The following is a 230686-nucleotide window of genomic DNA, read 5'->3' as shown; positions in this document are numbered from 1 at the left end:
TTTTGCCCTACTATAATTTTAGTATCTACAGGATTGACGAATCCAAGGCATGACGTATAATGATTTAAAGTAACCGTACAGGAAGATGCATTGTCAGAAGGTGAAAAGCATTTTCCTTCATATATTGTAAGTCTTTGCTCAGCAGAGGTTGTTGAATTATTTAATAAAGCTTTCGGAGAAAAAATTTCTTCAGGGGAGATCAATGACAGAACTCCCTGAGAATTGGCAGCAACAATTTGATTTTCAGTATTTGAAAGTCCTCTTACCCTTACCAGGCCATTTACATCTAAAGTTTGAGTAGGATTATCTGTGTTTATTCCTACCTGGGCGCTTAAACTACCACATACTACCAGTACGGACAAAAAGAATGTCTTTGTTTTCATGTTAAAATTTGAATAGGTTTATTTTTTTTCACTAATGTAAGAAATATTATATGAAAATAAATAAAAAATTATTTTAAATCATTTATTAAGTAAATTTTAAAATTAAAATGAATTAATTAAGGTGAATTTTAAATTATATGCATTTAAGGATAACTCAAAAGTTCTGTAGCGTAAATTTGTTTGAAAAATATTTGTATTTTAGCCGAAATATGTTGGTTTTTAATAAACATATTGGCGACTGATTAAAATTCAGATAATTTGAATAAAAAATTAGTAGATTTGCACGGAACAAAAAATAATACATATTAAATAGTACGCTCTGCAGCCTATCTTTAAAGTGCGAAACGTTGCGGAGAATAACAGAAAATTTTAGGATATAAACTACTGAAACTATGAAGAAACTTTTTTTACTTTTTTTAACGGCATTTTTATTTATCGGCTGCAGCTCAAATGATGATACTATTTATGATTATGTAGGAACATGGTCTGGTAGTTATGAAGGGAGTGATAAGGGAGTCTGGAACTTTGTGGTAGATACCAATGGTAAAGTCGTAGGAACCATGCATTCCAATGATAATAATGAAAACTATAGTATTTCCGGAAATTTAAGTGAAACAGGAGATCTTAATGCAAAAGTAGGCTTTCCTTCTTCAGGAGGTGATTTCAGAGGAACACTGAGCACCGATAAAAAAGGAAACGGAACATGGGCCAATTCACTTCCCACTCCTGCAAAATCAGGAACCTGGAAAGGAACAAAGAAATAAAATGAAAGTCTGCATACTGAATGCAGACTTTTTTATTTATCCAAGAAATCCCATTTTGGTTATTTCGTGATTTTCATTCATCAATACTAAAAAATAGAGCAGGAGATCATCTTCTGAAAAATGTTTTTCAAAACTGACTTCTTTCTGATCCGTAACAATAGTTTCCTCTGTATATTCTGTCTTATAATTTTCAGAGTCGAGTTTTATCGTTATCATAACTGCCTTGTCCGCCTTGTTTTCTTTATCCAGAGATAAGGTTTGTTCCTGAATTTTAACAGCATCAGCTATATTTTTCTTTTCGCCAAAACGGAATGCGGTAAGAAGTTTCTTTCCCGCTTCAGTTTTTAATCCGATTTCAACACTTCGCTGACCTCTTTCGGAAACCATATCCAGATCCTTTATTTCAGTCATCAGCTTGGCAAACTTCTGGTAGAGGAGGGGATCACCTGCAGCTTTGATGTATGGATCCAGACTTTTTCTTATCACTTTTCCTATTTTAGAACAATGCCCGAATTCCGAACTGTTCTGCCTTACCTTCTCATAAGACGGATTTTTTTTAAAGGCCGCTTTATTGAACCCGCTTTTCTTCCGAACCACATTTTTCCCGTTCAGATTATAAAATACAAGGTCGCCCACAGCGCCTCTGATCTTGATTAGACTTTCATAGGTGGCCATATCATCGAAGTTGGCCTCAAATATACCAATAAATACTGAAAAACAAAACTTTAACATATATTTATAATATAGTTGTAGTATAGTTATATTATAATTAAAATATAAAATGTATATTTGTCAGGAATTACTTAATTAAGTATAAATCAGATGAATATGGGAACGGGATTATTTCAGAAAAAAATGAGAATAAAGCAGCTGGCTGTTGTACTGGTTGCTTCTGCTTTTGTGGTTTCCTGTGGTGCTTCCAAAAGTGCTTCTGCCAACAAGAAATCCGGATCCAAAACAGTATCCAGACCTGAAAATCTCAGAAAGCTGGATTCCAGATTTGATGGTAAAGTGGCCCGATCGATCGATGATGTCCTGAAAGATGCTGAAAAATACCTTGGCACCCCTTATAAATTCGGCGGAAATACATCGTCCGGTTTCGACTGTTCCGGATTTACCGTAAAGGTTTTTGAAGAAAATAATTTTAACCTTCCAAGACGGTCTTCTGATCAGGCTGAAGCAGGAAAAAATATTGACATCAGCGATGTAAAACCCGGAGATCTTCTGTTTTTTGCTACAGCAGGCGGAAGCAGAGTATCCCATGTAGGGATTGTTCATGATATTGGTCCTGATGGGGAAGTGAAATTTATTCATGCCTCGACTTCCAAAGGGGTTATTATCTCCTCTCTTAATGAGAAATACTGGAACAAAGCATACCTTCATGCCCAGAGGGTTTTATAAAAAATCTCTGCAATAATCCATGAAGAACAGAACCTTTGCCTTCATCAGGACAGATAAAAAGCTGATTAAACTTTTCTTTAAAGATATAACGATCATTAAAGGCCTTGGGAATTATGTAGAAGTACATACCATAGACCAGAAAAAATACATTTATTACAAAAGCCTCAAAGATCTTATCGAAAGCCTGCCGGAAGAATTTATGCGGGTCCATCATTCCTATATTGTCAACCTTACCAATATTGATTCTTTTGAAGATAATCAGCTGGTATGTGGTGATTTGAAAATTACAGTAGCTAAAAGCTATAAAGAATGTCTTACTTATACTCTCAGCCAGATGATGCTCTAAAAACAGTCTGCATCAGTAAAAAGTCCATCCACATCAGATTTTGGCTGATGTATATAAAAAAGTTTTTATTCATTTTCCATTCTCCTAGCTTTACAAAAAGATTAAGCTATGAATAAGAACAACGCTCTGAAATATATCCAATCCAATAATCTTATCGGAATAAAGGCCGGATCAGAAAGACCAGATTTTCTGGAAATATGGATGGTTACAGTCCGTGACAGGATTTTTGCACGATCCTGGGGAATGGCGGAAAGAAGCTGGTACAACTCCTTTTTGAAAGATCCGGAAGGCCAGATTAAGTGTGGTGACCGTGTTTATACCATAAAAGCAATAATTCCTGACGATATAGATCAGCTTACTGAAGAAATCAATCAGGCATATCTAACGAAATATAATTCTGAACACAATCGTCAATATGCAATAGGAATCATTAAAGATAAACATGTTGAGAAAACAATGGAATTTATTCTTAGAGAGGCAGAATAAAGAGAAAAGCACAGGTAGTTTTATAATTTCATCTGTTTTAGTCAATAGAGACGGGCTTTAGCCCGTTCAATATAAAAAATCTATTCCATTGGCTTCAGCCAAAACTTGTTAAAAGAGGCTATCTCAGTTTTGAGATAACCTCTTCTATTCACAATACAATTTCTATAGATGTATTGATTAGATATGTTCACAAACGGGAACTGTGAGTTCATTTTCTTTATCTTCCTCATCCGTTACAACAGATTTCGGAAACGAAAAGAAGCTTAGAATAAAGGTTGCGAAAAGAAGCAGAACACTCACTGAAAGAACATGCTGCACTCCATAATAAGAGCTTACGATTCCCCCAAGAAATGCACCTAATGAAATGCCAATGTTAAAAGATGATGTCAGGAGGCTGTTTACAAATTCCAGGGCATGATGAGGAATATTTTGTGTAGTTCTGATATTTGAAACCAAAAAGCCACCGGTATGAATCATCCCCCAAAAAGAAACAATGATAACCATAGGAATAAAAACTCCGCCAAGGAAGTAAGCCAGAATTTGTACTGAAATGAGGAGGAGCAAAAATAATCTTGTTGTGATTTTCACATTCCGGTTTAAAGCGATTCCCATCAGCCAGTTGCCAAGAGTTCCCATTCCCCCAAAAAGCAACAACATGATACTGATCTGAGCGCCATTCATTCGGGTAATTTCTTCAAGATAAGCCGTAAGGTAGGTATAGCTGGAGAACATCGCAGCCAATGTACCAATAGTTGAAATCAGATTGATCCACAAAAGAGGATTTTTTAAAATCGTTAGCTGATTCTGTTCATGTTTTTCCTTTTCTGCAGGCATTGAAGGAATAAAGAACAATAATCCAATAAACGCGATTAAACTGATCGCACTGCTTAGGAAAAAGGAAGCCTTCCAGTTATGAAAGAGATCAGCCGCATAAGTCGTCATCGGAATACCGAGAACGGTAGCAAGACTAAGTCCGAGCATTACAGTAGAAACACCTTTTGCACCTTTTTCTTTGAATGCAATAGCAATAGAGATATTCCAGAACAGTGGATGTAGGATGGCCGGTAATACACGGGCAATCATCAGCATCGTAAAGTTGGTGGAAAAAGCAGAGATAAGATTGGAAAGTACAAAGATGCTCATCACAAGACATAAAAGGAACTTCCGGTTTATTTTACTGGTGAAAGAAGTGATAAAAGGGGAGGAAACGGCAACGGTGATGGCAAACGCACTCAATAACCATCCTGCTGCATCAATAGATACGCCGAATTGCCTGCTGATGGTAGGAAGAATACCCACAACCCCAAATTCGGTGGTGATAATGCCAAAAGCCCCGAGTGCCAGCACATAGATTGATCTTTTCATAGATTTTAATAATTTTACGTAGCAAATTTGAACAGAAAAATTGTAAAAAATCAGTACATTTTAATGATAAATAAGTATTTTTACCACATGAAAAGAGAGAATATAGATCAGCTGGTAAAAGTTGAATATCATGAAACAGAAAGCTGTCCTTTAAAAAGCAGCCAGTTCTCCTTTTTCCAGATCGTCTATGTTATTTCAGGAAAAGGATCCTTTACAATTAACGACAATATTGCTTCTTACAGCAAAGGAAGCCTGACTCTGCTGACTCCTAATGATCAGCATTATCTGGAAGTTGAAGAAAAAACAGAACTCCTGCTCGTTAAGTTTAGCGAGCAATACGTAAAGGATTATAAGTGGAATAATATTAACTCAATCGGATGTCTGCTTTATGGGGCTTCTTATCTTTCCGGCTGTATTTTACAGAATAAACCTGACATCGTTTTGGTAGAATCTATTGTAACCTCACTGCTTCATGGGCTCCATCATCCCGATATTTATCAGGAAGAACTGACTTTGCATTATGTGAATGCTTTGATTGTAATTGCAGCGAGAAATATTTCAAAAATGCGCGCAGAACATCTGGGATCCAATACCGATAAAAGAATATTGGATATTATGAATTATATTCAGGGAAATATTCATGATCCGGCGTTGCTCAAAGTTTCTGTGATCTCCCAAAAATTTGGTCTTTCCGAAACGTATCTTGGCAGCTACTTCAAAAACCAGTGTGGAGGAACCATTACCCATTATATTCTGAACTATAAATTGAGACTCATCGAACATCGGCTTCTTTTCAGTGATATGAGGATCAATGAAATTGTCACCGAATTTGGTTTTTCAGATGAAAGCCATCTCAATAAATTCTTTAAGAAGCAGCATAAAATGAGTTTGACGGAATTTAAAAGAAGCAAAGGGAATGTTAAATCTATGGTTTAAGTAAATAATATATGCTTACTAATAATCATTGTTTTCGTGAAATATTTTATTCAATAGGAACGGGCTTTAGCCCGTTTAATAAAAAATCAAACCATCAATTGGCTTTAGCCAAAACTTACAGGTGTCGTGGTAAAACCACCCCGTCAAAAATTCTTTGAATTTTTGCCACCCCTCCGGAGGAGGGGAATCCTCGCTCTTTCATTTGAAAATGGGAAGTATTGACTGCATTTGTCATTGTACAAATAATTAAAATTTTACCCGAACCAAACATTGCAATAGGGTTGCATTTCAATAGCTCTGAAATTTGCAGCAAACAAATTAATCATGACAGATTTTATCAGATTCTTTATTCCCATTTACTTTATTTTATTCTTTGCAGTCTCATTTTTAGGAATCAGTATAGCGGTTACTAAGAAAATCGGCAAAAATCCAAATGTTTTACCAAAAGATGGCTCTGCTTATGCATTGATCGGCTGGTACTTCAAACTGATTCTCGCTGCTCTTTTTATATATACTTTATTGTTTTTGTTATTTCCGGAAACCATAGAAAATGCCTTTAAAATCCAGTTTTTGGAACATGAATGGGTTCAATACACAGGAATGATCATGATGGTTTTTGCATTTATTTGGGTAGTAATAGCTCAATTTCAAATGAAAGATTCCTGGCGGATCGGGATTGATGATCAGATGAAAACCAAACTTGTTAAGAATGGATTATTTCAGTTTTCAAGAAATCCGATATTCTTAGGAATGACGGTAAGCTTAATAGGTTTTTTTCTGGCTTTTCCAACCGTTATTGCATTCTTCTTTTCCCTCATTGGAAGTATTTTAATGCAGATTCAGATACGGCTTGAAGAGGAACATCTGCTGAAACAGCACGGGCAAATTTATCTGGCTTACAAAAAGAAGGTAGGACGTATGCTGAGCCTTTATTAAAAGCATAATGTTAAAAATCGTTTTGCTGAACTTTTTTGTATCTTTGGCGGGTATAATTTTTCAAACTAATTTAAATAAGAAACATGTCGTTACAACAAACTATTGAAAACATTTGGGATAATAGAGAACTATTACAAAATGAAGACAGCCAGAAAGCGATAAGAGAAGTAGTATCTTTATTAGATTCAGGAGAACTTCGTGTAGCTGAACCTACAGAAAACGGATGGCAGGTAAATGAATGGGTAAAGAAAGCAGTAGTAATGTATTTCCCGATCCAAAAGATGGAAACTATTGAAGTAGGTCCGTTTGAATTTCATGACAAAATTCCTTTAAAGAAAAATTATGCAGAAAAAGGAGTAAGAGTTGTACCTCACGCTATTGCAAGAGAAGGATCTTTCGTTGCTTCAGGAGTAATCATGATGCCTTCTTATGTAAATATTGGGGCTTATGTAGATTCAGGAACAATGGTTGATACCTGGGCTACAGTAGGAAGCTGTGCGCAGATCGGTAAAAACGTTCACCTGAGTGGTGGTGTAGGAATCGGTGGAGTATTGGAGCCATTACAGGCAGCTCCTGTGATCATTGAAGATGACTGTTTCATCGGTTCAAGATGTATCGTTGTAGAAGGAGTTCACGTAGAAAAAGAAGCAGTATTGGGTGCAAACGTAGTATTGACCGCTTCTACAAAAATTATTGATGTGACAGGAGATACACCTATCGAAATCAAAGGAAGAGTACCCGCACGTTCAGTGGTAATCCCTGGAAGCTATACAAAACAGTATCCGGCTGGAGAATACCAGGTTCCATGTGCATTGATCATTGGTCAGAGAAAAGAGTCTACAGACAAGAAAACATCTCTGAATGATGCGTTGAGAGATAATAATGTAGCTGTTTAAGATTAAATTTTTAAGCTAATACGACCATCTTGAAAGAAAAATTTCTTAAAATACTATTAAACCCTAAATATATATTTGGGGTTTATCTTATTATATCAGTTGTTACTGCGATTTCCAAATATATGAGAGGAAATTATGCGATCAATAATTATCTGATTTTTAAAAACGTATTCTTCAATACCATACATCAGAAAAACTTATTTATCCATTATCCCGATCTCTATTTTGATTTAAACCATTACGGCGTATTTTTCAGTGCCCTGATTGCTCCGTTTGCAATGATGCCGGACTGGCTGGGGATCTCCCTTTGGAATATTGCCAACACTTTTATCTTCATTTACGGGGTTTATAAACTGCCGTTTTCAGATGCCAAAAAAGCGATTTTTGGATTGCTTTGCGTTCAGGAGTATATAACAGCAGCTTTAAGCCTGCAGTTTAATGTGGCATTAACAGGACTTTTATTGCTGTCTGCAGTATACATCTACGAAAGAAAAGAAGTAAAATCGGTAACGGCCATTTTAATAGGAATATTTGTAAAGATCTATGGAATTGTAGGGCTTACACAGTTTTTCTTCATTAAAAATAAGACCCGGTTTATTCTTTCAGGAATTGGAATTGCCATTTTATTTTTTGTACTTCCAATGGCGTATTCAAGTCCACAATTTGTGATCCAGTGTTACACAGACTGGTTTCAGTCTATTGTAGAAAAAAATAGTGAAAATCAGGTACTTGGAAATATGCAGGATATTTCACTGATGGGCTTTGTAAGAAGAATTCTTGGGGATGCATCCATTTCCAATCTGGTATTTTTAGCATTCGGATTGCCATTGTTTGCTTTACCTTATGTAAGAATTAAGCAGTATAAACATTACGCTTTCCAACTGATGATTCTGGCATCGACATTACTGTTTCTGGTACTGTTTAGTTCAAGTTCAGAATCTCCAACATACATTATTGCGGTAGTAGGCGTTTTAATCTGGTTTTTTCTTCAGAAAGAAAGAACACCCCTTATCATCGGGCTGTTGGTTTTTGTGATCATTTTCACGTGTTTTTCAACCTCAGATTTATTCCCGAAATTTGTAAAAGAAAATTATATCATCAAATATTCATTAAAAGCAGTACCTTGTATTGTGATCTGGTTGAGAGTAACGTATGAGCTTTTGACAAAAGATTTTGATAAAAATTATAGCCTGAATTAGTCAATATGAAGAAAATTTCAATCGTAATTCCAGCCTATAACGAAGAAGGAAATGTGGGGATGATCCATCAGAAAATCAAAGAGGTTTTTGATGGATTGCACAACTATGACTTTGAGATCATATTTGTCAATGACGGCAGCCGTGACAATACCCAGCAGAAACTCGAAGAACTTTCCAGTCAATATGATGAAGTGAAATTCATTGAGTTTTCAAGAAATTTCGGACATCAGCCTGCCGTAAAAGCAGGAATGGATAATGCCCACGGAAATGCTGTGATCTCTATGGATGGAGACCTTCAGCATCCGCCGGAACTGATCCCGGAACTGATCAAAAAATGGGAAGAAGGATATGATGTGGTTTTTACCTTCAGAACCTATCCCAAGGAGATTTCCTTTTTTAAAAGAAAAACATCAGACCTTTTTTACAAACTCCTGTCGAGTTTATCCGACGTTAATTTAACGAAAGGGGGCGGCTCAGATTTCAGATTACTGGATGCTGGTGCTGTAGAAGTGATGAGAAACTTTAATGAAGACGATTTGTTTCTTAGAGGATTGACAAGCTGGATGGGGTTCAAGCAAATAGGAATCGACTTTACGGCAGCAGAAAGACTTTCAGGGAAAAGCAGCTATAACCTTAAAAAGATGTTTACTTTCGCTTTTACGGGGATTACGGCTTTCAGTGTAAAACCGCTTTATCTGGCAGCTTATCTGGGCTTTTTATTCTCAGCACTTTCAGTGATAGGGTACGGAGCGTATGTCATTCATTCATTTATTGCAAAAACAGAGATCTCCGGTTGGGCCTCATTGATCATGACTATTGTTTTCTTTGGAGGACTTCAGTTGATTATTTTAGGAATCATGGGGATTTATTTAGGGAAAATATTTAAACAGGTGAAAGACAGACCTAATTATATTATTAAAAACAAAAATTTTTAGAATGGTTTTATTGAGTTTTGACATTGAAGAATTTGATATGCCATTAGAATATAAGGGTGAAATTCCCTTTGAAAAGCAAATTTCAATTTCACAGACAGGATTAGAAAGAATTTTAGACATCCTGAAAAAACATAATGCCAAAGCTACCTTTTTCTCAACGGTAGTTTTTGCTGAAAACAGTAAGCATCTTATTGAGAGATTGCTGAAAGAGGGGCATGAACTGGCTTCTCACACATGGTTTCATTCAGAATTTGAAGATAAACATCTGAAAGAATCAAGAGAAAAACTGGAAGAATTATTTTCCACAAAAGTAACCGGATTGAGAATGCCGAGAATGATGCCTGTAGATGAAAAAGAAGTGGAAAAGGCAGGATATTCTTACAATTCCTCCATTAATCCTACCTTTTTACCGGGAAGATATAATAATTTAAAAGTATCCAGAACCTATTTCAAAGAAGGAAATGTAACACAGGTTCCGGCATCGGTATCGCCTAATTTCAGAATTCCTTTATTCTGGTTAAGCTTTCATAATTTTCCTTTGGGACTTTACAAAAAACTGGCTTCAGACACCTTAAAAAAAGATAAATATCTCAATATTTACTTTCATCCGTGGGAGTTTGCAGAGATTAAAGAAGAAGCTTTTAAACTTCCTGGCTTTACGGTAAAGAATTCGGGAAAAGACATGGTAGAAAGATTTGATTCATTTGTCGGTTGGCTGAAAGGCAAAGGTTACACATTCGGAACATTTCAGGAATTTCAAAAACAGATAGAACGATGAAGATTGCTTTTGATGCCAAACGTTTTTTCCATAATACGTCCGGTCTTGGGAATTACTCAAGAGACCTTGTCCGAATACTCTCCGAATACTTTCCGGATAATGAATACCTGCTGCTCAATAAAAATAAATCTGAGCGCGGAAAAGATATTCTGGACCGCTCAAATGTAAAATTTATCCAGACTTCAAAAGGAAGCTTGTCCCGTCAGTTGAAAATGGGCAAGGATGCACAGAAGTCAGGAGCCGATATTTTTCATGGTTTATCAGGAGAATTGCCTTTAAAATGGGATAAAACACCCATTAAAAAGATAGTGACCATTCACGATCTGATCTTTGTGCGGTATCCGCAATATTATTCTTTTTTCGACAGAAAAATACATTTATGGAAGTTTAAAAAAGCCGCAGATACAGCAGATAAGATCATTGCGATTTCAGAGCAGACTAAAAGAGATATTGTTGATTTTCTGAAAGTTCCTGAAACTAAAATTGAGGTTATTTATCAGGGCTGTCACAAAGCTTTTAAAGAACAGCAGACTCAGGAACTGATTCATCAGACAAAAGAGAAATATCAGCTTCCCGAAAGGTTTATTCTGAATGTTGGAACCATTGAAGAACGTAAAAACCTTTTGAATGTAGTAAAAGCAATCAGTGGAACTGAAATTCCATTGGTAGTCGTGGGAAGGAAGACCAAATATTATCAGAAAATAGAGACCTTTCTGAAGAAAAACAAGATGGAAAAGCAGGTATTGTTCCTGGAAGGCGTGTCGATGGATGAACTGGCAGTGATCTATAAACTGGCAGATATATTTGTATATCCAAGCTTCTTTGAAGGCTTCGGAATTCCTGTTATTGAAGCCCTTTTTTCCAATACAGTAGTTGTGACCAGCAATACAAGCTGTCTGCCTGAAGCAGGAGGAAAGGACTCGGTATACATCAACCCGGATAATGATTTGGACATCCGTGCGAAAATTAAATTTTTATGGGATAATGAATCTGAAAGAAAACGCCGTGCAGAAAAGGGTTTTGAGTTTGTTCAGAAGTTCAATGATGAACCAATTGCCAAAGAATTGATGAATCTTTATCAAAAAATAATCTGAAAAAAACTTTGCATTTTAAAAATAAATCCTACATTTGCATCATAATTCAATACAATGAAACCAACTTTTTTAGCATTACATCATTATTATCATCATCTCTGTTAGGCGGAATTGATTGATATTTGTTTGTGCTAAAATCAAAAATATTTAAAAACCGTCTGAGTAAATAGACGGTTTTTTTGTTTCCTGAATTCTTCTTAGAAATCTCCAAACAGATCAGTTTTTATTTACTCGGGCCTCAAAAAAGACGAAATGAGTAAACTAAAAATTGCGATCCAGAAAAGCGGCCGGCTTTACGAAGAATCCTTACAACTCCTCAAAGACTGCGGGATCTTTGTCAACAACGGGAAAGATCAGCTTAAAGTATCCGTAGACAACTTTCCGATGGAGATCATGTACCTCCGGAATTCCGACATCCCACAATACCTTGAAGACGGGGTAGTAGATATTGCCATTGTAGGCGAAAATCTTTTAATCGAAAAACAGAAAAATATCCAGATCGTTGAGAAGCTGGGCTTTTCAAAATGCCGTGTTTCTATCGCGGTTCCAAAAGAAATTGAAACCGATGATCCGGCTTATTTTCAAGGTAAAAAAATAGCCACCTCTTACCCTAATACCTTAAAAAACTTCTTAGAACAGAAAGGAATCGCCTCTGATATTCACGTGATTTCAGGCTCTGTGGAAATTGCTCCCAATATTGGGCTGGCAGACGGAATCTGCGATATTGTAAGCTCAGGAAGTACCTTATTCAAAAATGGGTTAAGAGAAACCGTTACTTTGTTGAAATCAGAAGCGGTACTTGCTCAGAACCCTCAGCTTTCTGCGGAAAAACAAGCTATTCTCGAGAAGTTTCTGTTCAGAATCAAAGCCGTTTTAAAGGCTAAAAACTCAAAATACATTCTGATGAACGTTCCTAATGACAAAATCCAAAAAGTTGCTGATGTTTTGCCGGTACTGAAGAGTCCTACAGTAATTCCATTGGCAGAAGAAGGCTGGAGTAGCATTCATTCAGTCATCGATCAGGAACGCTTCTGGGAAGTTATTGATGAACTGAAAGATAATGGAGCGCAGGATATTTTAATCATTCCCATTGATAAAATGGTTATTTAAATCATTAAAAATGAATTGATGTCGGTCAACGCAAAATCGCAATAAAAATAAAATTGAATACCGCTGATTTTGATCGCCAAAAATACGTAAACAAATGAAAAAATTCGTGCATTCGTTGCAAATAAAATAAAACCTGGCGGCATCCCCACGAAAATCTTTGATTTTCTTGCACCTTAAAAAAGTATAATAATTAAAAACTTTGCAGCCTTTGCGATTAAAAAAGAATTTAAAATAATACAATGAAAATATACAAATATCCCACACAAGACACCTGGAATAACCTCGTAAAACGTCCAGTTTTAGAACAGAAAGAAATCTCGGGGATCATCACGGAAATATTTAATGAAGTAGAGAACAAAGGTGACAAGGCTTTGGTTGCATTCAATAAAAAGTTTGATCAGGCAGACACAGAAAGTATTGTGGTAACTGAAGCAGAGATTGAAAGCGCTGGAACCCAGATAAAAGACGAACTGAAACGGGCTATTCAGCAGGCCAAAGAAAATATAGAAAAGTTTCACGCCTCCCAACAACAGGAAGTTGAGAAAATTGAAACCACAAAAGGAGTAGTCTGCTGGAGAGAAAACAGAGCCGTAGAGAAGGTTGGAATCTATATTCCGGGTGGAACAGCGCCTTTATTTTCAACAGTGCTGATGCTTGCTGTTCCTGCAAACCTGGCAGGATGTAAAGAAATTGTTCTTTGTACGCCGCCGGATAAAGAGGGAAATATCAATCCTGCTATTTTATATACGGCAAAACTTTGTGGGGTTTCCAGAATTTTTAAAACGGGAGGGGCGCAGGCTGTTGCAGCGATGACGTTGGGTACAGAAAGTGTTCCCAAAGTATCCAAAATTTTTGGTCCCGGAAATCAGTTTGTAGTAGCTGCCAAAGAATATGCCCAGCGTTACGGAGTGGCCATCGATATGCCGGCAGGACCAAGTGAAGTTCTTGTTATTGCAGATGAGCAGGCTGTTCCTGAATTTTGTGCTGCTGACATTCTTTCTCAGGCAGAACACGGAAGTGATAGTCAGGTGATGTTTATAACGACAGATGTTAAAGTTCTTGATGAAACGATAGCTTCTGTTGAGTTACAAATCAAAGACTTACCTAGAAGTGAAATAGCAGGTTTAGCATTGAATAACAGTTCTTTTATTTTGGTCAATACCCTTGACGAGGCAATGAATTTGAGTAATCTTTATGCGCCGGAACACCTTATTCTGGCTATTGAAGATGTTGAGAAATATATTTCGAAAGTTCAGAATGCAGGCTCCGTTTTCCTTGGAAAATATTCCTGTGAAAGTGCAGGAGATTATGCAAGCGGAACTAATCACACACTGCCCACTAACGCCTATGCGAGGAATTACAGTGGTGTTTCTCTGGACAGTTTTGTAAAGAAAATCACGTTCCAGCATCTTTCAGGAGAAGGTCTTCAGAACCTGGGAAGAACAATAGAAATCATGGCAGAAGCAGAAGGATTGTCAGCCCACAAAAATGCAGTCTCAATCAGATTAAAATCTTTATAGCAGGAAAACGTAAAGACACAAAATCTTTATCTGTGAGAAAATTTTCATTGCCAAGAATACACGAATTTTTTCATCTTATTCGTGTATTCGTGGCCAAAAAATAAAAGAAAATCTTTGATTTTCCTACGCCTTAAATACAGCATATGAAAGGTATATCATCTAAAGGAATATAAGCAAGTCTATTTTAAAGCATTTATACCATTAAAAATAAAAATCAATAGAATGAACAATACAACCATCAACATCAAAAGCTTAGTAAGAGACAATATATTAAAACTACAGCCTTACATCAGTTTCAGAGATCATAATGAATTTGATACTCCCACATTTCTGGACGCTAACGAAAGCCCGTTCGGAGAATACAACCGTTACCCTGATTCTACTCAGAAAACGCTTAAAAACAGATTGGCAGACCTGAAAAACCTTTCTCCGCAACAGATCGCCATAGGGAACGGCAGTGATGAACTGATTGATCTGATTATTAAAATATTTTGTGAGCCTAAGAAAGATTCAATTTTAATGATGAATCCTTCCTTTGCAATGTATGGTTTTTATGCTACGATCAATGAAAACAAGGTGGTGCAGCTTAATTTGAATGAAAACTTTGAAATTGTTAAAGATGACTTTTTGAATATCATCAATGATAACTCTCTTAAAGTATTCTTTTTATGCTCACCTAATAACCCAACAGGAAACAGTACTGAAGATGTAGAGTTTTATCTTCAGAATTTCAACGGGATTGTTGTGGTAGATGAAGCTTATATCGAATTTTCCGGGAAAAAATCAAGTCTTGAATTATTGGATCAGTACCCAAATCTCATTGTGCTTCAGACCTTTTCAAAAGCATGGGGGATTGCGGGAGCCAGAGTAGGAATGGCATACGCTTCTGAGGAAATTATCAGATTGATTAATACCATAAAAGCACCTTATAATGTCAATGTCCTTAGCCAGGAACTGATTCTTAATTGTCTGAATGAGGAGAACAGACTTGAAGAAAACGTCAACAAAATTTTGACAGAAAGAGAGTGGCTGCAAGGCCAGCTGGAAGGGATAGGATGTATTGACAAGGTTTTTCCAACCGATGCCAACTTCTTTTTGATCAGGATGAAAAATGTGGAAAAGGTATATAAACAGATGTTGGAAGAGGAAATTTTAATCAGCAGAAGAGATCCTTCGATACCGGGATGTATCAGAATCAATGTCGGAAACCGCCAGGAAAATGAAAAATTAATCAACGTTTTAAAAAATAAATCTCTATGAAAAAAGTATTGTTCATTGATAGAGACGGAACGTTAATTATTGAACCACCTACCGATTTTCAGGTCGATTCTCTGGAGAAATTGGAATTTTATCCCGGAGTATTCCAGAATCTTGCCAAGATAGCAAATGAACTGGATTATGAACTGGTAATGGTGACCAATCAGGACGGTTTGGGAACGGAAAGTTTTCCCTTCGAAGATTTCATCAAACCTCACGAAAAAATGTTGAAAGCGTTCGAAAATGAAGGTATTGTTTTCAATGATATTTTAATCGATAAAAGTTTTGAAAACGAAAACCTTCCGACACGAAAACCAGGAACCGGAATGTTGGTAAAGTATATTTATGGAGACTATGATCTTGAAAATTCCTATGTAATTGGTGATCGAAGTACCGATGTTCAACTTGCTAAAAATATGGGAACTAAATCTATCTTTCTAAATAAAAACTTTAATAGGGAAGCGAGCCTTAGTACAAACTCATGGACAGAGATTTATCAGTTTTTAAAATCAGGAATGAGAAGAGCCAGAGTAAGCCGGAAAACCAATGAAACAGAGATAGAAATTGAAGTCAATATAGACGGGAGCGGAAAATCTGAAATCTCAACAGGTCTTCATTTCTTTGATCACATGCTGGACCAGATTGCCAGACACGGAAATATGGATCTTATGGTGAAAGTAAACGGGGATTTGGCCGTAGATGAGCATCACACGATAGAAGATACCGGGATTGTTCTCGGAGAAGCTATTATCAAAGCACTAGGGAAGAAAAAAGGAATTGAAAGATATGGTTTCCTGCTTCCTATGGATGATTGTCTGGCGCAGGCAGCAATTGATTTCGGGGGGAGGCCATGGCTGGTTTGGGAGGCAGAATTTAAAAGAGAAAAAATTGGCGATGTTCCTACAGAAATGTTCTTTCACTTTTTCAAATCGTTTACGGATGCTTCAAGATCCAATCTGAATATTAAAGCAGAAGGAGATAACGAACACCACAAGATAGAATCCATTTTCAAGGCATTTGCAAAAGCGGTTAAGATGGCGGTGAATCAGTCTGATACCAATTATGGTTTGCCTTCTACAAAAGGGAGTTTATAGATACTAGAAGTTAGAAGTTAGAAGTTAGAGATTGTAGAAAGAGTTTAGTTTTAAAGCTCAATGATTGATAAATTATTTTTAAAATTATGATTGCAATAATAAAATATAACGGTGGAAATGTAAATTCTGTTCAGAATGCATTGAACAGGCTAAATACAGACGCAGTGATTACAGACGATCCTGAACTGATTCTGAAAGCCGATAAAGTGATCTTTCCGGGGGTAGGCGAAGCATCATCCACCATGAAGCTTTTGAAAGAGAAAGAGCTCGATCTGCTTATTCCGACTCTGAAACAGCCTGTTCTGGGAATATGTCTGGGAATGCAGCTGATGTGTAAAGGGAATGAAGAAGGCAATACGGAAGGAATAGGAATTTTTGACATCAATGTAAGGAAGTTCCCAGCTGAAGATATTGTCCCACATATGGGGTGGAATACCGTTTCAGCGCCAAATTCTCCATTGTTCTCTGGAATCGGGCAGGATAAGGATGTTTATTTTGTACACAGCTATTATTGTGAACTATCAGAGTTCACGACTTCGGTTTGTGATTATATTCTGCCGTTCAGTGCTTCCTTACAGAAAGATAACTTCTATGCAGTACAGTTTCACCCGGAAAAATCGGGAAGTATAGGGAATCAGATACTGAAAAACTTTATCAGTCTATTATAGTGTGAATATGCAATTTACGGCACAGGAATCGTATGGATTAAAGTATTCCTTCCACAAAATAACAGCCGTAAAAGGCAGTCAACTTAAAAAAATAAACAAATGAAAATTATTCCGGCTATTGATATTATCGACGGGAAATGTGTCCGTCTTTCAAAAGGTGATTACAGCACCAGCAAAATATACAATGAAGATCCTGTAGAAGTTGCCCGAGCATTTGAAAGCTTTGGAATTCAATATCTTCACCTTGTAGATCTTGATGGGGCAAAATCAAAACATATTGTCAATCAGAAGGTATTGGAAAATATAGCCCGTTCCACTTCATTAAATATTGATTTCGGAGGCGGATTAAAAACGCTGCAGGACATAGAAACGGCTTTTAATTCCGGGGCAAAACAAATTACTCTGGGAAGTATAGCAGTTCAGAACCCTGAATTCTGCTATGAAATGATTCAGCAATATGGTTCCGATAAAATCATTCTGGGTGCAGATTTTGAAAACAGGAAAATAAAAACTTCCGGTTGGCTGGAGAGCAGTGATAAAGATGTTGTTGATTTCATTCTTCAATATCAGAAAAAAGGAATTCAGACAGCCATATGCACCGATATTTCAAAAGATGGCATGCTTGAAGGACCTTCGACAGGACTGTATATTGAGATTTTATATAAGACTGCAGTACAGTTGGTAGCGAGTGGTGGTATTTCAGGCATCAAAGACGTATATAAAATGAAAGATATTGGATGTTCTGGCACCATTATAGGGAAAGCAATTTATGAGGGAAAAATAAGCCTGCAACAACTTCAAAATTTTATTGAAAATGCTTAAAAAAAGAATTATCCCCTGTCTGGATATAAAAGATGGGAGTACCGTAAAGGGAATCAACTTTGAAGACCTTAAAAATGCAGGAGATCCTGTAGAGCTCGCAAAGAAATATGAACGGGAGGGAGCAGATGAACTTGTTTTCCTCGATATTACAGCAACTCTTGAAGACCGGAAAACCTTTGTAGAACTGGTAAAAGATATTGCAAAAGAACTCAGTATTCCGTTTACGGTAGGAGGAGGAATTTCCTCTGTTGAAGACGTGAGAAGACTTCTGGAGGCAGGCGCAGATAAGATCAGTATCAATTCTTCGGCAGTAAAATACCCACAGCTGATCTCTGCACTCGCAAAAGAATTCGGAAGCCAGTGTATAGTCGTTGCAATCGATACAAAACGGGTAAGGAATGCAGATCTTGTTCATATTAAAGGCGGCAGGGAAGCTACGGAGCTGGATACAGTGAAGTGGGCTCAGAAAGCAGCGGCTCTGGGAGCAGGAGAGATCCTGTTGACTTCTATGGATGGAGACGGCACTAAAAATGGTTTTGATCTTAGGATTACCAAACAGGTTTCAGAAAGTATCAGTATCCCTGTAATTGCTTCAGGAGGGGCCGGAGCGGTTGTTGACTTTGTTAAAGTTTTTGATGAAACAAAAGCTACAGGTGCTTTGGCAGCCAGTGTTTTCCATTTTAATGAAATAGGAATTCAGGAATTAAAAAAAGAATTAAAAACTCAAAAAATCCAGATACGATGAAAATTGATTTCACTAAAGACAATGGCCTTGTGCCTGTCATTATTCAGGATGACAGAACCTTGCAGGTTTTAATGTTAGGTTATATGAACGAAGAAGCTTTTAATAAAACAGAAAAAGAAGGGATTGTTACCTTTTTCAGCCGGTCCAAAAACAGACTGTGGACAAAAGGAGAGGAGTCCGGCCACTTTTTAACAGTAAAAAGTATTGCTGTCGATTGCGATCAGGATACCATTCTGATTAAAGCCGTTCCAAAGAATGTAGTATGCCATACCGGGAGTTTCAGCTGCTTTGGAGATAAAGAGGCTAAAGGGTTTTTATATGAGCTGGAAGCAAAAGTATCCCAAAGAATCGATGCTAAAACAGAAAGCTCCTATACCTATTCATTATATCAGAGGGGGATCAATAAAGTGGCCCAAAAAGTAGGTGAGGAAGCTGTAGAACTGGTAATTGAAGCTAAGGATGATAATGAGGATCTCTTTAAAAATGAAGCTGCAGATCTGTTGTACCATTTCCTGATTTTACTGAAAGCGAAAGGGTTTTCGCTGAAGGATATAGAGGAAATTCTTTTGAACAGAAACAAGTAAACCTTTGATTGATTTCAAAGGTTTTTTTATTGGAAAAATGAGAAAATGATTTTGTGGAGTATAATTTTCCCATCATTTTGTTACATAATACAGAAGTTTATAAAAAAACTACTCTGCTTCTTTTATTCATGGTTTCCTTTTCTTCGTATCAAACTTTCCTCTTGAATTAAATTTTTAAAAGCTAATTATAATACGACATGTTCTGTCGCAGTATATTGACAGCTTTGTATAAGATCATTAAAATTGAAAAATTTTTATTAAATTAGTGTTAATAAGTCATAATTATTTATGTTAAATATAATTAATTTTACTTTTAAGCGTTATAAGATAAAATTGTAAAAAACTAAAACTGTTAACTCAAAAAACAACACAGGAATGAAAAAAGTTTATTTCAGTGCATTGACATTATGCATGTTCCTCGGTATGTTTGCCCAGGAAGTGGTATGGCAGAAAGACATCAAATCCTCTACACAGGATTTTCTAAGCCAGGTTACCACCACAATCGATCAGCAATATTTGATCACAGGAAGCTCTATTCAAAGCGATAAGCAAAAGGCTTCAGGCAGTAAGCAAAACAACGGCTACGATTTCCATCTTGTAAAATTGAATCAACAAGGGGATGAAGTCTGGGAAAAGTATTTCTCAGGGCAAAATCATGATTATTTATCAGCAACAGTGACTACTCAGGATGGCGGATTCCTTCTTGCCGGAACTTCTTATTCAGGAAAAGGTCTGGATAAAAAAGAGGATTCTAAAGGAGGATCTGACATCTGGCTGATCAGAATTAATGAATTTGGTGATGAATTATGGCAAAAAACTTTAGGGACTTCTTCTGATGAAGAAGCCAGATCAGTGATTCAAACCACAGATTTAGGATTTTTTGTGGCGGGAAATGTACAAAACTCCTCCAAAGGCTATGGTTCCAAAGATGTTTGGATCACCAGGCTGGATAAAGACGGAAAAGAGCTTTCACAACTGATTTTAGGCGGAAAAGGTCTGGATGAAGTTGAAAAAATGATTCCAACGAAAGATGGTGGAGCATTATTAGGAATTTATTCCCGAAGCTCTGAGGTCCGTGATACAGGGGCAGGAGTAAGAAATCCTGAAAGTAAATCCTCAACCGAAAGTACTGCTACCCGCAACCTAACATCTGCAACCTCCAAACAAAGCAACAACTTCGGTGAAGGCGACTACTGGATCGTCAAACTTGACAAAAACGGGAAAGTAGAGTGGGAGAAGAACTATGGCGGAAAAGGAGATGATCATATCAGAACTTTAGCCTTGATTTCAAACGGATATATTATTGGTGGAGAATCCAGATCAGAAAGATCAGGCAACAAAACGGTAGGCATTGAAGAAGGCACAGATCTTTGGCTGATTTCTCTGAATGAAAGAGGAGAAGAACAGTGGCAGAAATCCTACAGCTTCAAAAATCGTGATGTTTTGATGGGAATGAGCGTGATTCATTCAGCAGATGACAAATCTTCCAAAGGAATTCTTTTAGGAGGCTATACCCAAGCAGAAGGCAGAATAGAAAAAGATGATGAAACCTTCTGGATGCTGTATTTGGATCAGAACGGTAATGAGCAGTGGAGAAAACATGTGACAGGAGAATCAAGACAGAGAGAAGAAAGGCTTTCAGATTTGAAACTGAACAGAGACGGCTCTATCATTTTAGCCGGAACGAGTGCAACAGAACTTGGAAAGGAGAACTGGAAGATCGTAAAACTTGGAGACAAGCAAGTTAATCAGCTGATCGAAAAACAAGACATCAAGATTTATCCAAATCCTGTATCGGACTATGCTTACGTAGAAATAGGTTTTGATTTCAAGGAAGCAGATATTCTGTTGTATGATATGAGTGGAAGACAACTTCAGAGTGTGAAAACGAAGAATAATGTGACCAAGATCAATACCCAAGCTTTGGTACAGGGCGCTTATCTGGTGACCATCAAAACTGATAATAACAAAACAGCGAATGCAAAGCTGATTAAAAAATAAACACCATGGAAAAAATATTAAAGAGAATCTTATTTTTATTATTATTAGCAAACTATTATTTAATCTATTCTCAGGAAGGTTTTATCCCTCCCAGCCCACAGTCTTTTTCTTTTATAAAGGCTGGCAGTGAAGTGTCTGAGAATGAGCATACCGGTTCGGTAAATGTAAATGTTCCTCTCTATAATTTTACAGCAGGAAAACTTTCCACTGGTATCAGCTTGCTTTATAATGGTTCAGGAGTAAAAGTAGATGATTTACCGAATGAAACAGGAATGACCTGGGTGTTGGATGCAGGAGGAGTTGTCACAAGGACTGTGAACGGGCTTATTGATGAAAAAGCTACCATGAGGATGAATAAAACAGAGGATCAGATCAAACAGACGACAAGTTCAGATTGTGCTGCAGATAATGAAATACTGACAGCATGCTACACACCTATTCAGATTGATACGGAGAGAGATATTTTTGATTTCAGGTTTGGAAATATTTCAGGTTCTTTTTATCTGGATGAAAATTTTCTACCGGTATTCCTTAAGAATGATGCTGGTGTAAAAATAAAGAACATTCTGCCTGCAGGAAGTACAAATAATAAACAGTTTACAGGTTTTGAAATTACAACTAAAGAAGGACTTATATATACCTTCGGAGGTGGTGATGATTATCAGGAAACAACAGCATCCAAAGCAATGCCTGATAATCCTCCCGGAGTTTATGCTGTATCATCCTATTTTCTGAAAGAGATCCGTCATCAGAATAATGAGAAAATAATATTCAATTACAGCAATAGGGATCTGGTGAAAAAAAAATATTTCTGAAATTCATTATAGGTATTTGTATTCCTGTTGTTTAGGGACCGGTGTTATGCCGAATCTTGACCCGGAATTATTAATCCGTACTCAAACTCATTATACCAGAAATAAAAAGAGATTACAACAGATCACCAGCAATGTGAACGGAGATGCAATTAACTTTATTTATACAGAGAAGGCCAACTCAGATTTTGATCCTTATCTGTCACAGGTTGAGTACAGTTCTGGAGGAAATGTACTTAAAAAGGTGGTTTTGGATTATTTTTTTGAAAATCAAAGCCTTATCCAGAGATATTATCTTGCTGCTGTTAATTTTTATAATAAGAATGTTTTTGATAAAAAGTATCAGTTCGGATATGATAATATTGACCAACTTCCTAAAAGACTGGATTACGCACAGGATATGTTTGGTTACTATAATGGTAAAGGCGGAGGTACACTGATCGCAAAATACTTTGGTATTCCAGCACCTAATAATACCTTTCTTTCTTCAGGTATTTTATCAGGCTTTAGTGACCGCACTCCGGAGCTGGCGTTTGCGACGAAAGGAGCCCTTAAACAAGTGATTTATCCTACCGGTGGGAAAACATCTTTTGAATATGAAATGCCGAAGACCAAAGTTTTACGATACGGAAATAAAGGGCTTCCTGATGATTTCAATGATGCAACAGTTATTGAAGGATTGCCGATGGATCAGACGATAGAATTTGTATTAACAACTTATTCAGGTCCTCAAAGTATAAATCATTTGAAAAAAGCGGGCTTTCGGGTAGAAGATATGGATACCGGGGCTTTAATAAGCTCGTATCAAAAAGTATATGGTTATGATATTGATTCAGTTAAGGTCATGGTTCCTCTTGAGAAAGATAAAAGATATCTTGTTACAGTTATAACAAGTGGGCTGGCAGCCGATTTGAAGTTTAAATATACATTTTTAGAGACTATCGATTGGTTTGGACCCCGTCTTAAAAGCTCCACAACCTTAGAAAATGGACAACCTGCACAATATAAAAGATTATACTACCGGTCAGCTGATTTATATAAGCTTAAAGAAGAAGACCTTCGGGTTGTCGATGCAATGATTACCCCTGATGTTCAGAATGTGACATTTGAAGAAATGCATCCGGATGACTTGGGATCAATGATGTCTTTTGCAGTTACTTATGCTCTTTTTAGTTCCAATAATACAAGTGCTCTTTATAACAGCAGGCGACAAAGCAGATATAGTGTTGTTTCCTGTAGTTTGGGAGGCGATAATTTTGAAAATGGAGGGTATGAGAAAAAATTCCGTAAGGACTCTGAAGATAATCTGGCTAGAATACGCCCATCCTCAGCCGGGGGGGCAGGCGGCGGATCTCCATCTGCAGGCCATGGATATTTTGATACAGCGTATGGAATGTCCAACTTTTTTGCCTTTTTATTAAATAATATTTATTTTCCTGCTAAAGGTAACAGGATGTCTTTTAGCGGAGGGCTTGAAAATATTAAATATTTTGATAGCCGGAACGGAGCCATTTTTAAAGCCAAACAGGTCAGCTATCAAAACAGATATAATATTCTCGGCACCCAATCTAATCTGTTTGTTTCCAAAGCATTTGATGATATTACATCAGCAATCTGTAACAATACTTCTGTACAGCGGATTGCCAATTTCTATATTGCGACGTATAAAAATTATACTATAGATACCAAACCAAATAAAGAGGTTACCACAGAGTATATAGACGGAGTTCCGTTAAATCCTTATTTAACATATGCTGCGTATCAGAATGCCCCTGCTGCCGATAGTCTTGAAACCTCATATAAGAAAATTGTAACCACCTTGAATTATGACTACACAGGAATGCCTTTTCATAATCAGCTCACTAATCAGAAGCTTTTATCTCCTGACGGAAGTGTTACAGAGACCCGTTATCAATATGCACATGAAAAGAACAACCAGTATCTGATCGGTAAAAATATGATTGGAGTTCCTCTTGAAACAGAAGTTAAAAAAGATGGCAAAGTCATCTCGAAAACAGAAACATTATATCCTGATAGCCAGACAAGTGCTGATGCTAAAACATCGGGGCTTGCCCTTCCTTACTCCGTAGTTTCGCAGAATCTTCTCACCGGGCTGATGGATGCAGATGTACGTTATGACCGCTATGACAGTAAAGGAAATCTTCTTCAGTATACCACCAAAGAAGGGATCCCTGTGAGTATCGTATGGGGGTATAATCAGACCCTTCCTATTGCAAAAGTAGAAGGGATTATATATTCCTATTTGCAGCAGCTTTCTCCTGAAACGGCAGACATTATCAATGCTTCTGATATAGATTTCAATGCGGGAGCGAATAATGATGAAACGTCGTTTTTATCTGCTTTAAAAAGATTCAGAACAAGACTTAGCAACGATGTCAGATTTACTTCTTTTGTTTCTACCTATACCTACGACCCATTAATCGGAGTAAGAAGCATTACCCCACCGTCCGGTATCAGAGAAAATTATCTCTATGATTCAGCCGGCAGACTGGAGAAAGTCATTGATATGGATGGCAAAGTATTGAAGGAAATGAAATACAACTATAAAAACTAATACCTGATGAAAAAAATATTAATTCCCATAGGAATCCTGGTAGTGGGTACTGTGAAGTCCCAGCTTACCCCGCTTCCAAATACCGAAAACTATATACAGACAAAAACCTATCTTGATTATAGCGGAACCCAGGCGACCAAATCGGCGGAAACCGTTCAGTATTTTGATGGTCTTGGGAGACCTAAGCAGATTATCAATATAAAAGCTTCACCATTAGGCAGAGATATAGTAACGCCCATCGTCTATGATAATTTTGGGAGACAAACCAGAGACTATCTTCCCGTTCCCCAATCCGGAACCCAAAACGGGACAATATATTCCCAGACACCGGGAATGGTAAACTTTCCTGTAAGTGATGTTACTGGGATTTATACAGGCGAAAAGATCTACTCAGAAAAAGTCTTGGAAAATTCTCCTTTGGATAGGATACAACAGCAGATTCAGGTAGGAAACGCCTGGAGTACTAAACCTGTGAAGTTTGAATATTCAGCTGTTTCCGTTAATGATCAGGTAAGAAAATTTACAACCGTTACCACCTGGGAAAATGGAGCTACCAAATCGGTATTAGGTGAAAACTGGCTGTATACGGATAACCAATTATATAAAAATACGGTTACTGATGAAGATGGGAATAAAACCATAGAATTCAAAAATGGCAATGGCCAGCTTATAATGGTGAGAAAAGAAGATGAAAGCAGTACCTATTATGTGTATAACGAATATGACCAGCTAGCCTTTGTTATACCTCCTATAGCCAGTATGAGAGGTGATATTGTTGCCAATACCACAAAACAAGATGAACTCTGCTATCAATACCGCTATGATGGCAGGGGCAGACTTGTAGAGAAAAAACTTCCCGGAAAAGGTTGGGAATCTATGATATATGACAAACAGGACCGATTGGTAGGCACTCAGGATGCAGAATTAAAGCTCAAAGGTCACTGGCTGTACACTAAATATGACGCATTTGGAAGAGTCGCGATTACCGGTATAAGTACAGGTGGAGAAAGATCTCAGGAACAAAGTATTGCTAACGGATATGCTTCAAACAGTGTCAATAGAATCAATACTGCTTTTTTCGAAAGACAGGGAATGAATGTGTACTATGATAATCCTGATACTACTTATCCCAATTCAACGAAATGGGTGACTTTATTATCCTTAAACTATTATGACAGCTATCCTTCCTATGGTTTTAACCCCGCACTTCCGGCCAATACCCCTGAAATGACCGTTTTAACGGCTACTCCAACTTCAGACGGAAGAAGCACCAAAGGCTTACCTGTCATGAGTTTTGTAAAGAATATTGAAGATGACAACTGGACGAAGAATTACACGTATTATGATCAGAAAGCAAGAGTAATAGGAACCCATTCCATCAACCACCTGGGAGGCTATACCCGAACAGAATCCAAACTGGATTTTGCAGGGTTACCACTACAGACCCTTACCCGACATAAAAGATTGACTTCCGATACAGAAAGGGTGATCACAGAGAATTTTGAATACGATCCACAAAACAGACTGTTGGTACACAAACATCAGGTAGACAATAATCCTGTAGAATACCTTACCCAGAACAAATACAATGAACTTTCCCAGCTTGAATCTAAGAAAGTGGGAGGGATTGCAGCAGCTTCACCACTTCAGCAGATCGATTACCGATACAATATCAGAGGGTGGATGACCAGAATTAATGATCCTTCTAATCTGAACGGAAAACTGTTTGGATATGAAATAAAGTATCACAATCCGGCCAATACTCAGGTAGTTGGCAGATACAATGGAAATATAGCAGAAGTAGACTGGAACAATGGCTCTGAAAATCTATTGAAACGCTATGATTACGAATATGACAAGGTCAATAGATTGACCAAAGCTTTTTATAAAGAACCCTCAACGGGTGTCAGTGGAACCTTTGATGAACACCTTGCCTATGATCTGAACGGAAACATCGGTACCCTGAAACGTTGGGCAGTTCCGGTATACGGACTAACCTCTACTTTAGTAGATAATATGGAGTATAAATATACCGGAAATCGCTTGAATCAGGTCATAGAATATGCTATGAATGACACAGGGTATGAAGGTGGAAATAATCTTATTGATTATAATCTGAATGGAAATATGATCAATATGAAGGATAAAGGTATTAATACCATTAAGTATAATTATCTTAATTTACCAAATGCTTATTCAATTTATTCAAACCGTTTGGGATTGATCAGATATGAAGATCTAGGTTATCTTTACCGTTCAGATGGAACCAAGTTGAGAAAAATATATTCAACTACACCTCCAAGAGGAATGACAAGTACCACTATAACCGATTATCTGGACGGGTTCCAGTATACATATAGAGAAGGTGGTGGAATATGTCTGGAGTGTCGCACTGCATCTGCTTTTGAAGAACAAGCTTATAAGAGTATCGGACAAACTATTCCTGATCTAGGAGAACCACCAACATGGAAACTAGATTTTGTACCCACAGCAGAAGGTTTTTATAGTTTTGAAGAAAATCGTTATATTTATCAGTACAAAGATTATCTTGGCAATGCTCGGGTGAACTATGCCAAAAACAGCGCAGGCGCTCTTGAAATAACTGATACCAGCAACTATTATCCATTTGGATTAAACCACATCACAGGAATGTTGAGTCTTTCTAATTTGGGAGGATTATATAGTTATAAGTACAACGGCAAAGAGCTTCAGGAGACTGGAATGTACGATTACGGCGCAAGAATGTATATGCCGGATATTGGCAGATGGGGAGTGATTGATCCATTAGCAGAAAAATCTCGTCGTTGGTCTACTTATAATTATGCTTACAACAATCCTGTTAGGTTTATTGACCCTGATGGTAGACAAGGAAAAGATGTAATTATTACAGGTGATTATAAAGATAAAGCCTTTGAATTATTACAAGCATCTGTAGAGGGCCAGTTAAATTTGACAATGGATAAAAATGGTAAGGTTACAGCTACAGCTGTAGAAGGTGTAAAATTGACGGATGCATCTTCTACATTTTTGCAAGCAACACAGGATAATTGCAATATAGTTGTTTTAAAAACAGATGGGGACTACAGACTTGATGATGGCTCTTTTTATCAAGGAGGAGCTTATGGAGGAAGTAAAATGGCAGGAAATGGAAAAATGATAGGGATAAATGTTGTAAACCCTATGGTTAGTGAAAAAATAGATGAAGCTTTAGGCCTACCAAAAGGAGTCGGTGTTTTACACGAAGGCTTAGAAGATTATTCAGGACTACTTAATAGCCCAGGTAGTCCAGCTGGAACACCTGAGAATAAGGACAAAGGTTATATGGCTGCTCATAAAGCAGCCAATAAATTAGATCCAAGACATAAGGATCCTGGGAAAGAATATAGTAGTGAGCATATAAGACAAAATATTAAAAATACTGATGGTAAAATATTATACACACAGGAGGAACTTATTTATATAAATAATAAAACAAATGTAAGAACATCTGTAGGACGTTTTAAAACCTCTCCATAATGAAAGTATTAATTTTAATCTGTTTTTTATTGTCTAATAGTATATACTGTCAGCAAGAAAGCGAGATAAGGCTAACTGCGAAAGTTAGTAAAATAGACTCTACAAAAAGTAGTTTTATAATCTACATAAATGGTAAATCTGGCCGTGGTATATTTACTATTCCTAGGATTTGTAATAATCAAGTAGATTACAAATTCAAATTAGAGAAACGGAAATCATATTTTTTTAGATTAAAAAAGGAAATACATAAACATATGCCAGAAAATTTGACAAAAGAGTTACTTGAAAAAGAACTAATTGACGATAAAGTTGTTTGGACAAGCAAAATGAATAGTACGTTCTATGAAGATTGTTTAAATATGTGTGGACTGTTTATAGATAATGAAGGTAAGCCTAATAGAAACATAAAATGATAAAAAAGTGATATAACCCACGTTGCTACACGATTGCATCGTGTGGTGACGCAATAGTAACAAAACTACGGCTATTGAGCCGTGGTTTTATATTTTAAAAAGTCCTTACCCGACATAAAAGATTGACTTCCGATACAGAAAGAGTGATCCCTTGCTGCCGCACGAATCCTTTCGTGTGGCATTTTTATTAACAATTATCTATATTTATCAATACAAAGATTATCATGAAAAACATTCACAAGATCCTCGGAATATTTCATTGCGTCTTTTTTTCCTTCGCAATGCTTTATCCAAATAGTATAAATGCTCAACAAAAGGAAAGAAAGATTTTAAAAGATATCAGTAGCTATTTTGGTAAACTAAAGAAAGAAGGAATTCAGGTATGTCTTGATCATGAATCCGAATTACTTAAAGTTATCAAACAAAAGAAGAATAAAGAAGTATACGAGATATTAATGAAAAGTTGCAATGCGCAGGCTAGTCATTATGAGCTATATGCGACTGATACAAAAAACTTGCTGTCTACTGTATATAAAAATATTAATTCCGATTTTATTATTGTAAATATGATTGATCCTAATGATGATTCTACTCTTGTAAGTAAATCGACTCTTACTTTTTCACGGAAAAGAAACGAACGAAAAATTAACATTATCTACAATCACTATGAATTTGATGAAAGTAATAATGGATCTAAGTTGATAAAAGATTCTTTACAATCAGACTCTAATTTAAATAGTAGAATGGAATTAATAGAAGACTATCTTTATGACAAAAGGGAAAATGCTATTTCAGAAAAAACAAGAGATCAGCCTGCGACCAAATTATATTATGTTGTAGCAAAGATAAATGGAAAATTTCTGATAAAAAAACTATATGATTATACTCCTAAAAATTAAAAATTTGTTGAATCTTACAAAGAATTGATCATTTTTTATAAGCAAACAAATCAAAAAGATAATAAGCCTCATGTATTCAAACCATTGAGATCGCAATAGTTTTTCAATTTTTAGAACACCTTTACCAAGGTAGAATTTCAATGGTCACCTGATTATGAGTCAGGTGACCCATAAGGTTGATATAAAGACAGTAATGAAGCATTAGCTGCATAAGGAAGAAAACGAATACACTGCAAATCTCTGTAAATCCATATTCTAATACCTATATTTGCATCCAATTATAACTATTATATAACCCATGAACTCAATGAATGAATTTTCAGGATATGAAAAAATGCCTGATTCCCTGAAGAAAATAGGGCTTAATGAAAGAGATATGTCAAAAATGGAGAAACTGAAATGGGTGGTTACGGAGAAGATCCACGGAGCCAATTTTAGTTTTTCCTATGAAGATAACCAATTGAAATATGCCAAAAGAAGAGAGTATCTTAACTGGTCAGATGATTTCTTTGGCTTCCAGATGGTTGTTGGAAGACTGGAGGATACGATGATCCGCTTATTTGAGCATCTAAGATTGGCGATTCCCGGTTCCCGATATATCGTTTATGGAGAATTGTTTGGCGGGAAATACCCTCATCCTGAGGTTGGTGCAGTAGAAAATTTGCAAGCCATACAAACAGGAGTTTATTATACCCCGGATATTCATTTCTATGCATTTGACATTGCTATTGTAAATGAAGCCGGAATGAAATACTATTTAGACTACGAATCGGCGGTATCTTATTTTACTCAGTTTGAAATTCCTTATGCAGAACCTTTGCTGATCGGCAAATTTAATGAAGCGTTGAATTTCAATACCCGGATCAATTCTCCCATTCCTGCACAGTTTGGACTGCCGGCGTTGGAACAGAACCTGATCGAAGGCGTAGTGATAAAACCATACGATCTGAAAGATGTAGAATTATTATCCAGTCGGCCGATTATCAAACTGAAGAATCCGGAATTCGATGAAGAAGAAAAATTTCATAAAGCCGAAAGATGGTCATTTATCCCGGATATTTCTTCCAAAACGGAAAACTTATCTTTCATTACCGATGAACTGAGAACCTATGTGTCAAAAAATCGACTGGAAAGTGTAGTTTCTAAGGTTGGAGCACTTGATGTAAATAATCAGGATCGCCTTTCTGAGATAAAAGAAGAGTTTTTACAAGACGTTTTTACCGACTTTAATGAGAATAATGGAAATCTACTGAATGATCTTTCTCATGAAGATAAAGAATGGATCAAAGAAAGGGTGGTTTCTGAAATTCAAAAAGTTATTTTAAATGGATAAGATAGAAAAATAACAACAGAGCAGGATGATTTCCGGCTCTGTTGCTTTATTATCCAATTTTTTCCAACAGCCATCGCTGTAACAAAAAAGGGAATACTATTACTAATCTCACAAAAATTAATTCCTAATGAAACCAAAGCTAGCGCTATTACTGGCCCTATTTGCCAATTCTATCTTTGCTCAGAAAACATGCAATGAAATGTATTCTCAGAAGTTTACCAGGCAGCAGCTTGAGCAGGATGTCGACTTTATAAAAGAAAAGATTATCAATGCCCATGTCAATCCTTTTACTGAAATTTCAGAATCAGAATTTGAGAAGAAATATTCAAACATCCGCAAGGCTTTAAAAGATGGGATGACTCAAAAGGATTTTTATTTCCTTGCGAAACCTTTGATCGTCACTTTAAATGATGAACACAGCAGTATGTCTGATTATTGTGTGACAGACAGCATTAAAAAAAGTATGAAAGTACTTCCGTTAAAATTTAAATATGAAAATGGGAAGATGCTGCTGACAGAAAACTATTCAGACAGTAAGTTGAATATTGGTGATGAATTGATTGCCATGAATAGAATTCCGATCGGAGAAGTATTGGAGACCTGTGCAAAGACAATTCCGGGAGCCAAAGAAGAAAGGGTTCCGATGGCAGTGGATAAATTTTGGATTATGATCAACAAATACTGCTATTTTATTACGGATAACTATGATCTGAAATTTAAGAGCGGACTTCAAACCGTGGTAAAAAGTGTTTCCCTGGAACAGCTGAAAGCCAATGCTGCAAAAACTCAACCGAAAAAACAGGAAGCTTTTATACCAATTGATTATAGAAAAATAAAGAACTTCGGCTATCTGAAAGTCAATACATTTGATGATAGGCATACTTATTCTCTTGATGAATGGAAGGTGAAATTTGACAGTATTTTTATCCTGATCAAAAAAGATAATGTACAGTCTTTGGTTGTGGATGTTCATCATAACTCGGGTGGAAACTCAGGAGTTGGGAATCTCCTTATCAGTTATTTCTCTGGAAAAGATTACAATTCTTATCAGGGAAGGTGGAAAAAAAGCAAGGAATACTCAGATGTTTTAAAAGCAGATCATAAAACGGTTCCGGAATATGAAAGTCTAAAAAACGGAGATTTTTATCCGATCAAATCCCGAATTGTGAAAGCTGGTGAAAATCCATTAAGATTCAATGGAAAAACCTATGTGGTTGTAGGGAAAAATACCTTTTCAAGTGCTATGATGTTTGGGGCTATTGTTCTGGATAACAAACTGGCGGAAGTGATAGGAGAAATACCGGAAAAAGGACATCCTAATCACTTTGGAGAACTTATTGATTTTCAGACTCCCAATACAAAGTTGAACTTTCTTTTTGGAGTGAAAGAATGGATCAGACCTGCTGGAAATGTTTCCCCTAATAAACTGATTCCGACAAAAATAATTGATTTAAAAGATAAAACAGAGGAGCAGATTATTGAACTGCTTTAAATAATACAGCAAAAGCAAAACCTAACAGGTTTCCGAAACCTGTTAGGTTTATTTATATTCTTCCTTACAATTTTCAGGTTTTACGCCTGATTTTTTTATTTCTGTATCAGAATGTTTTTCACAAATGTCTGATCACCGGATTTTAATACTCCTACATACACTCCGTTTTCCAATGTGGAAACATTGATTTTCGTTTCATTACTCACCTTAAGGACAGTTCTTCCGGATGAATTGGTCATTTCAAAGCTGAAATTGGCTTCTTTAGCATCCGGTAAGTCAATATTTAAAATACTGCTTGCAGGATTAGGGTAGATCTTTGCCGTACTTAATGGATTTTTTACTGCGGTTTTTACAGTTCCTGATGTTGTGGTCGCAACGGCAAAATGCTGTAATGCACCTACTGTTGCCTTTCCGATATTGTAAACATATACCGGATCTACATTGGCAAAAGTGTCTTTAGTGGAGTGAGGGTAGGTACTTCTTATTCTTTCAAAGAAGCCGGTAATTACTTCACCTTTTTGCTCAAAAGGAATATAATCGGTATCCTCAGCAGGATCTACGGCAGTCTGAAGAGGCGAGTAGAGGGCCGTACAGTTTCTGAGCTGCTGAGTAACAGCGGTAGAAGCTGCATTGTTCGACGAAAGACCTCCCTGATCTTCGTCACAGTATACGGTGTTGTTATTGTTTCCTTTTACACCGCCTACCTGATCAAGATTGAAGACGAGTTTTATATCCAGTTTACGGACGCCTCCCTGATAGACTACATTATTGACATAGTGGCTGCTTCCTCTGAGTCCCTGTTCTTCCCCGGAAAAATGAATAAACTTAATAGAATACTCTGTAGGAACATCTTTCAGAATTCTTGCCGCTTCCAGAATGATGGAAGTACCACTTCCATTGTCATTCACTCCAGGGCCGTAGATCGTATCAAAATGTCCGCAGATAATCACATACTTATTCGGATAAACCGTTCCTTTTTTTGTAATGATAAGATTTTTAGAGCTGGTAGATCCAAAAGTAAACGGGCTTTCTTCAATCTGGCTGGCCGTATATCCATAAGCAGTATACTTGTTTTTGATCCAGTTCAAAGTATTGGTGTTGGCCTGTGATCCGGTAGTTTTTACACCCAGATTACCAAATTCCTGCAGATTGGTAGTAATGTTGGTTTGAGTTACCAGATCTGCTCTGTTTTTGTAAGCCTGGATAAATGTTTGGGCACTGATGCTTTGAGCAGCCAATGAGATGCACAATAATGTGGTCAGTTTTTTCATATAATTTATTTTTAGTTGGTTATACGAATGTAGTAAATAAATCACATGAAAGTGTTTAATGATTTTAAAAAATCATTATATTTTTAACATATATTGTGTGTTTGACTTGATATTAGTTTTAAATCATAAAAAAACCTTTGAATTATTTTCAAAGGTCTATGTCAGTAAAAGGTTTGATGTTTAAAATATTATCGCTCGATCAGAACTTTTCTTACCACGGTTTTATCATTAGCCTTTAAAATTCCAATGTAAGCTCCATTCTCCAGCCCGGAAACATTTATCTTTGTTTCATTATCTTTTTTAATGAATAAAGTACGTCCGGAGAAATCTGTCAATTCAAAACTGAAATTTCTAATACTGGAATCCGGCAGTTCAATATTGATGACATCTTTTGCAGGATTAGGGTAGATCTTTATATTTTCCATTGAATTTTTCACGACAGTTTCATGGGTTCCCAATGTACTGTTGGCAACGGCAAAGTGCTGCAATGCTCCCAAAGATGCTTTCCCGATATTATAAATATATACAGGATCTGTATTGGCAAAAGTATCTGCCGTAGTATGGGGATAAGTACTCCTTATTCTTTCAAAAAAACCGGTAATGGTGTATCCTTTAGCTTCAAAGGGCATATAATCTGTGTTTTCTGCGACATCTACTGCCGTCTGCAGAGTAGAATAGAGCGCTGTGCAGTTTCTAAGTTCCTGGGTTGCTGTTGCAGAAGCAGCATTGTTTGAAGAAAGGCCTCCAAGATCCTGATCACAGTAGACCGTGTTATTATTATTTCCCATAACACCACCCACCTGATCAAGATTGAAAACCAATTTTATATCCAGTAAACGGGAGGTTCCCTGATAGGCTATCGCATTTGCATAATGTTTGCTGCCCAATAGACTTTGTTCTTCCCCTGAAAAATGAATAAACTTGATTGAATATTCTGTAGGAATGTCTTTCATGATTCTTGCCGCTTCCAGAATGATGGAGGTTCCACTTCCGTTATCATTTACTCCCTGGCCTGCAATACTGTCAAAATGCCCACAGATAATTACATATTGATTAGGATATACGGTTCCTGTTTTTGTAATCACCAGGTTTTTAGAACTGTAACTTCCTGAAGTAAAAGGATCTTCCACGATCTGGCTGGCAGAATACCCATAAGAAATATATTTATTTTTAAGCCATGTCAATGCATTGGCATTCGCTGCTGAACCTGTCGTTTTTACCCCTAAATTGGCAAATTCCTGAAGATAGGTTGTGATATTAGTTTGAGTTACCATATTGGCCCTGTCCTGATAAGCCTGAATAAAAGTCTGGGCTTCCACATTTTGAAGGGCAATGGATGTCAACAGAAAAGCAGCGATTTTTTTCATTTTTTCAGATATATTATAGTAGGACACCACCTTATAAGTAGGTTGAGTATTATTTATTTTTCAATGATTATTTTCTTGGTAGTACTTCCCTTGTCTGTCTTTATTGTAAATGTATAAACGCCATTTTTAAGACCGGAAGTATTTATTTGTTCCTGATTTTCTGCATTCAATACAATCTGACCTGCCATATTACTCACTTCCACTTTAAAGAATGGTTTTACCTTTTGCAGAAATTCAATATTAATGATATCTTTTGCTGGATTAGGATAAACTTTAATGACATCAGAAGTGCTTTTTTCGGAAGTTTCGTAAGTTCCTAAAAGATTGTTGGTGGTAGTAGCCACTGCAAAATGTTGAAGGGCACCTACCGCTGCTTTTCCTACATTGAATACATATACCGGATCAATATTGTCCCAGTTATCTTCCGTAGTATGCTCATTATTACTTCTTATATGTTCGTAAAATCCGGTAATAGTGTATCCTTTTGCTTCAAAAGGAACATAATCAGAGCCATACGTGTTGGAAATAAATGTCTGAAGAGGGGAGTAGAGGCCGGTACACGTAACCAGTTCCTGAGTTACTGCACTGGAGGCTGCATTATTAGTAGATGTTGCACCTCCCGTATCTTTTTCACACCTGATCGTATTGTTGTTGTTACCTATCTGGCCACCTACCTGATCAATATTAAAAACGAGCTTTATATCCAGTTTACGGACACCGGCTTCGTAGGCTACATTATTTACATAGTGTTTACTTCCTACCAATCCCTGTTCTTCCCCGGAAAAATGAATGAATTTTATAGAATATTCAGTAGGGACGTCTTTCAGTATTCTTGCGGCCTCCAGAATAATGGAAGTTCCGCTTCCGTTATCACTTACACCCTGTCCTGTAATGGTATCATAATGTCCGCAGATAATCACGTATTTATTAGGGTAAAGAGTTCCGGTTTTGGTGATGATCAGGTTCTTTGAATCGTTGTTATTGTACGTAAAAGTATCCTCTGTCATAGCACTGGCTGTGTATCCGTAAGACAGATACTTACTTTTGAGCCAATCCAGTGTATTTGAATTAGCCGGAGTTCCTGTTTCTTTTACTCCAAAACTGGCGAACTGCTGAAGATTCGTATTGATATTAGCCTGAGTAACCATATTGACACGGTCCTGATAAGCCTGAATAAAACTCTGTGCACCAATGCTCTGTACTGCAATGGAGGTCAGCAGAAACGCTGTGATTCTTTTCATTTTTATTGTTCTCTTTATAGATTGCTAATATAATGATAAATAAAGATTTTTTACTGACGATTTCATATTGAATATTGTACTTTAATTGATTTTTTAATAATCATATATCTTATTATTAATTTTATTATTGTAGTAGTATAAGTTTCATTAAATTGAAATATTTATTTAATTTTTTTTCTTAATTATTTAGCCTTTTATGGTGATTTTTTCGCAAATCCATTAAAGAATGGGGGTGTAAAAATATATTTTCCGAAAATAAAGAGTATGCATGAGGAACATTTTTGGGCTGAAGAAGTTGGATCAAGCGCAAAAGCTGGGGGATCATATTGATTGTTTTTATGGAATTTAATTGAAGCAAAGATTTTTAGCATCTTATCCCATATTCTTAAGGAAGCAAAGAATAGAATCAATGAAACTGATTCTTTCTAAGCGAATGCATCTCCATGAACTGCTCCAAGAAGTTTCGTAATTGATACAATAAATCAGGATCATGCTCAAAAGCTGTGGTAAAACAATTGAATACTGATTGATTATTCTAAAATTTATAAACGCAAAGAATTAGTAATTCGAATACTTTATTTTAGGAAGCTAAGTAATGCAACTTCGTTGCTGATGAAGCTTTGTGACTATGCGCTCACTTCTTCAGATCGATTGAAAATCGATCCCTTCTTAGCTCACTTAAAATAAAGCATACACAAACATGAAGCTTTGCGTGAAAACCTATCTCCACAACTGTTGATTCTAATTGGTAAAGAATATAAAATTTTTTCTATTCAGATGAACTCATTTTTTTGCTTGGTCCACAACTTTTGAGATTGATCCATGAATCAGATGTAAATTGCAGAAGATGTAAACAAAAAAATCCCGGGAAATCCCGGGACTTATATTGATAACAAAATAGTATTCTACATTATTTTACTTGATCTACAACAGCTTTGAAAGCTTCAGGGTGATTCATTGCTAAATCTGCTAAAACTTTTCTGTTAAGCTCAATGTTGTTCTTTTTAAGAGCTCCCATAAATTGAGAGTAAGACATTCCGTGCTCTCTGGTTCCCGCGTTGATACGAGTGATCCAAAGTGCTCTGAAGTTTCTTTTCTTCTCTTTTCTACCACGGTAAGCATATTGCATTGCTTTTTCTACCGCGTTTTTAGCTACAGTCCAAACGTTCTTTCTTCTACCGAAAAAACCTTTAGCTTGCTTAAAAATTTTCTTTCTGCGAGCTCTTGAAGCTACGGCATTTACTGATCTTGGCATAATTTAAATTGTTTTTTTGAAATGTGCGACAATCTGTTTCATTGCACTTAGCTGCACCATTTCAGGGTTAAAATTTTGAATTTGTTTTGAATTCTTATAAACCGAATATAGATTTATAAAAACTACTTAATTGCTAATTGACGTTGAACGCTTTTCTCATCCACTTTAGCTACGTAAGAAGTAGTAGTAAGATTTCTCTTCTGCTTAGTTTCTTTCTTAGTTAAGATGTGGCTTTTGTAAGCGTTTTTTCTTTTGATCTTACCAGATCCGGTAAGAGCAAAACGTTTCTTAGCACCTGATTTCGTTTTTAATTTTGGCATTGTTTTGCTTTTTTATTGTTTTGTTATCAATATCTGTTTTGGCTACTCCTAAGGACGTTAGGAATATTAGTGTGCAAAGATACGAAAAAAAATGACACCTGAAAGGATTTTTAAGCCTGGCGAGGGAAAAGATAAAGATCTAAAGCCAGAAATGCACGAATAGGAGAGTATTCGTGCATTCCGTTCAATATTTTCTACCAGAATTAAGATTTAATAAATGCCAAAAGATCTCTGTTGATCGTTTCAGCTTCCGTTGTCGGCATCCCGTGTGGGAACCCCGGATAAGAAATCAGCTTACCGTTTTTAAGCAGGGTAGCCGCTACTTTTCCTGTAGTCTCGAAAGGTACAATCTGATCATCCTCACCATGCATCACCAGTACAGGAACATCTACGCTTTTGAGGTCTTCCGTAAAATCTGTCTCAGAAAATGCTTTCACACAGTCATAGTGTGCTTTGATGGAACCGCTCATTCCCTGTCTCCACCAGTTTCTCTGAATACCTTCAGATACATTGGCTCCTTCTCTGTTGTATCCGTAAAAAGGGAAAGTGATGTCTATGAAAAACTGTGCTCTATGCTTAGCTGTATTGTTTCTAATATCATCAAAAACAGAAATAGGAACACCATTCGGGTTATTTTCGTTCTGAACCATGATCGGAGTTACAGCACTTACCAAAACGGCTTTGGCTACCTTTCCGTTACCATGTTTTGCTACATATCTGATGACTTCACCACCACCGGTAGAGTGTCCTACGTGAATAACATCTTTCAGATCCAAAGCTTCAACGATTTCCGCAACGTCAGAGGCGTAGGTATCCATATCATGCCCGTAAGGGGTTTGTTGTGATCTTCCGTGACCTCTTCTGTCATGGGCAATCACTCTATATCCTTGTTCCAGAAAGAAAAATAGCTGTGCATCCCAGTCATCACTTGACAATGGCCATCCGTGATGAAAGAAAATGGTTTGCCCTTTTCCCCAGTCTTTGTAATAGATCTCTGTACCGTCTTTTAATGTAAGTGTGCTCATAGGTTCTTTTTTTATGATTAATACAATAGTTGATTTGTTTTATTTGATATAAATACGAATGTAGATGGAAAATTTTCACTGTATATTGATCTAAGATAACATTTAAATTAAAATAAAAATGCAGCAGAATGCATCATTAACGTTAATTTAACAACAGATATAAAGAATAATAGAGGTTGGGTAAAAAAGGATAAAATATTAATTGTATAGTATAAAATATAGCTGATAACCGGGATTGTAGTACTTTTTACTTCTTTCTAATATTGCTGCACAGGATGAATAAAATTTCGGAGTATGAGAACAATAGTATGCAGTATCTTTTTTATGTTGACTTCAGCAACGGCTTGCACGCAGGAAAAGAAAGATAATTCTTCTACAATTTCATCAAAAATAAAGACTATAAAAAATATTCCCTTTTTAACCAAGAATAATGATTTTGTCTATGTAGATAAAATAAGTTTGAAACCTGTCAACAGTCAAAAATTTAAAAATGCGTCGGTTTTTACTTCTACAGGCTTTGCTGTTGTTGAAAATGAGAAGAATGAATATGCCGTGATAGACGACAGTGGAAATAGAGTTCTGGATTTTTCATCCAGCCCAATCGATCTGAATGTTGTCAATGGCCTTACATTTTATAAAAAAGGCCTTGAATATGAAAAGAAAATGCCCATTTGGAAATGGGATTGGAATATTTTAGGAAGTGATATTAAAAAGGAGCAGACCTATCATAAAATAGAGATCGGAGTTTTAGAAAGCCAACAGATTTTACTTAGTGAGGACATTCCGTATCTGGAAGATAACTATTATCTTAATTTCATTTCGGTAGATGAAAATCACATTTTCTGGAACGGAAATCTTTACGAAATCAAAAAAAACCGTTTAGATAAAATTGAAAATAATATTGATGAACTGTTGGAAGATAAACGCTTCATCAAAGCTTCCAATAGTACTTTTTCAATATATGGATTGGGGCAGAAGAAAGCAATTCACAGCGGACTGAAAGGAACAGAAGTACTTTCAATCATGTTTGGAACAGAAAAGATAGAGTTGAAAGAGGTGAATAAAGAACGGTATGAGCCGGAAGTTCCCAAGCTTTTAGCAGATAGTAAAACCAATGATGTTTATCCTTTTCCACAATATGAAAAGGTGTTCCCAAAGGAAATTACCAAGGCAACCGCTTCACAGATTGAGTTCATTAAAAAAGCTTCTTTGGTGTATTCGATTACCCATTCGCCTTATTTTTTGCTGGGTGTTTTTAATTATGATCAGGAGGTATGGGCGTTCGACTGGCTTTATATTGATACTAAAGGGAATGTCATAGACTCTATTGATCCCTATAATTTTAAAGTTCTTGATCAGGTCGGAAATCTGGTCTGGCCCGATAGAAAAATGATTTTACCGGACCAATATGTTGATAAAAACTGGAAATTCGGTAAAATAAACTCTTACACCGGGATGAATGATCAGTATCTTATCAGGATTGAAGACGGAAAACAGGTAAGAACGATGGGCTTGTGGAACAGTCGCGAAAAAATCTGGATGATAAAGCCTGAATATTATACGATCTCCGTTTTGGATGCAGAAAAACAGATCTATGCACTGCAAAAAGAGCAAGACGGTTTGTATACACTCTATGATCATAAGAATAAGAAAAATAGGGGTTCAAAGGCCTATCAGTCTATTAACTCAGATGGCCTGGTGAATGTGAAACTAAGTTCCGGACAAACAAGTTATTACTATATTGATCTTGATACCGGAAAAGAATATAAAGAATGAGGTAGTATTTTGTTACCCTGAGCATAAATGGCTGGAAGAAAAAGGCTGGGAGCTACTTTCCATCATTATCAGATAAGATTAAACCCTATTAAATCGAATTAAAAAAGACAAACAGTTATTTTATATGATCTCTAAAACTTCCTTCTCCCATCTTCCATCTTCAAAACTTTAAAATATGCTTTCATCCGCCGATTTAAACCTGGAAAGAGCTTTATTGCTCACTGTTTTAATAATTTTTTTTGGAGCAGGGTTTCTATGTACACTTATTGTTTTTATAATTAATTCTATACGAAAGAAAAGAAAAACAGGACTTTACTACCTCATTCTTTTCCTGATTTCCGGAATCACTGTCCTGGGCCTTGCTGTATTTTATTTTTGTACGTTACTTTAACCTATCCAGAGGTGAAAAACCACCATTATCAGGGATATGTTGAGCCAACCCCTTTGATTATCTTTAACTCAAAAATTGATTAAAGATAAAAGGGTGAAACATTTCGTGATTTTGACTTCACTTTTTGCAATATTGAGCTGCAAAGGCAATGCCCAGAAATTACAGGTTACTGCCATTTATACTGAGCCTAAAAGGATTATCAAAGAGATTCCGGAGGCTGGGACAGCGCATGCGTATACAACTCATCAGGAAGTTACCGAACGTCTTGATCCTAAGATTTTCATGCTTTCCAAAAATGCCGAAACACTAAAGTTTCGTATACAGGGAAACATCAGTTCCGGTGGGCATACTATTAATCAGGTGAGGAAAATCCGTCTCGAAAAAGGAGAACAAAATGGAAATACCATTATTCTGAGATATTATACTGAAATCAAAAGAATTCCCGGTAAAGAAAGTGCAAACGTACGAGGATATAATTACACAAAGGATGAAGTGTACAGAATACCAGCGGATGTTAAAATCATAAAAATCGAATTGTACGAAGAGCATATTAATGATTCATCGGATCCAAACCCAAAACTCATTGCTCAACAAACTTTTAATTTCTTTGCCAAAATATAATCACCTGAAAAATGAATGCTAGCAATGCATGCCCCTAGATTAATAAATATAGACCAGAATGCAATTGCCGATTTTGATAAAGAAGCGGTATTTTTTGATCCAGCAACAAAATCCCGGATTTCCTATTGGACAGACGGAACGGATGTATATTGGCGTACCAAGAAATTAAAAGCTAATCCGGAATGTTTTCGTGTATTTAATAAACTCTTTGCTAAGGACAATACGCATTGTTTTATGCAGGATAAAAAACTGAAAAATGCGGATGTAAACAGTTTTGAGGCATTAAATTATTGCTTTGCAAAAGACCGTCATTTTGTATGGTGTCTGGGCGGAAAATTTGAACCTTATGATATTGATACTTTCGAAGTTTGTGATGAGGGTTTAAATAAAAGCCTGACGCATCAGACCTTTTATTTTTCAGACGGAAATTCAATGGATGGTACAATACAAATTTCCTCAGGATATGCGAAGGATAAACATCAGGTCTATTGCTATGACCATACAGGTAAAGTGAAAATACTGAAAGAGGCTGATCCTGAAACCTTTGTTTCCTTTAATGACGGCAAGTTTGCCAAAGATAGCCTGCGTGTTTACTATTATTTTAATCAGATTAAAAAAGCCGATCCCGAAACATGGAAATTATTGGATCTGAAAGAAGGTTATTCTTGCGATGCAAAGCATGCGTTCAGATTTAAAACTTGTTTTGAAAATACTGATATAGCGACATTATCTATTTATGAATTCATCGATAAAGAAGGTAATACAACAAAATTTTTAAAAGATAAAAACGGATTGTTTGATTTGGACGGAACAAGGATTACAGAAGATCAACTGAAAAAAGATTATTCCTGAAAAATAAGGATTTAAATGCTTCGACAGGCTCAGCATGACATTACTTTGTATGGAGCAAAATATTTAAGAAGAAAATCTTGAAATACCCGTCGCTGAAAACGACATTACCTTAGATTAGAATGATATGAAAAAAGAACTTGCAAACCCACCATCAGATCAGCGTGATCGGGAACTTTGGATGCAGCATGGGGCTGGCTATATTGTGTTTGAGAATATCCGAAAATCTGCCATTAGCAAAATCCCACCGGAAGCTGACAACACCCTTCGGCAAGCTCATCTAACAGCGATAGACAACACCATATATGGCATGATGATGCAAATGGACGGAATATTTGGCTCTCTGGAAAATGAAAACTACCGCCTGGATCTGCAAACCAATATTGTCCTTTATAAAGATGGCGAAGTGGTGGAAGAACTCAATACTCTTGAAGGAGACGGAATGTGTATGGGATTTCATGGATGGATAGAAAACGATTTTGGAAGCGATGAAATTGTAACTGATTAAGATTAAAAAAATGAATTTAGATTTTGAAAAATTAGCTATAGAGATTGAAGCGGCAACCCGAAAATCTTTTAAGGAGATAATGGCTAATCATGCCGCTGAAAATATTTATGCTTTTGCATTATACAGCGACGAAGGTGCTATGACGGTTTGTCCGGCAGCCAATACGATGGATTTTTAGCTACTAGACCTCAAAACGACTTGACCTATTATACATTTGAGCCAGCAGAATGGTGCTATGAAGGTAGCAGGCCAGGCGATGGATTCTCTGCAATATCCCATCAGCTGTATGAGGCAATTGAAGATCATATGGAAGGAGTATATGATGATGACGATGAGGAAAATGATGTGGAGTTCGAAGAGTTCCAGCAAACCTTGTATCAAACTTGTTTTGAAATTTTACTCAAATTAAAACAAGAAAACTTCTTTAAAAACCTTGTGGGGAAAGATATTTTCTTAATGTTTTCCGTAACTGATTATGAGTTTGACCGAAATAAACTGAGAGAGATGATTATTTTACTGAATGATAATCCGTATCAGCAGGAATATTTGGACTGGATGAAAACATGGCGCAAATAAAAGAAAAATTCCCGCTTGCGCGAGCTTCTCATTCGTGCAGGGAAAGAAACTCAAGTGTGAAAAATTATCAATTATGGCAACAAATTGAAATATAGTCTAAAACTAGATTATGTGCATCAAAACCCTGAGAATGGAAGTATAGCAGTTCAAGAAATTATTGTGATGATTTTGAAGAAATTTTGAAAATCGATGTTAATAGGTAATGCAGACACGAGCAGGATTCTCGTACCAGCGGGGAAAATTGGATCAAACGTAAAACTCGAAAACATTATAATCAATTATATGAATGACACACTTAACAACTTTAAAGTTACCGACAGGCAAAGCTTCTTTAAGTTTCTTGACTTATTACGAAAGGACCTCTTAGACGATCCTGAAAACTGGGAAAACAAAACATTGCCCGATTTTCTTGAAGCTTTAAGTGCATACACCGAAGACATTCAGGGATATTACAACAATATGAAACTCGGTATCAATGCTGACAAACCAGATTGGTCAACCTTTGCAGATATTTTTAAAGGTGCAAAAATTTACGAATAGAAATTAATACCTGTTATAAAAACCGCCATTATCGGGGATATTTTGATCTGGCAGCTTTCATTATCTTTAATTCGGGAATTTATTATAAAAGAGAATAGCAATTTATCCGTACAGAAGAAATACATGGCTTATGAATATAACGAATCAGCAACAAAATTTCATTGATACTCATTTCTATGAAGGCATTCCGCAAGGTGAGCTGGACGAATCAATATTCAGAGAATTAAAGACTTCGGAAGAATTACATTACCTCGCTACTCATCATAATTGGGACAATGGTGTGAAAGTTTTACAATGGATTGCTGAAAGTCCTATTTGTAGTGAAGCGACCGCTCTGGAGTTATTCTGGCTGGCACAGCCACAGGATTTTCAGCAATGTAAATTGGATATAACATTACAGGGTGAATACCTGAACGAGGTGTTTACGCTGCTGAAAACAATTTTAAAGAATTTTCCTAAAGGTTTTTATCAAAAAACAACTATTCCGTTTAATCCGGCACCATTTTATGAAAATGAATTCATTATTCCCGACTGGATTTATCAGAAAACCAATGCTGAAGACAGCTATGTATACTATGAAGAGGATGACATAGAAGGCTGGTTTGATGCGGATTGGAAAAATAATATCCAGCGTGCAGAATCCGCGATTGAATTATTCAACATAGCCTGGTTTATGGACGAACCAGAACAGGCAGCATTGATTTTAGAGCATTCGTTATGTGATAAAGGAATTGCAGTTCTTGTATTCTGGCGACTGTACAATGAATGTGCTGTGTATACCGAAACAAACGGGAAGCTAAAAGAGATAATTCATAACATTCTGAATAATGCTTATCCTGAGGTGTTGAGCTATGATCCTAAAACGGATGAAAAAGTTGATTACAAAAAGAAAAAGAGAGTCTGGGAAATCCCAGAAATATTTAGAGAAACTGTTTAAACATGCTTATGAATACTTTAGAAGACTTAGAAAAAGAATTTAATTTTACATATCCGGAGCTTTATAAGCAATTGTATGATGATAAAATGCTGGATTGGGGAGCAGAGGGAAATGGCTGGTATACCAGTGTTTTTCCTACCTTAAAAGAAAATCCACCTTTACTTTTATTTGGAAATGATATTGAAGTTTGGGATCCCATCATTTATCATGGCGGAATCAGGGAAATGATTAACCACGAAATCTACGATATAGATCCAAAATACCGGATGGTTCCTTTTGCAAAAAATGGAGCTGGTGATAGCTATGTTTTTCAATTGGATATGGAGAATAATGGTGAAATTCCCATCACTTTTTTTGGTCACGATTCAGATGCTGAAATTTTAGCCAAAAATCTGCAGGATTTTATCTTCAGACAACTTCTGGAATCTTTAACCGAAATAGATGAATATTCTATTTTCTATGAGGATTCTGAAGAAAAGATCAAACAAAACCTGTACAATCAGCTGAAGACCCATCGTAAGTATTTAAAAGCTGAACAAGTTGAAATTCTGGAGAATCTTTACCAACGCGATATTTTTGAATATACCTATAAAACACCTAATGGCAGCGAGTTTGAAGCGGAGGGACTGTTGACTTTTGACGAACTTGAAAAACTCATTAAGCAGGAAATAGCTTTTGAAAAATTAAATACAAAATTTGATTATTGGAAATAGAGTAACTGGCTCAATAATTATAAAAAACACAATGATGAAAAAGAATTTAGCTTCCCTGTTTTTAAGTGTTCTGTTGATGATAATCTTCAGTTGCAAAGAGCCGGAAAGAAAAAAAACAAATTTTCCGAATGAGCTGAAAAATACCCGTTGGATTGTCAATTACGGAGGGCTTATCCGTCCAGAGGGAGAGAATACCTATGAATTGTCGAAGAGAATAGATACGGCATTCATTTTAAATTTCCATGCTATAGATTTTTTAGATGCAGAAAAATTCAGCAGTTATGATAGTTGGGAATGTGGAAATGATTGCTTTACTAAAATACACGGGAGATATTATTTTACAGAAGCTCACCAAATAAAAATGGAAGTTGACAGCATTAGCAAGTCCGATTTTTGTGATGCGCCGACACAAATTTTCAAACCATCAAAAGAAATGGTTTTTGACCTTGTTAAAAAAGGAACTCAATTAACACTCATAAGAAATAAGAAAGTAAAATGACCGATTTAATAAAAATTTTCCCGGAGTATGAAGATGTTTTTTATGATGATATGGAGAATCATAAGAAATATTTTCTTCCGATTTGTTCAATTAATTTAAAACTTCTGAATCCAGCAGAAGATCAATGGCTGCATATTGTTTCCGTAAAGGAAATTTATGATGGTTGTGTTGGAGAAGATAAGCCGGAATATCACACACAATTTACCAAAGCCGATATGTTTGGTTTTGATGTGATTGATGGCAAATACAAATTTGATGCAGACTGGAACTATTTTTCAGCACATACAGAGATCTCTCCGGAAGATTATGGAAACAGTTATTCAGATTTAGAGATTGAATACAATATGAATGAAGCCATGTATCAATTGAAAAAAGAATATTACCAAAAACACAATAAACTTTATGATAAAGATTTCAATCGACCGGGTTTAGAGGTTTACGACATTCGCCGCTTAGAGCGTTTGCGTAAGCTTACAGTGGAAGACCTGGAGAAAGATAATTACTCAGAATATGCAGAGGAACGTTTGCAAAATAAGGTTTTCGGTATTTTTGAAGAACTTAATACCAATGCGCTCCCCTTAGAAAAATGCAATTTCGGAGGCGAAAACCTCATTGAAAAACCCTTTAAACATGACGGAACCCTGATGGATTATATTGGATGTTTGGAAGGCTATGATTTTCAGCAAAATTCTGCAGACCAAGTATTTTTATTTTATGACAAAGACCTTAAAAAAGCTGTCATTTGTTTAGAATACACTTAATCTGAAACTTAAAATATACGATAAAGGAGAAAAAATATTGTAGATGTACATAGGAAGCACAGCGAAAGAAAGAACAGACCGCTTTGTGGTGATAGAAAGCGGAGATTCTGCCTCAGAGATTTTAGAATTAATGCAGGAAAAAAAGGTTTTCAATCTTATTCTGGATGGGAAAACCTGTGATGCCAATCTTTTTGAGTTTCCTGAGTTCAAAGAAGTTTTAGAAAATATCAATATCATTCACCTTTCCAATTTTATGATTGATAAAAGTGAAATTCTGTACACTCTGAAAAATGCAGTTCGTCTTGAAATCAAAAAATGTACATACAAAGGCAAAGAACCGATTGACTGGACTGTTTTTACACGATTAGAGGAAATTTTCACACCTTATTCCAAACGGTTTGTGAATCTTTTTACGCATCCAACACTAAAGACGATCTTCATTGAAAAATTTACAGAAGAAAACTATCAGTTTCCTGAAAATGAAATCCTGAATACTTTGTCAATTGAAAAAAGCACCTCCTGTGACTGGCCAACACTCGCTCATTTCAGGAATTTGGAAGCACTGTACCTGTCAGAGATTAAGTCTTTAGCATCAATCTCGTGGCTTGCCAATTTAAAAAAATTAAAAGAGCTGGATCTAAGCCTTTGCAAAAATGTTGAGGACATTATAGAATCCATTTCAGAGGCCAAAACCCTTACATACCTTCATCTAATTCAGAGCGGAGTGATAGAATCTTTGCAAAACTTAATCAATCTTACCAACCTGGAAGAATTGACGATTGAAAATAAAGGAAAGTTATTAGATAAAAACATTTCTTTTCTTGATAAAATCCCCAATCTGGAATATAGTATTGAAATTGGAGGTTTTGGGGCAGGAAGTGATTCTTTTACTGATGAATATAATTCCAAAATCGATTAACAGGTATTTACCTATATTTACATTCTTTACTACCACAAAACTTAATAAAGATAAGGGTTTGATGCACAGGTTACTATTTATATTTACTTTATTTATTTGTCCGTTTTTTGTTCAGGCGCAGGATGTTTTAAGCAAATTAGAAAAGGAATATAGCCATGCCTCCAACAAAACAGAGGAGCAGTTGAATCTGGCTCCCAAATATGCCACTGCCTTATTCTTCCATAACTTTAAACCGAAATCCTATCAGCTTTTGGCGACCAATATTTCCCTGGCAACGAAGCAGGCCGATGGAAAATATGCCACTATTTTGTACGCGGTTCAGGCAATGAATTACCGACTTGACAATAAAGAAGCTGAATCTTCAAAAAGCCTGGAAATGGGAAAGATGTACAGCTTAAAAACAAACAGTAACGAAGCAAAAGGATACCTGGAATATGCAAGAGGCTGGATTCTCACACGTAATAATAAAATCACTGATGCTGTTGCTGCCTATCTCAAAGCAATTAATTATTATGAAAACTCACCCACAACTTCTACACTCTATGGAAGATATGGCAATACAGCCAAAGAATTATCTGCAATTTATGCTGACCTGAACGAGTTTCAGCTGGAAGAAAAATACAGCAAGCAGTTTCTATTACTAGCATCCAAACAAAATGACCCTAACCTGATTTTCGATGCCTATATGAGAATGGGGTATATGTATGAACAGAAATATGTTCAAAACCCATCTGATCTACAGTTTAGAAATAAAGCAGAACAATATTATGTACAGGCGATTACCACTTTCAATAAGAATAAAGGGTCTATGCTTAATAAGAGCAACCTTTCCTATGCGGCCATTAATCTAGCCAATTTGTATATTGAGTTTAATCAGGATAAAGCCATGCAATATGCTCAATTGGCCAACAAGGTGAGCCTGGAGACGGGTGATGCTATCCATATTGCTTCCTCATTTGGGATTTTGGCCGAGTTGGCCATACAGAATAAAAATTACGACCTCGCTAAGTCTTATTTCCTGAAAGCTTCTATGGAAATAGGGAAGAGCCCTGTTAGAAATCATAATATAGAACTTTCTATTCTTGAGTCTTTATCCAGAGTGAGTGAAGAGCAGGGCAATTACCAAGAAGCTCTGACTTATTATAAAAGTTATGTAGATAAATACAAAAGTGTTTACGATCAGGAAAAACTGGATATTACCAAAAGATTAGAATCTCAGTTTGAGAAAGAAAGACAGGAGCAGAAATATATAAAACTGCAGCTTGAAAGTGATAAAAAAGCACAACAAATCAAGCTGATCAATATCCTTCGGGCACAGCGTGAGCAGGTGTACAACAACTTAAAACTGGTAGAAGAAAACCAGCGCGAACGTCTGAAATTTTCAGAACTGGAATCTGAGAAAAAAGAACAACAGCTTCGTTTGGCCAAATTAGAAACACAGCAGAAGAACAACGACATCAACAGCTATAAAAAGCTGCTGGCATTCAAGGAAAAGATTAATACCTATTACATTGTTTTTATTTTCATTTTCATCGTTCTGATCCTTTTACTGCTTTATGCCTATAAACAGCGTGTAAAGTCGATTAAGCAGAGAGACGAACTGCATGCATTAGCTTTGGAAAAAGAAAAGCAAAATTCAAAAATATCTACGCTTACGGCATTGCTTGAGGGGCAGGAGCAGGAGCGTGGACGCTTAGCCCGGGATCTTCATGACGGATTGGGAGGTTTGCTTTCGGGAACGAAACTTCAGCTGTCTTATTTAGATCCTCATCATTCCGAAACAATAGAAGAAGGTATTTCAAAATCCATAGACCAGATTGATGGTGCAGTGGAGGAGCTAAGAAGGGTAGCCCATAATCTGATGCCTGACCTATTAATGAAATATGGTCTGGAAGTAGCCATTCAGGAATTTGCCTCCAGAATATCCAATAATGGACTGGACATCCATACTGAATTTATTGGGTATACAAATTCCATATCACAGGAAAAACAGCTGATACTGTATAGAATCATTCAGGAATTGGTCAACAATGCCATCAAGCATGCCAGCCCTTCAGAAATTATTATTCAGATCAGTGAAGAAGAAAAGGTTTTAAACCTTACAGTAGAGGATAACGGCAAAGGTTTTGAGCGTACCGACTTAGACATGAGAAAAACAGCTGGGTTTCATAATATAGAACTAAGAGTCCAATTTTTAAAAGGGACAATGAATATCACCTCAGAATTGAATATTGGAACCAGTATAGAACTTCAAATTCCGATTTATTAAAATGATAAAAGTAGCCATAACAGACGATCATCCGCTTCTATTGGAAGGGTTGAAGAATATTTTAGGAAATAATGATACCATAGATGTTGTAGATTGTTTCAAAAACGTTTCAGAGATGAATGCAGGTTTGAAAAAACAGCCTGTAGATATTTTATTATTAGACATCAATTTGGCAGACATCAACAGCATCGAGCTCATCAAACCTTTAAAGAAAAAATACGGAAATCTCCAGATTATTATGCTCAGTGTTCACAATGAATTGCCTGTGATTAATAGCACGCTGGCTGAAGGCGCCCTGGGATACATTCAGAAAAATGCTTCAGTCACTGAAATTCTTGAGGGTATTGATACCGTATATGCCGGTAAACAGTTTTTATGCTCAAAAACCAGGTCCGTTTTAGAAAAAAAATCAGCCGACGGGCTCAATCAGGTTCCGAAATTAACCCGAAGAGAAAAAGAAATTTTAGCTGAGGCAGCGAAAGGTTTGACCACCAATCAAATGGCAGAAAAGCTTTTTATAAGCCCGCACACCGTTGAAAGCCACCGAAAAAATCTGATTGAAAAATTCCAGACTTCCAATCTTAGCTCAGCCATTAAATTAGCCATAGAATATGGTTTAATTATCGAATAGGATACGCATAAAAGAAAGAGTAAGTAAAGCCGCAGAACAAACGTATAGAAACATTACGCCCGCTTAAAAAGAATCAATGAAATTGATTCCATGCTTTGCTTCCTTCAAATATCCGGGATGATAAATAAATCTTTGCGTTTTAAAAAAATTACCCTCAAATCTTGATTTCGCCGTTAAAGGCTCACTATAGAACAAGTCCCCTTAAAAATTTTAATGGCTTAAAACATTGTTAAGGTTTCAGCATCTGCATGATTAATTTAAGTTTTGGGATAAAATCAACAAAAAGGCCTGCTTACATCGTAAAAGCAGACCTTTTCTCTATATAAATTAAAAATTAGGTGTTCAATAAATTAATCTTTGAATCTCAATGTAGCCTGGAACAGGTTTTTCTTTCCTTTTAAATCATATTCCTCGTTATATTCAGGCTGATACATGAACAGATAAACTCTTCCGTCAAAATCTTTTAAACTGATGGGCTGATCCACCATAATATCATAAAACCTTGTAATAGTACGGGTCGCTGTCCATTGCTTTAAGTTCCCTTTAGGGTTTTTATCAAACCTGTGATCTTTGGCATCGGTATAATACCAGTAAGAAGGGGCCTGATCCATCAGAAACAGTTCTTTATCTTTGTTGTATAATTCCTCCGCCATCCCTGTACTCTGAAACCATGGAACTTCCGCATTGAAAAGCCCCAGAGCTCCTGCATAAATATCTTTATTGGTAGTGGCTCCCACCAAAAAACCTTCAAGATTATTAGCGGTGAACTCAAATACAAAAGGAGACTTTTTAAGGTCATAAACATCATTTACAGGTTCAATTACTTTTCCATCCTGTTTGATAACTACCTTTAATGATTGTGCGAACGTCATAAAACTTAGTAAACAAAAAAGGAATGTTAAACTTACTTTTCTCATGGTATATCTTTAAATAACTGGGGCAAAGATATTAGACTTTCTCTCGCTACACACTGGCTGATTTCAGGGGTTTTTATCCTATTTCAAATGGCAGGAAATGCTTTCTTAATTGAACAGGTCAGCCTTCAGCTGGATTTTGATAAAAGCTGCCTTCTGTTTTTTGCCGTTGGATGTTGCGGAATTGATAGGGTAGACTTCTGCATAAAAGGTTCTATCATCCTTCCAGAAAGCTTTTGCCTCGTCACCAATTTTGAAGTTGGTGAAGTTTACATATAAAAGGTTTTCTTGAGTATGATTTTGTTCCAGATACCTACTGATCTCAAAATTACTTCCCACATCATTATTCGAAGCTATGTAAGAAACCCTGTTTTTACCGGGCAGAATGTGAGGATAGCCGCCGGTAAACAGCGCAAAATCAGCACTTGGCTTTACCGTATAAAAAGAATAATAGACCTCTGAGGTCCCTTCCGAACTTTCCTTAAAAACTTCCAGATGAAGGTAAGGGGACTGCCCAATATATTCATTGGATAAAAGCCCGTCTTCCGTAGAGATATTCTTATGTTGTGTAATCACGGTTTCTTTTGAATTTTCAGTATAGATCCAATTGTTGTCTTTTAATTTAACCTGAGAGTTCTTTACCAAAGCTTCGTCAATTTTACTGCTGGAGGCCATTTTAAATTCCTGTTCCGAAACCTCTGTTATCGTACCATATTGACTGAATGATTTATTTTTAAAATCCTTAGTTTCTTTCAGAGTACTGCTTCGGATTTCATAAAGATCAACACCCTTTAAGGTCAGATCAAATGATGCTGTGAACTCAGATTTCAGGACAAAAGCTTCAATGCTGTTCGAAATATTATTATTGATGCTGTAATGAATAGAGTAGAAGTCTTCAAACTCTTCGAAACCGTAATAATTATCAAGTTTATTATAAGCAATTTTCATATGAGCGGCATCCTTGCCCGGAGTCACAAAAAGCTGCACAGAATCCAGTTTGGTAAATAATTGAAACGGCACATCCTGCACATTATCCACTCCTTTTATCTTTTTGAAATCCGCGAATGTAATGGCTTTCTGGGTAACTTCAGTTCCTGCTTTGTTAGTTCCTGTGTTTTTATTTTGCTGACTACATCCCGCAAAGACTACCATAGATGATATGAAGAATGAATTGAAAATTTTCATTTTATATATTTTGGGGCAAATGTATCAGTATTCAGAGTTACCACCAATAAAACCCGTGGATATGGGCAATAAATAGCTGAAAACAGGGATATATTAAATGATATATTTTCGGGAATTTTGCAAACAATAAACTAAGGACTATAAATTATTTATATCAGATGAAAAACGTAATAACCAGCTTTTCAGTTGTGATCATTTTGCTGGCTTCATGTTCGCCTGCTACTGATAAAAAAGTAAACAAAGTTGATTCTACAGAGGCAAAGACGGATACCGTTTCCAGACATACCCCGGAAGTAAAGACTGTTTCAAAAGTAGAAGTGCCCGGAGATTTTTCAGAACTGGTTCCTATTGATGTATTGGATACCAAAAGTAAAAATGTATATGAAAAATATGGAATAGAATTCTCCGGAAACTGTTATTCGTGCGATCTGGCAAGCCTATCCATAACGAAGAATACCATTAAATGGGCTAATGTCTGCGATGAAAAAGATGTCTTTGAAGTGAGTGATTTCTCTGTTTCCGGTGAAGGCAGCAAAACAGTTCTAAAAACAGCAGACAGAACCTATATTCTGACTCAGATCGATAAAGCCCCCGTATATGAGTTGGTGATAGAAGGTAAGAAACTGGAACTCAATAATAAAAGAATCGCTAAATATTTTACCACCAGGAAGGCATTACCTCTTTTTAAAGAGCATGACTGTGGTGATTTTGAAGGGTAAAAACTACTAAAACCTGTAAGAAAGAGGGGTGATAAATAAAATACAAATGATGCTTATATAGCCCCTCTTTCTTTTTCTTATGAAATCTTTTCCATGAAAATTTTTTATAGAAAAAAGCCTCAAAGTAATTTGAGGCTTTCATATGTAAAATAATAACTGAATTATTTCGCTGGTTTTTTAGGACTCATCATCATAATCATCCTTTTCCCTTCAAGCTTAGGAAGCTGATCTACCTTACCTACATGCTCAAGTTCCTGAGCTAGTTTTAAAAGTAAGATTTCCCCCTGGTCCTTAAAGATAATTGAACGTCCTTTAAAAAATACGTAGGTCTTTAGCTTAGAACCTTCTTCAAGGAATTTTTCAGCATGCTTTTTCTTAAATTCATAATCATGGTCATCAGTCTGAGGTCCGAAACGGATCTCTTTTACAACCACTTTCACCTGCTTAGCTTTAAGTTCCTTCTGTTTTTTCTTTTGCTCGTATAAGAATTTTTTGTATTCCAATACTCTTGCAATAAATGGTTCAGCCTTATCAGAAATTACTACTAAATCCAATTCCTGTTCTGCAGCAATCTGTCTTGCTTTGTCAATTGGATAAATTCCCGGCTCTACGTTATCGCCCACTAAACGAAGCTCTCTCACACGAATTTTATCGTTGATCAAGTGAGCGTCCTCTTGTACCGGACGTCTCTGTGGGCCCCTGTTGTTAAATCTTTGTGCTATTGTATTATAATTTTATTGGTTAACTACTATTTAATTGATTTAAGATTTAAAAATTGAAAGATTCCATTATTTTTTTTGAATCCTTCAATCTTTTAATATTAAATGGCTGCTTCCTTTTTGAAGTAAGCAACGAAATCTTCCAGTTTCATCACTCCAAGATCTCCTTCACCACGTCTTCTTACAGAAATCGTGCCTTCTTTTTCTTCATTTTCTCCTACCACAAGCATGAAAGGAATCTTCTTCAATTCCGCATCACGGATCTTTTTACCTGTCTTCTCGTTTCTGTCATCAATCTGACCGCTAATATCGTGATTTTCTAAAAATTGTGAAACTTTTTTTGAATAATCTACATATTTTTCACTGATCGGTAGAATAATAAACTGATCCGGGCTCAGCCATAGTGGGAAATCACCTGCAGTGTTCTCCAGCAAAATAGCGATGAAGCGCTCCATAGAACCAAATGGTGCTCTGTGGATCATTACCGGTCTGTGTTTTTCATTGTCGCTTCCGATATAGTGAAGATCAAATCTTTCCGGTAAGTTATAATCTACCTGGATCGTTCCAAGTTGCCATTTTCTTCCTAAAGCATCTTTCACCATGAAGTCAAGCTTAGGACCATAGAATGCAGCTTCACCGTATTCTATTACTGTTTTTAAGCCTTTCTTTTCTGCTGCATTGATGATCGCACTTTCTGCTTTTTCCCAGTTTTCATCAGACCCGATATATTTTTGTTTGTTTTCAGGATCTCTTAATGAAACCTGAGTCACAAAGTCTTCAAAACCTAAAGATTTGAACACATACAGCGTCAGATCGATTACTTTTTCAAATTCTTCAGAAAGCTGATCCGGAGTACAGAATAAGTGAGCATCATCCTGAGTAAATCCACGAACTCTTGTCAACCCGTGAAGCTCTCCACTTTGCTCATATCTGTAAACAGTACCGAATTCTGCATATCTCTTAGGTAAATCCCTGTAGCTCCATTGTGAAGTTTTATAAATTTCACAGTGGTGAGGACAGTTCATTGGTTTTAGCAAGAATTCTTCTCCTTCATTTGGAGTTTTGATCGGCTGGAAGCTGTCTTCTCCATATTTATCCCAGTGTCCGGAAGTTACATACAATTCTTTTGCTCCGATATGTGGAGACATTACGAATTCATACCCTCCTTTTTTCTGTGCATCTGAAAGGAAATTCTCCAGTTTTCTTCTTAGAGCTGTACCCTTTGGCAACCATAATGGTAACCCGGCACCTACTTTTTCAGAGAATGCAAAAATTCCAAGTTCTTTACCCAGTTTTCTGTGATCTCTTCTTTTAGCTTCTTCAAGTCTTTCAAGATATTCAGTAAGGTCTTTCTGTTTAGGGAAAGAGATACCATAGACTCTTGTTAGCTGTGGGTTCTTTTCATTTCCTCTCCAATAGGCTCCTGCTGCATTAAGGATCTTAACCGCTTTTACAATTCCGGTATTAGGAATGTGTCCTCCACGGCATAGATCTGTGAAATTATCATGCGTTACAAAAGTGATTTCCCCATCGTTAAGATTAGAGATCAGTTCCACTTTGTAAGGATTGTCTGCATAAGTTTTTAGAGCATCTTCTTTAGATACCGGATATAAAGAGAATGTTGACCCTTTCTTTGCATTTTCAAGGATCTTCTTTTCAATCTTTTCAAAATCTTTTTCAGATAAGCTTTCATCCCCGAAATCTACGTCATAGTAGAATCCGCTTTCGATGGCCGGACCAATGGTCAACTTAGCATTAGGATAAAACTCAAGGATAGCCTGCGCCAAAAGGTGAGCAGAAGAATGCCAGAAAGCTTTCTTACCCATATCATCGTTCCAGGTCAAAAGCTGTACCGTAGAATCCGTGGTTATAGGTGTGGTCGTTTCTACTTGTTTGTCATTAACAATTGCGGAAATGGTATTTCTAGCCAATCCCTCGCTTATAGATTTTGCCACATCTAGGGGAGTAACTGCTCCCTCGAATTCTTTGACACTATTGTCTGGAAGTGTAATTTTTATCATTGTTTACTAAGAAATTTTAAGATGCAAAAATACGCATTTTTTAGATAAAATACTATATTAGCCTATATTTAGAATGAGAATTAATATTAAAGATGAAAAAGATATTCGTAGTTTTTGTTTCACTGAGTTCCATATTCGGTTTTTCACAGAAAAATAACTCCAGATTTTCCGTGACCTACAACAAAAATATTGAAACATATTTCCTGGCAGAGATCCTCTCCGCAGAACATAGAAAGAACAATAAAGACTTTGAACTCTATAAAATTAAAGAATGTTCTGTTTACCAGCCCATTGTTAAAAAAGCATTAGAAAAATATGAGCGCCTGAAAAACTCAGATATTGCCGTTTCAACAGCAAAACTCAATGATATTCTGATCGAAAAATACGGTTCATGGAATGATATTCTGATGACCCCTTTGATGTATCATAAAGAATTTCCGGCGACAGACTGGATCAATGATTATAAGTTTGAAAATAACAATCTCACCAAAGAACAAAACATTGAAGCTACAGATTTAATTAAAAATTATCTTTCTGAGCTCTCAAAATTCTACGTTAAAGAGAATATTGCACAGTTTTTTAACGAAAATAAAAACTTTTACAACGGTGGAATACAGGAGTACAACAAGCAGATTCCTGCCGGGTTCACCAATGCTATGGAACAGTTTTATGGAGAAGGGTTCAATGCCTATACTATTTTGATTTCACCCATGATGATGTGGCCTATAGAAAATAGTGAAGGGCGGGGGATTGCCGCAGAGGTGATTTTAAAATCCGAAAAAAAGAATATTTATGAAGTGGCAAGTCCTTTTGTAAAGGTGGAAAAACCGGGAGAGTTCGGGTATGACAACCAATTTCAGGCAAGATTTCTAAGCGTACATGAATTTGGACATTCATTCGTTAATAAAGAGGTTTATAAGCATAAAGACAGACTTGTAAAATTCAAAGATCTGTTTGAAAAGTCAAAATTAAAAGAGGCTATGATCAAAACCGGAGGTTATGGAGACTATCAGACCTGTGTGGCTGAGCATTTGGTAAGGCTGGGGGAAATTCAGACGGCAAGAATCCAGAAAGATCCGGAAAGAGCTCAAAGGCTGGAAGACTATCATTTGAAAAATAACTTTATTTTCCTGCCACAATTAGAAGAAAAGATAAAAGAATATAATTCCAACCGGAAAAAGTATAAAACTTTCGGAGATTTTGTCCCTCAGTTGTTAGATATTTTTGAAAATACAGATATTGAATTTATCAATAATGCGTTAATTCCAAACAAGTAATAAAAGCTATAAATTGCTTCCTGCTATGAATACAATAAACATCGATTTACACTGTGATCTGTTATATTATTTATTAAGACCAGACGCAACCATTGACGATAGAGAAATAGGCTGTTCTTTGCCTTATTTAAAAGAAGGAAATGTGAAGCTGCAGGTGATGGCCATCTATTCAGGAACGGGGGCCAACAGTACGGAATATGGACTGAAACAGAGTGAAATATTTTCAGATTTAATCAGAAACGAAAATTTTTTCCTTTTTACTCCTGAAAGTCATCAGGCTCCTGAAAATGAAAACCGGGTAGGAGTGATGGCTTCCATCGAAAACGCGTCCTCTTTCTGCGAGGAAAATGAAAGCCTGGATTCCGGATTCAAAAAACTGGAAACCATCATTGAAAATACTCAGAAAGTATTGTATGTCGGGATCACCCATCATTTAGAAAACCGTTTTGGTGGTGGAAACAATGCTACAGCAGGCCTTAAAGATGATGGAAAAGTGCTGATCGATTATATCGCAGACAGAAAGATTGCGATTGATCTGGCTCATACAAGTGATCAGCTGGCTTATGATATATTCAATTATACAGCTCAGCGAAATTATTCAATTCCTATTCTGGCAAGCCATTCTAATTATAGACGTATTTATAAAAATAACAGGAACCTTCCTGATGAACTGGCCAAAGAACTGATCAGCAGAAAAGGGCTGATGGGTCTTAATTTTATCAAAGATTATGTTGATCTTGAACATCCGGAAAGGTTATATGACCATATTCAATACGGGTTAGACCTTGGGGCAGAAGATCATATGGCTTATGGAGCAGACTATTTCTATTGGAAAGATCATCCCGATACTTCTCGCCATCCGTTTTTCTTTCCTGAACATTCCAATGCTTCAGGATTTCCGGCAATCAACAGAGAGATTGAGAAAAGATTTTCCTTTGAGCTTGTAGAGAAAATCAGCCACAAAAATGCACTGAATTTTATAGAAAATATGTATAAATAATATGAAAATTCGCACATGTCAGGCAGATTTTAGACACAATTATCTACAAAATTGGCCCAATCTGTGAGAGATAAAAAAGGCTAGCCGGAGTTGAATCTCAGCTAGTTTTTTCTTTTATATTTCACTTTCTGTTTGATGATCTCAATCACGTCTACATGCTGAACCTTAGATTTGATCCATCCGTGAATGTCAATATAGAATAAGGACCTTCTGTAATACTCATTTTCAGAAAATTCTTCAAGCTTTTTATCAAAACTTTCAAAGACTTTCTGTCTCTGATCCGGAACCTGGTTATTCAGGGTTTTAAAGAACTGAATGCTTTCAAAATGAAACTCTTCCGGTTTTTTCATTTTTTTGGCAAACTTCAGCGTAGAGGCTATGAATTCGTCATAATCTTCATCATTTCCGGACTCATATTTGGCCATCAGAATCAGAATTCTGGTATGGAACAGCAGGTCTTCCTGTACGTTGCCTTTCGATTCTATCACCCGCATGGAGTATTCAATCGATTTTTCAAACATTTTACTTCCGAAAAACATGGCCGCCATTTTAAGATAAAGGATCATAAAGTGGTGTTCATCAATTCGTTCCCTGAGTTTTTCCATTTTCAGTTCAATTTCCGGAATGAGCTTTGTGCCGGTAAAAAATTCACCCTTCACAAAATGAATATTCATCAGGGTATTGTAATGGGTAAGAAATATTAAAGACTGAAGGTTTTCGTTCTGGGCAAAATTCTCTGCATTCACCATCTTGTTGAAGTTCTCAAAATGCTCTTCCAGAATATCAATATTTCCATACAGAAAAAGGATTTTCAGCAGGTAAGTGTTGCCTTTGATGTACCAAACCGGATGGCTGTAGATCATTTCAGGTTTTTTGTGGAAAAGATCTACCCACTGATAGGCATATTTCAACGTATATTTATAATCCTGAAGCAGTTGGTTTTTCCAGACATGGGCTTTGAAATACCATAGTTTTTCGGTGAAATTCAGTTTTTCAAGCCTTATATTTTTGATTTCTTCGTTGAAGATGTTCAGAACTTCTTCCCGGTCAGAATCATTTTTCACATAGCCATGCGTAAGCATCTCACTGTATAATTTCAATGAAAGATTGGAGAGTTTCGTCGTATAACGGTTCTGTTTGCTGATCTCTCTGGATTCCCGGATCAGTTCCTCTGCACGACCGTCAAAACTTCGTGTAATGAATTGTGATTCAATTACTTTTTCAAGGTCGATGATCTCAGAGGCAATACTTTTTTCATCCAGCTCCAATGCGGTCTGCTTCGTTTTGTCCAATATTTTTAAGGCTTGCTTATAAAGCCCTTTCTGGTACAGAATATTAGCAAAATCCAGCTGCTCCCGAAGCTGAATCCTGTAATTCTGATGACTCGGATTCATGCGGAGACTTACCAGAATCTGTTTGTAAAGATGCGCCTTCAGATTAGAAAGTTGTTGCTTCGTGGATATTTTTTTCTCTATGATGATGCTTTCATCATATTCCTTCATTTTATCAATTTCGGAAAACAGCAGAAGAAACTTGGCATCTACGTTGATTCCGAGACGGTTGACATACAGCTTAAACTGTCGTTTCTCTGACATGGTCAATGACTTTACCAATACAAACAAAAAATCTTTCTGCAATTCTGCCATTGTAATTTTTTAAATAGTATAATACTGATTAATAAATAGATATGAGTATTTCTTCAACAGTTGAATATTGTAATTTTCAGAAAAATTGAAAATGAAAAAAATATAGCAAGCTGTAGTTTTGAGCCAAAATTAAGTAAAAAACTTTTATTTATGAACTCCGAAAAAATTGAAATTTTTGATACCACGTTGCGCGATGGAGAACAGGTGCCTGGATGTAAATTGAATACAAAACAGAAACTGATTATTGCTGAAAAGCTTGATGAACTGGGGGTTGATATCATCGAAGCAGGATTCCCGATTTCCAGCCCTGGAGATTTTGAATCTGTTTCTGAAATTTCAAAACTGGTAAGAAATGCTAAAGTTTGCGGGCTGACAAGAGCTAATAAAAAAGACATAGATACTGCCGCCGAAGCATTGAAATATGCGAAAAGACCAAGAATACATACCGGAATCGGGACTTCCGATTCTCACATTCAATATAAATTCAATTCTAACAGAGCGGACATTATAGAGCGTGCTGCAGAGGCGGTAAGATATGCAAAAAGCTATGTAGAAGATGTGGAATTCTATGCCGAAGATGCAGGAAGAACAGACAATGAATATCTGGCACAGGTCTGTGAAGCCGTCATCAAAGCAGGAGCAACGGTATTGAATATCCCTGATACAACAGGATATTGCCTTCCCGAAGAATACGGGCAGAAAATCAAATACCTGAAAGAAAACGTAAAAGGAATTGAAAAAGCGGTTCTGTCATGCCATTGTCACAATGATCTTGGACTGGCAACGGCCAATTCTATTGCAGGAGCTATCAACGGAGCACGTCAGATTGAGTGTACCATCAATGGATTAGGAGAAAGAGCAGGAAATACTGCTTTAGAAGAAGTGGTTATGATCCTGAAACAGCATAAAGATTTAAATCTGCATACAGATGTCAATTCCAGAATGTTGAATGAAATGAGTACGATGGTCTCTGATCTTATGGGAATGTCTGTACAGCCGAATAAAGCGATCGTAGGGGCAAATGCTTTTGCACACAGCTCCGGAATTCACCAGGATGGTGTTATCAAGAACAGGGAAACTTATGAAATTATCGATCCTGCAGAAGTAGGCGTGAATGCCTCTTCCATTGTGCTCACAGCAAGAAGCGGGCGCTCTGCATTGGCTTACAGATTCAAGCATATTGGCCATGATGTGACCAAGAATGAACTGGATTATCTGTATCAGGAATTTTTAAAAATTGCAGACCTTAAAAAAGAAATAGGAAATGACGATCTGAACCTTATTATGGAGGCTTTCAGCAGAAAGATAGGATAGGTTTGATTTAAAATCAAGATAAAGTAAAAAATGAACAACAATAAAAAGACTCTTTTTGATAAGGTTTGGGATGCTCACGTAGTTGAAACAATTCCTGATGGTCCACAGATCATCTATATTGACAAGCATCTCATCCATGAGGTGACCAGCCCTCAGGCATTTGCTGAATTGGAAGCCAGAAATCTGGAAATATTCAGACCGGAACAGATCGTGGCAACGGCAGATCACAATGTGCCTACGCTGGACCAGGAAAAGCCAATCCGTGATGAGCTTTCAAGAAATCAGGTTCAGCAGCTTACGGAAAACTGTACAAAAAATAATATTGAACTCTTCGGACTTGGGCATCAGTACCAAGGCATTGTTCACATCATTGCTCCCGAACTTGGAATTACCCAGCCGGGAATGAGCATCGTATGTGGAGACAGCCATACTTCAACACATGGAGCATTTGGATCGATTGCTTTCGGGATCGGAACAAGTCAGGTGGCACAGGTATTTGCCAGCCAATGCCTGCTGCTCAACAAGCCAAAATCCATGAGAATTACCGTAAATGGTAAACTGAACGAAAATGTTCAGCCTAAGGATGTGATCTTGTATATCATTTCAAAGATCGGGACAGACGGCGGAACCGGGTATTTCTGTGAATATGCCGGAAATGTATTTGAAGAAATGTCGATGGAAGGAAGAATGACCGTTTGTAATATGAGTATTGAAATGGGAGCCCGAGGAGGAATGATTGCTCCTGATGAAACTACTTTTGAATACGTAAAAGGCAGAAAATTTGCCCCGACTGGAGAAGAATGGGAAGAGAAAACAGCCTATTGGAATACCCTGAAAACAGATGAAGGAGCGGTTTTTGACAAGGAGCTAAGCTTTGATGCTGCAGATATTTATCCTATGATTACGTACGGAACCAATCCTGGAATGGGAATTTCTTTGAATGAAACAATTCCTGTGCCTCAAAACGAATCAGAAGAAAAGGCTTTGAAGTATATGGGATTAGAGGCCGGCCAGGCACTTTCAAGCATCAAAGTCAATTATGTTTTTATAGGAAGCTGTACCAACGCCAGAATAGAAGATTTCCGTTCAGCAGCTCAATACATCAAAGGGAAAAGCAAATCTGAAGCTGTAAAAGCATTGATTGTTCCCGGATCTCAGCAGGTGGTAAAGCAGATCTATGAAGAAGGACTGGATAAAATTTTCAGTGATGCAGGGTTTCAGATCCGCCAGCCTGGCTGCTCAGCATGTCTGGCGATGAATGATGATAAAATTCCGGAAGGGGAATATTGTGTTTCCACCTCCAACAGGAACTTTGAAGGAAGACAGGGACAGGGCGCGAGAACAATTCTTGCAAGCCCGTTAACGGCGGCCAAAGCTGCAATAGAAGGTAGAATCTCAGCTTTTGAAAGCTTAAACTAAACAGATTAAAAAGTAAATGCAAAAATTAGTTGTCATAAAATCCCCGGCAGTTCCACTACCGGCAGAAAATATAGATACGGATCAGATTATTCCGGCAAGGTTTTTAAAAAGTATAGACAGAAAAGGTTTCGGAGAAAATCTGTTCAGAGACTGGAGGTTTAATATTCATACCGGCGAGCCAAATCCTGAATTTGTTTTGAATAATCCAAAATTCAAGGGCGAAATTTTAGTGGCCGGAAATAACTTTGGATGCGGAAGCAGTCGTGAACACGCTGCCTGGTCTTTGACAGATTATGGTTTTAAAGTCATTGTTTCGAGTTATTTTGCAGACATATTTAAAGGCAATGCGCTCAACAACGGACTTCTTCCGGTAAAAGTTTCTGAAGCCTTTTTAAAAGAAATTTTAGAAGGAATTAATGAAAACCCTGATAATGAAATTGCTATTGATGTTGAATTGCAATCCATCAGTTTCAAAGATACGACTGAGACCTTTGAGATTGATTCCTATAAAAAAATATGCCTTCTGAATGGCTATGACGATATTGATTTTTTAATCAGCAAAAAACAGGCGATCACAGAATTTGAACTAAAAACACAAAAAGCAAATGAGCAACAATTATTTTAAAATCGCAGTCCTTCCGGGAGACGGAATAGGCCCGGAGATCATCAGTGAAAGCATCAAAATACTGGATGTAATCGCTGAAGCTTTTCAGTACAAATTTCAATTTGAGTATGGTTTGATCGGTGCTGAAGCTATTTTTCAGACCGGAAATCCTCTTCCTGATGAAACCCTGAAAATCTGTAAAGAATCAGATGCAGTACTCTTTGGAGCAATTGGCGATCCTGCTTTTGACAACAATCCTGAAGCTAAAGTAAGACCGGAACAGGGGCTTTTAAAGCTGCGTAAAGAACTGGGATTATTTGCCAACATCCGCCCACTGAAAACCTATGCTTCGTTGATTGAAAAGAGTCCGCTTAAAAGAGAGATCGTGGAAGGGGCTGATATTCAGATTTTCAGAGAACTGGTGAGTGGAATTTATTTCGGTGAAAAATTTACGGATCCGGAAGGAGAGTATGCTTACGATGTATGTAAATACAGCCGTGAAGACATTATCCCGATTGCTCACATGGCCTTTCAGGAAGCCCAAAAGAGAAGTAAAAAGCTGACCCTTATTGATAAAGCGAATGTGCTGGATACTTCAAGGTTGTGGAGAAAGATTTGTCAGGAAATAGCTCCGGAATATCCGGAAGTGCAGCTGGATTATATGTTCGTAGATAATGCAGCCATGCAACTGATCCTTAATCCTAAACAGTTTGACGTTATTCTGACAGAAAATATGTTTGGGGATATTATTTCCGATGAAGCAAGTGTAATCGGAGGTTCTATCGGATTACTGCCTTCAGCGTCAGTAGGAGAGAAGAATGCTCTATTTGAGCCTATTCACGGATCTTATCCACAAGCAAAAGGAAAGGGAATTGCCAATCCTATTGCTTCCATCCTTAGTGTTGCTATGATGCTGGATCATCTTAATCTGCAGCCTGCCGCCAATAAGCTAAGACAGTCTGTGGAGCATGCCATTGAAAATAAATATGTGACCATCGATCTTAATACAAAACAATATTATTCCACCAGTGAAGTAGGAAGCTTTATTGCAGATCATATCAGATATTCTGAGAAGTCCTATTATAATTTTGAAAATGTAAAGATCGGAAAATCAACGATTGTATAAATAGACAACAAAGTTCACTTAGATAGTTAGAAGAAAGGTTCTGTCTCGTATGAGGCGGAACTTTTCGCTTTTAAAGGATATTCTATATAAGTTTTTGCATCCTCAAAAGAGCTTTGAAATCTCTCCGGTCATGCAGGTTCTTCATATTTTTTAGGAGCCTATTATTTTCTTAAACGCAAAGTTTTATTTTGGTTCTGCTATAAGAGAGTATCGATTAAGAATCGATCTGAGGAAGCGGATGTTTATCCATATAGCTTCTTCAGCGACAAAGTCGCCCTTCTTTGCTCCCTAAAATAAAGCATTGAATCACTATAACTTTGCGTTAAAAAAACGATCTCCAGGACTATCTGCAAAGGACAAACCATTTTTGCTATTCAGATGAACTCAGTTTTCGGCTTAACCAGAAAATGCACTTGATCCGAATTATCCATGCATTCACATTATCTTATCAATTAAAATAAAATTCCGTCTCATGATAAGACGGAATCTCTTTTTTATAAAGAATATGATAAAGTTAGAATTCTCGTTTTAAAGATTATAAGATGACTTCTAAAGAAATCTATAAGAGATTTAAAACTGAATATATCTATTCTTAATTTTTTACAAAACTTGAACGATCAATTTTTATCTTTGGTATTATCCGTTTTTCCTGATTTGTTTTTTGATGCTTTCTGTACATCATCCTTGTCAATATCAGGTGGATTGGTCTTTTGTGATGAAGCAGGAATATTCTGAAAATCCTGATTCTGCTTTTTGGTCTCTGCGGCATTGGCAGAGGCTTTCTTTTTATTATTCCCTTTTGAATCCATAACTTTAAATTTTTATATATCATTCAAAGCATTTGCCAAACAGGAATAATTGATCCTAAAGTCCTAAAATACCAATTTTCCCGGTTTTATCCTCTATCGTATAATTCAGTGCTTTGGCCAGAACAAAAATATTATCCAGGTTTTCCATCAGCTGTTTACGGCCTTCACTTCTCAACTGATTCTGATCGATAGATTTCATAGCGCTTTCTTTAGCTTTTTCAGTTACACTTTTAATGTCCTTTTCTGAAATTCTATTAAAAAAAGAGTCGTCTAAAGACTGAATTTCAACACTTGGAGTGATTCTTATATCAGCATCCGGAAGTTCCGTGATCACAAGCTTCTTGTTGATGGAATCTACTTCAATCTTCATTTTATTAAGATCATAAGATACCTGAGCATTGGTTTTGGTATAAGTAATAATACTGTTACTTGAAACCTCTTTCCCAAAGACTTCATAGCCCATTTTCGTTTTCTGCATGCTGGAGGTATTCTGTTCCATCACTACCATCTTATTCATTTTGGAAATCTGGTTAGTCAGAATGTAATAATCTGACTTTTCCGTTTTTCCGCCAAGATTCAGGCAGGATTTAAGACCGAAGAACAGAAGAACCATAGCTCCTGTACCTGCAGCAAACGATAGAATTGTTTTATAATTTCTCAAAATCTATTTAAAAATTTCTTTGATAACAGAAGAATCATTCTTTTTCAAAATCTGAGCCAAATCTCTCTCAATATAACCTGTGGTAGGCATTTCTACAATTCGTCCCACTTCTTTACCATATCTTTTTACAATAATGGTAGGTACTTTCTGTATATTGTAAAGGGATTCATCTCCGGTAGGAGATTCTTTTTTACGGTTCACGGCAATAATAGTCAGCTTACTGTCCGGGTAGTTTACCTCTTCCAGAATTCGCATTAGTCTCGGAATGTCTCTATGGCTGTCCTCGCACCATGTTCCCATGAAAACAACGAGATCATAAGAACCTATTTTTTCTTTTTTCAGCTCGCTGATGGCTTTCTGGTCAAGGCTATATTCATCATGCTCCTTTACATACCAGTCTGCATAAGGGGCTTTCAGAAATTGTTCTTTCAGTTGATGTCCCAAAAGCATTTTGCCGTCTTTCTCAGTATTCACTTCACGGTTGACTACTACTTTCTGGGCATTGAATTGCTGGACCGCTAAAAATAAACTTGAAAAGGCAACAAGATTTGTAATAAATTTCTTCATATTTTATTTCTCAATAATTGATTTTAAATCAGCAGGAGAGTAGTATTTGTTTTTTAATACTTTATGATCAGCCTGTCTGTATACATTATATTTTTCACCAGACTTTTCATAAAAAGATTCCACTTCCTTTTCTTTGTAGAATTCAACCGTTTCCTTTGCCTGCTCTTCATTATCACATGCCTTCGACATATTGGAACGCTGAACCTCGTTGAATAACTCTACAAATTTATTGCCAAGTCCGAATTCCAGTACCGCACCACTCAAAACGTACTGTAAATCACATAGTGCATCAGCAATTTCTACAATATTATTGTCAGCGATTGCTTGTTTCAGTTCGTTTAGTTCTTCCTGTAGAAGTTCTACTCTAAGATTGCATCTTTCAGGAGAAGGAATTTGTGGGGTATCTAAAATAGGGGCTTTGAAAGTAGTATGGAATTCTGCTACTTGGTTCAGACTATCAATTTTATCCATGAATTTTTTTATTTCCCACAAAGATAGAAAAGGATTTGTAAAATGTGAAATGTACGGTGGAAAATGTATTAACGATGGGATAATCTTTAATACAATATCCACAGGATTATAATAATGAATACTTTTATTGTTTCAGACAAAAGCGTCCTGTTCAGTAAACGCTTATTGTTGTTGGTGAATGAAACGCCTTTGAGAAAAAAACTTTACAAACTTAGTCTGAAACCTTTGCAATCATTGTATTAGAAAACTCAGGCAGAACTTCGGTGAATGTATAAACTCTAAATAAAAATCCACAATCTATAAAAGGTTGTGGATTTTTGTTTAAACATATCAATCAATATTCATTATTTCTGCTCCTCGTATTCCCAGATGCCTGAGATATTAAGGGTTGTCAATCCCGGTTGTTTTTCTCCATAGCTGAAAACGCAAATGTATGTTGCGTGACAGGAGGAGCAATCGGTTCCGAAATATAACGTTGGCAGATTATTGACCGTGAGGGCTCCCAAATGCGACATCGTTTGGGGTGTTTCGGAAACCATTCCATTCTTTAATAGTTCATTTCCGGAAAGTACCTGATCTTCCTGATATACCTTTAGAATAGGGAATCCTGATGTGTAAGGTATGATTTCAATATTGTTTTCATGACCACAACTGCAGCAGGTAAATGTGGTACTTACAGACGGGATGGTTTCGTCATTGATGAACGTATTTTTGGCAAGTACGGCCTTTTTGCTAATGTTTATTTTATTTGATATTGAATACATCTGGATTTTATTTAGGGCTGAATAACTGTGCCGACTAAGTTAGGATATTTTCCGCTTGGACTTTTCTTAATCGTCACTTTAATATAGCCCTCTTCTGCGAGCTTGTTCCATGTTTTCTGATAGCCGGTATTGATGTCAATAGGAATTTTCCACATCGTCTGTTTTCCTTTTCCTGCCTGATTAAACCATGGAATAATGTCCGCCGTCTGAGTTTTGAACTGCATTGCATTGTTCAGAACATCGATTTCGTAATAAAAATCATACTTGTCTTCAGTCTGGTTCAGTGCTCTTTGGGTAAAGGTGTATACATATCCGTTGATGATCGGGCTTGTAAAGCTTCCTCCTAAAGTAGGAACGCCATTTCCTGTATAAGCACCTACAGCTCCGCTATATCGGTCAAATTTTTGTCCTGCCTGAAGTGCTACATCATCAACGATATTGTAGCCTCCATTTGCCGGTGGCCATCCGCCATTCAGATTATTAGCTTTGAAAAGTGCCTCCAATTCACTCCATTTCCCCTGTTTGTATAGATCAAATATCTGGCTTCTTAGATTTGCATTTACATTTCCGTTCGGATCGTAAGTTACTGCAAGTTCATCAGCCGATTTATAAAATACAGTGGTGACCTCACTTGGTGTCTGAACTTCCTCTTCTCTGTCTGAGCTACAGGCCATTGAAGACAAAGCGAAAGTGAATAAAAAAAGATAATTAAATAAATGTTTCATATAAAAAATTTTAAATTATTTAAAAAATTAATGAGGTATTGGGAGGAGATGATCGTTATACCTCTTTTGAAACATATTCTTTTTGTAATCATCCTACATGATAGTCTTCTTGTAAAAATGATTTCATATAGTGGAATATTGGTGTGGACTTCTATAAATAGCTGTACTGTGGTATCTAAGAACAGAATCAAGAGAAGTGGCGGAATCATCATCTGAAAAACGATGACAGTGCCCTCTACAATACCAGTGGGTAAACAGTACGGAGGTAAAATTAAATTAAAAAAATCAATTTTGTGTGATTTTATTCAAAATATAGCATTATTGTTGAAAATTATTTTATCAATAATGTTTATTTAAGAAATATTTACGGTTTTATTTTTCTTGTGAGATTCTGAAAATCAATGAATAAAAAAAAGCTGCCCTTAAAAGGACAGCTTTAACATCGTTTAATTTTAATAGTATTATTCTTTGATAAATCTCTTGCTTATATCTCCGATTTGCAGCATATAAGCACCTTTAATCAGATTGCTTACATTGATAGCGCCTCTTTGAAGTTTTCCTGAGTTGATCAGTTTTCCACCCATATCGTAGATTCTGTATTCTTCAGATGTTGTATTCGAAATATACAGAACTTCTCTTGCCGGATTAGGATATACTTTGATGTCTGTGATCAGATCTTTTGTTTCTGAAGCGACAGCTCTTCCTGAAGAAGCAATGTTAAGAGTGTAATCCTCAACTTGTCCGTAAGTAAATGCTTCGCAAGGTGAAGTTGGGATCGTGCTGTATTTCATCATCACTCTCATTCTTGTAGCCCCTGCCGTTGCAGTTGCCGGAATGGTAATAGATCCGGTAACTGGAGTAGTTGTAGATCCTGCTTTCGTCCATGCAAGCTCTCCACTATCTGTAAAGTTTCCGTTTCCGTTATAATCGATATAAACAGCGTAAGCTTCATTGTATTTTGTAGAAGTCCAGGCTGGAGTGATAGAAATTGTGTAAGTACTTCCTGCTGTTACATTGGTAGAAACTGAAGTGAAGTCTTCATAACCGGCTGTACCTGTAGAAGTATTGTTGATGGTTCCGAATTTTACATTTCCGATTCTCTCATCAGCAGTATTGGATGCTGAAGAAGAGCAATAAGTTACCGTTCCGCCTCCTGCAAGAGTAGTAACATTTACCGTATTACTTGAAACAGATGTGTTTCCTGCGGCATCTTTAGCCTTCACAGTGAAAGAATAAGTAGTAGACGGAGCTAATCCTGTTACGGTATAAGTGGTAGAAGCCGTAGAACCGATAAGTGAAGCATTCATGTACACGTCATATCCTGTAACACCTACGTTATCTGTAGCGCCTGACCATGAAAGATTGGTGCTTGTAGAAGTCGTTCCTGAAGCTGCAAGGGTAGGAGCTGTAGGAGCAACAGTGTCAGAAGATCCTGAACCTGCATTGACAGAAATATTGGCATTGTTGACATCAAAGAAAATATGATTGGATCCTTTTACCATGATTCTTCCTGTTGTAGTAGTAGCATTAGGAATTGTCACTGCCTGCGAACCGTCATTTGGAGTTCCTGCTAATAGAGTAGTCCATGTATTTCCGCTGTCTGTTGACCAAAGAATGTCTACATTGGCTGTATTCACTCCGTTAGCTGTAGTTCCTGCTACATCCCATGTAACCGTTTGTGAACTTCCACCAGCGTAGGTAGTTGTTGTATTTTGAGAAGTTACGGCAAATGGTCCTGCGGTAGAATTCACTGTAATTACCGCGTCGTCGGAATTGTTTCCTGAACCTCCGGCTCTGTTATCACGAACTGTAAATCTGAAGTTTAATGTTCTGGCTACTGAAGAAAGAGCTTCTACAGTAATTTCTGAACCAGCGGTAGTGGTAGCGCCTGTGAGGATGGATGCCATTCTTGGGAAGTATCTCACAGGAGAAGTGGTAGGCGTCCAAGATCTGAAGTTAGGCCCTGAAGCTTTTGTTGCACTGGCTGCAGAGCTTGCGCCTGTCTGAGAAGAAGATGCATTGTCCATCTGTTCCCAGATATACGTTAAAGAATCTCCGTCTGCATCTGTTCCGGCACCGGTCAGTACAAATGGTGTTCCTTTCGGAATTGTATAATCTAAACCTGCATTGGCTGTAGGAATTGAATTTCCAGTGCTTGTATTAACAGAGCAGGTTTTAGCTTTGATATTATTGGTGATTTGCTGGATGCTTATAGCATGGAAGAATGCATCAGAGTGAGGTTGAACATCCTGGCTGGTAATTCCGGCATATCCCATGATCGTTGATCCTGAACCAGGTTCCATATTGGCTCCTGTTCCTTCATTATTCATAGAGAAGGTGTGGTTTCCGCCAAACTGGTGTCCCATTTCATGAGCTACATAGTCGATGTCAAAATTATCTCCTGAAGGAATCGCATCTGCCGGAGAGGTATATCCGCTTCCTTTTGATCCGTTGGTACAGATACAGCCGATACAACCTGCATTCCCTCCACCTCCGGAAGCCCCGAATAAGTGACCGATGTCATAATTGGCTTCACCGATTACAGAAGTAAGCGTACTCTGTAGTTGAGAGTTCCAGCTGCTCATTCCTGAAGCGGCAGAATAAGGATCTGTAGAAGCATTGGTATAGATCACGGCGTCATTGTTGGCGATCAGAACCATTCTTGCTGCAAAATCTTTTTCAAAAACCCCGTTTACACGAGTCATGGTGGTGTTCATGGCTGCGAGTGCCTGTGCTTTTGTTCCTCCGAAATAGGCTGTATATTCTCCTGTACAGGATAACGCCAGTCTAAAGGTTCTCAATTTAGCATCGTCGGCATTAGGTCTTGCCGTAAGCCCTGAACTGGTTGCGCCTTTTTTGGCTACATCCACTACAGTACACTCAAACTTGCTGAGGTCATCTTTCTTATCAGACTTTTTGTACACTACATACGTGGATAGGTCTTTGGCATAAGGTTCAATAAATACAGCCGATTTGTCGCCGTAAATTTCCATTGAAGATAGCCCAAGTGGGGAAACGCTGAAATAAACTGTAGAATTCGGATCATCAAGGCCTTGGCCAACGTAAGATTTGATGTCCGGATATTTTGCTGCCAGTTCCGGGGCAAAATTAGAATTCTCTCTTACTTTAAAATTTTCCATTCTGCCTTCAGAATTAGGAAAAGAAATGATGATTTCGGATTTTTCGCCGGCTGCCAGTCTTTTAGGTGCTTTAGCAAGAACTGTTTTCAATCCTTCAATATTCAGGCTGTACACCTTTGGATTGACGATGCTTGCTTTGTTTTCAAAGATCTCTGAGGAAGCTCTTTTTGAGCTTTCAGACCAAAGACGGTCAGTCTGTGCGAAAGAAACACCACTAATAAGGAGCATTCCAATCAGGGTTAATTGTTTTTTCATATTAAATATAAGTTTTGATTGTGGAATATCAAAGCTAATAAAAAATACGTTACGGAAATCAAAAATATTTAAGATTATTTTTGATTTTATATTTAAAATATTATGCAATACATTAAATATACTTGAATAAGCTCATTAATAAAAGAAAAATTAAAATGTTTAATGGAGTAATCTATTGGTAAAAATTCAAACCAATGTGATATTTTTATTAATTTCTACGATTGAGACAATGGTTTTTACAGGAATTTTTGAAATAAATTTATAAAATCAAGAATTTTTTTGATGCTTAAGTTTATGTTTTTGTTCATCAGTGAACATCATCAAACTTTCGGTTTAATTATAAAAATTAAAAAGGCTGTTTCAAAAAGTGAAACAGCCCCATTCTATTATGAATAATAGTCAATTACATTTTGTCATCAGCAGTAGGCCCATACAATCCTGGAACCTTATTTCCTGTCGATCTTAAATAAACGACCAATTCACCTCTGTGATGGTACAAATGATTATACAGAAAGCCTCTCACCACCTGGATTCTTGGAGAAGGAGGGAAGAGAACATTTCCGTTCATTTCCATTTTCCATTCGTTGAAGTAGGTGGATTCATCAGAGTTTTCCAGCACTTTCTGTGCTTTGGCAACATTTTCTTCAAATTTAGCAACGATATTTTCAGCCTTGGAAATATCTCCTTTATCATACGCGTATTTTCCCATATCAAAAGTATCCTGATTGAAGGTGGGTTCATACCAGTTGTAGACCTCTGCAATATGAGAAGCAAGCTGCCCGGTCGTCCAGTTCTTTTCAGACGGTTTCCACTCCAGAGCGCTGTCAGGGATTGCTTTTAAAATTTTTCTGGTGTTTTCCGCTTCATGCAGAAACTCACCTAAAAGTGCCTGTTTAATCATCTGTATTGAATTTAAGGTTATTTCGTAATATCTCTTCCTATCACCAGTCTCTGGATTTCAGAAGTTCCTTCACCAATTGTACAAAGCTTTGAATCTCTGTAGTATTTTTCTGCAGGGAAGTCTTTGGTATATCCATAACCTCCGAAAATCTGAACAGCATTGTTTGCAATTCTTACACATGCTTCGGAAGCATATAATTTTGCCATAGCACCTTCTTTCGTCATTTTCTGCTTAGCATTTTTCAAGGTAGATGCTCTTTGAATCAAAAGTTCTGCAGCATCAATTTCAGTTGCCATATCAGCAAGCATAAAGTTGATCGCCTGGAATTCAGAAATTGATTTTCCGAACTGATGTCTTTCTTTAGCGTATTTCAGGGCTGCCTTATAAGCTCCTCTTGCAGTTCCTAAACTCAAAGCTGCAATAGAGATTCTTCCACCATCCAGAATTTTCATCGCCTGCTTGAAACCTTCTCCTACTTCTCCTAAACGGTGAGAGTCCGGTACACGTACGTTGTCGAAAATCAATTCTGCGGTTTCTGTAGCACGCATTCCTAATTTATTTTCTTTTTTTCCTGAGCTAAAACCAGGCATTCCTTTTTCTAAAACAAAAGCTGTAGAATTATTTTTAGCTCCTTTTTCTCCTGTTCTTGTCATTACTACGGCAATATCTCCCGAAATAGCGTGGGTAATGAAGTTTTTAGCACCGTTGATGATCCATTCGTCACCATCTTTCACTGCAGTTGTAGACATTCCTCCTGAGTCTGAACCCGTGTTGTGCTCTGTTAATCCCCATGCTCCGATTACTTTTCCGGTAGCCAGCTGAGGAAGCCATTTATTTCTCTGTTCTTCGTTTCCAAACTCATAGATATGGTTGGTGCAAAGTGAATTGTGCGCCGCTACAGAAAGACCGATTGATGGGTCTACCTGAGAAATTTCGTCAAGAATGGCAACATATTCGTGATAGCCTAAGCCGGAACCTCCATATTGTTCAGGAACTACGATACCCATAAAGCCCATTTCTCCCAGCTGGTGAAATAAGTCTTTTGGGAAAGTCTGGCTTTCATCCCATTCCATAATATTCGGTCGGATATTCTTCTCTGCAAATTCTCTAGCTGTCTCCGCTATCATTTTGATGTTGTCAATAGTCTCTGTATTCATATAGATATATAGTTAGTTCCCAAAGATAACCAAATTGGCGGAATGCTAAAAAAATTATTTCATTCATGGTGTTTCATTCACAATATTTTAATTTTCAATTTTTTATATTTTAGCATTTAATGTTTTATTAATAAAATATTCAACGTTTAGCCAGTTTTATTTCACTAATTTAGTCGCCCAATTTTTAAGGCATGAAAAAAATTCTACTTCCTATTATTTTAATTTCCGCTTCTATTTCCGCACAGATTCCTGCAGGATATTACGACGGAACGACGGGACTTACAGGTTATGCACTGAAAACCAAGCTTCATGATATTATTTCTCAGAAGAATATCAACTGGCATTATGATGGGATTCAGCTCTTTTATAAACAGACTGATCTGGACAAATACTATGACCATGATTCCAGCAATACAGAATATCTACTGGATATTTATTCTGAAATTCCTACAGGACCGGATTCATATGAATATATCGTTAGTCAGTTAGGCGGAGGAAGTGCTGAAGGTTCCGGATATAATAAGGAACATATGATGCCACAGAGTACATTTACCACGATTTGGTATGAAAACAATAAGAAGAAGACCGTCAGTGATTATCCTATGTTTTCAGATTTGAATTTTATTATACCTGCTGATGCGAGAATCAATCAGTTAAGAAACAACTATCCTTACGGTATAGCAGGCACTACTAATTATTATACTTTTACCAATACTTCGAAAATATCTAAGTCTGCCATTCCTAATTACCCTTATACAGGAAGGGTGTATGAGCCTATTGATGAGTTCAAAGGAGATGTTGCAAGATCTTTATTGTATTTTGCTGTAAGATATGAAGGTAAATTTGGTTCGTTTAATACGGCATACAGCACATCTACAAATATAAATCCTACAACAGATCAGTGTCCGCTTGACGGAACGGAAGAAAGAGCGATGGATCTTCCTTATATTGAAATGCTGAAACAGTGGAATGCTGCAGATCCTGTTTCACAAAGGGAAATTGACCGGAATAATGCGATATATGGAATACAAAACAACAGAAATCCGTTCATTGATCATCCTGAATGGGTAGACATGATCTGGTCAGAAACACCGGATGCGATAGCACCTACGGCACCAGGATCATTGACTTCAACTCAACAGAGTGCTTATTTCGTTAATCTCAACTGGACCGCTTCACCGGAAACGGATGTTTTAGGGTATAAAATTTATATGAATGGTGCCACTACTCCTGTTGCAACAACCAAGAATACCTCTATAAGTATAGATCACCTGGATCCGTCTACTACTTATACTTTCACAGTAAAAGCTTATGACAAAGGCTATCTGGAGTCTCCGCTTAGTAATACCGTAACAGCTTCTACTATTGCATCAGATACTTATGCTAAAGATCTTATCATTACAAAATATATTTCCGGTACAAATACTCAAACGGTGAGTAATAATGCTCTTGAAATCACCAACAGGACGGGCCATGAAGTGAACCTGAATGACTATAGAATCAATATCCTGCTTAAGAATTCTCAAGGAAATTACTATCGGGCTGATACCTATGAGCTGGAAGGTAAAGTAGGCAATAATGAAACTTTCGTTATTTTGAATCCTAACTCCACATTATCATGCTATACCAATAGCCAGGCGAGATTTGTAACGTCTTCAGATCCTATGACTTTCAAAGGAGACAATTATGTAGAACTTGCTTATAATGAATTTGTGACCGTAGATGCTATTGGAACCAAATATGTAGCCAATACGAACGGCAATGTTTCATTGTACAGGAAAACCAATATCAGTCATCCGGCTACTGCATTCAATATCAGTGAATGGGATTCTTATCCGTCTAACTACTGCCAGAACCTTGGAACACTGTCTACTTCAGAACTGATGGCTTCTGTTGATAAAGAATTTAAGATCTATCCGAATCCTGCTTATGAAAACATCTATGTAAGCGGAGATATAGAAAAGGTACAGGTGGCTCAAATTCTTGATTTCTCAGGTAAAGTAATCTATACAGAGAAAAATCCGTTCAGAAACAAGAAAAATATTTCTGTACAGGGAATTCCGACAGGAATGTATATGCTTAAACTGGATGACCAGGTAAAACAGTTTATTAAAAAGTAGTGCTGAACCTTGACAGGTTTACAAAACCTGTCAAGGTTAGGCAGGGAAAGGCTTCTTGAATAAAAAACAATAAAAAGTTGAGTTAATATTCGATCATTGTAAAAAAATAATCACATTTTTTTACTTTTTTGCCATTTCACGATTTTGCCTAAGGCCTTAAAAACCTTATGTTTACTACATCATCGATATAAGCAGATTCACTAATAATCAATATCTATAAGTGTTTCTGCTTATATTTTTTATTTATAAGTAATTATGCTTATATTTGCAGTATGATAGCGGTCATTACCGGTGATATTATAAATTCACAGCATGCGGACACAGAAGTTTGGATTACCAGACTTAAAAATCTTCTCGAAACCTGGGGGAGCGCTCCTTACACATGGGAGATCTACAGGGGAGACGAGTTCCAGTTCAAATGTAGTATTGACTCTGTTTTCTGGCATTTTCTAGCCATAAAATCTCTTATTAAAAGTCAGGAAAACCTGGATGTAAGAATGGCCATAGGCATAGGTGAAGAGAGTTTTTCTTCTGAAAAGATCACCGAATCTAATGGGACTGCTTACGTAAATTCCGGTAGATTACTGAATGATCTGAAAAGCGACGGACATACTGTTGCCATCAAAACATCCAGTGATGCGGTAGACAGAGATCTCAATATCCTGTTGAAATGGTCTTCCAAGGACTTTGATAACTGGACGATGGCTACTGCAGAAATCATTCATGAAATGATCATGAACGAGGATATAACCCAGGAAGATCTTGCCAAAAGATTTGCTATTTCACAGTCTTCTATCAGCCAGAGACTGAAGCGAGCCAACTATGAGCTCATCGTGGAAACCAACCAGTATTTCAGAAAGAAAATCTCAGAACTATAGGCATGATCTTTATCAAACTCATATTGGCACATCTACTCGGAGATTTTATACTTCAGCCAAATTCATGGGTTGCTGATAAGGAGAACTATAAACTGAAAAGTAAATATTTATACTTTCACATTCTGATTCACACCGTTTTAAGCTTAATTTTTATTTGGAATTTACAGCTTTGGTGGGTTGCTGTTTTGGTGGGAATCACCCATTACATCATTGATGCTGCAAAGCTGAGTTTCCAAAATGTAAAGACAAAGAAAAGATGGTTTTTCATCGATCAGCTGCTGCATGTTTTAGTGATTGCAGGAGTGTCTTTTTATTTCGGTGAATTTGATTTCAGCTTTTTGCAAAATCAGGAATTTTTGAAAATACTCATGGCAGCTTTGTTTCTGACGACGCCAGCCTCTATTTTCATCAGACTCCTTTTATCATCCTGGACACCTGCTCCGGATGGTCCCAACACGATTCAAACCGAATCTTTATCAAGTGCCGGAAAATATATCGGAATTTTAGAACGTCTGCTGGTTTTTACCTTTATCATGGTGAATCACTGGGAAGGCGTAGGTTTCATGGTCGCTGCCAAATCTGTTTTCAGATTCAGTGATCTTGCACAGGCAAAACAGAGAAAACTTACAGAATATGTATTGATTGGTACACTGCTGAGTTTTGGACTGGCTGTCTTAACAGGTATAATAATAAAATAAATCAATAAATCTAACTACAATTTAGAAAGTAAAATTATGAGTCAAAAGAAAGAAATGTTGTACGAGGGGAAAGCAAAACAGGTATTTGCAACCGATAATCCTGATGAAGTAGTAGTACGTTTCAAAGACGATGCTACAGCATTTAACGCTCAAAAGAAAGGTCAGGTAGATCTGAAAGGGGAAATGAACAATGCGATCACTACTCTTATTTTTGAATATTTAAATGAAAAAGGGATCAAAACTCATTTCATCAAACAATTGGACGAAAGAGAGCAATTGGTAAGAAAAGTATCAATCATTCCTTTGGAAATGGTGGTAAGAAACTATTCTGCAGGAAGTATGGCACAAAGATTAGGAGTGGAAGAAGGAATCAAATCTCCGGTAACGATCTTCGACATCTGCTATAAGAAAGACGAATTGGGAGATCCGCTTATTAACGATCACCACGCTGTTTTCTTAGGGGCTGCCACTTATGAAGAGCTTGACGAAATGTATGAACTTACTTCAGATATTAACGAGATCCTTATCGACCTGTTTGACAAGATCAATATCATCCTGGTAGACTTCAAAATCGAATTAGGTAAAACTTCTGACGGTGAAATCATCTTAGCTGACGAAATTTCTCCTGATACCTGCAGACTTTGGGATAAAGACACCATGAAGAAACTGGACAAAGACAGATTCAGAAGAGATTTGGGAGAAGTAACTGAGGCGTATGTGGAAATCTACAACCGATTGAAAAACTTACTTGCAAAATAATTTTAGATATTTAGAAGTTAGATATTAGAAATTAGTATGAAATCGCACCGGATAGAAGATTTGAAAGTCTGGAAAAAATCAATGGCTTTAGTGAAAGAAATTTATCTGATTTCTGCTGAATTGCCTGTGGAGGAAAAATTCGGACTACAATCTCAGATCAGAAGATGTGCAGTTTCAATACCATCTAATATTGCAGAGGGAGCTGGAAGAAATAATAAAAATGAATTTTATCAATTTCTTGGAATTGCGTTTGGTTCTACTTATGAATTACAAACTCAGCTTCAGTTGTTGATTGATTTAGATTTTATTTCTGAAATAAAAATTATTCCCTTAAAAGAACTTTTAGCTGAAATTCAAAAAATGATTTATTCATTAAAAGCAAGTTTAAAATTATAATTGAAGTTAACTTAGACTAATTTCTAACATCTAATATCTAACTTCTAATCATTAGAAAAAATAGAAATGAAAAGTTTAGACATTCATAAAAGTGAATATTTAAAACAGTTTGAAAACCAGGTTTACGGAAGGAATCTTTTCAGAACTCAGGAAGAGGAAAGATTGGATGCTCCTAACGAAGAATGTGGAATCTTCGGATTGTATTCGGATAATGATCTGGATACATTCTCTCTTTCACAGTTCGGGCTTTTTGCTTTACAGCATAGAGGCCAGGAAGCTTGTGGTATTTCCGTTTTAAAAGATGGAAAGATCACCAACATGAAAGATGAAGGATTGGTTTTAGACGTTTATAAAGACATTCAGGAACCTGAAACTTTTATGGGAAATTCTGCAATTGGACATACCCGTTATACCACTGCAGGAGACAAAAAGAAATATAATTTCCAGCCATTTTTCGCGAAAAACGAATATGATCAGATTATACTTTCTATAGCACACAATGGTAATCTTACCAATGCGAAAGAATTAAAAGCTGAACTGGAAGCTGAAGGTGTAGTTTTCAGAGCGACTTCCGATTCTGAGGTGATCCTGAGACTTATTCAGAAAAACCTGGACCTTGGTCTTCGTGGAGCTATTAAAGCGACAATGGAGAAAATTGAAGGCGCTTATTCCGTAGTAGGAATGACACGAAATAAATTCTTTGCATTCAGAGATTTCAATGGAATCCGTCCATTGGTTCTGGGAGCCATTAATGAGAATTCTTATGTGGTAGCTTCAGAATCTGTGGCACTAGATGCTGTAGGCGCTCAGTATGTACGTGATATTTTGCCGGGAGAGATCATTTATACTAATGAAAATGAGCCTGGAAAACTTCATTCTTATATGATGGATGAAGCGAAAGGGAAGCAGAGAATATGTTCTTTTGAATATATTTATTTTGCAAGACCTGACTCTACTTTAGAAAATATCAATGTCTATGAGATCAGAGAGAAATCTGGTGAGAAAATCTGGGAACAGGCTCCTATAGATGCTGATCTTGTTATTGGAGTTCCGGATTCCGGAGTTCCGGCAGCGATTGGTTTCTCAAAAGCTTCAGGAATACCTTTCCGCCCTGTTTTGATCAAAAACAGATATATTGGAAGAAGTTTTATCGTTCCGACTCAGGAAATGAGAGAAAGGGTAGTGAACCTTAAGCTGAACCCGATTATCTCTGAAATGAAGGATAAGAAAGTGGTTATTATTGATGACTCTATCGTTCGTGGAACAACATCCAAGAGATTGGTTAAGATCTTGAAAGATGCAGGAGTAAAAGAAATTCACTTCAGAAGTGTTTCTCCGCCAATTATTGCCCCTTGTTATCTGGGAATCGATACTCCTTCAAAAGATGATCTGATCTCAGCGAATATGTCTACAGAAGAACTTAAAAACTATCTGGGAGTAGATTCCTTAGAGTTTTTGAGCATAGACAACCTGAAAGAAATTTTAGGATCTTCCAACCACTGCTTCGGATGCTTTACAGAAGAATATCCGGTAGGAAAAGGAGAGGAAATAGAATTATTCAATTAATATTTCTTACACTATAATAGAGAGCCAGTCAGTCAATGTCTGGCTCTTTTTGTATGAAGTCATTCCAAGGAACAAAGAGTGATCGCAAAAACCAAAAGTACAGAATTTTAAAACCAAATACCCAAAAAAGAGGGCTCTTACAAATATTATAAAGGCGTCTATTTAAGATTTTTTTTATTTAAAATCCATTAAAAAAGAAACTATTTTTAATAGCCTTACGAATTTTCGTAATAAAATTATAAACTTTATTATTGGCTTGTAAGTATTTGATGAGTAGTAATTTAACATAAAAAAATAATTCCTTTGACAGTTGATTTATTTTAATATTTTTGAAGTAAAATTTTAAAATAATTATTAAATATTAAACAAAAACACTTATGAAAAAAACATTATTATTAAGCGCTTTATTCATTGCTGGTATACTTAGTGCATTTCCTTTTAGAACCTCTTGTGGAAGAGTCTTACAAGTTAGTCAAACAATAGCCAATAATATGTCATTAGATCAGTTAGCGGATTATCTTGGCGATGTTAATAGTTCAGCTTGTCCTGGTTCAGGTCCAGTAGCTATACATATTTACTATCATTAAAAAACTATTAATTTAATGTAAGACTGCCATAAAACGTGGCGGTCTTTTATTTTAAATAAGAATATTATAATGAAAAAGATCATATTATTATTCCACTTACTATTTATTATTTCCATTTTTTCTCAAAAAAAATTTAATGTTTTTTATGAAGCTGATTATAAGTTAAATTACAAACTTTCAACGGATAGCAATTATAAAAAAGAAACTACTTTTGCCCTTCTAATTAATGAAAACTCTTCTTTTTTTAAAGATTTACATAGATATATTTCTGATTCTCTCTTAGTTGAAAAAAAACTAAATACAATTGAAGAAGCAATGAAATACAACACCGATTTCCGCGGTTATGTTGGAACTACATCTGCGAAATTGTATGTTACTGATGAAATTAATTATAGTTATTTTGGATATGAAGAGCCCAATAATATAAATTGGAAAATAAAAAATGAATTTAAAACTGTAGCTGGATATAAATGCCAAAAAGCAGAAACAGCAAAATATGGTAGAACTTGGGTAGCATGGTTTACAGTGGACATTCCTTTTCAATTTGGTCCATATAAATTTAACCGCTTACCCGGTCTAATTACTGAAGTATATGATACTAAAGACGATTATCATTACACATTATATAGTTTTAGAAAAAGAAAATATACTTGTAAATCCGCAAATATTGCAATTAACGTAAAATATTTAACAAAAGAGAAGGTAGTCGAAATTTTTAAAAATAGACTGGCCGGAAAATTAAGGTTGAATGAACAATATATAGAAAATATAGAGGATCGTGAATATATAAGAAAAAATGCGGAAGATGCTATAAAAAAATATAATCCTATCGAATTAAGTTTTTATTAGGGTCTTCATGGTTATATTCTTTTGTATCCTTAATAAAGTCAATCAGTCTTTTGTCTCTAATCAATCAGGATTTGTGCCTTGTTATATGCCGGATATGGCTGTTGAGGGCTTTTAAATTTAAGCTTTTTACCTAGTGGGAATTCCGTTTCATTTATAGAAAATATGTTTTTTATCGAAAAAACCTTTAATAATAGGTGCTTGCAGATTTTTTAGCTTTTTGTTTTACTGGTCATAGAGGAACCTCAAAACCCAATGAAATGTAGCAAAAGCTTAATATTCCTGTAGTATACAGTATATATGCAAAATTTAATTTTATAGGATTAAAATCTGAAGAATGAAAAATGTGCTTTTTACCGGTTTGTTTCTGGCATTTGCCCAACTTTATACTGCGCAGTCTTTTGATAAGCAGGCGCATCGGGGTGGGAAATCGCTATATCCTGAGAATACAATTCCGGCAATGAAGAATGCTTTGAAAATGAATGTCACAACCCTGGAGATGGATCTGGCCATTACAAAAGATAAAAAGGTAATTCTTTCCCATGATGCCTTTCTTTCCCCGGAATTGATCACTAAGCCCGATGGTACTTATATTCCGAAGGATTCCGGGTTTTATTACAAAATTTATGAAATGCCTTACGCAAAGATTAAGACATTTGACGTAGGTTTAAAGAAGCTGGAAGGATATCCTGATCAGAAGAAAATGAAGGCTCAGAAACCCCTTTTCTCAGACGTTATCGATGCATCTGAAAGCTATGCCCGTGAACTGAATAGACCTTTACCTTTTTATAATATAGAAACGAAAACCCGTCCCTTCTCTGACAATATATTTCATCCGGAACCAAAGGAGTTTGTAGATCTGATGATGAAGATCATTATTGAAAAAAAGATTCAGGACAGAGTAATTATTCAGTCTTTTGATCCCAGAACACTGGAAATTATTCATAAAGAATATCCTAAAATAATGACCGCTTTACTGGTAGAAAAGGTAGATGATAAAAAACTGGCCCAGCAACAGGCTTACTTTAAAAATATTCCACTGGAGAAATTCAAAATGTACCCGGATCATCTGAATGGAGTAGCAGGCGACATGAAGTTTTTAAGCTTTACTCCTAACATATACAGCCCCAATCATACATTGGTTACTCCGCAATTGGTACAGGAATGCCACAAATTAGGGATGAAAGTGATCCCATGGACTGTAAATACCAAAGAAAGGCTGCAGGAACTGAAAGAAATGGGAATTGATGGAGTGATCAGCGACGATCCCCGGATTTTTGAGTAAATTTTAAATATAAAAATAGCCTGAAGAAATTCCTCAGGCTATTTTGTATCATGCAGAAATCTGCACTTGTGGTTAAAAAATTGGTTTCTTTTTTAATTAGAACTTGTAGTTGACACCTAGTTGGAAAACTCTGTTGTTGTTTTCAGCAGCAGGTCTGCTCTTGTCGATCTTCGTCAAGCTGTTGGTGTATCTTGCACTGATTCCGATATTATTGGTAACATCATATCCAAGACCAAGGCCTAAACCAAAATTGAATTTGTTGATACTATCCTTATCTATATCATTCTTGTGAGATTGCGATGTAGTGGTAGTAACACCTCCTGTAGTGGTAGATACTGTAGCTTCACTGTTCGTTTTCCCATTGATAAAGTAGCTGAATTCAGGACCTGCTTCAACATAGAATTTATCCGTAGGTCTCATCTGAAGCATTAAAGGAACTGAAATATAGTTCATCGTTACTTTGCTTTCTCCTTTCGTTTTTACAGTAGTTGCTCCTGAAGTAACTTCAGTAGAATAAGCTACATCTCTTGCTCCCATTTGGTTGTACAATACTTCCGGTTGAAAACTGAATTGTTTAGAGATCGGAATATTAACGAATGCTCCTGCATGGAAACCAAGTTTTTGGGTGTTCATTCCAAATTTCTGCTCGCTGAAATAAGCTGAGTTTCCTCCTGCCTTGATCCCGAATCTAACCGGTTGAACATTGTTTTTAAGAGCTGATTCATTAACTGTTTTTACTGGTTTAGTTTCTTGTGCCTCCTGTGCGAATGCTAACGTACCAGCAGTGAATGCTAATCCTAAAAATAACTTCTTCATAATTTTATTTTTTAATTTTACTATTTGCGTACTGGATGATTTCTCAATCAGACTTGAATTATTTTGCAAATTGCTTGCCAAAGTTGAAAAAGTCTTATTTGAAGGGCTTTTACAAGGGTTTTTATAATGGTTTTCTTTTAGGCTTTTATCCCTTTTTTATAAAAAAACATACCATTCAGTTCGTTTTTTTGTAAACATTTTAAAACTAAAAAAGCATTTTTGTTTATAATTTAAATACCCTTAATTTTAAAAAATAAAATTTTAAACGAAATAAAAGTTCGGGATTAAACTTTTTTATGCAAAATAAAATGTTGGCAGATTCAGATGTATTTGAAATAAAAAATACCGGACATGACAATGTCCGGTACCAAACTGAAAATAATAAATATCTTATTTGAATTTATAAGCTACACCCACCTGAAAAGCATTATTTCTAACCTTATCATCATTGTTGTATTTATAAATATCCGTAAGTCCTGCCGTAAATCTTGCCGTTACGCCGAATTTTGGAGTAAAATAATATCCTGCTCCAACCCCGATTCCAACGTTGAATTTATGGAAAAGATCCATTGCGATTTTTCCGGAATATTTTTCAGTACGGCTGATAGATGCTGAATTTCCTGTTGTTTCTATCGTCGTAAGATCTCCTTTTGATCTTCCGCCTAATAAAAATCCGAATTCAGGACCTGCCTCTACATAAAGCTGTGGGAGAATGTTATACTGAACCATCACAGGAAGTGCAAGATAATTCAGAGTCGTGGTATAATCATAATTCTGACGCATTGTATAATTCCCACTACTCATTCTGTAATTATATTCCGTTCTGGAACCCAGCTGATTAAAAATAAGCTCCGGCTGAACGCTGAATTTGCTGGCTACCGGTATATTAACAAATACGCCGGCATTAAAACCAGCCTTCATTTTGTCGTTATTATCATAGTCATAACCATCTGATCTGGTAAGAGTAGACGCATTGAATCCTGCTTTAACTCCGAAACTGATAGGAGAAGGAGAGGGCGATTTCGTTTTTTCCTGAGCATTGACCAAAAGGCAACCTGCAGCAACTGCCATTCCTAAAAAGAATTTCTTCATGATTAAAAGTTTTAAATTTAATTGCAATAGAAGCAGCAAAACTTCTACCACAAAGATAAAACCTGACAAAAGTCATGAAAAGGATTCCGCAGCTGACAGGTGATCAGTGTAAAAATGGATCAAGCGCAAAAGCTAGTAAAACAATTATTCTAAATTTTATAAACATAAAGGAATAATATTACATCGCCCACAACTTTTATGACGCTCCATAAAAACAAGAATACCAGATGTATGAAATTGAAGTATAAATGCGAAAAAGTCAGGCCTAAATGAATAAACCTGACTTTTTCTATTGAAATCAAAATGTATTTTACATGTTTACAGGAGAATTTCTCCGTGTTTTGTATCTATTCTCTGAGTACAGTTCTTATCAAATAGCCCTGCATTGATATAGTAATCCTGTTAGCCGGATCAGCATATCTTTCATAAAAAACAGAATCTGTAAGTTGGAAACATTTTGGAATAGGTACAATTGTTAGACAAAAGGCAAATTCCTTGCCAAAAATAAAATTATTGATAAGAAAATTCTATTGTTTTTTCATAAACTTCCTTATCTTAATCTGTTAGCTCCTGAAATTTAAAAAGATATAATATCTGACTATAAAAAAACCGGATTAAATAAATAATCCGGTAATAAGTTTTTTATTAAGCTAAGTCTTACGCTTAGAATTTATAAGCCAATCCTACCTGGAATGCTCCGTTTTTAGATTTGTCAGTAGAAAGGTCAGGTCTGTCTTTTACAACATCCGTTAAACCTGCAACATATCTTGCTGTAACTCCAATATTGTTGGTGAAGTAATATCCGGCACCAATTCCTAAACCAAAATCAAATCCTTTAAAGAAATCTTTTCCATCTACTGAATTTGATTTATACTTTAGTCTTGAATTAACCAAAAAGCTGAATTGAGGTCCTGCTTCAAGGTATAAATTAGGTAAAGCATTATACTGAAGCATTAATGGTACTGAAATATAATCTAAATTTATTTTTGTATCGCTATTTGCTTTAAGTTTTGCACCCATTCCACTATATAAAACCTCCGGTTGGAAAGAGAAATCCTGAGCTACAGGAATGTTGGCAAATACACCTCCGTAGAATCCTGCTTTAGAATTGAAATCACTGTCAGAAATACTTGAAACGTTAAGGCCAGCTTTTAAACCAAATCTAACAGGAGAAGAAGCTGCAGTCTTTGATGAAGTCTTCTGAGCGAAAGTGAATGTACCCGCTACAAGAGCAAGGCCAAAAAGAATCTTTTTCATAGATATTCTATTTAATAGTTATTTTAAGTTTTATTTAACATTTTGTTTATAATCAAATGGCGTGCCAAAAAAATAATTTTAAAGCAAGATGATTTTAAACTGTTTTTAAATCAGTATGTTACATGGTTTGTTGAATGGAAATAATTGTATTTTTGAAAATGTTTTAATTTTGAAACGTTGTGTTTTTTTAACAGAAATTATAATTTTTAATCCTTGGAAGATATTTTTTAAAGCATCAGCGGTCAAATAAATAGGGCTGCCCCGTTTTGAGAATTTTTAACAGGTAATACTAAAAACTTAATATGTAACAGGCCATAAAAAAGACCAAGCTAAAAAATTAACCTGATCTTTCTATTGAATATAAAAATTTGTTAGTGAATGTTGACTGCTTATTTGAATTTATAAGCTAATCCTACCTGGAATACGTTGTTTCTTATAGCGTCAGATCCACTAGGTCTGTCTTTAGCAATATCCGTTAAACCAGCAACATATCTTGCAGTAAGTCCTAAGTTAGGTGTGAAATAATATCCTGCACCAATACCGATACCAAAGTTGAATGTATTCAATCTATCTTTGTAGTTATCAGTAGTAGAAGAATCTCCGTTAGATTCGTTTTTAACTTTGTTTTTAGCGCTTACCATGAAACCGAATTCAGGTCCTGCTTCTAAATAAAGGTTAGGAAGTGCATTATACTGGAACATTACCGGTACTGCAATATAGTCTAGTTTAGTTGAGTTTGAAAATTTTGTGTTACCAAATCTATAATCAGACTTCTCACCATACTGAGTGTATATTACCTCCGGCTGGATGCTGAATGAAGATGCTACCGGGATGTTGGCAAATACACCTGCGTTGAACCCTATTTTAGATTTTTGGTCATCTAAACCTTCAGTTTTTGAAAGTGAAGATACGTTCATTCCTCCTTTTACCCCAAATGTTACCGGATTAGAAGAAGGCGTTTGTTGTGCGAACGCTAATGTTCCTGCAGTTACTGCTAATCCTAAAATTAACTTTTTCATAACTTTAAATTTTTAATTTTTTACTCTTTCTTAATTTTAAATTTTACTACTTGTCAACGTTTTCAGTTGAACGCAGAGTATCTTTCAAATTGCTTGCCAAAAATATTTTTCAGGAGTAAAATCAACAAAAAAACCACTTGATAGGCAAGTGGTTTTTAATTTATATCATTGATTTTTAGTTTATTAAAAATTTAATTAAACATTTGTTTAGAAATGATCTAAATTGACAATTTTGTTAAAAATCGGTTTGAAAAATAAAAAACATCACAGAAATTACATTAAGCGTCATTCAATTTTCTGTAAAAATGGATGGCTTCAAGGATGTTTTTCTGGCTGCACTGATGATCATAAGTACATGATCCAATCCCGGAAAGCAGAGAAAAATTGATTTTACTATCAATATTCTTTTTATCATTCAGCAATAATGCAGAAATATCTTCATCTTTAAAGTCGCTGATGTCAAGGTAAGGGTAGTATCTCTGGATATTTTCTATAATGATCTTTGCATCTTCCTCAGAAATAAGGTTTTCAAGATAAGCCAGGTGAGCTTCGGCAATCATTCCCATAGCCACCGCTTCTCCATGAAGGATAGGATTTCCTTGTTGCAAACATAAGCTTTCAACAGCATGACCGATTGTATGCCCGAAATTCAGGGTTTTTCTGATATTGCTTTCATGGAAGTCTTTTTCTACCACATCCTGTTTGATATTCATCGAGGTCTGGATATGCGGGATCACCGTTTCTACTTCCAGTTTACGGATCTGGATCAGCTGGTCCCAATGTTTATTATCAGCAATTAATCCATGTTTCAGCATTTCAGCGAATCCGCTTCTCAGTTCTTTAAAAGGTAAAGTTTCTAAAAATTTCGGATAAATAAAGATCTGCTCAGGAAAGGCGAAAGTTCCCACCATATTTTTATAATGCATCAGGTCAATCCCTGTTTTTCCTCCTATGGAAGCATCACACATCGATAAAAGGGTAGTAGGGATATTGATGAACTGTATTCCTCTTTTATAAGTAGAAGCGACAAAACCACCCATATCTGTAATCACACCGCCACCAAGATTGATGACCAACGCTTTTCTGTCTGCCTGCATCTCGGTAAGAATTTCCCAAAGCTGATTCGCTGTCTGGATATTTTTCATTTCTTCACCGGCCTCAATCTCCAGAATTTCAAACCCCAGATCCGTCTCCATATTTCCCAAAAGAACAGGAAGACAGTATTCATGAGTATTTTCATCCACCAAAATAAAAATTTTACTGAAAGTTTTTTCATGAAGGAACTCGTTCAATTGCGAGAAATTATCGTTTAATATTGTTATCATCTTCAATTATATGTAAGGTTAAAAAAGTAAACTATATTGCAAAGTTATGATTCTTAATTTTTAACTCGTAACTAAATTACTATCTTTGCAGAAATTTTTAGAATGAGCAGAGATAATAATAATTCAGACAGACCAAAGAGACCAAGATTTTCAACCAAGAAAAGTTCTGATGATTCTCGTGCTTCCAGATCTGGAAATTCTTCAGGATCAAAACCTTTTAAAAAGCCTTTCTCTAAAGACGGAGCAAGAAAAGGTCCCGAACATTCAGGATCCAACTCAAGATTTGAAAAGAAACCGTTCAAGAAAAATACCGGAAGTTTTAATAACGCTGGTGATGATTCTGAATCAAAATCTGAAAGTAGAGCTTACATTACGAACAAAAGTGAGAGCTATGAGAAAAAATCTTTCGGAAAACCTAAAAGAGGTGGAAGAAATTTCGATACTAGAGATAAGTACGAAAGAGGCAGCCTGAAATACGGAAGAAGACCTTCTAACGGTGAAGAAAGAGACGACAGAGCAAAATCTTTTGTACAGAAAAGAAGACTGAACAAAATTGAAAAAGACGTTCATAAAGACAGCATCCGTCTTAATAAGTATATTGCCAATTCAGGAATCTGCAGCAGAAGAGAGGCTGATGAGCTGATCACGCAGGGACTTGTAGAAGTAAACGGAAAGGTAGTTACAGAAATGGGTTACCAGGTACAGAAAACCGACAGAGTAGTATTTGACGGACAAAATATCACGCCGGAAAAACCTGTTTACGTACTTTTGAATAAGCCAAAAGGGTATATTTCTACTACAAAAGACGATAAAGCAAGAAAAACAGTAATGGATCTTGTAGCGAATGCTTCTCCTTACAGACTTTTCCCTGTAGGAAGATTAGACCGTTCTACAACAGGAGTTATTTTGCTTACCAATGACGGGCACATGACTAAAAAACTAACGCATCCATCTTTTGATGCCAAGAAAATTTATCATGTAACATTGGATAAGAAACTTACGGGTGAAGATCTACGTCTTATTGCAGAAGGAATTCGTCTTGACGAAGGAGTAGCAGTGGTAGATCAGATTTCGTACATTGAAGGTAAGCCTAAAAATGAGATCGGAATTGAAATCCACATCGGATGGAACCGTGTGATCAGAAGAATTTTCCAAAGACTAGGATATGAAGTAGAATCTTTAGATAGAGTAATGTTTGCCGGATTGACGAAGAAAAACATCAAAAGAGGACACTGGAGAATCCTTACAGAACTGGAAGTAAACAACCTTAAAATGCTTTAGACTAATGATAAGCTTTGAATTTTAGATTCAGGCTTTTGATTAAAATCATTATTACCAGGTAATAATTTTAAAGGTAAAAGAATAAAAAAGCGCAGAAACTAGTTTCTGCGCTTTTTTGTATTATTAATAGGATGAAAACCCGGTTTCGTTTTACCTAAAGTGACCTCTTCTATTTATTATTTAAAAATTAAATGTCTCATTATTGAGACATTTGTCGTAAATTTGAGTCAATAAAAAAGATATGAATACCCAGCAGAAAATTATTGATGCGGCAATATCCGTTTTGAACGAGAATTTTTCAGCAACATTTGAGGATATTGCGATAAGCTGCGGCATTAACAGAAGAACGATTCACCGATATTTTAAAAGCCGGAATGAACTGCTGGAAGCATGCAACAGGAATATGATGGAGGCATGGGAATCTGCCACTCTTAAAGTTTGTGACAGCTCAGAAGATCCTTTAATACAGCTTGAACATTTATTATATGCAGGAATTGACAGTGGAACAAAGTATGCTTTTCTCATTAAACTGAATGATCATGTTAAATTTTCTTCAACAATTGACGAAAACAGTCAAAGTGAGGCCTATTTAAAAAGAAGAAATCAATTATTTGATGCCATTCAGGAATTACAAAAACAGCAAGTGATTAATAATCAGCTACCGATAGCCTGGATAAGGATTCTTTTCACAAGTGTGATCACTGCAACGATTACGGCGTTCAGATCCGGAGATATTGCTCAGAATGAAGTGAAGAAACTGGCCTGGTATTCATTCAGCAGAAGTATTGGTATACAAGAGAATAAAAAATGATACATTCCTTTTTAATGATAGGTCAGTCTAATATGGCTGGTAGGGGCTATGCTAAAGAAGTTCCGCCTATCTATGATGAGCATATTAAAATGCAAAGAAACGGATTCTGGCAGATCATGTCTGAGCCTATTAATTTTGACCGTTCTAATGCCGGTGTGGGACTTGCCGCTTCATTTGCTGCATCCTGGAGACTAGACCATCAACAGGAGGAGATAGGATTGATTCCCTGTGCAGACGGAGGAACCAGCCTTGATGATTGGGCGGTAGGAGGTGCTTTATTTGAAAATGCTATATCACAGGCAAAATTGGCACAACGAACAAGCCGGATTGCAGGTATTCTCTGGCATCAGGGGGAAAATGACTGTTCTCCGGAAAAGGCCGAGAGATATGGCGAAAAATTTTCTGTCATAACGGAAACCTTACGCCAGGAGCTGAATATTCCGGAAGTTCCTCTTCTAATAGGTGGCTTAGGAGACTTTCTACTCAGTGGAATCTTCGGGAAATATTTTACTTCATACCCTCTGGTTAATGAGGCACTTGAAGAATTTGCAAAAGTCCATGCAAACTGTTATTTTGTTACTGCAAAAGGGCTTACAGCCAATGCTGACCGTATTCATTTCAATGCGCTGTCACAAAGGATATTGGGAATCAGGTATTATAGTGCTTTCCGGGAGGCAAAACATCTTCTTGTCCCTCGTCATGATGAAGAAAGCATTCTGGCGACAATCTATGATAGGCCTTACTCCAGAACAGAAAAAATAAAACTGTTGGAACATGAATTTGCAATGGCAAATATTGAACCTGAAGATTTTCTGTCAGAATTAGCGATACTGAGCCAGGAGTAAGCTATTATATCAAAAAAATAAACAGCATTACTAATGCTGTTTATTTTTGGGTATATCTTTATTGTATGCTGTTTTATCCAAGTACTGTTACTCCTTTTTCTATCATTTCATAGATCGCATCTCTGCCATTGTCAGGCTTCACATTCACGGCACGGGTTCCGTTAAAATGCAGGCAGGTAACATAGCCATTGGCAACAGCGTCCAGAGCGGTGAACTTCACGCAATAATCCATAGCAAGTCCTACAATCTCTACCAGCTGAATATCATGGTATTTTAAGAAATCGTCCAATCCGGTTTTCATAAAGTGGTTGTTATCCTGGAAACCGCTGTAGCTGTCAATTTCAACATTTTTCCCTTTTTGGATGATATGAGTTACTTTCTCCTGATTCAGGTCTTTGTGGAATTCTGCCCCAAAAGTTCCCTGAATACAGTGATCTGGCCACATAAACTGTGGAACACCGTTCAGAATAATACTTTCCCCTACATTTCTTCCATTATTGCTTGCGAAACTTTTGTGTCCGGCAGGGTGCCAGTCCTGTGTAAGAACTACCTGATCGTATGCATTTTCCTCCATCAGAACGTTGATGTAGGGAATAATTTCATTAGCTCCAGGTACTGCAAGTGCTCCGCCTTCACAAAAATCATTCTGTACATCGACTACTATTAACGCTTTTTTCATATTTTGATTTCTCGAATTTTTGATAAATTTACAAAACTAACCCACAAAAATTTGTCCAAACCCAAATTATCGGACAAATCGGCAAAAAAATTAAAAGCATAAAGCTAAAAAAGAAGTTGGAAGTCCCTTTTAGTGATACAATGACGTACTGTCTCTTTTAAAAGGAGCATCATTACTTCATTCTTCCATCACCAAGCTTCCAGCCTTTTAACGTATCTTTGCAGCAAATAAATAGTTTTTATGTCATTTGAGTCTTTAGGATTATCCCCCAATATTATTCGTTCTGTTAAGAAATTGGGATATTTAAAACCTTTTCCCATTCAGGAGCAAGCGGTTCCTGTCATTTTACAAGGGAAAGATCTGATGGGAATTGCGCAGACAGGTTCCGGAAAAACGGCCTGTTTTGTGATGCCGATCTTAGAAAAATTACAAAATTCTGAAGTTAAAAAAGGCAGAAATGTCCAGGTTTTAATATTGGTTCCTACCCGTGAACTGGCGATTCAGATTGATGAGGTTTGCAGAGCTTTTACAGACAATCTGAAGCGTGAAATCCGTACAATGGCCGTTTATGGTGGTGTTTCTATCAATCCTCAGATGAAAGGCATGTTTGGAGTGGAAGTTCTTATTGCCACTCCTGGACGTTTATTAGACCTGATTGATCATAATGCTCTGAGTATTTCAGGAATTCAGCATCTGGTGATTGATGAAGCGGATAAAATGTTCCAGCTAGGTTTTGGTGAAGAGATGAATAAGCTTTTTGCGATGATGCCTGTCGTAAAGCAAACCACTTTGTTTTCAGCGACTTTAAATGATAAGGTTTCTGAGATGAAAGAACGTTTGTCCATTGATCCTGTCATTGTTGAGATCAAAAAAGAAGAAGTTGAAATTGATAATATTGAGCAACTGGCCTATCATGTTTCTCCGGAGAAGAAAGGTCCTTTTTTACGATACCTGATCAAAGAAAAGAACATAGAAAAAGCTTTGATTTTCGTTTCCTCTACAAGATCTGCAGATAATCTTGTAGAAAAGCTTAAAAAGAATAAAATAAAAGCGGTAGCGATACACAGTCAGAAGTCGCAAGGGGCCCGCAGAAATAATCTGGAAGAATTTAAAGGAAAAGGAGCCCAGATTCTGGTCGCAACAGACCTGATTGGCCGTGGGATTCATATTGAGTCTTTACCTTATGTAATCAATTACGAATTGCCACGTTCTCCATTGGATTATATCCACAGGATCGGGCGAACAGGGCGTGCCAATGAAAAAGGAACGGCTATTACAATTCTGACGGATGATGAACTGCAGCATTTCAGAGTCATTCAAAAGAAAATGGGTAGAAAAGTGACGTTGCAGAGAACAGAAGATATTGATCTGCATGGGTATTAACAGATAAAGTAAAAAAATAAAGGCTTCATTTTCATAGAATTGGAGCCTTTGTTATTTTATATAGGCACAATTAATAGTTTCTTCATTTTAGATTCTCGAATTTTTGATAAATTTACAGAATCTGTCATTTGAAAAACGGTATCCGAAAATGAGGAGCCGGACAAATCGGCAATATTGAAAAAATTAAAAACCTGACCAATGAGCGATTTAGAGAAAAAAAAGTTTCCTATAGGACCGTTTGAAGCTCCGGAGAATATTTGTGACACCACATTGGATGTATACATCAAAGTGATCAAAGATTTTCCCGGAAGACTGAAAAATCTCATTGAACATTTTACGGATGATCAGCTGGATACTCCTTACAGAGAAGGTGGGTGGACGGTAAGACAGCTTGTCAATCATCTCTCAGACAGCCACATCAACAGTCTTATCCGTTTTAAACTGGCACTTACAGAAGATAATCCTACCATTAAACCTTATGATGAAGCAAAATGGGCAGAGCTTCAGGACAGCTTTCATATGCCTGTAAAACCTGCTATGAGGATGCTGAAAGGAACTCACCAAAGATGGGTAACTCTTCTTAAAAGCCTTACAAATAAACAGTTTGAAAGAACATTCCGCCATCCCGAGCATAACAGGAGCTATACGCTTAGAGAAAGTCTTGCATTATACGCCTGGCACTGCAATCATCATTTTGCTCATATTGAAAATCTGAAGAAAGAAAAAGGTTGGTAAAGAAAAGCCTTAATCATCCAATATACTATAAGGAAATCATAGAAAGGATTTCCAGACTGACTCAAAATTCTCCCGGAAAATGGGGGAAGATGAATGTATGTCAGATGCTTACCCATTGTGATCTGGTTCTTCAGGTTGCCCTAAAAAAAATTGAACTCCCTAAGATCAACATCTTTTTTGAGACAATAGGAATCGTTACAAAACTAGAAATGTATGTTTTCAATAACGGAATTCCCAGAAACATGCCTACTTTTCAAAAACTAATCGTTAATTTTGAGTGTGATTTCGATGAATCAAAAACCAATCTACTGAAAACGCTGGAGGAGTTTCGGGAAGCTTGTGATCGCCACAGACTTCCGGACCGCCACAGATTATTCGGGAACATGACTGAAAAAGACTGGGAATTTTTAGAATATAAGCATCTTGATCATCATTTAAAACAGTTTAGTGTATGAGTTTTTTTGATAAAATATTCGGTGGACAGAGTGAATCCCCTGAGCAAAAATCTTTCTGGAAAAAGATAGAATCCGAAGAAGATCTGGCGAAAGCCATTGAGCAGTCTCACCACCATAAAATTGCTGTATTTAAGCACTCTACAAGTTGCTTTATCAGCAGAACGGTATTGAAGAATTTTGAAAAAGAAGTTGAAAATTCGGATCAGCCGCCAGCATTGTATTACTTAGACCTTTTGGCCTACAGACCTATTTCGAATAAAATCGCTGAAGACTTCGGGATCAGACATGAAAGTCCACAGCTGATCGTTATAGAAAACGGAAAGCCTGTAAATAACGCTTCACACCAGGATATTTCTTTAAGCCAGATCGTATCATGAAGAACATCAATAATTATTTAGCCAAAGTTTTGAATGTTCCACTGCAGAACGTGAATACCTGCAGCCTGCATTACGAAGTGAAAAAGATTCCGAAAAATCAGTTTCTTCTGCAGTATGGGGAAATATGCAGACATATATTCTTTGTAGAAAAAGGACTTTTGAAAATGTATTCGATCGATAAGAACGGGAAAGAGCATATCATACAGTTTGCTCCGGAAAGCTGGCTTATTTCTGACCGAAGCAGTCTTTATTTTAATGAAAAATCAATCTACTATATAGAAGCGGTGGAAGATTCGGAAGTGTTGTTTTTGCACCCTGATTTTTTCAATAAACTGGTAGAACAGTTTCCAAACAGTATTGAAAGAAGTGATTTTCTTCTTCAGAAACATATCAGAAGTCTTCAGAACAGGATCAATTCTTTGTTGGGAGAAACAGCAGAGGAAAGGTACATGAAGTTTATCAAAATGTATCCGGATTTATTGCTGAGAGTTCCACAATGGATGATTGCTTCTTATCTGGGGATTACTCCTGAGAGTTTAAGCCGCGTAAGAAAAGAACTGGCAAGAAAAAATTTCGTGCCGGATAATAAATAAAAAAAGGCTGGAAGAGGGAAGCCGAAAGTTCTATTGAATATAAATAGCTTTGGTAAGTATTTATTAAACAATTAATAGATACCGGCTTAAAATATTCAGGACTGCTATAACTTCCGTCTTCCAGCCTCCATCTTCCTTACTTCAGATAAATCTTTTTGGCCAGCTGCCCAACCTGTCTGAGTTTTTCCTGCGTTTCTTCTGACCATGGAAGTCCTATGCAAAGGCGCATACAGTTTTCAAACTGGTTCTGAAAGGTAAACATTCTTCCGGGAGCGATACTTATATTCTGCTTAATGGCCAGGTCATAAAGTTCGGTGGTACGGATCTTTTTATCAAATTCTATCCATATAGAAAGTCCTCCTTGTGGGCGACTGGTCTTTGTCCCCGGTGGAAAAGACTCTGCAATGGTCTGTACATAGTTCTGGTAGTTGCTCTGAAGTGTTTTGCGAAGCTGCTGAAGGTGTTTTTCATACTTTCCTGATTTCAGAAAATTCGCCACGGCCTCATTCACGATCGAAATGGAAGAGGTAGAATGAAGAAGTTTCAGCTTCATGATCTTATCTTTATATTTTCCCGGAGCAATCCAGCCTACACGATACCCCGGAGCCAGTGTTTTGGAAATGGAGCTGCAATACAGTACATTACCATCTTTATCAAAAGATTTACAGCATTTCGGACGGGAAGAGCCAAAATAAAGATCTCCATAGACGTCATCCTCAATCAGCGGAATATTGTTTTCCGATAATATATTCACGATCTCTTTTTTGTTTTCATCCGGCATACAACTACCGAGAGGAGAGTTGAAATTGGGAATTAAAAGACATAGATCAATGTTAGGGATCAGCTTTTTTAAGGCTTCAATTTCTATTCCTGTAGTAGGATGGGTGGGAAGTTCCAGTACTTTTAAGCCCAAACCGTTGGCCAGCTGTAGAATTCCGGGATAACAAGGGCTTTCTATTGCTATGGTATCGCCCGGTTTTCCTAATGCCATAAGACAAAAGGATAGAGCATTCATTCCTCCATTGGTGGTTACCAGGTCCTGTTCTTTAAGATTACCGCCCCATTGAAGAGAACGTACAGCGATCATCCTTCTTAATTTAAGATTTCCCTGAAGTTCTTCATATTCTGTTCCGCCGTCTTTCAGTTCCCGGGTAGCATTTACAATCTCTTTTTTCAGCTTAGCCTGAGGAAGAAGATCTCCGGATGGAATTCCTATTGAGAAGAAGGTAAGGCCTTTCTTACCCATATTTTCGTATATTTTACTGATCAGTTCGTCAGGTTCGTCATTATTGGCGATCAGTGATGGGCGGCTTACTTCAGGGAGCGGAAGCTTTACGGACAGCAGCTGGCTAACAAAATAACCGGACTGAGGTTTAGATTCAACCAAAGACTGAGATTCCAGTTCCAGAAAAACACGCTTGGCGGTATTCATGCTTACCTGATGTTCCTGGCAAAGCATTCTTACTGACGGGAGCTTATCTCCAGCCTTTAAAACTCCGTTTCTGATCTGATTGGCAATACCGTCTGAAATTTCAGTATACAAAAATTCTTTACTCATAATATTGAACTGTGCTCATGCAAATATACAAAACTGATACTGTGTTTATTTATTTTTCCTTTCTAATTTTGAATCGTTCAATTAAAGCTTAAAAAAAATGATGACAGATACAATTTCAAAAGACCAGGCTGTAAGCGGCTGGATCAACGGATTCATAGGAGTATTGCTTTTTAGCGGTTCAATGCCCGCAACCAAACTGGCTGTGATGGAGATGGATCCTATATTTGTAACGATTGCCCGCGCAGTGATTGCGGGAATACTTGCTCTTTCTGTACTTCTCCTATATAAAGAGAAACGTCCTGCCAAAAACCAGTTATTTTCCCTGGTATTGGTGTCAATAGGCTGTGTGATAGGATTTCCGTTATTGTCTTCTCTTGCCCTGCAGTACCTGACGTCAGCTCATTCTATTGTATTTTTGGGAATGCTGCCTTTGGCTACAGCTATTTTTGGGGTATTTCGTGGAGGAGAGCGGCCGCATCCTATATTCTGGTTCTTTTCGGTGATCGGCAGTTTATTGGTCATTGGGTATGCTTTTTCTCAGGGAATTTCAGCGTCTCCTGTTGGAGATATCCTGATGCTTCTGGCAGTAATTCTGTGTGGAATGGGATATGCAGAAGGGGCAAAACTTTCAAAGACGTTGGGCGGATGGCAGGTCATTTCATGGGCACTGGTGATTTCTCTTCCTGTTATGCTTCCTTTACTCTTTATTTATTTCCCTTCCAATCTGGAAACAGTAAGTTTTAAAGGATGGTTCGGGTTAGGATATATTTCTCTATTCAGTATGTTTATTGGTTTTATATTCTGGTACAAAGGCTTGGCACAAGGAGGGATTACTACGGTAGGGCAGCTTCAGCTTTTACAGCCATTTTTTGGATTGGCACTGGCCGCTTATCTTTTACATGAGCCGGTAAGCATGGGAATGCTGGGGGTGACTGTTGGGGTTATCTTATGTGTAGCGGGAACAAAGAAATTTGCGAAATAACCAATAGGGCAGAAATTCTTCCGGAAAAAATTAGGATACAATAAAAAAAGAGCTGTTCAGAGAAAATAATTTCCCGGTTATCAGTTTAAAACCCCGTTCTGCAGGAGTAGAACGGGGTTTTATCATCTAAAAAACGGAGCTTTATTGTTTTAAATTTAATTTTATAGTAATTTTAATAATAAATATTAAATGATAAATTTAAATAAATTAAAACTCTTTAATATTTTTAACGTTGTTTAACAATTAAGATAATCGTTAAGGTTCAATTTTTGCATTCATATTAGATAGTTCCCAATGATATTTTTACTAAGACTAAGAAGAGGAAGAAGAAAACAACCCCCAAAACAATTATTATGGTTATTGACGAAAATATTTTACATTCAGCGGGAGCGGAAGTAAGAAATTATAAGCCTGCAGAAAATATTTTTTGCGAAGGAGAAACCCCACAGTATTATTATCAGATTGTCACAGGAGAAGTGAAACTCAATAATTATAATGAAGAGGGGAAAGAATTTATACAAAACATTCTATCAGAAGGACAAAGCTGTGGAGAGGCTATACTTTTTATAGATAAACCTTATCCTATGAATGCAGAAGCTCTTACTGAATGTAGCATTCTCCGGCTTCATAAATCCAGTTTTTTAAGTTTACTCAATCAGTTTCCAAAACTGTATATGGAAATCAATAATTTTCTTTCTCAACGTCTTTATTATAAATTCGTTATGATGCTGAATATTTCTTCACAGAATCCGTCTATAAGACTCAAAGGACTTATGGATTATCTTAAAAGTTTTCAGGATGATGTAACGCCTTATTCTTTCATGGTTCCCTTAACGAGACAGCAGATGGCCAGCCTTACAGGTCTTTGCGTAGAAACTGCTATAAGAACAATAAAGCATATGGAAAAAGACAAAATTCTCAAAATTGAAAATCGTAAAATTCTATATTAAAGAACAACTTTGCATAAAGAATTTACCAGACAACAGATTGCCAATCTTATGGGATTACGGGTAGAAACAGCGATCCGGACTCTAAAAAGAGGGAAAAGGATGGCTCTTTAACTTTAAGAGACGAAAAATTTTATATTAATATGAATCAACATGATTCAGATCATAAAAAATGAGCTTATTCAGTCGTACATTTGATATATAAGTTTGAATATAGCTTTTAGTAAAGAAATCCAAAAGCAATTCAAGATTTTTCGTCCTATCAAAAACATCACTTCACATCATGCCCGATAAAATTACAGAAACAGACAAGACTTCTGCTGCTCAAAAAATAACAGTAAGAAACACTACCGTGAAAGAGAATGAAACGAAAAACTTACCCTTTCATAAGTTTTTTATAAATGCTCTTAAAGATGTCTATTGTGCTGAAAATGCCACCCTGGAAGTTCTGCAGAAAAAACAGGATGCTGCTAGTTCTGAAGATCTTAAATAAACGTCCGAAGATGATCTCCTCAGGCTATAAAAATACAGACTCTGTTAAAAAAAATATCTGGTTGATGATACCAATTCACATCACTTGAAAAATATAATAATATGGAATTCCAACAGAATCTTCTCGAATATATAAGCAAGTCGCTGATGACTATAGATGAAACCATTTCAATTGCTGAAAGTGTTACATCGGGATGCTTACAACTCGCTTTCTCACAGATGCCTAATGCTTCTATGTTTTATAAAGGTGGGCTCACAGTCTATACATTGCCGGAAAAAATCAAGTTGCTGAAAATCAACAGAATGAAAGCTGAAGAATGCGACTGTGTCTCTGGAAATATCACAGAAATAATGGCTTTAAATGTGGCCAGACTTTTTGAATCTGACTGGTCTATTTCAACTGCAGGCTATTGTACACCCATCCGGAATTCCGGATATAAGATTTTTGCTTATTTCTCATTCTCTTATAAAGGTGAGATCATCCTTACCAAAAAACTGGAACTGCACCCCAAAACTCATTCCCTGAATGCCCAGCTATATTACACGGAGTTTATTTTGGGGTGTTTTAAAAGTGAACTCAACAGGCTTTTAATATTACAATAGATCCAACTAAATAATGAAGTGCTATAAAGTTTATTTTGTCTTCGGTTTTGTTTTCATTACGGCAAAATAGGATGATGTAAAGGCTGAAAGACTTTGATAACCTACTTTATAAGCTACTTCACTTAAAGTATATTTTTTAGTGTCGATCAGTTCGATACTTTTCAAAATTCTTGTCAGCTGGAGGTATTTCTGCAGAGTAATACCAGTTTCATTTTTAAAAATTCTCTGGAGACTTCTTACTGACATCTGAGCCTTATCAGCTAAAGAATCAATATCCAGATTATATTTAAAGTTGGCATTGATCTCATTACATACAGGAATCAGTCTCGCATCTGCCGGAACAGGAATTTCCAGTTTATTGCTCTCTTTACATAAATTGGGAAGGCTTTTTAAAATCGCCTTGAAAAATAGATCCTGCTCTTCATCTTCGGCTAAAGACTTATTCCATTTTGAAGCATATAGCAGCATTTCTTTAAGGACGGGAGGAACGGCAAATACATGAACATCCTGATAAAATTCCTCATCGAAGACAGTTTTAAACAGGAATACCATCAGATTGACCGTTTGAGCCTCTGAGGTGATCTTGTGGGCTTTTCCTGACGGTATCCAGATCACGTGATGCTGAGGGACAATATAGATCTTCTGATCAATATGAAAATACTGGTATCCTTCTTCTACATAAGTAAGCTGTGCCCGGTGATGGATATGTTCATAATCATCATGCTTCCAGTTGTTTTCACACCATACATAGGCTTCTTTTTCTATGGTGTCTACAAACTGGCTTTCCGTTTTTTCAATCAATCCACATTTCATACTGTCGTTTTATATGTATATTTTGGCAAATTTAATAAAAACGCCAATATTAATTTTGTATTATTAAAAGCTGGAGCTTTTTATGTTGTTTAAAGCTGGCGGAAGTATAATAGCAAGCCTGCATCAGAAACGAAATTAATAATATCTATATATCTTATTCAGAATGAAAAAACTATGTTCTTTTTTTGTTTTAATTTTACTCTTAAACACCATCAGCATTATGGCACAAAATAAAGCTAAAATATTGGTTCTTATCCATTCAGATAATGGAGGAACCTACGAACTGGCGAAAGAACTGGCCAAAGGAATTGAAAGCGAAAACAATGCGGTTTCCTCTATCAAATTAGTCAAAGCATCCCAAAACCCGAATCTGAAAAGCATTCCGGTAGCAACCGTAGAAGAATTGACTGCTTATGACGGAATAGCCTTTGGTTCTCCTGTATACTTCGGAAATATCAGCACAGGCATGAGTGAATTTTTATCTAAAACCGTCCAGCTTTGGACCAATCATGGGCTGGAAGGCGTTCCTGCAACGGTCTTCATGTCTGCAGGAAGTGGAGCAGGAAAGGAGCTTGCGCTTCAGGCATTCTGGAACAGTCTTGCGGTACACGGGATGGTATTGGTATCTAACGGAATCCGCGGAACAGAAGAGCTTAACAAAAGTATCCCACAAGGAAATACCGTTTTAGGAGTAACCAGTATGGCTTCTTTAAAAGATGTTGAAAGACCGACAAAAGGAGAAAGAAACATTGCAGAACTTCAAGGGAAAAACTTTGCGAAAGTAGCTCTGGCACTAAAAGATACCCGTCCTAAAAAAGAGACTGTTGTCGTTGAAAACCACCAGAATTTCAACGAGGTTTTAAAACAAAAAAATATTATGCTTCCACAAGTTCCTAAACCTGCTGGAAACTACCAACCATTTGTACGTTCTGGGAATCTGGTATTCATCAACCAGGTAGCTTTAAAAGACGGAAAAATATTCAATCCCGGAAAACTGGGTGTTGACGTCAGTGAACAGCAGGTAAAAGACGCTACCAAAGTAACAATGCTTAACGTACTTTCTGTACTGAAAGAAGCTGTAGGAGGTGATTTGGGGAGAGTAAAGCAATGTGTACAGCTTACGGGGATCTTCAATACAAAAGATGATTACACTAAACATGCTGATCTGATGAATATCGCTTCGGATCTGGCGGTTGAGGTTTTTGGAGAGAAAGGAAAACATGCGAGAGCAACATTTGGGGCTTCATCTGTTCCTGTGAATTCTTCAGTGGAGATCCAAGCCGTTTTTGAAGTGGAATAGATTTCAAAAAATCACGGAATTTTAGAAATACACGCGATCTGTTTTTGCCGCGAATACACGAATGTTTTTGTAGCTATAGCAAAATAGTCACATTGTGGTAAAGCAATCTTAGAATATAAGCTACTAATGATGTTGGAGTTCGCAAAGGCGCAAGAGGAGATTAAAACAGGCTATTTTTAAGGCGCAAAGATTTTATCTGCGATAAAATTGAAGGCTGTTCTTATAATTGCCACGGATGTATGAATAAAAAGAAAAAATTCATGCATTCGTGGCAATTATATTTTTTTCAAGGAGAGATCATGTGGCTTTTTACATAATAAGAGTCTATATTATTTGCCAAATAAGAAAGATAAGTGTAATCAATACAGCTTACAGCTATTTTGATAATTGAGTTATAATTTCAGAAATAACCGGAATACTTTGTTCCAATTGCTCTTCAGAAAGTGCCCCGTAACTTAATCTGAATCCATTGCTGATATTTCTGCTGTACTGCTTCGGATGAATGATCTTAATATTTTTGTCCAGCAGCAAAGCCGTTAGTTTATCCCAATCTAATTTTACTTTAGGAACGATCCAAAAGGCAAGACCACCTTCCGGTAAGGTAAAATCAGCAATCTCTTTCATGTATTTTTTCAAAAGTTCAAATACAAAGTCTCTTTTGTTTCTGTAATGAACAGTGGCTTTCCTGATGTGCTTCTTTACCGCACCTTCTCGGATGAGCTGAAGAACCGCCTGTTCCATAATGACATCTCCATGTACATCTATGATCTTTCTCAGACTTCCTATTTTTTGTAGCAGCGCCTGATCTTTAGTTGCCAGGTATCCAATTCTTAAAGCCGGGGCTACCACTTTACTCAAAGTCCCTATATACACATAATGATTGAGCTCCGGAAAGCTGGACACAGGGAGAATAGGCCGGTATCCGAAATGAAATTCGTTGTCATAATCATCTTCAATAATGGTGATATTATACTGATTGGAAAGCTCTATCAGTTTTAATCTTCTTGCCAAACTTAAAGTAACGGTCGTGGGATATTGTCTGTGAGGGGTAATATATAGAGCTTTTATCGTTTTATATTCTTTTAAAAGCTTTTCTACCGATTCGATACAAATACCTTCGTCATCTACATTTACAGGTAAAAGTGTAGCTCCGGCATATTCAAACGCCTGCCAGGCTGGTTGATAACCTGGATTTTCTATAATAATGTGGTCTCCCGATTTAAGTAAAGTCTGGGCAGTGAGAAACATTCCCATCTGGCTGCCTCGGGTAATGGATATTTCGTTTTCGTTGATCTGCATTCCCCGTTGGTGGTTCAGCATTTGGGAAATCACTTTCCGGAACTCTGTTTCTCCATGCTCGTTTCCGTATCCCATCATCTGCCACTTTGCTTTTATGCTGAAAATCTGTCGATATGCCCTGGCCAATTCCGTGACCGGAGCTATTTTACTGTCCGGATGACCATCATCAAACTGAATCATCATCGTATTGGATAGGATTGATGGGTCCGGAATATCCTGCATCCTGTCCATTCTTTTCTCATGCAGAGAAGGTAACTGGTCAGAGACAAAAATGCCTTTCCGTTCCTTTGAAATTACCCATTCTTCATTGATCAGAACCTGATAGGCTTCTACCACAGTGTTTCTGTTGATCTTCAATGCTGTTGCCAGGTTTCTGCTTCCGGGAAGGGCATCTCCGGTTTTAAGTCTGCCTGAACGAATATCGGCAATAATAGTATCTGCGATCTGCAAATACACGGCTTTGTCAAGATTTTTATCAATCTCAAACTCCAATTTCCAAGGTCGTAACATCTGGACTATCTATTTATGTAAAAACTGAATCATTTTAATGGTCCAAATATAAAATAATTTTGTCATGCAATAAAGCACAGAACAAATTAAATTTTTAAAATCATGGACAAGAAACAATTCAGTTCAAAAGACTTTCACGAGACATTTGCAAGACCAAAGTATGTAAAGCCAAGCCATTTAATTCATAAAAACGTTGAAAATGCAGGAGAGCACAACCAATTTTCTACGGAGAGAAAACATCCTGTATTTTTTGTGGACCTTCCCAGCAAGAATGTCAGCATGACTATTGGCGGATTACTTCCGGGCCAGCAGACCAACAGACACCGCCATACCTACGAAACCGTATTGTTTGTTATTGAAGGTAAAGGCTGGACAGAGGTAGAGGATGAACGTGTGCACTGGGAAGCGGGAGATGCCGTTTACATTCCCTCATGGGCATGGCATAAGCACCAGAATTTAAGTGATACAGAGCCTGCCAAATATATTGCTTGTGAGAATGCTCCTCAGCTGCAGAATTTAGGGGTGGCTTTAAGAGAAGAAGAAGGCAGAGACCTTTAGTATTGTAAATCATTAAGAAGGTTTAATAGAATACAATAGATTTTAGCATCGAAAAACGCTTTATCCTTAACCTCATTTATTCCAAAAGTATATTCAGCTTAATCTTTCTTAATGATTTCCATTTTTTCTAAAATTATTTTAAAATTGTAAACAGAACCAACATGAAAAATGTTCCATTCAAAGGGATCATAGCTTATCCCATCACTCCTTTTGATGAAAATGAAAAAATAGATATTTCCCTTTTCAAACATCTTGTAGAAAGGCTTATCGTATCTGGCAGCCACGGAATAGCCCCACTGGGAAGTACGGGCGTAATGCCCTATTTGTCTGATGAAGAGAAAGAAGCTATTACAGAAGCCACAATAGACCAGGTAAAGGGCAGAGTTCCTACACTGGTGGGAGTTTCAAATCTTACCACAGAAAAAACAATACATCATGCTCAATTTGCAGAAAAAGCAGGAGCAGATGCTGTAATGATCATCCCTATGAGCTATTGGAAGCTTACTGATGATGAAATTGTGGCCCATTATGATGCTGTAGCCCGTAAAATTTCCATTCCGATTATGGCCTACAATAATCCGGCAACCAGTGGAGTAGATATGTCTCCGGCTCTGTTGAAAAGACTTTTGGAAATCCCCAATATTACGATGATCAAGGAAAGTTCAGGAGATATTCAGAGAATGCATTATCTGAGAAGGGAACTGGGAGAAGAGGTCGCTTTCTATAATGGATCCAATCCTTTGGCATTGGGAGCTTTCTGTGCCGGAGCCAGAGGTTGGTGTACCGCAGCTCCCAACCTCATTCCTGATCTTAATATCGGATTATATGAGGCTATTGAAGAAGGTGATCTTGAAAAAGCAAAAGAACTTTTTTACCAACAGTTTGATCTTTTGAAATTCATTGTCAATAAAGGACTTCCAAGAGCTGTCAAAGCCGGGTTGAATATCCTTGGGGAAGAAGGTGGGAATCTCAGAAGTCCTCTGAAACCTCTCCATGAAAAAGAGACCGAAGAATTAAAAAATATTATTAAAAATCTTATGAAATAATCTTATGAAAAAATCCATTTTTTACCACGCTGGCTGCCCGGTGTGCATCAGCACGGAGCATGATATTGTCAGTCTCATAGGTGCAGAGCATGTAGAAATTATCCATCTGGGTAATGATCGAAGTAAAATTGAAGAGGCAGAACGGGCCGGAGTGAAGTCTGTCCCTGCTTTGGTTACTCCCAACGGGAATGTACTTCATATTAATTTCGTAGCATCTATGGAAGATGTGAAAAAATAGGGTATGATTAGTCTTATAAAGACGGCTCACGAAACTGAGTCGTCTTTTGTATGGGTTGGAAAGCTCAAAGACAGAAAACCTAATATTGAAATAGGTGCAGAATTTTATTTAAGATAATTTTCCGTTCTAAAATAAACTGACAGCTAATCGACTTATTTTAGGACGACCTATCAGTTTTATAATTGCCACGATTGCTCGAATTATATTGTTATGAGTAGAGACTCTACAGCAGATATTTTATTCGTGGATTCGTGGCAAAAAAAAATAAGTGTAACACTTGCTGAAGATCTTAGATCTTCTTGCGCCTTAAAATCCCCATAATGTATATAATCCTTTGCGCCTTTGCGATTTCCAACAAATCTACGTCATTTGCAAAATTTAATAGAGCTCAAAAAGCTTAGCAGCATAGAAATAAAAAAGCGCACCCAAAATGGAAGCGCAATATGAAATAGAAAAGGGAATTCTGGCGTACCGTTATTTTGTGCTGTTGAATTCTTTGGATTGACTTTTATTTTCAGCTGATGACATTGATTTTAATGAAAATAAAATTATGGGTTCGCAGATTTTGCAGATGACCAAGGTTCTGTGCTGAAAGTATGAAAGGTTGGAAATCGCAAAGGCGCAAGGATTTTATCTTCGATAAAATTGTATACCGCTGAATATTTCCACGGATGCGGTATGCTGTAAACTCGTCTATAGAATGTTCGCCGTGGTAAAAAGAGAGGAACCTTTTGTCAATTTAACAAGATATAATTTGCATATGCCTTAGAATGCACGAGTAATATTAAAAAATTCGTGCATTCGTGGCTAATAACAACGTGTTTTTATGGTTTTAAATTTTTCAGGGTTTTACCCTTATATTGTAGCATTTCCCTCTACACCATCAGAATTATCCGTTTTATTTCCTGTAATGGCTGAAGCTACAAATTTAAAAAGGCTGACCAATTTTCCTGCCTTTGTATCCCAATAATAAGAATCTTTGGGCTCTACGCGGATAATGGTAACATTGGGATCATCTTTTCCGTCAAACCAGGCTTTTGCCAGAGGAGACCATTTTTCTTCTATGGTCGCTTTATCTTTATAGACGGAAGCTTCTCCATATATGGAAAGATATTGGGCATCACTGTTATTCATAAAGAACAACTGTACTCTGCGGTCTTCTTTTACTTCAAAATTCTTATTGCTGGTTCCGCTGCTGATAAACCATAGGTTTCCGCTGTCATCAGTTTCCTGAAGGGTCATCGGACGTGAATTGACCGGAACTGTTTCCAGGTCTGTACAGAACATACATATTCTTGCACTTTCCGAAAGTTCCTGGATTTTTTTGATCGCTTCGAGATGGGTAAGATTTTTTGTTGACATACTATTTATTATATTTTGGTGATTGGTAACTGAATAATTTTTATTAAAACATTCAAATACCTGACCAAAAGGGAATGAAATGTGGTACCTGTCGCTGATTTTTATAGAAAAAATAAGTTAAAATGTAAAGTGTAGGAAGACGCAGAGACACAAAAAATACCTTCAATGAAAACTGTATGGTTATGGAAAAAATCGAAAAAAAATTGCTACGAATGCACGAATAATATTAAAAATTCGTGTATTCGTAGCAAAAAAAATCATCCTCAAAAAAATCATTATCCATAGTTTTTTTGTAATCTCATATTTGCGGATCATTTTCGGATCAGAAAAGAATTTTGCGTACATTTGAATATGCAGATTTCGCCGCCCAAACATTTGGCGCCTTTCATCAGACACTATCTATTTTTGGAGAATTCCGAAAAGGATTTGAAAAACGTACGCCTATTTACCGATGGCAGTACCGGGCTTATTCTATCTGGTGATATGGATCTGTACTCCTGCATTTCGGGGGACAGAATGCCTCTGGCATTTTTTTATGGGGCTCTGAATGGGTATAAAGACTTTTATTCAAGAGGCAGATTTTCTTTAATAGCTGTCGTATTTCAGCCTTATTTTTTGAATATTCTTTTAAAAGCCTCTGCAAAAGAGATTAAAAACCAGGTGATTTCTACTGAAGAAGTTCTTAAAAGCAGATTACAGCCTTTTCAGGAAAGTCTTTATAATAAAACAGATCCTGCGACGATCATCAACCGTCTTAATGTTTTTTTTACTGAATTTCTAAGCAGGGAAAGCAATTCCGATTATAGTTTTATAACGGCAGTTCAGCAGTACATTCTTCAAAATAAAGGCACTGTAACTTCGAAGGAGCTGGAAAAATTCACAGGATATACGGAAAGGCATCTTGAGCGGAAGTTTGAAAACTATATGGGAGTATCTCCCAAAAAATATAGTAATATCATTCGTCTCCATTATTTCTTAAGCCTTATGAATAAAGGGGCAGGTATTGAAAATATGACCACACTTTCTTATCATGCGGGATATGCAGACCAATCTCACCTGATCAGAGAATTCAAAAACAGTGTAGGGCTGACTCCAAAACAGTATTTAAAAACAGAAAATAAAATGGCTGTCAATTTCATTGAGCTGTAAATCAGAATGTCGGTTTTATACAATTTCCCGACGGTGATCTGATTTAGTTTTGCTGAAAAAAACAATGAATATTAAAATCTCAACAGCACAATTCGAAAATAAAAGCGGCGATAAAGAATATAATCTTTCCGTGATTGAAAAACTGGCAGGTCAGGCTGCTTCTCAAGGCGCTCATGTCATTGCATTTCACGAATGTTCTATCACAGGATATACTTTTGCCAGAAAACTTTCCAAAGAACAGCTGCTCGATATTGCTGAGCTAATTCCTGACGGGGAGAGTATCAAAAAGCTACAGCAGATCGCAGATCGGTATGATATAACAATATTGGCCGGACTTTTTGAAAAAGATGAAGATCAAAACCTATTCAAAGCCTATGTGTGTGTTGATAAAACCGGATTAAAAGCCAAATACAGAAAATTACATCCTTTCATCAATCCTCATCTTACCCCAGGAAATCAATATTGTGTATTTGATATTTTGGGATGGAAATGTGGCATCCTGATTTGCTATGACAACAATATCGTTGAAAATGTAAGGGCAACAAAGCTTCTGGGTGCAGATATTATCTTCATGCCTCATGTTACCATGTGTACGCCTTCTACCAGACCTGGAGCAGGTTTTGTAGATCCTGAACTCTGGAATAACAGGGTAGCAGACCCCACTTCTCTACGTTTGGAATTCAATGGAATGAAAGGCAGAGACTGGTTGATGAAATGGCTTCCTGCAAGAGCTTATGATAACGGAGCGTATATCGTTTTTTCGAATCCTATAGGGATGGATGATGATCAGCTGAAAAACGGATGTTCTATGATTATAGATCCTTTCGGAGATATTATTGCTGAATGTCATTCATTCGAAGATAGTTTTGAATCTGCAGTCATTAGTCCGGAAAAGCTTACTCAGGCTGGTGGATTTAGATATATCAAAGCCCGCAGACCGGATCTTTATAAGGATATTATAGGACAGGAGCATCATGCGGAACAACAGGTGGTATGGATGAATGAGAAGCCAAAATAAATGTATCAATAAAAATTAACTATTATTATTCTGATAATTTAATACAATTTAAATAATTTTTATAATACTATTTTTCATCGGAAATTTGCATTGTCAACATCAACAAAATTATAAGACAATGAATTTTCAGAAAGAAATACAAATCAATACTGCAGCAGGGACCGTTAAAAGCAAAGGGCTTCCTGCTGCATTGTGGGCACTTACCATAAGTGCTTTCGGAATTGGAACTACAGAATTTGTGATCGTAGGACTTCTGCCAACTGTAGCCTCTGATCTAGGGATTACCATTCCATCAGCCGGATTACTGGTAAGTCTTTATGCTATAGGAGTCGCCATAGGTGCTCCGATATTGACTGCATTAACAGGAAAGTTGCCCCGTAAGACGCTTTTGGTTTCCATTATGCTGCTATTTGTCATCGGTAATGGACTGGCATCTATTGCTCCAGGCTTTATTACCCTCGTTCTTGCAAGAATTCTGACAGGGTTTGCGCATGGTGTTTATTTTTCAATCGGATCAACCATTGCAGCATCATTGGTGCCCGAAGAGAAAAGGGCTACCGCTATTTCCATTATGTTTGCCGGACTTACACTGGCGATTGTAACAGGAGTGCCGTTAGGAACTTTTATAGGGCAGCATTTTGGCTGGAGAGCAACATTTATAGGCGTTTCTATCCTTGGAATGATCGGGCTGGTAGCCAGTTTGTTGCTGGTTCCCAATAATTTAAAGAACGGAAAAACAGCTTCATTAAAAAGTCAGTTTAAAGTGTTGGGAAACAAACGTCTGATCTTTGCTTTTCTAATGACTGCTATGGGATATGGCGGAACGTTTGTAGTTTTCACTTATCTGTCTCCAATTTTACAGAAGATTACAGGATTTCAGGAATCTACTGTCACTTTTATCCTGCTTATTTATGGAATTGCCATTGCTTTAGGAAATCTTATCGGTGGGAAAGTGGCCAATAAAAATCCTCTGAAAGCACTTCTGTGGATGTTCGCCGCACAGGGACTGGTTTTGCTTGCTTTTTATTTTACTGTAAGCAGTCCGGTTTTAAGTATCATTACCCTGTTTTTTTTGGGAGCTCTTTCTTTTGCCAGTGTTCCGGGGCTTCAGCTTCTGGTTGTACAAATTGCGGAAAAAGAACTTCCGGGAACTGAAGACGTCGCTTCAGGAATTAATATTGCAGCATTCAATATCGGTATTGCGATTGGGTCTTATGCCGGCGGGATGATTGTAACCTCATCATTAGGGTTGGGAAGTACTCCGTGGATTGGGGCTTTATTCCTGGTTGTTACGGTATTGATTACTGTTTATAGTATTCGTTTGAGTAAAAAAGCAGATTAGTAGCTAATATCACTATTGAAGGTACGATAAAAATTTGATGAGGTGGTTTATGGAGTGTATTAAATTCCATTTCTACCAAATATAGATAAAGCCGAAGTGTTAGATTGAAGTAAGTATATGAAGCAGGCTTTATAATAAGGGCAGATGATTGATCTGCTCTTATTTTTTTATTTGACGCAAAGTTTTATTATTATGCTATTCTATTTTGAGGGGGCAAAGAGGGGAATCAACAAGTTGATTCGACTAAGCGAGAGTATTATGTTGTGTGATTTTTTGAAGATAGAAGTCTTTTGTAATGTCTAATATCACTTCTATATATCAACAACGAAGCTAAGTTCTATGAAATGGTAATGGAGGTAAGTGGAAATGAACTCCAATTCAGACAGAAGGCAAGAATAGAGAAAGCCGGGATCAAGGAAGTGGATAAAATGCAAGAGGAGATCAAGAAAGAAAATCCGGCACCGCCCAAACCAGTAGTTCAGTAAAAAGATTGTAGGAGACATTTGATTGTGGTATTTTTGAAAAAAAATCATAATATGGCCAAGAAAAATTTACCACTTTCAGTATTAAAGGCATTAGAACCATTTGTGGGATTGCAAGGAAAATTGTTTACAATTGAGCATCCTGGCAATAGCCTACTTTTAGTAAAAGATAAAGATCCAAATTCAAAATTTTACTTTACTATTGAAAAATACCAGGTTCGGGATGAGAAAGTCATCTACTCGATAATTTACTCACCAAGAAATGACAAAGAAGTAGGAGCAATGTCTACAACGATAGGAGGGGATAGCCTTACAACTACTTTTAATTCATGGGTTCAATCTTTGGAAAATTACAGCAAAGTAAAATCATTCTTTGATGATCCAATACTTGAATCTTATGAAGAAGAATTCTATACAAACTTTGAATTAGTTGATGAAGATGCCGAAACACGACCTTTCAGGACTACTCAAATTTTACAATTAGATTATCTATTAGAACAAGTAAGTACGAGGCTAATAGAAATGACTGATGACAACAATAGAGAACAGGTCGAGTCTATTATTACAGATATTACTGAAGTAAGGGAAAGCCTGCCAACTAGGTCTCAAAAGTGGATTGCGGAACATGTTTCAAAAATATTTGCAAAGATTGCTAAACAAGGAATAAGTTTCATCAAAGAGTTTTGGGCTGAAGGTAAAAAGGAAATAATAAAAAATATTGTGAAAGGCTTAGTTGAAGCAGGAACAGAATTAATAAATTAAGCAGTAGCCTTCTCTTTGAGAGGGCTTTTTGTTATATTTACCGGAAAACTAATTGGTTTGGCATTTCTGCTATTGTCAGTATAAAATTCAAAAATAACTATGAAATTAATTTTAAAAACCTTTAAGTTTATTGGTCAACTTATTGTGGGAATTCTAGTATTAATATTGCTCTTGGGAATGGGGTACAAATTATTCAGCTCCAAACCTGTTCCACCTGGTAAATTAGTGAATGTTAACGGAACCAATATTCATGTAAGAGCAGAAGGAGAAAAGAAGTCTTTACCTACGGTTATTATTGAATCCGGTGCCCACAGTAATACAGATATGTTGCATTGGGTAGCAGAAGGTTTGAAAAATAATACGAGAGTGATACGCTATGATAGAGATGGAAAATGGTTTAGTGAATCAAGCAATCAAGAGAATAGATCTCCTGAATTTTACGCAAAACAGCTTCATGAATTATTAGAAAAAACTGGCGAAAAACCACCTTATATTCTGATTGGTCATTCTATGGGAGGTCCTTACAGCAGAATTTTCAGAGATCTTTATCCAAATGAAGTTGAAGGCATTGTTTTCATAGACTCAAGCCATCCTGAACAATGGAAGCGGCTAGCTCAAAAGGAATTGGTCCCTAATGGCCAGGCGAGGTTATTAAAAATAGGGTCTATACTTGCCGATTTAGGGATTTGGGGTGTTTATAATAAAATAATCAGTAAGCCCAATTATCAAGGCGATGGTTTACCTCAGGAAGTGTACAGCCGTTCACAATCACTGACCTTTACTTCCGGAGATGTTTTCCGTATGTTTTTAAGAGAGAATAAATTAACGAATGATGTACTGGCTCGGGCAGGTAAATCAAAGAGTTTAGATTCATTACCGCTCTTGGTATTTACTGCTACAGAACAGTATAAAGAATCCCAGAAAAACAGATACAGAAAAGAGGGAATTGATCCTGATAAAGAAGTTAAATTATGGTTTGATATGCAAAAAGAACTAAAAGAACTCTCTTCTAATGGAAAACAGATTGTTATGAATGCAAGCCATGGCAGCATTATTACGAACAAAGCAAATGCTGATGCAGTCAATAAAGAGATTCTTTTATTTGCTGAAAATATTGGAAAGAAAGATTAGACACATAAGTCTCTGAGATACCATTTAAGACCCCAATTAAGGGGCTTTTTTACTGTTTTGACATTTTTCAATTTGCCTGAACAAATATTTCTTATTACAATGCTGTCTAAAGAAACTCAAATCTCATAAATCTCAGCATCTGTAAACACAAAAAATTTACTTTTTTTAGGAAGATTCTTCGTATCCAATCCCGTAAACTTACTAAAAGCAGGAAGCAACAATTGGTTATCACTAAGTGCAAAGCAGGGAAGTCTTATGCTTTTTATGGCAGAATGTAAAACAATTCCCGGATGAATATGCCCTGTGATCTGAAATCCGGATTTGATGGGCTCAAAATCATGAATAAAAGTAAATCCATCAATCTCCAGCAGGTCAGATTTGAAATCCAGACAGAGCTTTTTTTCCAGAGATGCTGAGATCCGGTCGTGATTTCCTTCGACCAGGTAAAATTGCAGATCAGGATATTGGCTTTTCCATGTACAGAATTCATCAACATCCGAATTGTCTCCTGCGTGCAGAAGATCACCCACGACAATAAATTTGTCAGGCTGAAAATATTCGATCAGTGCAGACAATCTTTCCAGATCACTTTTCATGATGTGATTGGACAGTGCAATGCCGTTTTTGCGGAAATGAGCCGTCTTCCCGATATGAAGATCAGAAAGAATCAATGCTTTTCCTTGTTCCCGGAATGCTGCCCGCTGATTGGTCAGGATGAAAATTTCGTTTTGAATGGAGATCTTTTTTGTTGCAATAAACACTTTGAATAATTATGGATTTTGGATTCAGATAGAATGTATTTAATATCAATAATTTTTTATATCATACCTATACTCAGCTCTCTTTTTTGCTTACATGAAAATGTTCATCAAAAATATAGGTGAGGGGAACTCCGGTGGCAATTTCTCTTTCCAGAATTTCATCCGGAGACAGATGTTCCAAATACATGATCAGCGCCCGGAGGCTGTTTCCATGGGCTACAATCAGTACATTTTCGCCTTGTTTCAACAAAGGGAGAATCTGAGCTTCAAAATAAGGAATAACCCGGTTATAAGTATCTTTAAGGCTTTCACCACCCGGAGGAACCACATCATATGATCTGCGCCAGGTATGAACCTGCTCTTCGCCGTATTTCTGCGCTGTTTCAGCTTTATTGAGACCTTCCAGGTGTCCATAGGAGCGCTCATTCAATGCTTTGTCCATAACAACCGGAATATAGGGGTTTCCCGTTTCTTCCAGAATAATGCTAAGGGTATGCTGTGCCCGGATCAGTGCGGAAGTAAAAGCAATATCTATTCTCTCTTTTTTTAAAGCAACTCCTGCCTTTTTTGCTTCTTCAATTCCTGCTTCTGTAATATCAATATCCTGCCAACCTGTAAATCTGTTTTCCAGATTCCAAAGTGACTGTCCGTGACGGACTAAGAATAATTTTGCCATGATTTGAACGTTATTTAATCTTCAGAGAAGATACTCTAAGGTACGGCGATTATTAAACTTTTCAAAGGGTTTTAACATGAAAAAATACAAGTTTTTTATATCCTTTACCCTATGAAATTTCCATTAGTCCTCATTAATTCCTGAAAGCTTGAGCATGTTCCTGATTCTTGCATCCAGACCTTCACTGGAAAGGGTTTGTCTCAGGCTGTCTACTTTTATAGGGAAGCTGAGCGGAGTAAAAGATTTTGAGTACTTCAGAATAATTTCAGATTTTTCAATCCTTTTGAATGCTTCCACCAGTCTCTGTTCCTGAAGCTGCATATTAAAGACTTCGGTATAAGCCTGTTTGATAAGAAAATGATTGGGGTCGTAGTCTTCCAGTACTTTAAAAATAAGTCCTGCTGAGCTTTGTAAAGATTTATTAGACCGCTGTTTACCTGCATAATTCTGAATTACCATTCCTGAAATCACGGCAATATCCCGGAACTTCCGTCTTGCCATTTCTGCAGAGTTGATACTGGCAATCACATCCTGCATCAGCTGGTCACGGGTTAAGATCTTATGTAAGTTTTCTTCATTCAATGGAATTTCTTTATCGCTGAAGAGCTCGAATCCGTAATCATTCATGGCCATGGAAAAGGAAATAGGAGCCAGCTTTGAAATACGATAAGCGATCAAAGCAGCCATTACTTCATGCACGAGCCTTCCTTCAAAAGGATACATAAACAGATGGTAACCTTCGCGGTTTTTGATCATTTCGACCAGAAATTCGTTTTCTTTCGGGATATGGGAATTCGTTTCCTGATTGACTAACAGAGGATGCAGGAATTTCAGTTCTTTTTCGGAAGCTTTCGGGTTTAAGGCATGAGATAATTTTTCTCTTAAAAAGTGTCCAAGATCTGAACTTAAAGGTAACCTTCCTCCAAGATAACTCGGAACAAGTGCCTTGCCTTTTGCCGCTCTTACATACACCGTCATATCTTTGATCATCGCTACTTCAAGGGTGCGTCCGGCCAGAATGAATTTTTCTTCTTTTTTCAGTTTGGAGATAAAATATTCTTCAATCATTCCTATATAACCACCGGAAATAAATTTAACCTTCAGCATGGCATCACTCACAATGACTCCCATATTCATCCGGTGAAGCATGGCAATCTTCCGTGAAGTTACTTTATACAGCCCATCTTCCATAATGACGATCTTATGAAATTCCTCGTAATTCTTTAAAACACTGCCTCCAATGGTCAGAAATTCGAGGATACTTTTCCATTCTTCCACCATCATTTCCTGAAAGGCATATACTTTTTTTATTCTTTCATAGGTTTCATCAGGATAAAAGCCATCTCCAACAGCCAGAGTCATCAGAAACTGAACCAATACGTCAAAACACAAAACCTGAGGTTCTCTGGGTTCTACCACGTTCTGTTTTACCGCTTCCTTTAAAGCTGAGACTTCGATCAGTTCGAGAGAATGGGTAGGTACACAGTAAATTTTGGACGTTTCGAAAGGGGAGTGTCCACTACGGCCTGCACGCTGAAGAAAACGGGCCACTCCTTTTGCTGACCCAATCTGAATAACGGTATCTACTGGTTTAAAATCAATTCCCAGATCTAATGATGAGGTAGAAACCACTGCTTTTAATTTTCCGGAACTTAAATTTTCTTCGATCCATATTCTTAAATGGGCGTCAATAGAACTATGATGAATGGCAATCTGCCCTGCAAAATCCGGATAAGCACTCAATAGAAGCTGGTACCACATTTCACTCTGACTTCTGGTATTGGTAAAAACAATGGTTGATTTTGAATTGAGAATAATTGGCACTACTTTATCTGCCAGTTTATTACCGAGATGGCCTGCCCAGGGCAATATTTCAATTTCATCGGGGAACACTGGGAGTATATCTATTTTCTTATGTTCTTTGGCGGTAATCTTTGCTTTTTTGATGTCATAAGGAATAAGAACCTCCATGGCTTCATCCAGATTTCCGATGGTAGCGGTAATTCCCCAGATCTTTATTTTAGGCATGTACTTTCTAAGCTGCGAAATTCCCAGCTCAACCATAACGCCACGTTTGGATCCCAATAGCTCATGCCATTCATCCACCACTATACATTTCATATCCCGGAAAAAAGACTCATGATTTTTCTGAGCCAGAAGCAAGTGCAGACTTTCCGGCGTTACAACGAGTATTTCAGGCATTTTTCTTACCTGTTGCTGCCTTACTTTCGGATCGGTATCTCCGTTTCTTACCCCTACAGTCCAGTCTAATCCAATTTCATCGATGGCTTCCTGCATGGCTTTGGCAATATCTTTAGAAAGGGATCGGAGTGGGGTGATCCAGATCATTTTCAATCCTTTTTTGTATTGCTCAGGATGATTGAGGAAATCTGAAACCAAAGCCAGAAATACTGAAAATGTTTTCCCAAATCCTGTGGGAGCAATCACCATCCCGCTATATCCATTTTCGAATTTCCGCCATGTATCGATCTGAAACTTAAAAGGAGAGATGCCTTTATCGGTCATCCATTGCTGAATGATTGTAAATCCGTTGGTATGTTCAAAAGCTGCCAAATTACTGTATCAGTTTTTTTATTTCTTCCAGGTGGTCGATGTCATCTACCGTTTTATCTTTCCGCCATCTTACGATTCTCGGAAAACGTAGCGCCACTCCGCTTTTATGACGGTTACTGAGTCCTATTCCTTCAAAGGCGATCTCGAAGACCAGTTCTGCTTTTACTGTTCGCACAGGTCCGAATTTTTCAATTGCGTTTTTGGTAACAAATCTGCTTACTTCCATAATCTCCTTATCCGTAAGCCCTGAGTAGGCTTTTGCAATGGTCACCAGCTGATCTCCATTCTTTACCGCAAAGGTATAATCTGTATAATAGGCACTTCGTCTGCCACTTCCTTTCTGAGCATAGATCAAAACAGCATCAATGGTAAACGGATTGATTTTCCATTTCCACCAGTCACCTTTTTTACGCCCGGAATGGTAAGGCGAATTTTTCTGTTTCAACATCAGTCCTTCGCTGTTTACGGCTCTTGAATTTTCCCTGATGAGGTTCAGTTCGTTCCATTCTTCAAAATCTATACTTTCGGAAAGCTTAATATTCTCCGGAGATTCATTTAATAATAATTCTTCCAATAGAGCCCGCCTTCCTGAAATCGGTTTCTCTCTCAGATCATTATTTTCAAGTTCTAAAAGATCATAAGCAAAGACCTGGATAGGAATTTCGGAAAGCATTTTCTTTGTTAAATTTTTCCTGTTTAATCTTTTCTGTAATTCATTAAAATTTAAAACTTTATCTTCTTTTACCGCAAGTATTTCTCCATCTATGACAAAGTTGCCATTCATTGCTTTTACTGTTTCTGTGATTTCCGGAAACTGTTCCGTAATCAATTCTTCTCCTCTTGACCATATGAAGACTTCATCATTCCTGCGGATGATTTGCCCTCTGATTCCGTCCCATTTATATTCTGCCAGCCATTCACCGGGTTCTCCGAGCTCTTCAAGTTCTTTTTCCAAAGGATAGGCAAGACAGAAAGGATAGGGTTTTGAATTATCCGGGTTGACATTCTCTGCAGAGATCAATTCCTGGAAAGAAACCTCTCCGGGTACCCATTTTCCCATCAGGCTGTGCATCAGCGTGCTGGATTCCTGTCCTGAAAATTTGGTAAGGGCATTGATCAGGGTTTTATCAGAAACACCAATCCGGAAGCTTCCGCCAATTAATTTGTTGAAAATGAGTCTTTCTGTGTAATCCAGACCATCCCATGAATTCAGTACAAATTCTTTTTTTTCGGCTTCTGTTTTATCCTTTAAATCTACAATATCATTCATCCATTGTGATAGACTGCGGTCAATTTTTTGCCGGGGCGGAGGAAGTATCAACGAGAGTGTTTCCCCCAGATCTCCCACGGAAGAATAGCTTTCCTGAAACAACCACAACGGAAGTTTTGTAATTTCCAATGCCCATTCTTTCATATAATTGGTATTGACATTTCTTTTGGGACGTTTTCCCGTAAACAAAGCAATAAACCACAGTTTATCTTCATCAAGAGTTCTTTCAAGATAGTCGATGATAGCATCTATTTTGGCATTGGTCTTATTGGTGGTTTCCAAAGCGTTGATCAAATCTGCAAAATGTCTCATAACTCCGGATTTTGTATGGTTTCTTTTTCTGATGCTTCTTCATCATCTCCAAACAAGGTTTCTACAACATCTGCCCGAACTCCTATTTCATTCAGATATTTTGAAAATATTTCAGTCTGTCCGTGGGTAACATGTACGAGGTCTGCTTCCGTAGCTTTTACAGTCTGTAATAATCCTTTCCAGTCCGCATGATCACTCATTGCAAACCCGGCATCTGCACTTCGCCAACGTCTGGCTCCACGCACCTGCATCCATCCGGAGCAGATCGCTGTTGCAGCTGCTGGAATTTTTTTAATGACATTGCTGTCAAGCAGAGCGGGAGGCACAATCACAATTTTGTGTTCCATTTCTTTGGGATGTTCTCTGAAATCTGCAATCGTATAGTTAGGAAGGTCAATTCCTACGGCCTCGAAAGCTTCGTTCAGTTTTCCGATGGAATTGTGAACATATATTTTTCCTAATCCTTCCACAGCTTTCATGATACGCTGAGCTTTGCCCAGAGAATAGCCTATAAATACAGAAGTTTTATTATCTTCCCGGTTCTTTAATACCCAATTTTGAAGTTTTTTATTCAGATCATCAATTTCCAGCCAATTATAAACGGGTAATCCAAAAGTACTTTCCGTCACAAATTCGTTACATTTTACCAGTTCAAAAGGTGTGCTCAGTCCATCATTCTGTGTTTTATAGTCGCCGGAAATGACGGTTATGTAACCTTTATATTCCAGTTTTATCTGTGCAGAGCCTATAATATGTCCGGCAGGATGAAGCGAAACCTGTACACCATTGATATTGATCTTTTCTCCGTATTCTATACTCTGACATTCAATATCCACTCCGATTCTTTGATGTAAAATAGGTTTTGTAAAATGATGACAAAGGTATTTCTTCATTCCCCAGCGTGCATGGTCAGCGTGTCCGTGGGTAATGATCGCCATATCAACGGGTCTCCAGGGATCTATATAGAATTTTCCCTGCGGGCAGTAGATTCCTTTTTGGGTAAATGTGATTAATTTCAATGGTGTGAGTAATTTATCAGATAAGCTTCAAAAACTTAACCAATTTACGATAAACGGATGATTTTATTTCTATTCTCCTGGGTAATTTACAAATATGTGGTATGATTGATTTATATCGTATCTCTTTATATAAAATAATTAATAATGGTTCTGTAGCAGGTTTGGGCTAAAGCCCATTGATTTTTATGATATTTGTATAACGGGCTAAAGCCCGTTCCTATTGAATAGTAGCACTCCTGTGTGGTCGGTCTCAAAAAAAACTGAACTTTTCAGCAATATATATTTGAACTTTGTACCAATATTCCCGGGTCTTAAATCTTTGAACTTTGTATCATCATTTAAAAACAAAATACAATGAGCAAAACTATTTTAATTACAGGGGCAGCAAGTGGATTCGGAAAAATTGCAGCTTTCGATCTTGCTAAAAAAGGGTATAAAGTAATTGCAACTACCCAGGTATATCCCCAGATGAGTGATCTGATCCGTGAAGCAAAAGAATCAGGAATTGATCTTACCGTGGATAAACTGGATGTCACCAATCCTCGTGATCTGGAGTATATTCATCAAAAATATGATATTGATATTCTGGTAAGCAATGCCGGAATTATGGAAGGCGGTCCTATTGCTGAGCAGCCCATAGATCTGATCCGCTCTATGTTTGATGTCAACGTTTTTGGTGGACTGGCTCTGGCACAGGGCTTTATCAAAAAGTTTATTGATCAGAAGAAACCGGGTAAGATCGTATTTACGACTTCCATGGGAGAATTGTGGACGGTTCCTTATGTTGCAGCTTACTGTGCATCCAAACATGCTATGGGATCTATAGCTGAAGGCTTGAGAACAGAACTTGCTCCATTTAATATCAAAATTGCAACCTGCAATCCGGGAATATTTGGAACTGGTTTTAATGACCGTGGGGTAGATTCTATTTTCCGTTGGTACAATCCTGAAAAGAATTTCACTCCTCTTTCAGCCTTTGATGGCGCTGCAGAATCATTGGCCCATCAGTTGGATCCTCAATCTATGGCAGAATGTATTGTGGATGTGGTATTGGATGATCATTCCAATTTCAGAAATGTACACCCAAAAGAGACGGAAGATTTTGTAAAACAACTGCAGGCAGAAGCCTGGACCGCAAAAAGCTAATAAGATGGAACTAAGTTATGAACTTGCTGAAAAAGCATTACAGGCAGCAATTCAAAAAGCCGGATCGATGAATATTCCGGTAAGCATTGCCATAGTAGATCAGGGAGGCCATCTTATGGCTTTTGCAAGGCTTGACAGTGTATATGGAGTGATAGAATTTGCCATGAAAAAGGCTCAAACGGCTGTGATGTTCGGGATTGACAGCGATATAATGGGCAATATTATTTCCGGAGCAGATATTCACGGATACGGAATGCTGAATTCTAACGGAGGTCTTTTAACCATTGCTGGTGGAGTTGTTATTAAAAGTCCAGACGGAAAAGTAATAGGAGGGATTGCTTCTTCAGGCGGAAGTCCGGAACAGGATAAAGAAATTGCAACCGCAGGAGCTTCTGTTATTGGGTAATTTTCAGATATTTGCAGTATGGAGAAAACTTCTGAGATCATATTTGACAAACTGGTTTATTCATGTGCTTTTGAATCCTACAAAGGGCATGAAGAATTTATTCCTGACCATTTTCTGGGATTTCAGTTATCAGGGGAAACACATGCTTTTCATGAACAGGGAAAGACTGTCATCAGGGAGAATACGGTGGTTCTGGTGAGAAAAAATCAATTGATCAGAACGATGAAATATCCTTCAAAGAATGAAAAATATCAGTTTCTTTCCATTACATTAGATTATGAAACGCTTAGACAGTTTGCGGCCGAAAATAAGATCTCTGCTAATAGTCCTTTTCCGGATAGTAGCCGGCTGTTTTTTGAACCGGATGATTTTTTTACAAGTTATTTCACCTCGCTCATTCCATACGTTTATAAAACCAAAGAGATTTCTCCGCGGCTGGCTGCTATAAAGGTAAAAGAAGCGATAGAACTTCTCCTTCAAAGTCATCCTGACCTCAAGGATTTGTTGTTTGATTTTTCTGAACCTCATAAAATCGATCTGAAAGAATTTATGAATAAGAATTTCATGTTCAATGTATCCATAGAAGCTTTTGCAAGACTTACAGGACGCAGTCTTTCGGGGTTTAAACGGGATTTTAATAAAATATTCAATATGACGCCAAAGCAGTGGCTGAAGGAAAGAAGGTTGAAGGAAGCCTATTATTTAATTAAGAATAAAGGGAAAAAGCCATCGGATATTTATCTTGATCTGGGGTTTGAGAATCTGTCTCACTTCTATTTTTCCTTCAAAAATAAATTTGGGATGACTACATCGGAAGTATGATAAAAACAATAAAAAACACAACTATTAAATACTGATGAACACCTGGGTTCTGATGTTTATCGATTATTATACTCCTATGCTGTAGGAAAATCTGTCAAGGATACGAACGTATTTTTTATATGCCACGAATGCACGAATAGTATGAAAAAATTCGTGTATTCGTGGCCATAAAAACCTCTCTGGAGATTAGAAAGACTCTGTGGGGTTAGCTGTTTTGTAGAAAGTTTATAAGGATGGAATTATCTTTTCCGCTCTTAGCCTCTCAAAGACTTCAATAAACGAGTCTTCTGTACTTTTAAAGGCCGAGAATCCCTGTTTTCTGCTGGCAGACATATCACACATGACCTCCAGAGGACGTCCAAGATCCAAGTCTGTATGCCAGGCCGAGGATAAGCGATCAAGGTTTTTCTCGTTCAGATGGTATTTTACTGCAATTTCTTCCCAAAGCTGCTGATCATTTTTCAGTTCTTTTTCCAAAGGTCTTATTGTTCCGTTATAGCCTTCAGATTCAATACCAAACCAATCTGCAAGCCTCTTCCAAAGCCATTTCCAGCGGAATACATCACCATTGGTAATGTTGAATGCCTGGTTTTGAGCAGATTCGGTAACGGATGCCCAGACCAATTGTTTGGCTAGTATTCCGGCATCGGTCACATCAGAAATACCATTCCATTGTGCTTCAGAACCCGGCCAGATCATCTTCCTGCCTGTTTCTTTACAAATGCTGGCATAGACCGCTAAGGTGGTTCCTATATTCATCAGGTTGCCCACAGCATATCCAATAACGGTATGAGGTCTGTGAATACTCCACGTAAACCCATCTCTTTCTGATGCCGTATATACTTCATCTTCCTGAGCATAATAAAAATTAGGTAATGAAAGTCTTGGATGTTCTTCTCTGACAGGTGTTTCCGGAAGAATTCCTTCTTTAACATAAGCCTCAAAAGGCCCAAGATAGTGTTTTAAACCTGTAACCAAGGCTACATGTCTGACGGATTTTTTAGGAGACAGTATATTCAGCAGATTTCTGACCAGTGTACTGTTGACACGGATATTGTCTTCTTCCGTATCATGGCGCATCCAGGTTGTAAAATAAACATGAGTAGGAGAGATCCCGTCTAATGCTTCCATGAGGCTTTGCTCATCTAAGAGATCTGCTTTTACGGTACGGAGACCGGGAATATTGTTGTTGGGATTTCTGGACAGTCCATAAGTTGTCCAACCTTGTGCAATAAGTTCTTCAGCAAGATTACTGCCTGTAATTCCGGTAGCGCCTACTACCAATGCAATATTTTCCATAAGTATTGTAAATTTTTTTTACAAAATTATGGTCCGGACCAGGGTTTTACCCTTGACCTGAATCATGCATTTCGATTGATCTGGATCAAGTATTATTCAGGGAATTCTTTTTACGTATTCTGCTTACCGTCTCAGGAGCAAGCCCCAGATAGGAAGCGATAAGATTGTGAGGAACTCTTTTGATCATTTCCGGATTCTTCTGTGCAAGCTCCAGGTATTTTTCTTCAGCAGTATATCCATTGGAAACAATAAGTCTGTAATCTTTCGTTACCAAACTATTCTGATATAAAATTCTGAAATAACGATCCATCACAGGAATTTCCAGCAACATTTTTTCATAATCTGCCAGGGTAATCATCAATACCTCAGTCTCTTCTATGGCATCAATATTCAGAACGGCTTTTTCCTGATGGATAAAACTGTTGAAATCTGAGATCCACCAGCCTTCAAAAGCAAACATATTGATCCGCTCATTTCCTTTTTCATCGAGAAAATAAGATTTTAATAATCCTTTGCTTACAAAAGACAGGCATTTACAAATATCACCTTCCTGAAGCAGATATTGTTTTTTTCGGAGTTTCCTGGAGGTAAAGAAAGATTGAATCCGCTCTTTATCTTCATCGGTGACAGCAACCTTATTTTGAATATGGGAAAGCAGGACGTCGAGCATCAGACAAATATTTTATCAAAAATAAGACATTCGTTGTTATTGTTCAAAATCATAGAAGTTAATACCGGCTTCCTGGTCTTTTCTTTTGATGACTCTTGTATTTAACGGATACAAAATAAATTCTGCTGCTCCCTGAACCTTTGCTTCCAGAAGGTGTCCGGCTAAAGCGGTATAATCTTCTCTTCCCAAAGTAATATGCAGGTGGAGAGTCAGTTTTCCTTCAATTTCAGAAACGTTTCCTGAAATATTGGTAACTTCCATCTGTTCTTTAAAGGCTTTATCAACATAATTTTTTGTTGATGGATTAAAGAAACGCAGAGTAGCCTCACTTACAGCACCTATTCCTGTTACTTCGCCTGCCTGAATGTTCTGATCTTGAACAAAATCCGTTAATGTCTCTACAATATTGGAATGATTGCTAATGCTTACCATATAAATGTGATCTACTTTCCTTGCTGACCAGTTGTTGCCTTTAAGATTTTGTATTTCCATAATGATGCTATTTGTAATACATGTTTTGATGAAAAACTTTGAGCTTCCATGAATAAAATAATGCAATAATTATGCTTTACTAAAATGAATCCAAAAAAATAAGCCTTACCTTCTGAAATTTCTTTCGAAACAAGTCTGAAAAGCGATTAAAATTGCTGAAATTTGCAGCAAAATAAAAAATCAATGAAGATCGTAGACCTTGAACAATGGAACAGAAGGGAGCATTTTGAGTTTTTTTCTAATATGGCAAGTCCTTATTTTGGCTTTACAACAGAAGTAGACTGTACACAAGCTTATGATACGGCAAAAAATAACGGATATTCTTTCTTTGCCTATTATTATCACAAATCTATGGTTGCCATCAATACGGTGGACGAATTAAAACTTAGAATCGTTGATGGGCAGGTGGTACAGTTTGATACAGTGCATGCCGGAAGTACGATTGCAAGGCCGGACGGTACTTTTGGGTTTTCATTTACTCCTTTTTCGGAAGATTTTGAAATTTTCAATGCTGCTTTACAGGAAGAGATCAAAGGGGTGCATCATTCTACAGGGCTCAGACTGAGCAATGACAGGTTGGGGAAAGATCATGTGAGGCACACTACCATTCCGTGGAATTCTTTCAGTGCTATTCTCCATCCTACAAATTTTAATAATGACGAATCGGTACCAAAGGTGTCTTTCGGAAAATTTAATATCCGTGATGGTAAGAAATACCTTCCCGTTTCTATTGAAGCGCATCACGGCCTGGCAGACGGAATTCACATTGCAAAATATCTGGAAGAGTTTCAGAAGCAGTTGGATCTGTAGGGAGTATATAACTTTAATCATAAATTTTCTCTTTCTCCATTACCTTGATGGTGCGTATCACTGTTTGTACCCAGAATCCGGTAGGTGATTTGAGCTGCCGGCGGGTAACAAGAGCCTGAAAACATTGATCAGGATCATAAAAACTAAACCTGAGAACTTGTTACATTTATACCCAATCAAAAACAGGACTATAAATAATTGGAAACAGGCTGGTAAAAGCGGTTATGATATTTTGACTAAAAATGTGACGTGGTATGTATGTGGTACGCAGTTTTAATAGAATTTTAATCATTTTTTCTTTCTTTGCCCTGAATAAAAAATAAACAAAAATTCACCTGTCTGAATGGTTTGACATCGTTGTTGGCTCAATACAAATGGTCACCCTGAACTGTTAAATTATATTTTAAAAAGTGTGTGGATTTTTGAATAGGCGAAAATCGTTTCACACCCAATATTACGTTGTCAAAGTACTGATTGACAAGAAGAAAAAATGTACAGGTGCATAGAAATATGTAGCATCTGAAATTTAGTAGAGATGAGAAAATATTATGAAAAATAAAAAAACTGAATCCAACTTAGAGGATTTGAATCAAAAGATTCTTGTACAAGACGAAATCATGGCATTGGCCAAAGCAAATTCTCCTCGTTTGCTGAATAAATTCAGATTGGTCTACCCGGATTTTTTCAATAGGTTATCGGCTATACAGCCCGGCCTTAAAAACTCTGAAATGATCTTTTGTATCTACTTGAAACTCAATATGACCACGAAAGAAATTGCCACATGCATCTTTGTGACGCCAAAAGCAATACAGAACCGGAAAAACCGCATCCGAAAAAAGCTCAACATTCCTTCTGAATTTGATATTTATAAATGGTTTAATGAAATTTAAACCATTTTTCATTTAAAACTCTACGACGGCTTTCTCAAGATCATGATAAAGAAGTATTTTCCAATGGTTTTCCTGGGCTTCCTTTTCCCATCCAAGCCTTAGCTGCATTGCCTTTCTTCCGTCAAAATCACTTTTATAAGCCAGATGATACTTCAGATAAGAAGCCTGTGGAAGGTCATCAGCACCATAAAAGACGGTTTCACCATTTTCTCTGATCCAGAAGACCTGCATGAACGGAGTATGTCCCCCTACAACTTCGTATGAAATTTCATTAGTAATCTGTCCCTTATCATCATCCATCCAGACGATAGAAGGCAGCTGGATCAGTTTTTCTAAGATCTCAAAATCAAAAGACGGATTTCCTTTATTTTCCATTGCAAAATCCAGTTCACGTCTTTGGATATAGATTTCAGCATTCGGAAATGTTGCTTCAAAACCATCATCTGTAAGTCTTACAGCGCCTTCAATATGGTCTTTATGAAGGTGGGAGAGAAGCAGTTTGGTAATCTGTTCAGGGGTGATATGATGTTCCTTAAGAATCGTAGAAACAACGGATATTCCTGCTTCATTCTTCCAGCCAATCCCGGCATCCAAAAGGATATAATCATTGGAAGTAATGATAAGAAAAGGTTGTACAGACATTTTAATTCCCTTAGCGGTTTCCCGGTTTTCAGGGGTCAAAAGCGTAAAATCTTTGGTTTTACTTGCAGAGAAATTGCCTTCTTTGAGCGGAATGATTTTCATCCTGCAAATTTCCTCAATATTTCTAAAATTTCAAAGGTTTTTCATCGATCGGAGTGATCTACAAAAACGATCTTAGCCGATAAGATTTACCAATTGCTCAAACCATTTTCCAGGGCTTTCATATAATGTTCAGAATCAAAAGAATAAAGGTCAGGAGACTTGTGTGCTCCCCCCCGGCGTTGCTCTTCCAGTTTTTTTAATATTCCTAAGTTTTTAATTTTTTTGTAAAAATTTCCCCGGTTGAGCGTTTTACCTAGTAATATTTCATACAGTTTCTGCAATTCCGGAAGGGTAAATTTTTCAGGAAGCAGGTTATAGCCTATAGGTTTACAGGAGAGCTTTTCTCTTAAGGTAAGCAGAGCTTTTTCAATGATTTCTCGGTGATCCATCGCAAGTTCTATTTCCGGAAGCCGGCTCAGGTAAACCCATTCACAGGTCTCGCTCATTTCATCAGCAACAGGCTTAATCTCAGAGGATTTGTACAAAGCATAATAGCCTACAGAAATGAACCTTTGTTTCTGAAAAAGACTGTCTTCAAAGTCTTCAAAATACAATTCACTTCTGTTCTTCTTCCCAAAAACGCCAAATTCCTCAAGAAAAACATTTGTAATCCCGGTTCTGGATTCCAGAATTCTAAGCACTGCATCATTCAGATCTTCATCTTTTTTCACATAACCGCCGGGAAGCAGCCATTGTTTCCTGTAATTCATTTTAGCCAGTAAAACCTTCAGCTCTTTCTGATCAAACCCGAAGATCACCGGATCGGCAGAAATATGAGGAAGGTAAATTTCTTTTGCTTCTATAGATTTTTTTAGGATCTGTTCTTTACAATCCATATCATTCATAAGTTGGTGTATACACAAATGTAAGATAAAACCATCATAAAATTAGAAAAACACTTTATTAAACGTTGGTTGCAGAAAATCGTCTATGATAACGACAGATTTAATTAATGATTTGTTTTTATTAAAATACCTACCTTTGACGTCTCAAAAAGCAATCCTTTTTTGGTCAGAAACCTTTATGCAACGATAGGTTTTGATCATCAGGAAACGCTTTTTTCTATTCATTAAAACTTTATTTGTAAAATGCAGGAGAGTTCTTCTAAAGGTATTTCCAGAACAGTGATATGGCTGATGGCCATTATTTCCGGGTTAGTAGTAGCCAACAATTATTATAACCAGCCTTTACTGGCGCTTATTTCTGAAGACCTTCATGTCTCCGAAAGTGCAGCAAGCAGGATTTCTGTGCTTACTCAGATTGGCTATGCACTGGGTCTGTTGCTGATCGTTCCGCTTGGAGATAAATTTTTCCGTAAAAAACTGATCCTGATAGATCTTTTTCTTGTTTTTGGCTCACTGCTATGGATGACTTTTGCCACTCAATTGTGGATGTTGTATGCAGCCAGCCTGCTGATTGGGGCTACTTCCGTTATTCCGCAGCTGTTTGTTCCGATAGCCGCAGAGCTATCTTCCGATAATGAAAAATCTGCTAACATAGGGCTTGTGATGTCCGGCCTTTTACTGGGGATCCTTCTTTCCCGCTTTGTAGGAGGAATTGTAGGTGAAGTCTGGGGGTGGAGAGCAATGTTTGGAATTGCGGCCGGGCTGATGATCTTAGTCTGGCTGGCCGTATATAAAATGCTTCCTGAGCTGCATCCCAACTTCAAAGGAACCTATAAAGAGCTGATGCGTTCCGTAGCCCAGCTTGCCAGAACCCAGCCGATTCTTCAGCTTGCTTCATTCAGAGGGGCTATGGCTTTCGGGTCTATGTGTGCTTTGTTCACAACATTGGTTTTTCATATGGAGAAACCACCCTTTAATGCAGGATCTTCTGTAGTAGGTAGTTTTGGACTGGCTGGAGCAGTAGGTGCTTTGGCAGCAGCTAAAGTGGGAAAAATGCAAAAATACATGGACATCAACAGGATTATCCTGTATTCATTACTGATCGTCATAGGAAGCTGGGGATTTACGTATTTTGCAGGGGAAACATACTGGGGACTGATTGTGGGAGTCATTCTGGTAGACCTGGGAGTACAGTCCAGCCATATTATGAACCAGACCAATTATTTCCTGATCAAATCCAATGCAGTCAATAGATTGAATACCGTGTACATGGTTTCTTACTTCATTGGCGGATCATTGGGAACATGGCTTGCATCTCTTGCCTGGCAGAAAGCACAATGGACTGGAGTATGTTTTGTAGGGACTTTATTTGGTGTTTTGGCATTGATTGCTCATATTCTCTTTTGCAGAAAAGTAAACCAGGCTTCGTAACAGGTCTTATTCATTTTATATTTTTTCTTTGATTATATTTTAATCTAAGAATTCAGGATATTCTAATCACCTTTTGACCGATACTTTTTGTATCGGTCATTTTTTGTCAAAAATGATTCCCAATTTCAGTTTGTGCTTTTTACTTTTTCTTTATTTATACAAATAAAAAATGTGAATTTTGTACTGTTCAGGGATACCAAAATTGCTTTGAATGGAAGTCTTATCAGGCTTTATAAATGAAAGTTAATAAGTAATTTAACTTTATTTAACAGTTTACAAATGTGTTAGTTATGGCTGTTTTTAAATCTATAGTCGTAGAATTACTACAAAAATTAAAAATTCAATATAAATATTTTGCGGATACAATTGTTCTGTCTAACTTTGAACAACATCATCACCTATCAAGAAGTATTAATATTTAAAATTTACGAATCATGGAAGCAAATTCACAGGAAATTTAAACCCGACTTAACTGAGGTTAGAATGGAATTGTATCAATACCAATTGCTTTTTTAGCCTCAAAGTTTATCTCTTTTCCAGATAAAACATACCAGAACAGTGAACCTTTTCAAAATACATCGTTCTGTTACTGTATTTTATTGATGAGCAGATGCTCTGTACTTTATTTGTTTTAATTGTCTTTTTACACTCTCAAACAATTGCAGCAAAAGGAATTTTCATATCTGTAGACAATGAAAATTTAAACGGGATCTATGATCAGATTAAGAAATCTAATTCATCAGTAGTAAAAAAAGGTTATGTTTAAAGATAATAAACCTACAAAGCAGCAAACTCCCAAAAACTTAAATACAGAAAATATAAAGGAAGCCGCTGCAGCAAAAACGATAAATAAAGCCGATGAAAAAATAAATCAGGCTAAGAGCTATGCAGAAGCTGTTCAGAACGCTCCGGCCATGTTTATGAATCAGAGCATGCAGCACAATATTCCCATGACGACCGATCATAAACTATGGTCTAATCAGCCTACTTCAAAAATTCATAATGCCGCATCCATTCCTTCAAGTCAGATTTTAGGAATCAACAGGGTCGTAAAACTTGAAATTGTGATCGAAGGAAAGCTGATCCCTCATTTCAAACATTTCAGCCTCAATCAGAGTATAACAAAGCACCATAGTTTTAGTCTTACCCTTGCTCATGATGCATTGGGAGATGCAGAAAATCACAATCTGGAAGAGGCTCAGAATTTTTTGGGAAAAAGAATTACAGCCATCTTCAAATATAAAGATGTTGAAGACAGTCCCGAAAGAAATTTTGTGGGAGTCATTACAGAAGTAGGCTTCAGCCAGGAAAAAGGAAGCCTCGGGAATATTGTACTCACAGGATACAGTCCTACAGTTCTTCTGGATGCTGCCCCTCATATTCAGAGTTTTGGAGGCGCTCAGGAAATCAGTTTAAACAGTATTGCAGACCAGGTGATCAAAGAAGGTTTAAGCGGTCATAAATTTGATTTCAGGGTAGATTCCCAACACGGAAATGTTTCTTACAGTTCACAGTATGAAGAAACCCATTATAATTATCTGGCAAGAATAGCAGAAGCCTATGGTGAACAGTTCTATTATGATGGTGAAATTCTGCATTTCGGAAAACTTCCACCACAGGAAAAACCTGTTCAGCTGGTGTATGGAAGCAGTGTACAGGATATTAAAATCAATATGAGAGCTCAGCATGTAAATCCTACCTTTTACGGCTATAACAGCAGTAAAAACGAAAAGCTCACCACCGGAAATTCCAAAATAAACCATCAGTCTGATATTGCAAAACGGGCTTATGAAATATCCCAAAAGACCTTTACAACACCGTCTTTAAGAGTAGCTCCTATTAAAGCATCCACCTTTATGGATATTGATGCCTCACAAAAAGGAACTGCAGGCAGCAAAGCCGTGAATGTATTTATTACTTCAGGAAATACATCTATACCTTTCTTATATCCCGGATGTATTGCAGATCTTGAAATGCGGAAATCAGAAACCAATCAGACCTCCTATTTTACCAAACTGATGATTACAGCCGTCAGTCATGAAGTTGATTCCAGAGGCTATTATACCGGAAATTTTGAGGCGATTGCTGCAGACACAGGCTTTATTCCACGGCCGGAATTTGAAGTCCCAAAAGCAGAACCACAGTTTGCCAAAGTCATCTCCAATACCGATCCCTTGAACCAGGGCCGGGTGCAGGTACAATTTGACTGGCAGAATGGAAAAAACACAACTGAATTTATCCGGGTTATGTCTCCTGATGCAGGAAGCAGTGATAAAGTAAGCAAAAACCGTGGTTTTATGTCTATACCGGAAGTTGGGGATCAGATTGTCGTCAATTTTGTTCACCAACACCCTGACCGTCCTTTCGTAATGGGAGGATTGTTTCATGGCAGTATTGGAGCAGGCGGTGGAGCAGGAAATAACGTCATGAGTTTCAGCGGAAGAAGCGGAGCAGAATTAAAATATGACAACGGAGCCGGATCTATGAACCTGAAAGACCAGGGCGGAGCGAATATGCATTTTGACGGAGCCGGAAATGCGGCTACCAATGCGGCCGTTTCCAAAACGATCAACGTAGGAAAAGGCAGCGAAAGTCTTCTGAAAATGGATAATGCCGGAAATATTTCACTGACCTGCAATACCAATATTACGCTGACCACCGGAAAAAGTTCCCTGACCATGAAATCAGACGGAACCATTCTTATCAATGGGAAAGTAATCAACTTTGACGGCTCTGACGGAGTAGGCGTAAAAGGAGGAAAAGCGATAGAAATCAATTCTCCTAAGAACCATATAGGAGGAGAAACCAAACTGGACGGCGGCGATGTATTTGTAAATTAAGGATATGGGAGCTGAAATTATTACCGAAAAGGATTTCTGGATCTGCTCCGAGGGGGCAGTACCTTCTCCTTTTCAGGGGACCAGAAAAAGCAATAAAACCATTGATGGTAAAGTTTACATTACCGTAGAAGATACAAGTACCGTAAGCTGGATCGACTTTGGTTGCAAAAAATATATGCTGCTGTTGGCAATAGTAGCCGCTTTGGCTGTAGTTGTTGCCGTAGCAGTAGGAGTCCTTACGGTGGCTACAGGAGGAATGGGGCTTGTGCTATTGGGAGCAGTAGCCGGGCTGGTAGGTGGAGTTATCGGTGCCGTTGTGGGCGGATTATTGTGCGGGCACAAAATGGGACCTGCAAGAAAATGGATGGGAAGTAAATCCAATTTTATTTCTACAGGAACCAAAACCATTACAGGTGCCCATCAGATGGAATGTAAAGCAGGAGGAATTATTCAATTTGCTCCTAACATTAAAAGCTGGCTGGATGCTTTCGGATATGCCGCCGTGAGCTATAGTGCGAAACTTACAGAATGTTTCTTGACCGGAGCCCTTATCGGAACAGGGGGACAGCTATTAGGGGTAGGATCTATAACGGGTTCTGCAACTGCTACCACCAGCACTCTTGCTGGAAGGCTGGGATTAAGCAGAGGCCTTTCGGTTTTAGGGAGAGTAACTTCTTCCGGAGGAACGCTTGGAACCGGAATTAATTTTTCCAGAGCTGCTATGGCATTGGCCAGACCTACAGGAATGAGTATTTTGCGTAATTTAGGGGCATCTTTTGGAATAGGAGGCGGAAGCATCGGGGCTGTTTTGCTGGGAAGTAGAGTTACCCACGGCGGAGAATCGGCGTGGCATGATTACGCTTTAGGACAGGAAGATCCTGCAGCATTAGCTAACAGTGCGGCCAAAGGTGCTTTGCCTGAATATGAATTCGGGAGCCGTATTGCAGATCAGGGGATCAGCGGACTGCGTTTTTCGGATGCCATGTTTTTACTGTATGGACTGAATTTTAAAGCACTTCCCAAAGGAATGGCTATGAGTCCAAATGGGAAACCATATTATACCAGGGACAATCCATGGGGTATAAGACCTGGAACTCCGGTACCTAATGAAGCGAACCCCTTCTTTAGAGCTCCTTCCGGCAGGGCTTATGAGGATGGACGTCCAAGTTTCAGAAATGAAGCAAGACTCAATGAGCAGATTTACAATAACTCCAGAAGAGCTGATGGCAAAGTCTATGATCCTGTTTCCGGGGATGAAATTATCTGGAGACCCGGAGAGCCATTAAGAGGAAACTGGTACAAAGGTCATAAACCAGGATATGAATACAGGCATCTGATCAGAGCATTAAGAGAAGGAAGAATTACAGAACAGGAATTCCTTGATTATTATAATGATCCACAATATTACAGACCGGAGACTCCTGAGACGAGTAGTTCGCATTCTCATGAATCAGAGGTTTCATTGTATCCTTTTGATCAATAAATTTATAAAGTATGAATATTCACCAATTAGCTATAAAAGAAGATCCAACGGAATTGAAAAAAATGTTGGAAGAGCATCCGGAATCCGTCAATGAAAAAGAAAAAGGAATGCAGCAGACTCCGTTAATGTTAGCCACTGAAATGGAGCGTGTTCAATCCGTAAAGTTACTTTTAGAATATGGAGCAGATCCCAATTTGCAAAATGTAGATGGAAAAACCGCATTGCATCTGCTTCCTGTAAAGCAGCCTATCAAATGGTCCTCTTCTGAAGCTAAAATTGAAATGGCAGTATTGCTGATGAAGCATGGGGCAGATATTAATATCAAAGATAATTATAATAACCAACCTTTGTGGACGGCGGTATTTGAAGCAGCGGACGGTGATCTGGAAAAACTTCCACTCGTTGAGTTGTATGTGAAAAATAAAGCAGACATAAATAATAAAAACAAATCAGATAGAAGTCCCCTGGATTTTGCAAAAAAGGTTGGATGGCAGCCATTAATAGACATTTTAGAACAACAGAATTAATGGTGATCTATGAATATCTATAAAGCAGTCATCAGGAAAGATCCCACACAGCTGAAAGCAATACTGGCTGAAAACAAGGCTGTTATCAATGATCCCGAAAAAGGGATGCGGCATACGGCATTAATGCTGGCCGTTATGATGGAGCGTATAGAGTCTGTAGAACTTCTGCTGGATTTCGGTGCAGATCCGAATTTACAAAACGTTGAGGGAAGAACCGCTTTACATTTGTTACCAGAGCGCCAACCCATTGCCTGGACAAGCGTGAACCATAAAATAAAAATAGCAGAATTGCTGCTTCAGAAGGGAGCTGATCTTAGCATTACCGATCAATTCGGGGGACAGCCTTTATGGTATGCAGTATTTTATGTCAAAACCCCGGAAGACATCAGTTTAGTAAAAACCTATTTACAATACGGAGCAGACCCCAATTATAAAAACAACAAGCAAAGTGCCCTTGATTTTGCAAAAAAAATAGAATATCAACCTTTAATTGAAGTTTTGGAAGGAAAATAAAGGAGATCTCTACGATAAAAAACCAAATATTCTCACCCAATATGGAGCTAAGAAAAATAATACACAGTGAATCAAAAAGCCATAATGAACCCCCTCTTACTTTTGAGGAGGCGGTAGATTTATTCAAAAAGCTGGACTGGTCGGACGAAAATACCTTTTATAATCAGGAATTCGGAGACTCTTATTTGCAGCTGAAAGCCTTGAGATATGATGAAATTTTTGATCAGAAAGAAATAAAAGTAGAAATACTGCTGGACGAAAACATCATCAAATTTGCAGCCACTAAGGTCACTAAACAGGAAGCACTCGATCTGATCCGGTATTATTTCGAACATAATGAGATTGGAGATATATCTTCTTATAGTACAGAATTTATTTAAGACCATTATCTATGCCGAACAATACCATTCTCATTAGCGAGCCATTCAATGAACAGTATGAATTAGTGATTGAAACAAATTCTAAACTGATTGACAATCATATGACCTCAAGGACCATCATGAGATATGATTTTACCGTGATCAGATGTACCCCCAATGAGATTGAATGCCGACTTGTTTTGTTGGATCTTTTCCTGGATCAGTCTAATAACGATTTGGTAAAAGAAATTGCACAGGTTACGGCTGCTTTTAACAGAATGTTTAATGAGCTTCATCTAAAGCTGTCACAGAAAGGAGAGATCATAGAGGTCCTGAATATGGAGCTGGTTCTTTCAAAATGGCAACAGACTAAAGCTGAAATGACCGCCGTACTTTCTAATAACGATGAATTGAAAAAGCTTATCGCCGTCAATGATTCTTTATTTACCAACAAAGAAAAGCTGGCACAGACCATTCAGAACAGTGAATTTCTGCATATGTATTTCGGGCAGGTTTTCAATATTGATCTTCCCAAAACCAAAAGAATAACTGGAGCCAACATCCTGAATACAGCTAATCTGGAATGGGATATGAACATCAGTGAACAAACGGGAGGGAATCCGAATGATATACATATTGTTGTCAATACTTACCCGGTACGACCGCTTTCTGAAGGATACCTGAACGCTGCTTATGGCCAGTTCAAAGACAGAATAGATCTGGATCTGCTCAATTTTAACATGTTTCAGAAAGAAGAGAGGTCTATCGAAAGAAATACAGGAAAGCTGAAAGAATCTATCGTGGAAAAAGTAGAAGAAATAGGCCATGAAAAGCTTTATCAGAAATTCACGTACAGAATGCTTAGCGATATTGAAAAGAAAATGAGACAAAAAAGTCATACAATTTCCTGAAAGCACAAAGAACCACAGTCTAAGACTTAAAAAATTAGTACAATGAAACAGGTTATTTCTAAGGAAACCCGGAAAGAAAGATGGAGTAGGTCTTTTCGGATAGGAAGCAGATCATTTTTGCTGGGTGCTTCCAAAGAAGACACCGGTGTCTTACTCATTTTTGAATATAAAGTAGCAAGGGGAGAAAAAATCCATATCAAACGGTATCTTTTCCAGAAATTATTGATCGGTAACAGAATCAGGCTCATGCATCAGTCCCAGCATCAGGTTCTGAAAAAATTATAAATTCAGAGGTTTTTTTACCAAAATATTTCTTTTTCTGCCTCAGATTAAGAGCATACAGCTTTCTCAATCTGAGGTTTTTTATGAGTTTTCTTCGGCGGGTAATTCTTCCTGAATCAATTCCTTATGCCTGCCTCCCCATTCACTCAACAATTGCCAGATAGGAATCAGTTCCCGGGCAATATCGGTAAGCTCATAATCTACTCTTGGAGGAACCTGAGCATATACGGTTCTTTTTACCAATCCCTCTTTTTCAAGCTCTCTAAGCTGTAGCGTAAGCATTCTTTCCGTTATCCCTGAAATTGATTTTCTAAGCTCGCTGAACCGGAGTTTTTCAACCTTTAACTTATCCAAAATCAGGAGCTTCCATCTGCCACCAATCTTACAAACGGCATAGGTGAGATCACATTCATGGATATATTGTCGGTTGATATTATTCGTTGAGTTTTCTTTTATTCTGCCCATTACTTACAAATTTGTTAGTACCGTACAATCTGTTGTATACAGTGCAAATGTAAGGTTTGATATTTAATTTTGCCCTACAGAAGCAGAAAATATGCAGCAGTAAAGAACAATAGCGCTCACATTCACTGCAAAAAATAATATTAACTCAAATTAAAAATAAAAATGCAGTTCACTTCACCAATCGTTCAGATCTTAGATCACTTAGAAAAAATACAGCCATTCAACGCACAGAATCCTTTGGACGCAAGCCGCAAATATCTTGAAACTATGTCTCTTCAGCTCAGCGGGAAAAAAGAAGCCGTAGCGATGATTGAAGAATTAAATATTTCAGCAGAAAACCGCCGGATTCCCATCCGTATCTATCGTCCACAAGGAAGGGATACTCAAAAATCATCTGCTATTATTTACATTCATGGAGGCTGGTTCATTGCCGGAGGGTTTGAAACCCACGATGCTGTGGTCCGTAAATTAGCCAATAAAAGTAATTCTGTAGTTATTTTTGCGGATTACTGTCTCGCTCCTGAACATCCTTTTCCGGCAGGTCTGAATGACTGTGTTGATACTGTAAAATGGGTAATAGACAATGCTGCAAATCTCGGAATTGATTCGGATCAGATAGGAATTATAGGAGATAGTGCCGGAGGTGCACTGGCAACAGCGGTTTCTACACAAATCGGTGATCAGTTGAAATTCCAGATATTGATCTATCCGGCAGCAGACAACCGTCTCAATTCCAAATCATGGGAGACTTATGAAAACGGCCCGGTTCTCAACAGGGAAGGAGGGGTAGAAGCCTGGAAATCATATCTTCCTGCTGAAGAATCCGGCAACCCACTTGCTATTCCGGTTTTAATAAAAAATTTTAAAGAAACGCCGCCCACGCTGGTTATTTTAGCAGAACATGATCCGTTACTCGATGATGGGAAACAGCTTTCTGAAAATATGGAAAAAGCAGGCGTCTCTATCCGGACAAGCTTTTATAAAGATATGGTTCACGGTTTTATGCATATGGGGGAAGTATTGGATGAAGTGCAGACCGCCGTAGAAGAAATGGCTTCTTTTGCCCATCAAAACCTGAATCAGAAATAGCATCAAAATAATGAAGAAGTACGCATATATCGGCTGTCTCGGATTTATAGCGGTCATTACCACAGAATTTGGTGTCATTGGAATTCTGCCTCAGATTGCCGAACATTACCACATCAGTATTGACAAAGCTGGGTATCTTCTAAGTGCATTTGCTCTGGTCATTGCTCTTACAGGACCTTTTATGACCCTTTTTACATCGGGTATTGACCGTAAAAAAATAATGATGGCAGCAATTTTTATGTTCTTGGTGACTGGGATGGTGTCGTCATTTTCACCTCCTTTCTGGCTTTTGATGCTTGTAAGGGTTCTTCCGGCATTTTTACAGCCTGTGTATATTGCTACAGCGTTGTCTGTTGCCGTATCTGATGCAGACGATCGCAGTAAAAACAGTCTGATGAGTATTGTCTTTAATGGAGTGGCCATCGCAATGGTTACCACGGTTCCTTTTGCAACATGGCTTGCCGGTCTTGGCTCATGGAAATATTCATTTATGGTACAGACGGCAGTAAGTCTGATTGCCCTGATTTCAATTTATGTTCTTTTGCCTTCAATGCCTGTCAAACAGAAGAAATCGTATGGAAATCAGGTGAGAATATTGAAACAACCACCGTTTATTCTGAGCACATTAACCAATTTTTTCATGATTACGGCATGGTTTTCTACCTATAGCTATTTTGCCGATTATTTGAACAAAGCCAAGGGAATGAATACCTCAATGATCAGTTATATGCTATTTCTTTTCGGAATAATAGGAATACTAGCCAACTGGATCGCAGGCAGAATGCTCAATAAAAATGTTGCCGGTACGACTGCTTTTTTTCTTTCAGGAACCATTCTGATCCCCGTGCTTCTGTATTTTTCTGACGGAAATTTATGGGCTACCATCACGGTAATAGGGATCTGGGGATTTCTGTATTCGCCAAGCTTTCTGAATGCATCAACCTATATGATTTCTTCAGCTCCGGATTCATTGGAGTTCGCAAATAGTCTGGCTACCTCATTCGGAAATCTGGGAGTTACTTTGGGAACTACAATAGGAGGCTGGGTTATCATTACAAAAGGAGTAGTGTATACTCCGTGGGTAGGCCTTGTTTTCGGGCTTCTTGCCTTATTGATGATGATTCTGAAAACGATATTTGAAAAACGGGTTCAACGGCTGTCGGCTTGTTAAAATTAAAATGTAATAAATTTTGTTACATTAATAAAATGTAGTAAATTTGCAGTATCATTTTGATTTAAAATAGAATACAATGAAAATAGAAATCTGGTCGGATGTAATGTGTCCGTTTTGTTATATCGGGAAAAATAATTTTGAACAGGCGTTGGAAAAACTGCCATTCAAAGATGATGTAGAAGTGGAGTGGAAGAGCTTTCAGCTGGACCCAACTTTAGATCCTAAAAAAACTCAGGATACCATCCAGTATTTTAGAGAGAAAAAAGGAGTTCCTGAAGCTCAGGCAACCCAAATGCTTGGTCAGGTGACCCAAATGGGGAAAGGGGCCGGAATTGATTTCAACTTCGGAAAAACGCTGATCACCAATACATTCAGCGCACACAAATTGCTTCATTTGGCTAAAAAGCATAACCTGTCCAATGAAATGGAGGAAGCGTTATTCATCGCTCACTTTATTGATGGTAAAAACGTTGGTGACGTTGATGTTCTGGTTTCGCTTGCTGAAAACCTGGGTATTGATAAGGAGGAAGCAAGAGAAGCGGTGACTTCCGATCAATTGGATTATGAAGTTAACCAGGATATTCTGGAAGCCAGAAATAATGGTGTTTCCGGAGTTCCGTTCTTTGTTCTCAACGGAAAATATGCGGTTTCGGGAGCACAACCTGTAGAAGTATTTGAAAATGCTCTCCAGCAGACTTATAAAGAAACGGTGAGTCCTTTTAAAGATCTCTCAGGTAGTAATGGAGCTTCCTGTGATTCGGATGGATGCAGTATCTGATAAATTGTAAACCCCAAAACAAATTTAAATTGTTTTGGGGTTTTTAATTAAATTAGCAAATAATAATCATAAAACAACGTATTTTAAGCTCGATCACATTATTATCCATAATTTCCATGAACAAAAACTATTTAGCCTTGTTATCTTTCCTTCCTTTACTATTCTCTGCGCAGAATAAATATCAGAAAGAAGCTGATTATATCAGACAAAACTGTAATCAGGAATCATTTGATAAAGCCCAAAAAATTTATTCAGAATTACAGACTGTACAAATGGAGAATTCCTTTGACAGAACGTTAAAAAATTATTATGAGTTTTTACAATCAGTAAAGTGTGAAAAGCTTGATCCTCTATTAATTTCAGCATGGGAGCAGGACAAAATAATCAATGAAAAAGCATTTAAGACCTATTTTTATAACTCAACTGAAAATTATAATACCTTTATCAAAGGATATATTCTGAAAAAAGATTTCAGATTTGCTAATAGTAATAGTTTTGATCAGGGAATTGATGATAAACTACAGCCTAAAATGTTGAAATATGTAGCGTCTCGGTCTCAAGACGATTTCAATAAGATTGCTGTAGCCAATATTAAAACTTTAACCGGAGAAGAATTAATTCATTTTATCTCCACGCTAAAAAAAGATTTCAGCCTTACAGTATTTAAAAAACAACTTATTGATAAATCTTTTGAAACAGATGATGCTTTAAGTCTGCATTTTATGATCACCCAGTTACTGGATTTAGACGTTAACCAATCAACTCTCGAAGATATTTTGAATAAGAAAAAAGAATTTTGGGATAGAGGGAACTGGTCTGAAATATTCTGGAAGTTAATAAAACAAGAAGGCTTAAAAATTAACAAGGATAAATCTTATACGGTTGATTCCCAAAATAAAAAAATATTCAATATCAAAGAATACATAAGTACACAACAAGAGAAAGATCTAATTGGGAAACAGCCGATGCTACTCGTTAACTTTAATGTCCTTGAATATGATAAAGATCTTTTAATTCCTACTTTGGAAAAACTTAAGATTAAAGATATTGTGACCATACCCAAACAGAAAAGTGTAAACCTTTATGGAGCTAGTGGTGTAGATGGTGCGTTGATAATAAGTGTAGATTAAAATTTAATAAAACTCTCGTATCTTTGTCTTACATACAACAGCTGTATAAATCTGATATTTCAATGATAAAAATTAATAATGAACTTCAGTATCCGGTAGCAGATACACTTTTTGTATTTGCCTTGGATTCGGAAGCAGGAAAAGAATTTGAAGGTAAAAATAAATTAATAACAGGGATTGGAAAAGTAAATGCTGCCATAGAACTGACAAAGGAGATCCATCTTAGAAAACCTAAACTTATTGTCAACTTGGGTTCGGCAGGAAGTAAAGGGTTCCACAAAGGAGAAGTGGTTTGCTGTACTAAGTTTATTCAGAGAGATATGGATGTACGAGGGCTTGGCTTTAAGCTTTACGAGACCCCATTATCCGGAGTACCGCCTGTGTTGGAATATGGTCTTAAAATGGATGCTTTGAAAGAAGGGATCTGTGGAAGTGGTGATAGTTTTGAAATGAATCACTCAGAAACAGATTATAATATTGTAGATATGGAAGCTTATCCACTGGCACTGATCGCTCAGAAGGAAAATATTCCGTTTCTGTGCTTAAAATATATCTCTGATGATGCTGGCAGCGATGCCGCAGATGACTGGAGTGTACAGGTACATCTGGCAGCGGAAGCCTTTAAAAAAATATTATTTTCATAAAGCCCGGGAGATCGTTTTCTGCCACTAATTCACGAATAATTTTTGTATTAATGGCAGTGTGGCTCTCTCATAGGTTATGGATTTTACACAGGTTTTTCCTTTTATATTTCATAATATTTTATATCAATAAATGTTCGGCAAATGATCAATACCTCAGAATTCTTACAGCAGGTCAACCAGTATTATCCGCTATCCAATGAAACGGCTAATGCTTTATTGGCAATCTGTACGGAAAAAAAGTACCCTAAAAACGAGCTGCTTCTGGAAACAGGAAATATGGCAAGGTATTATTATTTCTTACAGTCCGGGTTGATAGGGTATTATACAACAGATGAAGCGGGAGATTCCATTTATAAAATTTTCTTTGAAGAAAACAGTTTTGTGGCTTCTACGGCAGCTATTATTAAAAACGAGCCGAGTGATTTCAGTATGATAGCTCTTGAGGATTGTTCGGTGATCCAGTATCCGGTAAAAGCTTACCGGGAACTTCTTGAAAAGCATCTCGATCTCGCTCTTTTTCATATTCATTATCTGGAAAAAAACTGGGTCGTCAAAAAAGAGCCGCTGGAAGTTTCCTTGAAATATGAAACGGCCAAACAACGCTATCTATTCCTTCTCGAAAACCAGTCATTATACCGCAGGCTCAAACAAAATCAGATCGCTTCTTACCTTGGTATTACCCCTACACAGCTCAGCAGGATAAGGAAAGAATTGAGCTAGATCAAGCACTGGTTAATCTTCTAATTACCTGATTTATTTCATGTTAATGTAGTGTTTGGTTAAAATAGATTATATTTGCATTATATCACTATACTGAGATATAATAATAAAAACCAAATCCACCATGAAACTACATCACACGTATTTCTATCATCCGGAATATCTGGAAACCAATGCTGCTGCCATTGAATATTTCGAAGAGCAGGAAATCTCAATGCAGAAAATTCAAAATGCTCTGGGAAGAGCCAACAGGTATATCATTCCCGAAAACTCTAAAGAAACCTCTCTTTCTATGGCTATAAAAGCCGCTAAAGGAGTGCTTGAAGAAAGCGGACTGTCTGTTCAGGACATTGATATTATAGTTTTTGTGACCAGTTCTCCAGAACATCAGATTCCTTGTGATTCGATCAGAATACATCATGCTTTGGGAGGAAAGCCCAATACCATGTGCTATGACATCAATGCCAACTGTATTGGAGCTTTTGTGGCACTGGATCAGGTTTCGAAATATTTAACGGCTTCCGGGACTGCGCAAAAAGCTTTAATTGTATGTGCAGAGAAACTTTCAGCTATTTTAGACCCGGAAAATCCTATTACAGCTTTTTGTTTTTCTGACTCTTCCTTTGCTTTTATTGTTGAAAAAGAAGAGGATTCTTTTTCAGGACTGATGGATGTTTTATACCATACAGATAGTAGCTTTTGCAACACGGTGGTTTACCCGCCCAACGGAGATTCGTGTCGCAGTCCTCAGGATCTTACTACATGGGATAAGAGTTTTGACGGAAGTGGAAGTGTACATTTTGCATTGGATTCCATCAGTTCTTTTTTGGAACGGAATCATCTGAAAATGGAACACATTGACTTGTTTTTGTTTTCGCAGTTTTCTGTAAAAAATATTAATATCATCCGGGATTACTATCAGTTACCGGAAGAAAAAATCCCTTTTTACTCGAAAGAATTAGGATATAGCGGTGCGTCAAGTCCTTTTTTAGCTTTAGACCAATACCAGAAGAATGTAAGATCTATCCAAAAAGGAGAATATATTCTCATATGGACCTTGGGAGCAGGATACCAGGCCGGATTGATGCTATGGAGGTTCTGATAGGTTTTATATGATCTGATAAAATAAATTGATAAAAGCTTCAACATATGTTGAGGCTTTTCTGTTTTTTGCACCGCATCTTTGCTTCATCATAAGATCATTACCTCTATTATAAAGTATGATGGCATTTCAATTGTAGTAAAATTTCATACTTTATAAGGATACTTTGATAGGATGTCATTATTAATTAAATCGTATTACAGCATGAAAAAGCTACTCAACATCGTCATTGTACTGACTGCTTTCGCTCAGTTTTCAGCACAAAAAATTATTCATCAGGAGATTTTCAGTCCAAAAATGAATAAAAAGATCAAAACGATCATCATTACCCCCAATCTTCAACCCAATACAAAGTATCCTTCTGTATACATTCTTCACGGCTTTAGCGGCAATCCGGACAGAATTCTCAAACAGGATATCCCTGATCTGGTTAAGAAAGCTCAGGAATATAAAACGATCTATGTTTTACCGGACGGAAATTACAGTTCGTGGTATGTGGATAGCCCAATTCTTAAAGATTCACAATATCAGACTTTTATAGGTAAGGAACTTGTAGAATTTATCGATAAAAATTATCCTGTGAAAACAGAGAAAAAATTCCGTGGTATTCTTGGGTGGAGTATGGGTGGTTATGGAGCAACCAATATTGGGGTAACCTATAATAAGACTTTCGGGATTGTTGGAAGCTCTTGTGGTGCGTTAGACTTCAATGAATTCGGGCAAGGTTATACCAAATATATGGTGGATAAAGTACTGGGACCGCTGTCATCTATCAACCCTGGCTTCTTAACGGATTCAAAAATCAAGCTTATGGCAGAAGCAGGTCAGCATTATATCTTCGACTGTGGTACAGAAGATGTTCAGATGATCGGTATGAACAGAAATTTTCACAAAAAGCTTACAGAAGCGAAAATTCAACATCTTTATATTGAATCTCTGGGAGTACATGATGATGTTTACTGGAGCAGGTCGCTCTCCGAACAGTTAACATTGTTTGACAAATTTTTTAAATAAACCTAAATAAGCTGCTAGAACGATAGCAGCTTATTTATATTTTGTATATCTCTGAAAATTAGCGAAGTTTTATTCTTTTGTAAAAGTATATTTTGCCATACTGCCTTGTCGGAAATCGATAGTATGTTTTTGAAGATCAAAAGTTAATTTGATGTCTGCACCGTCAAACTTAAAAATATGATTCTCATAAGCAGCCAGTTCAAATGGCATTTGGCCTTCTCCGGTAGCCTGCCCATAAAGACTCCCTTCTTTTGCAGTTATTTTCAGCTTCATAGGGAAATCGGGAGAGGAATAGATTCCGGTGTATGCCTGAAGCTGATCATTGGTTAAGGTTACTTTTTTCAGGTTTTCTGCCATTATTTTTTCATGATAAAGAACTTTTCGAATATCATCTACGGGAAGTTTGGTGGTAGGAGTCAGATTATTTTGTAAAAGGATAAATGTTTTATCATGATCCAAATGTCTTTCTATGAATGTAGCATATCCAGCCCAGCTTCCGGAATGGTTAACGATTTTTCCATAACTTGTCTTATTCTTAATAAACCATCCGAATCCGTAATTTGTATCTTTTCCATTGGCAGTCATCGCTCCATTAAATATTAATTTCTTATCATTTTCATTGATCAGTTTATCAGTATACAGTGCTCTGTCCCAGATAAGAAGATCTTTCAATGTAGAATTAACCATTCCATCGCCCACAATTCCGTCCAGATAATAGGTATAATACTCTTTTCCTTTACTGTCCGGAAGATACTTTTTGCCAGATTCATCGGCTTCATAGCCTAAGGCATAATTAGGTATCGTCATCGGCTGATAGCGGCTTCTATACACCAACGTATGATTCATTCCTAACGGTTTGAAAATATTGATATTCAAAAATTCTCCAAAAGGCTTTTTTGCAACACGTTCGATGATGCTTGCCAGTAAAGTATAGCCTGTATTGCTGTATTCAAACTGCTGGTTGGTTTCAAATTCAAGAGCAGGTTTATAGGCCGCAAATTCTTTTATAATATCCTCATTCGTGGCAAACTTACTTTTATCCCAATTTTTTTCAAAAAGTTCCATATAATCGGGAAGGCCACTCGTGTGATTCAATAAATTTCTAACGGTAATCTTGTCATAGAAAGACAATTCAGGGATATACTTTGATATTTTATCATCGTAATTTAATTTCCCGGCCTTCTGGAGCAGAACAATTCCCATTGCGGTAAACTGCTTAGACAAAGAAGCGAGTTCAAAAGTAGACTGAAGATCAAGTTTTCTTCCGGTTTTTTCATCTGCCAGTCCATAACTTTTTTCAAAGATAGGTTTTCCCTTTTCAGCAACCAGAACGTTCCCATTGAACTTTTTCTGAGCATATAAAGAAGTAAAAAGACTATCCAAAGTTTTTGCCTGATCCTGAGCATATGTTCCCACAGCGAACATAACAAGCGGAAAACAGATCATTTTTTTGGTAACAAGTAGTATATTTGATTTTTTCATGGTTATGGATATTTGATGTTTATTTTCCTATACTGTTCAAATATATTTGTCGTGGCATACTGAAATATGTTTCAATGAATGAAAATTAATTATTTAATTATGCCCAATTTTCATGATCCAGAATAAATAAAAACAGCCTGATATAAAATCTATATCAAGCTGTATCATAAAAATATAAATCTAAAAATTTCTAACTTCATTCACCTTCATCCTGTAATTTTTAAGTAAAAATAAAGTGACTATTCCTACAGTAAGTTCTATCAGTGCGCTTCCCCAATAAATACTTTTAATCCCAAAATAATGCGGAAGAATCAGCATAAGAGGAATATACAGAATAACCTGCCGGAAGAAAACCAGGAAACTCGCTTTCTTACTCTGGTTGACTGCCGGATAATAGGAGAGTGCCAGTACAGTAACCGGAAGCAGAGGCAATACCGAAAAGAAAAGCCTGAAATCAAGGATCTGATGATGTTCTGCCAGATAACCGGGAAGCATCAATCCGATCAGCTGTTCCGGAAAAACCAACGCCACAAGAAAAAAGGGCAGAAGGATGGCAACTCCGGCAAGAATATAGGTTCTCAGAAATTTTCCGGCCCTGCTGAATTGTCCCGCACCAAAATTAATTCCGACCACAGGCTGCAATCCCCGCATCAATCCGAATAAAGGAGTCAGCAGAAACAGAAAGAACCTGTTCAGAACGGTAAAGAAAGAAATATCCTTTTCAGTTCCATAAGCCGCAATCGCATTGAAAATAATAATACTCTGAATGACTCCCATTACAGAAAGAATCATCTCCGGAAGTCCGAGTTTTAAAATCCTTTTTCCAATACTGCGATCATAGGTAAAAGATTTCCAGTTGGTTGCAAATGAGCTTTTTCCTTTAGCATAATAATAAAAACCGGAAAGAGAATAGATCAGCATTCCGCAGTTGGTTGCCCATGCGGCTCCGGAAACACCCCAGCCGAATACGGAAATAAAAACAGGCTTCAGGATAATATCAATGATCAATCCTACCGTAATCATCACTGCCGCGGTCTTCATCTTTCCTTCAGCCCTTACCAGCATATTCAAAGCCAGTCCATAGATCCAGAAAACAGTTCCGATCAGGGTTACTCTGAAATAGTCTACAGCAATAGTCTGCAGATTTCCTTTTGCCCCCATCATCGCCATCAGCTCATGAGCATAGATATATGCCGGGACAGTACATAAGATCGAGAAAAAGGCACAGAGCACATTGAAACTTCCGAATAACCGGTATAATTTGTCTTTATTATTTTCTCCAATCCAAATGCTTACAGCGGCTCCGGCTCCGGTTCCTGCCAGTCTTCCAAATCCCAAAACGATCTGAGAAAGCGGATAAGCCATTCCTACTGCAGCCAAAGCCTGGGTATTGATCAGATAGCCTACGAAAATGGCGTCCAGAAAATTATTGATCCCATAAAGAACGATTGCCGCAACGGCAGGCCATGAGGTTTCCCACATGACCTTTTTCATATCACCTTCTAAGATGAATGTTTTGCGGTCCATATCTTCTGGGTATTAAACTCCTGAAAAGCAATTCTTTTTTCTACTTTATATACTTCTTTTCCGGCCACTGTATTAATGATCAGTGCATTACGATACGCTCCCATACCCAAATCCGGTGTTACAAAACCATGAGTATGCAGCTCAGCATTCTGAACAAAGATATTTTCAGCCTGATCTACGGTATAATAACGGCTTACCTCAAATAATCCGTCCTCATTTCTTTGAATAAGGTTTTCAATCCCTTTTAAAAATTTTGGTTCTTTGTATTTGTAGCCTGTTGCCAGAATGATATACTCTGAAATATGGGTAAAAGTGACATTATCCTGCACATGAGTAAAATTCAAAGCATACGAATTTCCTTCCGGAGAAATACTGTCCAGCTGGCAACTTGGCTTTAAAGCGACATGTAAAGGCTCATTACCAACACTCATTCCGTATAGGGTATCAAAAATATCATTGATCAGGTCAAAATTAATTCCTTTATAAAGTGGCGGCTGCTTTGCCAGGATAGCTTTACGCTGTGAAGGCGGCATATGATAAAAATGATCTACATATTCCGGTGAAGTCAGTTCAAGCGTCAGCTTAGAATATTCCATGGGGAAGAAGCGGTCCGGTCTTGTAAACCAGCTCATAAAGAAGTCTTCTTCAGTTTCCGGAAGAAGATCCTGAAAAATTTCAGCCGCGCTTTGTCCAGAGCCAATAATGGAAACAGAGTCCGCATTCAGAATCTGTTCTTTATGATCCAGATATTCTGATGTATGAATGACATTCGGGAAGTTTTTCCCTTCCATAAAGGCCGGAAGACTAGGCTGTGTTCCGGTTCCCAATACTATTTTTTTTGCAGTATACTGGATCACATCATTGTTCTTCAGGTCCAGAACATCGATAATAAATACCTGGTCTGCTTCTTTAAAAATAATATTTTCTACCTTTTTCCCGAATAGACAACTTTCCAGCTGATCTGCTGCCCATTGACAATACACATTGTATTCTTTTCTTAAAATAAAGAAATCTTCTCTGATATAGAATTTATACAGACGGTCTGTTTCTTTTAAAAAGTTGAGAAAGCTGTATTTACTCTTTGGGTCTGCCATAGTTACCAGGTCTGCCATGAAAGGGACCTGTAGTGTGGCATTATCCAGCATGAGTCCCGGATGCCAGTCAAAGCCATCAGCCTGATCAAGAAATAAGGCGGAAACATTTTCCACCGGCTCAATAAGCGCTGCCAAACCAAGGTTAAAAGGACCTATTCCGATCCCGATAATGTCATATATTTTATTATTTTCCAATGTATTTTGTATTATAAATTAATGTTTAAAAGTGTTTCAACTCCGTTTATTCAGCCTGTTTATATTATTTATCTGACTGAGTGAGGTTGAAGCTTTGATAGGTGTTGCTTTCAAATGAGAATTTGTTTTTTTAAAACGCAAAGTTTTTTTTATTCGACTGATGATTTTAAGTGGGCAAAGGAGGCGACTGCGTCGTTGATGAAGCTTTATGATTTGAGTTCGCTTCTTAAGAATCAATGAAATTGATTTCTCTATTTGCATCCTTTTAATAATCGGTTCGAAAATATTCTTTGCGTTTTAAAAAAATATTTTTCATACTTACTTTTAAGAACATTCGATCTCATTCTGCCTGATCACATATGCTGTTTGAAACCGAAGCTTTGAGTATTTAATTCTCACAGATAAAACAGATTCCGCAGTTTCAGTGATTCTTTTTTATCTGAACATCTGCCTGATCTGTTAAATCTGTGAGTGGAAAATCAAATATTCTTTATAATTAAGTTTTATTCTGGCTTTATTTAAGCATTATTCACTTCCAATTTACTTTCCGGGCATTTTTCCCAGTAATTTTCACGGGTGCAGAAAGTAAGATAAGCTGTTTTATGCGGCATGGTGATTACTCCCTCTCTTGTATAACCCAATTTTGTGATCAGCCTGTCTGTAGGAACAGCCTCTACGGAAGCTTCTCCAATACATTTTCCTACTTCCGGAAGGGAAAAGATATAATCCAAAGCCACCTGGAAAGACTGGAAAGAATACTTCTTATCCTTGCGGGTTTCTGCTACAAAGAAGTGAGTTCCATAATCCGTTGGCAAAGAATCATAATAAGCTCCTACAATATCTCTCATCGGCCAGTAAGGTTCAAAGCTGAACTGTGGAACACCATTGATTTCTCCAATAAAACTGTGCTGCTCATCGCTTGGAAGAATTGTTCTGAACCAAAGTTCGAGATCCCTTTTCGGGCCATCCATTTTCCAATAAGGTTTCGCATGTTCCATATTGAACCATTCATGAGCCATTTCAAAATCACGGTCCATATCAAAAGGTCGGATGCTGATCGTGATATTTTCATCTTCAAAATAGCGTGAATATACTGTTTCTGTTGTGGTAGGCTTTATCAGCTGCTGACTGTAAAAATATTTAGCAAGTGGGTTAGGGGTATCCAGGAAAACGGCAGGATATTCCAATGATTCATCTGCTTCGTTGATATTCTGCAGGCTCGTGATCAGATTTCCTTTGGTATACCAGTTTCTTTTATTAGTGATATAGCTTACCAGTCCGGTTTCATCTTCATTTTCCAGTTCTTTGAATGCTTTATATACCAGATCGATCAGTTTCTTTTCATCTGCCAATCTGTTGCATCCCAATGCATTTACCACTCCTAAAATATTGTTGGTAACGAGATAATAAGTATATTTTGGAGCTAAAGATTCTTCATCTATAATAGACTGGCTTTCATCTGCAATACCTGGAAGTGCGGTAGAAACGAGATCTTTTCTTCCTTCTCTGAAAAAGAATCCCTGATTGTCCCTGAAATAGATTTTTGCCGGGAAACCATTTTTATCAAGCTCTATCATTACATTCTGCTGATGGAACTCACATGCCAGTCCATAAGTATTCAGAATTCTGACAATAGGCCTCACACAAAGATGAAGATATTGTTTGAACCACTCCAAAGCAATTTTTTCTACGGACTGACCCAGCTTTTCAGCAGTATGGGTGATGATATTCTGAAGCCTTGAAGGTTTTCCAAGAATACCATCCTGACACAGAGCAGCCAAAAGGGTTACATTCTTATTTTTGTGCTCTCCCTGGAACGGGTTTCTTCTGATGCTGATATTGAACCCGTTAATTACTTTTCCATTGAAAGTAACGGCCATGAAAGCCGGATCTACCATAAAATCTATTTCCGGGAAATCTCTCTGCAGGTTTTGTCCCCAATCTGTTTTAAGAAGTCTGCTGATGTCATATCCACGGTGGAGTTCCGGGTAGAGATTAATTCGTTCAGAATTGGTAATTTTTACGTGTAGGGAAAATTTAAACATCCACTTATTATCTTCACTATATACCGTTCTTACCGATGAAGTGGGAGTGAAGTATTCTCCATAATGGCCTAATGCAAAAAGGATTCCCTGTTCTTCCATGATCTGTACATTCTCCTGGCTCAGCAGATAATCGGCCTCCCATGGATGCATTGGTAAAATATGGTATTCAGGATGCTGATCCCAAAGCTTTTTATGTTCCGGAGTAAGAATCGGATAGATCTTTTCCCCCAATTCTTTACTGACAAGTTCTCCGTCGGCATTTTTCTCAATGATATTCTCCGGATTGACCAGGAAATAAAACAACTGAAATCTTCCGGAAGTTTCAGGAGAGTATTTCAACAGATCTTCTCCATTGAATCCCTGTTTTGATTTTGGAACCGGATGAAGAATATGCCCCAGAATAAGGGATTGTTCAGCTTCAATAAATGACATTTCCAGGTCATTGATCGCTTTTTTGCTATGTGAAGAGTGGTAAAGATATTCTGTAAGGTTATCAATGCTGTTACTCAATCTGCCCAAAACTGTGGTAGAATCAATTCCCGGGTGAATTCCCTTTGCATATTCAGCAGTAAGCGTCATAAAACCGTAAACATCAAGTTCTGAAACTTCATCGGTATCCAGGACTCTCATCAGAACAGGAAAATCAAAAAGATGTCTTCCGCTTTCTGAAAAATAAGTAACAGGAACATACACGTCACATCCTATTGATGAGAAATCGATTCGGATATGAAGATTTGTAGGTGTTTTTTTCAGGTAGGCCGCAATTCCTTCATCATATTTTGGGATCCCAAGATAACGGCTCCAGTTGGTAAATTCTTTCAGGTAGCAGTTGATAAGCGATGTATAGTTTATCTTTTCTGCATATTCAGTAATATCAGTTGACTTCAATGTATTCATTTCCGTATTTTTTTATAATGTTAAGTATTGATGTTATGTCTTCGATTGTCGTTAAAGGATTAAGGATGGTAAACTTCAGATAGAACTGGCCGTTTACTTTTGTGCCTGCTGTGAGGGCATTTCCTTGTCTGTAAAGTTGTGATTTGATATAAGTATTGATCCTGTTCAGGTCAAATGTTTTGAAAGGGTCTGCGGTATAGCGGAAAACCAATGCTGAAATATCCGAAGAATTCAGGAGTTCAAAATGCGGGTCATTTTCCAGAGCTTCCACCGCTTCCCGGGCTGTCATGATAATTCTGTCGATATAATTTCCAAGGCCTTTTTTACCGATGATACGAAGGGTAAACCACAGTTTCAAAGCATCAAAACGTCTTGTCGTCTGTATAGATTTGTTGACCTGGTTGGGGATTTCATCTTCGTCATGGTCTTTAGGATTCAGATAATCTGCATAATGGGTGATCAGTCTGAAATAATTCTTATCCTTTACTAAAAATCCGCTGCTGCTTACCGGCTGAAAGAACGCTTTATGATAATCTATCGTTACAGAATCGGCTTCTTCAATTCCGTTGATCAGATGTCGGTATTTTTCGGTGAGAAGGAGCGCGCATCCATAAGCGGCATCTACATGGAACCAAAGATTGTATTTTTTGGCAATTCCGGAGATATTGATCAGGGGATCTACATTTCCAAAATCTGTAGTTCCGGCAGTAGCAACTACGGCAATAGGAATATTTCCGTTTTCAATTTCCTTTCTTACAGCATCTTCCAGCAATACGCTGTTCATTCTGAAAGAGCGGTCGGTTTTCACTTTCACCACAGCCTGTTCTCCAAGTCCCAGCATAGAAGCACTCTTCTGAATACTGAAATGGGCTGCTTCAGAGACAAAAATCCTGAAACGATGTGCTTCTTTGGGAAGTCCGTCTTTTTTTATGTCATGATTCAAAAATTTAACAGAGAAATGATCCCTTGCCAAAAGCATTCCCATCAGGTTACTTTGGGAACCTCCGCTGGTAAATATTCCGTCTGATGACTTATCAAATCCTACTTCATTACAGGTCCATTCAATAAGTTTCTGTTCCATCAAAGTTCCTCCCGCACTCTGATCCCAGGTATCCAGAGAAGAATTGATCGAGCTGATCATGGCTTCAGCGGCCACTGCCGGTATCACGACCGGACAATTGAGATGGGCAACGTATTTGGGGTGATGAAAAGCAATGGCATGCTGTGTATACAGATCGTTTACCTCGTCAAAAAGCTCTTCATAGCTTATAGGCGGAGCATTAAGGTCTATATATTCAAACTGTTTTCTCAGGTCTTTGGGTGAAATTCCACTGAAAGGCTGGTAGGTGTCCTCTAAAAATGCAATGACACTTTGTTGTGCCCTGTGCATCGCTTCCTGATATTCGTGAATGTTCATATCACAGAATAAATTTTCCAGATTTGGGAAAAGGGTTTCCTTCTCCGCGGCAATCTGCCCGGTAATAACTGTGTTCATAGAAATGGTGTGTTTGTTTTCTTTACGCTATAATGGTAAATTTTGGATTGATGATCTCAAACCACCTTTGATAAATCCTGACATTTAATCTTTGCAAAATAAAATTCATGAAATTTCAGAGGGTGGTTTGAAATGTTTTTCAGTAAGTTTTTTTTATTTAATAGTTAATCGTGTAGCCTACAGAAAACGTTGTTCCCCGGCCCTGATAAGCAAATGCTTTCTGAGGCGCTCCATAGAAAAATACGGAACGCTGCCCCCAGATCGAAGTATACTGCTTATTAAAGATATTCTGAACTCCGAAGTTGATGGTTCCTTTATTCAGTTTGACATCGCCTATAAAATCGAATAGGGTATAGCCTGTGATTTTCATATCTGCCAGATCGGTATAATTCATTGAATTCTGCATCTGCAGTCGTAATGAAAACCTTTTTGCATTCCAACCCGTGAAGACCATAAACTTGGATGGATTGGTTGTATAAACCGATTGGTTTTGCCACCCTTTATCCACCGTTTGAGTTTCAGACTGCATCAAAAGAACATTTCCTCCCAATTCAAGCCCTTGTGCAAAACGGTAGCCCAAAGCTCCTTCAAAACCGTAGTTTCTAAGTTTTTGATCAAGTAAAGACACGGTAAAAGCGGCATTGTCTATTTTCAGCGTCTTGCTGGATAATGCATAGAAAAATGAACCCTGTGCATACAATCCTGCTTCCGTACCTCTGTTATGTCTGAACCCAAGCTCGATCTGATCTGTTTTGATCCCGCTTAACGGCTGATCAGCAATATTCATACTGTTCAGAAGATTCCAGCGGTTATTATTCAGCTGATACTTTCCGAAACCATAAGATTTGGCAGCATCAGGAACGGCAAATCCCTGTGAAAAGCTGAACCATGTCTGCCACAAAGGATTAATTTTATACAATAAACTTCCATTCAGCAAGGTTACATCATAGTTGTTTTTGCCTCCTTTTACCACATCTGCAGAATTTCCATACCCGAAATGCATATAGACCTGCTCTTTAAATCCTACAAAATCATCCAGTTTTACATTGATAAACTGCTGTCTCACCCCTCCGGATAAGGTCAGCTGTTTTGTAATATTCCAGTCTGCCTGGATAAATCCTGCAAGGGTAAAGATCTTCGTATCCGGGTATCTTCCTACAAAAGCATCCGCTTTATTGATTAACCCTCCGGATTCACTGCTGATCTTGGGATTAAATAGAGCCTGATCACCGTGGAAGTTTTCAAAGTCAATGTCTGTACCATAGGTGAAACTGAACGCATTCCATTTTTTGGAAAGAACTGCTTTTGCTCCATATACATCGGTGTTTCCTCTGGCAGAAGCAAGGAATACAGGAAGAGTGACTCCTGCAGGAGGTTTGGGAACTTCCGCGAAAGAGGCTCCAAAGTCTGCTTCTTCGCGTCTTCCATAAGCCTGTACAAGCAAATTATGTCCGCCTAAAATATTACGGAGGTTATACTGCAGATTAGCCATAAAACGTTCCGTACGGGGAACTACATCAGAATCTGCACCGCCCAATACATTGATCAGATCAGGATTTTTGGTGGTGAATCCTGTAAATCCAGGTCCAAAAGAAAGCCATTTTTTGTTTCTTACCTTCGAATTATAATATTGTAGATCAAGGCTCAGATCCTGATCCGGGCTTAGCTTTACACTAAGTCCTCCCAAAAGATCTATTGATCTGTTGTATTGAAAATCTGCCTGTTTCACGTCGGTAATAATCTGGTTTCCGCTGGCATCAAAAGCTCCTTCATTCTGAGTGAAAGCCGCTCCCAATCTGAATTTTACTTTATCATTACCGCCTTCAACGGATTGCGCAATTCTTTTATCCAGATCATCTTTGTGAAAACCTGTTTTCAGTCCTACAGAAGTTTCAAAAGCCAGTTTATTGGAGGTTGGTTTTTTAGTAATGATATTGATAATTCCCCCTGTAGAATCGCCCCCGTAAATAGCGGAAGCTCCGGATAATACTTCAATTCTTTCGATGTTAAAAGGATCAATGGCATCAAACTGCCTGCTTGAAGCTCTTGTACTGTTCAGGGAAACCCCGTTCAGCATTACCAGAACATTTCTTCCTCTCATATTTTGAGCATAATTGGTACGCCCCTGATTTCCGAAATCAAAACCGGGAATCATATTTCCCAATACTTCTTTCAATCCGGCACCTCCTCTTATCTGGGTCTGAAGTTCTTTCTCACCAATGATCCAGACCGTTCCCGGAATATCACTTATTTGTTTCGGAGAACGTGAAGATACCAATACAACCTCGTTGATATCTTTTGTGGTGATACTGTCCTGCTTGCTCTGTGCAGAAGTAGATGCAGTAAAGGCAGCCAATAGAATGACTGAAAGTGCATATTGTCGTTTCATTTATTTAGAACAATTAAAAATAATGAGGTAAATATAGAATATTATTGAGCAAAAAATCAAAATGATATTTATCACATATTTCAAATGAATGTGAGTCCGTTGAGAATAACGTTCCGTATAAACCAGTATTTTTATTAAGATATAGGCTGTAGAGTGTATTTTTTATCAGTCCCAAAATGAGACAAAATACCCAGGAATGGGAAATAAAAATCTTTAGAATTAACCAAAATGTAATATGAAAAGAGGAGTAAAAGTTAAAATAGCGGCTAAAATATCCATCTGAAAAATCCCCAAAATTGTAAGTCAGCGGAACAATTTTGCATTTTCTGAAAAAATAGCGATACTTTTTTCCATTTCATCAGCATTAAGGTCTCCAAAGCCTAGCCGCATCGCCGTAAGGTCTTTATTCTGATAAAGTAATGTTTTGGGAATAAAGAGGTTTTCCCGGGCACAATTCCGGCTGAGCTGCATCAGATTTACAGGAATATTCCATTCCAGCCATATGGCCAGACCTCCGGAAGGTTTTTGAAAACGGATTAGATCCCCCAGATAATTCTTTAGCAGCATACTGAGATCATCCCGTCTTTCCTGATATATCTTCAGCGATTTTTTCAGATACCGATTGATTTCTCCTTCTGCAATCATTTCTCCAAGAGCTCTTTCCATCAGAATATCCCCCTGACGATCGATGATTCCGAGGTATTTCCTCATTTCCACCATCAGATTTTCCGGAGCTACAATAAACCCGGTTCTGAATCCCGGAGCCAGAGATTTCCCGAACGAACCGATATAAATAACCATCCCGTTGGTATCTGCGCTGGCTAAAGGAAGGATAGGACTTTTATCATAGTGGAATTCATAATCATAATCATCTTCCAGAATCACAAAACCATACTCATGCGCAAGCTCAAGAAGTTCAAATCGTCTTTGTGCACTCAGAGCCACCGTAGTAGGATAGTGGTGATGCGGGGTAAGGTAAAGCATCCTTATTTTCTGCTTTTTACATGCTTCCCGGACACTTTCTACAATGATACCATCTTCATCAATAGGAATGGAAACCATCTGAACGCCTGCTTTCATGAAGATCATATTGACAGAAAAATAGCTTAATGCCCCTACGAGTACCACGTCTCCGGGCGAAAGAAGAATCTCAGAAACGATATAGATACTCATTTCCGTACTTCTGGTAATCAGCAGGTTGTTCTTAGAAATGGGAAGTCCACGGGACAGATTGAGGTATCTGGACAAATGTTCTTTAAAAAATTCACTTCCGTCATGATTATAATGACCGGATATTTTCTGATTAGATTTACGTTTAAGAATAGAGCTGTAAAATCTTGAATGTTGTGCGATCTGAGTCAGTCTGATGTCCGGTACACCATCATTAAAGACATATTCACAGTTTGAGTGCTCAAACGGATTATCCAGAATATTTGATGTTTTGAAGCGAAAACCGGTAGTTTTAGGATAGTTTTGAAGACTTTTTTGTTCAAAATCATTCATTTTTACAGGTTTTTCCTGAACTTTCCCAATGATGAAAGTTCCTTTATTCGGCAGACTCTCCGTCCAGCCCTGGGCAGACAGTTCATCATATACCGCTACAGCCGTATTTCTGTGAATCTCGAGCATTTCACTGAAGGTTCTTGTTCCTGGAAGCTTGGTTCCGAAAGGCAAAAACCCTCTTTGAATAGCATTGATCAGTTGATTGGCAATCTGAAGATAGATCGAAGTCTCTGAGGCTCTATCGATTTTTATAAAACTTTCATAAGGAATTCTAACCGGACTATCCATAATATCAAAACTGGCACCATGTAACCATCCGGCAATATACTACTTTTGACATCAAAATAAAAATCTATGGAGTTTCATCATCTGCTACAAAGAATAGTACAGGAAGGAAATACTCATGCCAAATGGCTGAATACGCTTTCTTTTATGGAAAATGCCGGAGCAAGGAAAATATCAAAATGTGAACACCCAACTTTGGTAACCCAGATTCAGCTGAAACATGCTGCGGAAGAACACCGCCATGCCTATTATCTGAAAAAACAGATCGGAAAAATAGATCCGGAACTTTGCAGAACCTACGAAAGTACAGAACTTCTTGCTCCTGTAGCCACCCGACAGTATCTTCATTCTCTTGATGTCAAGGCCTGCAGATATTTGCAAAAGGCATTTCAGCTTAGCAAAGAAGACTTAAAATATGCTGCCTATCTTTTTGTAACCTATGCGATTGAAGTTCGTGCAGATGACTTATATCCCGTCTATCAGGATATTCTTACAAAAGAATCTTCGAAAATTATGGTAAAATCTATTATTCTTGAAGAGGAAGGCCATCTGGAGGAAATGATCAACCAGCTAAATGATTTTTCGGCTGACTGGAAAGCACATGCAGATCACATTCTTACCATTGAAAAAGAACTACACGAACAATGGATTCATGCCATTACGGAAGAAGTTACCCAACTGAACTATGCCTAGCAATATCTTTCATTTTCAACAATCACTTGACAAAAGAAAAGAAGAGGGAACGTTCAGGAATTTAAAGTCTAAGTCTGAAGGGATCGACTTCTATTCTAATGACTATCTGGGATTGGCAGGAAATAAAGATCTTCAGGATATTCTGCTGCAAAAAGTGATAGCAGATCCTCTGCTTCTTTCAGGAAGTACCGGATCAAGACTGATCAGTGGAAATAGTAATACAGTCTCTATGACGGAAAGATTTATCGCTGAGAAGCATCACTTTCCGGCTGCTTTGCTTTTTCCATCAGGATATAATGCTAATCTGGCTTTATTTTCTACACTTCCTGGCCGTCATGATACGATTATCGTGGATGAGCAAATTCACCGCTCTGTACATGATGCCTGCAGAATGTCAAATGCCAGAAAAGTAAAATTCAGGCATAATGATCCGGAACATCTGGAATATGTACTTCAAAGGCAAAACGGATCGTGTTACATCGCTATAGAAAGTCTGTATTCGATGGAAGGGGATTTTGCCCCCTTATTGGAAATTGTGGAGTTGGCCAATCGGTATAATGCAGGCTTATTAGTAGATGAAGCGCATTCTTTTGGAGTCTTTGGTTATGGATTGATTGAGAAATACCAATTGCAGGATCATGTGATGGCAGCGGTTATGACGTATGGAAAAGCATTGGGAGCGCACGGAGCGGCAATAGTCTGTAATGAGATTATTAAATCTTATCTCGTCAATTTTGCCTCCCCATTCATTTATACCACATCAGCTCAGGACTTTCAATGGATCAGCATCAAAACAGGATATGAATTTTTAGAAAAAAGCCCTGATCTGGCTGAAAAACTGCAGAAAAATATTGAAATTTTCCGAAAACAAGGATTACAATCTCCTTCATCAGAAATCAGTCCCATACAAGCTCTTCTGATTTCGGATAATCAAAGACTGAAAACTGTACAAGAAACATTATCAGAGGAAGGATTTTTAACCTATGCAGTGTACAGTCCAGCCGTGAAAGAAGGAAGCGAAAGGCTTAGGATCTGCCTCCACAGCTTCAATACAGAAGAAGAAATTATAAGGCTTACAGAGATTATCAGAGAATTTATTTAAAGCGAAAAAGCGAAAAAGTAAAAAGGCAAAACCGATTCACATTCATTGGTTTTTTCAACAGAAAAAAGAAAAAAATATTAATAATAAGGCTGAAAAGAAGTACACCAACCGCTATTTGCGATTTTACCCTTTAGCCTTTTCACCTTTTCACCACCCACATTATGAAATTATTTATATCAGGAATAGGAACCGAAATAGGAAAAACCGTTTGCTCGGCTGTTTTGGTGCAACATTTTAAAGCCGATTACTGGAAACCTGTACAATCTGGTGATCTGCATTATACAGACAGTCATAAAATTGCAGCATGGACAGATCATTCAATATGTCATCCGGAAACATACCGTTTACAATTGGCAGCATCGCCCCATCAATCTGCACGGGCAGAAGATATACAGATCGATCTTGACCATTTCCAACTGCCGGAAACAGATCAGCCTTTGATCGTCGAAGGAGCAGGAGGGTTAATGGTCCCTCTTTCAGACAACAGATTCATCATTGACCTGATCGATCTGCTGAATCTGCCGACAGCACTTGTGGTCAGGAATTATTTAGGATGTATCAATCACAGCTTACTGTCGATCATGGCATTACAGCAAAGGAATATAAGCTTAAAATATCTGATTCTTAACGGAGATTTTCCTGAAGATACAGAAAGAGTGATCTGCAGCTTCATCGAAAAAGAAACAGAAATCATCAGGATTCCGGAAATCGAAAATCCTGATAAAGAATCTATAAAAGCTGCCGCAAAGCAGTTAACAATAACAAAATTAAGATAATGGATAAGAAAACAACAATCAGAAACAACTGGACCAAAGAAGAGATCGAGGAAATTTATCATTTACCTCTGATGGAACTGATCTATAAAGCAGCCACTGTACACAGAGAATGGCATGATCCTTCGGAAGTCCAGATTTCAACATTATTATCAATCAAAACCGGGGGATGCCCAGAGGACTGTTCTTACTGCGGACAGGCTGCCCGTTATCACACCAATATCAAAGTACAGGCTTTATTGCCTACTGAAACAGTGATTGCCCATGCTCAAAAGGCAAAAGATAGTGGGTCATCCCGTTTCTGCATGGCCGCAGCGTGGCGTGAAGTTCGTAATAACCGTGATTTTGACAGGGTAATCGATATGGTAAAAGGAGTAAACGATTTGGGAATGGAAGTATGCTGCACACTGGGAATGCTTACGGAAGAGCAGGCTATAAGACTTCAGGAAGCGGGACTGTATGCCTACAACCACAATCTGGATACTTCTGAGCAGTATTATGAAGAAATTATTTCCACCAGAACTTTTGATAACAGGATCAATACGATCAACAATGTGAGAAAAGCAGGAATCACAGTATGCTCCGGAGGAATTATCGGCTTGGGAGAAACGCACAGAGATCGTATTTCAATGCTTCTGACCTTAGCGACAATGCCTAAACATCCGGAATCTGTTCCTATCAATGCATTAGCAAGAGTAGAAGGAACTCCACTGGAAAATAATGAAAAAGTAGATACCTGGGAAATGGTAAGAATGATTGCTACAGCAAGAATCGTAATGCCATCATCTATGGTAAGACTGAGTGCCGGACGTATTGAAATGTCTGAAACAGAGCAGGCATGGTGCTTTATGGCAGGAGCTAATTCTATTTTTACAGGAGAAAGAGAAACTTTATTGGTAACTCCAAATCCCGGAGTATCTGAAGATATGCAAATGTTGCAAACCTTAGGATTGAAACCAATGATGAAAAAAGAAACCTGTTGTTAGAAACAAAAATTAAAAAATTATAAAAGATAAGGGATGAATATCTGGATTCTGATCATGAGTATATTAAAATGTATTGCAACGCTGCTATCAGAGATTTTAAGTTCTTAAATCATAAAGTATTTAATGCAATGTCTGTAAAACCATAGAAATGCTTTTTATTTTACTATGGCATAGGTACTATCTATGTTTGATCAATTAAGCATTCTATCTTCTGTGATCCTGGCTAAGTGCAACACCTTTGCGAATGTATTTAATATTATAAAGAAGCCATAGACGACATTGCGTTAAAAATCATCCACTCAACACAATTTCATAATCACTGTCCATCCCTTATCATCAACACATTTTACAACAATACATGAATACATTAGTAGAAAACAGCCTTAAGGAAAGAGATAAAGCGGTCAACTGGCATCCCTACACCCAAATGAAAACGGCCGATAATATTATTCCTATTGCCAGTGGAAAAGGAATTTATCTCTATGATGAAGAAGGTAAGAAATATATGGATGTGGTTTCCTCATGGTGGGTTACCCTGCACGGACATGCCCATCCTCACATTGCTCAGCGTGTTTTTGAACAATTGAATACATTGGAACAGGTTATTTTTGCAGGTTTTACCCATACATCTGCTGTTCAGCTTTCAGAAAATTTATTACAGCTGTTACCGGACAGCCAGAAAAAGGCTTTTTATTCTGATAATGGTTCTACCGCTGTGGAAGTTGCATTGAAGATGTGTATTCAGTATGCCCATAATCAAGGGAAAAAGAAAACCAAGATTCTCGCCTTTAAAAATGCCTATCACGGAGATACTTTCGGAGCAATGTCTGTAAGTGGAAAAAGCTATTGGACTCAGCCTTTTGAAAGCATGTTGTTCGAAGTTGTATTCATCGATACTCCCAATCCGGAAAACCTGGAAAGTCTGCAGTCTCAGATTAAAGATCTTGCAGATGAAACAGCCTGCTTTATCTATGAACCCCTTGTTCAGGGGGCTGCCGGAATGCTTATGTATGATGCAGCCGATCTGGATCATCTGATGAAAATATGCAGAAAACATGAGATTCTTATGATTCAGGATGAAGTTTTTACCGGTTTTGGAAGAACAGGGAAACTTTTCGCAGCAAACCACCTTACCGAGCAGCCGGATATTATGTGTTTTTCGAAAGGATTAACAGGAGGTACTATGCCTATGGGAATCACTACATGTTCCAACGATATTTATGATGCTTTTCTGTCTGAAGATCATCATAAAACCTTATTTCATGGGCATTCCTTTACCGCAAATCCTCTGGCATGCGCAGCTGCTCTGGCCAGTATGGAATTATTACTTCAAAATGAAACCCAAATGAATATCAAACGTATTACTCACCAGCACTCAGAATTCATTAAGGTGCTTGCACAACATCCTCAGGTAGAGAAAGCACGTCACATCGGGACTATTATGGCTTTTGATTTTAAAACCGGGCAGGGAACCTCTTATTTTAACGAAATAGGAAAAAAACTATACAATGAGTTTTTACAGAGAGGAATCATCATGCGCCCTCTGGGAAATGTACTGTATCTGGTACCGCCTTTGTGTATTTCGGCTGAGGAACTTGATTTTGTCTATCAGAATATTCTGGAAGTACTGGATCAGTTCAGGGATTAAGATGGTCCGATGCTTTCCTGATAAACAGACTTTACAGGTTTCCAAGACCTGTAAAGTTTAAATTATGCCTGAATATCAGAATTAAAAAATGCCATCAGGCTTAAGGATTTCTGTCGGTATTTTTTTTAATTTTCATCAAATCTTACGGGTATATTATGACTTCAGTTCGTTTCCCCACAAATGCAATGAAGATAGAATTGGTCCCAGTTTTTGACCTCTTTCTGTCAGTTTATAATATACCTCAGGCGGAAAGTTGTAAACCTCAATCCGTTCAATAATCATATCATCTTCCAGTTGTTTCAGCTGTTCAGAAAGTACTTTTTTGGAAACTCTGGGCATTTTCCGCCATAACTCCACAAAGCGTACTGAATCTTCTTCAAAAAGATTGTGGAGGATTAATGGTTTCCATTTACCGGAAAGAATATCCAGACTTTTTCTCAGTCCACAGTTTTTAAACTCTTCAAAATTCATAGATCTCTTGAATATATTTGGGTAACCTTTTGGTAACCTTCGATTATTATAACCCGGTCTCAACTTAATTTTGCTGAACAAATGTAAACAAAATGAAACTACAGTTATGGCGTAATGCCACATTAGGATTGAATATTGACGGAATCTCGGTCTTGATTGATCCTATGCTTGGAGAAAAAGGGTCTTTAGGCAAATTTCCTATGACGGATAATGAGCTGCTGAACCCTTTGACAGATCTGCCTTTCAATGAAGAAGAACTGATCGCAAAACTGGCAAAAACAGATGCTGTTGCAGTGACCCATTTACATCCGGATCATTGGGATACAAGGGCTATACAGCTTATTGACAAAAGAAAACCAATCCTGTGTCCTGAGATTATAGCAAATCAGATCATTCAGCAGGGATTTGAAAATGTTATTCCAATCAATAATCATATACAATGGAAAGAAATTGATATTTTCCTTACTCAAGGCCAGCACGGAGTCGGTGAAATAGGAGAGAAAATGGGGACAGTCAATGGATTTATTTTTAGAAAAAACCATCAATCTGTATATATTGCAGGAGACAGTATCTGGTATTCAGGGATTGCAGAGGAAATCGATCAGTATCAGCCAAAGCACATTGTGGTAGCAGGAGGTGCAGCAACATTCTCAATGGGAGCACCCATTATCATGACCAGCGAAGATATTATAAAAGTCTGTGAATATGCTCCTGATGCTTCTGTATGGGTAACTCACCTGGAAACAGTCAGTCATTGCAGGGAAGACCGCAAGTTTATTCAGCAAAAAATTAATGAAAAAGGCTTGGAACGAAGAGTGATTATTTTAAATGATGGGGAAGAAGCCGATTTGCTTTTCTAAATGATACATTCACAAGAAAAATCAATTATAAAAAAACGATTGTTTCAAAGGTTAAATTTTGACTCCTTTGAAACAATCGTTTTTATTTTTAACCCATTATAGCGTTTTAATCTTCCACATATCTGTTTCTCGCTGCTCTCATTCCGAAAAAGAACATCAGCAATACCGCCGCACTCAGAAAATAAAATGAACTGTTCCAGGAAATGTCCCAGTCATGTAGCTTTCCGAATACTGGAGGTCCAAACGCTGCGATCAGGTAACCTACCGATTGTGCCATTCCGGAAATTTTCACCGCATTGATACTACTTTTCGTTCTTGTGGAAAAGAACAGAATAGACAAGCTAAAAGACAATCCGTTCGAAATCCCTATGATCACAGCATTTACGTAGATCCATTGAGATTTTAAGAAGACAAACATCATGGTACTTCCAAACATCAATGCGCAGATAAACAGGATCATGATTCGCTGATCTTTCATTTTACTGGCAATGATCGGGCAGCAGAATGTCACCGGAATCATGGTGATCTGAATGACAAAAAGTACCCATCCCGAGCTTTCGCCCTGCATATGATAATCCCCAAGGAATGAAGGCAGCCAGGCAACTATGCAATAGTAAAACAAAGACTGCAGACCCATGAAGATACTGATATTCCAGGCCTGTGAAGATTTGAACATATTAAAATCAGAAGTACTTAATGCCGTTTTAGGCTGATCTGTATTCTTTTTATTGAAAATAAGCTCCAGTATCAGAACCAATAATCCTAAGGCAGCAATCACCAGCCAGATTCCCAGAGAGCCACGCCATCCGAAACCTGTCCATTCTCCGATTTTCACACTGAAACCTGAAGCCAAGGCAGCGGTAAGATTCATTGATACGGCAAAAATACCCGTCATCAGGCCAATTTGTTTTGGAAAATTATTTTTAACATAGCCAGGGGTTACCACATTTCCAATACATATGCCCAATCCAATGAATAAAGATCCCAGAAATAACAGCCAGAGAGATCCTGAAATCCGAAGAAACAACCCGAAACTTAAAATAATCACGGAATACATCAGAAGCTTACTGATTCCAAAAGTATTGGAAAATCTGCTTACCAAAACAGAACAGGCAGCAAACATAAAAAGTGGAATAGAGGTAAGCAGGCTGACCTGAAAATTATCCAGATTCAAGGCTTCTCTCACCTCGCCAAGTACAGGAGCTACTGCAACAATTGGAGAGCGGAGATTGCTTGAGATCAGAATAACGACCAGAATATTGATGATCATTAAAACATAGGACGCATTCTTTTTTATTTCATTCTTCATCATGATAAAAACTTTTGTGCAAAATTAGCACAGTAATTTTGTTTAATTTTGCCAAAGTTTTAACCTGAAACGACATGAATGCCAACAACAGTATCGAAATAGATGAACTTCATAAACCCTATTTTGTGTGGTTCGAAGAAAACTGGATCCACGATGATGTTCTTCATCAGCACGATAAAGGGCAGCTGGTGTATGTAGAAAGCGGTTTTCAATACATCACTATTGAGGAAAGGATCTACCTGCTTCCGCAAAACCATGCTGTATGGATTCCTCCTCATGCCATTCATAAAACCAATTCACATTCTGAAAAGATCAAACTTATGATCATGTTCGCTGATGTTGATAAAAAGGATCCGTTCTACCGCGAAGTGAATGTATTTTCCGTTCCTCCGGTGCTGAAGGAGATGATCAGATATGCCGAAAAATGGTCCAAACTGCTTGTCCGGGATCAGGATGAAAATATATTTCTGAAAGCTCTTTTCAATGAGCTGCCTCATTTTGTAGAACACGCTCTGAAACTTCATATCTGCCTGCCCAAAGATAAGCGTCTTGCCAAAGTGATTGACCATCTTCATCATCACTACCGCGAAGACATTAAAATGGAAGACCTTGCTGATACTGCATTATTATCATTGCGTACCTTAGAACGTATTTTCAAAAAAGAAACGGGGCTTACATTGATCAAGTACCAGCAAATGCTCCGGATCATCAAGAGCCTTGAGCTTCTGAGTTCAGACCGTTTTACCATTTCAGAAACGGCCTATGAAGTAGGGTATAAGAGTGTACAGGCCTACACCCGGAGTTTTCAGTCTGTGATGCAGTTCAGGCCTACAGATTTTATAAAGAATATCCAATAATATTGAAAGATGATTAAGAAATTGAATTTAAAAAAGGGATTTATAAGAATATAAAAATCGCTAAAATCAGTTCTGTAAAAGATTTTGACTCATTTGAAAAATCTTATAATTCACACTATTTATATTTTCATATAAATAACACATTTTCCATTATGATATTCGTTAAAACAAAAAGGTCCCCAAGAATGGAGACCTTAAAAAAACACAAATGATGAAAAAAAATTATTTCGATCCCCAAATATAAGCAAAATTTATATTATGCAGCGCATCATATGTACATTTTCTTTAAATATTATTTATTTTAAGTAAAAATAAATATCCTTTAACGCTTTTTCAATTTTGTTTAATATTTAAAAATTCGACCCCACACATGGCTACGGACTGCATCAACAGTGCTTTTCTGTTTACTGTATTTTTTGAAAAAAAATAATTTTCCGACGTAAAAAAAATAATTTTTTATAAAAAATATTTCAACTTAAATTGAGTTAGTTATCTGAAATATGAAATTCCGGAAGCGGATTTCAGATCAAAAAATGATTTTAGATCAGTTTGCCAATTGTGATCATACTCATAAAAAAAATACGATGATTTTCATTTATTTGTTTTTTAAATCCATCCCATGAAACAAAGATCTATAGAAGGAGTCCCTCAACAAAGATTTGGTGGTTTTCATGATACAGAAAGTTGTAAATACTTTGAGAAGGCTCTTCTCCCGTTAAAATTTGAAATCCTGAAGAAAAGATTTTTTATGGTTCATCAATGGCAAAGCTATTGTGGAAAGGTTTTTGCTTCATTTGAGCTTTATAATTTCAATGGAAATCCCGTTGAACGTCGGCCCCAGAAAGGAGATTTTATCCGGATCAATATTCCCGGTCCCGGAGAAACTGAAGCCAAAGGCTATGATTGGGTAGAAATTACCAATATCTGCTACTTCCAGGATATTCATTCAGAAAACATTGCAATGACCTGCACCCCTTCCCGAGATCCAAAAAACGGAAAAAATAGCCATATTGCTCATTTTTACTCTTGCCGGGCTACTTCCACTTTTATTATTTCCAGAAACGAAACCCATTTGAAAGCAGCAGTATATGGGCGCAATGAAACTCCAAACTTCAATGCCAACGGACTTGATATTCTCAGAAATATAATGGTAGCCGCAGGGGGAATCATGGGAATTGCCAAGATCGAATGGAAACAGCTGACAGATGGTTTTCTGGATTTTGATTAGTCTGAGATAGGGCATGAAACGTAAGCTATTGTTTAACAAGTGATTATAATGCACTAAAATAATACTATAACATTCCTTAATACTTGCTTATTATATAAAAAAATCTTCTTTCCTTTTTGATCTACATCAAAGTTCCTGAAAAACCAGCTTTTTATTTTCGCAGCTTAATATAAAGCTATGGTAGAACTTGAAAAAATCATCTGGGTATCCATCATTCTGATCATCATTATTTCCGTAAAAGACAGGATCAAACTTGCACTTCCCATTCTTCTGGTGACAGCGGGACTGATACTAAGTCTTACCCAGCTTGTTCCTTCTATTGATATGAGCCCTGAAATGATCTTCTATGTGGTACTTCCGCCCATATTGTTTGATGCGGCCTGGAATACTTCAATTCCCGATTTCAAAAAAGAATTCCCGAAAATTTCAGTATTGGCTATAGGGTTGGTTTTCCTTACCACCACCATTATTGCTCTTATTGTTCATAGTATCATCCCGGGTTTCAGCTGGCCGGTTGCATTTGTCATAGGGGCCATTATTTCACCCCCTGATGCTGTAGCGGCAACAAGCATCACAAAAACTCTTCCGCTCCCACAAAAGCTGACAACGATTCTGGAAGGGGAGAGCCTGCTGAATGATGCCTCTGCACTGATTGCTTATAAATGTGCCGTCATAGCCATCACCAGTGGAGCTTTTTCTTTTTGGAATGCTGGATTTCAATTTATCAGTATCAGTTTTGGCGGAATTATCGTGGGGTTTGTAATTGGTTTTGTATTCCTGAAGCTTCACAGATATTTTAACACCAGCAGCAGTGCAGACACTTTTGCCGTTATCCTGTTGCCATTCGCTGCCTATAGCCTGGCTGAACATCTTGGCTGTTCCGGAGTACTGGCAGTCGTTATACTGGGAATGTATCTTTCATGGAATTCCATTTCATTATTCAAAACGGAGAGCAGGATGCAGATGAGCCATTTCTGGGACGTTGCTATTTTTGTTCTGAATGGTCTTGTATTCCTGATCCTTGGCATGCAGCTGCCAGGTGTTGTATCTCATATACCGGGACATGAACTGCCGGTTCTTATCCTCTATGGTCTTTTGATATTTGCCGTTCTGGTAGCGATAAGGCTAGCCGTACTTTCTTTATTTCCGCTTTTTAATAAAACTAAAGCTCACGAAAAAGGTTTTCTTACCCCATCAAAGAAAGAATATATCATTCTGTCATGGTCAGGAATGCGTGGGGTAGTTTCTCTGGCCGCAGCACTTGCATTGCCATTGCGGGATGACCAGGGTGAAGTGATCACTCAGAGAGATACTGTATTATTTATATCTTTTGTGGTTATTATTTTCACTTTACTCATTCAGGGACTTACCTTGCCCAGACTGATCAGTATGATCAAGCCTTCTGTCTCTGACAAAGAAGAAGAAAAAGATCTGAATTTGCTGCTGCTCAAAAAATCCCTTTCTTTCCTGAATAATTACCAGACCAATTATGGCAATGAAGAAAGTGCTGTAAAAACGATGACAAAAAAGCTTGAAAAGGAAGAATTACAAATTCATAATCACAGGACAGAAACAACTTTTTCACAGCAGACGGAATGGAAGAGGACTTATTTTGAACTGGAATTGAAACTTGCAGCCTACCAAAGACAAGCACTTGCCCAATTCTATCATAAAGGAGCGTTTACGCTTGAAACCATCCGTAAAAAAGAAATGGAACTGGATTTCTGGACTACCACTGTACAGCATGAACTCGCTGCGGCTGATGATTCTGAATGACTGTTGGTCCTTTTTTGATCTAAATCAAAGTTTGGTATTCCCCGTACAAAGACATTTGCACCCGAATAATTATTAAACCAAAATTTATGAGTGTAACATTACAAAAAGGGCAGACTATTAATTTTTATAAGGCCACAACGCCTATTATTATCTCCGTATTCGGGGTATACCTTACCATAGGAATTGCCTTGGGAGTACTCCCGAAGTTTGTCCAGAACAATTTAGGATTTGACAGCCTTATCATAGGACTTGTCATTGGGCTTCAGTCTCTTTCAACGCTTATGACCAGAGCATATTCCGGAAAGATAACGGATACCAAAGGAGCGAAAAAAAGTAAAATGACCGGTGTTATCTTAGCTATTATTGCCGGGGTAGCTTATATTTTAGCCGTAGTATTACAGACAGACCGCTTTTTGGCTCTATTTTTTTTAGTGTTGGCAAGAATCATTCACGGAATAGGAGAAAGTTTTCTGGTTACCGGAGCATTAACCTGGGGAATAGGTCTGGTAGGGCATTCCAACTCAGGAAAAGTAATGACCTGGAACGGAATAGCCATGTACGCCGGGATTGCCATCGGAGCCCCTCTGAGTATCTGGCTGAGCAGGGAATTCAGCGTTCTGCCTGCAATTGTTCTTATTGCATTGCTTCCGTTGGTAAGCTGGCTGTCTACCGCAAAACTGCCTTCTATTCCTGTGGATAAAGATCACGTAAGAACTCCTTTTTACAAAGTGATCGGGGCCATATCCGGACAAGGGCTCAGTCTGGCATTTTCATCAATGGCATTTGGGTGTATTGCATCTTTCATCGCTTTATTTTTTACAGAAAAAAACTGGGGGGATGCCTCTCTTGCTTTTATGGCTTTCGGAATCTGTTATGTGCTGACCAGAGTGCTTTTTGCTTCATGGCCAGATCGATATGGAGGTTTCAAAATTGCCTTTATTTCTTTGATCATTGAGGTAATAGGACAGGTACTGATCTGGACTTCAATTTCGAAGACCCTGGCGATTATCGGATGTGGACTGACTGGAATTGGATTTTCACTGGTTTTTCCTGCTTTAGGCGTTCTGGCGATTCAAAAGGTGAAACCTCAGATGCGGGGAACTGCTTTAGGAGCTTATGTAGCTTTTGTTGACCTTTCATTAGGACTTGCAGGGCCAATAGCCGGATTGATCGCAGGATGGCTTGATTATCAGTCGGTCTATTTATTCGGAGGCATCAGCTGCGTTCTCTCCATTATCATTTTATTATTTAACAAAAAATAAATACCTTTTTTATGATAACGAATTCAATGAAGACAAGAAAAATACGCTCAGTATTTATTGTTAAAAACAAAAAATTCATCACTCCGCATCTTATTCGTGTGGTATTTGAAATAGATGAATCTCAGGCTGAGTTATTGGCTTCTGTACATTCCGGTTCCAATAATAAAATCTTTATTCCTTCTTCCTCCGAAGACAGTAATGAGCCATTGGTAAGAACTTATACAAATCGAAAGATCGACCTGGAAAACCGGGAATTGACGGTAGATTTTGTATCTCATGGGGATCATGCTCCCGCTTCGGCATGGGCATTAAAAACAGTTCCCGGAGACTCGTTGGAAATAGGAATGAAAGAAAGTACAAGACCTCTGGTTCCTGATGCTGATTTTTACCTTCTTGTGGGAGATGCAACAGCTTTACCTGTAATCTGCTCTATTGTGGAGCAGCTGCCTTCCTATGTAATAGCAAAAGTAATACTGGAAGTACATGGGAAAGAGGATGAACTCGTTTTATGTTCCGCAGCAGATATTTCTGTGGAATGGCTTCATAATCCCCAACCGGAAAAAGGTAGCCGCCTTGCCGAATATACCCGGAAAGTGGTCTTTCCTCCGGGAGTTCTAAAAGAATATGTTTACATTGCCGCTGAATACACTACAGTCCATGAGCTCAGAGATTATTTTAAAGGCACTCTGCAGTGGGACTCACACGGCATATATGCATGTTCTTACTGGAAAGCCGGGCAATCTGAGGGCGAACATTCTGAAAAAGACTGAATATAAGTAAAAACAAAGGCAGATAAAGCATTTATCATTACATTTGCCTATGACTGATTTAGACTCTATGGAAGAATTACTGATTTCATATATTAAAAGTAAAATATCGGTAACAGAGGAAGAAATGGCTATCATTCTATCTTATTTTAAACCGATCAGACTAAAGAAGAAGGAGCTGCTTCTTACCAACGGTCAATCCAGCCAGAGAACTTTTTTTGTAACGTCAGGATGTCTGCGGATATTCTTTATCAATGAAGAAGGGCAGGATTCCACCAGATATTTTGCTTTTGAAAATCAGTTTGCTACTGCACTGGTGAGTTTTATTACTTCTGAGCCCTCTGAAGAATTTATTCAGGCTGTGGAAGATTCGGAAGTCTACTACATTACCCACAAAAATTTCTATCATTTGCTGGATATTATTCCGCAATGGGAAAAATTTTACAGAATTTATCTTGAAATCGCCTATGTGACCAATACGAAAAGACTGATGTCTTTTCTTGTTCAGGATGCCCTCGAAAAGTACCGTCAGCTTCTGGATGAGAATCCTATCATCGTCCGCAGGCTTTCCAACAAAATGGTGGCATCGTATCTCAATATTTCACAGGAAACACTGAGCAGGCTGAAGTCAAAACTTTGATCGCTCTTTTTGACTCAGGTCAATGTTTTAAAAGGTGTTGATTTCCAAATTTGTATTCTTAATTTTTTAAAACAATGGTAAATCTTCAGTCTCAGCCTCTGGATCTTTTCATGGGCATTATCCTGTTTAAACATAAAATAACTGCTCAGACTTTTCATATAAAAGTTCAGAGTCCTGCTTTTTCACAGATGCAGTACACAACAGGAATGATGATAGAATTTTATTGGTCGAATCCCTCTTATACGACTCAGAATAAGAGCAGGAAATATACTTTCTGGGAATATGAACCGATCCGCCATACCGCTGATTTTGCCGTTACCTTTTCTGATCATGAAGAAAAACATTGGCTGGAAAACCTTCAGGAAGGAGATCTTCTTTTTTTCAAAATTCCTTCTAATTCTTTTATTTTGGATCTTAGTGCGGATCATTATTTCCTCATTGGTGATGTGAAGGCATTACCCGGTTTATATGAGCTCAACAGAGCTTTGCCTGTAAGTAAAACCATCACCAGCCTGATATATGCAGAACAGGAAAGTGATCTTTTTCCGGATCTGGATCACAGCTTTCCTTTAAATAGTTATAGCATTCAGCCTATTGATCCTTTAAAGATTCTGGAATATATACAAAAACACTTTCCAAAAAATATTCCTGATGTCATCGCTTACATCCTTGGTGATTCAAGTACTTTTATCTATGAATATCTGAAAAATCATTCTACTTTTGACCTCCGGAATGTCTATATAAATTCATTGTGAAGAAGAACGTCATTGAAATAAAGCATGGATCAATCCTTCTGAAACTCGAAACTTTATTTTTTTAGAATGAATAAGATAATGAAGTAGAGTGTTCACACGAAATCATTTAATTTTACTGATCAAAGACGAAATTAAAATATCATTATCTGGCCAGGTTCAGTAAAAAGTTATGGTCATATAACTCTGTTGTTAGGCCTCTAAAACCCTTTATTTAAAGGAAAATTAATCTTCAATTGTTTTTTTTGAAAAAAATTAAGCCTTATATTTGCATTAATGTTAAAATGGATTTCCATATTATGCTCAATGATGTATGTGCTGGCTACCACCAATGCGGGGGAAGTACTTAAGGTACCTATGTTTGTGGAACATTATATGGAATATCACGGAAGTCTTTCAGAATTTGTCATGGAACATTATGACAATCATAAAAAAGATGCTGACTGGGATGCTGATCAGAAGTTACCTTTTATCAATCCTCCTATTGTACTCACTGTACATGCCCAGCTTCCGGAGCTCAGTTTCGAGATCAAAAAACCTAAAGAAATTGCTGTTCCTCAGAAAAACAACATCTATCAGGAAAAAGACTTTTCCAACCTTTACCTTTCCAGTATTTTCCAGCCTCCACGGCTTTCTTAATTGATTTCAGATTGAAAACCAATGCTTTAAACTCTTATTTAAGGCACTCAATTCTTGTTACATATCAATAATCCGTTGCCGTTTGTAGCCTTTTTAAGCCAAAAACAAAACTTTACTTAGATAAGGTTTTCACAAATTTAATTGTAATGATTATACGACCCAATTTGTGACTTAGCTAGCTAAAATGTTTAAGAACTTTTGTATTAAGCTGTTGAAATATTCTTATAAGCTGTTCCGGGTTATCAATTAATAATTTTTTCATGTTAAATAAAATTATTGAGTTTTCTGTAAAGAATAAACTCATCATTGCCTTGTTTACAGTGGGACTCGTCCTTTTTGGAATTTATGAGACCACCAGACTTCCCATTGATGCACAGCCTGATATTACCAATAATCAGGTTCAGATCATTACCACAGCTCCGTCTTATGGAGCGGCAGACATAGAACGGCTTGTTACGTTTCCTATCGAGCAGGCCACCAGTAATATCAGCGGTATCACCGAGCTCCGCAGTCTTTCACGCTTCGGGCTTTCTCTGGTGACTGTAGTTTTTGATGACAAAACAGATGTATATTGGGCCCGGCAGCAGGTACAGGAACGTTTACAGCTGGTACAGGACAATATTCCTGCCGGCATTGGAAAACCTGAACTCGGGCCTATTTCCACAGGACTGGGAGAGATCTTCCAATATGTGGTACGTCCGAAAAAAGGATATGAAAATGTATATGACGAAACGGAACTCAGAACCATTCAGGACTGGGTCGTAAGACGTCAGTTGCTGGGGACAAAAGGAGTCGCAGACGTCAGCAGCTTCGGAGGAAAACTGAAGCAGTATGAAATAGCAATCAATCCCAATAAGCTTCAGGCATTCAACATCAATATCAATGATGTTTTCACGGCGCTGGAGAGCAACAATCAGAATACCGGAGGAGCTTATATCGAGAAAAAAGAAACGGTCCTTTTTATCAGAAGTGAAGGACTTCTGGGCAGTACGGAAGACATCGGAAACATTCAGGTAGCTGAAACTAAAGAGGGCATTCCTGTCCATATCAAAGACGTTGCGTCTGTAAAAATCGGGTATGCTACCAGATATGGAGCTATGACCTATAATGATACGGGCGAAGTTTCCGGAGCTATTGTCTTGATGCTAAAAGGAGAAAATGCCAACGAAGTAATCGCCAATATCAAACAAAGACTGGAAAAAATCCAGGAATCTTTACCTGAAGGAGTGGTTATTGAGCCTTTCCTGGACCGCGCCAAAATGGTAAACAATACGATCAGTACGGTAAAGACCAACCTGATGGAAGGGGCTTTGATCGTTGTTTTTATCCTTGTTCTGTTCTTAGGAAACTTCAGAGCCGGATTATTAGTTGCCTCGGTAATTCCCCTGGCTATGCTCTTTGCCATCATTATGATGAATATCTTTGGTGTAGGAGGGAATCTGATGAGCCTTGGGGCGCTGGATTTCGGTTTGATTGTGGATGGTGCCGTCATTATTGTGGAAGCCGTTCTGCATCAGCTGGCCCATAAAAAGCATTTCGGAAAAGACAATATGCTCAGCAAAAAGGAGATGGATGAACAGGTTTCAGGTTCAGCAACGAAGATGGTCAATAGCGCGGTTTTCGGGCAGATTATTATCCTGATCGTTTACCTTCCGATTTTCACGCTTCAGGGTATTGAAGGTAAAATGTTCAAACCTATGGCCCAGACCGTAGCATTCGCTCTTATTGGAGCATTTATCCTTTCTCTTACTTATATTCCGATGATGAGTTCATTGGTTTTGAGCAAAAAGAAAAAAGAAAAAGAAAATATTTCAGACAGAGTGATGTCTAAAGTAGAAACAGGTCATCAGAAGCTCCTGATGAAAGCCCTTAAATACAGAAAAACCATTATTCTTACCGTTTTGGTTCTTTTTGCAGGTGCTGTATTCACTTTGTCCAGAATGGGAGGCGAATTTATTCCATCGCTGGAAGAAGGGGATTTTGCTGTGGAAATGAGAATCCTTCAGGGAAGCAATATCAGTGAAACGAAGAAAGTAACGACACAGGCTTCCGGAATTCTTCTAAAACAGTTTCCGGAAATACAGAAGATCGTTGTAAAGATCGGAAGTGCTGAAATTCCTACAGAACCAATGCCTATGGATGCCGGAGATATGATTATTGTGCTAAAACCTAAAAAAGAATGGACTTCTGCAAGCTCATTCCCGGAGCTTTCCGAGAAAATGAGCAAAGCTTTAAGTGTGATCCCGGGATTGACGACCAGTTTTCAGTTTCCTGTACAGATGCGTTTCAACGAATTGATGACCGGAGCAAGACAGGATGTTGTCTGTAAAATCTATGGTGAAAACCTGGACAGTCTTACGATTTATGCCAAAAAACTGGGAAGCGTCATCAATACTGTAAAAGGCGCTCAGGATCTTTATATAGAACCTGTAGTAGGAGCTCCGCAGGTGGTTATTGATTACAACCGCTCAGAACTTTCACGTTATAACATTTCTGTAGCAGACATAAACAGAGTCATCAATATGGCATTTGCAGGACAGACGGCAGGTGCTCTGTATGAAGGAGAGAAAAAATTTGACATTGTGGTGCGAATGGATAATGAACATAAAAAGGATATTACAAGTATCCGGAATCTTCTGGTTCCTACAGCTTCCGGAGAGCAGGTTCCGTTATCCCAACTGGCAACAGTGGAACTTAAGGAAAGTCCGAATCAGATCCAGAGAGAAGATACCAAAAGAAGAATTATCGTTGGATTTAATGCAAGAGGGCGAGACGTACAGTCTATTGTGGAGGAACTACAGCAGAAAGCGGGCAAAAATCTTAAATTTTCTCCCGGATATACCATTGCTTATGGCGGTACTTTTGAGAATTTAAATGAAGCAAAAGCCAGACTGGGGATTGCTGTTCCTATTTCTTTAGTCATGATCTTCCTTTTGCTGTTCTTTGCTTTTGGTTCTGTAAAACACAGTTTGCTGATCTATACCGCAATTCCTTTATCCGCTATCGGAGGCGTTTATTTTCTGGCGTTGAGAGGAATGCCTTTCAGTATCAGTGCAGGGGTAGGGTTTATTGCCTTATTCGGGGTTGCCGTATTGAACGGAATTGTACTGATTTCAGAATTTAACCGATTGAAAAAAGATGGAGTAACCAACACCAGCAGAATTGTGCTGATGGGAACAAAGATCAGGCTTCGTCCGGTTTTGATGACCGCTTTTGTAGCTTCTTTAGGATTCCTTCCAATGGCATTAAGCAACGGGGCCGGAGCTGAAGTACAGAGACCTCTGGCAACAGTGGTTATCGGTGGTCTGATGCTCGCTACTCTTTTAACCTTATTTGTACTTCCTATTCTCTACGTCTTATTTGAACATATTAATAAAGATAAAATGAAATTCTCTAAAAAACTCAACTATAAAAAGCTGTCTGTTTTACTGGTATTGCTGTCCTTCGGAAGTATTCAGGCCCAGGAAAACATTACTTATGATCAGGCTTTGGAAAAAGCTTTTCAACAGAACGGAACGCTTAAAAATTCAAAATTAATTTCTGAATATCAGGAAAAACTGAAGGCAAGTTATCTGGATATTCCACAATTGGAAGTTACAGGCGGATTTGGGCAGATTCAGGGAGAAGAAACTGATAATTCGTTCGGAATTTCTCAAAGGTTCAGTTTTCCTACGGTGTATTCCAAAAGAAAGCAGATGCTGGATGCGGAATGGACGGCAAGTGTGATCAGTCAGAATCTGACCAAGGTACAGCTTACCAAAGAGGTTACGGATGTTTTTTACAGAATTTTAGTGCTTCAGGAAAAGAAAAAAGTATTGGAATACATCAGCCAGCTGTATACCAGTTTTGCTGAAAAAGCTTCTTTAAGACTAAAAAAAGGAGAAGCCAATGTCCTGGAAGAATCTACAGCAGAAATTCAGAAGGAACAGATCAAAGTACAGCTGAGCAATCTTGAAAATGATCTCAATATCTCAAAACTTCAGCTTCAGGTATTGCTGCAATCTGAAAAACCTTATCAGCCTGTTGCTGAAAAGCCTACGATGGATATTGGGCTTCAGATCTCAGAAGATAGGGTAAAACAACATCCGGAACTTCAGTACCTGCAGCAGCAGATCAAAGTGGGAGAGGCTGAAGTACAGCTTGAAAAAAGCAGACTGCTTCCCGAGCTTCTTGTAGGATATACCAACCAGAGTATGAAAAACATCAACAATAACCGTTTCAATTCGGTGCAGGTAGGTGTGGGACTTCCTTTATTTACGAAAGGGCAGCGGGCATTGGCAAAAGCAGCACAGGCAAAAATTGCAATTACTGAAAACCAGTATCAACGTAAAGAAATTGAACTCAGAAACAGATTGGGACAGCAGATCAGTAATTATATGAACCAACAAAGAATCATCGAAAATTATGAACAGAAACAGCTTCCAAAGTCTGAAACGATCTTAAAAACAGCACAAAAGCAAATGGAAGTGGGAGAAATTGATTATCTGAACTGGGTCATATTAGTCAATCAGGCCGTAAAAACAAAAGCAGATTATATTGACCAACTGGAAAGACTCAATCAGATCGGAGCGGAACTTAATTTCTTAATTTCAAAATAACAGCGTAATGCATTTCAAAAAAACATCAATATACAGCCTTGTACTGGCACTTGTTTTATCTTCATGCTCAGGAAAGAAAGAAGAGGAAAAGACTGTCTATGAAAATACCAAGTTTAGTAAAAGCGTCGAAAACACCGTGCATCTTACTGAAAAGCAGCTTCAGTCTGTAGGCGTAACGACCACTTCCATCCAAAACAGAAATATGGAAAAGCTGGTACGCCTGAACGGGAAAGCAGAAATTGCTCCTTCTCATATCAGTTCAGTGTCCAGCATTATGGGCGGGCATATCAAGTCCATCAATGTGATCAATGGCAGTCATTTCAGCAAAGGACAGGTACTTGCCGTAGTAGAAGATCCTCAGTTTATACAGCTTCAGCAGGATTATCTGGTAACCAAAGCCCAATTGGAGGCTGCGAGACTGAATTTTACCCGTCAGAAAGATCTGAACACAAGCAAAGCCAGCAGTGATAAGACGATGCAGGCAGCACAGGCAGACTATTCTACTTTAAATGCAACATTAAAAGGGCTTGAAGAGAAGCTTCGCATTATCGGGATCAACGCCAAAGGCCTGACTACCGGAAATATCCGAAGTAAAATCAATATTTATGCGCCATTTAGCGGTTTTGTAAGTAAAATACTGGTGAATAACGGGCAATATATCAACCCTGCCGATACTTTGTTTGAACTGATCAATCCAGCCGGATTACTGTTGGAATTAAAAGTTTTTGAAAACGATGTGAATGACGTGAAAGTAGGCCAGGAAATTCTGGTATACAACAATCAGAAACCTGATGTAAAATCCAATGCTAAAATTGTAAGCGTGGTACCCAGTATTGAAGCCGGAGGTGCTGCAACAGCTGTAGCCAAATTATCTTCCATGAATTCTGAATTTGTAAAAGGGATGTACATCAATGCGGAAGTGAATATCAGCAGCCGTTATACCCAGGGGCTGCCGAACGAAGCTGTCGTAGCTTTTGAGAATAAAAATTATGTTTTTGAAGACCTTGGAAAGTCCAATTACAAAATGATTCCTGTGGTTACCGGAATTTCGGATGATCAGTTTACAGAAATTATCAAAGCAGATTATTTAAAGGATAAGAAAATTGTACAGAAAGGAGCTTACAGTCTTCTGATGATGCTGAAAAACAAAGCAGAATAGCAACATCCTATTTTCTAATCTATGAAAGCAAAAAAGAACTATTTTACAGACGGGTCTTTTTTGCTTTCTTTTTTTTCATACAGGTTCAGTTTTATAAAAAAGGCTTCCAGATCTCTCCAATCCTGATAAGTAAATAAAAATTCTTCCTTATTGACAGGAATATTGGGAGTGAAATTATAATGATCACATCCAAAACACAGATCAATAGCTTCCCATTGATGAGCCTTATAGATGAAAATAGTATGGTGCGGTTCAAAACAATAGGCACCATCCCAATATTTATCTTTTTTCTGCCCTTTTATCATGTTGATAAACTCCTCACGTAATTCCGGAGATAATAAGACCTGTTTTTTTATTATTTCTTCGTTGGGTCTGCTATTTTTAAGTAATGTTCTCCTTTGTGTTATAGGTACTTTTCCGGGTTTCCAAATATCAATAAGGAGATCTTCGTGATGGGTCAGCAAAACGCTGTCTGCTTCTTTAAGGTATTCTACCAGCCTCTCATTGGCATGTTGAGAGAAAACGGATATTGAGCTTACCATTAAGCATAAAATAAATAATCTGCGCATTATGATTATAATTGAATTTTTCTTCGGCATCTGTCATAAATAAATCCTATCACCGGATACAGAATTCCCGTATTAGCCACTTTTTCAAAAATATAAAACCCAAACTGACCATCCAGTTTTACAACTCTCATTCTTTCAAACTGGAATAATAAATCACTTCCGAAAATAAATATGGAAACCATAAAAGCTAAGAGAACAGCAAAAGATAAACCTTCATTTTTAATTTTCCGGAGAGAAAACAGATACCCGATCCCGGTAATTCCCAGTAAAATAAGATCGGTAGTGATATGGCTTGTCATATCCGAACTGATCCCAAAGAGATCACCAATAGCACCAGATAGAGTCTGAGCAGCACTCATGGCCATCATTGCGCCGATCATCGTTATATACATCGCGATATATGACGAAAAAGCAATGAGCATGATTATTATCCCAACGATCAGTCCTTTATTTCTCTTCATGGTTATTGACTTAGCTGATAAAGATAATAAAAAAGGACAATGAGCCTGCTATCACTGTTTTTTTATTAATGATTTTTCAAAAATATTCACAAAAGCTGACATTTGACATATTTTCCAATATTACAGGTGTTATTTGATGCATAATTAATTTTAAAATGATATTTTTAACGGGAATAGTTTGAAAGGATTTTTTAGTCACATTATGAAAGAATTTTTTTGAAAATATGACAACAAAACCTTTACACAATTTCCATATTCCGGTAATGGGACTGGCTTATACAATAGACAGCCCGATTCGTGTTGCCCAATATGGAATATCTTCCGTAATCTCGATTATTGATGATGAAATCCTGGAAAGAATGAAAAACTTTTACAACAAAAAGTTTAATCTTGATTATCTGGGAATCTCAACAAAAACCGAAGATTACAGAGCCAAAAGAATCACCGCCTATCTGGATATGGTGGATGACATCGTGAATGAAAAATTTGAATCATTCAAACAGGAGCTCAGTAAAAACAAAGAGTCCTTAAAAGACTTTATAGCCATACTGCCCAATACCTCCGAACTGAAAAACAGCCTTCAAAACCTTATCAACCAAAAAGAAAACTGGGGTACTCATATCAGAAACTTTATTGAGTATAATCTGAAGCCGGGAAGTATTGATGTCAACATTATGACAAAAGTGGATAAGGATAATTACAGAAAAAACGAGCAGCTCCCCGTGATGTACAATGATGCCCATGCATCGCTCCGTGGGTTTGCCATGAGTAAACTATCTTCTTCTATGGTACTTTCTGCCGGGATGAATCCCCGTCTGTACAGTTATATGGAAGAATTTGAAGACTTTTTTCCGGACGAAAACGGAGTGATCAAAAAGAAGATCATCCTAAAAGTAAGTGACTTCCGTTCTGCTATGATCCAGGGAAATTTCCTGGCCAAAAAAGGACTTTGGGTCTCAGAATACAGAATTGAATCTGGGCTGAACTGCGGCGGACATGCATTTGCTACAGATGGAATGCTCCTCGGGCCTATCATGGAAGAATTTAAGCAAAAGAAAAATGATCTGATACAATCTGCTCACACCCTTATGGTTGCAGCTTTGGAGCAGAAAGGGAAACCTGTGGTAACAGAACCACTGGACATGAAAATTACAGTTCAGGGAGGGGTAGGGACTTCGGAAGAACATGATTTTTTGCTTCATAATTACCATGTGGACAGTGTAGGATGGGGATCTCCTTTTTTACTGGTCCCTGAAGCGACTTCTGTAGATACCGAAACCCGAAACCTGCTTGTACAATCCAAACAGCAGGATTTTTATTTAAGTAATATTTCTCCATTGGGAGTCCCTTTCAATACAGTACGGGGAACTTCGAATGAAATTTTGAAGTATCAAAAGGAAAGCAAAGGAAAATACGGAAGCTCATGCCCGAAAAAACTATTGGCGCTGAGCAAAGAATATTCTCAGGAAGGAACCTGCACGGCATCTAAAAAATACCAGGATATTAAACTGAAAGAGCTTGAAACGCTCCGGGAAACCTTAACAGAGGAAAATTATCACAGAAAGAAATCTGAAATTACAGATAAGGCCTGCCTGTGTGTAGGGCTTGTGAATGCAGCATACATGGAGCAGGATCTTGAAATAAAAGGAGAAAAACAGGGGGTTGTGATATGCCCCGGACCCAATATCGCCTTTTTTGATAAAGAAGTCTCACTCTCAGAAATGGTACAGCATATCTACGGCAACACCAACATCCTATCAGATAATCAGCGTCCGAATATGTTTATCAATGAACTGAAAATGTATGTTGATTATTTAAAAAAGGAAATTACAGATTCAGCCGCTCAGATTACACATTCCCAGACTAAAAAATGGAACAGTTTCAGGAAAAATGTTCTGGAGGGAATAGACTATTACCATAATCTGTTTACAACGTCATCATTTTTCAGAAACGGATTACAGACGATCAGCCTGCAACTGCAGCACTATAAACTGGAGCTTACAGCCATTGAAATACCACAGGCTGAAAAGTAACAGTATTTTTAATTGTATAGATGAGAAAAGCAGCTTTCACCCGGAGGCTGCTTTTTTGTATTGAATTTTTATAAACAGAAGATTGTGTTTTTTTTGCCACGAATGCACGAATTCTTTTTTATTTGTGTATTCTAAGACATCTGCAAATTATATATTATTAAATTTACAAAAGTTTCCTTTCTTTTTTTACCACAACCAATCCTTTATAGACAAATTTTCAACATACTGCATTAATAATAAAATTATCTTCTCTGCTATTTTATTCGTGCATTCGCGGCATAAAAAAATATTGCAGCCTAAAAAAATAAAGCTATCCGATACCTTTTGCATCATTGTATTTTTTTCAACAATAATCAATAATACATTATCCAAAATAATTGAGGAACCATCGGCTTTTTCATTTATAATAACTATGATTCGAATGTCTTTTTTGAATACTTTTCAGACCGATTATTCCTTACCTTAGAACTCACTTAGTAAAATTATTTTTATGGAAAAAAGAAAGATCAAAAACACCGATCTGAGCGTCGCTCCTATTAATTTTGGAGGCAATGTCTTTGGCTGGACACTGGACGAAAAACAATCTTTTGATATACTGGATCAGTTTACAGAAGCAGGTTTCAATTTTGTAGATACGGCAGATACCTACTCGTGGTGGGTGAACGGAAGAGGCGGACAGTCTGAAGAGATCATCGGAAAATGGATGAAAAACCGCGCCAACCGTAAAGATATTGTTCTTGCTACCAAAGTAGGTTCAGAAACAAAAGAACATGGTTTCGACATCAGTAAAAAGCACATTTTACAATCTGTTGACGAATCCTTACAAAGACTTCAGACTGATCATATCGATATTTATTATACCCATTTTGATGACCATACAACACCGGTAGAAGAAACACTTTCAGCGTATGACGAAATCATCAAAGCAGGGAAAGTACGTTATATTGCCGCTTCTAACCTTTCTCCTGAACGTTTGAAAGCTTCATTTGAGGCTTCAGAAAAGCATAATCTTCCTAAATATGTAGCATTACAGCCTCATTACAACCTGATGGAGAGAGAAGGATTTGAGAAAAATTATGCTCCTTTGGTAGAACAGTTTGATCTGAGTGTATTTCCATACTGGTCTCTGGCAGCAGGATTTTTGACAGGTAAATACCGTGATGAAGCAGATCTTACAAAGAGTGCAAGAGGAGAAGGAGCCAGAAAATATCTGAATCCTAAAGGCCTTGAAGTCCTGAAAGCTTTAGATCAGGTAGGAGAGAAGCATAATGTCCCTCAAAGTACCGTTGCCCTGGCATGGTTATTAGCCAATCCTTTGATTACGGCACCTATTGTAAGTGCTACCAGTGCCTCACAACTGGAAACCTTATTCAATGCTCCGAAACTTGTATTGGATAAAGAAGATCTTGATGTATTAAATAAAGCAAGCAACTGATTTTCAGATTTCATTATAGATTAAAATTAAATCCGTTCAGTCTGGTACTGAACGGATTTTTTATATTTTCCTAATGCTTAAAAGTTAATTAATTTGTAAGTTTTATTTAATCAGAATATTCTTTCAGAAGCTGTCTGTAACTCATTAAAATAGAAGATTTTGAAATAAACCCTATAAAATCATTCGTTTCACTTACTACAGGAAGATTCCATACTCCGGTATCATCAAAGGTCTGAAGGATTTCCAATGGTTTATCTTCGCGGTGAAGAATTGCCGGGGGAGCTTTCATCACCTGGATCAGCGTTTGTGCAGGATCGGTTTCTTTATTGAAAAGATAAGGTCTGATGTCATCAAGCGTAAGGATGCCTTTCAATTTTCTATTGTCATCTACTACAGCAAAAATGTTTTTATTTCCGTTTTTTACCAGTTCAAATAATTCTGAAATAGAAGCATTTTCATTAATCGTCTGTGAATATTTATCGATAAAATCGTCCGTTCTCAAAGCAAATAAAAGATTCTTATCATGTTTGTTGGTGAAGATCTTTCCTTCATCCGCCAAAGATTTCAGCTCCGGAGAAATAGGAGAGAACCATTTCGCAATAAGATAAGACATCACAGAAACAATCATCAGCGGGATAAACAAATCATAACCAAAACTTGATTCGGCAATCAGGAAGATCGCAGTAAGCGGCGCATACAATACACCACTCATTGCACCGGCCATTCCTACAAGAACAAGGTTGGTCACAGGAACATCAGTGAATCCTATATGCTGGCAAACCAACGCAAACAAATAGCCCAAAGTTCCTCCTGCAAAGAGTGAAGGGGCAAAATTTCCACCATTCCCCCCACTGAATATGGTAAAAGAAGTGGCAAATGCTTTTAAAAGCAAAACCAGCACTAAAAATATGATGATCGTCCAGTCTCCAATCTCAAAATATCTGAAAAAACTATTCTCAATAATCGAGTAGGTATTTCCATTGGTAAAAGCCTTTACCGTTTCATATCCTTCCCCGAATAAAGGCGGAAACAGCACACAAAGCAGGGAAAGCACAGCACCTCCAAACATCGCTTTACGCATTCTTGAAAGCTTAAGCCCTTTGATAAAATGTTCCACTTTCTGAGAGATGATCACAAAATAGCGTGCATACAACCCAGTGACCAATCCCAGGATAAGATAATATGGTACATTTTTATAATTGAAAGGATCTCTTGTATAAAATCTGAAAAGAACGTCTTCCTGCAGCAAAATTCTCGACAAAAGACTGCCGCAGACTGCCGCTACCACCAACGGAATAAAATCCGTAAAAACGACTCCCGTCAGCAAAATTTCAAAGGCAAACATTATTCCTGCAATAGGCGCGTTGAATGCAGAAGCAATCCCTGCTGTGGCACCCGCAGCCAAAAGTAAGGTACGCTCTTTATAACTGAGTCTGTATGTTTGGGCATAGTTTGATCCGATGGCTGCTCCTGTAACGGCTATCGGGCTCTCTAATCCTGCAGAACCTCCCAGTCCAACCGTAATGGCACTCTGAATAACCTGTGAATACATTTTAACGGAAGCTACAATACTGGAGTTCTGTGCAATCTCGTACAAAATAGCCCCAATTCCTTTTCGGTCCTGACCTTTGAAAAGAGAAAGAACAATCAAAGTAGTAAGAACAATCCCTAAAAAAGGGAAAACGATATAAAATAAAATCTGGTATTCAAAATGGACTTTATTGGTAATGAAATAATGGATATTGTGTACCAGGGTTTTCAGGATCACTCCTGCGAGACCCGCCGTACAGCCTACCAGGATTCCGGAAAGTACCAGAAACTGATTCCGGCTCAATCTGTTGTTCAGCCAATGCAGAATAAGCTCATAACTGCGTGCTTTTTCTAATCCGTATTTCTGGAAATCTCTTTTAAATTTAAGGAAGCTTAGGTACTTTTTTTTGTTGTGAATTTTCACCGGGGAAACGTTTTAAAACTGTCATCAAATTGATACAGCACTGTAAATTTATGAAATATCTTACAAAAACCCGTAAAACGATCTTTTTAAAAACTATAATCTTATTTTTTTAACACCAGGAATACGGAAAGGATTTTTATGAATTGTATGTCTGTTTTTGTTCGCAAGGGCATTTCATTTAGCAATGTACCCAATAAGGTGTCTCTTCTAAATGTCAGCGTTTCTGTGAGCGGAATTCTTCATTCTTATAATAAAGAACTTTGTGAAGGCTGCGTTGGAAAAAACTTCAATATTTTTTATCGCAAAGGAATAGTAATTCGGATGCTTTATTTTAAGGGAGCTTAGGGGAAGCTACTTCATCGATGATGAAGCGATATGATTATACACACGCTTCAACGAATCAACTTTGTTGATTCCAGCCTTTGCTCCCTAAAGTAAATACAAAGAAACTAAGACTTTGCGTCAAAAAATAAAAGGCTTCAATATTTTTATCACAAAGAAATAATGATTTAGAATACACTATTTTAAAAGTGTAAAAAGGAAAATACTTTGTTAGTTTGGGGTGCGCATTTTCATCATATGATCTATCCATCAATGATTTTTGTTGAATCCGAAATAAAGTAATTTTAATGTATTCATATTTGAAGTTCAAAATTTCTTCAAAATTTAATCATAGCTTTATCGCATGAAAATTTTAATCGTTGAGGACGAAGCAGAACTGGCCAAAAGTATTTCCGAATATCTTTCCGGAGAAAGCTATCTCTGTGAGTCTGCCGGTACATTTACTGAAGCTATGGAGAAAATAGAAGCATTCGACTATGACTGTATTTTATTAGACATAATGCTTCCGGATGGCAACGGACTTCAACTTCTGGAGGAAATAAAAAAGCTACAGAAAGAAGACGGTGTTATTATCATTTCTGCCAAAAATGCCCTGGATGACAAAATTGAGGGACTGAAACTGGGGGCAGATGATTATCTCACCAAACCTTTTCACCTTTCTGAGCTTATGGCAAGGGTATATTCCATCATTCGCAGGAAGCAGTTCAGCAGCTCCAATGTGGTGAAACAGAACGAACTCCAAATTGATCTTTTGGCTAAAACAGTAGCGGTAAATGATGAAATAATTTCATTAACGAAGAAAGAATTTGATCTTCTGATCTATTTTATCGGAAATAAAAATAAAGTGATTTCTAAAAGTACACTGGCAGAACATCTTTCCGGTGACTTTGCTGATATGTTGGACAATCATGATTTTGTATATGCCCATGTAAAAAACCTTAAGAAAAAACTGTATGATGCCGGATGTAGCCATTATCTTAAAACAGTATATGGAACAGGCTATAAATGGGAGATTTAATGGTAATGATATATTTTTACAGATCACATAATTAATAGTAAATTGCAAATAAAAACAGATTCTGCACCGCCAAAATTTAAACAACAAAATTCATTATTCATTTGAAACCTCTACTGACCAAAACCACAAAACCTTTTCTTATCTACGTACTGATTGTACTGATGATCAGTATTCCCGTGTATTATTTTGTGGTAGATACCATCTGGCAGGATGAACTGGACGAACATAACCAGATTATTGTAGAGAAAACAGCCTACGAATTTAATCAGCTGAAATTATCGGATGAAGCATTGGAGAAAAGTCTTGAATTATGGAACCACATTCAGCCCGAAACAGATATTGAAAAGATTTCTGCTGACCAGATCAAAAGAGATACTGTTTACACCTATGAAAAGCACCTTCCTTTCATCTCGGAACAAAAAAAAGAACGGTACAGATGTCTTAAAAAAGTGATCTACATTCAAGGCAAGCCTTACCTTTTTACCATTCAGACCAATATTGAAGAATCACATGAGACGATTGCTGTAATTGCCATGATTACAGTATTTTTCTTTGTGGTAATTGTAGTGGGACTTCTATATCTGAACAGGAAACTTTCTGCGTCGATCTGGAAGCCATTCAGAGGTACTTTGGATCAACTGAAAACATTTAATCTTAACAGTCAGAATAAGATAGTCTTCCCGGCTTCCGATACGTCTGAATTTGAAGAGCTCAATCAATCTCTTTATAAACTGATAGAGCGCAATGTGTCTGCCTATAAAACTCAGAAAGAATTTACGGAAAATGCTTCTCACGAGCTGCAGACCCCATTGGCTATCATCAAAAACAAACTGGATCTTTTGCTCCAGGATCAGAACCTTACCGAAAAACAATACCGTCTAGCAGAAGATATGAACAGGGCTCTTACCAGAAGTTCCCGAATCAATAAAAATCTTTTGCTATTGGCGAAAATTGACAATAACCAGTTTGATAACACGGAAACAATTTCATTTGATCATCTTTTGAATCAAAGTATTGCCATTCTTGAAGAACATTTTGAACAAAAGAATATTTCCGTACAGGAAAGTATTTCTAAAGATGTAAAAGTAAACGGGAACAGTATTCTGTGTGAAATTCTGATCAACAACCTTATTATCAACGCTATTCGCCACACATCTCCAGAAGGTGCTATAGCCATTAGTCTTACTCAGTCTGCTTTTGAAATTTCAAATTCAGGGACTGACAGGCTGAACCCGGATTTACTTTTCAAAAGATTCTCAAAGCTTTCAACAGATAACAGTGGCAGCGGATTGGGTTTATCGATTATTCAGGAAATCTGTAAGTTTCATCATTGGAAAATCAGCTATCGATTCGAAAACAATCAGCATATTTTCACTGTTAATTTATAGTTAAAAAATAGACAGACTCCGGCAATTCAAAATTTCTTCTAAATCAGGTTGCACCTTTGTATAGAAAACATACTGAGGTATAAATTTTATTTAGAAATGATTTTAAAAATTGTCTTATTATTCGCAGGAACCATACTTGCATTCTGGATCAGCGCTATTTGCGGTGGTGGTGCAAGCCTTATTCTGATTCCCATCCTGAATCTGTTGCTTCCTGCATCACTGGTGCCTTTCTCTTTGACGATTGGTACTTTTACAAGCTCTGCATCCCGAATCGCCGTATTCAAACAGCATATCAACTGGAAAATATTTTTATGGTTCGTTCCATTCTCCATTCCGGCGGTATTGCTTGGAGCTTTTCTGATCAAATATGTTAACCCGAACTATTTACAGCTGATCGTTGCTTTCTTTCTGATTGCCAACCTTCCGCAGCTTTTTGCTTCTAAAAATAAAACTGAAGACATCGGAAAAGAATATCCGAAATCAGCACTGGCTCTTATCGGGTTTTCTGCAGGGTTTATTTCAGGGATTACAGGTGCTGTTGGGCTTCTTTTCAATCGTTTTTATTTAAAATTCGGTCTTAAAAAAGAAGAAATTGTAGCCACACGGGCGGCCAATGAAGTATTCCTTCACCTTATTAAGCTTATCATTTACATTTCATTAGGATTGTATTCGAATACAGCATTATGGCTGGGAATAGCTATTGCGGTTGCTGCAATTGTTTCTTCATATACGGTGAAATACATTCTGCCGCATCTTAGTGAAAATCTGTTTAAGAAAATAGGATATGGAGCGATGGTGGTATCTGGGATCACCTTATTCACTGGAACTTCTGGAAAAATCATTCAACAGGATCAGATTGTAATCACGAATTCATCTACCCAACAGAAAAAGGTATATTCTATGTCGTGGAGAGATACCAAAATGGCCCTTGAATATAAAACGAGTAAAGGATTTGAATTTGAAAAGAGTATCCGCCCGGATGATTTATCTGAAAATCTTAAGGAAAAATACCATACCCTGATGGAGCATTATGATGAAGTTCATATTGAGAAAGTCTATGCTTTCGGGAAAGCGATTACTCATGAATTTTATTGTTATAAGAATAATGTGCTGACCAAGTTTAAAGTATGATAATTAGAAAACTCTTTTCAATTCTACTTTAAAAAGCAGATCTGCAAGAGAATAGATACAAAGTAATCATAAAAGACAAACAGGATGAGAACAGCGAATAAAGTAGCGGCCGTCACATTGCTTTTCTGGCTCATGAAAATTGTAGCGACCACATTAGGAGAAACACTTGGTGATTTTATTTCCATGACACTCAATTTAGGGTATGTTGTAGGTATTCTGGTCACCCTGGTATTTTTTACCATCATTTTACTGGTACAGCTGAATGTAAAAAAATATATCCCGGCGGTATACTGGCTGGTCATTATAGGAACCACAACTTTAGGAACGGAAATTTCGGATTTTATTGACAGAACCTTAAAAACAGGATATCTTGTAGGAAGCCTGATCCTGCTTTCCGGGCTTTTGGTCTCACTCTTTTTGTGGTATAAAAAATACGGAAACCTTGAAGTTTATCCGATTTCTGAACGAAATAAAGAGTTCTATTACTGGACAGCCATACTGTTTTCCAATAGCCTGGGAACAGCCTTTGGAGACTTCCTGAGTGATAATCTGGGATTGGGATATATGACAGGAGCTTTGGTGACGGGACTGATTATACTGATTGTAATTATGCTTCATTATTTCACGAAACTCAACCATGTTCTGCTGTTCTGGATCGCCTTTGTCTTTACCAGACCGTTTGGAGCTACGTTCGGAGATCTTTTAACGAAACCTTTGGCTAAAGGCGGGCTGGACCTTGGAACGCTTAATGCCTCTCTGATCTCCCTCTTTCTTATGGTAGTGATGATTTTTATTTCACAAAGAAAACAGAATAAGGAACTCCCTTTTCAAAATGAATAACTCAAGTTTCAATAATAACGAAGAAGATTAAAAAGATTAGATAGAATGGATAGAACAAAACTGTTATTTTTTCCGGCTTGCGTGGTCGTTTCGTCCCTGGCTTCTGCACAGACAACTTCTGTGACGGCATCAGGAAGGGTTACCAATAAAGATAAAACAGCATTGCCTTATGCGAATATTATTTTAAAAAAAGAAAAAGACAGCACTTTTGTTGCTGGAACCATTACCAATGAAGAGGGAAGATTTTCTCTCACCGGCATCAAACCGGATCATTATCTTCTGGAGACCTCCATTGCCGGATACACTACTCAGATCCAGCCCGTTTTTGTAGGAAGTCTTTCTGAATTTCTGGAAATTCCGATCATCGAACTGGGGCAAAAAGAAGATACGGAAACCAAAATAGAAGCCATTACGATTACCGCTTCCAAAAAGAATGAAATTGATAATAAACTCGATAAAAAAACATATTCTGTAGCAGATAATATAAGCCAAAGCGGCGGATCAGTATTGCAAAGCATGCAAAACCTTCCCGGAATTACGGTACAGGATGGAAAAGTACAGCTGAGAGGAAATGATAAAGTAACGGTACTTATTGACGGCAAGCAGACTGCTCTTACAGGTTTCGGAAGTCAGACGGGGCTGGATAATATTCCTGCTTCCGCCATTGATAAAATTGAGATCATCAACAATCCTTCCTCAAAATATGATGTCAACGGAAATGCGGGAATCATCAATATCATCATGAAAAAGAATAAGCAGAATGGCTGGAACGGTAAGGCAGGATTCACAACAGGCTTAGGATCACTTTGGGTAAGAAAGGAAAACCTTCCGGGCATCAGACCTCAGTATACGATGACTCCCAAAATAAACCCTTCACTATCGCTTAATTACAGAAAAAATAAAGTCAACCTGTTTTTACAGGCTGATAACCTGTACACAGAAACGCTGAATAAAAATGAATTTGTCACCCGGACCTATGATGACGGAACCGTGATCAATTCTCAGCTGAAAAGAAACAGAAATACCAATTTCTTTACCACCAAAGCAGGGATTGACTGGAATATTGATTCACAAAATACATTAACGGTTTCAGGAATGTATGGGAGTGAAAAGATCATTGACCGTGGAGACCAGCCTTTCTTCAACGGAGATCTTTCACAACGTCTGCGTCTTTGGCAGTTTTTGGAGGATGAACTGAAAACCACCGTAATGGGAACAGCTTCTTATCAGCATAAATTCAAAGAAGCAGGCCATGTATTGAATGTGGGCTTCAACTATACTTTTCACAGGGAAGATGAAAAATATTTTTATGACAATTATCTTCTGGCTTCCACAGGAACAGATGCTTTTAAATTATTATCTGATGAACAGGTCTATGATTTCAACGTAGATTATGTAAAACCTTTAAAATACGGAAGAATAGAAACCGGGATTAAACTAAGAAGCAGAAGTATCCCCACTAATATGAACTTCATTCCTGGAGCCAATTCAGTGCTGGATTTTTCTGCAGGAGGAAAAGCCGATTATAAGGAATTTATTCCCGCCGTCTATGGAAATTATGTCTTCGAAAATGAAAAATGGGAGGCTGAGCTGGGTCTCAGGCTGGAATATGTAAGGATTGAATATGACGTCAACCCTAATCATCCGACTTATAAAAGTGACGGATACAATTATACGCAGCCTTTCCCCAATTTCAGACTGGCATATAAGCTTGATGACCACAATAAGTTCTCTGTCTTTTACAACAGAAGGGTAGACCGTCCCAATGAAGTCGACATCCGGATCTTTCCAAAATATGATGATGCTGAGATTATTAAGGTAGGAAATCCTGCTTTGCGCCCTCAATTTACCAATTCCATCGAACTTGGATATAAACATACCTGGGACAATGGTTATCTGTATTCTGCATTGTATCACCGTTTTGCCAACGGAACGATCACCAGAATTTCCAGTACGGTGCCGGGAAGCACGCTCATTTATGCCATATTCCAGAATGCAGGAAGAAGCTACAATACAGGTCTGGAAGCCATCTGGAACCAGAAGATCTCCGGGGTATATTCATTCAATATCAACGGAAATCTTTACCGTAACCAGATCAATGCTTTTTCTGTACAAAACCTTTACCCGCAACCTAATGTCTTTTCTGCAGACCAGCAGTCCGCCATTTCAGGAAATATCAAAATGAATAATGTTTTCCATTTTGCAAAAGGATGGGATGCACAGTGTACCCTTGTCTATCTGGCACCGGATATTATTCCGCAGGGAAGAATCAAATCAAGATTTTCGATGGATGCAGGGGTGAAAAAAGCGATTCAGAAAGGAAAGGGCGAATTGTTCTTCAACGCTTCTGATCTGCTGAATACCATGGTGATCAAAAAATCGATTCAGGGGATGGGATTCGCTTATACCAGTAATGATTATTATGAAACTCAGGTCGTACGGCTGGGGTATAGTTATAAATTTTAAAAAAACTGAAATTATAAATGTGATTTAGGATGGAAAAGCATTTTCAAAAAGCATTGATTTATATCATGATTTTAAGTTCTGCTTTCAGTAGACTCAATGCTCAGAGCTCAAATGATACTGTTACTGTTCAGAAACAGGTACAGGATAGTGTAACAATGGCCGGTATTCAAAAAAATAAGCTGAATTATAAAAGGCTTATCGTTCCTGCCGCATTAATAGGATATGGAGTGGCCGGTCTGGCAATGGATAACCTGAAGCAGCTTAATAACTCAACAAGAACGGAAATCAATGAACATCAGCCTGCCCGCATGAACCTGGATAATTATACGCAATATGCACCTGCAGCAATGGTATACGGGTTCAATGCAATAGGAATAAAAGGAAAACATAATCTGAGGGACCGTACCATTATCTACGCTTCTTCACAATTGATTGTTGCAGCCTTTACCATGCCTTTAAAGTATCTTGTAAAAGAGGAAAGGCCTGACGGATCCAATACATTGTCTTTTCCATCCGGACATTCTGCCACGGCTTTTTCTTCCGCTCAGTTTATGTTCAGAGAATATAAAGACACCAATTTCTGGCTAAGTCTTTCCGGCTATCCGTTGGCTATTTTCACAGGAGTATACCGGATGCTGAATGATAAACACTGGCTGGGAGATGTAATTGCAGGTGCCGGTTTTGGAATTCTTTCCACAGAACTGGCGTACTGGCTGTTCCCAAAGGTTGATCTTCTGCTTCGGGGTAAGAATAAAAGTAAAAATGCACTTTCATCTACGATAGTCATGCCGTTTTATCAGAATAAGGCAGTAGGGATAGGCCTGGTGAAGACCTTTTAAACTCTACAAAATATAGAAATGTGCTTTGCAGTTTATCTTAAAATAAAATCGCCATTCAGCTCTGAATGGCGATTTTTTATTGTACAGATTTTCCTGATAGAAAGGGACCCATCGGTCTAATGCAATTTTTACCTGTTCTGGCTGATTATAAAAAGGATAGAAAAAATATTATTGAACCTTTCTTGAATAGATTAAGGTTCTGTTGGCCCCATTTTCAAAATAGATTCTGTTGGTAAGATTGTCGCGGTAAATGGTTTCCTGTGTCTTTCCAAAATAGAAAAATTTCTTGTTTTGAAAAACAGGTTTAGGCAAGTCTACTTTAGGTAAAAGTGGGGTATTAATCTTAGCAGTGTCTTTATAATACAGGCTTTTTATATCATAATCTTTTTTCATTTGTGCATTTATAAAATCGCAGAGAAAGAATATTGCAATGAGAAAGAAGCCTTTTTTCATGACGTCTGGTTTTTTATTAAATATAAGCTTTTTATTTGAATTATACTGATAATGAAATTATTAAAAAACAATCAATTAATAAATTATCTCAAACGGCTTGAATAAAGTTTACCAAAACTGGGGCAGACTGAATCCGTCATTTATACTACTTTTGCCTTGCGTACGACCTTTGCCAATAATCCGGGGAAAAACCTTTTCAGGTATACACCCAGTACTTCTTTACCCCCAATTGCTTTCTGGTTTTTCTGTTGTCTGATAGCATTGAGCATTTTTTTAGCAAAAACATCAGCAGACATCCCATTCATTGTGGCGTCATCCATTGTCCCCTGTGCAGAGCCGTCTCCGGTGACAGCATGAACGGAAATATCAGTTTGTATAAACCCGGGACAGATAATGGTAATATGAATATTCTGATCATACAATTCTGCCCGCAGTGCGTCGAAAAAACCGTGCAGCGCGTGTTTTGCACCGGCATATCCGCTCCGCATGGGAGCCCCGAATATACCCATAAGACTGGAAACTACGGCAATCTGTCCACGACCAGCTTTGATCATGTAGGGAAGAACCGCTTTGGTAAGTGCTACAGTTCCGATATAATCAACCTCGATTAAGCGTTTATCAACTTCTATATCCGTTTCTATAGCAAGAGAACGCTGAGACAGTCCGGCATTGTTGATAAGAAGATCAATTTTTCCAAATTTTTCTACTGCTTTTGCTGCCATATCAGGCATATCTTTATAATGGGCAAGATCCAGAGGAAGTACAGCAAATCGGTCCGGGCTAAGTCCTGCTTTTTCAGCAACCGTGAAGAGCTGTACTTCTTTCCTTGACGAAAGAATAATTTTAGAGGTCGTGTTCATGGCCAGTTCTTTCACAAGAGCTTCTCCGATTCCGGATGATGCACCGGTAATCCAAATGACTTTTCCATCAAAATAACTGTTCATAGGTGTGGGCTAAGATGTTCAACTCTTTTTATAGTCCGGCAATATATTTTCCGGCTTTCATTCCTGAGAAAATGCATCCGCCAAGAAAGGTTCCTTCCAGAGCACGGTAGCCATGCATTCCGCCGCCGCCAAAACCTGCTGCTTCTCCTGCGGCATAAAGCCCTTCAATGATCGTGTCATCTTCTTTCAGAACCTGCCCGTTAAGATTGGTTTTAATTCCTCCCAGGGTTTTACGGGTCAGGATATTAAGACGTACAGCAATCAGAGGTCCGTTTTTCGGGTCCAGGATCTTATGCGGAGCTGCAACTCTGCCCAGTTTATCCCCGAGATAATTGCGGGTACTTCTGATATAATTAATCTGGGTATCCTTAGAAAATTTATTGTCCAGTTCACGATCACGGGCTTCGATCTGGGATTTTATTTTTTCATAGTTTAAAAGATGGTCTCCTGAGAGGCTGTTCATCTTATCAACCAGATCTTTCAGATTATCAGACACTATAAAATCTTTTCCATGTTCTTTGAATGCTTCTACAGGGCCTGGCGCTTTTTTACCAAAAATTCTTTTCAGAAAAAGAGAGTAGTCTTTATTGGTAATGTCCGGATTCTGTTCCGAGCCTGAAAGTGCAAATTCTTTCTTAATAATTTTCTGAGTCAGGATAAACCAGGAATAAGAATAGCCTGTTTCCTGTATGTATTTCAGTGTCCCTAATGTATCAAATCCGGGTAGGAAAGGAGCCGGAAGACGTTTTCCTTTAGCATCAAACCATAGAGAAGAAGGTCCTGGCAGTATCCTTATTCCATGATGGGGCCAGATCGGATTCCAGTTCTGTAGTCCTTCTGTATAATGCCACATTCTGTCACGGTTGATAATATCAGCTCCAACATTTTCTGCGATTCCTATCATCTTTCCATCTACATAAGCAGGCACTCCACATACCATGTGCTCGGGAGCTTTCCCCAGTCTTTCAGGCCAGTTTTTTCTGACCAGTTCATGATTGGCACCAATACCTCCGGAAGCAATGATAATATGGGGAGCGTTATATTCAAACTCAGAGATCACATCTCTGTTGGTAGCAGCTCCTCTTTCCTGATGATCATTTTCCAGAATATCTCCTTTCAGTCCTTTTATTCTTCCATTTTCAATGATCAGTTCCGTTACTCTATTTCTGAATTTCATCTGAAGCAGACCTTTATCTCTGGCCTGATAGGCTTTTTCTACAAAAGGTTTTACAACACCGGTACCGGTTCCCCAGCTGACATGAAAACGGGGTACCGAATTTCCATGGCCTGCAGCAGATCCGTCACCACGCTCTGCCCAGCCTACCATAAACATCAGTTTTATCCCAAGCTTGGAAATGTATTCATATTTTTCACCTGCAGCAAACTTCAGATAAGCTTCCGCCCATTGCCGGGGCCAGTAATCTTCTTTGCGGTCAAATCCGGCTGTTCCTTTCCAATCCTGTAAAGCCAGCTCATAAGAATCTTTGATTCCCATTCTACGCTGTTGAGGGGAATTGATCAGAAAAAGTCCTCCAAAAGACCAGAACGCCTGTCCGCCGATATTTTCTTCTGTTTCCTGATCCAGTAAAAGGACTTTTTTCCCGGCATTGGTGATTTCCATAGCTGCAGTAAGCCCCGCAAGGCCGGTTCCTATAATGATTACATCAGGTTGGAATGTTTCTTCCGTTTTCATGAGGTGTTTCTATTAAATCATACTTGATATAAATGTATAAAATATTTGTTTTCCAATGAGATAAAAGCGGTTTAAAATACATCAGAATTGGACTCCGGGCTGAAATTATATTATTTGAAGGTTTTTATTCAATAATTTCAAATTCTACCTTTGCGCCCAGACTTTCTAATTGTTGATAATCCTGTTGTAACCATTTATAGTAGCCTTTTCTGAATAAAATTCTGCTACTTTTACTCAATTCCAGTGCTTCCGGCCCAGACAGATCATGTTCTTTTTTCAGCAAAGCAATGATTTTCATTTTATTGGGCCCTATATCGGTAATGTATAAACTGGCCTGCCTCCAGTCTGAATCTGTTATTTCCTGTTCATTGAGTTCTTCCGTCACTTCCTCCCAGCTTTCGACCGTTTCCAATACTTCCTTCCAAAAAGGATTTTCTGTGCCTTTATAACTATGGAAATAATATTTCAGAGCTGCTTTGTCGGATTTTCTGGAATAAACCTCTTTTATGATTTCCCTGAAGTGGGCTAAAGATTCAGCAATTTCCAAAGGTTTCCAATATCCCTGTCCATGATAGGCAAAATATACCGGAAACCCCAAAGATTCTTCATTTAAATCAATAAAAAAAGGATCTGAAAAATAATTCGTTGCCAGAACAATCCAATCAGGCTGAAAGTCACCCGGTATATTACTGGTCAGTATTTTATTTTCAACAGAATTGTAATGATAACCATCCTGAAAGTAATAAATATGTTCTGCTTTTGCATAATTCTCAGGAAGTAAAAGTCCTTCTAGAGTCAAAGGTTTTTCAAGAGACTCTAGAATATCCTGACAGGAAGAGATCCGTTGGAATAAAGCATCATTTTCCTGTGCTTTTTTCTGCATTTCTTCAACAGATAGAGTAATTTTATCTTGATCAAACGGAAATCTACGCTGCATCCAGTGAAGCAGATCGCGGTCTAAAACGGTCAACAGTTCTTCCTGCAAAACACCATATGAGCTCAGATACACCTTAGGATCATTTCCTTTTTGTGAAATCAAAGCAACTTGTCCGCCGGAATCATCTGCTACAGGAATATATCCCGGAAGAAACTCTTCAAACTGATACGTATCATATCGTTCCTGAATTTCTTCTGCGCTTCGAAATACACGCACTACATCATTAACGATTTCATCCTCAAATTTTCTTTTAAAAACTGTTATAAATTCAAACCAATGGCTGGGTAAACTGATTTCCATAAATATGATTAATTGACTTTGAAAACTCCGACTGAAAAAGCCTTTATTCTCCATCTTGAGTACTAAAGTACAAAAAGAGAATTCATTCTAAAACATTTCTCTGAAAAATTGTTATTCCTGAAAATGGCCACTATTTTTATCTTTGTGGTGATGAATGGAGTATTATAAATCATAACTGAGAACAACAAAAAATGGGAAAAGAGTATAAATACCGGATATTGATTTCTGAAAAAACTTCTTTACAGCGAATTTCCTTTGCTTGGGTACGGAAAGCTCAATAAAACATTTTTATCTTTGTGAAAAATCGAAGTATGAAGTATTTGTTTATCATTGCGTGTTTTGTCTGTTCTATGTTCAGCCAGGCACAGCAAACACAGGATCCATGGAAAGACAGCCAGCTGATGGATCCAGCACTGCTGGCATCCAGAATTGTAAAGAAGAAAACCAAGGATCTGGTGATCATTTCTGTAGGACCGGAAGCTATTATCAAAGGTTCTGTAGATATTGGACCTACCCGGGAACCTGAAAATCTGGAAAAACTAAAGAATTATCTGAAAGACATTCCAAAAGACAGGGAAGTTGTGATCTACTGCGGATGCTGCCCTTTCGTAAAGTGCCCTAATATTCGCCCGGCTTTTAATTTACTGATGGAAATGGGCTTTAAAAATGCCAAGCTTCTGAATCTCCCTAAGAATATTAAAACAGATTGGCTGGATAAAGATTACCCTACAAATGATTAATATGAAGATTCGTTTTACCGTATTATTTTTAATGATCTTCTCAGGGGCGGTCTGGGCACAAAATAAAATAGAAATAGGGAAGAAGGCTCCTGAAATTGTGATGACTAAGGCAGACGGGACATCTTTTGCCTTATCTTCATTGAAAGGAAAGCTTGTTTTAATAGACTTTTGGGCCACATGGTGCGCACCATGCGTTGAAGAGCAACCGGAACTGAAAACGCTGTACGAAACTTATAATGAGCAAGTGAAAAACAATACGTTTGAGATCCTGGGAGTTTCTTTAGATAAGAGTAAAGAAAGCTGGCTGAAAGCGATCGAGCGTTTCAAGATCAACTGGATTCAGGTCAGTGATCTGAAATTCTGGAAAAGTCCTGTAGCCAAGACTTATGAAGTAGACGAACTTCCATTTAATGTCATTATTGACGGGCAGGGAACTATTTTAGCTAAAAACCTTCACGGCCAAGAGCTTCAGGAGTTTTTAAAGAAAAATCTGAAATAGAAAAGAATATAAACAATACAAAGAGTGGTAGGTACATTACCACTCTTTTTTGTACCCGATTGCTCTTTGTGTAATTAGAATCATCGTCTTATCAAGTCGTTACCGTTATACAAAAAGGATCATAGAGGAGGGAAATAGGATCACTTTTTATAGAACTTTTCGTTACTCTTAAACTGTTATAAAAGTAATCATTTAATTTAAAATATCACCATGTGATGAAATAAATTATAGAAAAATTAATATTTAAACTGGATTCGGAATAAGAAAGATTTAAAAGCACCTGATTTTAAACTTCTTACACAATAGTATAAAATTTCATATACACTTAAGAGTCATTAATATACAGGAGAATATAATCCGTTTTCTTTATCAATACTTTTGGTTTTATGAAAAAGAATTTATACCTCCGTTTAGCGCTCTCAGTTGTTTTACTGATGCATAGCGTAGTTTCTATCTCTAGTGGTGATGTCAATAATTTCGGACTTCATTATCTTGATCGTATTGGGTTCAGTCCTTTTGGGCTGTATATTGCCTGGGCAGTGAAACTGACTCACCTTATTTCGGTTCCGGCAATTTGGTTTGACAGGCTCATCAAACCTGTTTCGCTCTGTAATATTCTGATTTTTGTCTTTGGAATTTACTTTGTTCACTGGCAAAATGGCTGGTTTGTAGTGGGAGGGGGAACGAACGGTGTAGAGTTCAATTTTTTACTGATCTTCTGCTTTCTGAATCTTATATTCCCTGAAATCCACCTGAAAATCTTTAACCGCAAGAGTACAAATATTTCCGATTAACGCGTCATCTGAAGATTCAGTACAGATAAAAACCTGCAGTTTATAGATGAATGATGGGTTTTCGTAGCTTTTATATTTTTATATTTGGCTGGGTGATATTACTTTGTATTTTTTTAAATCATGATAAGTTTGAAATCAAATAGAAAATCCAAGTTACAGATCCATTTGCTTTTTTGGGTACTGTATTATCTGCTGGAAGCTTATCTTGACTTTTACTGGTCCCGGTATCAGTTTCCGGATTTTAAATGGCAAATTCGACTTCAGAATACTCTGATTCTGGAGCTGGGGTATTTTCTTGTCAAAATCCCGCTTGCGTATTCATTACTCTATGTCTACGAAAAAGTATCGGTTAAAAATATTTTCAAATACGGTCTCTACATCCTGATTGTAGTAATAGCCGTTCTGGGGCATCGGTTTTTCACTCATTATATTATTTACCCTTACATTTATGAGGTGACAGAAACACTGGATGGAAAGCAGCCATCAGGCTTCATGAATGGTTATGTGGCTTTCAACTCTTTTATGGATCTTATTTTTATGGTAGGACTTATCTTTGGGGTTGAAATTACCCGACAGAAAAATGTCCTTAAAGACCAAATTTCCCAACTGAAATCCGAGAAGCTGGACCAGGAACTGACGATGTTAAAGGCTCAGATCAATCCTCATTTTCTGTTCAATACCCTCAATAACATTTACGGAATGGCTTTAAAAAAGGCTGATGAAACTCCTGATGTCATTCTGCAACTGTCAAAAATAATGCGCTATAATATCTACGAAGCGGCCGAAAAGAATATTTCTATCGAAAAAGATATTGATAATATTAAAGATTTCATTCAGATTCAAAAGATCAGACATCGGCAGCTTACGGTAGATCTTGTGGTGAATCTGGATAACCCTTCGCAGGATATTTCTCCTCTTATCTTGATTCAGTTTGTAGAAAATGCTTTTAAACATGGCGTTTCCGAAAGTCTCGGACAAGCTTATATTCATATCAGCATCCAACTGAAGAACGGTATTCTTAACTACTTCATTGAAAATTCTAAAGAGGAAAGATCTCATGAACATTCTACCAAAATAGGCCTGAAAAACATCCGAAGACAGCTTGAACTTCTTTATCCTAAACATACGCTTTCCGTTGAAAACAGAAGCGACCGCTATATTGTGAACTTAACTATAGACTTCCATGATACATTCCGCCTCTAAAAAATACAACTGCATTATTGTAGAAGATGAACCTATCGCTGCAGAAATTCTGGAAAGCTTTATTGCCAGAGATCCCCATCTTAATCTGGTAGGGAAATGTGGTGATGCGGTATATGCCAGCAATCTTTTGAGCATTCATGAGGTAGACCTGATGTTTCTGGATCTTCATCTTCCTGTATTGAAAGGCTTTGATTTCTTAAGGAAGTTAAAGAATCCACCGCTGGTAATTGTAACCACAGCCTATCACCAATACGCCATAGAAGGCTATGAACTGGATGTGGTTGACTATCTGATGAAACCGATTCCCTATGAACGCTTTCTTACTGCAATAGGAAAATTCAAACATTTAATGGAAGCGGAAGACGCATTACTCGAAATAGCAGACCGTGATTATATTTTTATCAACAGTGGGAAAAAACAGGTAAAGATCATTTTACAGGATGTGTTTTATATTGAAAGCCTGAGAGAATACATTAATATCCATACAAAAACGGAAACGCTCACTTTTAAGATGCCAATCAGCAGAATAGAAGAAAGTTTAAATCCCAAACTCTTCGCACGTATTCATAAATCTTATATCATTTCCAGATCCAAAATTGAGATGAAGTCCGCCAGCGTTATTCAGGTCAATGGGAAAAAGCTTCCTGTAGGGAGGACGTATAAGCCTTCTTTGGAACTTTAATGAATACTTATATGTAAATGATATACAATGTGTTAAATTACAATACTGCAAGTTGTAGATTAAGTGGTGGTATTTCTTGAAACCACCCCGTCAAATCGCAGATTTGACACCCCTCCGGAGGAGGGGAATGTTTTCTGCTTCGGTTGTGATATTGTGACTGGATAGAAGCAAAATTCTTTTTGTTGAACGAGAATGATATAAATTTTCTTTATTCATTATTGTTTCTGCTATCTGCTCCGTATTGCAGATTACTTATTACTCATTACTCATATTTTAGTAGACGCCATTCCGCCGTTGATATATACATTTCATTATAATCTTCACCAATTATTGAATTTTGGTTCAACAACAAAAATCAATAATTATGAAATACAAGTTGAAGCTTTTAAGTGTGGGGGTCGCTTTTTTCATAGGAAGCGAAACCTATTTCAGCCAGGGAAAGCAGGATACGCTTAAAACCCAGACTATAGAAGGAATTGTCGTTACCGCCCTTGGAATAAAAAGAGAGAAAAAATCACTGGGATATTCTACTCAGGAAGTAAAAGGTGAAGACATCAACAGAAACCCCACCACTAATTTTCTGAATAACCTGTCCGGAAAAGTCGCCGGACTGGAGATCAGGCAGTCTACTAATTTCGGAGGCTCTGTGGATGCTGTTTCCAGAGGTTTTAAATCTATTTTGGGAGATAATCAGGCTCTTTTCGTGGTAGACGGTGTTCCTATTATCAATCGGAATATCAACACCACTTCCCAACAGAACGGATTTGCAGGATATGATTACGGAAGCCCTGTTTCGGACATCAACCCGAATGATATTGAAACGATCAATGTATTAAAAGGAGCTGCCGCAACCGCTTTATACGGCTCAAGAGCTCAAAACGGAGCCATTATCATCACTACTAAAAAAGGAAAGAAAAACACCCAGGGTATCGGTTTGGAATATAGCGGAAGTTTTTCAGTTTCCAGCATTGATAAATCTACTTTTCCGGAATATCAGACTCAATATGGACAGGGGTATTTTGGAAATACATTTCAGGAGTATCAAAATGCGCCTTTTGCCCATACTTTTCAGGATGCTTCTTACGGAGCTCCTTATAACCCTGATCTTATGGTGTGGCAGTATGATGCATTCATTCCGGATTCTCAGAATTTTGGAAAAAAGACACCATGGGTAATGGCAAAGAACGGACCGATCACCTTTTTTGAAAAAGCCATTAACCGCACCAATAATATTGCATTAAGCGGTGGAAATGACCGTACAACGTTCAGATTAAGCTATTCCAACATCTATGCGACGGATATAATGCCCAATTCTTCTCTGGCCAAAAATAACTTCGGAGGAAATGCTTCTTATAAGATTACAGATAACCTTACCGCGACTATTTTTGCCAATTATATCGTACAGAGCACCAAAGGAAGAAATCTTACCGGATATGGTGATAATATCATGGGGAACTTCCGCCAGTGGTGGCCTACCAATGTCGATATTCAGTATCAGAAATATCTGTATGATACATTCAATAAAAATTATACCTGGAATATCAAATCTCCGGTGAATCTTTCTCCAAGCTATTGGGATAACCCTTATTTTACACGTTATCAGAATTATCAGAATGACAAAAGGGAGCGTTTTGCGGGAAATTTCAGCCTCAATTATGATCTTTCAAAGCATATTAATCTATTGGGAAGAGTAGGAATCGATGGCTACAATATGATTATAGAAGAAAGACGGGCAGTGGGCTCTATTCCGGCTCTGTTCAGTTTCAATCCTGTAGAACAGCCTTCTGGATATGCAGTGACGAATCTTCGCTTTACAGAAACCAATTATGATCTGATTGCTACCTACAAAACCAATATTACCGATGACCTTAATTTCCAGGCATTGTTGGGAGGTAACATCAATGTACAGTCTAATTATTCGAATGCTCAAACGACTTCCGGAGGGTTGTATATTCCGGGACTCTACACCATATCGAATTCGGCATCAAGCCCTGCAAGGCCTATTATTACAGATACTTCGAAATATATTTACGGGGCTTTTATTCAGGCTTCTTTGGGATATAAAAATACATATTATCTGGAAGGGACTTTCAGAAGGGATCAGTCTACCGCTTTGCCCAAAGGAAACAACGCTTATTATTATCCTTCCGTTTCAGCGAGTATGGTTTTCTCCAATTTACTGAAACAGCAGTGGCTGAGCTTCGGAAAATTACGGGCAGCTTATGCCGAAGTAGGTTCAGATACAGGAGCAGACCAACTGAGGAACAGGTTTGTGGTACAGACTTCTTTCGGAAACAATCCTGTTTATTCCTACAATACCACATTGAGGAATGCGGATCTTCTCCCGCAAAAACTGAAAAATTTTGAGATAGGAATCAATATGCAGTTCTTTAAAAACAGAGTAGGGATTGATCTTTCCTGGTTCCGAAATATTGCATTTGATCAGATCCTGCCTCTTCCGGTTTCCTTCTCAACAGGTTCTGTTGCTAAAATCCAGAATACGGGAGAACTTACGACTAAAGGCATTGAACTCTCACTGAATCTGGTTCCGTTAAAATTCAACAACTTCAGCTGGGAAATGATTCTCAACTGGTCTAATCCTAAAACTAAGGTAACCGCATTACGGGAAGGGATTGAAAATATTACGATCGGTGCTCTGCAAGAGGGTATCAGCATCAATGCTTCTCTCAATGAAGACTATGGAAGTATCTGGGGATCGGATTATGTATATGACTCTAACGGGAACAAAATTGTAGGCAGAAACGGGGCTTACCTTCATACAGATGATACCAATCATAATCTGGGAACTTTTCAGCCCGATTTTATTGCCGGATTGAACAATTCTTTTACCTATAAAAATTTCAACATCAGTTTTCAGATCGACTGGAAAAAAGGAGGCAAGGTATTTTCACTGGATCAGTATTATGGAACGGGAACCGGTCTTTATCCTGAAACCGTAGGCTTGAACGATCTTGGAAATCCTGTCAGAAATACTCTTGCCGAGGGTGGAGGAGTCATTTTACCCGGAGTGATGCAGGATCCTAATAATCCCGGACATTATATTCCTAATACGATCCGCCTCGACCGTTCGATGTCCAGCCAGATTTTAGGAACGGATCCTCCTACAGCCGCTGCTGTCTATGATGCGAGCTTTATCAAGCTTCGTCAGGTATCGGTTTCTTATACTTTCAACAACAATTTCTTAAAGAGTTCAGGTATTCAGGGGCTTACCGTAGGGTTTACAGGCAGTAATCTGTGGATCATTCATAAAAACCTTCCTTATTCTGATCCGGAGGCTGGATTTTCTTCCGGAAGTATTCAGGGGTATCAATCCGGGGTCATGCCTTCTACAAGGAATTTCGCATTCAATCTGAAAGTTAATTTTTAAAAACTATTACAATGAAAAATACCATTATATTAGGTTCTTTTTTAACGTTGCTACTGGTAGGCTGTACTTCTGATGATGTCAATACCGACCCTCATGTAGCGTATTCCATGAGCCCGGAACCACTGATCACTTATGCTGAAAAAGAGCTGAGTGACTATATGAATACCCCAAGCGTGAACGAAAACAATTTTCGTCTTACCATGCAGTACTGGCAGGAAACAACTTATGTAAATGAAAGCAATTATAACTTTACGGCAAGAAACGTTTCCAATACGGTATGGGCTGATAATTATGTGAATGTCCTGAACAATCTCAATAAAGCCAAAGAACTGATAGAGCAGTACCAACCCGTCCCATCAGAAGTGAATACCTGGCCTGCAAAGAAAAATAACCAGCTCGCTATTATAGACATTCTGTCGGTATATACTTTTCAGACATTGGCTGACACCTTTGGGGATATTCCTTACAGCCAGGCCCTTAATCAGGCTCAGTTTCCGCTTCCTGTTTATGATGATGATGCCAAGATCTATGAAAGCCTGATCAGTCGTTTAAAAATTGATATTAATAATCTGGAGGTGGGAAAAGGTACTTTTGGGGCTGGTGACATTCTTTATGGAGGGGATATTGGAAAATGGAAAAAATTCGGAAGTTCTCTTTTGCTGAAACTGGGAATTGCAGTTTCTGATGTCAATCCTACACTCGCACAGTCCACCATCAATGCAGCTATTGTAAGTGGTGTTATCACAGATGAATCTCAGAATGGTCTTTTCAGGTATCTCCCTGCGGTATTCAACTTTAATCCGCTGTTTGAAAACCTCGTAGTCACAGGACGGGATGATTTTTTTGGCGGAAAACCTTTCATCGATTTTCTTAGTGCAACCTCAGATCCACGGGTAGCTCAATACTTTCAGGATGTAGATGGGGAATATATCGGGCAGGTCATTGGGGCTGGTGGAAATTTTTCCGATTTTTCAGCACCGGGAATTTTTGCTTATACTCCTACAACGCCGGGAAATCTTATCACGCATACTGAAGTCGCTTTTTATCTGGCTGAAGCGGCTGCACGATTTGGAATTGGCGGCAATCCGGAAACTTTATATCAAAATGCTGTTCAGATTTCTTTCAAAGAATGGGGGCTTACTAATCAGCAAGCACAGGATTATCTTATCATGAACCCCTACAATGCTGCTAATTGGAAGAAATCGATCGGTGAACAGGCCTGGGTCGCCATGTATAACCAGCCTGTAGTGTCCTGGAATTTTTACCGCCGATTAGATTATCCGGCTTTACAGGCTCCACCGACTGCAATTGCCAATGCTGATGGAAAAATTCCTGTAAGACTACAATATCCGGGGTTGGAGGCTACAACAAATGGAACCAATTATGCCAAAGCTTCCACTGCCATTGGCGGAGATAAGCTTACAACCAAAGTTTTCTGGGACATCCATTAAACCTGAGTTTAATATTTTCTTCATATCAATATTTTTTTTGACTTTTATGTAAGAAGATGCTGTATCGAAAGAATGGATTAACCGGACTGAGAAACAGCTCTTCTTTTTATTTTAATAAAGTGGATGATAAATTAGAATGGGCATTGATTTTAAACATAAAACGAGATCAGACAATTCATAGATTATAGTGCTTTATTGGTAGATGTTTTTTGCACTTCATCGTCCGTTTTCTCAAATTTGACGTATAAATAATCCAGCATTGAATCATGAAAGTATCCCGATTTTTAAAACTGAAAGGCTTATGCTTTTTACTATTTGTAACAGGAACAATGATTTCTGGTTGTAAAGATGACAAAGCCGGAGAACATCTTCCGTTGAAAAGCAATAATGATGAGACACAAAAAGAATTGATTGACATAACTAACCGGAATACAATTGAAATAAAAGCCGAATTGGTAGGCAATTATTAAAAGCAACAGGAATAATTAGAAATATAATGTGGTTGGTTGAATATTCTCATGGTGAATATGATTTGGCTTAATGGGCAACAGCTCTTAAGCCATTTTTATTTGTACTTTTTCTTATAATAAAAGATCAAACGTTGTATTTTTACAGTGAAACAAATTAATAATGCTTACAGATATAATAGACCATCATCTTGATGTCATCTTTTGCGGGATCAATCCTGGGCTAAAATCGGCGGACGATGGCCACCATTTCTCTGGAAAAAGTAACCGTTTTTGGGAGGTACTTCATCAATCCGGCTTTACCTCCTACGAGATTGAACCGGTGAATGATACCCATATTTTAAATTCAGGATATGGCCTGACGACTGCTGTAGCAAGAGCCACTTCCCGGGCCGACGAATTATCAAAAGAAGAATTTGACCAGGCACTGGACACTTTTAAAGCGAAAATAACAGAGTTTCAGCCTAAATATGTTGCATTTCTGGGTAAAGCAGCTTATAAAGCATTTTCCAAAAAGAAAGAAATCTCATGGGGACCCCAGTCTGAAGATTTTTGCGGCGCAAAAGTTTGGGTTTTACCCAATACCAGTGGACTAAACCGAGGGTTTTCATTAAGTGATCTGGTTTCCGCTTATCAGGAGTTTTATCTGGTGATTAAAAACTAATAAATATAATTTCCAGATTAAAGGTCACTCCTTTTGAAAACTTTTCAGATTTTATTAGGCTTACTTACATATTTATTATCCTTCACAAAAAAGCGCCATGGCAGGAGGGCATCTTCCTGGGCATACGCAACACCTATACGGGTACTTGCAATAATTTCATCAGGAGTATACCGAATTTCATGATCTTCAATCCAGATTTCATTTCCGGTGAGTTCTTTTTTATTAAAATCCCTGTCGATTCCAAGGGCTTTTGCTGCAGAACCGGGACCTGAAGAAATAGCGGCTCGGGAAACTGACATATTGCGTCTGGCCTCTATTATTTCCTTGCCGATCAGTGGTTCAACAGCTCTTACCAATACTGCATGAGGTTCATCCTTTAAAGAAGTCACCACATTAAAAAGATGATGAATTCCATAGCATAAATAGACATAAGAAATACCGCCGTGGCTGTATAAAGTATCGGTTCGATCCGTTCGTCTTCCTCCGTAGGCATGAGAAGCTTTATCTGTCACTCCGAAATATGCTTCCGTTTCAACAATAATACCTGCTGTGACGGCACCATTAATTTCTGTAAAAAGCACCTTTCCCAAAAGATCCTGAGCCAGAAAAAGAACGTCTTGATTAGAATAATAGGAGAGTGGTAGTTTCAAAAGGAATGTTTTTAGGAGTTCTTCACTTAAAAATAGTGATCATTAAATTATATTTTTTGAAGATAAAGAATGCTTTATTAAAAAAAGATACCACAAAAAGTCACATTTCATTCAATCGTGACTAATTTGGCACATCCATTGTTAATTTTAATTCAACATCACTTTACATCACTATATAAAATACAGGTTTTGACACTTTTATTCCCCGGATCAGTCCGGGGAATTTTTTATATTGGAAATAGGGTTCTGAAATAGGTTCTGAATTATGCTAAATGTTCTCTCCTGTAGTTTTCAATTTCTTCAGCCGTTTTGATCAGACCATTCCCCAACAGCCTGTAACCATCCTCTGTAATCAGGAAGTTATCTTCTATACGGACTCCCCCGAAATTTCGGTATTCATTCACTTTATCATAATTAATAAAGTCTGCATTTTTATTTTCTGCCTGCCATATATCGATCAGTTCCGGGATGATATAAATCCCCGGCTCAACGGTCAATACAAATCCGGATTCTAAAGCCTTCCCCAGACGTAAAGATTTAAGCCCGAATGTTTTCGTATCCTTTGGATCTTCTTCAGTATAGCCTATATATTGCTCCCCAAGATCTTCCATATCATGTACGTCAAGGCCCATCATATGCCCCAATCCGCACTGGAAAAATAAAGTATGGGCATGGTTCTTAACCGCTTCTTCAGGATCGCCTTTCATCAATCCCAGATCAGTAAGACCTTCTACCAGATGCTGAGCCGCTTTCAGATGAATATCTTTGAAACGTATACCCGGCTTCAGAAGGCGCTGAGCATTATTGAAAGTATTCAGAACAATCTCATACAGTTCTTTTTGTTTGGTTGTAAAAGTATCGCTGACAGGAAATGTTCTGGTCAGATCACCTGCATATCCCATTGACGTTTCCGCTCCGGAATCATTCAGGAAAAGATCTCCCTCTTTCAGGGTATTGAGACGGTAATGGTTATGAAGAATACCTCCGTTGATCGTAACAATAGGAGGATAAGACATCTGGCATTCTTTATTCGCTGCCAGATACTGAATGGCATTGGCTATTTCGTATTCTTTGATACCCGGTCTGGTCATACGCATGGCCAAAAGATGCATTTCATTGGATACATTCACGGCTTGCTCTATCTGCACAATTTCCTGAGCTTCTTTTACAGAACGTTGTTTTGCAATCGCTTTGATCATTTCAACAGAAGGCTGCAGTTCTCCTATTTTTATTCCTAAAAGATCAGACAATATGATTTTATTGGATGACTGATAGGGTGGAAGGTAATGCACCTTTCTGCCGGAAGACTGTGCTTTCAGAATATACTGTGCAAGTGCTGCATAAGGTAAAGTTTCCTGTACCCCGGATTTCAGACTTTTCTCTTTCAGGGTTTCCTGTCTGCCCATCCATACAATATCATCGATGCTCAGTTCATCTCCGAAAATAGTGGTTTTATTTTCATCAATATCAATGATTGCGGCAATCCGGGGTTCCTGAATTCCGAAATAATATAAATAGGTACTGTCCTGACGGAAATAATAAGGATTGTGCTCAAAATTCACCGGATTTTCTATATTTCCCAGAAATAATAAGATTCCATTGGCTACATTGCTTTGTAATACTGCTCTTCGGTTCTGATAAGTTTGTACTGAAAACATTTTATGAATAGTTTTTATTTTAAAGTTTAAAGTTACGGTTTTGCACTGTTTTATACCTTACAATAATCTCTGAATTATTTTCTCACACATAAGTTTATTTTTGAAACTGATTAATTGCAGGAACAACCGGCTTTTGTGAATTTATTTATGTACTTTTATTAGGTCATTATAACATTATGACGATTCTTGACTTTATGTACTATAAAAACGATACGATCATCATACGGGAATTTACCCCTCAGGAGCTCAATTTATTCTTAGACCTGTTTAAAAATGAAAACGTTACCCGCTATCTTCCTTACAAATCTCCTGAAGAACTGAAAGGAATGTTTGAGAAAGCATTATCAGATTATAAAGAAGGACCGCTCAGCAGATGGGGAATATTTTCTACTCAAAATGATGATTTTGCTGGAGTATGCCTGGCCAGGACATTCGCTGAAAATACCAGTCAGATAGAAATAGGATATATGCTTGTGGAAAACTATTGGGGAAAAGGGCTGGGAACTCAGATTTGTAAAGCACTTACCAGCTATTGTCTTACCGCTGATGCCAACAAGGATATTGCAGCTTTAACGGATCTTGATAATATCGGTTCACAAAAAGTACTTCTCAAAAGTGGGTTCAAAAGAGTAGACAATTTAGTGCGGGACAATAGAGAACTTGCTTATTTTATATTGCAGGAAAATAAACAGTCATAGAGAGATACGTTACAGACAAAGTTTATTAAAGTAAAAAACAGGGGCGATTAAACACTTTTGTGGTTTTCTCATTAAAAATTTCTGTAGACCGATAATTACCCTCTCCATGGGAAAACATTTCATTTATCAGATAATTTATCATAACTTGCAGGAATTATGATGTCGAAAAGGTGCAAATATGCGTTAAAAGCAATGGTCAGGCTAGCAAGAAATTACAATCAAGGCTACCTGCCCACGTCAGTTATTGCACAGGACGAGAACATTCCCAAAAAATTTCTTGAACAGATTCTTCTTGAGCTTAAAAGAGCCAAACTTGTCAACAGTAAGCAGGGTAAAGTAGGTGGATATTACTTACTAAAATCCCCTGATGATGTATCTTTGGCTGATATATACCGGATCTTCGACGGACCTATTGCTCTTACTCCCTGCGTTTCTCTGAATTTCTATGAAGCCTGCGACGATTGTGTAGATGAAGCAGAATGTTACCTTAGAAACGAATTAATGATCGTTCGTGAAAAAACCAGAAAAAGCATGATGGAGGCCACTCTGACTAAGTTTATCAACAGTAAATAATTTTTTTTCATTTAAATTCTACTATTTTGATAGGAGTTATAGAATTTTGTATATATTTGCAATACTTAATTTCAATGGGATATGGAAAAAGATCTGAAAAACGAATTTGATAAACTTCTGAAAGAGTCCTCAGAAAACTCCTTCCAAGATAATGCACTGCAGGTATTGGCCGACAGATTTCCCGGCAAGGTTATCTTTTCCACCAGTTTCAGTTATGAAGACCAAGTGATCACTCATCTGATCAAAGATCTGAATATTGATGTGTTTACCTTGGATACAGGCCGTCTTTTTGAACAGACTTATGAAACATGGACGAATACGAGAGCTTTTTTCAAAAAAGAAATCAAAGCTTACTATCCGGATACGGAAGAGCTAAAGAATTTCGTAACGGAAAACGGACCTGACTCATTTTATCAGTCAGTGGAGCAGAGGAAAGCATGCTGTACGATCCGCAAGGTACATCCGCTGAAAAAAGCATTAGAAGGATATGAAGTATGGATAACCGGTCTGAGAGCAGAACATTCGTCAAACAGACAGAATATGCCGCAGATAGAATGGGACCCGGAAAATAAAATCATCAAGTTTCATCCGCTTCTTCATTGGTCTTCGGAACAGGTAACAGATTATGTGAAAGCATATCACTTACCATACAACCATCTTCATAAAAAAGGCTTTGTAAGTATAGGATGCGCTCCCTGTACCAGAGCCATCAAGGAAGGGGAAGATTTCAGAGCCGGCCGCTGGTGGTGGGAAGATGCCAATAAAAAGGAGTGCGGTTTACATATTCATCAATAAAAAAAGAAAAAATGTCAATACATCAATTAAACTACTTAGATCAGTTAGAAGCTGAGTCCATTTATATACTAAGAGAAGTGGCGGGACAGTTTGAACGCCCTGCCTTATTGTTCAGCGGTGGGAAAGACAGTATCGTACTCGCTCACCTGGCAAGAAAAGCATTTCTTCATGGCAAGATTCCGTTTACGTTTGTACATGTAGATACAGGGCACAACTTTCCTGAAGTACTGGAATTTCGTGATCAGCTGGCAGATCAGCTTAATGTCAATTTAGTCGCAAGAAAAGTAGAAGACACGATAAAAAGTAAAAAGCTCACCGAAGCGAAAGGAAAATTCCCAAGCAGAAACTGGCTTCAGACCTATACTTTGCTTGATACCATAGAGGAATTTGAATTTGATGCCTGCATTGGTGGAGCCAGAAGAGACGAAGAAAAGGCACGTGCAAAAGAAAGAATATTCTCTGTCCGTGACGAATTCGGACAATGGGACCCAAAACTTCAGCGCCCTGAATTGTGGAATATTTTTAACGGGAAAATTCATAAAGGAGAAAACGTAAGGGTATTTCCGATCAGCAACTGGACAGAACTTGACATCTGGAATTATATCCGCAGAGAAAAAATTGCCCTGCCTTCCATTTATTTCTCGCACGAAAGGGAAGTGGTAGACTTCAACGGACAATGGCTTGCCAATTCTGAACATGTATTTCTGGAACCCAATGATATTGTGACCACCAAAAAGATACGTTACAGAACTGTTGGAGATATGACCTGTACCGCTGCTGTAGAGTCTTACGCAGAAACGATTGATGCCGTGATCGAAGAAATTGTAGCCACAAGAATCTCAGAACGGGGAGAAACCCGTATTGATGATAGGGTAACGGAAGCAGCAATGGAAGACAGAAAAAAAGGAGGTTACTTTTAAAACAGCAATGAGTGACCAAACAGGTTTTACTTCTTCAATAGCCAATATTACTCATTGCCCATTACTCACTATTTATAATTAAAAATCGGATGGATATATTAAGATTTATAACAGCAGGAAGTGTAGATGACGGTAAAAGTACCCTTATCGGACGACTGCTTTACGATAGCAAAAGTATTTTGCAGGATCAGCTGGAAGTCCTGGAAAAACATTCTAAAAACAAAAATGAAGACGGTGTAGATCTTGCCCTTTTAACAGACGGCTTGAGAGCTGAGAGAGAACAGGGAATCACCATTGATGTGGCTTACCGGTATTTCTCCACACCAAAAAGGAAATTTATTATCGCCGATGCTCCGGGCCATGTACAATACACCCGGAATATGATTACCGGAGCATCCAATTCTGATCTGATGGTCATTCTCATTGACGCCAGAAAAGGAGTGATTGAGCAGACCAGAAGACATTCTATCATTGCTTCCCTGCTGAAACTGAAAAAAGTAGCCGTAGCCATCAACAAAATGGATATGGTAGATTATTCGGAGGAAGTTTTTGAAACCATCAAATCGGATTATTCTAAAATTGCAGAAAATCTGAGCCTGAATGAGGTAAGTTATTTCCCGATTTCAGCATTGAAAGGAGATAATATCGTTACCCCTTCATCCAGAACAGAATGGTATCAGGGAAGTTCTCTTCTCGAGTATCTGGAGGAAGTAACCCTGCATGAAGAGAAAAATGATGGAAACCGCTTCCAGGTACAGTATGTAATTCGTCCTCAGACTGAAGAATTACATGATTATCGAGGATATGCAGGGCAGATATTGAGTGGAACATTCAAAAAAGGAGACCCGGTTCATATTCTTCCGGCAGGCCTAACAAGTGAAATTTCTAAAATTGAGATCCATGGAGTAGAAAAAGAAGAAGCATTTGAAGGGCAGCCTGCTGTGATTCATATTGCCCATGATCTGGACATCAGCAGAGGAGATATTTTCGCAACGGAAGAACAGCTTCCTGCAGTAGAAAAAGATCTGGAAGTTCTTTTGTGCTGGCTTGATCAGAAACCCCTGCAGCCGGGCAATAAATACCTGTTGCAACAAAACAGCAGACTGGTAAAAGCTGTTGTAAAAGAAGTAGAATACAAGATCAATGTCAATACGCTCAACCGTGAAGCCATAGAGAATGATATTAAGCTCAATGAAATTGTAAAAGTAACCCTGCGAACGGCACAGCCTTTGGTCTATGATAGTTTTACTCATAATAAAACAACAGGATCTGCGATTTTAGTGGATGAAACCTCCAATTCAACAGTTGCAGCCTGTATAATTCAATAGAAAAAATGGCAATTCCCAATCATTTAATTGAAAGAATTCATCACAGCAAGCAAGATCATATTCATGGATTCTTTGATAAAGTAAAGACTAAAAAATGGGTTAAGGATCTATATGAAGTTCTTTTCCTTCCTCTGCATGATTGCTCTCAGGATCAATTGAAGAGCCATTTTGAAGGACTGCAGAAAACACTTTCTGACCTTATCCATATTGTAACAGGAGATCAGGAAGCCACCGAAAGACATGTCGGCCAGTTCTTTGAAGCTTTACCTGAATTGTATGATCAATTGGTGCTGGATGCGCAGTCGATTCTGGAATTTGACCCTGCCGCAGACTCTTTGGAAGAAGTATATCTCGCATATCCCGGCTTTTTTGCCACTTATGTGTACCGTATTTCACACCAGTTGTGGAACCAGAAGGTGAAAATATTACCCCGCGTGATCTCAGAATATGCACACAGCAAAACAGGTATTGACATCCATCCGGGAGCCATGATTGGAAAGTCTTTCTTTATTGACCACGGAACCGGCATTGTGATCGGAGAAACAACAGTTATTGGAAACAATGTTAAAATTTATCAGGGGGTCACTCTCGGCGCTTTGAATGTTTCTAAAGAAAAAGCCAATCAGAAAAGGCATCCCAATATTGAAGATGATGTTATTATCTACTCGGGGGCAACCATCCTGGGAGGAAATACCACGATAGGAAGAGAAAGTGTTATAGGAGGAAATGTTTGGATCACCCAGGATGTTCCTGCCCATTCTCTCGTCTATCATAAAAGTGAAATAAAAATAAAGGACAATACTTCCTTACCGGAATCTTTAACCTTTGTTATTTAAAAACAGAAAAAAATAAAAATTATATTGATATGAAATTTCAGAACGCATTAGAAACGATCGGGAACACACCCGTCGTAAAGATCAATAAATTATTCAGTTCAGATCATGAGATCTGGATCAAACTGGAAAAAGCCAACCCAGGCGGAAGCATTAAAGACAGAATTGCACTGGCTATGATAGAAGATGCAGAAGCTAAAGGTTTACTCAATAAAGACAGCACTATCATAGAACCTACAAGTGGGAATACCGGAATAGGACTGGCATTGGTAGCTGCTGTGAAAGGATACAAACTTATTCTGGTCATGCCGGAAAGTATGAGTATTGAGCGCCGTAAAATCATGGAAGCCTACGGAGCCGAATTTGTACTTACCCCAAGAGAAAAAGGAATGAAAGGGGCTATTGAAAAAGCTAACGAATTGGCAGAAGAAACTCCCAATTCATGGATTCCAAGACAGTTTGATAATCCTGCTAACGTAAAAATCCATACGGAAACCACAGCTCAGGAAATTTTAAACGATTTCCCGGATGGTCTGGATTATATCATTACAGGAGTGGGAACCGGAGGCCATATCACCGGGATTGCCAAAACAGTGAAAGAAAAATACCCTAACGTAAAAGTCATTGCCGTAGAACCGGAACTGTCTCCCGTATTAAGCGGAGGAAGCCCGGCGCCACATCCACTGCAGGGATTGGGAGCAGGATTCGTTCCTTCCATTCTCGATGTTACCCTTCTGGATGGGGTCATCACAGTAGGCAAAGACGAAGCGTATGAATATGCGATCAATGCAGCAAAAGAAGAAGGTCTTTTTGTAGGCGTTTCTACCGGAGCAGCTTTGGCAGCCATTGCAAAACATCTACCGGAAATACCATCTAACGCTAAAATTCTCACCATCAACTATGATACCGGCGAAAGGTATCTGTCTGTAGAGGGACTCTTCTAACGCCTTAACCAAAGACTTTCAATGAAAACAAATATAAAATCACCAAAGGTTTACCTTATCGGTGCAGGGCCCGGCAACCCTGAACTGATCACTGTAAAAGCAGTAAAAGCAATCTCTGAAGCGGATGTCATTCTATGCGACCGTCTTGTAAGCCCTGAAATCCTGGAAACATACGTTAATCAAAACGCAGAAGTGATCTATGTAGGAAAAGAATGCAGCAAAAATGCGTCGACTCCCCAATCTCATATCAATACTTTAATGGTGGAATATGCCCGTGAGAACAAAACCATTGCAAGACTCAAAGGGGGAGATGTTTCCATCTTTTCAAATATTCTGGACGAATTGCAGGCTTTAAAGCAAAATCATATTCCTTACGAAATCATTCCGGGAATTACAGCCGCTTTAGGAGCAGCCGCTTTTGCAGGAATACCTTTAACAGCCAGAGGTTATTCAACTTCTGTACGGTTTCTGACGTATTATAAATCAGAAATACTTGATGAAGACTATTGGAAAGAGCTTGCCATAACCAATGATACCCTTGTTTTCTATATGTCGAAAGGAAACCTTACAGATCTTGTAGAAAAACTGAATCAGCTTAAGATTTCAGAAGATAAAAAAATTGCAGTCATCGAACAGGCTACAACGCCTTACCAGAAGGTGTACACCTCTTCTTTTAATGATTTTAACACCCATTTTGGAAACAAAGTTTTTGCATCTCCATCATTGGTGATCATTGGTAAGATCGTAAATCTCCATGAAGAATTTTCATGGCTTGAAAATGCAGAACAGGAAGGCCTTTACTTCAAATCAATAGAAAACGGAAGCCTGATCCCAACCCCTCAAAACTTCTTTGAATATGCTGTCTGAAACTAAACTCAACGTATTAAAACAAATATCCGGTGACCTTTCCAGAGACGAAGCAATCTGGGCAAGCGGATACCTCGCAGGTCTTGCCGGGGGAACTACCTTAACCGCAACATTGCCACCTCAGCAAACTGAAAATACCATTCAAAATGCTGTAAAAAAAATAACCTTAGCCTATGGTACAGAAACCGGAAACAGCAAAAAGCTGGCTACCGCTCTGGCAGGGATTATCAAGAAAAAAGGCATCCAGGTGAAGCTGGCAGATCTCTCTCAATACAAACCTAAAGATCTGAGTAAAGAAGAATTCTTTTTCGTCATCATCAGTACCCAGGGAGAAGGAGAACCACCACTTCTTGCCAAAAAGTTCTATGATCATATTCATGAGAATGAAATTAACCTAAGCAATCTGAAATTCGGAGTTCTTGCATTAGGAGACAGTAGTTATCCTCTATTCTGTAAGACTGGAGAAGATGTAGATTCCCGTTTTGAAATATTGGGAGCCCGCCGTATCATTCCATTAAAAAAATGTGACATTGATTACGAGCAGGATGCCTCTCATTGGATTGAGCACATATTTGAAACAGTCAATAAAACCTCCGGAAACAGTATTCAAAGCAATGCAACTCCCAAAAAGGCGACAGGCAGAAAAAAATATCTGGGAAAGATCTCATCCATCATCAACCTGAATGATATTACTTCTGAAAAAGAAACCTATCACATAGAAATAGAAACGGAAGAATCGCTTGCTTATCAACCCGGTGCAGCCTTAGGAATTATCCCGTTCAATTCAAAATCAACCGTCGATGAAATCATCAGCCTGACAGGTATTGATCCTAAGAAAACAATTGAAACAGCCAAAGTAACAGACCGCGTAGAAGAGCTATTGCACAGACATCTTAATATCAGCTATCTGCTTAAATCTGTAGTAGCACAATACGCCGGGATCACAGGGCATTCCATACCGGAAGTACGATTAAGCCTGCTTGATCTTCTCAGAATTTATCCTGTAAAAAATGCCGGAGAATTTGAAGAAGTCCTTCGGATATTAACGGCACAGGCTCCCCGTCTGTATTCCATATCTTCTTCTCTGGAAGCTCACGGTGATACCGAGATCCATATCACGGTAGCCAAGTCAGAGTTTTTCATAGATCATCAGAAGCACAATGGCTTATGCAGTGGTTTTCTGAGCAGATTCAGCGAAGGAGAGGAAGTTGAATTCTATATTCAGGATGCAGGACATTTCAAACTTCCTGAAGCTGATAAAGACATCATCATGATCGGTCCGGGAACAGGGATTGCTCCTTTCAGATCATTCCTTTGGGAACGTGATGCCATAGGAGCAGAAGGACGAAACTGGCTCTTTTTCGGAGACCGGAATTTTGTCTCAGACTTCCTTTACCAGGCCGAGCTCCAGGATTTTCTTAAAACCGGAAGTCTGACCCATTTAGATCTTGCTTTTTCAAGAGATACCGTCGAAAAAGTATATGTTCAGCATAGGTTGGAGCAAAATGCCCGGGAAATTTTTTACTGGCTTGAAGGCGGAGCTTCCATCTATGTATGTGGTGCCAAAGAACCTATGAGCCGGGATGTGGAACAGACGCTTCTTACCATCATTCAGAATGAAGGAAAACAGACTAAAGAAGAAGCCGCCCTTTATCTGGAAGAAATGGAGCTTAGTGGCAGATATGCTAAAGATGTTTATTAAATCAGGTCAGCACCGTAAAAATTAAAGAAAAACAATTATGAGCAATGATAAAGATAACCTTTCTCCGGTAGAAAGGATCAAAACCGGCAGTAACGGCCTCAGAGGAACTTTGAAAGAAAGCCTTTCCGATAACTTTACAGGAGCCATCCGGGAAGATGACCAAACCCTTATCAAGTTTCACGGGATGTACCAGCAGGACGACAGAGACCGAAGAGAAGAACGTGTTGCCAAAAAACTTGAATGGCTGTATTCTTATATGATCAGACTGAGACTTCCCGGTGGTTTTTTGACTCCGGAACAATGGATCGGGCTGAATGAGACGGCAGAAGATCATTCCACAGGAACCATAAAGATCACCACAAGACAAACGATTCAGCTGCATGGTATTTTAAAATCTCAATTAAAACCTACCATCCAGAGTTTCAATCTTCAGCACCTCGATTCTATTGCAGCATGTGGCGATGTGAACAGAAATGTAACCTGTACAGCCAATCCTTCAGAATCACCATTACATCAGGAAGCCTATGAGCTAGCCGGAAAAATAAGTGAAATGTGTCTTCCGAAGACCCAGTCTTATTATGATATATGGATTGATGATGAATTGATCGTGGACCGAAAGGCGGAAGAAGATCCTCTGTATCAGGACAGATACCTTCCAAGAAAATTAAAAATCGGGATTGCAGTTCCTCCCAATAATGATGTAGATGTTTTCATCAATGATATTGCATTGATTGCCATTATCGAAAACAACACAATCGTTGGGTATAATATCGCAGCAGGAGGAGGATTGGGGGCCACCCACGGAAATGAAGCGACCTATGCCCGCCTGGCTTCGGTGCTGGGGTTTGTAGATACGGAAGAAAAGGTCTTAAAAGCCGTCTATGAAATCATTACCGTTCAGAGAGACTTCGGAAACAGAAGCGACCGTAAGCTATCAAGATTAAAATACACGATTGATAAACTTGGTATCGATCAGTACAGAGCAGAAGTAGAGAAGAGAACAGGTTTCAGCTTCGAACCTGCCAGAGAATTTAAATTCGAACAGCGAAAAGATCGTTATGGCTGGATCCGAAATCATGAAGGAAAGTGGTTTTACACTCTGTTTGTAGAACACGGAAGAGTTCTCAATACCCAGGAATATCCTTTGAAAGCGGGATTATTAAAGATTGCCCAAACTGGTAAGGCTAATTTCCGTTTTACCTGTAATCAGAATCTTATCCTGGCAGATATTCATGAAGAAGATAAAGCTGAAATCGAGATATTGTTAAAAGAATCCGGAATTTCAGACTATACGGAAGAAGCTAGTGCCCTGCGTAAAAACTCAGTAGCCTGTGTGGCTCTGAATACCTGCTCACTGGCTTTGGCCGAAGCACAGCGTTATCTGCCTTCACTCGTAACGAAAATAGAGCCCATTCTTGGGAAACACGGTCTTTTACAGGAAGATATTACCATCCGTATGACAGGCTGTCCTAATGGCTGTGGAAGATCTCCCAATGCTGAAATCGGATTTGTAGGAACGGCTTATGGGAAATATAACCTTCATATCGGCGGAGATCGTTTAGGAATGCGTCTTAACACAAAATTTAAAGAAAACATCGGCGAGGAAGAAATCCTTACCACCTTGGATGAGCTTTTCGGAATCTACGTACAGCAAAGATTTACAGAAGAAACATTTGGAGACTTTTCATACCGTTATTTACAAACTTTATCTTGAATATATGGCTAATTTTCATCATTATCTGAACCCAAACAAAACTATTCAACCTCTTCTTTCAGGCGAACGAATGTGCATGTGTTGTTGATTCTCCAATAACAATACTTCAAGCTGTTTCAACTTTTCTATTCAACCACAAAAGCCGCAATACCTTTTAACACTTAAATTGTCTTAAGTGACAAGCTTGGTGCATATGAAGTACATTTTAGTTTTATGAAAATCAAAGGTTTTCATCTTAAGTGAACCTTCTATGCGATATTGCTTTAAACTTTCTCAAGTGAGTTAAAGTGTTTAAAATAATAAACTTTTGTGCCTTTTGTGGTTAAAAATTCAGATATAAAAGTTCAGACAGCTTCATTCTCACCCTAAAAATGAAGAAAAATGAAAAACAAAAAACAGAGGAACTTTCTACCTAAAACCGGCATTATTGCATTTACATTTCTATTTTTTAATCTGGCTGAAGCACAGCAGCAACTTATAGAATTAAGCGGAGTTATCAAAAATACAGGGACTCGAAAAGGTCTTGATTCAGTAAAGGTGCAGATCGAAAATACCGAAGACGCTTCCTTTACAGATCCACTCGGAAATTTTAAAATAAGAACCAGAGTCACCATTCCGTTTCGTCTGGTCATCAATAAAGAGGGCTTTACTCCTCAGACCGTTGAAATTCTCTCTCCTTCCAATAAAATAGCCATTGGGCTCAATCCCCAGAATACCATTATCGATGCCGTTGTGATCTCTGCATCCCGTATTCCGGAAAAAGCATTGCGCTCACCGATAGCTATTGAAAAAATCGACATCAAAACCATCAGAGAAAGCCCGGCTGCCTCGTTCTATGAAACCCTTGAAAATGTAAAGGGACTGCAGCTTCTGACATCCAGTCTTACCTTAAAGATCCCCAATTCAAGAGGATTCAATTCTCCTAATAATTTCAGATTTATGCAGCTTGTAGATGGAGTAGACGTGCAGTCTGCTACATTGGGAGTACCTCTTGGAAATGCGATTGGTCCTACCGAACTGGATATTCAGTCTATGGAAGTTACTCCGGGAGCGGCTTCTGCATTATACGGAATGAATGCCATCAACGGACTGGCCAGTCTCCAGACCAAAGATCCGTTTACTACTCAGGGATTAAGTGTTTACTTCCGCGGTGGAGTCAATCATGTAGATCATATCAATCATAGAATCAGTTCTTTGGGAGAAAGCGCCCTCCGGTTTGCAAAAGTGATCAATAATAACTGGGCAGTAAAGATCAATGCCTCTTATTTCAGTGGAACAGACTGGATCTCCAACAATCTGACGGATCAGAATCCTAATTCATTAGTTACGGCCAACCCCAATTTTTCACTGTCCAATAACCCTGCGGAAGATCTATGGAATAAATATGGAGATGAAAGAAATAACAGAGTTGCTGTAAAAGTTGATTACAACGGAAAACCTACTACATTCAATGTTTCCAGAACCGGATACCTGGAGAAGGATCTTGTAAGTCCGGATGTGAAGAACATCAAATTCGATGCAGGATTATACTATCGTTTTGGAGATCAATGGAAAGCATCCTATGTATATCGTTACGGATTGCTGGACGGAACCTTCCAAAGAGGGAATAAGATTCGTTTACAAAATGCTACCGTTCAGAACCATAAGGTGGAGCTTACCGGTAAAGAATTGACTTTCAGAGCCTATGTATCGATCGAAAATACCGGAGATTCCTATAATCTGAAACCGCTGGCAGATAATCTTGATCTTACCAATCTTTCCAATACCAATTGGAGAAATATATTTCAGACCGCATTACAAAATAACATCAATGCCGTGGTCAATCTTAATGATGCTTTTATCATCGCCCGCCGGGAAGCTGACAAAAATAGAGCAGTGCCGGGAACTGCTGCCTTTGAACAGTTAAAAAACACCATCATCGGAATCAATAACTGGGATTCCGCCAACGCAGGAATTGCAGGAGCTCCGGCAACAGGAGGCGCTAAACTTGAACAGAAATCCAGATTTTATCAGGGTGAACTGACTTATGATCTTACCCGGTTTGTAAAAATATTCAATCTCCTCGCAGGAATCGATTACCGCCTGTACAGCATCACTCCGGATGGAAACAACTTTGTGGATTTCAGCAGACCTGTTAATGAGAGAAATATTCCTTTAGCCAACGGAACATTTGGTACAGATGTGATCTACCAGAAATATGGTGCTTTTGCACAGATTACCAAGCTTTTATTTGATGACAAGCTCAAGCTGAATGCGGCTTTGCGTATCGACAGGAATCCTGAATTTGAAGCCAAGTTAAATCCAAGAATAAGCATTGTCTATTCACCGGTTAACCAGCATAACTTCAGAGCTTCGTTTCAGAACGGGTATCGTTTTCCATCGCTGTTTGAAGCGCTTTCTTTCGTCAACAACGGAAATGTGAGAAGAGTGGGCGGACTTTCGAAAGTGAATGACGGGCTGGGTTATCTTGAAAACTCCTACACCCTTGCCTCTATTGATCGGTTTACTTCCGCAGTCAATGCAGACATAGATGGAGGAAAAAGCCAGAGCCAGGCAGCTCAGGACAATAAACAGCTTTTAGTGGCAGCCAACCTGCAGAAATTACAGCCCGAAAAAATCAATTCATTTGAAGTAGGCTACAAATCTGTTTTCTTTAATAACAAACTGGTTCTGGACTGGGATTTTTATTACAACATCTATGAAGGATTTCTGGGGCAGGTAGAAGTAGCTGTTCCTAAAAACAGCCAGATAGGCAGTAATGCTGCAGTACTTGCCATGCTCGACAGGACCAAGCAAGACCGCTATAGGGTTTATACCAACAGTAATAATACTTATAAAAGCTATGGTTCTTCATTAGGCATCCGGTATAATGTAACCGGCAATTACAACATCAATACCAATGTCTCTTATAATGATCTTGCCTCCAACAACAATTCTGACCTGTTTATCACGGCTTTCAACACCCCAAAATGGATGGTTAATGTAAGTGTGGGAAACAGAGAGATCATCAAAAATATCGGCTTTACAGTAGTCGCAAGATGGCAAAGCGGGTTCATGTGGGAAAGTCCTTTAGCATCAGGACAGATTCCTTCTTATTATACCATTGATGCCCAGGCCACCTGGAAACTCCCTGAAATCAATGCCAATATAAAAATTGGAGCTACCAATCTGCTTAACCGCCGCTATTTTCAGTATGCTGCAGGCCCTGAAATCGGAGGTTTATATTATCTGGCCTTTACGTATGACCTAAAATTGTAATCAACATGAGTAATGCATTATATCCCATATTCCTGAAGCTTGAAAACCTCTCACTGCTGATCATCGGCGGTGGCAAGGTCGCACTCGAAAAGCTAGATTCGGTACTCGGCAATTCTCCTGAGACCTCCATCACTCTGGTCGCTAAGGAGATCATTCCTGAAGTAAGATCTTTGCAAAAAAGGTTTTCCAATATAACTTTATATGAAAGAGCTTATCACGATCATGACTTCAATGATGCCGATCTGGCGATTGTAGCAGTCAATGATATTGTGTTAGCCGGAGAGATCAGAGAGAAGGCCCATCAGAATAATGTTCTTGTAAACATTGCGGACAAACCTGAACTTTGTGACTTTTATTTAGGTTCAATCGTAAAAAAAGGAAGCCTGAAGATTGCCATTTCGACCAATGGAAAATCTCCTACTATTGCAAAAAGATTGAGGGAAACTTTCACAGAAACCATCCCTGACGAAATGGATCATGTTCTGGACAATATGCAAAATATTCGTCAGCAGCTAAAAGGGGATTTCAATTACAAGGTTCAGGAACTTAATAAAATAACCACTCAGTACCTTTCTGATGGAACGGCCTCTACTGCAAAACCGGATATGGAGATCGAAAAGCTTATTCATATTACTAAAATTGCCCAAAGAAGAGCGAACATCTATCTGGCAATCATAGGACTCATGCTTTTCTTCGGAATATTTGGCTTTGTGGTCTATCAGTTCAATCTTTCTGGTGACATTCAGTATTTTCTCAGTAAAGACGGTCATATTTTCTATTGGATGCTGTTTGCCGGCTTTATGGCAGAGATTGTTGCAGGATCAATGGGGATGGGATATGGCGTAATCTGTACAACCATATTGTTATTATTGAATGTGCCGCCGCCTGTTGTAAGCGCAAGCATACATTCCGCAGAATCATTTACTACTGCTGCAGGAGGCTTCAGCCATTACAAACTGGGAAATGTCAATAAAAAAATGGTATGGGTGCTGTTTCCGCTCGCGATAGCAGGTTCCATTATAGGAGCATTAACGCTGTCTCATTACGGTGAACACTATGCTCATATTGTGAAACCCATTATTGCCTGCTATACCTTGTATCTTGGATTGAATATCCTTAAAAATGCCTTTAAAGAGAAAAAAATAAATCAGCTTAAAACCAAGCGGAGAACGAATCTCAGGGTATTGGGATTTGTGGGAGGTTTTATCGATTCCTTTGCAGGAGGCGGATGGGGGCCATTAGTAACCGGAACATTGATCAAAGAGGGGAGAATTCCCCGTTATGTAGTAGGCAGCTCAACAGTTGCCAAATTCCTGCTGACCATCACCAGTGCCATCACCTTTATCTTCACTATCGGAATCCATCATTGGAATATTGTATTGGGGCTTCTGCTGGGAGGTGTTTTTACGGCTCCGTTGTCCGCGATGCTCACTTCAAAACTTCCTACTAAAAAGATGTTTGCAGTAGTGGGGGTAGTAGTGATCCTGATGAGCCTGGTTACGATTGTAAAGTCACTGTTTTTATAGGGCAGAAAAAATAAGAAAGCATAAAGGGTAAATTTGCAGATCAGGCAGATTTACCTTTTTTCATTTAAAACTTATTGAACTTTTTTAACTGAAAACTGATGCCATCATCATTTTCCGTACCTTTAATCCTATGAAAACAAGTGCCGGCATTCTATTATTTAAGAAAGAAAAAAATGATCTGTATTATTTTCTGGTGCATCCTGGTGGACCGTTCTGGAAAAATAAGGATGCAGGAGCATGGTCTATTCCCAAAGGAGAACTACTTCCTGATGAAGATCCATTAGAACGTGCATTGATCGAATTTAAAGAAGAGACCGGAGCCATTTTAGCAGAAGGAGTGCTTATAGCATTAGAACCCGTAAAACAGAAAGGAGGAAAAACAGTCTATGCCTGGGCACTGGAAGGCGACCTCGAAACATCAGACCTTTACAGTAATAAAGTATCCATTGAATGGCCTCCCAAATCAGGCAAAATACTTGAGATTCCCGAAGTAGACCAATGGAAATGGTTTATTTCAGAAGAAGCCAAAGAGAAGATGAATCCAGCTCAGACTGCATTGATTACAGAACTAGAGACAACATTAAACAAATAGACTAAAAACTATTTATTTTTAACTTAATCACAAAATTTACGTATAAATACTTAATAAAATATAACGAAATCTGTTTACATTTAAATATTATTTTTTATCAACTTATCCTACTTAAAAACTAAAACCATGAAAAAATTAAACAGAAAATCATTGAAAAAGATATCAGGAGAATTAGGTATTGAGCTGAACCTCCCTCTTCCAGTAGGGATCTGCCTTGGAAACCTCATTTCCTTATGCCCTCCGAATTCTCATTGCAGAGCAGATGAAAGATGCTATCCGGATATTGCTGGCCCTTGCATTAACGGTCAGTGTCCTGCGGGGTATTCCTGCCGCTCAGGAGAATGTGTGAGATAAAATTATTTACATTTAAAACCCCCTTTACCAAAACGGATAAAGGGGGTTTTGTTTTTATTAATGGTCGTCCGTTTAGGACTTTATTTTGATTCCAATTACTTTTAAAGCACCAGCCGTTAAATAAATATCATCAAAAACGGTAAGTGATTCTACATCGATATATCCTGAAGGAAGCAGGTCATTCTTATTAAAAGATAATTCTATAGAAGGATCATATGAAGCGGTGATTCTTACTTTAGAATACCCATTATAATCTACTTTAAAACCTTCAAACATACAATTCTGCTCAGCTTTCTGATATGCAGCATATTCTTCAAAACCTGAAACATCCGTTCTTTTTCCGTCATTATGTTCCAGTGACTTCCATGAAGCATAGTTTTTCGGTTCTTTCAATACATTTCCCTGTTCATCTACGGGAACAAACATTCCCAGGGTAAGGGATTGTTTCAGAAAATTCGCATAGTTCTTCATCAAACTTAATATTTGAAGATCGGCATATCCTTCGTTAGAATAATATTCTATCACGAAAGTAGTCATCGGAATAAGCTTGTGAGAAGCATCAGTCGGCATAATTAGTCTTTATCTTTTTTTGGGTGATAAAAATAATATTTTTATTTACTTTACCCAACGGAACAGATCGAATTGGACGGTATTTATACCCATTCTGAATAACAATAAGATGGTATCTCCTTATTTTTCGGTATTTTTGAAGAACAATAACATGACAATGATAGCGAATACCTTTCTAAAGGATATTGATGAAGTTTTTGACCTCTATAAAATGGCCTCCGATTTTAAGAAAACCGTCTCTGGTATACAATGGCCGGAATTTGACCGAAATATGATCGAGAGTGAAGTCAGTGAGAACAGGCACTGGAAAATCGTAACAGACGGACAGATCGCCTGTGTCTGGAGCATTACCTTTGATGATCTTCCGGTTTGGGGTGCACAAAATACCGATCCCGCCATCTATATCCACAGGATCGCTACCAACCCGAACTTCCGGGGACAAAAGTTTGTAGAACAGATCGTAGACTGGGCCAAACAGTTTGCGAAAGAGAATAATAAACTCTATGTAAGAATGGATACCACCGCCGGCAATCAAAGGCTTACCGATTATTATGTGAAATGTGGTTTTTCTTATCTGGGAGAGAAAAAGATTGGGGATGCAGATGGGCTTCCGGCTCATTACCATCAGGCTACCATGGGGCTTTTCCAACTTGAAGTTAAATAGTCTTTCTGACCTTAGTTTTCTGAGAATTTTATTTCCACATCCATTAATTACTGGTTGTGTGTATATTCACTAGGCTAAATTTCACCTGCATACAGGCCTGAAAATCCCATCCCTTTAGTTTTAGGTTTCCTATTAAAAACCTTAACATTGTAACTCAGAAGCATTTAATATAAAATAAGTATCTTTACATACACCAAAAAATTATTAATATGTCATTCATTACAGCAGAAGGGGCCAGAAAGGCTCAGCTAGACTCAGCGCAAAGGAAGCCCGTGGCCAACGCACTTCTTTCAGGGGCAGAAAATATTTCAAAATACAATAGCGGCGTGTGCCATGATGTAGTAGCCTATACTTTATATATGTATGGAGCCCGCATCAGTCCTGATGAGCTCGTACAGTCTGCAGGGCAGGGATGGTTGACCAAACTGAATTATCCTGCAGGAGATAAATGGGACGGATATTCTATCATTCCCAAAGGGAAAGCTATAGGATTCTACCGACTTATCGACAAAACTTTTTTCCATTCCGCCATTACGACCGGGCATATGAACGAAATCCGCTCTGTAAACGGGTTTTCTCTGGGATCTGCATGGTCAGTTCCTGTGGATATGAAATGGGTTTTAGGAAAAAGAAATTCGGATGGAACTTTTAACTATGACGGAACTAAAATAGAGGTGTACATCTCACCTTTATAGTATTTATTTCAAAAGAACAGAGCCTTCCTTAAACATCTTTTAAGGAGGGCTTTTTATTTAAAGAACGGTTATATTTTTCACAGAATACTGCATTTCGGACAAATTCCACTGATGATAAAATTGTATTCTTCCGCAATAAAACGCTCTGGTAAACTAATTTCAGGGATCGCATTCTCTATACACGTCACAGAATGGCATTGTTTACAGTTGAAATGAACATGATTGTGAAAATGCTCTTCATGCGTACATTTTCCACTGCATTTCGCAAAATTCACCACTCCGTCTACATTGACTATCTTATGAATAGCCCCTTCATTCTCAAGTCTTTCCAATACCCTGTAAATAGTAACTCTGTTGCACAGATCACCTAGTTTCTTCTGAATATCAGAGTGGGTAAGGGCTACATCTGAACCATTAATCAGGTTTAAGATTTCCGTTTTTGCGTGGGTATTTCTAACTTGTTTCATATTTTAATGCAACAAAGTTGCGTTATTTAATTTTTTATCTCTAATTTTGCAACAAAGTTACAATAAGAAAAATTAAATCCACTGTTTTTATGAAATCAAAAATTCTTGATGCTGTAGGAATTTCCGCTGCTGTTTTATGCCTGATTCATTGTATTGTTTTCCCTCTGTTGCTGATTATTCCTTTGGGAATATCGCACAATCCCTATATCGACCTGGCTTTTCTTATCATTGGCGGAGTTGTCGTATTCAACGTGACCCAAAAGACAACCAACCAATGGCTGAAGCTTTTATTCTGGCTGTCTCTTATCCTGATCTTTATTTCCGTCATGACCGATCTGATCTTTGAAATCCATCTACCATTGATCTATATAGGAGCTGCAGGACTCATTACAGGACATATCATCAATTTTAAAAATCATAAACATTAAATCTATGGCAAAGAAACTGCCTGTAACCGTACTCAGCGGCTTCCTGGGAGCGGGAAAAACAACTTTACTGAATCATATTCTGCACAATAAACAGGGTTTGAAAGTAGCCGTCATTGTGAATGATATGAGCGAAATCAATATTGATGCCCGTCTTATAGAAAACCAGAATACGCTTTCAAGAACGGAAGAAAAACTGGTAGAAATGAGTAATGGCTGCATCTGCTGTACCCTCAGGGAGGATCTGATGACGGAAGTAGAACGCCTAGCCCTTGAAAACCGCTTCGATTATCTGCTGATTGAAAGCACCGGGATCAGCGAACCTGTTCCTGTAGCCCAAACCTTCACTTATATTGATGAAGAAAGCGGAATTGATCTTTCCCGTTTCAGTTATATTGACACCATGGTCACTGTCGTGGACTGTTTCAATTTTATGAAAGATTTTGGCTCGAATGAGCTGCTTATAGACCGTGATCTCACCAATATGGAAGGGGATTACCGCACTATTGTTAATCTTCTGACTGACCAGATCGAATTTGCCAATGTCATTATTCTCAATAAAACAGATCTGATAGATACTGAAACCCTGGGCTTTTTAAAAGCTGCCATAAAAAAACTGAATCCTGATGCTTCTATTCTTCATTCAGAGTTTGGAAAGATTGATCCTCAACAGATTTTAAATACCAAACTTTTCGATTTTGATAAGGCGCAGTCTTCTGCCGGCTGGCAAAAAGAACTACAAGCCGGGCATCATACTCCTGAAACGGAAGAGTATGGAATAAGCTCAATGGTGTTCAGAGATCAGAGACCTTTTCACCCCAAGAGATTGTGGAATTTTCTTAATCATCAATATCCTGAAGGCACTATCAGGGCAAAAGGTCTGTTCTGGCTGGCTTCGAGACCTGATGATGCCTTGAATTTCTCCCAGGCCGGAGGTTCTTTTCGCCTGGAAAAAGCAGGGGTATGGTGGTGCAGTATGCCCATGAGCCACAGAATGCAGTACAGCTCATTTGCGGAAAACCAGGATTTTATAGAAAACCGATGGGATAAGAACTGGGGAGACAGGATCAATGAGCTCGTTTTCATCGGTCAGAATCTGGACAAAGACCAGATGTTATCTGATCTTAATGCTTGCCTGATCAATAATTTGGAAAAAGAATTATTTGAACAAAAGAGAACTTTTGAAGATCCCTTTCCTAAAAATATTTAATATGAGTTCCTTATAATACAACTAAAATATAATCTTTAAAATTATGCATAGATAAACACAGACATTTTTTCATACACAATTAACATTTTTAACAGATTTGAAGCAGGACGGATTTTATTCGTCCTGTTTTTTATTAGTTGATAAATATTTTGTTTTATAAAAAACGACCGCTGATCTGGTGAGAAATTTATATTCCTCCCATTACGTACATATTCTCCATGGTCGGAACTGCACTGCCGCCTTCTTTTTCAAGGGTAATCGCAAAGGCCTGCGCTTTCGGAATATTAGCCAAAGCAATTCTGCT

The 230686-nt window shown here is 37.8% G+C and carries 217 protein-coding genes (2 of these 217 only partly in view); 152 read left to right on the top strand and 65 right to left on the bottom strand.

All coding sequences use genetic code 11. The annotated features are described in order from the left end of the window. Positions 1-383, bottom strand: partial view of a hypothetical protein gene (locus tag AC106K_RS07055; RefSeq protein WP_482444058.1) — the 5' portion only. 304 nt of this gene lie to the left of the window's left edge; only the first 383 of its 687 coding nucleotides appear in the window; its start codon is at positions 381-383; its stop codon lies beyond the left edge, outside the window. A gap of 392 nt (positions 384-775) precedes the next feature. Here AC106K_RS07055 and AC106K_RS07050 point away from each other — a divergent pair, with 392 nt between their 5' ends. Beyond that, positions 776-1147, top strand: coding sequence for a hypothetical protein (locus AC106K_RS07050; protein WP_482444056.1), 372 nt, complete (start codon positions 776-778; stop codon positions 1145-1147). 36 nt (positions 1148-1183) lie between these two features. On the opposite strand, the gene AC106K_RS07045 is transcribed toward AC106K_RS07050, so the two are convergent. Continuing rightward, complete coding sequence (locus tag AC106K_RS07045; protein WP_482444055.1) at positions 1184-1879, bottom strand: hypothetical protein; 696 nt, start codon at positions 1877-1879, stop codon at positions 1184-1186. A gap of 123 nt (positions 1880-2002) precedes the next feature. Here AC106K_RS07045 and AC106K_RS07040 point away from each other — a divergent pair, with 123 nt between their 5' ends. The 3 genes from AC106K_RS07040 to AC106K_RS07030 all read left to right on the top strand — a co-directional run bounded on the left by AC106K_RS07040 (position 2003) and on the right by AC106K_RS07030 (position 3380). After that, on the top strand, positions 2003-2548 hold the full coding sequence (locus AC106K_RS07040) for a C40 family peptidase (protein WP_482444054.1): 546 nt from the start codon (positions 2003-2005) through the stop codon (positions 2546-2548). Between the two features lie 19 nt (positions 2549-2567). Continuing rightward, positions 2568-2894 (top strand): LytR/AlgR family response regulator transcription factor, encoded by a 327-nt coding sequence (locus tag AC106K_RS07035; protein ID WP_482444052.1) that lies wholly within the window; start codon positions 2568-2570, stop codon positions 2892-2894. A gap of 108 nt (positions 2895-3002) precedes the next feature. Beyond that, complete coding sequence (locus tag AC106K_RS07030) at positions 3003-3380, top strand: DUF2255 family protein (protein ID WP_482444051.1); 378 nt, start codon at positions 3003-3005, stop codon at positions 3378-3380. A 177-nt stretch (positions 3381-3557) separates the two neighbouring features. Here the strand turns inward: AC106K_RS07030 and AC106K_RS07025 are convergent, their stop codons facing one another. Next, complete coding sequence (locus tag AC106K_RS07025; protein WP_482444049.1) at positions 3558-4745, bottom strand: MFS transporter; 1188 nt, start codon at positions 4743-4745, stop codon at positions 3558-3560. 87 nt (positions 4746-4832) lie between these two features. Between AC106K_RS07025 and AC106K_RS07020 the strand changes: the two genes are divergently transcribed. From AC106K_RS07020 to AC106K_RS06910, 23 genes are all read left to right on the top strand, one after another. Continuing rightward, entirely contained in the window at positions 4833-5681 is an 849-nt protein-coding gene (locus AC106K_RS07020; protein ID WP_482444048.1) for a helix-turn-helix domain-containing protein, read from the top strand. 324 nt (positions 5682-6005) lie between these two features. Then, positions 6006-6617, top strand: coding sequence for a methyltransferase family protein (locus AC106K_RS07015; protein ID WP_482444047.1), 612 nt, complete (start codon positions 6006-6008; stop codon positions 6615-6617). Positions 6618-6700: 83 nt separating this feature from the next. After that, complete coding sequence (locus tag AC106K_RS07010) at positions 6701-7513, top strand: 2,3,4,5-tetrahydropyridine-2,6-dicarboxylate N-succinyltransferase (protein ID WP_482444046.1); 813 nt, start codon at positions 6701-6703, stop codon at positions 7511-7513. 29 nt (positions 7514-7542) lie between these two features. Further along, entirely contained in the window at positions 7543-8712 is a 1170-nt protein-coding gene (locus AC106K_RS07005; protein ID WP_482444044.1) for a glycosyltransferase family 87 protein, read from the top strand. A gap of 5 nt (positions 8713-8717) precedes the next feature. Beyond that, positions 8718-9647: a glycosyltransferase family 2 protein gene (locus tag AC106K_RS07000; protein WP_482444043.1), complete on the top strand. Its 930-nt coding sequence runs from the start codon at positions 8718-8720 to the stop codon at positions 9645-9647. A gap of 1 nt (position 9648) precedes the next feature. Further along, the gene (locus tag AC106K_RS06995; RefSeq protein ID WP_482444042.1) at positions 9649-10425 is read left to right on the top strand and encodes a polysaccharide deacetylase family protein; all 777 of its coding nucleotides are present in this window, start codon (positions 9649-9651) and stop codon (positions 10423-10425) included. Further along, positions 10422-11519, top strand: a complete 1098-nt coding sequence (locus AC106K_RS06990; RefSeq protein WP_482444040.1) for a glycosyltransferase family 4 protein — start codon at positions 10422-10424, stop codon at positions 11517-11519. The genes AC106K_RS06995 and AC106K_RS06990 overlap by 4 nt, the downstream gene beginning before the upstream one ends. 252 nt (positions 11520-11771) lie before the next feature. Further along, the gene (gene hisG / locus AC106K_RS06985; protein WP_482444039.1) at positions 11772-12629 is read left to right on the top strand and encodes an ATP phosphoribosyltransferase; all 858 of its coding nucleotides are present in this window, start codon (positions 11772-11774) and stop codon (positions 12627-12629) included. Between the two features lie 239 nt (positions 12630-12868). Next, positions 12869-14149 (top strand): histidinol dehydrogenase, encoded by a 1281-nt coding sequence (gene hisD, locus AC106K_RS06980; protein ID WP_482444038.1) that lies wholly within the window; start codon positions 12869-12871, stop codon positions 14147-14149. A 222-nt stretch (positions 14150-14371) separates the two neighbouring features. Further along, a complete protein-coding gene (gene hisC, locus AC106K_RS06975) occupies positions 14372-15409 on the top strand; it encodes a histidinol-phosphate transaminase (RefSeq protein WP_482444036.1) in 1038 nt (345 codons plus the stop codon). Then, entirely contained in the window at positions 15406-16500 is a 1095-nt protein-coding gene (hisB, locus tag AC106K_RS06970; protein ID WP_482444034.1) for a bifunctional histidinol-phosphatase/imidazoleglycerol-phosphate dehydratase HisB, read from the top strand. The genes hisC and hisB overlap by 4 nt, the downstream gene beginning before the upstream one ends. Positions 16501-16586: 86 nt before the next feature. Next, positions 16587-17168 (top strand): imidazole glycerol phosphate synthase subunit HisH, encoded by a 582-nt coding sequence (gene hisH / locus AC106K_RS06965; RefSeq protein ID WP_482444032.1) that lies wholly within the window; start codon positions 16587-16589, stop codon positions 17166-17168. Between the two features lie 99 nt (positions 17169-17267). Next, entirely contained in the window at positions 17268-17990 is a 723-nt protein-coding gene (hisA, locus tag AC106K_RS06960; RefSeq protein ID WP_482444031.1) for a 1-(5-phosphoribosyl)-5-[(5-phosphoribosylamino)methylideneamino]imidazole-4-carboxamide isomerase, read from the top strand. Then, positions 17983-18735 carry an imidazole glycerol phosphate synthase subunit HisF gene (gene hisF, locus AC106K_RS06955; RefSeq protein WP_482444030.1) on the top strand — a complete coding sequence of 251 codons (753 nt, stop codon included), beginning with the start codon at positions 17983-17985 and terminating at the stop codon, positions 18733-18735. The genes hisA and hisF overlap by 8 nt, the downstream gene beginning before the upstream one ends. Then, positions 18732-19319, top strand: coding sequence for a bifunctional phosphoribosyl-AMP cyclohydrolase/phosphoribosyl-ATP diphosphatase HisIE (gene hisIE, locus AC106K_RS06950; protein ID WP_482444029.1), 588 nt, complete (start codon positions 18732-18734; stop codon positions 19317-19319). Before hisF ends, hisIE begins: the two co-directional genes overlap by 4 nt. Before the next feature lie 375 nt (positions 19320-19694). Further along, positions 19695-21320 (top strand): T9SS type A sorting domain-containing protein, encoded by a 1626-nt coding sequence (locus AC106K_RS06945; RefSeq protein ID WP_482444027.1) that lies wholly within the window; start codon positions 19695-19697, stop codon positions 21318-21320. Positions 21321-21325: 5 nt separating this feature from the next. Further along, positions 21326-22135 carry a hypothetical protein gene (locus AC106K_RS06940; protein WP_482444026.1) on the top strand — a complete coding sequence of 270 codons (810 nt, stop codon included), beginning with the start codon at positions 21326-21328 and terminating at the stop codon, positions 22133-22135. A 46-nt stretch (positions 22136-22181) separates the two neighbouring features. Continuing rightward, positions 22182-24707 carry a hypothetical protein gene (locus AC106K_RS06935; RefSeq protein ID WP_482444024.1) on the top strand — a complete coding sequence of 842 codons (2526 nt, stop codon included), beginning with the start codon at positions 22182-22184 and terminating at the stop codon, positions 24705-24707. Between the two features lie 6 nt (positions 24708-24713). Next, the gene (locus AC106K_RS06930) at positions 24714-28223 is read left to right on the top strand and encodes a DUF6443 domain-containing protein (RefSeq protein ID WP_482444022.1); all 3510 of its coding nucleotides are present in this window, start codon (positions 24714-24716) and stop codon (positions 28221-28223) included. Beyond that, positions 28223-28636, top strand: coding sequence for a hypothetical protein (locus AC106K_RS06925; protein ID WP_482444020.1), 414 nt, complete (start codon positions 28223-28225; stop codon positions 28634-28636). The genes AC106K_RS06930 and AC106K_RS06925 overlap by 1 nt, the downstream gene beginning before the upstream one ends. Positions 28637-28860: 224 nt before the next feature. Beyond that, positions 28861-29535: a hypothetical protein gene (locus AC106K_RS06920; RefSeq protein ID WP_482444018.1), complete on the top strand. Its 675-nt coding sequence runs from the start codon at positions 28861-28863 to the stop codon at positions 29533-29535. A gap of 307 nt (positions 29536-29842) precedes the next feature. Next, positions 29843-30868 (top strand): RNA ligase family protein, encoded by a 1026-nt coding sequence (locus AC106K_RS06915; protein ID WP_482444016.1) that lies wholly within the window; start codon positions 29843-29845, stop codon positions 30866-30868. A gap of 127 nt (positions 30869-30995) precedes the next feature. Continuing rightward, positions 30996-32360 carry a S41 family peptidase gene (locus AC106K_RS06910; protein WP_482444015.1) on the top strand — a complete coding sequence of 455 codons (1365 nt, stop codon included), beginning with the start codon at positions 30996-30998 and terminating at the stop codon, positions 32358-32360. A gap of 95 nt (positions 32361-32455) precedes the next feature. On the opposite strand, the gene AC106K_RS06905 is transcribed toward AC106K_RS06910, so the two are convergent. The 6 genes from AC106K_RS06905 to AC106K_RS06880 all read right to left on the bottom strand — a co-directional run bounded on the left by AC106K_RS06905 (position 32456) and on the right by AC106K_RS06880 (position 38839). Next, positions 32456-33631 (bottom strand): M20/M25/M40 family metallo-hydrolase, encoded by a 1176-nt coding sequence (locus AC106K_RS06905; RefSeq protein WP_482444013.1) that lies wholly within the window; start codon positions 33629-33631, stop codon positions 32456-32458. Between the two features lie 188 nt (positions 33632-33819). Continuing rightward, positions 33820-34998, bottom strand: a complete 1179-nt coding sequence (locus AC106K_RS06900) for a M28 family peptidase (protein WP_482444012.1) — start codon at positions 34996-34998, stop codon at positions 33820-33822. Positions 34999-35051: 53 nt separating this feature from the next. Then, entirely contained in the window at positions 35052-36239 is a 1188-nt protein-coding gene (locus AC106K_RS06895; RefSeq protein WP_482444010.1) for a M28 family peptidase, read from the bottom strand. Positions 36240-37149: 910 nt separating this feature from the next. Next, positions 37150-37494 carry a 50S ribosomal protein L20 gene (gene rplT / locus AC106K_RS06890; protein WP_034694451.1) on the bottom strand — a complete coding sequence of 115 codons (345 nt, stop codon included), beginning with the start codon at positions 37492-37494 and terminating at the stop codon, positions 37150-37152. Between the two features lie 122 nt (positions 37495-37616). Continuing rightward, positions 37617-37814, bottom strand: coding sequence for a 50S ribosomal protein L35 (rpmI, locus tag AC106K_RS06885; protein WP_002979658.1), 198 nt, complete (start codon positions 37812-37814; stop codon positions 37617-37619). A gap of 203 nt (positions 37815-38017) precedes the next feature. Continuing rightward, positions 38018-38839 (bottom strand): alpha/beta fold hydrolase, encoded by an 822-nt coding sequence (locus AC106K_RS06880; protein ID WP_482444009.1) that lies wholly within the window; start codon positions 38837-38839, stop codon positions 38018-38020. Between the two features lie 294 nt (positions 38840-39133). On the opposite strand from AC106K_RS06880, the gene AC106K_RS06875 reads away from it, so the two are divergent. The 14 genes from AC106K_RS06875 (at position 39134) to AC106K_RS06810 (ending at position 50829) form a co-directional block, all read left to right on the top strand. Then, positions 39134-40615 (top strand): hypothetical protein, encoded by a 1482-nt coding sequence (locus tag AC106K_RS06875; protein WP_482444007.1) that lies wholly within the window; start codon positions 39134-39136, stop codon positions 40613-40615. Positions 40616-41081: 466 nt separating this feature from the next. After that, positions 41082-41627, top strand: coding sequence for a hypothetical protein (locus AC106K_RS06870; protein WP_482444006.1), 546 nt, complete (start codon positions 41082-41084; stop codon positions 41625-41627). Positions 41628-41642: 15 nt separating this feature from the next. Continuing rightward, positions 41643-42479 (top strand): DKNYY domain-containing protein, encoded by an 837-nt coding sequence (locus tag AC106K_RS06865; protein WP_482444004.1) that lies wholly within the window; start codon positions 41643-41645, stop codon positions 42477-42479. A 124-nt stretch (positions 42480-42603) separates the two neighbouring features. Further along, positions 42604-42984 (top strand): hypothetical protein, encoded by a 381-nt coding sequence (locus tag AC106K_RS06860; RefSeq protein ID WP_482444002.1) that lies wholly within the window; start codon positions 42604-42606, stop codon positions 42982-42984. Between the two features lie 10 nt (positions 42985-42994). Further along, positions 42995-43162, top strand: coding sequence for a DUF4303 domain-containing protein (locus AC106K_RS06855; RefSeq protein ID WP_482444000.1), 168 nt, complete (start codon positions 42995-42997; stop codon positions 43160-43162). A gap of 20 nt (positions 43163-43182) precedes the next feature. After that, positions 43183-43560 carry a DUF4303 domain-containing protein gene (locus tag AC106K_RS06850; protein ID WP_482443998.1) on the top strand — a complete coding sequence of 126 codons (378 nt, stop codon included), beginning with the start codon at positions 43183-43185 and terminating at the stop codon, positions 43558-43560. 282 nt (positions 43561-43842) lie between these two features. Next, positions 43843-44100: a DUF7660 family protein gene (locus tag AC106K_RS06845; protein WP_482443996.1), complete on the top strand. Its 258-nt coding sequence runs from the start codon at positions 43843-43845 to the stop codon at positions 44098-44100. A gap of 130 nt (positions 44101-44230) precedes the next feature. After that, a complete protein-coding gene (locus AC106K_RS06840) occupies positions 44231-45037 on the top strand; it encodes a DUF4274 domain-containing protein (RefSeq protein ID WP_482443994.1) in 807 nt (268 codons plus the stop codon). An 8-nt stretch (positions 45038-45045) separates the two neighbouring features. Beyond that, complete coding sequence (locus AC106K_RS06835; RefSeq protein WP_482443992.1) at positions 45046-45750, top strand: SMI1/KNR4 family protein; 705 nt, start codon at positions 45046-45048, stop codon at positions 45748-45750. Beyond that, the gene (locus AC106K_RS06830; protein WP_482443990.1) at positions 45734-46249 is read left to right on the top strand and encodes a hypothetical protein; all 516 of its coding nucleotides are present in this window, start codon (positions 45734-45736) and stop codon (positions 46247-46249) included. The genes AC106K_RS06835 and AC106K_RS06830 overlap by 17 nt, the downstream gene beginning before the upstream one ends. Beyond that, the gene (locus tag AC106K_RS06825; protein WP_482443989.1) at positions 46246-47010 is read left to right on the top strand and encodes a hypothetical protein; all 765 of its coding nucleotides are present in this window, start codon (positions 46246-46248) and stop codon (positions 47008-47010) included. Before AC106K_RS06830 ends, AC106K_RS06825 begins: the two co-directional genes overlap by 4 nt. Positions 47011-47053: 43 nt before the next feature. Continuing rightward, on the top strand, positions 47054-47929 hold the full coding sequence (locus AC106K_RS06820) for a hypothetical protein (RefSeq protein WP_482443988.1): 876 nt from the start codon (positions 47054-47056) through the stop codon (positions 47927-47929). Between the two features lie 61 nt (positions 47930-47990). Further along, positions 47991-50198, top strand: a complete 2208-nt coding sequence (locus AC106K_RS06815; protein WP_482443987.1) for an ATP-binding protein — start codon at positions 47991-47993, stop codon at positions 50196-50198. 1 nt (position 50199) lies between these two features. Next, on the top strand, positions 50200-50829 hold the full coding sequence (locus AC106K_RS06810; RefSeq protein ID WP_482443985.1) for a response regulator: 630 nt from the start codon (positions 50200-50202) through the stop codon (positions 50827-50829). Between the two features lie 350 nt (positions 50830-51179). On the opposite strand, the gene AC106K_RS06805 is transcribed toward AC106K_RS06810, so the two are convergent. Further along, positions 51180-51701: a hypothetical protein gene (locus AC106K_RS06805; RefSeq protein WP_482443984.1), complete on the bottom strand. Its 522-nt coding sequence runs from the start codon at positions 51699-51701 to the stop codon at positions 51180-51182. A 150-nt stretch (positions 51702-51851) separates the two neighbouring features. Then, the gene (locus tag AC106K_RS06800; RefSeq protein ID WP_482443982.1) at positions 51852-52928 is read right to left on the bottom strand and encodes a resolvase; all 1077 of its coding nucleotides are present in this window, start codon (positions 52926-52928) and stop codon (positions 51852-51854) included. A 158-nt stretch (positions 52929-53086) separates the two neighbouring features. On the opposite strand from AC106K_RS06800, the gene AC106K_RS06795 reads away from it, so the two are divergent. Further along, a complete protein-coding gene (locus AC106K_RS06795) occupies positions 53087-53647 on the top strand; it encodes a hypothetical protein (protein WP_482443981.1) in 561 nt (186 codons plus the stop codon). Between the two features lie 161 nt (positions 53648-53808). On the opposite strand, the gene infC is transcribed toward AC106K_RS06795, so the two are convergent. Together infC and thrS are read right to left on the bottom strand one after the other, a co-directional pair. After that, entirely contained in the window at positions 53809-54309 is a 501-nt protein-coding gene (infC, locus tag AC106K_RS06790; RefSeq protein WP_027372223.1) for a translation initiation factor IF-3, read from the bottom strand. Positions 54310-54467: 158 nt separating this feature from the next. Continuing rightward, positions 54468-56387: a threonine--tRNA ligase gene (thrS, locus tag AC106K_RS06785; protein ID WP_047099233.1), complete on the bottom strand. Its 1920-nt coding sequence runs from the start codon at positions 56385-56387 to the stop codon at positions 54468-54470. A 92-nt stretch (positions 56388-56479) separates the two neighbouring features. Between thrS and AC106K_RS06780 the strand changes: the two genes are divergently transcribed. Beyond that, complete coding sequence (locus AC106K_RS06780) at positions 56480-57664, top strand: DUF4932 domain-containing protein (RefSeq protein WP_482443979.1); 1185 nt, start codon at positions 56480-56482, stop codon at positions 57662-57664. A gap of 25 nt (positions 57665-57689) precedes the next feature. Next, a complete protein-coding gene (locus AC106K_RS06775; RefSeq protein WP_482443977.1) occupies positions 57690-58664 on the top strand; it encodes a dipeptidase in 975 nt (324 codons plus the stop codon). 101 nt (positions 58665-58765) lie between these two features. On the opposite strand, the gene AC106K_RS06770 is transcribed toward AC106K_RS06775, so the two are convergent. Continuing rightward, complete coding sequence (locus AC106K_RS06770; RefSeq protein ID WP_482443975.1) at positions 58766-60310, bottom strand: hypothetical protein; 1545 nt, start codon at positions 60308-60310, stop codon at positions 58766-58768. A gap of 150 nt (positions 60311-60460) precedes the next feature. Here AC106K_RS06770 and AC106K_RS06765 point away from each other — a divergent pair, with 150 nt between their 5' ends. Genes AC106K_RS06765 through leuB form a run of 4 tightly spaced genes read left to right on the top strand, consistent with a single transcriptional unit; the run spans position 60461 to position 64773 of the window. Continuing rightward, positions 60461-61624, top strand: coding sequence for a 2-isopropylmalate synthase (locus tag AC106K_RS06765; RefSeq protein ID WP_482443974.1), 1164 nt, complete (start codon positions 60461-60463; stop codon positions 61622-61624). A 30-nt stretch (positions 61625-61654) separates the two neighbouring features. Beyond that, complete coding sequence (gene leuC / locus AC106K_RS06760; RefSeq protein WP_482443972.1) at positions 61655-63043, top strand: 3-isopropylmalate dehydratase large subunit; 1389 nt, start codon at positions 61655-61657, stop codon at positions 63041-63043. A gap of 16 nt (positions 63044-63059) precedes the next feature. Further along, the gene (leuD, locus tag AC106K_RS06755) at positions 63060-63668 is read left to right on the top strand and encodes a 3-isopropylmalate dehydratase small subunit (protein ID WP_482443970.1); all 609 of its coding nucleotides are present in this window, start codon (positions 63060-63062) and stop codon (positions 63666-63668) included. Beyond that, on the top strand, positions 63649-64773 hold the full coding sequence (leuB, locus tag AC106K_RS06750) for a 3-isopropylmalate dehydrogenase (protein WP_482443969.1): 1125 nt from the start codon (positions 63649-63651) through the stop codon (positions 64771-64773). Before leuD ends, leuB begins: the two co-directional genes overlap by 20 nt. Before the next feature lie 617 nt (positions 64774-65390). Here leuB and AC106K_RS06745 read toward each other — a convergent pair. The 9 genes from AC106K_RS06745 to AC106K_RS06705 form a co-directional block, all read right to left on the bottom strand. Then, on the bottom strand, positions 65391-65582 hold the full coding sequence (locus tag AC106K_RS06745) for a hypothetical protein (RefSeq protein WP_185290376.1): 192 nt from the start codon (positions 65580-65582) through the stop codon (positions 65391-65393). A gap of 55 nt (positions 65583-65637) precedes the next feature. Beyond that, positions 65638-66243, bottom strand: coding sequence for a DUF4230 domain-containing protein (locus tag AC106K_RS06740; protein ID WP_482443967.1), 606 nt, complete (start codon positions 66241-66243; stop codon positions 65638-65640). A 3-nt stretch (positions 66244-66246) separates the two neighbouring features. Further along, entirely contained in the window at positions 66247-66810 is a 564-nt protein-coding gene (locus AC106K_RS06735; protein WP_482443965.1) for a TlpA family protein disulfide reductase, read from the bottom strand. 3 nt (positions 66811-66813) lie between these two features. Beyond that, positions 66814-67281 (bottom strand): pyrophosphohydrolase domain-containing protein, encoded by a 468-nt coding sequence (locus tag AC106K_RS06730; RefSeq protein WP_047099241.1) that lies wholly within the window; start codon positions 67279-67281, stop codon positions 66814-66816. Positions 67282-67625: 344 nt separating this feature from the next. Beyond that, positions 67626-68045, bottom strand: coding sequence for a hypothetical protein (locus AC106K_RS06725; protein ID WP_482443963.1), 420 nt, complete (start codon positions 68043-68045; stop codon positions 67626-67628). Positions 68046-68056: 11 nt separating this feature from the next. Further along, entirely contained in the window at positions 68057-68770 is a 714-nt protein-coding gene (locus AC106K_RS06720; RefSeq protein ID WP_482443961.1) for a hypothetical protein, read from the bottom strand. A gap of 461 nt (positions 68771-69231) precedes the next feature. Then, complete coding sequence (locus AC106K_RS06715) at positions 69232-72165, bottom strand: reprolysin-like metallopeptidase (RefSeq protein WP_482443959.1); 2934 nt, start codon at positions 72163-72165, stop codon at positions 69232-69234. A 403-nt stretch (positions 72166-72568) separates the two neighbouring features. Beyond that, complete coding sequence (locus AC106K_RS06710; RefSeq protein ID WP_482443958.1) at positions 72569-73066, bottom strand: DinB family protein; 498 nt, start codon at positions 73064-73066, stop codon at positions 72569-72571. 17 nt (positions 73067-73083) lie between these two features. Further along, entirely contained in the window at positions 73084-74223 is a 1140-nt protein-coding gene (locus AC106K_RS06705; RefSeq protein ID WP_482443957.1) for an acyl-CoA dehydrogenase family protein, read from the bottom strand. Positions 74224-74414: 191 nt separating this feature from the next. On the opposite strand from AC106K_RS06705, the gene AC106K_RS06700 reads away from it, so the two are divergent. From AC106K_RS06700 to AC106K_RS06660, 9 genes are all read left to right on the top strand, one after another. Beyond that, the gene (locus AC106K_RS06700; RefSeq protein ID WP_482443955.1) at positions 74415-76343 is read left to right on the top strand and encodes an endonuclease; all 1929 of its coding nucleotides are present in this window, start codon (positions 74415-74417) and stop codon (positions 76341-76343) included. Between the two features lie 272 nt (positions 76344-76615). Next, the gene (locus AC106K_RS06695; RefSeq protein WP_482443953.1) at positions 76616-77221 is read left to right on the top strand and encodes a SatD family protein; all 606 of its coding nucleotides are present in this window, start codon (positions 76616-76618) and stop codon (positions 77219-77221) included. A 2-nt stretch (positions 77222-77223) separates the two neighbouring features. Beyond that, positions 77224-77919 (top strand): DUF3307 domain-containing protein, encoded by a 696-nt coding sequence (locus AC106K_RS06690; protein ID WP_482443951.1) that lies wholly within the window; start codon positions 77224-77226, stop codon positions 77917-77919. Between the two features lie 36 nt (positions 77920-77955). After that, positions 77956-78678 carry a phosphoribosylaminoimidazolesuccinocarboxamide synthase gene (gene purC / locus AC106K_RS06685; RefSeq protein ID WP_065397805.1) on the top strand — a complete coding sequence of 241 codons (723 nt, stop codon included), beginning with the start codon at positions 77956-77958 and terminating at the stop codon, positions 78676-78678. Between the two features lie 36 nt (positions 78679-78714). After that, a complete protein-coding gene (locus AC106K_RS06680; protein ID WP_482443949.1) occupies positions 78715-79074 on the top strand; it encodes a four helix bundle protein in 360 nt (119 codons plus the stop codon). Between the two features lie 66 nt (positions 79075-79140). Beyond that, positions 79141-80640 (top strand): amidophosphoribosyltransferase, encoded by a 1500-nt coding sequence (gene purF / locus AC106K_RS06675; RefSeq protein ID WP_047099249.1) that lies wholly within the window; start codon positions 79141-79143, stop codon positions 80638-80640. A 377-nt stretch (positions 80641-81017) separates the two neighbouring features. Continuing rightward, positions 81018-81227: a hypothetical protein gene (locus AC106K_RS06670; protein WP_482443947.1), complete on the top strand. Its 210-nt coding sequence runs from the start codon at positions 81018-81020 to the stop codon at positions 81225-81227. A 69-nt stretch (positions 81228-81296) separates the two neighbouring features. After that, complete coding sequence (locus tag AC106K_RS06665) at positions 81297-82076, top strand: GLPGLI family protein (RefSeq protein ID WP_482443945.1); 780 nt, start codon at positions 81297-81299, stop codon at positions 82074-82076. A 334-nt stretch (positions 82077-82410) separates the two neighbouring features. Further along, positions 82411-83358 (top strand): glycerophosphodiester phosphodiesterase family protein, encoded by a 948-nt coding sequence (locus tag AC106K_RS06660; RefSeq protein ID WP_482443943.1) that lies wholly within the window; start codon positions 82411-82413, stop codon positions 83356-83358. 96 nt (positions 83359-83454) lie between these two features. Here AC106K_RS06660 and AC106K_RS06655 read toward each other — a convergent pair whose 3' ends face one another. The 5 genes from AC106K_RS06655 to aroB form a co-directional block, all read right to left on the bottom strand. Further along, positions 83455-84174, bottom strand: coding sequence for a porin family protein (locus AC106K_RS06655; protein WP_482443941.1), 720 nt, complete (start codon positions 84172-84174; stop codon positions 83455-83457). 390 nt (positions 84175-84564) lie between these two features. Further along, positions 84565-85266, bottom strand: a complete 702-nt coding sequence (locus tag AC106K_RS06650; protein ID WP_482443939.1) for a porin family protein — start codon at positions 85264-85266, stop codon at positions 84565-84567. Positions 85267-85929: 663 nt separating this feature from the next. Beyond that, complete coding sequence (locus tag AC106K_RS06645) at positions 85930-86523, bottom strand: porin family protein (protein ID WP_482443937.1); 594 nt, start codon at positions 86521-86523, stop codon at positions 85930-85932. Between the two features lie 389 nt (positions 86524-86912). Then, positions 86913-87542 (bottom strand): porin family protein, encoded by a 630-nt coding sequence (locus AC106K_RS06640; protein WP_047099253.1) that lies wholly within the window; start codon positions 87540-87542, stop codon positions 86913-86915. 278 nt (positions 87543-87820) lie between these two features. After that, positions 87821-88867 carry a 3-dehydroquinate synthase gene (aroB, locus tag AC106K_RS06635; protein WP_482443935.1) on the bottom strand — a complete coding sequence of 349 codons (1047 nt, stop codon included), beginning with the start codon at positions 88865-88867 and terminating at the stop codon, positions 87821-87823. A 102-nt stretch (positions 88868-88969) separates the two neighbouring features. Between aroB and AC106K_RS06630 the strand changes: the two genes are divergently transcribed. The 3 genes from AC106K_RS06630 (at position 88970) to AC106K_RS06620 (ending at position 91804) form a co-directional block, all read left to right on the top strand. Further along, a complete protein-coding gene (locus AC106K_RS06630) occupies positions 88970-90148 on the top strand; it encodes a pseudouridine synthase (protein WP_482443933.1) in 1179 nt (392 codons plus the stop codon). A gap of 241 nt (positions 90149-90389) precedes the next feature. Then, the gene (locus AC106K_RS06625; protein WP_482443931.1) at positions 90390-90959 is read left to right on the top strand and encodes a TetR/AcrR family transcriptional regulator; all 570 of its coding nucleotides are present in this window, start codon (positions 90390-90392) and stop codon (positions 90957-90959) included. After that, a complete protein-coding gene (locus AC106K_RS06620) occupies positions 90956-91804 on the top strand; it encodes a sialate O-acetylesterase (RefSeq protein WP_482443929.1) in 849 nt (282 codons plus the stop codon). The genes AC106K_RS06625 and AC106K_RS06620 overlap by 4 nt, the downstream gene beginning before the upstream one ends. A gap of 73 nt (positions 91805-91877) precedes the next feature. Here the strand turns inward: AC106K_RS06620 and pncA are convergent, their stop codons facing one another. Further along, positions 91878-92483, bottom strand: coding sequence for a bifunctional nicotinamidase/pyrazinamidase (gene pncA, locus AC106K_RS06615; protein ID WP_047099255.1), 606 nt, complete (start codon positions 92481-92483; stop codon positions 91878-91880). Positions 92484-92723: 240 nt separating this feature from the next. Here pncA and AC106K_RS06610 point away from each other — a divergent pair, with 240 nt between their 5' ends. The 5 genes from AC106K_RS06610 to AC106K_RS06590 all read left to right on the top strand — a co-directional run bounded on the left by AC106K_RS06610 (position 92724) and on the right by AC106K_RS06590 (position 96026). Then, positions 92724-93866: a DEAD/DEAH box helicase gene (locus AC106K_RS06610; RefSeq protein WP_482443927.1), complete on the top strand. Its 1143-nt coding sequence runs from the start codon at positions 92724-92726 to the stop codon at positions 93864-93866. Positions 93867-94064: 198 nt separating this feature from the next. Then, entirely contained in the window at positions 94065-94601 is a 537-nt protein-coding gene (locus AC106K_RS06605) for a YfiT family bacillithiol transferase (RefSeq protein ID WP_482443925.1), read from the top strand. Beyond that, complete coding sequence (locus AC106K_RS06600) at positions 94595-95056, top strand: DUF1569 domain-containing protein (RefSeq protein WP_482443923.1); 462 nt, start codon at positions 94595-94597, stop codon at positions 95054-95056. Before AC106K_RS06605 ends, AC106K_RS06600 begins: the two co-directional genes overlap by 7 nt. Beyond that, on the top strand, positions 95053-95433 hold the full coding sequence (gene ytxJ / locus AC106K_RS06595; RefSeq protein ID WP_047099258.1) for a bacillithiol system redox-active protein YtxJ: 381 nt from the start codon (positions 95053-95055) through the stop codon (positions 95431-95433). Before AC106K_RS06600 ends, ytxJ begins: the two co-directional genes overlap by 4 nt. Next, positions 95430-96026 (top strand): Crp/Fnr family transcriptional regulator, encoded by a 597-nt coding sequence (locus AC106K_RS06590; protein ID WP_047099259.1) that lies wholly within the window; start codon positions 95430-95432, stop codon positions 96024-96026. The genes ytxJ and AC106K_RS06590 overlap by 4 nt, the downstream gene beginning before the upstream one ends. Before the next feature lie 136 nt (positions 96027-96162). Here AC106K_RS06590 and AC106K_RS06585 read toward each other — a convergent pair whose 3' ends face one another. Further along, entirely contained in the window at positions 96163-97584 is a 1422-nt protein-coding gene (locus AC106K_RS06585; protein ID WP_482443921.1) for an aminotransferase-like domain-containing protein, read from the bottom strand. A gap of 97 nt (positions 97585-97681) precedes the next feature. On the opposite strand from AC106K_RS06585, the gene AC106K_RS06580 reads away from it, so the two are divergent. The 5 genes from AC106K_RS06580 (at position 97682) to AC106K_RS06560 (ending at position 100608) form a co-directional block, all read left to right on the top strand. Next, a complete protein-coding gene (locus AC106K_RS06580) occupies positions 97682-98566 on the top strand; it encodes a DMT family transporter (RefSeq protein WP_482443920.1) in 885 nt (294 codons plus the stop codon). A 353-nt stretch (positions 98567-98919) separates the two neighbouring features. Further along, positions 98920-99516: a Crp/Fnr family transcriptional regulator gene (locus tag AC106K_RS06575; protein ID WP_482443918.1), complete on the top strand. Its 597-nt coding sequence runs from the start codon at positions 98920-98922 to the stop codon at positions 99514-99516. A 9-nt stretch (positions 99517-99525) separates the two neighbouring features. Continuing rightward, a complete protein-coding gene (locus AC106K_RS06570; protein ID WP_482443917.1) occupies positions 99526-99627 on the top strand; it encodes a hypothetical protein in 102 nt (33 codons plus the stop codon). Positions 99628-99796: 169 nt separating this feature from the next. Next, positions 99797-100006: a DUF892 family protein gene (locus AC106K_RS06565; RefSeq protein ID WP_482443915.1), complete on the top strand. Its 210-nt coding sequence runs from the start codon at positions 99797-99799 to the stop codon at positions 100004-100006. Between the two features lie 101 nt (positions 100007-100107). Beyond that, on the top strand, positions 100108-100608 hold the full coding sequence (locus AC106K_RS06560) for a CinA family protein (protein ID WP_482443913.1): 501 nt from the start codon (positions 100108-100110) through the stop codon (positions 100606-100608). A gap of 30 nt (positions 100609-100638) precedes the next feature. Here the strand turns inward: AC106K_RS06560 and AC106K_RS06555 are convergent, their stop codons facing one another. Beyond that, positions 100639-101421: a helix-turn-helix domain-containing protein gene (locus AC106K_RS06555; protein WP_482443912.1), complete on the bottom strand. Its 783-nt coding sequence runs from the start codon at positions 101419-101421 to the stop codon at positions 100639-100641. A gap of 163 nt (positions 101422-101584) precedes the next feature. On the opposite strand from AC106K_RS06555, the gene AC106K_RS06550 reads away from it, so the two are divergent. Next, complete coding sequence (locus AC106K_RS06550; RefSeq protein ID WP_482443911.1) at positions 101585-102721, top strand: Atu1372/SO_1960 family protein; 1137 nt, start codon at positions 101585-101587, stop codon at positions 102719-102721. A 375-nt stretch (positions 102722-103096) separates the two neighbouring features. Here the strand turns inward: AC106K_RS06550 and pdxR are convergent, their stop codons facing one another. After that, positions 103097-104530 carry a MocR-like pyridoxine biosynthesis transcription factor PdxR gene (pdxR, locus tag AC106K_RS06545; protein WP_482443910.1) on the bottom strand — a complete coding sequence of 478 codons (1434 nt, stop codon included), beginning with the start codon at positions 104528-104530 and terminating at the stop codon, positions 103097-103099. Between the two features lie 102 nt (positions 104531-104632). On the opposite strand from pdxR, the gene AC106K_RS06540 reads away from it, so the two are divergent. The 3 genes from AC106K_RS06540 to AC106K_RS06530 all read left to right on the top strand — a co-directional run bounded on the left by AC106K_RS06540 (position 104633) and on the right by AC106K_RS06530 (position 106372). Beyond that, complete coding sequence (locus AC106K_RS06540; protein ID WP_123842203.1) at positions 104633-105088, top strand: cupin domain-containing protein; 456 nt, start codon at positions 104633-104635, stop codon at positions 105086-105088. A 161-nt stretch (positions 105089-105249) separates the two neighbouring features. Then, complete coding sequence (locus tag AC106K_RS06535) at positions 105250-106134, top strand: dihydrodipicolinate synthase family protein (protein ID WP_482443909.1); 885 nt, start codon at positions 105250-105252, stop codon at positions 106132-106134. A 4-nt stretch (positions 106135-106138) separates the two neighbouring features. Next, positions 106139-106372 carry a thioredoxin family protein gene (locus AC106K_RS06530; protein WP_482443908.1) on the top strand — a complete coding sequence of 78 codons (234 nt, stop codon included), beginning with the start codon at positions 106139-106141 and terminating at the stop codon, positions 106370-106372. Positions 106373-107227: 855 nt separating this feature from the next. Here AC106K_RS06530 and AC106K_RS06525 read toward each other — a convergent pair. Next, positions 107228-107734, bottom strand: coding sequence for a pyridoxamine 5'-phosphate oxidase family protein (locus AC106K_RS06525; RefSeq protein ID WP_482443907.1), 507 nt, complete (start codon positions 107732-107734; stop codon positions 107228-107230). Positions 107735-108085: 351 nt separating this feature from the next. Between AC106K_RS06525 and AC106K_RS06520 the strand changes: the two genes are divergently transcribed. From AC106K_RS06520 to AC106K_RS06495, 6 genes are all read left to right on the top strand, one after another. Further along, complete coding sequence (locus AC106K_RS06520) at positions 108086-108883, top strand: DUF6597 domain-containing transcriptional factor (RefSeq protein ID WP_482443906.1); 798 nt, start codon at positions 108086-108088, stop codon at positions 108881-108883. 64 nt (positions 108884-108947) lie between these two features. After that, positions 108948-109901 carry a nitrilase family protein gene (locus tag AC106K_RS06515; protein WP_482443905.1) on the top strand — a complete coding sequence of 318 codons (954 nt, stop codon included), beginning with the start codon at positions 108948-108950 and terminating at the stop codon, positions 109899-109901. Positions 109902-110019: 118 nt separating this feature from the next. Beyond that, positions 110020-111243 (top strand): MFS transporter, encoded by a 1224-nt coding sequence (locus AC106K_RS06510; protein ID WP_482443903.1) that lies wholly within the window; start codon positions 110020-110022, stop codon positions 111241-111243. Positions 111244-111587: 344 nt separating this feature from the next. Continuing rightward, on the top strand, positions 111588-111728 hold the full coding sequence (locus AC106K_RS06505) for a hypothetical protein (protein WP_482443901.1): 141 nt from the start codon (positions 111588-111590) through the stop codon (positions 111726-111728). 51 nt (positions 111729-111779) lie between these two features. Beyond that, positions 111780-112487 (top strand): hypothetical protein, encoded by a 708-nt coding sequence (locus AC106K_RS06500; RefSeq protein ID WP_482443899.1) that lies wholly within the window; start codon positions 111780-111782, stop codon positions 112485-112487. 99 nt (positions 112488-112586) lie between these two features. Then, positions 112587-113618, top strand: coding sequence for an alpha/beta fold hydrolase (locus tag AC106K_RS06495; protein WP_482443897.1), 1032 nt, complete (start codon positions 112587-112589; stop codon positions 113616-113618). A gap of 116 nt (positions 113619-113734) precedes the next feature. Here the strand turns inward: AC106K_RS06495 and pdeM are convergent, their stop codons facing one another. The 5 genes from pdeM to AC106K_RS06470 all read right to left on the bottom strand — a co-directional run bounded on the left by pdeM (position 113735) and on the right by AC106K_RS06470 (position 120230). Beyond that, positions 113735-114379 carry a ligase-associated DNA damage response endonuclease PdeM gene (gene pdeM / locus AC106K_RS06490; protein ID WP_482443896.1) on the bottom strand — a complete coding sequence of 215 codons (645 nt, stop codon included), beginning with the start codon at positions 114377-114379 and terminating at the stop codon, positions 113735-113737. 73 nt (positions 114380-114452) lie between these two features. Then, on the bottom strand, positions 114453-115055 hold the full coding sequence (locus tag AC106K_RS06485; protein WP_482443894.1) for a 2,3-bisphosphoglycerate-dependent phosphoglycerate mutase: 603 nt from the start codon (positions 115053-115055) through the stop codon (positions 114453-114455). A gap of 123 nt (positions 115056-115178) precedes the next feature. After that, positions 115179-117629 (bottom strand): ligase-associated DNA damage response DEXH box helicase, encoded by a 2451-nt coding sequence (locus AC106K_RS06480; RefSeq protein ID WP_482443893.1) that lies wholly within the window; start codon positions 117627-117629, stop codon positions 115179-115181. A gap of 1 nt (position 117630) precedes the next feature. Continuing rightward, positions 117631-119211 carry an ATP-dependent DNA ligase gene (locus AC106K_RS06475; RefSeq protein WP_482443891.1) on the bottom strand — a complete coding sequence of 527 codons (1581 nt, stop codon included), beginning with the start codon at positions 119209-119211 and terminating at the stop codon, positions 117631-117633. Beyond that, positions 119208-120230, bottom strand: a complete 1023-nt coding sequence (locus AC106K_RS06470) for a ligase-associated DNA damage response exonuclease (RefSeq protein ID WP_482443889.1) — start codon at positions 120228-120230, stop codon at positions 119208-119210. The genes AC106K_RS06475 and AC106K_RS06470 overlap by 4 nt, the downstream gene beginning before the upstream one ends. A 354-nt stretch (positions 120231-120584) precedes the next feature. Here AC106K_RS06470 and AC106K_RS06465 point away from each other — a divergent pair, with 354 nt between their 5' ends. Genes AC106K_RS06465 through AC106K_RS06455 form a run of 3 tightly spaced genes read left to right on the top strand, consistent with a single transcriptional unit; the run spans position 120585 to position 122604 of the window. Continuing rightward, complete coding sequence (locus tag AC106K_RS06465) at positions 120585-121376, top strand: SDR family oxidoreductase (RefSeq protein WP_482443887.1); 792 nt, start codon at positions 120585-120587, stop codon at positions 121374-121376. Between the two features lie 4 nt (positions 121377-121380). Beyond that, positions 121381-121782 carry a GlcG/HbpS family heme-binding protein gene (locus tag AC106K_RS06460; protein WP_482443886.1) on the top strand — a complete coding sequence of 134 codons (402 nt, stop codon included), beginning with the start codon at positions 121381-121383 and terminating at the stop codon, positions 121780-121782. 18 nt (positions 121783-121800) lie between these two features. Further along, positions 121801-122604 carry a helix-turn-helix domain-containing protein gene (locus tag AC106K_RS06455; RefSeq protein WP_482443884.1) on the top strand — a complete coding sequence of 268 codons (804 nt, stop codon included), beginning with the start codon at positions 121801-121803 and terminating at the stop codon, positions 122602-122604. A 225-nt stretch (positions 122605-122829) separates the two neighbouring features. Here the strand turns inward: AC106K_RS06455 and AC106K_RS06450 are convergent, their stop codons facing one another. The 3 genes from AC106K_RS06450 to AC106K_RS06440 form a co-directional block, all read right to left on the bottom strand. Beyond that, complete coding sequence (locus AC106K_RS06450; protein WP_482443882.1) at positions 122830-123903, bottom strand: SDR family oxidoreductase; 1074 nt, start codon at positions 123901-123903, stop codon at positions 122830-122832. Between the two features lie 85 nt (positions 123904-123988). Further along, a complete protein-coding gene (locus AC106K_RS06445; protein WP_482443880.1) occupies positions 123989-124573 on the bottom strand; it encodes a Crp/Fnr family transcriptional regulator in 585 nt (194 codons plus the stop codon). Positions 124574-124609: 36 nt separating this feature from the next. Continuing rightward, positions 124610-125065, bottom strand: coding sequence for a PPC domain-containing DNA-binding protein (locus AC106K_RS06440; protein ID WP_482443878.1), 456 nt, complete (start codon positions 125063-125065; stop codon positions 124610-124612). 183 nt (positions 125066-125248) lie between these two features. Between AC106K_RS06440 and AC106K_RS06435 the strand changes: the two genes are divergently transcribed. Both AC106K_RS06435 and AC106K_RS06430 read left to right on the top strand, forming a co-directional pair. Beyond that, positions 125249-125875, top strand: a complete 627-nt coding sequence (locus AC106K_RS06435) for a CatA-like O-acetyltransferase (RefSeq protein WP_482443877.1) — start codon at positions 125249-125251, stop codon at positions 125873-125875. A gap of 548 nt (positions 125876-126423) precedes the next feature. Beyond that, a complete protein-coding gene (locus tag AC106K_RS06430) occupies positions 126424-126765 on the top strand; it encodes a helix-turn-helix transcriptional regulator (RefSeq protein WP_482443875.1) in 342 nt (113 codons plus the stop codon). A 12-nt stretch (positions 126766-126777) separates the two neighbouring features. On the opposite strand, the gene AC106K_RS06425 is transcribed toward AC106K_RS06430, so the two are convergent. Both AC106K_RS06425 and AC106K_RS06420 read right to left on the bottom strand, forming a co-directional pair. Continuing rightward, the gene (locus AC106K_RS06425; protein WP_482443873.1) at positions 126778-127509 is read right to left on the bottom strand and encodes an MBL fold metallo-hydrolase; all 732 of its coding nucleotides are present in this window, start codon (positions 127507-127509) and stop codon (positions 126778-126780) included. An 86-nt stretch (positions 127510-127595) separates the two neighbouring features. Beyond that, on the bottom strand, positions 127596-128345 hold the full coding sequence (locus AC106K_RS06420) for an NUDIX hydrolase (protein WP_482443872.1): 750 nt from the start codon (positions 128343-128345) through the stop codon (positions 127596-127598). 252 nt (positions 128346-128597) lie between these two features. On the opposite strand from AC106K_RS06420, the gene AC106K_RS06415 reads away from it, so the two are divergent. From AC106K_RS06415 to AC106K_RS06380, 8 genes are all read left to right on the top strand, one after another. Continuing rightward, on the top strand, positions 128598-129785 hold the full coding sequence (locus tag AC106K_RS06415) for an MFS transporter (protein WP_482443870.1): 1188 nt from the start codon (positions 128598-128600) through the stop codon (positions 129783-129785). Positions 129786-130543: 758 nt separating this feature from the next. Further along, a complete protein-coding gene (locus AC106K_RS06410) occupies positions 130544-132625 on the top strand; it encodes a type VI secretion system Vgr family protein (protein ID WP_482443869.1) in 2082 nt (693 codons plus the stop codon). Positions 132626-132629: 4 nt separating this feature from the next. After that, positions 132630-134108 (top strand): HNH/ENDO VII family nuclease, encoded by a 1479-nt coding sequence (locus tag AC106K_RS06405; protein ID WP_482443867.1) that lies wholly within the window; start codon positions 132630-132632, stop codon positions 134106-134108. An 11-nt stretch (positions 134109-134119) separates the two neighbouring features. After that, on the top strand, positions 134120-134635 hold the full coding sequence (locus tag AC106K_RS06400; protein WP_482443865.1) for an ankyrin repeat domain-containing protein: 516 nt from the start codon (positions 134120-134122) through the stop codon (positions 134633-134635). A gap of 9 nt (positions 134636-134644) precedes the next feature. Further along, positions 134645-135148 carry an ankyrin repeat domain-containing protein gene (locus tag AC106K_RS06395; RefSeq protein ID WP_482443863.1) on the top strand — a complete coding sequence of 168 codons (504 nt, stop codon included), beginning with the start codon at positions 134645-134647 and terminating at the stop codon, positions 135146-135148. Positions 135149-135189: 41 nt separating this feature from the next. Continuing rightward, positions 135190-135528 (top strand): hypothetical protein, encoded by a 339-nt coding sequence (locus AC106K_RS06390; protein ID WP_482443862.1) that lies wholly within the window; start codon positions 135190-135192, stop codon positions 135526-135528. A gap of 11 nt (positions 135529-135539) precedes the next feature. After that, on the top strand, positions 135540-136418 hold the full coding sequence (locus AC106K_RS06385; protein ID WP_482443860.1) for a hypothetical protein: 879 nt from the start codon (positions 135540-135542) through the stop codon (positions 136416-136418). 42 nt (positions 136419-136460) lie between these two features. After that, the gene (locus tag AC106K_RS06380) at positions 136461-136703 is read left to right on the top strand and encodes a hypothetical protein (protein WP_482443859.1); all 243 of its coding nucleotides are present in this window, start codon (positions 136461-136463) and stop codon (positions 136701-136703) included. Between the two features lie 78 nt (positions 136704-136781). Here AC106K_RS06380 and AC106K_RS06375 read toward each other — a convergent pair whose 3' ends face one another. Beyond that, positions 136782-137165 carry a winged helix-turn-helix transcriptional regulator gene (locus tag AC106K_RS06375; protein ID WP_482443857.1) on the bottom strand — a complete coding sequence of 128 codons (384 nt, stop codon included), beginning with the start codon at positions 137163-137165 and terminating at the stop codon, positions 136782-136784. Between the two features lie 162 nt (positions 137166-137327). On the opposite strand from AC106K_RS06375, the gene AC106K_RS06370 reads away from it, so the two are divergent. The 8 genes from AC106K_RS06370 to AC106K_RS06335 all read left to right on the top strand — a co-directional run bounded on the left by AC106K_RS06370 (position 137328) and on the right by AC106K_RS06335 (position 144816). Then, the gene (locus tag AC106K_RS06370) at positions 137328-138254 is read left to right on the top strand and encodes an alpha/beta hydrolase (RefSeq protein ID WP_482443856.1); all 927 of its coding nucleotides are present in this window, start codon (positions 137328-137330) and stop codon (positions 138252-138254) included. 10 nt (positions 138255-138264) lie between these two features. Then, positions 138265-139425 carry an MFS transporter gene (locus AC106K_RS06365; protein ID WP_482443854.1) on the top strand — a complete coding sequence of 387 codons (1161 nt, stop codon included), beginning with the start codon at positions 138265-138267 and terminating at the stop codon, positions 139423-139425. A gap of 79 nt (positions 139426-139504) precedes the next feature. Further along, entirely contained in the window at positions 139505-140206 is a 702-nt protein-coding gene (locus tag AC106K_RS06360) for a DsbA family oxidoreductase (RefSeq protein ID WP_482443852.1), read from the top strand. A 116-nt stretch (positions 140207-140322) separates the two neighbouring features. Continuing rightward, complete coding sequence (locus tag AC106K_RS06355; RefSeq protein WP_482443850.1) at positions 140323-141336, top strand: hypothetical protein; 1014 nt, start codon at positions 140323-140325, stop codon at positions 141334-141336. Between the two features lie 62 nt (positions 141337-141398). Next, positions 141399-141980 (top strand): 5'-methylthioadenosine/S-adenosylhomocysteine nucleosidase family protein, encoded by a 582-nt coding sequence (locus AC106K_RS06350; RefSeq protein WP_482443848.1) that lies wholly within the window; start codon positions 141399-141401, stop codon positions 141978-141980. A gap of 141 nt (positions 141981-142121) precedes the next feature. Beyond that, complete coding sequence (locus AC106K_RS06345; RefSeq protein WP_482443847.1) at positions 142122-142700, top strand: Crp/Fnr family transcriptional regulator; 579 nt, start codon at positions 142122-142124, stop codon at positions 142698-142700. 124 nt (positions 142701-142824) lie between these two features. Then, positions 142825-143802 (top strand): 3-oxoacyl-ACP synthase III family protein, encoded by a 978-nt coding sequence (locus AC106K_RS06340; protein WP_482443845.1) that lies wholly within the window; start codon positions 142825-142827, stop codon positions 143800-143802. 204 nt (positions 143803-144006) lie between these two features. Next, positions 144007-144816 carry an alpha/beta hydrolase gene (locus AC106K_RS06335; protein ID WP_482443844.1) on the top strand — a complete coding sequence of 270 codons (810 nt, stop codon included), beginning with the start codon at positions 144007-144009 and terminating at the stop codon, positions 144814-144816. 69 nt (positions 144817-144885) lie between these two features. Here the strand turns inward: AC106K_RS06335 and AC106K_RS06330 are convergent, their stop codons facing one another. From AC106K_RS06330 to AC106K_RS06300, 7 genes are all read right to left on the bottom strand, one after another. Further along, positions 144886-146298, bottom strand: coding sequence for a serine hydrolase domain-containing protein (locus AC106K_RS06330; RefSeq protein WP_482443842.1), 1413 nt, complete (start codon positions 146296-146298; stop codon positions 144886-144888). Positions 146299-146478: 180 nt separating this feature from the next. After that, positions 146479-147825 (bottom strand): MATE family efflux transporter, encoded by a 1347-nt coding sequence (locus AC106K_RS06325; RefSeq protein ID WP_482443841.1) that lies wholly within the window; start codon positions 147823-147825, stop codon positions 146479-146481. After that, on the bottom strand, positions 147801-149114 hold the full coding sequence (locus tag AC106K_RS06320) for a lysine N(6)-hydroxylase/L-ornithine N(5)-oxygenase family protein (protein WP_482443840.1): 1314 nt from the start codon (positions 149112-149114) through the stop codon (positions 147801-147803). The genes AC106K_RS06325 and AC106K_RS06320 overlap by 25 nt, the downstream gene beginning before the upstream one ends. Before the next feature lie 518 nt (positions 149115-149632). Beyond that, a complete protein-coding gene (locus AC106K_RS06315; RefSeq protein ID WP_482443839.1) occupies positions 149633-152056 on the bottom strand; it encodes a GNAT family N-acetyltransferase in 2424 nt (807 codons plus the stop codon). After that, a complete protein-coding gene (locus tag AC106K_RS06310; protein WP_482443838.1) occupies positions 152034-153551 on the bottom strand; it encodes a pyridoxal phosphate-dependent decarboxylase family protein in 1518 nt (505 codons plus the stop codon). Before AC106K_RS06310 ends, AC106K_RS06315 begins: the two co-directional genes overlap by 23 nt. A gap of 157 nt (positions 153552-153708) precedes the next feature. Then, complete coding sequence (locus AC106K_RS06305; protein ID WP_482443836.1) at positions 153709-155940, bottom strand: TonB-dependent receptor; 2232 nt, start codon at positions 155938-155940, stop codon at positions 153709-153711. 303 nt (positions 155941-156243) lie between these two features. Further along, positions 156244-157731: an aminotransferase-like domain-containing protein gene (locus AC106K_RS06300; RefSeq protein ID WP_482443835.1), complete on the bottom strand. Its 1488-nt coding sequence runs from the start codon at positions 157729-157731 to the stop codon at positions 156244-156246. 66 nt (positions 157732-157797) lie between these two features. Here AC106K_RS06300 and AC106K_RS06295 point away from each other — a divergent pair, with 66 nt between their 5' ends. From AC106K_RS06295 to bioA, 5 genes are all read left to right on the top strand, one after another. Continuing rightward, on the top strand, positions 157798-158421 hold the full coding sequence (locus tag AC106K_RS06295) for a hypothetical protein (RefSeq protein ID WP_482443833.1): 624 nt from the start codon (positions 157798-157800) through the stop codon (positions 158419-158421). Next, positions 158414-159523 (top strand): aminotransferase class I/II-fold pyridoxal phosphate-dependent enzyme, encoded by a 1110-nt coding sequence (locus AC106K_RS06290; RefSeq protein ID WP_482443832.1) that lies wholly within the window; start codon positions 158414-158416, stop codon positions 159521-159523. The genes AC106K_RS06295 and AC106K_RS06290 overlap by 8 nt, the downstream gene beginning before the upstream one ends. A gap of 161 nt (positions 159524-159684) precedes the next feature. Then, positions 159685-160299 (top strand): dethiobiotin synthase, encoded by a 615-nt coding sequence (gene bioD, locus AC106K_RS06285; RefSeq protein WP_482443830.1) that lies wholly within the window; start codon positions 159685-159687, stop codon positions 160297-160299. Next, positions 160299-161282 (top strand): biotin synthase BioB, encoded by a 984-nt coding sequence (bioB, locus tag AC106K_RS06280; RefSeq protein WP_482443829.1) that lies wholly within the window; start codon positions 160299-160301, stop codon positions 161280-161282. The genes bioD and bioB overlap by 1 nt, the downstream gene beginning before the upstream one ends. Before the next feature lie 358 nt (positions 161283-161640). Next, positions 161641-162930, top strand: a complete 1290-nt coding sequence (gene bioA / locus AC106K_RS06275; protein WP_482443827.1) for an adenosylmethionine--8-amino-7-oxononanoate transaminase — start codon at positions 161641-161643, stop codon at positions 162928-162930. Between the two features lie 153 nt (positions 162931-163083). On the opposite strand, the gene AC106K_RS06270 is transcribed toward bioA, so the two are convergent. Then, the gene (locus AC106K_RS06270; protein ID WP_047099340.1) at positions 163084-163401 is read right to left on the bottom strand and encodes a winged helix-turn-helix transcriptional regulator; all 318 of its coding nucleotides are present in this window, start codon (positions 163399-163401) and stop codon (positions 163084-163086) included. A 92-nt stretch (positions 163402-163493) separates the two neighbouring features. Here AC106K_RS06270 and AC106K_RS06265 point away from each other — a divergent pair, with 92 nt between their 5' ends. After that, positions 163494-164261, top strand: a complete 768-nt coding sequence (locus tag AC106K_RS06265) for an MBL fold metallo-hydrolase (RefSeq protein ID WP_482443825.1) — start codon at positions 163494-163496, stop codon at positions 164259-164261. 106 nt (positions 164262-164367) lie between these two features. Here the strand turns inward: AC106K_RS06265 and AC106K_RS06260 are convergent, their stop codons facing one another. Beyond that, on the bottom strand, positions 164368-165573 hold the full coding sequence (locus AC106K_RS06260; RefSeq protein ID WP_482443823.1) for a CynX/NimT family MFS transporter: 1206 nt from the start codon (positions 165571-165573) through the stop codon (positions 164368-164370). A gap of 71 nt (positions 165574-165644) precedes the next feature. On the opposite strand from AC106K_RS06260, the gene AC106K_RS06255 reads away from it, so the two are divergent. From AC106K_RS06255 to AC106K_RS06210, 10 genes are all read left to right on the top strand, one after another. Further along, entirely contained in the window at positions 165645-166427 is a 783-nt protein-coding gene (locus AC106K_RS06255) for a helix-turn-helix domain-containing protein (RefSeq protein WP_482443821.1), read from the top strand. A 619-nt stretch (positions 166428-167046) separates the two neighbouring features. Further along, on the top strand, positions 167047-167655 hold the full coding sequence (locus tag AC106K_RS06250) for a hypothetical protein (protein ID WP_482443819.1): 609 nt from the start codon (positions 167047-167049) through the stop codon (positions 167653-167655). 177 nt (positions 167656-167832) lie between these two features. Continuing rightward, positions 167833-169431 carry a Na+/H+ antiporter gene (locus AC106K_RS06245; protein WP_482443818.1) on the top strand — a complete coding sequence of 533 codons (1599 nt, stop codon included), beginning with the start codon at positions 167833-167835 and terminating at the stop codon, positions 169429-169431. 86 nt (positions 169432-169517) lie between these two features. Further along, a complete protein-coding gene (locus AC106K_RS06240; RefSeq protein ID WP_482443817.1) occupies positions 169518-170693 on the top strand; it encodes an MFS transporter in 1176 nt (391 codons plus the stop codon). A gap of 11 nt (positions 170694-170704) precedes the next feature. Continuing rightward, on the top strand, positions 170705-171463 hold the full coding sequence (locus tag AC106K_RS06235; protein WP_482443815.1) for a siderophore-interacting protein: 759 nt from the start codon (positions 170705-170707) through the stop codon (positions 171461-171463). A 67-nt stretch (positions 171464-171530) separates the two neighbouring features. Next, positions 171531-172100: a Crp/Fnr family transcriptional regulator gene (locus AC106K_RS06230; RefSeq protein WP_482444748.1), complete on the top strand. Its 570-nt coding sequence runs from the start codon at positions 171531-171533 to the stop codon at positions 172098-172100. Positions 172101-172174: 74 nt separating this feature from the next. Continuing rightward, a complete protein-coding gene (locus AC106K_RS06225; protein ID WP_482443813.1) occupies positions 172175-172855 on the top strand; it encodes an SIP domain-containing protein in 681 nt (226 codons plus the stop codon). 273 nt (positions 172856-173128) lie between these two features. Further along, on the top strand, positions 173129-173491 hold the full coding sequence (locus tag AC106K_RS06220; protein WP_482443811.1) for a hypothetical protein: 363 nt from the start codon (positions 173129-173131) through the stop codon (positions 173489-173491). A gap of 260 nt (positions 173492-173751) precedes the next feature. Continuing rightward, positions 173752-178089 (top strand): CusA/CzcA family heavy metal efflux RND transporter, encoded by a 4338-nt coding sequence (locus AC106K_RS06215; protein ID WP_482443809.1) that lies wholly within the window; start codon positions 173752-173754, stop codon positions 178087-178089. A 7-nt stretch (positions 178090-178096) separates the two neighbouring features. Beyond that, positions 178097-179248 carry an efflux RND transporter periplasmic adaptor subunit gene (locus AC106K_RS06210; RefSeq protein WP_482443808.1) on the top strand — a complete coding sequence of 384 codons (1152 nt, stop codon included), beginning with the start codon at positions 178097-178099 and terminating at the stop codon, positions 179246-179248. 38 nt (positions 179249-179286) lie between these two features. On the opposite strand, the gene AC106K_RS06205 is transcribed toward AC106K_RS06210, so the two are convergent. Then, the gene (locus AC106K_RS06205; protein WP_482443806.1) at positions 179287-179790 is read right to left on the bottom strand and encodes a hypothetical protein; all 504 of its coding nucleotides are present in this window, start codon (positions 179788-179790) and stop codon (positions 179287-179289) included. Positions 179791-179822: 32 nt separating this feature from the next. Next, positions 179823-180278 carry a hypothetical protein gene (locus tag AC106K_RS06200; protein ID WP_482443804.1) on the bottom strand — a complete coding sequence of 152 codons (456 nt, stop codon included), beginning with the start codon at positions 180276-180278 and terminating at the stop codon, positions 179823-179825. Positions 180279-180502: 224 nt separating this feature from the next. Here AC106K_RS06200 and AC106K_RS06195 point away from each other — a divergent pair, with 224 nt between their 5' ends. Further along, positions 180503-182311 carry a hypothetical protein gene (locus tag AC106K_RS06195; protein WP_482443802.1) on the top strand — a complete coding sequence of 603 codons (1809 nt, stop codon included), beginning with the start codon at positions 180503-180505 and terminating at the stop codon, positions 182309-182311. 490 nt (positions 182312-182801) lie between these two features. Then, positions 182802-183746: an aldo/keto reductase gene (locus AC106K_RS06190; protein ID WP_482443801.1), complete on the top strand. Its 945-nt coding sequence runs from the start codon at positions 182802-182804 to the stop codon at positions 183744-183746. A gap of 106 nt (positions 183747-183852) precedes the next feature. On the opposite strand, the gene AC106K_RS06185 is transcribed toward AC106K_RS06190, so the two are convergent. Then, positions 183853-185700, bottom strand: coding sequence for a chloride channel protein (locus AC106K_RS06185; RefSeq protein ID WP_482443799.1), 1848 nt, complete (start codon positions 185698-185700; stop codon positions 183853-183855). Positions 185701-186385: 685 nt separating this feature from the next. Here AC106K_RS06185 and AC106K_RS06180 point away from each other — a divergent pair. From AC106K_RS06180 to AC106K_RS06155, 6 genes are all read left to right on the top strand, one after another. Next, the gene (locus AC106K_RS06180; RefSeq protein WP_482443798.1) at positions 186386-187060 is read left to right on the top strand and encodes a response regulator transcription factor; all 675 of its coding nucleotides are present in this window, start codon (positions 186386-186388) and stop codon (positions 187058-187060) included. Between the two features lie 101 nt (positions 187061-187161). Continuing rightward, on the top strand, positions 187162-188448 hold the full coding sequence (locus tag AC106K_RS06175) for a sensor histidine kinase (protein WP_482443796.1): 1287 nt from the start codon (positions 187162-187164) through the stop codon (positions 188446-188448). Positions 188449-188544: 96 nt separating this feature from the next. Next, positions 188545-189579, top strand: a complete 1035-nt coding sequence (locus AC106K_RS06170) for a sulfite exporter TauE/SafE family protein (protein WP_482443795.1) — start codon at positions 188545-188547, stop codon at positions 189577-189579. Positions 189580-189663: 84 nt separating this feature from the next. Beyond that, a complete protein-coding gene (locus AC106K_RS06165; RefSeq protein WP_482443793.1) occupies positions 189664-190419 on the top strand; it encodes a COG4705 family protein in 756 nt (251 codons plus the stop codon). 45 nt (positions 190420-190464) lie between these two features. Next, on the top strand, positions 190465-192885 hold the full coding sequence (locus AC106K_RS06160; RefSeq protein ID WP_482443791.1) for a TonB-dependent receptor domain-containing protein: 2421 nt from the start codon (positions 190465-190467) through the stop codon (positions 192883-192885). A gap of 29 nt (positions 192886-192914) precedes the next feature. After that, positions 192915-193724, top strand: coding sequence for a phosphatase PAP2 family protein (locus AC106K_RS06155; RefSeq protein WP_482443790.1), 810 nt, complete (start codon positions 192915-192917; stop codon positions 193722-193724). Positions 193725-193892: 168 nt separating this feature from the next. On the opposite strand, the gene AC106K_RS06150 is transcribed toward AC106K_RS06155, so the two are convergent. From AC106K_RS06150 to AC106K_RS06135, 4 genes are all read right to left on the bottom strand, one after another. Next, complete coding sequence (locus AC106K_RS06150; protein WP_482443788.1) at positions 193893-194177, bottom strand: hypothetical protein; 285 nt, start codon at positions 194175-194177, stop codon at positions 193893-193895. 140 nt (positions 194178-194317) lie between these two features. Then, entirely contained in the window at positions 194318-195121 is an 804-nt protein-coding gene (locus AC106K_RS06145; protein ID WP_482443787.1) for an SDR family oxidoreductase, read from the bottom strand. 28 nt (positions 195122-195149) lie between these two features. Then, a complete protein-coding gene (locus tag AC106K_RS06140; RefSeq protein ID WP_482443786.1) occupies positions 195150-196814 on the bottom strand; it encodes an FAD-binding dehydrogenase in 1665 nt (554 codons plus the stop codon). 124 nt (positions 196815-196938) lie between these two features. Continuing rightward, complete coding sequence (locus tag AC106K_RS06135; protein ID WP_482443784.1) at positions 196939-198051, bottom strand: SMI1/KNR4 family protein; 1113 nt, start codon at positions 198049-198051, stop codon at positions 196939-196941. A gap of 311 nt (positions 198052-198362) precedes the next feature. Here AC106K_RS06135 and AC106K_RS06130 point away from each other — a divergent pair, with 311 nt between their 5' ends. The 9 genes from AC106K_RS06130 to mug all read left to right on the top strand — a co-directional run bounded on the left by AC106K_RS06130 (position 198363) and on the right by mug (position 207939). Then, positions 198363-198791 carry a rhodanese-like domain-containing protein gene (locus AC106K_RS06130; protein ID WP_482443782.1) on the top strand — a complete coding sequence of 143 codons (429 nt, stop codon included), beginning with the start codon at positions 198363-198365 and terminating at the stop codon, positions 198789-198791. A 1-nt stretch (position 198792) separates the two neighbouring features. Further along, on the top strand, positions 198793-199290 hold the full coding sequence (locus AC106K_RS06125; RefSeq protein WP_482443780.1) for a TlpA family protein disulfide reductase: 498 nt from the start codon (positions 198793-198795) through the stop codon (positions 199288-199290). Between the two features lie 386 nt (positions 199291-199676). After that, a complete protein-coding gene (locus tag AC106K_RS06120; protein ID WP_482443779.1) occupies positions 199677-200084 on the top strand; it encodes a DoxX family protein in 408 nt (135 codons plus the stop codon). Between the two features lie 129 nt (positions 200085-200213). Further along, positions 200214-201287 carry a sensor histidine kinase gene (locus AC106K_RS06115; RefSeq protein WP_482443778.1) on the top strand — a complete coding sequence of 358 codons (1074 nt, stop codon included), beginning with the start codon at positions 200214-200216 and terminating at the stop codon, positions 201285-201287. Next, positions 201268-201969 carry a LytR/AlgR family response regulator transcription factor gene (locus AC106K_RS06110; RefSeq protein ID WP_482443776.1) on the top strand — a complete coding sequence of 234 codons (702 nt, stop codon included), beginning with the start codon at positions 201268-201270 and terminating at the stop codon, positions 201967-201969. The genes AC106K_RS06115 and AC106K_RS06110 overlap by 20 nt, the downstream gene beginning before the upstream one ends. Positions 201970-202333: 364 nt before the next feature. After that, a complete protein-coding gene (locus tag AC106K_RS06105) occupies positions 202334-205357 on the top strand; it encodes a SusC/RagA family TonB-linked outer membrane protein (protein ID WP_482443774.1) in 3024 nt (1007 codons plus the stop codon). An 11-nt stretch (positions 205358-205368) separates the two neighbouring features. Next, positions 205369-206808: a SusD/RagB family nutrient-binding outer membrane lipoprotein gene (locus tag AC106K_RS06100; protein ID WP_482443772.1), complete on the top strand. Its 1440-nt coding sequence runs from the start codon at positions 205369-205371 to the stop codon at positions 206806-206808. 266 nt (positions 206809-207074) lie between these two features. Then, complete coding sequence (locus AC106K_RS06095) at positions 207075-207278, top strand: hypothetical protein (RefSeq protein WP_482443770.1); 204 nt, start codon at positions 207075-207077, stop codon at positions 207276-207278. Between the two features lie 160 nt (positions 207279-207438). Then, positions 207439-207939, top strand: a complete 501-nt coding sequence (mug, locus tag AC106K_RS06090) for a G/U mismatch-specific DNA glycosylase (protein ID WP_482443768.1) — start codon at positions 207439-207441, stop codon at positions 207937-207939. A 44-nt stretch (positions 207940-207983) separates the two neighbouring features. On the opposite strand, the gene AC106K_RS06085 is transcribed toward mug, so the two are convergent. After that, positions 207984-208589 carry a DNA-3-methyladenine glycosylase gene (locus AC106K_RS06085; RefSeq protein WP_482443766.1) on the bottom strand — a complete coding sequence of 202 codons (606 nt, stop codon included), beginning with the start codon at positions 208587-208589 and terminating at the stop codon, positions 207984-207986. A 263-nt stretch (positions 208590-208852) separates the two neighbouring features. Next, complete coding sequence (locus tag AC106K_RS06080) at positions 208853-210247, bottom strand: aminopeptidase P family protein (RefSeq protein WP_482443764.1); 1395 nt, start codon at positions 210245-210247, stop codon at positions 208853-208855. A 176-nt stretch (positions 210248-210423) separates the two neighbouring features. On the opposite strand from AC106K_RS06080, the gene AC106K_RS06075 reads away from it, so the two are divergent. The 14 genes from AC106K_RS06075 to AC106K_RS06010 all read left to right on the top strand — a co-directional run bounded on the left by AC106K_RS06075 (position 210424) and on the right by AC106K_RS06010 (position 226351). Then, positions 210424-210945 (top strand): GNAT family N-acetyltransferase, encoded by a 522-nt coding sequence (locus AC106K_RS06075; protein ID WP_482443762.1) that lies wholly within the window; start codon positions 210424-210426, stop codon positions 210943-210945. A 156-nt stretch (positions 210946-211101) separates the two neighbouring features. Further along, on the top strand, positions 211102-211518 hold the full coding sequence (locus AC106K_RS06070; protein ID WP_482443760.1) for an RrF2 family transcriptional regulator: 417 nt from the start codon (positions 211102-211104) through the stop codon (positions 211516-211518). An 81-nt stretch (positions 211519-211599) separates the two neighbouring features. Further along, entirely contained in the window at positions 211600-212313 is a 714-nt protein-coding gene (locus AC106K_RS06065; RefSeq protein ID WP_482443759.1) for a phosphoadenylyl-sulfate reductase, read from the top strand. Positions 212314-212324: 11 nt separating this feature from the next. Then, positions 212325-213233, top strand: a complete 909-nt coding sequence (gene cysD, locus AC106K_RS06060) for a sulfate adenylyltransferase subunit CysD (RefSeq protein WP_482443758.1) — start codon at positions 212325-212327, stop codon at positions 213231-213233. A gap of 89 nt (positions 213234-213322) precedes the next feature. After that, positions 213323-214561, top strand: a complete 1239-nt coding sequence (locus tag AC106K_RS06055) for a sulfate adenylyltransferase subunit 1 (RefSeq protein WP_482443757.1) — start codon at positions 213323-213325, stop codon at positions 214559-214561. Positions 214562-214566: 5 nt separating this feature from the next. Further along, positions 214567-215397, top strand: a complete 831-nt coding sequence (epsC, locus tag AC106K_RS06050; RefSeq protein ID WP_482443755.1) for a serine O-acetyltransferase EpsC — start codon at positions 214567-214569, stop codon at positions 215395-215397. A gap of 29 nt (positions 215398-215426) precedes the next feature. Then, positions 215427-216338, top strand: coding sequence for a cysteine synthase A (gene cysK, locus AC106K_RS06045; RefSeq protein ID WP_482443753.1), 912 nt, complete (start codon positions 215427-215429; stop codon positions 216336-216338). A gap of 21 nt (positions 216339-216359) precedes the next feature. Beyond that, on the top strand, positions 216360-217205 hold the full coding sequence (gene cobA, locus AC106K_RS06040; RefSeq protein WP_482443752.1) for a uroporphyrinogen-III C-methyltransferase: 846 nt from the start codon (positions 216360-216362) through the stop codon (positions 217203-217205). After that, the gene (locus tag AC106K_RS06035) at positions 217195-218907 is read left to right on the top strand and encodes a diflavin oxidoreductase (protein ID WP_482443750.1); all 1713 of its coding nucleotides are present in this window, start codon (positions 217195-217197) and stop codon (positions 218905-218907) included. Before cobA ends, AC106K_RS06035 begins: the two co-directional genes overlap by 11 nt. A 37-nt stretch (positions 218908-218944) precedes the next feature. Further along, positions 218945-220621 (top strand): NADPH-dependent assimilatory sulfite reductase hemoprotein subunit, encoded by a 1677-nt coding sequence (locus tag AC106K_RS06030; protein WP_482443748.1) that lies wholly within the window; start codon positions 218945-218947, stop codon positions 220619-220621. Between the two features lie 381 nt (positions 220622-221002). After that, positions 221003-223879, top strand: a complete 2877-nt coding sequence (locus tag AC106K_RS06025) for a TonB-dependent receptor (protein ID WP_482443746.1) — start codon at positions 221003-221005, stop codon at positions 223877-223879. Positions 223880-223884: 5 nt separating this feature from the next. Continuing rightward, entirely contained in the window at positions 223885-225405 is a 1521-nt protein-coding gene (locus AC106K_RS06020) for a TSUP family transporter (RefSeq protein WP_482443744.1), read from the top strand. Positions 225406-225535: 130 nt separating this feature from the next. Next, on the top strand, positions 225536-225997 hold the full coding sequence (locus AC106K_RS06015; protein ID WP_482443742.1) for an NUDIX hydrolase: 462 nt from the start codon (positions 225536-225538) through the stop codon (positions 225995-225997). A 126-nt stretch (positions 225998-226123) separates the two neighbouring features. Then, entirely contained in the window at positions 226124-226351 is a 228-nt protein-coding gene (locus AC106K_RS06010; RefSeq protein ID WP_047099302.1) for a hypothetical protein, read from the top strand. A gap of 72 nt (positions 226352-226423) precedes the next feature. Here AC106K_RS06010 and AC106K_RS06005 read toward each other — a convergent pair whose 3' ends face one another. After that, positions 226424-226921: a hypothetical protein gene (locus AC106K_RS06005; RefSeq protein WP_482443740.1), complete on the bottom strand. Its 498-nt coding sequence runs from the start codon at positions 226919-226921 to the stop codon at positions 226424-226426. A 157-nt stretch (positions 226922-227078) separates the two neighbouring features. Here AC106K_RS06005 and AC106K_RS06000 point away from each other — a divergent pair, with 157 nt between their 5' ends. Both AC106K_RS06000 and AC106K_RS05995 read left to right on the top strand, forming a co-directional pair. Further along, positions 227079-227585 (top strand): GNAT family N-acetyltransferase, encoded by a 507-nt coding sequence (locus AC106K_RS06000; protein WP_482443738.1) that lies wholly within the window; start codon positions 227079-227081, stop codon positions 227583-227585. A gap of 209 nt (positions 227586-227794) precedes the next feature. Continuing rightward, the gene (locus AC106K_RS05995) at positions 227795-228280 is read left to right on the top strand and encodes a hypothetical protein (RefSeq protein ID WP_482443736.1); all 486 of its coding nucleotides are present in this window, start codon (positions 227795-227797) and stop codon (positions 228278-228280) included. A 77-nt stretch (positions 228281-228357) separates the two neighbouring features. Here the strand turns inward: AC106K_RS05995 and AC106K_RS05990 are convergent, their stop codons facing one another. Further along, positions 228358-228747, bottom strand: a complete 390-nt coding sequence (locus AC106K_RS05990) for a Fur family transcriptional regulator (RefSeq protein WP_482443734.1) — start codon at positions 228745-228747, stop codon at positions 228358-228360. An 89-nt stretch (positions 228748-228836) separates the two neighbouring features. Between AC106K_RS05990 and AC106K_RS05985 the strand changes: the two genes are divergently transcribed. Both AC106K_RS05985 and AC106K_RS05980 read left to right on the top strand, forming a co-directional pair. Beyond that, complete coding sequence (locus AC106K_RS05985; protein ID WP_482443732.1) at positions 228837-229175, top strand: MerC domain-containing protein; 339 nt, start codon at positions 228837-228839, stop codon at positions 229173-229175. Positions 229176-229179: 4 nt separating this feature from the next. Further along, positions 229180-230382: a GTP-binding protein gene (locus AC106K_RS05980; protein WP_482443731.1), complete on the top strand. Its 1203-nt coding sequence runs from the start codon at positions 229180-229182 to the stop codon at positions 230380-230382. A gap of 187 nt (positions 230383-230569) precedes the next feature. Here the strand turns inward: AC106K_RS05980 and AC106K_RS05975 are convergent, their stop codons facing one another. Beyond that, positions 230570-230686 carry the 3' portion of an anti-sigma factor gene (locus AC106K_RS05975; protein WP_482443730.1) on the bottom strand. It continues 705 nt past the right edge of the window, so only the last 117 of its 822 coding nucleotides appear in the window; its start codon lies off the right edge, out of view; it ends in the stop codon at positions 230570-230572.

The sequence above is a fragment of the Chryseobacterium sp. FR048 genome (genome assembly GCF_056844665.1).
The sequence above is the reverse complement of the archived record's forward strand: the minus strand, read 5'-3'. Positions and strand labels throughout refer to the sequence as shown.

Bases quoted from the DNA above. Each gene is read 5' to 3' on its own strand.
- rpmI (WP_002979658.1), bottom strand. From the start codon at position 37,814: ATGCCAAAATTAAAAACGAAATCAGGTGCTAAGAAACGTTTTGCTCTT.
- AC106K_RS06430 (WP_482443875.1), top strand. From the start codon at position 126,424: ATGAAAAATAAAAAAACTGAATCCAACTTAGAGGATTTGAATCAAAAG.
- AC106K_RS06000 (WP_482443738.1), top strand. From the start codon at position 227,079: ATGATAGCGAATACCTTTCTAAAGGATATTGATGAAGTTTTTGACCTC.
- AC106K_RS06355 (WP_482443850.1), top strand. From the start codon at position 140,323: ATGAACAAAAACTATTTAGCCTTGTTATCTTTCCTTCCTTTACTATTC.
- AC106K_RS06345 (WP_482443847.1), top strand. From the start codon at position 142,122: ATGATCAATACCTCAGAATTCTTACAGCAGGTCAACCAGTATTATCCG.
- AC106K_RS06535 (WP_482443909.1), top strand. From the start codon at position 105,250: ATGAAAAATGTTCCATTCAAAGGGATCATAGCTTATCCCATCACTCCT.
- AC106K_RS06485 (WP_482443894.1), bottom strand. From the start codon at position 115,055: ATGGCAAAATTATTCTTAGTCCGTCACGGACAGTCACTTTGGAATCTG.
- AC106K_RS07050 (WP_482444056.1), top strand. From the start codon at position 776: ATGAAGAAACTTTTTTTACTTTTTTTAACGGCATTTTTATTTATCGGC.
- AC106K_RS06100 (WP_482443772.1), top strand. From the start codon at position 205,369: ATGAAAAATACCATTATATTAGGTTCTTTTTTAACGTTGCTACTGGTA.
- AC106K_RS06840 (WP_482443994.1), top strand. From the start codon at position 44,231: ATGAATATAACGAATCAGCAACAAAATTTCATTGATACTCATTTCTAT.
- AC106K_RS06540 (WP_123842203.1), top strand. From the start codon at position 104,633: ATGGACAAGAAACAATTCAGTTCAAAAGACTTTCACGAGACATTTGCA.
- AC106K_RS06700 (WP_482443955.1), top strand. From the start codon at position 74,415: ATGAAAAAAATTCTACTTCCTATTATTTTAATTTCCGCTTCTATTTCC.
- AC106K_RS06920 (WP_482444018.1), top strand. From the start codon at position 28,861: ATGAAAAACATTCACAAGATCCTCGGAATATTTCATTGCGTCTTTTTT.
- AC106K_RS06665 (WP_482443945.1), top strand. From the start codon at position 81,297: ATGAAAAAGATCATATTATTATTCCACTTACTATTTATTATTTCCATT.
- AC106K_RS06390 (WP_482443862.1), top strand. From the start codon at position 135,190: ATGGAGCTAAGAAAAATAATACACAGTGAATCAAAAAGCCATAATGAA.
- AC106K_RS06455 (WP_482443884.1), top strand. From the start codon at position 121,801: ATGGAGAAAACTTCTGAGATCATATTTGACAAACTGGTTTATTCATGT.
- AC106K_RS06805 (WP_482443984.1), bottom strand. From the start codon at position 51,701: ATGACGTTCGCACAATCATTAAAGGTAGTTATCAAACAGGATGGAAAA.
- hisH (WP_482444032.1), top strand. From the start codon at position 16,587: ATGATTGCAATAATAAAATATAACGGTGGAAATGTAAATTCTGTTCAG.
- AC106K_RS06795 (WP_482443981.1), top strand. From the start codon at position 53,087: ATGAAAAACGTAATAACCAGCTTTTCAGTTGTGATCATTTTGCTGGCT.
- AC106K_RS05980 (WP_482443731.1), top strand. From the start codon at position 229,180: ATGGCAAAGAAACTGCCTGTAACCGTACTCAGCGGCTTCCTGGGAGCG.
- AC106K_RS07015 (WP_482444047.1), top strand. From the start codon at position 6,006: ATGACAGATTTTATCAGATTCTTTATTCCCATTTACTTTATTTTATTC.
- bioD (WP_482443830.1), top strand. From the start codon at position 159,685: ATGAAATTATTTATATCAGGAATAGGAACCGAAATAGGAAAAACCGTT.
- AC106K_RS06745 (WP_185290376.1), bottom strand. From the start codon at position 65,582: ATGGATTCAAAAGGGAATAATAAAAAGAAAGCCTCTGCCAATGCCGCA.
- AC106K_RS06170 (WP_482443795.1), top strand. From the start codon at position 188,545: ATGATTTTAAAAATTGTCTTATTATTCGCAGGAACCATACTTGCATTC.
- pncA (WP_047099255.1), bottom strand. From the start codon at position 92,483: ATGAAAAAAGCGTTAATAGTAGTCGATGTACAGAATGATTTTTGTGAA.
- AC106K_RS06580 (WP_482443920.1), top strand. From the start codon at position 97,682: ATGATGACAGATACAATTTCAAAAGACCAGGCTGTAAGCGGCTGGATC.
- AC106K_RS06250 (WP_482443819.1), top strand. From the start codon at position 167,047: ATGAAACAAAGATCTATAGAAGGAGTCCCTCAACAAAGATTTGGTGGT.
- AC106K_RS06520 (WP_482443906.1), top strand. From the start codon at position 108,086: ATGCAGATTTCGCCGCCCAAACATTTGGCGCCTTTCATCAGACACTAT.
- AC106K_RS06820 (WP_482443988.1), top strand. From the start codon at position 47,054: ATGTACATAGGAAGCACAGCGAAAGAAAGAACAGACCGCTTTGTGGTG.
- AC106K_RS06720 (WP_482443961.1), bottom strand. From the start codon at position 68,770: ATGAAACATTTATTTAATTATCTTTTTTTATTCACTTTCGCTTTGTCT.
- AC106K_RS06030 (WP_482443748.1), top strand. From the start codon at position 218,945: ATGAGCAATGATAAAGATAACCTTTCTCCGGTAGAAAGGATCAAAACC.
- AC106K_RS06705 (WP_482443957.1), bottom strand. From the start codon at position 74,223: ATGAATACAGAGACTATTGACAACATCAAAATGATAGCGGAGACAGCT.
- AC106K_RS07025 (WP_482444049.1), bottom strand. From the start codon at position 4,745: ATGAAAAGATCAATCTATGTGCTGGCACTCGGGGCTTTTGGCATTATC.
- AC106K_RS06240 (WP_482443817.1), top strand. From the start codon at position 169,518: ATGAGTGTAACATTACAAAAAGGGCAGACTATTAATTTTTATAAGGCC.
- AC106K_RS06500 (WP_482443899.1), top strand. From the start codon at position 111,780: ATGGCCAAGAAAAATTTACCACTTTCAGTATTAAAGGCATTAGAACCA.
- AC106K_RS06630 (WP_482443933.1), top strand. From the start codon at position 88,970: ATGAGCAGAGATAATAATAATTCAGACAGACCAAAGAGACCAAGATTT.
- AC106K_RS06140 (WP_482443786.1), bottom strand. From the start codon at position 196,814: ATGAAAACGGAAGAAACATTCCAACCTGATGTAATCATTATAGGAACC.
- AC106K_RS06350 (WP_482443848.1), top strand. From the start codon at position 141,399: ATGATAAAAATTAATAATGAACTTCAGTATCCGGTAGCAGATACACTT.
- AC106K_RS05990 (WP_482443734.1), bottom strand. From the start codon at position 228,747: ATGAAACAAGTTAGAAATACCCACGCAAAAACGGAAATCTTAAACCTG.
- AC106K_RS05985 (WP_482443732.1), top strand. From the start codon at position 228,837: ATGAAATCAAAAATTCTTGATGCTGTAGGAATTTCCGCTGCTGTTTTA.
- AC106K_RS06365 (WP_482443854.1), top strand. From the start codon at position 138,265: ATGAAGAAGTACGCATATATCGGCTGTCTCGGATTTATAGCGGTCATT.
- AC106K_RS06075 (WP_482443762.1), top strand. From the start codon at position 210,424: ATGACGATTCTTGACTTTATGTACTATAAAAACGATACGATCATCATA.
- AC106K_RS06325 (WP_482443841.1), bottom strand. From the start codon at position 147,825: ATGGACCGCAAAACATTCATCTTAGAAGGTGATATGAAAAAGGTCATG.
- AC106K_RS06780 (WP_482443979.1), top strand. From the start codon at position 56,480: ATGAAAAAGATATTCGTAGTTTTTGTTTCACTGAGTTCCATATTCGGT.
- AC106K_RS06195 (WP_482443802.1), top strand. From the start codon at position 180,503: ATGACAACAAAACCTTTACACAATTTCCATATTCCGGTAATGGGACTG.
- AC106K_RS06225 (WP_482443813.1), top strand. From the start codon at position 172,175: ATGGTAAATCTTCAGTCTCAGCCTCTGGATCTTTTCATGGGCATTATC.
- AC106K_RS06070 (WP_482443760.1), top strand. From the start codon at position 211,102: ATGATGTCGAAAAGGTGCAAATATGCGTTAAAAGCAATGGTCAGGCTA.
- AC106K_RS06110 (WP_482443776.1), top strand. From the start codon at position 201,268: ATGATACATTCCGCCTCTAAAAAATACAACTGCATTATTGTAGAAGAT.
- AC106K_RS06210 (WP_482443808.1), top strand. From the start codon at position 178,097: ATGCATTTCAAAAAAACATCAATATACAGCCTTGTACTGGCACTTGTT.
- AC106K_RS06245 (WP_482443818.1), top strand. From the start codon at position 167,833: ATGGTAGAACTTGAAAAAATCATCTGGGTATCCATCATTCTGATCATC.
- AC106K_RS06395 (WP_482443863.1), top strand. From the start codon at position 134,645: ATGAATATCTATAAAGCAGTCATCAGGAAAGATCCCACACAGCTGAAA.
- AC106K_RS06860 (WP_482444002.1), top strand. From the start codon at position 42,604: ATGAAAAAAGAACTTGCAAACCCACCATCAGATCAGCGTGATCGGGAA.
- hisC (WP_482444036.1), top strand. From the start codon at position 14,372: ATGAACAATACAACCATCAACATCAAAAGCTTAGTAAGAGACAATATA.
- AC106K_RS06915 (WP_482444016.1), top strand. From the start codon at position 29,843: ATGAATGAATTTTCAGGATATGAAAAAATGCCTGATTCCCTGAAGAAA.
- AC106K_RS06730 (WP_047099241.1), bottom strand. From the start codon at position 67,281: ATGGATAAAATTGATAGTCTGAACCAAGTAGCAGAATTCCATACTACT.
- AC106K_RS06035 (WP_482443750.1), top strand. From the start codon at position 217,195: ATGCTGTCTGAAACTAAACTCAACGTATTAAAACAAATATCCGGTGAC.
- AC106K_RS06445 (WP_482443880.1), bottom strand. From the start codon at position 124,573: ATGCTCGACGTCCTGCTTTCCCATATTCAAAATAAGGTTGCTGTCACC.
- AC106K_RS06845 (WP_482443996.1), top strand. From the start codon at position 43,843: ATGAATGACACACTTAACAACTTTAAAGTTACCGACAGGCAAAGCTTC.
- AC106K_RS06295 (WP_482443833.1), top strand. From the start codon at position 157,798: ATGGAGTTTCATCATCTGCTACAAAGAATAGTACAGGAAGGAAATACT.
- AC106K_RS07020 (WP_482444048.1), top strand. From the start codon at position 4,833: ATGAAAAGAGAGAATATAGATCAGCTGGTAAAAGTTGAATATCATGAA.
- AC106K_RS06360 (WP_482443852.1), top strand. From the start codon at position 139,505: ATGAAAATAGAAATCTGGTCGGATGTAATGTGTCCGTTTTGTTATATC.
- AC106K_RS06610 (WP_482443927.1), top strand. From the start codon at position 92,724: ATGTCATTTGAGTCTTTAGGATTATCCCCCAATATTATTCGTTCTGTT.
- AC106K_RS05995 (WP_482443736.1), top strand. From the start codon at position 227,795: ATGTCATTCATTACAGCAGAAGGGGCCAGAAAGGCTCAGCTAGACTCA.
- AC106K_RS06775 (WP_482443977.1), top strand. From the start codon at position 57,690: ATGAATACAATAAACATCGATTTACACTGTGATCTGTTATATTATTTA.
- hisIE (WP_482444029.1), top strand. From the start codon at position 18,732: ATGAAAATTGATTTCACTAAAGACAATGGCCTTGTGCCTGTCATTATT.
- ytxJ (WP_047099258.1), top strand. From the start codon at position 95,053: ATGAGTTTTTTTGATAAAATATTCGGTGGACAGAGTGAATCCCCTGAG.
- AC106K_RS06725 (WP_482443963.1), bottom strand. From the start codon at position 68,045: ATGTATTCAATATCAAATAAAATAAACATTAGCAAAAAGGCCGTACTT.
- AC106K_RS06800 (WP_482443982.1), bottom strand. From the start codon at position 52,928: ATGAAAATTTTCAATTCATTCTTCATATCATCTATGGTAGTCTTTGCG.
- AC106K_RS06905 (WP_482444013.1), bottom strand. From the start codon at position 33,631: ATGAAAAAACTGACCACATTATTGTGCATCTCATTGGCTGCTCAAAGC.
- AC106K_RS06875 (WP_482444007.1), top strand. From the start codon at position 39,134: ATGAGAACAATAGTATGCAGTATCTTTTTTATGTTGACTTCAGCAACG.
- AC106K_RS06770 (WP_482443975.1), bottom strand. From the start codon at position 60,310: ATGGCAGAATTGCAGAAAGATTTTTTGTTTGTATTGGTAAAGTCATTG.
- leuB (WP_482443969.1), top strand. From the start codon at position 63,649: ATGAGCAACAATTATTTTAAAATCGCAGTCCTTCCGGGAGACGGAATA.
- purC (WP_065397805.1), top strand. From the start codon at position 77,956: ATGAGTCAAAAGAAAGAAATGTTGTACGAGGGGAAAGCAAAACAGGTA.
- AC106K_RS06475 (WP_482443891.1), bottom strand. From the start codon at position 119,211: ATGAGACATTTTGCAGATTTGATCAACGCTTTGGAAACCACCAATAAG.
- AC106K_RS06015 (WP_482443742.1), top strand. From the start codon at position 225,536: ATGAAAACAAGTGCCGGCATTCTATTATTTAAGAAAGAAAAAAATGAT.
- AC106K_RS06235 (WP_482443815.1), top strand. From the start codon at position 170,705: ATGATAACGAATTCAATGAAGACAAGAAAAATACGCTCAGTATTTATT.
- AC106K_RS06335 (WP_482443844.1), top strand. From the start codon at position 144,007: ATGAAAAAGCTACTCAACATCGTCATTGTACTGACTGCTTTCGCTCAG.
- AC106K_RS06710 (WP_482443958.1), bottom strand. From the start codon at position 73,066: ATGATTAAACAGGCACTTTTAGGTGAGTTTCTGCATGAAGCGGAAAAC.
- epsC (WP_482443755.1), top strand. From the start codon at position 214,567: ATGGCAATTCCCAATCATTTAATTGAAAGAATTCATCACAGCAAGCAA.
- AC106K_RS06405 (WP_482443867.1), top strand. From the start codon at position 132,630: ATGGGAGCTGAAATTATTACCGAAAAGGATTTCTGGATCTGCTCCGAG.
- AC106K_RS06080 (WP_482443764.1), bottom strand. From the start codon at position 210,247: ATGTTTTCAGTACAAACTTATCAGAACCGAAGAGCAGTATTACAAAGC.
- AC106K_RS06340 (WP_482443845.1), top strand. From the start codon at position 142,825: ATGAAACTACATCACACGTATTTCTATCATCCGGAATATCTGGAAACC.
- AC106K_RS06025 (WP_482443746.1), top strand. From the start codon at position 221,003: ATGAAAAACAAAAAACAGAGGAACTTTCTACCTAAAACCGGCATTATT.
- AC106K_RS06010 (WP_047099302.1), top strand. From the start codon at position 226,124: ATGAAAAAATTAAACAGAAAATCATTGAAAAAGATATCAGGAGAATTA.
- AC106K_RS06125 (WP_482443780.1), top strand. From the start codon at position 198,793: ATGAAGATTCGTTTTACCGTATTATTTTTAATGATCTTCTCAGGGGCG.
- AC106K_RS06940 (WP_482444026.1), top strand. From the start codon at position 21,326: ATGGAAAAAATATTAAAGAGAATCTTATTTTTATTATTATTAGCAAAC.
- AC106K_RS06180 (WP_482443798.1), top strand. From the start codon at position 186,386: ATGAAAATTTTAATCGTTGAGGACGAAGCAGAACTGGCCAAAAGTATT.
- AC106K_RS06560 (WP_482443913.1), top strand. From the start codon at position 100,108: ATGGAATTCCAACAGAATCTTCTCGAATATATAAGCAAGTCGCTGATG.
- AC106K_RS06735 (WP_482443965.1), bottom strand. From the start codon at position 66,810: ATGAAGAAATTTATTACAAATCTTGTTGCCTTTTCAAGTTTATTTTTA.
- AC106K_RS06130 (WP_482443782.1), top strand. From the start codon at position 198,363: ATGAAGTATTTGTTTATCATTGCGTGTTTTGTCTGTTCTATGTTCAGC.
- AC106K_RS06645 (WP_482443937.1), bottom strand. From the start codon at position 86,523: ATGAAAAAGATTCTTTTTGGCCTTGCTCTTGTAGCGGGTACATTCACT.
- AC106K_RS06265 (WP_482443825.1), top strand. From the start codon at position 163,494: ATGAAACTACAGTTATGGCGTAATGCCACATTAGGATTGAATATTGAC.
- AC106K_RS06160 (WP_482443791.1), top strand. From the start codon at position 190,465: ATGGATAGAACAAAACTGTTATTTTTTCCGGCTTGCGTGGTCGTTTCG.
- AC106K_RS06400 (WP_482443865.1), top strand. From the start codon at position 134,120: ATGAATATTCACCAATTAGCTATAAAAGAAGATCCAACGGAATTGAAA.
- AC106K_RS06865 (WP_482444004.1), top strand. From the start codon at position 41,643: ATGCTAGCAATGCATGCCCCTAGATTAATAAATATAGACCAGAATGCA.
- AC106K_RS06495 (WP_482443897.1), top strand. From the start codon at position 112,587: ATGAAATTAATTTTAAAAACCTTTAAGTTTATTGGTCAACTTATTGTG.
- AC106K_RS06055 (WP_482443757.1), top strand. From the start codon at position 213,323: ATGGATATATTAAGATTTATAACAGCAGGAAGTGTAGATGACGGTAAA.
- AC106K_RS07040 (WP_482444054.1), top strand. From the start codon at position 2,003: ATGAGAATAAAGCAGCTGGCTGTTGTACTGGTTGCTTCTGCTTTTGTG.
- AC106K_RS06425 (WP_482443873.1), bottom strand. From the start codon at position 127,509: ATGAAAATCATTCCGCTCAAAGAAGGCAATTTCTCTGCAAGTAAAACC.
- AC106K_RS06910 (WP_482444015.1), top strand. From the start codon at position 30,996: ATGAAACCAAAGCTAGCGCTATTACTGGCCCTATTTGCCAATTCTATC.
- AC106K_RS06625 (WP_482443931.1), top strand. From the start codon at position 90,390: ATGAATACCCAGCAGAAAATTATTGATGCGGCAATATCCGTTTTGAAC.
- AC106K_RS07000 (WP_482444043.1), top strand. From the start codon at position 8,718: ATGAAGAAAATTTCAATCGTAATTCCAGCCTATAACGAAGAAGGAAAT.
- AC106K_RS06835 (WP_482443992.1), top strand. From the start codon at position 45,046: ATGAATACTTTAGAAGACTTAGAAAAAGAATTTAATTTTACATATCCG.
- cysK (WP_482443753.1), top strand. From the start codon at position 215,427: ATGAAATTTCAGAACGCATTAGAAACGATCGGGAACACACCCGTCGTA.
- hisB (WP_482444034.1), top strand. From the start codon at position 15,406: ATGAAAAAAGTATTGTTCATTGATAGAGACGGAACGTTAATTATTGAA.
- AC106K_RS06660 (WP_482443943.1), top strand. From the start codon at position 82,411: ATGAAAAATGTGCTTTTTACCGGTTTGTTTCTGGCATTTGCCCAACTT.
- AC106K_RS06990 (WP_482444040.1), top strand. From the start codon at position 10,422: ATGAAGATTGCTTTTGATGCCAAACGTTTTTTCCATAATACGTCCGGT.
- AC106K_RS06585 (WP_482443921.1), bottom strand. From the start codon at position 97,584: ATGAGTAAAGAATTTTTGTATACTGAAATTTCAGACGGTATTGCCAAT.
- AC106K_RS06895 (WP_482444010.1), bottom strand. From the start codon at position 36,239: ATGAAAAGAATCACAGCGTTTCTGCTGACCTCCATTGCAGTACAGAGC.
- AC106K_RS06105 (WP_482443774.1), top strand. From the start codon at position 202,334: ATGAAATACAAGTTGAAGCTTTTAAGTGTGGGGGTCGCTTTTTTCATA.
- AC106K_RS06450 (WP_482443882.1), bottom strand. From the start codon at position 123,903: ATGGAAAATATTGCATTGGTAGTAGGCGCTACCGGAATTACAGGCAGT.
- AC106K_RS06900 (WP_482444012.1), bottom strand. From the start codon at position 34,998: ATGAAAAAAATCGCTGCTTTTCTGTTGACATCCATTGCCCTTCAAAAT.
- rplT (WP_034694451.1), bottom strand. From the start codon at position 37,494: ATGCCAAGATCAGTAAATGCCGTAGCTTCAAGAGCTCGCAGAAAGAAA.
- AC106K_RS06825 (WP_482443989.1), top strand. From the start codon at position 46,246: ATGACCGATTTAATAAAAATTTTCCCGGAGTATGAAGATGTTTTTTAT.
- AC106K_RS06230 (WP_482444748.1), top strand. From the start codon at position 171,531: ATGGAAGAATTACTGATTTCATATATTAAAAGTAAAATATCGGTAACA.
- hisG (WP_482444039.1), top strand. From the start codon at position 11,772: ATGAGTAAACTAAAAATTGCGATCCAGAAAAGCGGCCGGCTTTACGAA.
- AC106K_RS06765 (WP_482443974.1), top strand. From the start codon at position 60,461: ATGAACTCCGAAAAAATTGAAATTTTTGATACCACGTTGCGCGATGGA.
- AC106K_RS06330 (WP_482443842.1), bottom strand. From the start codon at position 146,298: ATGAAAAAATCAAATATACTACTTGTTACCAAAAAAATGATCTGTTTT.
- mug (WP_482443768.1), top strand. From the start codon at position 207,439: ATGCTTACAGATATAATAGACCATCATCTTGATGTCATCTTTTGCGGG.
- AC106K_RS06565 (WP_482443915.1), top strand. From the start codon at position 99,797: ATGCCCGATAAAATTACAGAAACAGACAAGACTTCTGCTGCTCAAAAA.
- AC106K_RS07030 (WP_482444051.1), top strand. From the start codon at position 3,003: ATGAATAAGAACAACGCTCTGAAATATATCCAATCCAATAATCTTATC.
- AC106K_RS06135 (WP_482443784.1), bottom strand. From the start codon at position 198,051: ATGGAAATCAGTTTACCCAGCCATTGGTTTGAATTTATAACAGTTTTT.
- AC106K_RS06380 (WP_482443859.1), top strand. From the start codon at position 136,461: ATGAAACAGGTTATTTCTAAGGAAACCCGGAAAGAAAGATGGAGTAGG.
- AC106K_RS06575 (WP_482443918.1), top strand. From the start codon at position 98,920: ATGGTTATTGACGAAAATATTTTACATTCAGCGGGAGCGGAAGTAAGA.
- AC106K_RS06155 (WP_482443790.1), top strand. From the start codon at position 192,915: ATGGAAAAGCATTTTCAAAAAGCATTGATTTATATCATGATTTTAAGT.
- leuD (WP_482443970.1), top strand. From the start codon at position 63,060: ATGCAAAAATTAGTTGTCATAAAATCCCCGGCAGTTCCACTACCGGCA.
- AC106K_RS06410 (WP_482443869.1), top strand. From the start codon at position 130,544: ATGTTTAAAGATAATAAACCTACAAAGCAGCAAACTCCCAAAAACTTA.
- AC106K_RS06525 (WP_482443907.1), bottom strand. From the start codon at position 107,734: ATGTCAACAAAAAATCTTACCCATCTCGAAGCGATCAAAAAAATCCAG.
- AC106K_RS06590 (WP_047099259.1), top strand. From the start codon at position 95,430: ATGAAGAACATCAATAATTATTTAGCCAAAGTTTTGAATGTTCCACTG.
- AC106K_RS06815 (WP_482443987.1), top strand. From the start codon at position 47,991: ATGCACAGGTTACTATTTATATTTACTTTATTTATTTGTCCGTTTTTT.
- AC106K_RS06680 (WP_482443949.1), top strand. From the start codon at position 78,715: ATGAAATCGCACCGGATAGAAGATTTGAAAGTCTGGAAAAAATCAATG.
- AC106K_RS06020 (WP_482443744.1), top strand. From the start codon at position 223,885: ATGAGTAATGCATTATATCCCATATTCCTGAAGCTTGAAAACCTCTCA.
- AC106K_RS06150 (WP_482443788.1), bottom strand. From the start codon at position 194,177: ATGAAAAAAGGCTTCTTTCTCATTGCAATATTCTTTCTCTGCGATTTT.
- AC106K_RS06305 (WP_482443836.1), bottom strand. From the start codon at position 155,940: ATGAAACGACAATATGCACTTTCAGTCATTCTATTGGCTGCCTTTACT.
- AC106K_RS06810 (WP_482443985.1), top strand. From the start codon at position 50,200: ATGATAAAAGTAGCCATAACAGACGATCATCCGCTTCTATTGGAAGGG.
- AC106K_RS06145 (WP_482443787.1), bottom strand. From the start codon at position 195,121: ATGAACAGTTATTTTGATGGAAAAGTCATTTGGATTACCGGTGCATCA.
- AC106K_RS06310 (WP_482443838.1), bottom strand. From the start codon at position 153,551: ATGAACACAGTTATTACCGGGCAGATTGCCGCGGAGAAGGAAACCCTT.
- bioB (WP_482443829.1), top strand. From the start codon at position 160,299: ATGGATAAGAAAACAACAATCAGAAACAACTGGACCAAAGAAGAGATC.
- AC106K_RS06435 (WP_482443877.1), top strand. From the start codon at position 125,249: ATGAAGATCGTAGACCTTGAACAATGGAACAGAAGGGAGCATTTTGAG.
- AC106K_RS06255 (WP_482443821.1), top strand. From the start codon at position 165,645: ATGAATGCCAACAACAGTATCGAAATAGATGAACTTCATAAACCCTAT.
- AC106K_RS06550 (WP_482443911.1), top strand. From the start codon at position 101,585: ATGAAAAAACTATGTTCTTTTTTTGTTTTAATTTTACTCTTAAACACC.
- AC106K_RS06925 (WP_482444020.1), top strand. From the start codon at position 28,223: ATGAAAGTATTAATTTTAATCTGTTTTTTATTGTCTAATAGTATATAC.
- AC106K_RS06605 (WP_482443925.1), top strand. From the start codon at position 94,065: ATGAGCGATTTAGAGAAAAAAAAGTTTCCTATAGGACCGTTTGAAGCT.
- AC106K_RS06855 (WP_482444000.1), top strand. From the start codon at position 42,995: ATGAATTTAGATTTTGAAAAATTAGCTATAGAGATTGAAGCGGCAACC.
- AC106K_RS06375 (WP_482443857.1), bottom strand. From the start codon at position 137,165: ATGGGCAGAATAAAAGAAAACTCAACGAATAATATCAACCGACAATAT.
- AC106K_RS06120 (WP_482443779.1), top strand. From the start codon at position 199,677: ATGAAAAAGAATTTATACCTCCGTTTAGCGCTCTCAGTTGTTTTACTG.
- AC106K_RS06260 (WP_482443823.1), bottom strand. From the start codon at position 165,573: ATGATGAAGAATGAAATAAAAAAGAATGCGTCCTATGTTTTAATGATC.
- AC106K_RS06200 (WP_482443804.1), bottom strand. From the start codon at position 180,278: ATGAAGAGAAATAAAGGACTGATCGTTGGGATAATAATCATGCTCATT.
- AC106K_RS06695 (WP_482443953.1), top strand. From the start codon at position 76,616: ATGATAGCGGTCATTACCGGTGATATTATAAATTCACAGCATGCGGAC.
- AC106K_RS06555 (WP_482443912.1), bottom strand. From the start codon at position 101,421: ATGAAATGTGGATTGATTGAAAAAACGGAAAGCCAGTTTGTAGACACC.
- AC106K_RS06465 (WP_482443887.1), top strand. From the start codon at position 120,585: ATGAGCAAAACTATTTTAATTACAGGGGCAGCAAGTGGATTCGGAAAA.
- AC106K_RS06190 (WP_482443801.1), top strand. From the start codon at position 182,802: ATGGAAAAAAGAAAGATCAAAAACACCGATCTGAGCGTCGCTCCTATT.
- AC106K_RS06290 (WP_482443832.1), top strand. From the start codon at position 158,414: ATGCCTAGCAATATCTTTCATTTTCAACAATCACTTGACAAAAGAAAA.
- AC106K_RS06935 (WP_482444024.1), top strand. From the start codon at position 22,182: ATGCCGAATCTTGACCCGGAATTATTAATCCGTACTCAAACTCATTAT.
- AC106K_RS07010 (WP_482444046.1), top strand. From the start codon at position 6,701: ATGTCGTTACAACAAACTATTGAAAACATTTGGGATAATAGAGAACTA.
- AC106K_RS06215 (WP_482443809.1), top strand. From the start codon at position 173,752: ATGTTAAATAAAATTATTGAGTTTTCTGTAAAGAATAAACTCATCATT.
- cysD (WP_482443758.1), top strand. From the start codon at position 212,325: ATGTCAATACATCAATTAAACTACTTAGATCAGTTAGAAGCTGAGTCC.
- aroB (WP_482443935.1), bottom strand. From the start codon at position 88,867: ATGATAACAATATTAAACGATAATTTCTCGCAATTGAACGAGTTCCTT.
- hisD (WP_482444038.1), top strand. From the start codon at position 12,869: ATGAAAATATACAAATATCCCACACAAGACACCTGGAATAACCTCGTA.
- AC106K_RS07045 (WP_482444055.1), bottom strand. From the start codon at position 1,879: ATGTTAAAGTTTTGTTTTTCAGTATTTATTGGTATATTTGAGGCCAAC.
- AC106K_RS06300 (WP_482443835.1), bottom strand. From the start codon at position 157,731: ATGGATAGTCCGGTTAGAATTCCTTATGAAAGTTTTATAAAAATCGAT.
- AC106K_RS06640 (WP_047099253.1), bottom strand. From the start codon at position 87,542: ATGAAAAAGTTAATTTTAGGATTAGCAGTAACTGCAGGAACATTAGCG.
- AC106K_RS06065 (WP_482443759.1), top strand. From the start codon at position 211,600: ATGGAAAAAGATCTGAAAAACGAATTTGATAAACTTCTGAAAGAGTCC.
- AC106K_RS06220 (WP_482443811.1), top strand. From the start codon at position 173,129: ATGTTAAAATGGATTTCCATATTATGCTCAATGATGTATGTGCTGGCT.
- AC106K_RS06530 (WP_482443908.1), top strand. From the start codon at position 106,139: ATGAAAAAATCCATTTTTTACCACGCTGGCTGCCCGGTGTGCATCAGC.
- AC106K_RS06505 (WP_482443901.1), top strand. From the start codon at position 111,588: ATGGTAATGGAGGTAAGTGGAAATGAACTCCAATTCAGACAGAAGGCA.
- AC106K_RS07035 (WP_482444052.1), top strand. From the start codon at position 2,568: ATGAAGAACAGAACCTTTGCCTTCATCAGGACAGATAAAAAGCTGATT.
- hisF (WP_482444030.1), top strand. From the start codon at position 17,983: ATGCTTAAAAAAAGAATTATCCCCTGTCTGGATATAAAAGATGGGAGT.
- AC106K_RS06315 (WP_482443839.1), bottom strand. From the start codon at position 152,056: ATGAATACATTGAAGTCAACTGATATTACTGAATATGCAGAAAAGATA.
- AC106K_RS06440 (WP_482443878.1), bottom strand. From the start codon at position 125,065: ATGGAAATACAAAATCTTAAAGGCAACAACTGGTCAGCAAGGAAAGTA.
- AC106K_RS06095 (WP_482443770.1), top strand. From the start codon at position 207,075: ATGAAAGTATCCCGATTTTTAAAACTGAAAGGCTTATGCTTTTTACTA.
- AC106K_RS06880 (WP_482444009.1), bottom strand. From the start codon at position 38,839: ATGAGCACACTTACATTAAAAGACGGTACAGAGATCTATTACAAAGAC.
- AC106K_RS06205 (WP_482443806.1), bottom strand. From the start codon at position 179,790: ATGGTAAGCTCAATATCCGTTTTCTCTCAACATGCCAATGAGAGGCTG.
- AC106K_RS06930 (WP_482444022.1), top strand. From the start codon at position 24,714: ATGAAAAAAATATTAATTCCCATAGGAATCCTGGTAGTGGGTACTGTG.
- AC106K_RS06270 (WP_047099340.1), bottom strand. From the start codon at position 163,401: ATGAATTTTGAAGAGTTTAAAAACTGTGGACTGAGAAAAAGTCTGGAT.
- leuC (WP_482443972.1), top strand. From the start codon at position 61,655: ATGAACAACAATAAAAAGACTCTTTTTGATAAGGTTTGGGATGCTCAC.
- AC106K_RS06370 (WP_482443856.1), top strand. From the start codon at position 137,328: ATGCAGTTCACTTCACCAATCGTTCAGATCTTAGATCACTTAGAAAAA.
- purF (WP_047099249.1), top strand. From the start codon at position 79,141: ATGAAAAGTTTAGACATTCATAAAAGTGAATATTTAAAACAGTTTGAA.
- AC106K_RS06655 (WP_482443941.1), bottom strand. From the start codon at position 84,174: ATGAAGAAGTTATTTTTAGGATTAGCATTCACTGCTGGTACGTTAGCA.
- AC106K_RS06005 (WP_482443740.1), bottom strand. From the start codon at position 226,921: ATGCCGACTGATGCTTCTCACAAGCTTATTCCGATGACTACTTTCGTG.
- AC106K_RS06945 (WP_482444027.1), top strand. From the start codon at position 19,695: ATGAAAAAAGTTTATTTCAGTGCATTGACATTATGCATGTTCCTCGGT.
- AC106K_RS06420 (WP_482443872.1), bottom strand. From the start codon at position 128,345: ATGGATTGTAAAGAACAGATCCTAAAAAAATCTATAGAAGCAAAAGAA.
- cobA (WP_482443752.1), top strand. From the start codon at position 216,360: ATGAAAACAAATATAAAATCACCAAAGGTTTACCTTATCGGTGCAGGG.
- thrS (WP_047099233.1), bottom strand. From the start codon at position 56,387: ATGATAAAAATTACACTTCCAGACAATAGTGTCAAAGAATTCGAGGGA.
- hisA (WP_482444031.1), top strand. From the start codon at position 17,268: ATGAAAATTATTCCGGCTATTGATATTATCGACGGGAAATGTGTCCGT.
- AC106K_RS06715 (WP_482443959.1), bottom strand. From the start codon at position 72,165: ATGAAAAAACAATTAACCCTGATTGGAATGCTCCTTATTAGTGGTGTT.
- AC106K_RS06385 (WP_482443860.1), top strand. From the start codon at position 135,540: ATGCCGAACAATACCATTCTCATTAGCGAGCCATTCAATGAACAGTAT.
- AC106K_RS06620 (WP_482443929.1), top strand. From the start codon at position 90,956: ATGATACATTCCTTTTTAATGATAGGTCAGTCTAATATGGCTGGTAGG.
- AC106K_RS06460 (WP_482443886.1), top strand. From the start codon at position 121,381: ATGGAACTAAGTTATGAACTTGCTGAAAAAGCATTACAGGCAGCAATT.
- AC106K_RS06515 (WP_482443905.1), top strand. From the start codon at position 108,948: ATGAATATTAAAATCTCAACAGCACAATTCGAAAATAAAAGCGGCGAT.
- AC106K_RS06415 (WP_482443870.1), top strand. From the start codon at position 128,598: ATGCAGGAGAGTTCTTCTAAAGGTATTTCCAGAACAGTGATATGGCTG.
- AC106K_RS06995 (WP_482444042.1), top strand. From the start codon at position 9,649: ATGGTTTTATTGAGTTTTGACATTGAAGAATTTGATATGCCATTAGAA.
- AC106K_RS06670 (WP_482443947.1), top strand. From the start codon at position 81,018: ATGAAAAAAACATTATTATTAAGCGCTTTATTCATTGCTGGTATACTT.
- AC106K_RS06510 (WP_482443903.1), top strand. From the start codon at position 110,020: ATGAATTTTCAGAAAGAAATACAAATCAATACTGCAGCAGGGACCGTT.
- pdxR (WP_482443910.1), bottom strand. From the start codon at position 104,530: ATGTTACGACCTTGGAAATTGGAGTTTGAGATTGATAAAAATCTTGAC.
- AC106K_RS06690 (WP_482443951.1), top strand. From the start codon at position 77,224: ATGATCTTTATCAAACTCATATTGGCACATCTACTCGGAGATTTTATA.
- AC106K_RS06650 (WP_482443939.1), bottom strand. From the start codon at position 85,266: ATGAAGAAATTCTTTTTAGGAATGGCAGTTGCTGCAGGTTGCCTTTTG.
- bioA (WP_482443827.1), top strand. From the start codon at position 161,641: ATGAATACATTAGTAGAAAACAGCCTTAAGGAAAGAGATAAAGCGGTC.
- AC106K_RS06165 (WP_482443793.1), top strand. From the start codon at position 189,664: ATGAGAACAGCGAATAAAGTAGCGGCCGTCACATTGCTTTTCTGGCTC.